Source organism: Halomonas getboli, assembly GCF_023094245.1.
Lineage (GTDB): Bacteria > Pseudomonadota > Gammaproteobacteria > Pseudomonadales > Halomonadaceae > Halomonas > Halomonas getboli.
Window position 1 is genome coordinate 1 of the sequence record NZ_JALMEW010000003.1, and the last position, 223,331, is coordinate 223,331.

General features: G+C 68.9%; 208 protein-coding genes, 4 tRNA genes and 2 rRNA genes. 112 read left to right on the plus strand and 102 right to left on the minus strand.

The features are described 5' to 3' along the window. Together MYL53_RS07450 and rrf are read left to right on the plus strand one after the other, a co-directional pair. Positions 1-90: ribosomal RNA gene (locus MYL53_RS07450) — 23S ribosomal RNA — on the plus strand; the annotation flags it as partial. A gap of 89 nt (positions 91-179) precedes the next feature. Further along, positions 180-294, plus strand: a 5S ribosomal RNA gene (rrf, locus tag MYL53_RS07455). Positions 295-495: 201 nt separating this feature from the next. Here rrf and gloA2 read toward each other — a convergent pair. Both gloA2 and hisC read right to left on the minus strand, forming a co-directional pair. After that, on the minus strand, positions 496-903 hold the full coding sequence (gene gloA2, locus MYL53_RS07460) for an SMU1112c/YaeR family gloxylase I-like metalloprotein (protein WP_247853004.1): 408 nt from the start codon (positions 901-903) through the stop codon (positions 496-498). Between the two features lie 79 nt (positions 904-982). After that, a complete protein-coding gene (hisC, locus tag MYL53_RS07465; RefSeq protein ID WP_247853005.1) occupies positions 983-2,038 on the minus strand; it encodes a histidinol-phosphate transaminase in 1,056 nt (351 codons plus the stop codon). A gap of 198 nt (positions 2,039-2,236) precedes the next feature. Here hisC and MYL53_RS07470 point away from each other — a divergent pair, with 198 nt between their 5' ends. The 4 genes from MYL53_RS07470 (at position 2,237) to mnmH (ending at position 6,418) form a co-directional block, all read left to right on the plus strand. Continuing rightward, entirely contained in the window at positions 2,237-2,686 is a 450-nt protein-coding gene (locus MYL53_RS07470; RefSeq protein WP_247853006.1) for a copper resistance protein NlpE N-terminal domain-containing protein, read from the plus strand. Positions 2,687-2,784: 98 nt separating this feature from the next. Continuing rightward, positions 2,785-4,167 (plus strand): DNA repair protein RadA, encoded by a 1,383-nt coding sequence (gene radA / locus MYL53_RS07475; RefSeq protein ID WP_247853007.1) that lies wholly within the window; start codon positions 2,785-2,787, stop codon positions 4,165-4,167. A gap of 92 nt (positions 4,168-4,259) precedes the next feature. Continuing rightward, complete coding sequence (gene selD, locus MYL53_RS07480) at positions 4,260-5,297, plus strand: selenide, water dikinase SelD (protein WP_247853008.1); 1,038 nt, start codon at positions 4,260-4,262, stop codon at positions 5,295-5,297. Further along, positions 5,294-6,418: a tRNA 2-selenouridine(34) synthase MnmH gene (gene mnmH / locus MYL53_RS07485; RefSeq protein ID WP_247853009.1), complete on the plus strand. Its 1,125-nt coding sequence runs from the start codon at positions 5,294-5,296 to the stop codon at positions 6,416-6,418. The genes selD and mnmH overlap by 4 nt, the downstream gene beginning before the upstream one ends. Before the next feature lie 15 nt (positions 6,419-6,433). Here mnmH and MYL53_RS07490 read toward each other — a convergent pair whose 3' ends face one another. Beyond that, entirely contained in the window at positions 6,434-7,123 is a 690-nt protein-coding gene (locus tag MYL53_RS07490) for a type 1 glutamine amidotransferase (protein ID WP_247853010.1), read from the minus strand. Positions 7,124-7,173: 50 nt separating this feature from the next. On the opposite strand from MYL53_RS07490, the gene MYL53_RS07495 reads away from it, so the two are divergent. Both MYL53_RS07495 and MYL53_RS07500 read left to right on the plus strand, forming a co-directional pair. Further along, complete coding sequence (locus tag MYL53_RS07495) at positions 7,174-7,467, plus strand: MGMT family protein (RefSeq protein WP_247853011.1); 294 nt, start codon at positions 7,174-7,176, stop codon at positions 7,465-7,467. Positions 7,468-7,651: 184 nt separating this feature from the next. Then, on the plus strand, positions 7,652-8,233 hold the full coding sequence (locus tag MYL53_RS07500; RefSeq protein WP_247853012.1) for a YjaG family protein: 582 nt from the start codon (positions 7,652-7,654) through the stop codon (positions 8,231-8,233). A gap of 79 nt (positions 8,234-8,312) precedes the next feature. Here the strand turns inward: MYL53_RS07500 and hisF are convergent, their stop codons facing one another. The 4 genes from hisF to hisB form a co-directional block, all read right to left on the minus strand. Then, a complete protein-coding gene (gene hisF / locus MYL53_RS07505; protein ID WP_247853013.1) occupies positions 8,313-9,086 on the minus strand; it encodes an imidazole glycerol phosphate synthase subunit HisF in 774 nt (257 codons plus the stop codon). A 4-nt stretch (positions 9,087-9,090) separates the two neighbouring features. Beyond that, positions 9,091-9,843, minus strand: a complete 753-nt coding sequence (gene hisA / locus MYL53_RS07510) for a 1-(5-phosphoribosyl)-5-[(5-phosphoribosylamino)methylideneamino]imidazole-4-carboxamide isomerase (RefSeq protein ID WP_247853014.1) — start codon at positions 9,841-9,843, stop codon at positions 9,091-9,093. Between the two features lie 124 nt (positions 9,844-9,967). Beyond that, positions 9,968-10,609 (minus strand): imidazole glycerol phosphate synthase subunit HisH, encoded by a 642-nt coding sequence (hisH, locus tag MYL53_RS07515; RefSeq protein WP_247853015.1) that lies wholly within the window; start codon positions 10,607-10,609, stop codon positions 9,968-9,970. A gap of 28 nt (positions 10,610-10,637) precedes the next feature. After that, entirely contained in the window at positions 10,638-11,231 is a 594-nt protein-coding gene (hisB, locus tag MYL53_RS07520) for an imidazoleglycerol-phosphate dehydratase HisB (RefSeq protein WP_035594728.1), read from the minus strand. A 171-nt stretch (positions 11,232-11,402) separates the two neighbouring features. Here hisB and MYL53_RS07525 point away from each other — a divergent pair, with 171 nt between their 5' ends. The 9 genes from MYL53_RS07525 (at position 11,403) to MYL53_RS07565 (ending at position 18,734) form a co-directional block, all read left to right on the plus strand. Beyond that, the gene (locus tag MYL53_RS07525) at positions 11,403-11,855 is read left to right on the plus strand and encodes an acetyl-CoA sensor PanZ family protein (RefSeq protein WP_247853016.1); all 453 of its coding nucleotides are present in this window, start codon (positions 11,403-11,405) and stop codon (positions 11,853-11,855) included. Next, positions 11,852-14,188, plus strand: a complete 2,337-nt coding sequence (locus MYL53_RS07530) for an AsmA family protein (RefSeq protein ID WP_247853017.1) — start codon at positions 11,852-11,854, stop codon at positions 14,186-14,188. Before MYL53_RS07525 ends, MYL53_RS07530 begins: the two co-directional genes overlap by 4 nt. A gap of 66 nt (positions 14,189-14,254) precedes the next feature. Continuing rightward, entirely contained in the window at positions 14,255-15,370 is a 1,116-nt protein-coding gene (gene mutY, locus MYL53_RS07535) for an A/G-specific adenine glycosylase (protein ID WP_247853018.1), read from the plus strand. A 3-nt stretch (positions 15,371-15,373) separates the two neighbouring features. Continuing rightward, a complete protein-coding gene (locus MYL53_RS07540; RefSeq protein ID WP_247853019.1) occupies positions 15,374-15,646 on the plus strand; it encodes an oxidative damage protection protein in 273 nt (90 codons plus the stop codon). Between the two features lie 93 nt (positions 15,647-15,739). Beyond that, positions 15,740-15,815: transfer RNA gene (locus MYL53_RS07545), tRNA-Phe, on the plus strand. A gap of 3 nt (positions 15,816-15,818) precedes the next feature. Further along, positions 15,819-15,893 (plus strand) — tRNA-Gln (locus MYL53_RS07550). A gap of 95 nt (positions 15,894-15,988) precedes the next feature. Further along, positions 15,989-16,064, plus strand: a tRNA-Thr gene (locus tag MYL53_RS07555). A gap of 481 nt (positions 16,065-16,545) precedes the next feature. Continuing rightward, on the plus strand, positions 16,546-17,268 hold the full coding sequence (locus MYL53_RS07560; RefSeq protein WP_247853020.1) for a DUF2726 domain-containing protein: 723 nt from the start codon (positions 16,546-16,548) through the stop codon (positions 17,266-17,268). A gap of 29 nt (positions 17,269-17,297) precedes the next feature. Next, positions 17,298-18,734, plus strand: coding sequence for a hypothetical protein (locus MYL53_RS07565; protein WP_247853021.1), 1,437 nt, complete (start codon positions 17,298-17,300; stop codon positions 18,732-18,734). A 1,205-nt stretch (positions 18,735-19,939) separates the two neighbouring features. Here MYL53_RS07565 and MYL53_RS07570 read toward each other — a convergent pair. Further along, entirely contained in the window at positions 19,940-20,425 is a 486-nt protein-coding gene (locus MYL53_RS07570; RefSeq protein ID WP_247853022.1) for a hypothetical protein, read from the minus strand. A 273-nt stretch (positions 20,426-20,698) separates the two neighbouring features. Beyond that, complete coding sequence (locus tag MYL53_RS07575) at positions 20,699-22,378, minus strand: sensor domain-containing diguanylate cyclase (protein ID WP_247853023.1); 1,680 nt, start codon at positions 22,376-22,378, stop codon at positions 20,699-20,701. Positions 22,379-23,075: 697 nt separating this feature from the next. Here MYL53_RS07575 and putA point away from each other — a divergent pair. The 3 genes from putA to MYL53_RS07590 all read left to right on the plus strand — a co-directional run bounded on the left by putA (position 23,076) and on the right by MYL53_RS07590 (position 28,753). Next, positions 23,076-26,741, plus strand: a complete 3,666-nt coding sequence (gene putA / locus MYL53_RS07580; RefSeq protein ID WP_247853024.1) for a bifunctional proline dehydrogenase/L-glutamate gamma-semialdehyde dehydrogenase PutA — start codon at positions 23,076-23,078, stop codon at positions 26,739-26,741. Positions 26,742-26,976: 235 nt separating this feature from the next. Continuing rightward, on the plus strand, positions 26,977-27,969 hold the full coding sequence (thpD, locus tag MYL53_RS07585) for an ectoine hydroxylase (RefSeq protein WP_247853025.1): 993 nt from the start codon (positions 26,977-26,979) through the stop codon (positions 27,967-27,969). Between the two features lie 109 nt (positions 27,970-28,078). After that, positions 28,079-28,753 (plus strand): fumarylacetoacetate hydrolase family protein, encoded by a 675-nt coding sequence (locus MYL53_RS07590; RefSeq protein WP_247853026.1) that lies wholly within the window; start codon positions 28,079-28,081, stop codon positions 28,751-28,753. A 100-nt stretch (positions 28,754-28,853) separates the two neighbouring features. Here MYL53_RS07590 and MYL53_RS07595 read toward each other — a convergent pair whose 3' ends face one another. The 4 genes from MYL53_RS07595 to MYL53_RS07610 all read right to left on the minus strand — a co-directional run bounded on the left by MYL53_RS07595 (position 28,854) and on the right by MYL53_RS07610 (position 34,639). Next, positions 28,854-31,196: a glucose/quinate/shikimate family membrane-bound PQQ-dependent dehydrogenase gene (locus MYL53_RS07595; protein ID WP_247853027.1), complete on the minus strand. Its 2,343-nt coding sequence runs from the start codon at positions 31,194-31,196 to the stop codon at positions 28,854-28,856. 170 nt (positions 31,197-31,366) lie between these two features. Then, positions 31,367-33,289 carry a biosynthetic arginine decarboxylase gene (speA, locus tag MYL53_RS07600; RefSeq protein WP_247853028.1) on the minus strand — a complete coding sequence of 641 codons (1,923 nt, stop codon included), beginning with the start codon at positions 33,287-33,289 and terminating at the stop codon, positions 31,367-31,369. Beyond that, entirely contained in the window at positions 33,286-34,245 is a 960-nt protein-coding gene (locus MYL53_RS07605) for a homoserine kinase (protein ID WP_247853029.1), read from the minus strand. Before MYL53_RS07605 ends, speA begins: the two co-directional genes overlap by 4 nt. 100 nt (positions 34,246-34,345) lie before the next feature. Then, the gene (locus tag MYL53_RS07610; protein WP_247853030.1) at positions 34,346-34,639 is read right to left on the minus strand and encodes a DUF2782 domain-containing protein; all 294 of its coding nucleotides are present in this window, start codon (positions 34,637-34,639) and stop codon (positions 34,346-34,348) included. 184 nt (positions 34,640-34,823) lie between these two features. Here MYL53_RS07610 and polA point away from each other — a divergent pair, with 184 nt between their 5' ends. Further along, positions 34,824-37,598 (plus strand): DNA polymerase I, encoded by a 2,775-nt coding sequence (gene polA, locus MYL53_RS07615; RefSeq protein ID WP_247853031.1) that lies wholly within the window; start codon positions 34,824-34,826, stop codon positions 37,596-37,598. 70 nt (positions 37,599-37,668) lie between these two features. Further along, the gene (locus MYL53_RS07620) at positions 37,669-38,181 is read left to right on the plus strand and encodes a hypothetical protein (RefSeq protein ID WP_247853032.1); all 513 of its coding nucleotides are present in this window, start codon (positions 37,669-37,671) and stop codon (positions 38,179-38,181) included. Positions 38,182-38,468: 287 nt separating this feature from the next. Here the strand turns inward: MYL53_RS07620 and MYL53_RS07625 are convergent, their stop codons facing one another. Next, positions 38,469-39,497: a Fe(3+) ABC transporter substrate-binding protein gene (locus MYL53_RS07625; protein ID WP_247853033.1), complete on the minus strand. Its 1,029-nt coding sequence runs from the start codon at positions 39,495-39,497 to the stop codon at positions 38,469-38,471. Between the two features lie 187 nt (positions 39,498-39,684). Here MYL53_RS07625 and MYL53_RS07630 point away from each other — a divergent pair, with 187 nt between their 5' ends. Continuing rightward, positions 39,685-40,812 carry an ABC transporter ATP-binding protein gene (locus MYL53_RS07630; protein WP_247853034.1) on the plus strand — a complete coding sequence of 376 codons (1,128 nt, stop codon included), beginning with the start codon at positions 39,685-39,687 and terminating at the stop codon, positions 40,810-40,812. On the opposite strand, the gene MYL53_RS07635 is transcribed toward MYL53_RS07630, so the two are convergent. The 4 genes from MYL53_RS07635 to dctP (MYL53_RS07650) all read right to left on the minus strand — a co-directional run bounded on the left by MYL53_RS07635 (position 40,762) and on the right by dctP (MYL53_RS07650) (position 45,703). After that, the gene (locus MYL53_RS07635) at positions 40,762-42,399 is read right to left on the minus strand and encodes an ABC transporter permease (protein ID WP_425591743.1); all 1,638 of its coding nucleotides are present in this window, start codon (positions 42,397-42,399) and stop codon (positions 40,762-40,764) included. The genes MYL53_RS07630 and MYL53_RS07635 overlap by 51 nt on opposite strands. Before the next feature lie 266 nt (positions 42,400-42,665). Then, positions 42,666-43,997, minus strand: a complete 1,332-nt coding sequence (locus MYL53_RS07640) for a TRAP transporter large permease (RefSeq protein WP_247853036.1) — start codon at positions 43,995-43,997, stop codon at positions 42,666-42,668. Next, the gene (locus MYL53_RS07645) at positions 43,994-44,512 is read right to left on the minus strand and encodes a TRAP transporter small permease subunit (RefSeq protein ID WP_247853037.1); all 519 of its coding nucleotides are present in this window, start codon (positions 44,510-44,512) and stop codon (positions 43,994-43,996) included. The genes MYL53_RS07640 and MYL53_RS07645 overlap by 4 nt, the downstream gene beginning before the upstream one ends. 84 nt (positions 44,513-44,596) lie before the next feature. After that, positions 44,597-45,703 (minus strand): TRAP transporter substrate-binding protein DctP, encoded by a 1,107-nt coding sequence (dctP, locus tag MYL53_RS07650; RefSeq protein WP_247853038.1) that lies wholly within the window; start codon positions 45,701-45,703, stop codon positions 44,597-44,599. A gap of 344 nt (positions 45,704-46,047) precedes the next feature. Between dctP (MYL53_RS07650) and MYL53_RS07655 the strand changes: the two genes are divergently transcribed. Both MYL53_RS07655 and MYL53_RS07660 read left to right on the plus strand, forming a co-directional pair. Beyond that, positions 46,048-48,243 (plus strand): tRNA(Met) cytidine acetyltransferase TmcA, encoded by a 2,196-nt coding sequence (locus tag MYL53_RS07655; protein ID WP_247853039.1) that lies wholly within the window; start codon positions 46,048-46,050, stop codon positions 48,241-48,243. Positions 48,244-48,275: 32 nt separating this feature from the next. After that, positions 48,276-49,742 carry an aminoacyl-histidine dipeptidase gene (locus tag MYL53_RS07660; protein WP_247853040.1) on the plus strand — a complete coding sequence of 489 codons (1,467 nt, stop codon included), beginning with the start codon at positions 48,276-48,278 and terminating at the stop codon, positions 49,740-49,742. Here the strand turns inward: MYL53_RS07660 and MYL53_RS07665 are convergent. After that, on the minus strand, positions 49,702-50,046 hold the full coding sequence (locus tag MYL53_RS07665) for a hypothetical protein (protein WP_247853041.1): 345 nt from the start codon (positions 50,044-50,046) through the stop codon (positions 49,702-49,704). The two genes, MYL53_RS07660 and MYL53_RS07665, sit on opposite strands and share 41 nt — an antisense overlap. A gap of 104 nt (positions 50,047-50,150) precedes the next feature. Between MYL53_RS07665 and MYL53_RS07670 the strand changes: the two genes are divergently transcribed. Next, positions 50,151-51,572 carry a DNA recombination protein RmuC gene (locus MYL53_RS07670; RefSeq protein WP_247853042.1) on the plus strand — a complete coding sequence of 474 codons (1,422 nt, stop codon included), beginning with the start codon at positions 50,151-50,153 and terminating at the stop codon, positions 51,570-51,572. 70 nt (positions 51,573-51,642) lie between these two features. On the opposite strand, the gene MYL53_RS07675 is transcribed toward MYL53_RS07670, so the two are convergent. Continuing rightward, positions 51,643-52,116 (minus strand): Dps family protein, encoded by a 474-nt coding sequence (locus tag MYL53_RS07675; protein ID WP_247853043.1) that lies wholly within the window; start codon positions 52,114-52,116, stop codon positions 51,643-51,645. A 183-nt stretch (positions 52,117-52,299) separates the two neighbouring features. Between MYL53_RS07675 and MYL53_RS07680 the strand changes: the two genes are divergently transcribed. After that, positions 52,300-52,818, plus strand: a complete 519-nt coding sequence (locus tag MYL53_RS07680; RefSeq protein WP_247853044.1) for a hypothetical protein — start codon at positions 52,300-52,302, stop codon at positions 52,816-52,818. Then, complete coding sequence (locus MYL53_RS07685) at positions 52,815-53,192, plus strand: hypothetical protein (RefSeq protein ID WP_247853045.1); 378 nt, start codon at positions 52,815-52,817, stop codon at positions 53,190-53,192. The genes MYL53_RS07680 and MYL53_RS07685 overlap by 4 nt, the downstream gene beginning before the upstream one ends. Before the next feature lie 10 nt (positions 53,193-53,202). Here the strand turns inward: MYL53_RS07685 and MYL53_RS07690 are convergent, their stop codons facing one another. After that, the gene (locus MYL53_RS07690) at positions 53,203-53,634 is read right to left on the minus strand and encodes an HIT domain-containing protein (protein WP_247853046.1); all 432 of its coding nucleotides are present in this window, start codon (positions 53,632-53,634) and stop codon (positions 53,203-53,205) included. 102 nt (positions 53,635-53,736) lie between these two features. Here MYL53_RS07690 and MYL53_RS07695 point away from each other — a divergent pair, with 102 nt between their 5' ends. Together MYL53_RS07695 and MYL53_RS07700 are read left to right on the plus strand one after the other, a co-directional pair. Next, complete coding sequence (locus MYL53_RS07695; protein WP_247853047.1) at positions 53,737-54,483, plus strand: sulfite exporter TauE/SafE family protein; 747 nt, start codon at positions 53,737-53,739, stop codon at positions 54,481-54,483. An 80-nt stretch (positions 54,484-54,563) separates the two neighbouring features. After that, the gene (locus MYL53_RS07700; protein WP_247853048.1) at positions 54,564-54,695 is read left to right on the plus strand and encodes an entericidin A/B family lipoprotein; all 132 of its coding nucleotides are present in this window, start codon (positions 54,564-54,566) and stop codon (positions 54,693-54,695) included. A gap of 12 nt (positions 54,696-54,707) precedes the next feature. On the opposite strand, the gene MYL53_RS07705 is transcribed toward MYL53_RS07700, so the two are convergent. From MYL53_RS07705 to MYL53_RS07715, 3 genes are all read right to left on the minus strand, one after another. Next, positions 54,708-55,211 (minus strand): acyl-CoA thioesterase, encoded by a 504-nt coding sequence (locus tag MYL53_RS07705; protein WP_247853049.1) that lies wholly within the window; start codon positions 55,209-55,211, stop codon positions 54,708-54,710. A 119-nt stretch (positions 55,212-55,330) separates the two neighbouring features. After that, positions 55,331-56,641 (minus strand): short-chain fatty acid transporter, encoded by a 1,311-nt coding sequence (locus tag MYL53_RS07710; RefSeq protein WP_247853050.1) that lies wholly within the window; start codon positions 56,639-56,641, stop codon positions 55,331-55,333. A 110-nt stretch (positions 56,642-56,751) separates the two neighbouring features. Further along, a complete protein-coding gene (locus MYL53_RS07715; protein WP_247853051.1) occupies positions 56,752-58,092 on the minus strand; it encodes an MATE family efflux transporter in 1,341 nt (446 codons plus the stop codon). Between the two features lie 157 nt (positions 58,093-58,249). Here MYL53_RS07715 and MYL53_RS07720 point away from each other — a divergent pair, with 157 nt between their 5' ends. Beyond that, complete coding sequence (locus tag MYL53_RS07720; RefSeq protein ID WP_247853052.1) at positions 58,250-58,558, plus strand: hypothetical protein; 309 nt, start codon at positions 58,250-58,252, stop codon at positions 58,556-58,558. Between the two features lie 81 nt (positions 58,559-58,639). Here the strand turns inward: MYL53_RS07720 and MYL53_RS07725 are convergent, their stop codons facing one another. Genes MYL53_RS07725 through MYL53_RS07735 form a run of 3 tightly spaced genes read right to left on the minus strand, consistent with a single transcriptional unit; the run spans position 58,640 to position 61,318 of the window. Beyond that, positions 58,640-58,888 carry a YfhL family 4Fe-4S dicluster ferredoxin gene (locus MYL53_RS07725; RefSeq protein WP_016855261.1) on the minus strand — a complete coding sequence of 83 codons (249 nt, stop codon included), beginning with the start codon at positions 58,886-58,888 and terminating at the stop codon, positions 58,640-58,642. Between the two features lie 58 nt (positions 58,889-58,946). Next, positions 58,947-59,426, minus strand: coding sequence for a pantetheine-phosphate adenylyltransferase (coaD, locus tag MYL53_RS07730; protein ID WP_247853053.1), 480 nt, complete (start codon positions 59,424-59,426; stop codon positions 58,947-58,949). Further along, on the minus strand, positions 59,426-61,318 hold the full coding sequence (locus tag MYL53_RS07735) for a beta-ketoacyl synthase (RefSeq protein ID WP_247853530.1): 1,893 nt from the start codon (positions 61,316-61,318) through the stop codon (positions 59,426-59,428). The genes coaD and MYL53_RS07735 overlap by 1 nt, the downstream gene beginning before the upstream one ends. Before the next feature lie 253 nt (positions 61,319-61,571). On the opposite strand from MYL53_RS07735, the gene MYL53_RS07740 reads away from it, so the two are divergent. Beyond that, positions 61,572-62,657 carry a phosphatase PAP2 family protein gene (locus MYL53_RS07740; protein ID WP_247853054.1) on the plus strand — a complete coding sequence of 362 codons (1,086 nt, stop codon included), beginning with the start codon at positions 61,572-61,574 and terminating at the stop codon, positions 62,655-62,657. Positions 62,658-62,696: 39 nt separating this feature from the next. Continuing rightward, positions 62,697-63,386, plus strand: coding sequence for a tRNA (guanine(46)-N(7))-methyltransferase TrmB (gene trmB, locus MYL53_RS07745; RefSeq protein WP_247853055.1), 690 nt, complete (start codon positions 62,697-62,699; stop codon positions 63,384-63,386). A 6-nt stretch (positions 63,387-63,392) separates the two neighbouring features. On the opposite strand, the gene MYL53_RS07750 is transcribed toward trmB, so the two are convergent. Then, entirely contained in the window at positions 63,393-64,286 is an 894-nt protein-coding gene (locus MYL53_RS07750) for a LysR family transcriptional regulator (protein WP_247853056.1), read from the minus strand. 115 nt (positions 64,287-64,401) lie between these two features. On the opposite strand from MYL53_RS07750, the gene MYL53_RS07755 reads away from it, so the two are divergent. From MYL53_RS07755 to glnE, 5 genes are all read left to right on the plus strand, one after another. Beyond that, a complete protein-coding gene (locus MYL53_RS07755) occupies positions 64,402-64,818 on the plus strand; it encodes a PACE efflux transporter (RefSeq protein ID WP_247853057.1) in 417 nt (138 codons plus the stop codon). Continuing rightward, positions 64,815-65,147 carry a DMT family transporter gene (locus MYL53_RS07760; RefSeq protein ID WP_425591745.1) on the plus strand — a complete coding sequence of 111 codons (333 nt, stop codon included), beginning with the start codon at positions 64,815-64,817 and terminating at the stop codon, positions 65,145-65,147. The genes MYL53_RS07755 and MYL53_RS07760 overlap by 4 nt, the downstream gene beginning before the upstream one ends. 322 nt (positions 65,148-65,469) lie before the next feature. After that, positions 65,470-66,912, plus strand: a complete 1,443-nt coding sequence (dacB, locus tag MYL53_RS07765) for a D-alanyl-D-alanine carboxypeptidase/D-alanyl-D-alanine endopeptidase (RefSeq protein ID WP_247853059.1) — start codon at positions 65,470-65,472, stop codon at positions 66,910-66,912. Between the two features lie 82 nt (positions 66,913-66,994). After that, positions 66,995-67,366, plus strand: a complete 372-nt coding sequence (locus MYL53_RS07770) for a diacylglycerol kinase (RefSeq protein ID WP_247853060.1) — start codon at positions 66,995-66,997, stop codon at positions 67,364-67,366. 80 nt (positions 67,367-67,446) lie between these two features. After that, positions 67,447-70,434, plus strand: a complete 2,988-nt coding sequence (gene glnE / locus MYL53_RS07775; protein ID WP_247853061.1) for a bifunctional [glutamate--ammonia ligase]-adenylyl-L-tyrosine phosphorylase/[glutamate--ammonia-ligase] adenylyltransferase — start codon at positions 67,447-67,449, stop codon at positions 70,432-70,434. Positions 70,435-70,437: 3 nt separating this feature from the next. Here the strand turns inward: glnE and MYL53_RS07780 are convergent, their stop codons facing one another. Continuing rightward, entirely contained in the window at positions 70,438-71,112 is a 675-nt protein-coding gene (locus MYL53_RS07780; protein WP_247853062.1) for an HAD family hydrolase, read from the minus strand. A 478-nt stretch (positions 71,113-71,590) separates the two neighbouring features. Here MYL53_RS07780 and MYL53_RS07785 point away from each other — a divergent pair, with 478 nt between their 5' ends. The 6 genes from MYL53_RS07785 (at position 71,591) to MYL53_RS07810 (ending at position 78,025) form a co-directional block, all read left to right on the plus strand. After that, positions 71,591-73,435, plus strand: a complete 1,845-nt coding sequence (locus MYL53_RS07785) for a bifunctional sugar phosphate isomerase/epimerase/4-hydroxyphenylpyruvate dioxygenase family protein (RefSeq protein WP_247853063.1) — start codon at positions 71,591-71,593, stop codon at positions 73,433-73,435. Between the two features lie 53 nt (positions 73,436-73,488). Beyond that, positions 73,489-74,355, plus strand: a complete 867-nt coding sequence (locus tag MYL53_RS07790) for a shikimate dehydrogenase family protein (RefSeq protein ID WP_247853064.1) — start codon at positions 73,489-73,491, stop codon at positions 74,353-74,355. Further along, on the plus strand, positions 74,352-74,792 hold the full coding sequence (gene aroQ / locus MYL53_RS07795; RefSeq protein ID WP_247853065.1) for a type II 3-dehydroquinate dehydratase: 441 nt from the start codon (positions 74,352-74,354) through the stop codon (positions 74,790-74,792). The genes MYL53_RS07790 and aroQ overlap by 4 nt, the downstream gene beginning before the upstream one ends. A gap of 316 nt (positions 74,793-75,108) precedes the next feature. Beyond that, positions 75,109-76,131: a TRAP transporter substrate-binding protein DctP gene (dctP, locus tag MYL53_RS07800; protein WP_247853066.1), complete on the plus strand. Its 1,023-nt coding sequence runs from the start codon at positions 75,109-75,111 to the stop codon at positions 76,129-76,131. A 63-nt stretch (positions 76,132-76,194) separates the two neighbouring features. Further along, the gene (locus tag MYL53_RS07805) at positions 76,195-76,749 is read left to right on the plus strand and encodes a TRAP transporter small permease (protein ID WP_247853067.1); all 555 of its coding nucleotides are present in this window, start codon (positions 76,195-76,197) and stop codon (positions 76,747-76,749) included. A gap of 1 nt (position 76,750) precedes the next feature. Beyond that, positions 76,751-78,025: a TRAP transporter large permease gene (locus MYL53_RS07810; protein WP_247853068.1), complete on the plus strand. Its 1,275-nt coding sequence runs from the start codon at positions 76,751-76,753 to the stop codon at positions 78,023-78,025. A gap of 86 nt (positions 78,026-78,111) precedes the next feature. Here MYL53_RS07810 and MYL53_RS07815 read toward each other — a convergent pair whose 3' ends face one another. The 3 genes from MYL53_RS07815 to MYL53_RS07825 all read right to left on the minus strand — a co-directional run bounded on the left by MYL53_RS07815 (position 78,112) and on the right by MYL53_RS07825 (position 80,710). Continuing rightward, positions 78,112-79,065 carry an AEC family transporter gene (locus MYL53_RS07815; RefSeq protein WP_247853069.1) on the minus strand — a complete coding sequence of 318 codons (954 nt, stop codon included), beginning with the start codon at positions 79,063-79,065 and terminating at the stop codon, positions 78,112-78,114. Between the two features lie 34 nt (positions 79,066-79,099). Continuing rightward, the gene (locus MYL53_RS07820; RefSeq protein WP_247853070.1) at positions 79,100-79,852 is read right to left on the minus strand and encodes an IclR family transcriptional regulator; all 753 of its coding nucleotides are present in this window, start codon (positions 79,850-79,852) and stop codon (positions 79,100-79,102) included. Positions 79,853-79,930: 78 nt separating this feature from the next. Next, positions 79,931-80,710: an IclR family transcriptional regulator domain-containing protein gene (locus MYL53_RS07825; protein ID WP_247853071.1), complete on the minus strand. Its 780-nt coding sequence runs from the start codon at positions 80,708-80,710 to the stop codon at positions 79,931-79,933. Between the two features lie 153 nt (positions 80,711-80,863). Here MYL53_RS07825 and MYL53_RS07830 point away from each other — a divergent pair, with 153 nt between their 5' ends. The 9 genes from MYL53_RS07830 (at position 80,864) to pcaG (ending at position 89,967) form a co-directional block, all read left to right on the plus strand. Then, positions 80,864-82,219: a class-II fumarase/aspartase family protein gene (locus tag MYL53_RS07830; RefSeq protein ID WP_247853072.1), complete on the plus strand. Its 1,356-nt coding sequence runs from the start codon at positions 80,864-80,866 to the stop codon at positions 82,217-82,219. A 230-nt stretch (positions 82,220-82,449) separates the two neighbouring features. After that, entirely contained in the window at positions 82,450-83,268 is an 819-nt protein-coding gene (locus MYL53_RS07835; RefSeq protein ID WP_247853073.1) for a CoA transferase subunit A, read from the plus strand. After that, positions 83,268-84,056, plus strand: coding sequence for a CoA-transferase subunit beta (locus MYL53_RS07840; RefSeq protein ID WP_247853074.1), 789 nt, complete (start codon positions 83,268-83,270; stop codon positions 84,054-84,056). The genes MYL53_RS07835 and MYL53_RS07840 overlap by 1 nt, the downstream gene beginning before the upstream one ends. 16 nt (positions 84,057-84,072) lie before the next feature. Continuing rightward, a complete protein-coding gene (gene pcaF / locus MYL53_RS07845; protein WP_247853075.1) occupies positions 84,073-85,281 on the plus strand; it encodes a 3-oxoadipyl-CoA thiolase in 1,209 nt (402 codons plus the stop codon). A gap of 68 nt (positions 85,282-85,349) precedes the next feature. Continuing rightward, positions 85,350-86,534, plus strand: a complete 1,185-nt coding sequence (locus MYL53_RS07850; RefSeq protein WP_247853076.1) for an alpha/beta fold hydrolase — start codon at positions 85,350-85,352, stop codon at positions 86,532-86,534. Positions 86,535-86,550: 16 nt separating this feature from the next. Further along, positions 86,551-87,480: a pca operon transcription factor PcaQ gene (gene pcaQ, locus MYL53_RS07855; protein ID WP_247853077.1), complete on the plus strand. Its 930-nt coding sequence runs from the start codon at positions 86,551-86,553 to the stop codon at positions 87,478-87,480. A 122-nt stretch (positions 87,481-87,602) separates the two neighbouring features. Next, complete coding sequence (locus MYL53_RS07860) at positions 87,603-88,301, plus strand: ZinT family metal-binding protein (RefSeq protein WP_282103442.1); 699 nt, start codon at positions 87,603-87,605, stop codon at positions 88,299-88,301. Positions 88,302-88,553: 252 nt separating this feature from the next. Beyond that, on the plus strand, positions 88,554-89,294 hold the full coding sequence (gene pcaH / locus MYL53_RS07865) for a protocatechuate 3,4-dioxygenase subunit beta (protein ID WP_247853078.1): 741 nt from the start codon (positions 88,554-88,556) through the stop codon (positions 89,292-89,294). 40 nt (positions 89,295-89,334) lie between these two features. After that, the gene (pcaG, locus tag MYL53_RS07870; RefSeq protein WP_247853079.1) at positions 89,335-89,967 is read left to right on the plus strand and encodes a protocatechuate 3,4-dioxygenase subunit alpha; all 633 of its coding nucleotides are present in this window, start codon (positions 89,335-89,337) and stop codon (positions 89,965-89,967) included. 137 nt (positions 89,968-90,104) lie between these two features. Here pcaG and MYL53_RS07875 read toward each other — a convergent pair whose 3' ends face one another. The 5 genes from MYL53_RS07875 to MYL53_RS07895 all read right to left on the minus strand — a co-directional run bounded on the left by MYL53_RS07875 (position 90,105) and on the right by MYL53_RS07895 (position 95,442). Further along, entirely contained in the window at positions 90,105-91,109 is a 1,005-nt protein-coding gene (locus tag MYL53_RS07875) for a porin (RefSeq protein WP_247853080.1), read from the minus strand. A gap of 161 nt (positions 91,110-91,270) precedes the next feature. Then, positions 91,271-92,179, minus strand: a complete 909-nt coding sequence (locus MYL53_RS07880) for an MBL fold metallo-hydrolase (RefSeq protein ID WP_247853081.1) — start codon at positions 92,177-92,179, stop codon at positions 91,271-91,273. Between the two features lie 159 nt (positions 92,180-92,338). Continuing rightward, positions 92,339-93,352 carry a TRAP transporter substrate-binding protein gene (locus MYL53_RS07885; RefSeq protein WP_247853082.1) on the minus strand — a complete coding sequence of 338 codons (1,014 nt, stop codon included), beginning with the start codon at positions 93,350-93,352 and terminating at the stop codon, positions 92,339-92,341. A 45-nt stretch (positions 93,353-93,397) separates the two neighbouring features. After that, positions 93,398-94,378, minus strand: coding sequence for a PDR/VanB family oxidoreductase (locus tag MYL53_RS07890; protein ID WP_247853083.1), 981 nt, complete (start codon positions 94,376-94,378; stop codon positions 93,398-93,400). Then, entirely contained in the window at positions 94,375-95,442 is a 1,068-nt protein-coding gene (locus MYL53_RS07895) for an aromatic ring-hydroxylating dioxygenase subunit alpha (protein WP_247853084.1), read from the minus strand. Before MYL53_RS07895 ends, MYL53_RS07890 begins: the two co-directional genes overlap by 4 nt. A 143-nt stretch (positions 95,443-95,585) precedes the next feature. On the opposite strand from MYL53_RS07895, the gene MYL53_RS07900 reads away from it, so the two are divergent. The 4 genes from MYL53_RS07900 (at position 95,586) to MYL53_RS07915 (ending at position 99,257) form a co-directional block, all read left to right on the plus strand. After that, positions 95,586-96,266 carry a GntR family transcriptional regulator gene (locus MYL53_RS07900; protein WP_247853085.1) on the plus strand — a complete coding sequence of 227 codons (681 nt, stop codon included), beginning with the start codon at positions 95,586-95,588 and terminating at the stop codon, positions 96,264-96,266. Positions 96,267-96,418: 152 nt separating this feature from the next. Next, positions 96,419-97,444: a TRAP transporter substrate-binding protein gene (locus MYL53_RS07905; protein WP_247853086.1), complete on the plus strand. Its 1,026-nt coding sequence runs from the start codon at positions 96,419-96,421 to the stop codon at positions 97,442-97,444. A 3-nt stretch (positions 97,445-97,447) separates the two neighbouring features. Then, positions 97,448-97,978 (plus strand): TRAP transporter small permease, encoded by a 531-nt coding sequence (locus tag MYL53_RS07910; RefSeq protein ID WP_345740362.1) that lies wholly within the window; start codon positions 97,448-97,450, stop codon positions 97,976-97,978. Beyond that, positions 97,968-99,257 (plus strand): TRAP transporter large permease, encoded by a 1,290-nt coding sequence (locus MYL53_RS07915; RefSeq protein WP_247853087.1) that lies wholly within the window; start codon positions 97,968-97,970, stop codon positions 99,255-99,257. The genes MYL53_RS07910 and MYL53_RS07915 overlap by 11 nt, the downstream gene beginning before the upstream one ends. A gap of 66 nt (positions 99,258-99,323) precedes the next feature. Here MYL53_RS07915 and MYL53_RS07920 read toward each other — a convergent pair whose 3' ends face one another. Next, the gene (locus tag MYL53_RS07920) at positions 99,324-100,241 is read right to left on the minus strand and encodes a helix-turn-helix domain-containing protein (protein ID WP_247853088.1); all 918 of its coding nucleotides are present in this window, start codon (positions 100,239-100,241) and stop codon (positions 99,324-99,326) included. Between the two features lie 151 nt (positions 100,242-100,392). Here MYL53_RS07920 and pobA point away from each other — a divergent pair, with 151 nt between their 5' ends. After that, positions 100,393-101,577, plus strand: coding sequence for a 4-hydroxybenzoate 3-monooxygenase (gene pobA / locus MYL53_RS07925; RefSeq protein ID WP_247853089.1), 1,185 nt, complete (start codon positions 100,393-100,395; stop codon positions 101,575-101,577). 98 nt (positions 101,578-101,675) lie between these two features. Beyond that, positions 101,676-102,461 carry an ion transporter gene (locus MYL53_RS07930; protein WP_247853090.1) on the plus strand — a complete coding sequence of 262 codons (786 nt, stop codon included), beginning with the start codon at positions 101,676-101,678 and terminating at the stop codon, positions 102,459-102,461. On the opposite strand, the gene MYL53_RS07935 is transcribed toward MYL53_RS07930, so the two are convergent. After that, the gene (locus tag MYL53_RS07935) at positions 102,458-102,838 is read right to left on the minus strand and encodes a hypothetical protein (RefSeq protein ID WP_247853091.1); all 381 of its coding nucleotides are present in this window, start codon (positions 102,836-102,838) and stop codon (positions 102,458-102,460) included. The genes MYL53_RS07930 and MYL53_RS07935 overlap by 4 nt on opposite strands. Beyond that, on the minus strand, positions 102,831-103,298 hold the full coding sequence (locus tag MYL53_RS07940) for a hypothetical protein (RefSeq protein ID WP_247853092.1): 468 nt from the start codon (positions 103,296-103,298) through the stop codon (positions 102,831-102,833). Before MYL53_RS07940 ends, MYL53_RS07935 begins: the two co-directional genes overlap by 8 nt. Positions 103,299-103,520: 222 nt before the next feature. Here MYL53_RS07940 and MYL53_RS07945 point away from each other — a divergent pair, with 222 nt between their 5' ends. The 3 genes from MYL53_RS07945 to MYL53_RS07955 are packed head-to-tail and all read left to right on the plus strand — an operon-like array spanning position 103,521 to position 105,885. After that, the gene (locus MYL53_RS07945) at positions 103,521-103,880 is read left to right on the plus strand and encodes a PepSY domain-containing protein (RefSeq protein WP_247853093.1); all 360 of its coding nucleotides are present in this window, start codon (positions 103,521-103,523) and stop codon (positions 103,878-103,880) included. After that, on the plus strand, positions 103,877-104,551 hold the full coding sequence (locus MYL53_RS07950; RefSeq protein ID WP_247853094.1) for a response regulator transcription factor: 675 nt from the start codon (positions 103,877-103,879) through the stop codon (positions 104,549-104,551). The genes MYL53_RS07945 and MYL53_RS07950 overlap by 4 nt, the downstream gene beginning before the upstream one ends. Then, entirely contained in the window at positions 104,548-105,885 is a 1,338-nt protein-coding gene (locus MYL53_RS07955; RefSeq protein WP_247853095.1) for a sensor histidine kinase, read from the plus strand. Before MYL53_RS07950 ends, MYL53_RS07955 begins: the two co-directional genes overlap by 4 nt. Before the next feature lie 45 nt (positions 105,886-105,930). On the opposite strand, the gene MYL53_RS07960 is transcribed toward MYL53_RS07955, so the two are convergent. Continuing rightward, a complete protein-coding gene (locus MYL53_RS07960) occupies positions 105,931-106,932 on the minus strand; it encodes an LLM class flavin-dependent oxidoreductase (RefSeq protein ID WP_247853096.1) in 1,002 nt (333 codons plus the stop codon). A gap of 147 nt (positions 106,933-107,079) precedes the next feature. Between MYL53_RS07960 and MYL53_RS07965 the strand changes: the two genes are divergently transcribed. Further along, positions 107,080-107,262 (plus strand): hypothetical protein, encoded by a 183-nt coding sequence (locus MYL53_RS07965; protein WP_247853097.1) that lies wholly within the window; start codon positions 107,080-107,082, stop codon positions 107,260-107,262. A 107-nt stretch (positions 107,263-107,369) separates the two neighbouring features. On the opposite strand, the gene MYL53_RS07970 is transcribed toward MYL53_RS07965, so the two are convergent. The 4 genes from MYL53_RS07970 to MYL53_RS07985 all read right to left on the minus strand — a co-directional run bounded on the left by MYL53_RS07970 (position 107,370) and on the right by MYL53_RS07985 (position 111,714). Beyond that, positions 107,370-107,603 (minus strand): hypothetical protein, encoded by a 234-nt coding sequence (locus tag MYL53_RS07970; RefSeq protein ID WP_247853098.1) that lies wholly within the window; start codon positions 107,601-107,603, stop codon positions 107,370-107,372. 137 nt (positions 107,604-107,740) lie between these two features. Continuing rightward, entirely contained in the window at positions 107,741-108,856 is a 1,116-nt protein-coding gene (aguA, locus tag MYL53_RS07975; RefSeq protein WP_247853536.1) for an agmatine deiminase, read from the minus strand. Between the two features lie 14 nt (positions 108,857-108,870). Continuing rightward, positions 108,871-110,214: a Na+/H+ antiporter NhaC family protein gene (locus tag MYL53_RS07980; protein ID WP_247853099.1), complete on the minus strand. Its 1,344-nt coding sequence runs from the start codon at positions 110,212-110,214 to the stop codon at positions 108,871-108,873. A gap of 81 nt (positions 110,215-110,295) precedes the next feature. Next, positions 110,296-111,714 carry an aminotransferase gene (locus MYL53_RS07985; protein WP_247853100.1) on the minus strand — a complete coding sequence of 473 codons (1,419 nt, stop codon included), beginning with the start codon at positions 111,712-111,714 and terminating at the stop codon, positions 110,296-110,298. Between the two features lie 139 nt (positions 111,715-111,853). Between MYL53_RS07985 and MYL53_RS07990 the strand changes: the two genes are divergently transcribed. Both MYL53_RS07990 and MYL53_RS07995 read left to right on the plus strand, forming a co-directional pair. Beyond that, positions 111,854-113,092, plus strand: coding sequence for a M20 family metallo-hydrolase (locus MYL53_RS07990; protein WP_247853101.1), 1,239 nt, complete (start codon positions 111,854-111,856; stop codon positions 113,090-113,092). Between the two features lie 15 nt (positions 113,093-113,107). Continuing rightward, positions 113,108-114,628: an aldehyde dehydrogenase gene (locus tag MYL53_RS07995; protein ID WP_247853102.1), complete on the plus strand. Its 1,521-nt coding sequence runs from the start codon at positions 113,108-113,110 to the stop codon at positions 114,626-114,628. Positions 114,629-114,720: 92 nt separating this feature from the next. On the opposite strand, the gene MYL53_RS08000 is transcribed toward MYL53_RS07995, so the two are convergent. Continuing rightward, a complete protein-coding gene (locus MYL53_RS08000; RefSeq protein WP_247853103.1) occupies positions 114,721-115,572 on the minus strand; it encodes a helix-turn-helix transcriptional regulator in 852 nt (283 codons plus the stop codon). Between the two features lie 119 nt (positions 115,573-115,691). On the opposite strand from MYL53_RS08000, the gene MYL53_RS08005 reads away from it, so the two are divergent. From MYL53_RS08005 to MYL53_RS08040, 7 genes are all read left to right on the plus strand, one after another. Beyond that, on the plus strand, positions 115,692-116,765 hold the full coding sequence (locus MYL53_RS08005) for a methyl-accepting chemotaxis protein (protein ID WP_345740363.1): 1,074 nt from the start codon (positions 115,692-115,694) through the stop codon (positions 116,763-116,765). Positions 116,766-116,895: 130 nt separating this feature from the next. Further along, the gene (locus tag MYL53_RS08010) at positions 116,896-117,828 is read left to right on the plus strand and encodes a cobyrinic acid a,c-diamide synthase (RefSeq protein ID WP_247853104.1); all 933 of its coding nucleotides are present in this window, start codon (positions 116,896-116,898) and stop codon (positions 117,826-117,828) included. 79 nt (positions 117,829-117,907) lie between these two features. Then, positions 117,908-119,089 (plus strand): toxic anion resistance protein, encoded by a 1,182-nt coding sequence (locus tag MYL53_RS08015; protein WP_247853105.1) that lies wholly within the window; start codon positions 117,908-117,910, stop codon positions 119,087-119,089. 267 nt (positions 119,090-119,356) lie between these two features. Continuing rightward, a complete protein-coding gene (locus MYL53_RS08020) occupies positions 119,357-120,838 on the plus strand; it encodes a PAS domain S-box protein (RefSeq protein WP_282103443.1) in 1,482 nt (493 codons plus the stop codon). A 101-nt stretch (positions 120,839-120,939) separates the two neighbouring features. Then, positions 120,940-122,247, plus strand: coding sequence for an ATP-grasp domain-containing protein (locus tag MYL53_RS08030; protein ID WP_247853107.1), 1,308 nt, complete (start codon positions 120,940-120,942; stop codon positions 122,245-122,247). A gap of 15 nt (positions 122,248-122,262) precedes the next feature. Continuing rightward, a complete protein-coding gene (locus MYL53_RS08035) occupies positions 122,263-124,293 on the plus strand; it encodes a CocE/NonD family hydrolase (RefSeq protein WP_247853108.1) in 2,031 nt (676 codons plus the stop codon). A 197-nt stretch (positions 124,294-124,490) separates the two neighbouring features. Continuing rightward, positions 124,491-125,864, plus strand: coding sequence for an MFS transporter (locus tag MYL53_RS08040; protein WP_247853109.1), 1,374 nt, complete (start codon positions 124,491-124,493; stop codon positions 125,862-125,864). A 224-nt stretch (positions 125,865-126,088) separates the two neighbouring features. Here MYL53_RS08040 and MYL53_RS08045 read toward each other — a convergent pair whose 3' ends face one another. Further along, positions 126,089-126,718 (minus strand): flavin reductase family protein, encoded by a 630-nt coding sequence (locus tag MYL53_RS08045; RefSeq protein ID WP_247853110.1) that lies wholly within the window; start codon positions 126,716-126,718, stop codon positions 126,089-126,091. A gap of 99 nt (positions 126,719-126,817) precedes the next feature. Here MYL53_RS08045 and MYL53_RS08050 point away from each other — a divergent pair, with 99 nt between their 5' ends. The 7 genes from MYL53_RS08050 to modC all read left to right on the plus strand — a co-directional run bounded on the left by MYL53_RS08050 (position 126,818) and on the right by modC (position 134,793). Beyond that, a complete protein-coding gene (locus tag MYL53_RS08050; RefSeq protein ID WP_247853111.1) occupies positions 126,818-127,345 on the plus strand; it encodes a retropepsin-like aspartic protease family protein in 528 nt (175 codons plus the stop codon). Positions 127,346-127,393: 48 nt separating this feature from the next. Then, on the plus strand, positions 127,394-129,073 hold the full coding sequence (locus MYL53_RS08055) for a VRR-NUC domain-containing protein (protein ID WP_247853537.1): 1,680 nt from the start codon (positions 127,394-127,396) through the stop codon (positions 129,071-129,073). 32 nt (positions 129,074-129,105) lie between these two features. Continuing rightward, the gene (locus MYL53_RS08060; RefSeq protein ID WP_247853113.1) at positions 129,106-131,385 is read left to right on the plus strand and encodes an ATP-dependent DNA helicase; all 2,280 of its coding nucleotides are present in this window, start codon (positions 129,106-129,108) and stop codon (positions 131,383-131,385) included. A 40-nt stretch (positions 131,386-131,425) separates the two neighbouring features. Beyond that, positions 131,426-131,797 carry a winged helix-turn-helix domain-containing protein gene (locus MYL53_RS08065; protein WP_247853115.1) on the plus strand — a complete coding sequence of 124 codons (372 nt, stop codon included), beginning with the start codon at positions 131,426-131,428 and terminating at the stop codon, positions 131,795-131,797. 69 nt (positions 131,798-131,866) lie between these two features. Further along, positions 131,867-132,703 (plus strand): molybdate ABC transporter substrate-binding protein, encoded by an 837-nt coding sequence (gene modA / locus MYL53_RS08070; RefSeq protein ID WP_247853117.1) that lies wholly within the window; start codon positions 131,867-131,869, stop codon positions 132,701-132,703. Positions 132,704-132,706: 3 nt separating this feature from the next. Continuing rightward, positions 132,707-133,402: a molybdate ABC transporter permease subunit gene (modB, locus tag MYL53_RS08075; RefSeq protein ID WP_247853118.1), complete on the plus strand. Its 696-nt coding sequence runs from the start codon at positions 132,707-132,709 to the stop codon at positions 133,400-133,402. Positions 133,403-133,650: 248 nt separating this feature from the next. Next, entirely contained in the window at positions 133,651-134,793 is a 1,143-nt protein-coding gene (modC, locus tag MYL53_RS08080) for a molybdenum ABC transporter ATP-binding protein (RefSeq protein ID WP_247853119.1), read from the plus strand. Here modC and MYL53_RS08085 read toward each other — a convergent pair. The 5 genes from MYL53_RS08085 to MYL53_RS08105 all read right to left on the minus strand — a co-directional run bounded on the left by MYL53_RS08085 (position 134,790) and on the right by MYL53_RS08105 (position 140,685). After that, a complete protein-coding gene (locus tag MYL53_RS08085) occupies positions 134,790-135,983 on the minus strand; it encodes an amino acid deaminase (RefSeq protein ID WP_247853121.1) in 1,194 nt (397 codons plus the stop codon). The two genes, modC and MYL53_RS08085, sit on opposite strands and share 4 nt — an antisense overlap. Further along, entirely contained in the window at positions 135,980-137,821 is a 1,842-nt protein-coding gene (locus MYL53_RS08090; RefSeq protein WP_247853122.1) for a monovalent cation:proton antiporter-2 (CPA2) family protein, read from the minus strand. The genes MYL53_RS08085 and MYL53_RS08090 overlap by 4 nt, the downstream gene beginning before the upstream one ends. Before the next feature lie 98 nt (positions 137,822-137,919). Further along, complete coding sequence (locus MYL53_RS08095; protein WP_247853123.1) at positions 137,920-138,153, minus strand: DUF3565 domain-containing protein; 234 nt, start codon at positions 138,151-138,153, stop codon at positions 137,920-137,922. A gap of 1 nt (position 138,154) precedes the next feature. Further along, positions 138,155-138,559 carry an NUDIX hydrolase gene (locus tag MYL53_RS08100; protein ID WP_247853125.1) on the minus strand — a complete coding sequence of 135 codons (405 nt, stop codon included), beginning with the start codon at positions 138,557-138,559 and terminating at the stop codon, positions 138,155-138,157. A 71-nt stretch (positions 138,560-138,630) separates the two neighbouring features. After that, positions 138,631-140,685: a TonB-dependent receptor family protein gene (locus tag MYL53_RS08105; protein ID WP_247853126.1), complete on the minus strand. Its 2,055-nt coding sequence runs from the start codon at positions 140,683-140,685 to the stop codon at positions 138,631-138,633. A 207-nt stretch (positions 140,686-140,892) separates the two neighbouring features. On the opposite strand from MYL53_RS08105, the gene MYL53_RS08110 reads away from it, so the two are divergent. Continuing rightward, positions 140,893-141,540: a rhomboid family intramembrane serine protease gene (locus MYL53_RS08110; RefSeq protein WP_247853127.1), complete on the plus strand. Its 648-nt coding sequence runs from the start codon at positions 140,893-140,895 to the stop codon at positions 141,538-141,540. Positions 141,541-141,553: 13 nt separating this feature from the next. Here MYL53_RS08110 and gnd read toward each other — a convergent pair whose 3' ends face one another. The 3 genes from gnd to MYL53_RS08125 all read right to left on the minus strand — a co-directional run bounded on the left by gnd (position 141,554) and on the right by MYL53_RS08125 (position 146,968). Continuing rightward, positions 141,554-142,534: a phosphogluconate dehydrogenase (NAD(+)-dependent, decarboxylating) gene (gene gnd / locus MYL53_RS08115; protein WP_247853129.1), complete on the minus strand. Its 981-nt coding sequence runs from the start codon at positions 142,532-142,534 to the stop codon at positions 141,554-141,556. Between the two features lie 143 nt (positions 142,535-142,677). Continuing rightward, positions 142,678-143,925 (minus strand): ribonucleotide-diphosphate reductase subunit beta, encoded by a 1,248-nt coding sequence (locus MYL53_RS08120; RefSeq protein ID WP_247853131.1) that lies wholly within the window; start codon positions 143,923-143,925, stop codon positions 142,678-142,680. Between the two features lie 136 nt (positions 143,926-144,061). Next, positions 144,062-146,968, minus strand: a complete 2,907-nt coding sequence (locus MYL53_RS08125) for a ribonucleoside-diphosphate reductase subunit alpha (protein WP_247853133.1) — start codon at positions 146,966-146,968, stop codon at positions 144,062-144,064. A 351-nt stretch (positions 146,969-147,319) separates the two neighbouring features. On the opposite strand from MYL53_RS08125, the gene MYL53_RS08130 reads away from it, so the two are divergent. Together MYL53_RS08130 and MYL53_RS08135 are read left to right on the plus strand one after the other, a co-directional pair. Further along, a complete protein-coding gene (locus MYL53_RS08130; protein WP_247853134.1) occupies positions 147,320-148,033 on the plus strand; it encodes a winged helix-turn-helix domain-containing protein in 714 nt (237 codons plus the stop codon). After that, positions 148,033-149,670, plus strand: coding sequence for an ATP-binding protein (locus MYL53_RS08135; RefSeq protein WP_247853135.1), 1,638 nt, complete (start codon positions 148,033-148,035; stop codon positions 149,668-149,670). Before MYL53_RS08130 ends, MYL53_RS08135 begins: the two co-directional genes overlap by 1 nt. A 10-nt stretch (positions 149,671-149,680) precedes the next feature. Here the strand turns inward: MYL53_RS08135 and MYL53_RS08140 are convergent, their stop codons facing one another. Continuing rightward, entirely contained in the window at positions 149,681-150,595 is a 915-nt protein-coding gene (locus tag MYL53_RS08140; RefSeq protein WP_247853137.1) for a LysR family transcriptional regulator, read from the minus strand. Between the two features lie 144 nt (positions 150,596-150,739). Here MYL53_RS08140 and MYL53_RS08145 point away from each other — a divergent pair, with 144 nt between their 5' ends. Together MYL53_RS08145 and MYL53_RS08150 are read left to right on the plus strand one after the other, a co-directional pair. Further along, positions 150,740-151,516 carry a COG3650 family protein gene (locus tag MYL53_RS08145; protein ID WP_247853138.1) on the plus strand — a complete coding sequence of 259 codons (777 nt, stop codon included), beginning with the start codon at positions 150,740-150,742 and terminating at the stop codon, positions 151,514-151,516. A gap of 121 nt (positions 151,517-151,637) precedes the next feature. After that, entirely contained in the window at positions 151,638-152,237 is a 600-nt protein-coding gene (locus tag MYL53_RS08150) for an FMN-dependent NADH-azoreductase (protein ID WP_247853139.1), read from the plus strand. Between the two features lie 67 nt (positions 152,238-152,304). Here MYL53_RS08150 and MYL53_RS08155 read toward each other — a convergent pair whose 3' ends face one another. Next, entirely contained in the window at positions 152,305-152,841 is a 537-nt protein-coding gene (locus MYL53_RS08155) for a DNA-3-methyladenine glycosylase I (RefSeq protein WP_247853140.1), read from the minus strand. A 99-nt stretch (positions 152,842-152,940) separates the two neighbouring features. Here MYL53_RS08155 and gloA point away from each other — a divergent pair, with 99 nt between their 5' ends. Further along, positions 152,941-153,381: a lactoylglutathione lyase gene (gene gloA / locus MYL53_RS08160; RefSeq protein WP_247853141.1), complete on the plus strand. Its 441-nt coding sequence runs from the start codon at positions 152,941-152,943 to the stop codon at positions 153,379-153,381. Positions 153,382-153,464: 83 nt separating this feature from the next. On the opposite strand, the gene MYL53_RS08165 is transcribed toward gloA, so the two are convergent. Continuing rightward, positions 153,465-153,869: a DoxX family protein gene (locus MYL53_RS08165; RefSeq protein ID WP_247853143.1), complete on the minus strand. Its 405-nt coding sequence runs from the start codon at positions 153,867-153,869 to the stop codon at positions 153,465-153,467. Positions 153,870-153,986: 117 nt separating this feature from the next. On the opposite strand from MYL53_RS08165, the gene MYL53_RS08170 reads away from it, so the two are divergent. Beyond that, complete coding sequence (locus MYL53_RS08170; RefSeq protein ID WP_247853144.1) at positions 153,987-154,427, plus strand: META domain-containing protein; 441 nt, start codon at positions 153,987-153,989, stop codon at positions 154,425-154,427. Between the two features lie 243 nt (positions 154,428-154,670). Here MYL53_RS08170 and MYL53_RS08175 read toward each other — a convergent pair whose 3' ends face one another. From MYL53_RS08175 to MYL53_RS08195, 5 genes are all read right to left on the minus strand, one after another. Next, positions 154,671-157,508, minus strand: coding sequence for a valine--tRNA ligase (locus tag MYL53_RS08175; RefSeq protein WP_247853145.1), 2,838 nt, complete (start codon positions 157,506-157,508; stop codon positions 154,671-154,673). 284 nt (positions 157,509-157,792) lie between these two features. Beyond that, entirely contained in the window at positions 157,793-158,236 is a 444-nt protein-coding gene (locus MYL53_RS08180; protein ID WP_247853147.1) for a DNA polymerase III subunit chi, read from the minus strand. 9 nt (positions 158,237-158,245) lie between these two features. After that, positions 158,246-158,986 carry an SDR family oxidoreductase gene (locus MYL53_RS08185; RefSeq protein ID WP_247853148.1) on the minus strand — a complete coding sequence of 247 codons (741 nt, stop codon included), beginning with the start codon at positions 158,984-158,986 and terminating at the stop codon, positions 158,246-158,248. 58 nt (positions 158,987-159,044) lie between these two features. Next, positions 159,045-160,145 carry a branched-chain amino acid aminotransferase gene (locus tag MYL53_RS08190; protein WP_247853149.1) on the minus strand — a complete coding sequence of 367 codons (1,101 nt, stop codon included), beginning with the start codon at positions 160,143-160,145 and terminating at the stop codon, positions 159,045-159,047. A 150-nt stretch (positions 160,146-160,295) separates the two neighbouring features. Next, entirely contained in the window at positions 160,296-161,819 is a 1,524-nt protein-coding gene (locus tag MYL53_RS08195; RefSeq protein ID WP_247853151.1) for a leucyl aminopeptidase, read from the minus strand. Positions 161,820-162,003: 184 nt separating this feature from the next. Between MYL53_RS08195 and lptF the strand changes: the two genes are divergently transcribed. From lptF to bfr, 5 genes are all read left to right on the plus strand, one after another. Further along, complete coding sequence (lptF, locus tag MYL53_RS08200) at positions 162,004-163,086, plus strand: LPS export ABC transporter permease LptF (RefSeq protein WP_247853152.1); 1,083 nt, start codon at positions 162,004-162,006, stop codon at positions 163,084-163,086. Then, positions 163,083-164,147, plus strand: a complete 1,065-nt coding sequence (gene lptG / locus MYL53_RS08205; RefSeq protein WP_247853153.1) for an LPS export ABC transporter permease LptG — start codon at positions 163,083-163,085, stop codon at positions 164,145-164,147. Before lptF ends, lptG begins: the two co-directional genes overlap by 4 nt. Positions 164,148-164,164: 17 nt before the next feature. Continuing rightward, the gene (locus MYL53_RS08210; RefSeq protein ID WP_247853154.1) at positions 164,165-164,638 is read left to right on the plus strand and encodes an RDD family protein; all 474 of its coding nucleotides are present in this window, start codon (positions 164,165-164,167) and stop codon (positions 164,636-164,638) included. Positions 164,639-164,739: 101 nt separating this feature from the next. Then, positions 164,740-164,946, plus strand: a complete 207-nt coding sequence (locus MYL53_RS08215) for a (2Fe-2S)-binding protein (protein WP_247853155.1) — start codon at positions 164,740-164,742, stop codon at positions 164,944-164,946. 152 nt (positions 164,947-165,098) lie between these two features. After that, entirely contained in the window at positions 165,099-165,575 is a 477-nt protein-coding gene (gene bfr, locus MYL53_RS08220) for a bacterioferritin (protein WP_247853156.1), read from the plus strand. Between the two features lie 282 nt (positions 165,576-165,857). Here bfr and MYL53_RS08225 read toward each other — a convergent pair whose 3' ends face one another. The 3 genes from MYL53_RS08225 to MYL53_RS08235 are packed head-to-tail and all read right to left on the minus strand — an operon-like array spanning position 165,858 to position 167,688. Then, entirely contained in the window at positions 165,858-166,085 is a 228-nt protein-coding gene (locus MYL53_RS08225) for a DUF1653 domain-containing protein (RefSeq protein ID WP_247853158.1), read from the minus strand. 17 nt (positions 166,086-166,102) lie between these two features. Further along, positions 166,103-166,927 (minus strand): tRNA cyclic N6-threonylcarbamoyladenosine(37) synthase TcdA, encoded by an 825-nt coding sequence (gene tcdA, locus MYL53_RS08230; protein ID WP_247853159.1) that lies wholly within the window; start codon positions 166,925-166,927, stop codon positions 166,103-166,105. Beyond that, a complete protein-coding gene (locus MYL53_RS08235; RefSeq protein WP_247853160.1) occupies positions 166,924-167,688 on the minus strand; it encodes a pseudouridine synthase in 765 nt (254 codons plus the stop codon). The genes tcdA and MYL53_RS08235 overlap by 4 nt, the downstream gene beginning before the upstream one ends. A 131-nt stretch (positions 167,689-167,819) precedes the next feature. On the opposite strand from MYL53_RS08235, the gene MYL53_RS08240 reads away from it, so the two are divergent. Both MYL53_RS08240 and MYL53_RS08245 read left to right on the plus strand, forming a co-directional pair. Then, a complete protein-coding gene (locus MYL53_RS08240; protein WP_247853162.1) occupies positions 167,820-168,542 on the plus strand; it encodes an SIR2 family NAD-dependent protein deacylase in 723 nt (240 codons plus the stop codon). 82 nt (positions 168,543-168,624) lie between these two features. After that, on the plus strand, positions 168,625-169,383 hold the full coding sequence (locus MYL53_RS08245) for a tRNA-uridine aminocarboxypropyltransferase (RefSeq protein ID WP_247853163.1): 759 nt from the start codon (positions 168,625-168,627) through the stop codon (positions 169,381-169,383). 3 nt (positions 169,384-169,386) lie between these two features. Here the strand turns inward: MYL53_RS08245 and MYL53_RS08250 are convergent, their stop codons facing one another. Next, positions 169,387-169,851 carry a MarR family winged helix-turn-helix transcriptional regulator gene (locus MYL53_RS08250; RefSeq protein WP_247853164.1) on the minus strand — a complete coding sequence of 155 codons (465 nt, stop codon included), beginning with the start codon at positions 169,849-169,851 and terminating at the stop codon, positions 169,387-169,389. Positions 169,852-170,051: 200 nt separating this feature from the next. On the opposite strand from MYL53_RS08250, the gene MYL53_RS08255 reads away from it, so the two are divergent. Then, positions 170,052-170,999: a bile acid:sodium symporter family protein gene (locus MYL53_RS08255; RefSeq protein ID WP_247853166.1), complete on the plus strand. Its 948-nt coding sequence runs from the start codon at positions 170,052-170,054 to the stop codon at positions 170,997-170,999. A 79-nt stretch (positions 171,000-171,078) separates the two neighbouring features. Here the strand turns inward: MYL53_RS08255 and MYL53_RS08260 are convergent, their stop codons facing one another. The 8 genes from MYL53_RS08260 to def form a co-directional block, all read right to left on the minus strand. Then, positions 171,079-171,408 carry a c-type cytochrome gene (locus MYL53_RS08260; RefSeq protein WP_247853168.1) on the minus strand — a complete coding sequence of 110 codons (330 nt, stop codon included), beginning with the start codon at positions 171,406-171,408 and terminating at the stop codon, positions 171,079-171,081. Between the two features lie 189 nt (positions 171,409-171,597). After that, positions 171,598-172,836, minus strand: a complete 1,239-nt coding sequence (locus MYL53_RS08265) for a TraB/GumN family protein (protein WP_247853170.1) — start codon at positions 172,834-172,836, stop codon at positions 171,598-171,600. Between the two features lie 172 nt (positions 172,837-173,008). Further along, the gene (locus tag MYL53_RS08270) at positions 173,009-174,487 is read right to left on the minus strand and encodes a TrkH family potassium uptake protein (protein ID WP_247853538.1); all 1,479 of its coding nucleotides are present in this window, start codon (positions 174,485-174,487) and stop codon (positions 173,009-173,011) included. A 106-nt stretch (positions 174,488-174,593) separates the two neighbouring features. Further along, entirely contained in the window at positions 174,594-175,967 is a 1,374-nt protein-coding gene (gene trkA, locus MYL53_RS08275; protein WP_247853172.1) for a Trk system potassium transporter TrkA, read from the minus strand. 107 nt (positions 175,968-176,074) lie between these two features. After that, entirely contained in the window at positions 176,075-176,278 is a 204-nt protein-coding gene (locus tag MYL53_RS08280; RefSeq protein ID WP_247853174.1) for a dodecin, read from the minus strand. A 65-nt stretch (positions 176,279-176,343) separates the two neighbouring features. Then, a complete protein-coding gene (gene rsmB, locus MYL53_RS08285) occupies positions 176,344-177,684 on the minus strand; it encodes a 16S rRNA (cytosine(967)-C(5))-methyltransferase RsmB (protein ID WP_247853176.1) in 1,341 nt (446 codons plus the stop codon). Continuing rightward, positions 177,681-178,673, minus strand: a complete 993-nt coding sequence (fmt, locus tag MYL53_RS08290; RefSeq protein WP_247853177.1) for a methionyl-tRNA formyltransferase — start codon at positions 178,671-178,673, stop codon at positions 177,681-177,683. The genes rsmB and fmt overlap by 4 nt, the downstream gene beginning before the upstream one ends. Positions 178,674-178,790: 117 nt before the next feature. Then, a complete protein-coding gene (def, locus tag MYL53_RS08295) occupies positions 178,791-179,303 on the minus strand; it encodes a peptide deformylase (RefSeq protein ID WP_247853178.1) in 513 nt (170 codons plus the stop codon). A gap of 165 nt (positions 179,304-179,468) precedes the next feature. Here def and MYL53_RS08300 point away from each other — a divergent pair, with 165 nt between their 5' ends. From MYL53_RS08300 to aroE, 5 genes are all read left to right on the plus strand, one after another. Beyond that, a complete protein-coding gene (locus MYL53_RS08300; protein WP_247853179.1) occupies positions 179,469-180,557 on the plus strand; it encodes a LysM peptidoglycan-binding domain-containing protein in 1,089 nt (362 codons plus the stop codon). 9 nt (positions 180,558-180,566) lie between these two features. Then, on the plus strand, positions 180,567-181,679 hold the full coding sequence (gene dprA, locus MYL53_RS08305; RefSeq protein ID WP_247853181.1) for a DNA-processing protein DprA: 1,113 nt from the start codon (positions 180,567-180,569) through the stop codon (positions 181,677-181,679). Positions 181,680-181,716: 37 nt separating this feature from the next. Next, on the plus strand, positions 181,717-182,286 hold the full coding sequence (gene tsaC / locus MYL53_RS08310) for an L-threonylcarbamoyladenylate synthase type 1 TsaC (RefSeq protein ID WP_247853182.1): 570 nt from the start codon (positions 181,717-181,719) through the stop codon (positions 182,284-182,286). A 79-nt stretch (positions 182,287-182,365) separates the two neighbouring features. Beyond that, a complete protein-coding gene (hemF, locus tag MYL53_RS08315; RefSeq protein WP_247853183.1) occupies positions 182,366-183,316 on the plus strand; it encodes an oxygen-dependent coproporphyrinogen oxidase in 951 nt (316 codons plus the stop codon). Continuing rightward, the gene (gene aroE, locus MYL53_RS08320; protein WP_247853184.1) at positions 183,313-184,125 is read left to right on the plus strand and encodes a shikimate dehydrogenase; all 813 of its coding nucleotides are present in this window, start codon (positions 183,313-183,315) and stop codon (positions 184,123-184,125) included. The genes hemF and aroE overlap by 4 nt, the downstream gene beginning before the upstream one ends. 87 nt (positions 184,126-184,212) lie before the next feature. Here the strand turns inward: aroE and MYL53_RS08325 are convergent, their stop codons facing one another. After that, complete coding sequence (locus MYL53_RS08325) at positions 184,213-185,004, minus strand: M48 family metallopeptidase (protein WP_247853185.1); 792 nt, start codon at positions 185,002-185,004, stop codon at positions 184,213-184,215. Between the two features lie 118 nt (positions 185,005-185,122). Between MYL53_RS08325 and MYL53_RS08330 the strand changes: the two genes are divergently transcribed. Continuing rightward, entirely contained in the window at positions 185,123-185,986 is an 864-nt protein-coding gene (locus MYL53_RS08330) for an ATP-binding protein (protein WP_247853187.1), read from the plus strand. Here the strand turns inward: MYL53_RS08330 and MYL53_RS08335 are convergent. The 15 genes from MYL53_RS08335 to trmJ all read right to left on the minus strand — a co-directional run bounded on the left by MYL53_RS08335 (position 185,983) and on the right by trmJ (position 200,132). Further along, positions 185,983-186,606, minus strand: a complete 624-nt coding sequence (locus MYL53_RS08335; RefSeq protein ID WP_247853189.1) for a hypothetical protein — start codon at positions 186,604-186,606, stop codon at positions 185,983-185,985. The genes MYL53_RS08330 and MYL53_RS08335 overlap by 4 nt on opposite strands. Positions 186,607-186,870: 264 nt before the next feature. Beyond that, positions 186,871-188,274 (minus strand): ribosome biogenesis GTPase Der, encoded by a 1,404-nt coding sequence (der, locus tag MYL53_RS08340; protein WP_247853190.1) that lies wholly within the window; start codon positions 188,272-188,274, stop codon positions 186,871-186,873. After that, positions 188,271-189,419, minus strand: a complete 1,149-nt coding sequence (gene bamB, locus MYL53_RS08345) for an outer membrane protein assembly factor BamB (RefSeq protein WP_247853191.1) — start codon at positions 189,417-189,419, stop codon at positions 188,271-188,273. Before bamB ends, der begins: the two co-directional genes overlap by 4 nt. After that, positions 189,416-190,072 (minus strand): YfgM family protein, encoded by a 657-nt coding sequence (locus MYL53_RS08350; RefSeq protein ID WP_247853192.1) that lies wholly within the window; start codon positions 190,070-190,072, stop codon positions 189,416-189,418. Before MYL53_RS08350 ends, bamB begins: the two co-directional genes overlap by 4 nt. 28 nt (positions 190,073-190,100) lie before the next feature. After that, positions 190,101-191,393 carry a histidine--tRNA ligase gene (gene hisS / locus MYL53_RS08355; RefSeq protein WP_247853193.1) on the minus strand — a complete coding sequence of 431 codons (1,293 nt, stop codon included), beginning with the start codon at positions 191,391-191,393 and terminating at the stop codon, positions 190,101-190,103. Positions 191,394-191,416: 23 nt separating this feature from the next. After that, positions 191,417-192,532, minus strand: coding sequence for a flavodoxin-dependent (E)-4-hydroxy-3-methylbut-2-enyl-diphosphate synthase (gene ispG, locus MYL53_RS08360; RefSeq protein WP_247853194.1), 1,116 nt, complete (start codon positions 192,530-192,532; stop codon positions 191,417-191,419). An 8-nt stretch (positions 192,533-192,540) separates the two neighbouring features. Continuing rightward, on the minus strand, positions 192,541-193,551 hold the full coding sequence (locus MYL53_RS08365; protein WP_247853195.1) for a RodZ domain-containing protein: 1,011 nt from the start codon (positions 193,549-193,551) through the stop codon (positions 192,541-192,543). Between the two features lie 28 nt (positions 193,552-193,579). Further along, the gene (pilW, locus tag MYL53_RS08370; RefSeq protein ID WP_247853196.1) at positions 193,580-194,302 is read right to left on the minus strand and encodes a type IV pilus biogenesis/stability protein PilW; all 723 of its coding nucleotides are present in this window, start codon (positions 194,300-194,302) and stop codon (positions 193,580-193,582) included. A gap of 102 nt (positions 194,303-194,404) precedes the next feature. Next, positions 194,405-195,532 (minus strand): dual-specificity RNA methyltransferase RlmN, encoded by a 1,128-nt coding sequence (gene rlmN, locus MYL53_RS08375; protein ID WP_247853197.1) that lies wholly within the window; start codon positions 195,530-195,532, stop codon positions 194,405-194,407. A gap of 124 nt (positions 195,533-195,656) precedes the next feature. After that, positions 195,657-196,082, minus strand: coding sequence for a nucleoside-diphosphate kinase (gene ndk, locus MYL53_RS08380; protein WP_247853198.1), 426 nt, complete (start codon positions 196,080-196,082; stop codon positions 195,657-195,659). Between the two features lie 171 nt (positions 196,083-196,253). Continuing rightward, entirely contained in the window at positions 196,254-196,580 is a 327-nt protein-coding gene (locus MYL53_RS08385; protein ID WP_247853200.1) for a HesB/IscA family protein, read from the minus strand. A 25-nt stretch (positions 196,581-196,605) separates the two neighbouring features. Beyond that, positions 196,606-197,754 (minus strand): IscS subfamily cysteine desulfurase, encoded by a 1,149-nt coding sequence (locus MYL53_RS08390; RefSeq protein ID WP_247853202.1) that lies wholly within the window; start codon positions 197,752-197,754, stop codon positions 196,606-196,608. Between the two features lie 22 nt (positions 197,755-197,776). Next, on the minus strand, positions 197,777-198,247 hold the full coding sequence (locus MYL53_RS08395) for an Rrf2 family transcriptional regulator (RefSeq protein ID WP_247853203.1): 471 nt from the start codon (positions 198,245-198,247) through the stop codon (positions 197,777-197,779). Between the two features lie 107 nt (positions 198,248-198,354). Then, the gene (gene cysE / locus MYL53_RS08400; protein ID WP_247853204.1) at positions 198,355-199,230 is read right to left on the minus strand and encodes a serine O-acetyltransferase; all 876 of its coding nucleotides are present in this window, start codon (positions 199,228-199,230) and stop codon (positions 198,355-198,357) included. A gap of 119 nt (positions 199,231-199,349) precedes the next feature. Then, positions 199,350-200,132: a tRNA (cytosine(32)/uridine(32)-2'-O)-methyltransferase TrmJ gene (gene trmJ / locus MYL53_RS08405; protein ID WP_247853206.1), complete on the minus strand. Its 783-nt coding sequence runs from the start codon at positions 200,130-200,132 to the stop codon at positions 199,350-199,352. Positions 200,133-200,444: 312 nt separating this feature from the next. On the opposite strand from trmJ, the gene MYL53_RS08410 reads away from it, so the two are divergent. Beyond that, positions 200,445-201,239 carry an inositol monophosphatase family protein gene (locus MYL53_RS08410; RefSeq protein WP_247853207.1) on the plus strand — a complete coding sequence of 265 codons (795 nt, stop codon included), beginning with the start codon at positions 200,445-200,447 and terminating at the stop codon, positions 201,237-201,239. Positions 201,240-201,471: 232 nt separating this feature from the next. Further along, complete coding sequence (locus tag MYL53_RS08415; protein WP_247853208.1) at positions 201,472-201,828, plus strand: hypothetical protein; 357 nt, start codon at positions 201,472-201,474, stop codon at positions 201,826-201,828. A 149-nt stretch (positions 201,829-201,977) separates the two neighbouring features. Here MYL53_RS08415 and MYL53_RS08420 read toward each other — a convergent pair whose 3' ends face one another. Beyond that, the gene (locus tag MYL53_RS08420; protein ID WP_247853209.1) at positions 201,978-202,865 is read right to left on the minus strand and encodes a LysR family transcriptional regulator; all 888 of its coding nucleotides are present in this window, start codon (positions 202,863-202,865) and stop codon (positions 201,978-201,980) included. A gap of 119 nt (positions 202,866-202,984) precedes the next feature. Here MYL53_RS08420 and trpB point away from each other — a divergent pair, with 119 nt between their 5' ends. Together trpB and trpA are read left to right on the plus strand one after the other, a co-directional pair. Next, entirely contained in the window at positions 202,985-204,220 is a 1,236-nt protein-coding gene (trpB, locus tag MYL53_RS08425) for a tryptophan synthase subunit beta (RefSeq protein ID WP_247853211.1), read from the plus strand. Positions 204,221-204,231: 11 nt separating this feature from the next. Next, on the plus strand, positions 204,232-205,065 hold the full coding sequence (gene trpA / locus MYL53_RS08430; RefSeq protein ID WP_247853213.1) for a tryptophan synthase subunit alpha: 834 nt from the start codon (positions 204,232-204,234) through the stop codon (positions 205,063-205,065). Positions 205,066-205,150: 85 nt separating this feature from the next. Here trpA and secF read toward each other — a convergent pair whose 3' ends face one another. The 5 genes from secF to queA all read right to left on the minus strand — a co-directional run bounded on the left by secF (position 205,151) and on the right by queA (position 210,715). Continuing rightward, on the minus strand, positions 205,151-206,059 hold the full coding sequence (gene secF, locus MYL53_RS08435; RefSeq protein ID WP_247853214.1) for a protein translocase subunit SecF: 909 nt from the start codon (positions 206,057-206,059) through the stop codon (positions 205,151-205,153). Between the two features lie 12 nt (positions 206,060-206,071). Then, positions 206,072-207,922, minus strand: coding sequence for a protein translocase subunit SecD (gene secD / locus MYL53_RS08440; protein ID WP_247853216.1), 1,851 nt, complete (start codon positions 207,920-207,922; stop codon positions 206,072-206,074). 144 nt (positions 207,923-208,066) lie between these two features. Beyond that, positions 208,067-208,405 (minus strand): preprotein translocase subunit YajC, encoded by a 339-nt coding sequence (gene yajC / locus MYL53_RS08445; RefSeq protein ID WP_247853217.1) that lies wholly within the window; start codon positions 208,403-208,405, stop codon positions 208,067-208,069. 79 nt (positions 208,406-208,484) lie between these two features. Continuing rightward, positions 208,485-209,603, minus strand: a complete 1,119-nt coding sequence (gene tgt / locus MYL53_RS08450) for a tRNA guanosine(34) transglycosylase Tgt (RefSeq protein ID WP_247853539.1) — start codon at positions 209,601-209,603, stop codon at positions 208,485-208,487. 74 nt (positions 209,604-209,677) lie between these two features. After that, the gene (queA, locus tag MYL53_RS08455; protein ID WP_247853218.1) at positions 209,678-210,715 is read right to left on the minus strand and encodes a tRNA preQ1(34) S-adenosylmethionine ribosyltransferase-isomerase QueA; all 1,038 of its coding nucleotides are present in this window, start codon (positions 210,713-210,715) and stop codon (positions 209,678-209,680) included. 141 nt (positions 210,716-210,856) lie between these two features. Here queA and MYL53_RS08460 point away from each other — a divergent pair. Continuing rightward, a tRNA-Leu gene (locus MYL53_RS08460) sits at positions 210,857-210,943 on the plus strand. A 541-nt stretch (positions 210,944-211,484) separates the two neighbouring features. Here the strand turns inward: MYL53_RS08460 and MYL53_RS08465 are convergent. Both MYL53_RS08465 and MYL53_RS08470 read right to left on the minus strand, forming a co-directional pair. Continuing rightward, a complete protein-coding gene (locus MYL53_RS08465; RefSeq protein WP_247853220.1) occupies positions 211,485-212,297 on the minus strand; it encodes a DUF1206 domain-containing protein in 813 nt (270 codons plus the stop codon). A 22-nt stretch (positions 212,298-212,319) separates the two neighbouring features. Next, on the minus strand, positions 212,320-212,934 hold the full coding sequence (locus MYL53_RS08470; RefSeq protein ID WP_247853221.1) for an exopolysaccharide biosynthesis protein: 615 nt from the start codon (positions 212,932-212,934) through the stop codon (positions 212,320-212,322). Positions 212,935-213,157: 223 nt separating this feature from the next. Here MYL53_RS08470 and MYL53_RS08475 point away from each other — a divergent pair, with 223 nt between their 5' ends. Together MYL53_RS08475 and MYL53_RS08480 are read left to right on the plus strand one after the other, a co-directional pair. After that, entirely contained in the window at positions 213,158-213,775 is a 618-nt protein-coding gene (locus MYL53_RS08475; RefSeq protein ID WP_247853223.1) for a LysE family translocator, read from the plus strand. An 80-nt stretch (positions 213,776-213,855) separates the two neighbouring features. Then, entirely contained in the window at positions 213,856-215,058 is a 1,203-nt protein-coding gene (locus MYL53_RS08480; RefSeq protein ID WP_247853225.1) for an EAL domain-containing response regulator, read from the plus strand. Between the two features lie 25 nt (positions 215,059-215,083). Here MYL53_RS08480 and MYL53_RS08485 read toward each other — a convergent pair whose 3' ends face one another. Both MYL53_RS08485 and kynA read right to left on the minus strand, forming a co-directional pair. Further along, positions 215,084-216,736 (minus strand): acyl-CoA dehydrogenase family protein, encoded by a 1,653-nt coding sequence (locus MYL53_RS08485; protein WP_247853226.1) that lies wholly within the window; start codon positions 216,734-216,736, stop codon positions 215,084-215,086. Positions 216,737-216,820: 84 nt separating this feature from the next. Further along, positions 216,821-217,663 carry a tryptophan 2,3-dioxygenase gene (gene kynA, locus MYL53_RS08490; RefSeq protein WP_247853228.1) on the minus strand — a complete coding sequence of 281 codons (843 nt, stop codon included), beginning with the start codon at positions 217,661-217,663 and terminating at the stop codon, positions 216,821-216,823. 139 nt (positions 217,664-217,802) lie between these two features. Here kynA and MYL53_RS08495 point away from each other — a divergent pair, with 139 nt between their 5' ends. The 5 genes from MYL53_RS08495 to MYL53_RS08515 are packed head-to-tail and all read left to right on the plus strand — an operon-like array spanning position 217,803 to position 222,855. Next, on the plus strand, positions 217,803-218,351 hold the full coding sequence (locus MYL53_RS08495) for an NUDIX hydrolase (RefSeq protein ID WP_247853229.1): 549 nt from the start codon (positions 217,803-217,805) through the stop codon (positions 218,349-218,351). Then, a complete protein-coding gene (locus tag MYL53_RS08500) occupies positions 218,348-219,271 on the plus strand; it encodes an AAA family ATPase (protein ID WP_247853230.1) in 924 nt (307 codons plus the stop codon). Before MYL53_RS08495 ends, MYL53_RS08500 begins: the two co-directional genes overlap by 4 nt. Then, a complete protein-coding gene (locus tag MYL53_RS08505) occupies positions 219,268-220,239 on the plus strand; it encodes a DUF58 domain-containing protein (RefSeq protein WP_247853231.1) in 972 nt (323 codons plus the stop codon). The genes MYL53_RS08500 and MYL53_RS08505 overlap by 4 nt, the downstream gene beginning before the upstream one ends. Beyond that, a complete protein-coding gene (locus tag MYL53_RS08510) occupies positions 220,236-222,383 on the plus strand; it encodes a transglutaminase TgpA family protein (RefSeq protein WP_247853233.1) in 2,148 nt (715 codons plus the stop codon). Before MYL53_RS08505 ends, MYL53_RS08510 begins: the two co-directional genes overlap by 4 nt. After that, entirely contained in the window at positions 222,370-222,855 is a 486-nt protein-coding gene (locus MYL53_RS08515; RefSeq protein WP_247853235.1) for a glutathione peroxidase, read from the plus strand. The genes MYL53_RS08510 and MYL53_RS08515 overlap by 14 nt, the downstream gene beginning before the upstream one ends. A gap of 16 nt (positions 222,856-222,871) precedes the next feature. Here the strand turns inward: MYL53_RS08515 and MYL53_RS08520 are convergent, their stop codons facing one another. Then, complete coding sequence (locus tag MYL53_RS08520; protein WP_247853236.1) at positions 222,872-223,264, minus strand: DUF7079 family protein; 393 nt, start codon at positions 223,262-223,264, stop codon at positions 222,872-222,874. Positions 223,265-223,331 lie beyond the last annotated feature (67 nt).

Here is a 223,331-nt window from a genome sequence, read left to right on the forward strand (position 1 = left end):
CCAGCAAGACGAGCTGGTTGATAGGTCGGGTGTGGAAGCGCTGCAAGGCGTTGAGCTAACCGATACTAATGGCCCGTGAGGCTTGACCATATAACACCCAAGTGGTCTGTGGATGACACGGACGACAAGCGGATACGCGAGAGACGATCTCGTCAGCATGATTCGCATTGCCTTTTTCGCCTGACGACCATAGCGTGCGGGAACCACCTGATCCCTTGCCGAACTCAGCAGTGAAACCGCTCAGCGCCGATGGTAGTGTGGGAGTTCCCATGTGAGAGTAGGTCATCGTCAGGCACTTATCCCGGAAAAGCCCCGGCCTCATCAGAGGTCGGGGCTTTTCTCATTGGGGCGAGAAACGCCGGCGACGACCAGGCCTCGCGTGAAGGGATACTGAACCTCGCCCCTCGCCCCTCGCCCCTCGCCCCTCGCCCCTCGCTGAAAAACGCCCCGTCCTCATAAGAGGGCGGGGCGTTTTGCGTTGCTGGAACAGGGCGGTCAGTCGGCGGTTTCGTACAGCTCGATCGGCGTGCCGTCGGGATCGGCCAGAAAGGTGAAGCGGGCACCGGTGTATTCGTCGACGCGGATCGGCTCGGGTGCCGCACCGCGGGCCTCGAGCAGGGCGACGCAGGCGTCGAGATCGGGCGTGGCGAGCGCCAGGTGGCGCAGCCCGCAGGCCTCGGGGTAGCTCGGCCGCGGCGGCGGTGAGGGGAAGGAGAACAGCTCGAGCTGAATGCCGCCCGGCAGGCGCAGGTCGAGCTTGTGGCTGTCCCGCGTCTCGCGATAGGCCTCGTTGAGGATCTCGGCGTCCATCACCTCGAGGTAAAAGCGCCTGGCACGGGGATAGTCGGCGGTGATCAGCGCCACGTGGTGTACGCGGCTCAGGGGCAGTCGTGAGTCGGCCATATGGGCCTCGTATGGGAGTATCGGTCCAGCGGGGGAGGGCGAGGGGCGTCGAGCGACGCCCCTGACGTTCAGTCCCGGATCAGCGGCAGAGGTCTTCCAGTACTTCGACCAAGCTGTCCATCTCGTCTTCGGTGCCGATGGAGATGCGCAGCCAGCCGTTCAGCGCCTCGGTGTTGAAGTGGCGCACCAGCACGCCGCGCTCGCGCAGGCCGACGAACAGCTGGGCGGCATCCTGCTCGGGGTGATGCACCAACAGGAAATTGCTTTGCGACGGCAGCACCTGGAAGCCCAGGCTCTCGAGGCGCGTGCGGGTGCGCTCGCGGGTGGTGATCACCGCCTCGCGGCAGGCCTCGAAGTGCTCGCGGTCTTCCAGCGCGGCGACGCCGATGGCGCTGGCCAGGCTGTCGATCGGGTAGGAGTTGAAGGAGTCCTTGACCCGCTCGAGGCCTTCGATCAGCTCCCGCGAGCCCACCGCATAGCCGAGCCGCAGGCCGGCCAGGCTGCGTGACTTGGAGAAGGTGCCTGTGACCAGCAGGTTGGGGAAGCGCTCGATCAGCGGGATGGCGCTTTCGCCGCCGAAATCCACGTAGGCCTCGTCGACCAGCACCACCGACTCGGTGATGCGCGCGAGCAGTGCGGCGATCGCCTCCCGGCCGTGGCCGTGGCCGGTCGGCGCGTTGGGATTGGCGAAGATGGCCCCCCCGGCATCGGGGGAGAAGGCCTCGAGGTCGACGCGCCAGTCGGCGTCCAGCGGCAGGGTGCGGCGCTCCACGTCGTAGAGCCGGCAGTACACCGGATAGAAGCTGTAGGTGATGGCCGGCATCTCCAGCGGACGGCCGTTGGCGAAGAAGGCCTGGAAGGCCAGGGCCAGCACCTCATCGGAGCCGTTGCCGACGAACACCTGCTCGACCTCGACGCCGAACTCCCGGGCCAGCGCCTCGCGCAGGCCGTGCGACTCGGGATCGGGATAGCGGCGCAAATGGTCGGCTGGAAACTCCCGCAGCACCGCCTCGACGCCCGGCGCCGGCGGATAGGGGTTCTCGTTGGTGTTCAGCTTGATCAGGCGTTCGCGCGGCTGCTCGCCGGGGACGTAGGGCGTCAGCTCGCGGACCTTGGGGCTCCAGAACTTGCTCATCTTCATGTCTCGGATCGTGGGCAATCCGGTCATGGTCGCCCGGGCGCGGCGCCCGCGCAAGCCAGCCCTCCCGCCGGGGTGGCGGGCGGGGAGGGAACCCGATGGCGTTCGGGCTGTCCGCTGTTCTCACGAGAGGTTATGCTGTGAGTCAGGCTGCCGTGTAAGGCGGCGTCATGCCCATTGGTTAGGAGGACGAATATGCAAATCAGGACGTTGCTGGCCGGTTCCGCGATGCTTGCCCTGCTGGCAGGCTGTGCGGGCGGTCCCGGCGGGCAGGGCACCGAGCCCGGAATGGAAGCGACCCAGAGCACCTACCAGGGCACGCTGCCCTGCCGTAACTGCGAAGGGATCGATCTGAACGTGACCATGATGGGCGATGCCCAGAGCCCGGCCGCGGATCGCACCTTCGATCTGCAGGCCTCCTATCGTGGCCACCCGCAGAATCCGCCGGACGAGAACTACGAGGGTAGCTGGCAGCTGCTCGACGGCACCGCGGACAACCCCGATGCCACCGTCTACGAGCTGACGCCCCAGGGCGAGGGTCAGACCTACTACTTCCTGCGCCTCGACCCGCAGACCCTGGAGCTGATCGACCCTCAGCGTCGCCGCTTCCAGAACAACGAGATGCTGCGTCTGAAGCGCCTCTGAGGCGGTCGGTCACGTAGCAGCGAGGGGCGGCCGACGGGTCGCCCCTCGTCGTTGGGTTCTCGGGCTCGCCATTCACCGCAACCGTCGTCGGACCTCCCATGGCCAAAGCGAAAAGCGCCTTCGTCTGCACCGAATGCGGTGCCGAATACAGCAAGTGGCAGGGGCAGTGCACCAGCTGCCGCGAGTGGAACACCCTGAGCGAGATCCGGCTGTCGGCCGCCCGGCCCGGTGCGGGCAGCGGCGGCGGAGGCTCTGCGGCGCGGGGCGGCTATGCCGGGGCGATCTCCCGCGAGGTGATCGATCTTGCCAACGTCGATCTCAGCGAGGTGCCGCGGCTGTCCTCGACCTTCGAGGAGTTCGACCGGGTGCTGGGCGGAGGCCTGGTGCCGGGCTCGGCGGTGCTGCTGGGCGGTCATCCCGGCGCCGGCAAGTCGACCCTGCTGCTGCAGACCGCCTGCAAGCTGGCCCAGCAGCGCAAGGTGCTCTACGTCACCGGCGAGGAATCGCTGTCCCAGGTGGCGATGCGCGCCCATCGCCTGCAGCTTCCCACCCAGGGCCTGCAGATGCTGGCCGAGACCAGCATCGAGACCATCCTCGGCGTGGCCGAGCGCGAACGCCCCGAGATCCTGATCATCGACTCGATCCAGACCACCCACCTCGAGGATATCTCCTCGGCGCCGGGCGGCGTGGCCCAGGTGCGCGAGTCCGCCGCGGCGCTGACGCGCTTCGCCAAGCAGTCCAGCACCGTGCTGCTGCTGGTCGGCCACGTCACCAAGGACGGCACCCTGGCCGGCCCCAAGGTGCTCGAGCACATGATCGACGCCTCGCTGCTGCTCGAGGGCGGGGCCGACTCGCGCTTCCGCACCCTGCGCGGGCAGAAGAATCGCTTCGGTGCGGTCAACGAGCTCGGCGTGTTCGCCATGCTCGAGCACGGCCTCAAGGAGGTGAAGAACCCCAGCGCCATCTTCCTGTCGCGCACCGAGGAGCAGGCGCCGGGCAGCCTGGTGATGGTGGTCTGGGAGGGCACCCGGCCGATCCTGATCGAGGTGCAGGCGCTGCTCGACGACTCGGCGCTCGGCAACCCGCGACGGGTGGCGGTGGGCGTCGATCAGAACCGCCTGTCGATGCTGTTGGCGGTGCTGCATCGCCACGGCGGGCTGTTCACCGGCGATCAGGACGTGTTCCTCAACGTGGTCGGCGGGGTCAAGGTGCTCGAGACCAGCGCCGACCTGGCGGTGCTGCTGGCGGTGGTATCGAGCCTGCAGAGCCGGCCGCTGCCGCGCGAGCTGGTGGTGTTCGGCGAGGTCGGCCTGTCCGGCGAGATCCGCCCGGTGCCGAGCGGCCAGGAGCGCATCGTCGAGGCCGCCAAACACGGCTTCCGGCGCGCCATCGTGCCGCGCGCCAACGCGCCCAAGCATTCGCCCGAGGGCATGGAGGTCGTCGCCGTGGACAAGCTGGCCGATGCGCTGGAGGCGCTGTAGGCGGCGAGTCCGCAAGCGTGAAATCGCCGTCCAGCGACGGAGCGGGGGCGCTGTGTTGTAGAATGCCGGGAAACGACGCCAAGGAGACCGTGATGAGTGCCATCCGTCTGACGCAGTACAGCCACGGCGCCGGCTGTGGCTGCAAGATCGCCCCCGACGTCCTCGACGGGATCCTGGCCAAGGCCGGGCCGGGCGCCAGCCACTCGCGGCTGATCGTCGGCAACCAGGGGCGCGAGGACGCCGCCGTCTACGATCTGGGCGACGGCCGCGGCATGATCGCCACCACCGACTTCTTCATGCCGATCGTCGACGACCCCTTCGACTTCGGCCGCATCGCCGCCACCAACGCCATCAGCGACGTCTACGCCATGGGCGGCACGCCGATCATGGCGCTGGGCATCCTCGGCTGGCCGCTCGACAAGCTCGGCGCCGACATCGCCGGCGACGTGGTCGGCGGCGCCCAGGCGGTGTGCCGCGAGCTGGGCCTGGCGCTGGCCGGCGGCCACTCCATCGATGCCCCGGAGCCGATCTTCGGCCTCTCGGTCAACGGCCTGGTCGACCTCGAGCTCCTCAAGCTCAACAAGGGCGCCCAGGTGGGCGACCTGCTGTACCTCACCAAGCCGCTTGGCGTGGGGCTTTTGACCACCGCCGAGAAGAAGGGCCTGATCCAGCCCGGCCATCAGGGCCTGGCGCGGCGCACCATGCTCGAGACCAACCGCATCGGCGCCGAGCTGGCAAAGATTCCCGGCGTGCATGCCATGACCGACGTCACCGGTTTCGGCCTGGCCGGCCACCTCAGCGAGGTTTGCGAGGCCAGCGGCGTGGCCGCGCGCATCGACTTCCGCCGCCTGCCGCGCCTCGCCGAGGCCGAGTCCTACCGGCGCCAGGGCGCGGTCCCCGGCGGCACCCTGCGCAACCGCGACGCCCTCGGCAAGGCGCTGCCGGCCATGGACGATGCCCACTGGCAGTGGCTGTGCGACCCGCAGACCTCCGGGGGCCTGCTGCTGTCGGTGCACCCGTCCTGGGAGGACGACGTCGAGCGCGTGGGCCGGCAGTACGGCCTCGAGCTCGAGCCGTTCGGCGAGGTGATCGCCGCGCGCGGCGAGGCGCGTCTCGAGGTGAAGGGATGAGTCTTCCGCTGGTCGAGCCGGACCTCGCGCTGCTGCGCGAGAGGCGAACGCTGATCGACGTGCGTGCCCCGGTGGAGTTCGCCCAGGGCGCGCTGCCCGGGGCGATCAATCTGCCGCTGATGGACGACGAGGAGCGCCATCTGGTCGGCATCGCCTACAAGGAGCAGGGCCAGCAGGCCGCCATCGAACTGGGCGAGCGCCTGGTCGGCGGCGGCATCAAGGCCGCCCGGCTCGACGCCTGGCGTCGCGAGCTGGAGGCCCATCCCGATGCGATCATCTACTGCTTCCGCGGTGGGCTGCGCTCCCAGGTCGCCCAGCAGTGGCTGGTCGAGGCCGGCATCACCCGGCCGCGCATCCGCGGCGGCTGGAAGGCCATGCGCCAAGCGCTGTGCGCGCACATCGATGCCGCCGCCGAAAGGCCGATGCTGGTGGTGGGCGGGCTGACCGGCTGCGCCAAGACCTCGCTGATCACCGCCCTGGACCAGGGCCTGGACTTGGAGGGCTGCGCGCGCCACAAGGGCTCGGCCTTCGGCCGCCACCCGCTGCCGGCGCCGTCGCAGATCGACTTCGAACACGCCATGGGGCTGCGGTTGCTGGCGCTGCCGGGGCCGCTGGTGCTGGAAGACGAGTCGCGCCATATCGGTTCGGCCAACGTGCCGCTGACCTTCTGGCGCGGCATGGAGGCCGCCCCGCGGATTCGCGTCGAGATGCCGCTGGACTGGCGCCTGGCGCAGATCCACAAGGACTACATCGACGACCTGTGGGCGGTCTATCGTCAGCAGTTCGGCGACTGGCTGGGCTGGACGCTGATGCGCAAGCAGCTTTCAGGTGCGCTCGGCCGGCTCAAAAAACGCCTCGGCGGCGCCCGGCTGGCGCGACTGCAGCGCTTGCAGGAGCTGGCCTTCCGCGAGCACGAGCGCGGCAATCGTCAGGCCCACGAGGCCTGGCTGGCGCCGCTGCTCACCGAGTACTACGACCCCATGTACCGCTACCAGCTGGAGAAGCACGACGACCAGCGCTTCCTCCACGTGGGCGACTGGGACAGCTGCCTGGCCTTCGCCCGCGACTGGGTCGCCGAGGCCGAGGCCCAGCACCGGCCGAGCGCGACCGTCTCGGCCTGAACACGGGGACGAGCCTCAGCTTGCCGTCGCGTGTTTCGCCCACTGGCTCAGCACCCGGTCGAGCAGCGGCGCCATGCGGTCGAAGCGCCGCGCATCGTCGAGCATCGCCTCGCGGTCCTGGCGGTAGGGGCTGTCGGCGTCGCCCTCGGGGCGCGGCAGGTGGTCGAGCATGGCGGTGACGCTCTCCGCGGTGGCCTCCAGGTGGCAGAGCATTCCGACCACCCGGCCGGCGTCCCAGGCGAAGCCCTGCAGCGGGCTCGCCGGAGTGCCGCCCAGCGGCAGGGCGTCGTCCGGCAGGGCGAAGATCTCGCGGTGCCAGGTGAAGGCCTCGAAGCGTTCCGGCAGGTCGAACGGGCTGGTCGGCGCCAGGGTGACGGGCTGCCAGCCGGTCTCGGCCAGGGTGCCGCGGGACACCGGCGCGCCCAGTGCCTCGGCGATGCGCCGGGCGCCGTGGCCGATGCCGAGCAGCGGCCGCCGGCCGTCGAGCAGGCGCTCGATCAGCTTGCGCTCGCCGCGGGCCCAGTCGGTCTCCGGCTCGCCCTCGGGAGCGTCGAGCACGATCAGCGCCTCGACGTCGCCGGCGCGCGGCGGCAGCTCGCCCTCGTCGAGGTGGAAGACCGTGTGGCTGTGCCCCATGCTGTCGAGCCAGTCGCCGAGACGGGCGGGCCCCAGATGGGGGCTGTGCTGGAGCAGGTGGACGTGCATTCGGGCGACCTCGCCGATATCGGAAAACATGAAGAGGACAGGCAGGTTACATGAACGCGGCCCTCAAGGAACAGATACTCACGGTGATGGCCGAGATCCCCCCGGGGCGGGTCACCACCTACGGGCGCATCGCCGCCATGACCGAGGGCGGCACGCCCCGGCTGGTAGCCCGGGCACTGCGCGAGCTGCCGTCCGGCCACGGCCTGCCGTGGTTCCGGGTGATCACCGCCTCGCGCAAGCTGGCCGACCATCCCGGCGCCGACGAGCAGCGCCGGCGGCTGATCGACGAGGGCGTGGCGTTCGATGTGCGGGGAAAGGTATCGCCGGAGCGCATGTGGCCCTGAGCCTCGATACCACGCCGCTTATTCGGCGACAGGCCCCGAAGTGTCGGACCATCGGGGAGGCGCTGTGAACCCATCCCTGGGCGCTACCGACGCCATCCCTGGCGTAGGACCTCCCCTCTGGCCTGCCTCCGATGCGCCGTCCCATCTATCAATGACTCGAACAACAGGGTCTCAAGGAGCATCCATGAGCGGTTTCTTTCAGCGCCTGCAGCGGCTCGAACCGCGCCGTCAGCAGGCCTTCATGGCGGCGCTGTGCGAGCGACTGCTGCCGAACTACGCCTTCTACGCCGAGGCCACCGGCCACGGCGATCCCAAGGCGCTGCGGGTCGTGCTTGATCTGGTCTGGGAGCGGCTGGCGGTCAAGGACGCGCGCATCGACTTCGATCGCCAGGCCGAGAAGCTGGCCGAGCTGGAGCCGCCGGCCGAGGACGACAGCTTCGGCGCTCGTCGCGCGCTGGAGGCGGTGGTGGCGATCTCGTCGCTGCTCGACACCCTGCGCGGCGACTCGCCGGAGGCGGTGCTGGAGGTGAGTCGCACATCACGTGGGGGCGTCAGGGCCTTTATCGAGCTGACCGAGGGCGAGGAGGACGGCGAACGCCTCGCCGCCATCGTGCGCGAGCATCCGCTGATGGAAGACGAGAACGGCTTCCAGGATGCGGTGCTCGAGGCGGTGGAAGGCGAACTGGGCCGCGACGGCCTCAAGGCGCTGCGCCGGCTGGGCCGCAACGAGGGCGTCAGTAACCTGGGGCTCGGCGGCGAGGAATAGTCGCCCGCGCGCCGGCCACAACGGCGAAGGGCCCGCCAAATGGCGGGCCCTTCGTGTGAGGCGGGCGGTAGGTGAGGCGTTACAGCCTCATTTCTATGCCACGCTCGGCCATGTACCGCTTGGCCTCTGGGATGGTGTACTCGCCGAAGTGGAAGATGCTGGCCGCCAGTACCGCATCGGCGCCGCCATCCTTCACGCCCTCGACCAGGTGGTCGAGGTTGCCCACGCCGCCGGAGGCGATCACCGGCACGCTCACCGCTTCCGAGATGGCGTGGGTCACGCCGATATCGAAGCCAGACTTGGTGCCGTCGCGGTCCATGCTGGTCAGCAGCAGCTCGCCGGCGCCCAGTTCGACCATCTTCTTCGCCCACTCCACGGCATCGAGGCCGGTGGGGCGGCGGCCGCCGTGGGTGAAGATTTCCCAGCGTGGCGCCTCGCCGTCCTCGGAGACCTTCTTGGCGTCGATCGCCACCACGATGCACTGGCTGCCGAAGCGCTCGGCGGCCTCGTGCACGAACTCGGGGTTGTGCACCGCGGCGGTGTTGATCGACACCTTGTCGGCACCGGCGTTGAGCATGGTGCGGATGTCATCGCAGGTGCGGATGCCGCCGCCCACGGTCAGCGGGATGAAGACCTCGCCGGCGATGCGCTCGACCATCTCCACCGTGGTGCCGCGATCCTCGTGACTGGCGGTGATGTCGAGGAAGGTGATCTCGTCGGCGCCCTGCTGGTTGTAGCGCTGGGCGATCTCCACCGGGTCGCCGGCGTCACGGATGCCGATGAAGTTCACGCCCTTGACCACCCGGCCGGCATCGACGTCCAGGCAGGGGATGATGCGCTTGGCGAGTCCCATGGTGTCAGCTCCCGTCACGTTGGCCGGTGAGTTCGTCGCACAGCGCCTGGGCCTCGGCCACGTCCAGGCTGCCTTCGTAGATGGCGCGGCCGGTGATGGCGCCGAGGATGCCCGGCTCGCCGGCCGCGATCAGCGCTCGCAGGTCGTCGAGGTTGGTCACCCCGCCGGAGGCGATCACCGGCAGGCCGCCCTCGCGGGCCAGCTCGGCGGTGGCCTCGACGTTGACGCCGCCCATCATGCCGTCGCGGGCGATGTCGGTGTAGACGATCGAGGACACGCCGTCGTCGGCGAAGCGCTTGGCCAGCTCGGTGGCCTTCAGGGTCGAGACCTCGGCCCAGCCGTCGGTGGCCACGAAGCCGTCGCGGGCGTCGAGGCCGACGATCACGTGGCCGGCGAAGGCCTTGCACATCTCGGTCACGAAGGCCGGTTCCTTGACTGCCTTGGTGCCGATGATGACCTGGGACACGCCGGCCTCGAGGTAGTGCTCGATGGTCTCGGCCGAGCGGATGCCGCCGCCGATCTGGATCGGCAGGTGCGGGTAGGCCCGGGCGATGGCGGTGACCGCCTCGCCGTTGACCGGCTCGCCCTCGAAGGCGCCGTTGAGGTCGACCAGGTGCAGGCGGCGGGCGCCGGCCTCGACCCAGCGTGCGGCCATGGCCACGGGGTCGTCGCCGTAGGTGGTGGCATCGTCCATCCGGCCCTGCTTGAGGCGAACGCACTTGCCGTCCTTGAGATCGATGGCGGGGATTACCAGCATGTCCAGTCCTCTACGGGCACTCAGCGGGCGCCCTTTGATTGTCAGGCGCGGCAGCGGGCGCCCTGTAAATTGTAAGGGGCGCGGCAGCGGGCGCCCTTGAAATTGTCGTAGGCGTGGTCGCCGCTCAGGGCGTCCACTGCACGAAGTTTTCCAACAGCCGCAGACCGGCCCGGGAGCTCTTCTCCGGGTGGAACTGCACGGCGAAGGTGGCATCGCGGCCGGTAGCCACGTGGGCGGTGACGCGGCCGTAGTCGGTGGTGCCGAACACCTGGGCGTCCTCGCCAGCCTCCACGTAGTAGCTGTGCACGAAGTAGAAGTGCTCCTGGTCGTCGATGCCCTTCCACAGCGGGTGGTCGTGGCGCTGGCGCACCAGGTTCCAGCCCATGTGTGGCACCTTCAGGCGATGGTCCATGTCGTCGCGCATGTCGGCGGGGAAGCGCCGCACCTGGCCGTGCATGAAGCCCAGGCAGTCGACGCCGCCGTTCTCCTCGCTGCGCTCGTGGAGCATCTGCTGGCCGACGCAGATGCCGAGCAGCGGCTTGGACTGCTGGGCCAGCAGCTCCTCGACCAGACCGCGCAGCTCGGTGCGCTCGAGTTCGCCCATGCAGTCGCGGATGGCGCCCTGGCCGGGCAGCACCAGGCGCGTGGCGCCCTGGATGCGGCGGGCGTCTCGGGTCACCACCACGTGTTCGTGGGTGACGTGCTCCAGTGCCTTGGCGACGGAATGCAGGTTGCCCATTCCGTAGTCGATGACGGCAATGGTCATGGGACGCTCCTCGTGTCGGTCGGCGGGATCACAGGCTGCCCTTGGTGGACGGCATCTGGCCGGCCATGCGGGGATCCTCGGCGGCCGCCATGCGCAGCGCTCGGCCGAAGGCCTTGAAGATGGTTTCCGCCTGATGGTGGGCATTGAAGCCCTTCAGGTTGTCGATGTGCAGGGTGACCTTGGCGTGGTTCACGAAGCCCTGGAAGAACTCCCAGAACAGCTGGGTATCCAGGCGGCCGATGCTGGCGCGGGTGAACTCGACGTCCATGAACAGGCCCGGGCGGCCGGAGAAGTCTACCACGACCCGCGACAGCGCCTCGTCGAGCGGCACGTAGGCGTGGCCGTAGCGGTAGATGCCGCGCTTGTCGCCGATCGCCTGGTCGAAGGCCTGCCCCAGGGTGATGCCGAGATCCTCGACGGTGTGGTGGTCGTCGATATGCAGGTCGCCCACCGCCTTGATCTCCAGATCGATCATGCCGTGGCGGGCCACCTGGTCGAGCATGTGGTCGAGGAAGGGCACGCCGGTCTCGCAGACCAGCTGGCCCTTGCCGTCGAGGTTCACGGTGACCGTGATCTGAGTTTCCTTGGTGTCGCGGGTGACGGTGGCGATACGCTCGGACATGTCGGGTCTCCAGCGCCGGGGCGCGTGTCGGAATGGGGCCGCCGTCGGGGCGGAAAGACGGGGCGGCCCCGCCGTTGCAAGGCTGCCATTATAGTGAAACGCTACCCCCATTCGCTACAATGCCCCCACCATGCGGCAGGCCTGGCCTGCCTCTTTCAGGGAGATACCTGCATGCCGGTCACGCTACAGCGCGTCGATCAAGCGATCTGGGAAGCGGATGCCCAGGTGCGCAGCGATCTGATCCGCATCTATCAAGATGCCCCCGCCGAGCGCCTGCCGGCCTCGCCCGAGCAGTTCGTCGGCGATCACCTGACCGCCGAGCGCTATTTCTTCTGTGCCCGCTTCAACGACCGCCTGCTGGGGGCGCTGGCCGTGTCGCCGGACGATGAGGCCTGGTGGCTGTCGCATCTATGCGTGCGCCAGACCACCCGCCGCCGCGGCGTCGGCTCGCGGCTGCTGGCCCTCACCGGCGAGGCCGCTCACGTCGCCGGCCGTCGGCTGCGCGTGCTGGCCTCCCAGCTGCCCATGGCCGACCAGGTGCTGCTGACTCGCATGGGCTACCGGCTGACCCAGGCCGGTGACTACTTTGAAATGGATCTCTCGCCCAAAGGAGCCGGGCAATGAAGCGAATCCTGCGTACCCTGCTGGCTGCCGTTGGCGTCCTCGGCCTGGTATTGGTCGGCGCCGTGGTGTTCATCACCACCTTCTTCGACCCCGAGGACCTCAAGCCGCGCCTGATCGACGTCGTGCGCGAGCACAGCGGCCTGGAGCTGGAGCTGGACGGCCCGCTGAGCTGGTCCTTCTATCCGCGCCTCGGCGTCGGCGTGGCCAGCGCCGAGGCGCGCCTGCCCGGCCAGGCCGCCGAGGCCGAGCCCTTCGCCGCCTTCGACCACGCCGAGGTCAGCCTGGCCATGGCACCGCTGCTGCGGGGCGAGATCGCCATCGACGGCCTGACCCTCGACGGCCTCGACCTCAACCTCGAGCGTGACGCCGAGGGACGCGGCAACTGGCAGACCCTGATCGAGCGGCTGCGCAGCCGCAGCGAACAGGCGGAATCGGTGCTGGCTCCGGCCAGTGCCGGGCCCAACCCCGGCGCCAGCGGTCTGGACGTGGCGCTGAACATCGCCAGCGTGCAGCTGCGCAACGGCCACATCGACTACCGCGACCTCCAGGCCGGGCGCGAGCTGATGCTGTCGGGCGTCGACATCACCGGCAGCAACGTCAATCCCGACAAGCCGTTTCCGCTCAGCGCCAGCCTCGACGTCGCCCTGAACGACGCGCTGGGCGCCGAGACGCCGAGGCTGGCCAGCCAGCTGAGCCTCGAGACCCAGGTCAGTCTGGGGCTGGCCGAGGGACGGCACGTGCTCGAGGGGCTGTCGCTGTCGTCCAGTACCCGGCTCGACGGCGAAAAAGAGGCCCAGGAGGCGGAGCTCGACGCCGACCAGCTGGTGCTCGATCTGTCCGCCAACCGGCTGAAGGTGAACGGCGGCCAGCTCGACGTCGGGCTGATGGACTCCCGGCTGGGTGACGAGCGCCTGCCACTGTCGCTGGCCTTTGGCCTCGACGCCGACCTGGCCGACAGCAGTGCGCGGTTCAGCGACCTGGCGCTGACCGGGCCCGACGGCCTCGATCTCGACGGCAGCCTGACGCTCACCGGTCTGGAAGACAGCCCGGCCTACAACGGCCAGCTGCGTCTCGCCGAGCTGTCGCTGCGGCCCTGGCTCGAGCGCTTCGATGTGATGCCGGACATGGCCTCCGACGAGGCCCTGAGCCAGGTGGCGCTGACCAGTCCGATCGAGGGCGACCTGGAGCATGTCACCCTGGACGGCCTGAACCTGAGCCTGGACGGCAGCACCTTCAACGGTCGCCTGGGGGGACGCTTCGACGGCGCCCGCCTGGAGGCCGACCTGCAGGGCGATCGCCTGGTGATGGACGACTACCTGCCGTCGACCGAGCCTTCCGCCGAGACTGCCGGTGGCCCCAGCCTGCCCGGCGTCGGCCGCGCCATCGCCCAGAACGGCCAGGAGCCGCTGCTGCCCGCCGACTGGCTGGCCGCGCTCTCGCTCGACGCCAAGCTGAGCCTCGGCGAGCTGATCCTGATGGGCCAGACCTTCAGCGACGTCAGCCTGACCCTGGTCGGCGACGACGGCCGCCAGCGGCTGGTGAACTTCGAGTCCGGCCTGCATGAGGGGCGGCTGTTGGCCAATGGCGAGCTCGACGCCCGCGAGACGCCGCTGCGCTGGCAGCTGTCGCCGCGGATCGAGAATCTGCGCCTGGGCTCGCTGCTGGCCTCGCTGGGCGAGGAACCCGCACCGATCGAGGGGCGGCTGAACGCCGAGGGCGAGCTGACGACCCGCGGTAACAGCGTGCCCGAGCTCAAGCGGGCCCTGAACGGTCAGCTCGATACCCAGCTGGCCGAGGGCCGCCTGCCCGGCGTCAACGTCTCGCAGCAGCTGTGCACGACCGCCGCGCGCCTGGAAGGCAACAGCACCAGCCGCGAATGGGCGCCCGATACCCGCCTGCAGCGCGCCGAGGCCAGCTTCCGTATCCGCGACGGCGTGGCCGAGAGCGATGACCTCAGTGTCGCCATCCCCGGCGTTGGCCTGGGCGGCAACGGCAGCTTCGACCTGACCAGCGAGCGCTTCGATCTGCGCGCCAATGCCCGCTTCACCGGCGAGGACGTGGACGCCGCCTGCGAGGTCAATCCGCGGCTGGTCGACGTGCCCTTCCCGGTGCGCTGCGAAGGCCAGCTGGGCGGCGACAGCGCCGAGTGGTGCCGCTTCGACCGCGATGCCTTCCGCTCCACCCTGGGCGATCTGCTGCGCGGGGAAGTCTCCCAGCGGGCCAACGACAAGCTGCGCGAGAGCCTCGGCGATGCGGTGAAGAAACTCGACGAACGCATCGATGAGGATTCGCGTGGGGAACTTCGCGACGCCCTCAAGGGTCTCTTCAATTGAGCAAGCAATAGCCAGTCACTGCGCCGACTTACCGTCGGCGCTTTTTTTCGTGCCGAGAAAATATCCATGACGGAGACGTCCCCCGCTATCCTGGCTCCCGACACCTTCCAACAGCGCCTGCTCGAGTGGTTCGATGTGCACGGCCGCCACGACCTGCCCTGGCAGCATGACCGCACGCCGTACCGGGTGTGGGTCTCGGAGATCATGCTGCAGCAGACCCAGGTCGCCACCGTGATTCCCTACTTCGAGCGCTTCATGGAACGCTTCCCCGACGTGCGTTCGCTGGCGGTCGCCGAGCAGGACGAGGTGCTGCACCTATGGACCGGGCTCGGCTACTACGCCCGCGGCCGCAACCTGCACAAGGCCGCCCGGGTAGTGGTCGAAGAACACGGCGGCGACTTCCCCGTGCACAGCCTCGACGCCATGGCCGCGCTACCCGGCATCGGCCGTTCCACCGCCGGGGCGGTGATCGCCCAGAGCACCGGCCAGCGGGCGGTGATCCTCGATGGCAACGTCAAGCGCGTGCTCACGCGGCTTCACGCCGTGGAGGGCTGGCCGGGGCGCCCGGCGGTGGAGCGCGAGCTGTGGGGCCTCGCCGAGCACTACACGCCCGAGCGCCGGGTGGTCGACTTCACCCAGGCGATGATGGACCTCGGCGCCACCCTGTGCCGGCGCGGCCAGCCCGACTGCGAGCGCTGCCCCTTCAATGATGTCTGCGTGGCCCGGGCCCGCGGCGAGCAGAAGCGCTTCCCGGAGTCCAAGCCGAAGAAGGCCATTCCCACCCGCACCACTACCATGCTGCTGCTGCAGGATGAGGCCGGGCGGGTGCTGCTCGAGCAGCGCCCCTCCAGCGGCCTGTGGGGCGGGCTGTGGAGCCTGCCGCAGTTCGACACCTCGCTGGAGTTGCGCGCCTGGCTCGACCACCACGCGCCCGGTGCGAGCCTGGAGGCGCCCTGGGAGGCCTTCACCCACGTGTTCAGCCATTTCCGCCTCGAGATCACTCCGCAGCCGGCGCGGGTGAGTCGCCTCGACGGCGTGGGCGAGACGCGGCGCTGGTTCGATCCCGCCGCGCCGGACAGCATCGGCCTGGCCGCGCCGGTGAAAGGCTTGCTGGACGCGCTGCGCCCCTTCACCCTGAGCGTCCAGGACGCGCCCCATTCTTCCTCATCCCAGGAGCCATGACCGATGAGCCAGACCGTCTTCTGCCGCAAGTACCAGCAACAACTCGAGGCCCTGCCGTTCCCGCCGCTGCCCGGCAAGAAGGGCCAGGAGATCCAGGCCACCGTCTCCAAGCAGGCCTGGGAGGAGTGGCAGGCCCTGCAGACCCGCCTGATCAACGAGAAGCACCTCAACATGCTCGAGCCCTCGGCGCGCGAGTACCTGATGGAGCAGCTGGAGCGCTTCCTCGACAACGAGCAGACCGACCAGGCGGAAGGTTACGTACCGCCCGAAAAGTAGGCGCGACGGGGCCTGCGGTCGTCTTCCAACTTTTTGAATCGAAAAGAGTTGACGACAGCGGGCCATTACGGTTTAATACGCACCGTTGGCGAGGGCCAGATAGCTCAGTCGGTAGAGCAGGGGATTGAAAATCCCCGTGTCGGCGGTTCGATTCCGTCTCTGGCCACCACGTTGGGGTATAGCCAAGCGGTAAGGCACCGGTTTTTGGTATCGGCATGCGCAGGTTCGAATCCTGCTACCCCAGCCACGCCAACATAAGTTTTCGAGAAGCCGTGAACGAAGGTTCACGGTTTTTCTCGCTCAGGAGGGCACGTTCCTCCTGCAGTGGTTGCAAGCGCCGTTGCCGGCATAGCTCAGTTGGTAGAGCAACTGACTTGTAATCAGTAGGTCCCGGGTTCGACTCCTGGTGCCGGCACCATTTGCTATCACTGTGTTAGCGACATTAGAACCGCCCCTCGAAGGCGGTTTTTTTGTGTCCGCACGATACGTCGTGCAACTATCCCCAGTCCCCTCGCCGGCGGCGGGTGTGGATATCCTTTCTCCAGGCAAAAAAACGGCCCGCCAGACGGCGAGCCGGAATCTCGGAATTTCCCAAATCCAGATCCATATCACGTGTCACCTCGTGATAGGACCCATCCTATCCGCGGATTCTTGCAGCCGTGTGACGTCCGGCAGCCTGAGCCGCATCATGGCGCCGAGAAGGCCGTGACGGCGCCTGTGAAGCCGCTGTGGCGGCGCCGATGTGTGCCCGTTCGACCGCGCCACGTTGTCAGAGCATCCGGTGACGGCTAAATTATCTTCAGTCTTGATGCCCGACAAGGCCGATGGGAAGAGTGCCCGCGTCGAGCGTGTCATCACCTGGCTGTGGACAACGACGATAAACCACGGAGGGGCGGGCTATGGAACAGGCCATGCAGGAGCTCACAAACACCGTCGTGACGTTCACCATCTATGGGGTGCTGTTCATGGCAGCCCTCACCATCCTCAAAATCATCTTCTATCGCTCCAGTATCGGAAAGCTATTAGGCTCGGGAAACAAGCGCAAACGCGGTAGAAGGCGCGGCAAAGCCGACCCCAAGGCCATCTCTTCCACCGCACAGTTCGTTTACGCGCAGTACAAGGATCACGAGCGAAAAACGAAGGCTGATGCATGGAAAAGCCCCCAAGAGCCGGCTGCCGACCTTGCAGAAAAGCGAGAGAAAAGCGACCGGAATTATTCAGAAGAGCTGATGGGTCGAGGTGATGCCTATATCGCCCGCACCCACCTGATGACTCCTACCGAACGTGACGTTTTCAAGGTGCTCCAAAAAGCCTATGGTGATAAGTATCACATTTTCTGCCAAGTTCGTGTTGTAGATATCATTCAGCCGAACACATCGAAGTATCACGCAAAAAGCAAAGAGTATATGTCGCTTTTCAGGCAGCTTTCGCAATGGCACTTTGATTATGTTTTATGTAGCAGGGATGATCTCAAGGTCTTTTGTGCCCTAGAGCTTGACGACAAAACACATGAGCGGCCGGAAAGGAGGAAAAGAGATAGGATTATAAATATGGCCTGTGAGGTTTCTGGTCTTAGGTTGGAAAGAATGGTTGTGGATCATAATAAAAAAGCATTGAAGTAAAGTGATTTGCGCATGAGGCTGGAGGTTTGATGAGATTTTCTGAGTATTTCGGACTCTATAGAAGTCAGGCGTATCTGGATTTTGTGGATGTTCCGCTGGATACAGATTTAAGCGTTTTCGTAGAGCCGGTTGCTATTAAGCAGCTGCAGTCGTCTTGGGGGAATGAGCTGGCTTCACTCTTGCAGACCTTTTTTGACAAGGTCCTTTCTTGTATAAGGTCCGGAAATAACGATGAGGCTAGACGGTTGCTGGCCTCTCTGAATGAGAGTAACGAGTTTCATCTTGGGTACTCATCAGGGAAGTCTATGGGGCATGGGTTTGGAGAAGGTTCAGCTGAAAGTGTATGGACTGCTCTGACTCAAAGCAAAGCCTCAGTTACCGGGCTTCTTAGGGATTTAGAAGATACTGCCCTTTTGATTCCTGGTGTTGGATCGGACATGATCTCTGATGCTGTTTGTAATATCTTGAGGGGGGCGTTTATTAAATATACCCAAGATATGTGCAGCTACTATGGAGTGACTTTGACTCCAAATGTGGCATCAGGACCAATATGGAATCCTCAAAAGGGAGGCTGGGAACAAGCCTATGTTGCGCTACCTGTTACTGAATTTGGTAAAGTGATTCTTGTTCCCAAGATTGTAGTTCGTCATCGTCTAGTTTATGACTCTGCGCAATATTACCGGCATTATATATTGCCGCATATGCAAGATGAACACATTAGGATGCGATCACCTCTGGTGGATGTCCTAAAGGATGGCCGCCTGAATGTTACTAAAAAAAAGCTCATGGAGAAGTATGGCAAGGATAAACTTGCCGTTGCACAGCAAACTGTAGCTAGGCCCCACGTGCTAGATGAATATAGGGAGCAAAAAGCTAACTCCCCCTCTAGTCCGCTAAGTCAAGAGCAGCTCGCAGAGGTTGAGGGTAGAGATGTTCCTGACATAAAACCCTTGATTGCCTCCCTTAAATCACTCCCCCCAGGGAATCAGCACGCTCATGAATATGAAGGTTTGATAGAGAAGATATTCACGGCCATATTTTATCCGTCTTTATGTAATCCCCGTAAGCAGCATAAAACACACGGGGGGCGAAAAATTGTTGATATCACATACTCTAATGAAGCGAAAGCTGGATTCTTTTCTTGGCTCTCGAGGCACTACACTTGCCCTATGATTTTTGTGGAGTGTAAGAATTATGGTAAGGAAATAGGAAACCCTGAGATAGATCAGATTTCTGGAAGGTTTTCACCTAGCAGGGGGTGGGTGGGGATTTTAGTCTGTCGGTCTCTCAAAGATAAGAAAAGAATGGTTCAGCGGTGCATTGATACTGTGAATGATCAGAGAGGCTATGTCATCGTTCTAGATGATGGTGATGTGGAAGAGATTGTTGAAGAATATGCTAGCAACGAGGGGAGTCAAGATCATACTGGTCTTCGGAAAAAATGGGAGGAGATCGTGTTTTCATAGTCCCTGGCCTGCATGGGAAAAGACGCCGAGCATAAGTTTTTAACTCTCTGCTTGGCGTTTTTATAGTAAATGGAGTTTTATCTTCTTAGATAGTCTTTTATTATGTCATTGCAAGAGGTCGCTCTGTGAGAAAACCCATCGTTATTCGGGTTTTGCCAAAAAAGCAACTCACAGCTTTTTCCATCTAAATCGGAAATCATTCGCCGAGTATTTGGTTCCCCAAGTATGGCTATAGCCTTGCGCCTCGACATCCCTTCTACAAGATAGCCACCAGCATAAGCCCTAGCCTCAAGGTGGGGTTGAAGCGGGTTAGCAAGCTGCTCCATGATAATGGCTGAGACATCTGGCGGTGGGCGTCTGCCATCACCACCCATTGTCGAGAGATTACCGAGGTCGGGCATCTGGCCAGGTCCTGAAGCTCCTGCCCCTGCACATGGGCGATCCTGGTATCGGATATCGCCTCCAACCTCGCACTTATAGACTTGGGCACTGGCAGAAAAGGGCAGCAGGGCAGCGACGAACAGCAGCAAGGCGGGAGCGATCATCCCTGATCTCCAAGCAGACTCTATAGACCTAAGAAAATCTAGCACAAGCCCCGGAAAGCGGTAGCGCTGGTGTCCACATCGTGTCTACGGTAGGATGTCGCACCCTGCGCGATTGAGCGGAGATGGCGTTCTAACGCATTGATATTGCATGGTGTGAGCCGGAGCGACCGGCATTGATAGAATCTTGTCATCGGTAGGTCCCGGCCCGATTCCTGGTGCCAGTACCATTTAAAGCGCTTTGCAAGCATCTTCTTGCGAGCGACATCCAAACCGCCAGCTGGCGGTTTTTTTGTGCGTGTCCACTTTGTTTCCACCCTCCTTTCTGTCCCATAGCGTCCATTCGTGACGAGGTGAAAAAAGCCCCCCGAGGGAGGCAAAAGTGCCGTCTCAAGCAGGGAAGCGAAAGACGGCTCACGCAATTTATCGCACTCGCGAAAAAAGATGTATCCCAATTGCTTGATTTGGCACAGTTTCAGCTAACTCTTTGCTTCTGTCTCTATAACCGAGGTCCGGCGACTGGATTCATTTTGGCCGCCTCCTCAAGATGGTCGGGTACGACGTGGGCATCGGGCATGGTCATCGAGTGATGACCGAGAATTCGTTGCAGCACCAGGATTTGGCCGTCGTTCTTCACGCCCGATGAAGTAGATCACCCCGGGGTTATCTCCCGGTGACCAGGCCGTTGCAGATGATCGCCCGATAGCGCCGCTTGTCCAGGAACCTCGGGTTTATCCACACCCAGTTGTGGCATTTTTCGCCGTCCGAGTTCACAAAATCGCTGCCGTAGTCTGGCTCGCCAAGCATGGCGTAGACCTGCCCCTTGGTCATGCCGGGAATCAGCTCGCCGCGGGCCTGGGCGCGCACGCGATCGTTGCGCTCCGTCACGCTGGACCGATAGCCCGCAGACGAGGTGGATCGATTTGCCTGGGGCCGAGGCTGCGGCGGGGGTGGCAAGACCCGTCGCAGCGCACGAAGATCCGGCGACTGATAGATCATGGCGTTGCCGCGGGTCATGGGCACCTGAACGCCCGGGCACGCGTCTTCCTGGTACAGCGTGTCGTTGCCGATCTGACACTTATGGATATCGGCGTGGGCAGACAACGGCAGCAGGACGGCGACGAACAGCAGCAAGGTGGGAGCGATCATCCCTGATCTCCATGAGGACTCTCTATTCCTAAGAAAATCTAGCACAAGCCCCGAAGAGCGGTAGGCCATCATCCGCCCGCATTGGCTTGTTTTCTGTAGCCATAAAAAAGCCCGTCGGGGCAGACGGGCAATAAGGGACTTACAGGACAGGGAACTCAGTAAGTGTGATAACTATATCGCCGCGGCCCGGTGCTGCCCATCCAAGCATCTGTATGACCCCGTTAGGCTGGGCCTATCGGCTCGCCGATGCCCGTCTTGATCGGGCCGGCGGCCCTAGAGGCTGCTGACCCGGTCGCGCCCGCTGCGCTTGGCGGTATACAGGGCGGTGTCGGCGCGCTTGAACAGGTTCGAGAAAGACTCGCCCGCGATGTGCTCGCTGACGCCGCCGCTGACGGTGACGGCGAGACGCAGGCCGTCCTCGAGCGTGACGCTGCCGGCGCTCACGTGCTCGCGTACCCGCTCCATGGCCGAGGCCGCTTCCGAGGCGCGCGTGCCGCGCATCACTACCACGAATTCCTCGCCACCGGTGCGCGCCACCATGTCGCCCTCGCGCAGGCATTCGGACACCCGGCCGCTCAGCCACTGGAGCACGGCGTCGCCGGTATCGTGGCCGTGCTGGTCGTTGACCCGCTTGAAGTGATCGATGTCGAGCACGGCCAGTGAGAAGGGCTCGTCGCGGGTGTCGTGGGCATGGATCAGCGCTGCGACTTGCTGGTCCAGGTAGGCGCGATTGGGCAGGCCGGTCAGGTAGTCGCGCAGCGCCTTGTCGGCCATGCGGTCGAGCTCCTGTCGCACCTGCTCGATCTCGGCCTCGTTGGTGATCACGCGCTCCACCGCATCGGCGATCAGCCGCACCAGCTCGATCTCCATCTGGTCGAAGGGTTCCTGGCGCGGCTGGGCGCTGGAGAAGTTGAGCGTGCCCCAGACCTCGCCGTTGAGGCGCAGCGGGGTGCCGATATAGCTCTCCAGGCCGAACGTCTGGTAGCAGGGATGGCCGCTGATGCGCGGATCCTTGCCGGCCTCGGTGGTGTGGAACACGCCTTCGGCGTCCAGCATCAGCCGGCAGTAGGTGTCGCCCAGCGCGAAGGTGTCGTCCGGTGAGAGGTCGGCGACCTCCGAGGTGGCCCACTTGATGATGTACTGCTCGTCGATGATGCGGCTGACCAGGCCGATATCCAGCGACAGGTAGGCGAGCGCATCGCGCAGCAGCTGGTCGATGATCTCGTCGCTGTCGATGTCGGTGCGGTTCACGCCGCTGTGCACGTCGCGCAGCAGCTGGATCATGGCGCGGTATTCGGAGATGTCCTGGATGATGGCATATAAGCCGACCACCTCGCCGTCCAGGAAGTCGGGGGTGTAGTGCACCTTGAAGTAGCAGGTGCGGCCGTCCGCGAGGGTGATCCGGTCCTCGTAGGTGACCTCCTCGCCCGCCAGGGCCCGCTGCAGGCGCGGTTGAACTCGCTCGAAGGAGGCGGGCTCCATCACCGAGGCGACCGGCTGGCCGTACAGCGCCTCACGGTCGATGCCGATGAAGTCCATGTAGGCCTGGTTGTTGAGGCGGAAGCGCAGGTCCTGGTCGACGTAGGCCACCAGGATCGGCAGCTGATCGGCGAGCCGGCCGACGATGCCCTGGTCGACCTTCAGCGCCGCGGTCAGCTTGATCACGAAGCTGCCGTCGGCGAGGCCGTAGTAGCTGCCGGCGCCGTCCTCGAAGCCCCAGGTCTCGCCGGGGCGGATCTCGCTCCGTGCCAGGCTCTCGGCCACGGCGCCGCCGAGCTGGGCGCGGATGTCCCTGAGCTCGCTCAGTGCCATGCCGATCAGCGCCGACGGCTCCCTGCCGACCAGCGTCTGGGTATCGCCCAAGGCGTCAAGGATGCGCTGCTCGCGCGAAATATGCAGATAGGCGGAATGCGAGAGGCTCAGGACCTCTTCCCACCAGGCCGGTTGTGTCACGACACCACATCTCCCTTGTCGGTGCATTCGATCTTCTCTGACCTACTCTGCTCCTGTCGCGCGCTAACGTCTATTGGAGAGCCTTCAACAGCGTCGTGGCCGGTCCATCTCGAGGCCTCGATGCGGCGATATCGCCTGCCGGGAGCCGCAGTGCGCAACCGACGCCAGACGCAAAAAAGCCCGCCCCGGAAGGGGCGGGCCAACCTCGCATCTGGTGTGATGCCTGCTCTGCCTGATCACGAGCATGCCTCGTGAGGCTTCGTATTCTGGCCTCGCCTTCTTGCAGCGAGATGACGATGAGCCATAAAAGAGACCCGCCGGGACTGGGCGGGTCTTGAAAGGCTTACCAAGCGGGGAACTCAAGTAAGCAAGGTAATGATGCCCGTTCGCATTGATTCTCATATCAGGAAGTACGGATGTTTTAGGGCGCTGTTCATCCTCAAGGCGGGGCGGCCACGGTCGAGGGGATCGGGATGTCCGGAGAGCGTGTGCATCGCACCGGTGTGCCTACCGGCCGTCGCTGGCCTGAACGCGCTGCCGCGATCTCGCATCGCGTTGATACACTTGCCGGGAGACATGGGTGTTCGAGCGCAATTCGCGCTCGGGCGCCTACGCTAGATGAGTGACTTTCGACAATGACGACGCCATCCGAGCCGTAACATCGGCGATGCGTGTCGCGTCGCCAGGGAGATCGACCATGAACGAAGCCAACCGTCATCCACACGATACCGTGAGCGAGCCGCGCGCGCGCATACGTGCCCACTACGACGTCGACGAGGCGGAGGTGCTGCGCGGGCTGGTGGAGCGCATCGAGCTCTCGGCGGAGCAGCGCCGCCAGGTGGCCGAGGCCGGGGCCAACTACGTGTCACGGGTGCGCAAGGAGACCTCGCCCAGCATGATGGAGGCGTTCCTGGCCGAATACGGCCTCTCCACCGCCGAGGGCGTCGGCCTGATGTGTCTAGCCGAGGCGCTGCTGCGGGTGCCCGACGCCGAGACCATCGATGACCTCATTCACGACAAGATCGAGCCGTCCGACTGGGGGGCCCACCTGGGCAAGTCGTCCTCGTCGATGGTCAACGCCTCGACCTGGGCGCTGATGCTGACCGGCAACGTGCTGGAAAAGGATCCCAAGGGCCCGGTGCGCGCGCTGCGCGGGCTGGTGCGGCGGATGGGCGAGCCGGTGGTGCGCACGGCGGTGGGCCGGTCGATGAAGATCCTCGGCCGCCAGTTCGTGCTCGGCCAGACCATCGAGGAGGGCATGAAAAACGCCCGCGAACTCGAGAAGCAGGGCTACACCTACTCTTACGACATGCTGGGCGAGGCGGCGCGCACCGACGACGACGCGCTGCGCTATCACGAGGCCTATGCCCAGGCGATCGCCGCCATCGCCAAGCAGGCCAAGGGCGACGTGCGCGGCAGCCCCGGCATCTCGGTGAAGCTTTCGGCGCTGCACCCGCGCTACGAGACCAGCCATCGCGAGACGGTGATGCGCGACCTGGTGCCGCGCGCCCGGGAGCTGGTCCGGCAGGCCGCCAAGGCCAACATCGGCTTCAACATCGACGCCGAGGAGCAGGACCGGCTGGACCTGTCGCTGGACGTCATCGAGGCGCTGCTGGCGGACCCCGAGCTGGCCGGCTGGGACGGCTTCGGCATCGTGGTGCAGGCCTACGGGCGGCGCGCCGCGCCGGTGATCGAGGCGCTCTACGACATGGCCGAGCGCCACGACCGCAAGATCATGGTGCGGCTGGTGAAGGGCGCCTACTGGGACACCGAGATCAAACTGGCCCAGGAGATGGGCGTCGAGACCTTCCCGGTGTTCACCCGCAAGGTCAACACCGACGTCAGCTACATGGCCTGCGCGCGCATGCTGCTCGAGCGGCGCGACCGCATCTATCCGCAGTTCGCCACCCACAACGCCCACACCTGCGCCGCCGTGGTCGCCATGGCCGGCGACGACAAGGACAGCTACGAGTTCCAGCGCCTGCACGGCATGGGTGAGTCGCTGCACCACATCGTCAAGCAGTCGGAGGGCACCCACTGTCGCATCTACGCCCCGGTCGGCGCCCACCGCGACCTGCTGGCCTACCTGGTGCGCCGCCTGCTGGAGAACGGCGCCAACTCCTCCTTCGTCAATCAGGTGGTGGACACCTCTATCCCCGCCAGCGAGGTGGCGAAGGACCCGGTGGCCGGCTTCGAGCGCCTGGGCGATGCCATCGCCAATCCGTCGATCCGTCGGCCCGGCGAGCTGTTCGCCCCCGAGCGCAAGAACTCCCGCGGCTACCGGATCAACGAGCCGGCCTCGATCCTGCCGCTGCTGTCGGCCCGCGAGGCGTTCGCCGACGCCACCTGGACCGCGGCGCCGATGCTGGTCGGCGGCCCCGCGCCCCGGGGCACTGCGCGGGAGGCGCTGTCGCCGGCCGACGGGACGCGAGTGGTCGGCCAGGTGTATGAGGCGACCCCCGAGGAAGTGGCGGCGGCGCTGGACGCCGCCGAAGACGGCTACCGCGAGTGGTCGGCCCGGCCGGTGGCCGAGCGTGCCGCGGTGCTGCGCCGCACCGCCGACCTCTACGAGGAACACATGGCCGAGCTGACGGTGATCGCCACCCGCGAGGCCGGCAAGATGATCCTCGACGGCATCGCCGAGGTGCGCGAAGCGGTGGACTTCCTGCGCTACTACGCCGTCGAGAGCGAGCGGCTGGTGGCCGAGGAGCCGGGCGAGGCGCGTGGCGTCTTCGTCTGCATCAGCCCCTGGAACTTCCCGCTGGCCATCTTCACCGGCCAGATCGCCGCGGCGCTGTCGGCGGGCAACGCGGTGCTCGCCAAGCCCGCCGAGCAGACGCCGCTGATCGCCGCCCGCGCCGTCGAGCTCATGCGAGAGGCCGGGCTGCCGGAAGCGGCGCTGCAGCTGCTGCCCGGCGACGGCCCCACGGTGGGCGGGCCACTGACCAGCGACCCGCGCATCGCCGGGGTCTGCTTCACCGGCTCGACCGAGGTGGCACAGCTCATCCACAAGGCCTTGGCGAAGAACGCCGGCCCGGAGGCGACGCTGATCGCCGAGACCGGCGGGCTCAACGCCATGATCGTCGATTCGAGCGCGCTGACCGAGCAGGCGGTGCGCGATATCCTGATCTCGTCCTTCCAGTCGGCCGGCCAGCGCTGCTCGGCGCTGCGCATGCTGTACGTGCAGGAGGAGGCGCGCGAGCGGCTGCTGACGATGCTCGACGGCGCCATGGATGCCCTGGTGATCGGCGATCCCTGGAATACCGACACCGACGTCTCCCCGGTGATCGACGCCGAGGCCCAGGCCGACATTGCCGGCTATGTGGCGACGCAGGAAAAAGCCGGCAAGGTGCTCAAGACACTGCCCGCCCCCGACGGCGGCACCTTCGTCACCCCGGCGGTGGTCGAGGTCGGCGGCATCGAGGATCTGGAGCGCGAGATCTTCGGCCCGGTGCTGCACGTGGCCACCTTCCAGGCGCGCGACATCGACAAGGTGGTCGATGCGATCAATGCCAAGGGCTACGGGCTGACCTTCGGCCTGCACACCCGCATCGACGACCGCGTGCAGCAGGTCGTCGAGCGGATCCATGTCGGCAACATCTACGTCAACCGCAACCAGATCGGCGCCATCGTCGGCTCGCAGCCCTTCGGCGGCGAGGGGCTGTCGGGCACCGGCCCCAAGGCCGGCGGCCCGCTCTACGTGCCGCGCTTCCGGCGCACCGCCGCCGTCGAGCAGCATGACGCGCCCCGGGGCGAGGCCGTGTCTCTCGACGCGCTCCAGGCGGCGCTCGACGGCCTGGATGCGCGCAACTGGGCGGCGCGACCCGACCGGGTCGAGGTGCTGCGCAAGGCGCTTTCCGGGCGCCGCGGGGTGGTCCGCAAGGCGCTCGCCGAGACCGCGGCTCTGGACATGACCCCGCAGACACTGCCGGGGCCGACGGGGGAGAGCAACCGGCTGGCGCAGTATCCCAAGGGACCGGTGCTGTGCCTGGGGCCGACCCTCGAGATCGCCATCGCCCAGGCGGCGCAGGCGCTGGGCGCGGGCTGTCCGGCGCTGATCGTCGCCCCCGGCGCGGACGGCGAGGTGCGTTCACTGAGCGCGGCCGGGGCGCCGGTCGCCACCCTCGACGGCACCGTGGCCGCCGAGACGCTCACCGCCCTCGACGGCATCGTGGCCGTGGCCGCCGCCGGGGGCGGCGACTGGACCCGGGCGCTGCGCCTCGCGCTCTCCGAGCGCGATGGTCCCATCGTGCCGCTGGAGACCGAGACCATCGCCCCGGCGCGCTACGTGGTGGAGCGCCACCTGTGCATCGACACCACCGCCGCCGGCGGCAACGCCAGCCTGCTGGCGAGCGCCGAATAGGCGATTCGCCCACGTCCCAACGCGATGTTTCACCTATCTGCTGCGAGCCCGGCCCCCGGCCGGGCTCGCGGTCTGTCGGGCATTCGATCGCTGGCGCCCGGGCATCCGGGCCTTGAAAAGTCGTGAAGCATCGCCACATCCCCATCGCGGGCCTCATATGGCCCCGCCGTGCGGCCAATCGCCGTCGGTAGCGAGATCGAATCTGAACCCATTCCGACTGCAAAGGAGGTAGTGGATGTCAGTGCAGACATCGTCCGACCGACCGATGGAACAGACGACCCGGTTCGAGATCGTCGATTCCCCGGATCCCCAGAGCCGAGTGCGCAGCGCGCCGCTGCCCGGCGAGGATCCCTATCCCACCCGCCTTGCCGAGCCTCTCGATCTGCCCTGGCTGAATCGCCAGGAGCCGGTGGTGAAGGGGCGCGACCGGCAGGGTCCGCTGTCCGCGGCGCAGCTCGATGCGTTCGAACGCCAGGGCTTTCTGTTCGAGCCCGACTTCCTCGCGGGCGACGAGCTCGACGAGCTGCGCCGGGAGCTCCAGCGGCTGCTCGACCACGATGCCTACCGCGGGCGCGATTTCAGCATCACCGAGCCCCGAGGCAACGAGATCCGCTCGCTGTTCGCCGTGCACTTCCTGTCGCAGCGCTTCGGCCGCCTGGCCCATGACCCGCGCCTGACCGACCGCGCCCGGCAGATCCTCGGCGGCGAGCCCTACGTGCACCAGTCGCGCATCAACTACAAGCCGGGCTTCGAGGGCCAGGGCTTCAACTGGCACTCCGACTTCGAGACCTGGCACGCCGAGGACGGTATGCCGGCCATGCATGCGGTGAGCGCCTCCATCGTGCTGACCGACAATCACGCCTTCAACGGCCCGCTGATGCTGGTGCCGGGCTCCCACCGGGTGTTCGTTCCCTGCCTCGGCGAGACGCCGGAGGACAATCACAAGCAGTCGCTGAAGACTCAGGAGATCGGCGTGCCGGGCCGCGAGGCGCTACGGCGGCTGATCGACCGCCACGGCATCGAGGCGCCCACCGGCGCGGCCGGCGGGCTGCTGCTGTTCGACTGCAACACCCTGCACGGTTCCAACGCCAACATGTCGCCGGACCCGCGCAGCAACGCCTTCTTCGTCTACAACCGCCGCGACAATCGCTGCGTCGAGCCCTTCGCCGCCGGCAAGCGTCGTCCGCGTTTCCTGGCCCACGACCCCGACGAGGACTGGACGCCCTGACCGTCGCCCGACGAGCCGCGAGCAAGGTCTTGGCCTGACGACGACTGGCTGGCGCGCGTAGACTGAGGGCTTAGCCGTTTCCGTTCCGTCAGCCAGGAGTCGCATCGTCATGCGTTTCGTTCCCCGTTTCACCGATGGTCGGGCCTTCCCGCAGCCGCTGGGCAAGATCGTCTGCGTCGGCCGCAACTATGCCGAGCATGCCCGGGAGCTCGACAACCCGGTGCCCGAGGCGCCGCTGCTGTTCATCAAGCCGGCCTCCAGTGCCGTGAGCCTAGAGGAGACCATCGACGCGCCCTTCGCCCGCGGCGAGGTGCACTTCGAGACCGAGCTGGCGCTGCTGGTGGGGGAGACGCTGAAGGACGCCGACGCCGCCGACGCCGCCGAGGCCGAGCGGGCCATCGTCGGCATCGGTCTCGCGCTGGATCTGACCCTGCGCGACGTGCAGGGCAGGCTGAAGGCGAAGGGGCATCCCTGGGAGGTGGCCAAGGGCTTCGACGGCGCCTGCCCGCTGTCGGCCTTCCTGCCGCTGGGCGCGGTGCCCAACTGGAGCGCCCTGGCCTTCACCCTGGCGGTGGACGGCGAGGAGCGCCAGCACGGCCACGGTGCCGATATGCTGTTCCCCGTGCCGGAACTGGTGGCCGAGATGAGCCGCCACTTCACCTTGGAACCGGGCGACGTGGTGCTGACAGGCACCCCGGCCGGCGTGGGCGAGCTGTCCCGCGGCGCCGAGCTGCGCCTGGCACTGACCGGGGGATTGGAGGTCGTGACGCGGGTCGTCGACTGACGCGCCGCGAATCGGCTCCGATAGACGACAAGGCCCCCGCCGGCGATGCCGGCGGGGGCCTTGTCGTCTGGGAACGCCTCCGGAGAGGCGCCCCTGGCCGTTACTGCTGAGGCAGCTTGTAGGCCATCACGTAGTCACCGATGGTGGTGCCGATGGAACCGTGGCCCCCGGCGACCTGGACGACCATCTGCTCGCCCTGGCTGTTGAGGTAGGTCATCGGCGTGGCCTGACCGCCGGCCGGCAGGCGGGTTTCCCACAGCTGCTCGCCGGTGTGCAGGTCATAGCCGCGCAGGTAGTTGTCCACGCTGGCGGCCAGGAACACCACGCCGCTGTCGGTGATCACCGGGCCGCCGATGCCGGGCACGCCCATCTTGATCTTCAGCGGCAGCGCGGTCATGTCCTCGACGGTGCCGTTCTTGTGCTGCCAGGCGACCTCGCCGGTGCGCAGGTCGGTGCCGGCCACGTAACCCCACGGGGGCTGCTGGCAGGGCACGCCGAACGGCGACAGGAACGGCTTCATGTCGACGGCATAGGGGCCGCCGGCGTTGGCGTTGAGGCCGTGCTCACCCTGGTTGGCGCCGGACATGTCGGCGTTGTCCTTCGGCACCAGGGTGGAGGTGAAGGCCAGATAGAGCGGCATGCCGAACATCACCTGGCGCTTCGGATCCACCGCGATGCTGCCCCAGTTGAAGACACCGAAGTTGCCCGGGAAGACGATGGTGCCCTGCTCGGAGGGCGGCGTGTACTGGCCCTCGTAGCGCAGCGACTTGAACTGGATGCGGCACATCAGCTGGTCGAACGGCGTGGCGCCCCACATGTCCGCTTCGCGCAGGGTCGGCGGACGGAAGGACAGGCTGGACTTCGGCTGCGTCGGAGAGGCGTGGTCGCCCTCGATGGTGCCCTGCGGTGCCGGCTCCTCGGACACTGGGAAGATCGCCTCGCCGGTCTTGCGGTTCAGCACGTAGACGTCGCCCTGCTTGGTGGGAACCACCAGGGCCGGCTGGGTGCCGCTGTCGGTGTCGAGATCGACCAGGCTCGGCTGGGCCGGGGTGTCCATGTCCCACAGATCGTGGTGCACGAACTGGTGGACCCACGCCACCTGGCCGGTCTCGAGGCTCAGCGCCACCACCGAGGTCGCGTACTTCTCCTCGGCTTCGGTGCGGTACATGCCGAGCTGGTCCGGGGTGCGGTTGCCCATCGGCAGGTAGATCAGCCCCAGGTCCTCGTCGGCGCTGGCGATCGACCAGCTGTTCGGAGAGCTGGTGGTGTAGACCTCGTCCGGGCCGATCGGCGCGGTCTCGTCCGGATTGCCGGAATCCCAGTTCCACACCAGTTCACCGGTCTTGGCGTCGTAGGCGCGGATCACACCGGACGGCGAATTGATGGCGTAGTTGTCGTTGACCGAACCGGCCACCACGACCTTGCCATCGGCCACCACGGGCGGCGAGGTGGAGTAGTAGAAGCCGGCCTGCTTGTACGGCATGTTGTGCATCAGGTCCAGCTCGCCGTTGTCGGCGAAGTTGGCGCAGCGAGCGCCGGTGGCCGGATCGACGGCCAGCAGGCGGGCGTCGGAGGTCGGCATGAACAGCTGGGCGTCGCACTGGACGGGCGCCAGGTCCTCGGCCGGGCCGCTGGCGACCTGCACGTCGAGACTGTCGGCGTCGCCGGAGGCCGGCGGTAGATAGGAAACGCCGCGGCAGGTCTGGTGCTGGCGCGAGCTCTCGGCCGGCGGCTTGGCGTCATAGACCCACTGCTGCTCGCCGGTATCGGCGTTCAGCGCGACCAGCCAGTTGTGCGGGGTGCACAGGAACAGCGAGTTGCCCACCTTCAGCGGGGTGACCTCGTAGGTGGTCTCGCCCACATCGTCGGGGCCCTTCACATCGCCGGTCTGGTACTGCCAGGCCAGTTCCAGGTCGCCCACGTTATCGGGGGTGATCTGGTCCAGCGGCGAGAAGCGCTGGCCCATGTTGCTGCGACCGTAGGCGTGCCAGCTCGCGTCCGGGCTATCGCCGAGGTCGGGATTCTCGGTGACCACGTCGCGGTTCAGCTCACCATCGATACGATGCTGGTCCACGGCCATGCTGCCCAGCAGGCCGACGCCGATGACCGCCCATACCGGCAGCAGCACGGCGGTGCCGAGGCGGGAGCCGCCCTTGGCCGGCCACAGCAGCGGGATGGCAAGCAGCAGGAAGATGCCGAGGCGCGGGGCCAGCGGCCACCAGTCATAGCCGGATTCCCACAGCGCCCAGGCGGCGGTCGCCGCCAGGAACAGCGCATACAGCAGCTGGGCCTTGGGGCGGCGAGAGCGCGTCATGACGCCGACGGCGATCAGCACGATGCCGGAGATGGCGTAGTACCAGCTGCCGTCGAGGGTGATCAGCCACAGGCCACCCCCGAGCAGGGCCAGCCCCACCAGCCAGAAAATGAGAGAGAGTATGATCATGAGCCCTTGCTCCTTGCTCCTTGCGATGTGTCAGGGATACATCCATGATAAAACATTAGGATGCAAATAAAAATGGCATCAGCGGACCATTTCCGCGTGCCGGGCACGCAACAACGATCTCACGCCTTCACTATGGTTCAGTGAAGGCGTGACGTCAGGTCGGCGCTGAGTTATTCCAGGTAGGTGTAGCCTTCGAGGCCTTCCGACAGGTCGGCGAGGAAACGCGACTGTTCGTCGCCGTCGAGGCCGCTGGCGGCGAGCTGGTCGGCGAGACGCTGGCGCAGCACCTCGGCGTCGAAGTCCACGTAGCCGAGCACGTCGGCGACCCGGTCGCCGCGGCGGCGATGGTCGAGGCGCCAGGCGCCGTGCTCGTCCAGCGAGGCGTCCACCGAGTCGGTGTCGCCGAACAGATTGTGCAGGTCGCCGAGGATCTCCTGATAGGCGCCGACCAGGAAGAAGCCCAGCAGGCGCTCCTCGTCGTCGTCCCACTCGGGCAGCGGCAGCGTGGCCTCGACGCCCTCGCCGTCCACATAGCCGTCGATGCGGCCGTCGCTGTCGCAGGTGATGTCCTGAATCACCGCGCGCCGCGCGGGCGGGCGGTCCAGGCCGCTCAGCGGCAGCACCGGGAAGATCTGGTCGATCCCCCAGACGTCGGGCACCGACTGGAACAGCGAGAAGTTGACGAACAGCTTGTCGGCCAGCTTCTCGGCGAGCTCGTCGTGGATCTCGCGATGGGCGCGATTGCGCGGATCGAGGCGTTCGCGCAGCCGGGCGCAGGCGGCGCTGTAGACGCCTTCGCCCTCGGCGCGGGCCTCGAGCCCGGCCAGCCCCATCACGAAGCGCTCCTGCAGCTCGCCGATGGCCTGGCCCAGGTCGTGCCAGGCCTCGACCAGCCCGCGCGGGGCCTGGTCGGCCGCCAGGGCGTCGTGGACCCGCCACAGTTCGGCGACCTGGGGGTCGCCCTCGACCCGGGCCGTCGGCGCCCGGGTGTCGGCGCGCTCCTCGCCGATCACGTTGGTGATCAGCACCGCATGGTGTGCGGTCAGGGCGCGGCCCGACTCGCTGATCAGGTGCGGATGAGGCAGCCCCGCCTCCTCGCATACCTGGGCGAAGGCCGCCACCACGTTGCGGGCGTACTCGCGCATGGAGTAGTTGATCGAGCAGAAGCTGCGCGACCGGGTGCCCTCGTAGTCGATGCCGAGCCCGCCGCCCACGTCGACGGTATCCACCGGCGCGCCCAGCGTGATCAGGCTCTGGTAGAAGCGGGCGCACTCGCGCAGGCCGCGCTGGATGTCGCGGATGTTGGCGATCTGCGAGCCCAGGTGGAAGTGCACCAGCTGCAGGCTGCCCAGGGCATCGGCCTCGCGCAGCCGCTCGACCACGGCCTGGATCTGCCCGGCGGTGAGGCCGAACTTGGACTTCTCGCCGCCGGTGTTCTGCCACTTGCCCTTGCCCACCGAGGCCAGCCGGGCGCGCAGGCCGATGCGCGGCCGCACGCCCAGGCGCTCGGCCTCCTCGAGGATCAGCGGCAGCTCCGAGAGCTTCTCCACCACCAGATAGACGCGATGGCCGAGCTTCTCGCCCATCAGTGCCAGGCGGATGTACTCGCGGTCCTTGTAGCCGTTGCAGACGATCAGCGAGGGGCCGTCGCCGGACAGCGCCAGTACCGCCAGCAGCTCCGGCTTGCTGCCGGCCTCCAGGCCGACCCGATCGTGGCCGCGCTCGCGGGTGTTGAGGATCTCCTCGACCACCCGGCGCTGCTGGTTGACCTTGATCGGGTAGACCGCGGTGTAGCCGCCGCCGAACGCCTCCTCTTCCATGGCCCCGTCGAAGGCGGCGCACAGCTGCTCGACGCGGTCGTGGAGGATGTCGGTGAAGCGGACCAGCACCGGCAGCCGCAGGCCGGCCTCGCGCAGCTGCGCGATCAGCGGCGAGAGCGGCAGCGCCGGGCCATCGTCCTCGCTGCCGAGCGGTCTCACCAGGGCCTGGCCGTCGTCGGCCACGTCGAAGTAGCCGCTGCCCCACTGGTCGATGTTCCAGGTGTGCCGGGCGCGCTGGGCGGGCCCGGTCATGCTGCCCATGCTCAGGCTCATCGAGCGGCCTCGGGCAGCGGCAGGGCGCCGTCGGCGATGCGCCGCTTGAGCACGGTGCGGAACACGTCCGGGTCGTGGGGCGTGAGATCGTGGGCGGGCGGGTCGACGTAGACCACCAGCAGCCGCGACAGCCAGTAGCGCAGCGCGGTCATGCGCAGCATCATCGGCCAGGCCTCGCGCTCGCTGTCCTCCAGCGGACGCCGCGCCTGATAGGCGCCGAGCAGCGCCTCATAGCGCGCCGGGTCGAGCCGGCCGTCGGCCTCGGTGGCCCAGTCGTTGATCACGATGGCGAGGTCGAACAGCAGGTCGCCGGTGCAGCCGTTGTAGAAGTCGATCAGCCCGCCCAGCGCGTCGCCGTCGAACAGGGTGTTGTCGCGGAACAGGTCGCCGTGGATCGCGCCCTGAGGCAGCGTCGGCGCGTCGCCGAAGAAGCCCTGGTAGATCTCCACCTCGTCCTTCATCAGCGCCTGATCCTCGGGCGAGAGATAGGCCAGCACCTTGTGATGCATCGGCAGCAGCCAGTGCAGGTCGCGCGGGTTGGGGCGGTGGCCCGGGAAGCGCCGCGAGACCTTGTGCATGCGGCCGAGAGCGTCGCCCAGCGCCCGGCACTGGGCCAGGTTGGGGGCCTCGGGATGCTTGCCGGGCAGGCGCGGGAACAGCAGCGCCGGCTTGCCGGCGAGGCTGTGCAGGGCGATGCCGTCGCGGTCGTGAAGCGGCCCGGGCACGGGCAGACGGTGCTCGTCCAGGTAGTCGAGCAGCTCGACGAAGAACGGCAGCTCCTCGTGCTCGCCCTGCTCGAACAGCGTGAGCACCAGCTCGCGACGGTCGGTGGTGACGAAGAAGGTGCTGTTCTCGGTGCCGGCGGGCACGCCCTTGCAGGCGACCAGCGAACCGGCGTCGAAGCGGCTCAGGAACGTCTCGACCTGGGAGTCGGTCAGCGGTGTGAATACGGCCATGGATGTCTCGCCCGGGTATGCGAAGCCGCCTATTGTAGCGGCTTGGCGGCGTGATGCACGAACCGGATGGCGTCGCCCCCGCGGTCGGCGGGGGCGAGGGTCAGAAACGCTTGAGGACCCACTCGGGCACGGCGATGCGCTGGCCGTTCTGGCGCTCGAAGTCGCCGTCGCCGTCGCGGTCGACCAGGTAGTAGGAGGGCCCGGCGGCGGGCTTGATCTCGATGGCATAGAGCTCACCGTTGACCCGGTACTCGCGGATGGTGCGGTCTTCTTCCTGGCGGATGGTGACGTCCGGCTCGACGTCGGTGCTGGACTGGGCCAGGGCCGGCAGGGCGGCGGTGACGAGGGCCAGGCCGGCCAGCGGCGCAAGCAGGGCGGAGCGCATGAGGTTCATGGTGTTCTCCTGACCATGGGGTTGCCCCCAGTGTATGCCCTTGGCGGTCGACAACGCATGCTTTGCCCGGCAAATCGGCTCGGCAATGCGTATCATGACTGACCAGGATCAGGGGCGGCGCTCGCGATGACCGCCGGCCCCTCGACACGCGATCATCTGCCCAGCCTGCAAGGGATGCCGATTCATGGCCGACACCCCCATCGTCCTCGTCGACGGTTCCTCCTATCTCTACCGCGCCTTTCACGCCCTGCCGCCGCTGACCACCTCGGAGGGGCTGCCCACCGGCGCCGTCAAGGGCGTGCTCAACATGCTCAAGCGGCTGATCAAGGACTACCCCGACAGCCCCATGGCGGTGGTGTTCGATGCCCCGGGCAAGACCTTCCGCGACGAGCTCTACGCCGAGTACAAGGCCCAGCGCCCACCGATGCCGGACGACCTGCGCGCCCAGGTCCAGCCGCTGCACGATTGCGTGCGCGCCCTCGGCCTGCCGCTGCTGTGCATCGAGGGCGTGGAGGCCGACGACGTCATCGGCACTCTGGCGCGCCACGCCACCGAGGCCGGCCGCGACGCGGTGATCTCCACCGGTGACAAGGACATGGCCCAGCTGGTGAATGGCCACATCACCCTGGTCAACACCATGAAGGACGAGACCCTGGACGTGGACGGGGTGAAGGAGAAGTTCGGCCTGCCGCCGGAGCTGATCATCGACTTCCTGGCGCTGATGGGCGACAAGGTCGACAACATTCCCGGCGTGCCGGGCGTCGGCGAAAAGACCGCGCTGGGGCTGCTGCAAGGCATGGAGGGCGGCCTCGAGACCGTCTACGCCGACCTGGAGAAGGTCAAGACGCTGGGCTTCCGCGGCGCCAAGACGCTGCCCAAGAAGCTCGAGGAGCACCGCGACCAGGCCTTCCTGTCCTACGAGCTGGCCACCATCAAGACCGACTGCGAGCTACCGGTGGGCCTCGACGACCTGGACATCGCCCATCCCGACCGCGAGGCGCTGGCCGAGCTGTATCGCCGCCTGGAGTTCAAGGCCTGGCTGTCCGAGCTGCTGGAGGGCAAGGACAAGGGCGTCGATGACGCCGCCTCGGGCGAGGGTGCCGAAGGCGGTGAGAGCGGTGGAGAACGCGATGGCGAGAGCGGCGGCGCCGAGCGCGAGGACGCGGTGATTCTCGAGCAGGCCGATCTCGACGCCTGGCTCGCGCGCCTCAACGACGCCGAGGCCTTCTGCTTCGATCTCGAAACCACCAGCCTCGACTACATGGAGGCCGAGATCGTCGGCGTCGGGCTGTCCCTCGAACCCGGCGAGGCCGCCTACATCCCGCTGGCCCACGACTACCTGGACGCGCCGGCCCAGCTCGACCGCAAGGCCGTGCTCGAGGCGCTGACGCCGCTGTGGGCGGACGCCGGCAAGGCCAAGATCGGCCAGAACCTCAAGTACGACATCTCGGTGCTGGCGCGCCACGGCATCGAGGTGGCCGGCGCTCTCGAGGACACCATGCTCGAGTCCTACGTGCTGGATTCCACCGCCACCCGCCACGACATGGACTCGCTGGCGCTCAAGTACCTGGGCGAGAAGACGGTCAGCTTCGAGGACATCGCCGGCAAGGGCGTCAAGCAGCTGACCTTCAACCAGATCGCCCTGGAGCAGGCCGCGCCCTACGCCTGCGAGGACGTCGACATCACCCTGCGTCTGCACCGCGAGCTGCGCCCGCGGGTCGAGGCCGAGGGGCGCCTGGCCGAAGTGCTCGACAGCCTGGAGCGCCCGCTGATCCGGGTGCTGTCGCGCATGGAGCGCGGCGGCGTGGCGCTGGACGCCGAGCGCCTGCATGCCCAGAGCCAGGAGCTCGGCCAGCGCATCGGCGAGCTCGAGCAGCAGGCCTTCGAGCTGGCCGGGCGCGAGTTCAACCTGGGCTCGCCCAAGCAGCTCGGCCAGATCCTGTTCGAGGAACAGAAGATCCCGGTGATCAAGAAGACGCCCAAGGGCGCGCCGTCCACCGCCGAGGCGGTGCTCGAGGAGCTGGCGCTGGACTACCCGCTGCCCAAGGTGATCATGGAACACCGCGGGCTCTCCAAGCTGCGTTCCACCTACACCGACAAGCTGCCGAAGCTGGTCAACAAGGCCACCGGCCGGCTGCACACCAGCTACCACCAGGCGGTCACCGCCACCGGGCGGCTGTCGTCCTCCGATCCCAACCTGCAGAACATTCCGATCCGCACCGAGCAGGGGCGCAAGATCCGCCAGGCCTTCGTCGCGCGGCCCGGCTATCGCATCGTCGCCGCCGATTACTCGCAGATCGAGCTGCGCATCATGGCGCACCTGTCCGGCGACAAGGGCCTGCTCGAGGCCTTCGCCGCCGACCGCGACATCCACGCCGCCACCGCTTCCGAGGTGTTCGGCGTGGGGCTGGACAAGGTCACCCCGGACCAGCGCCGCAGCGCCAAGGCGATCAACTTCGGGCTGATCTACGGCATGAGCGCCTGGGGGCTGGGCCGCCAGCTGCACATCGAGCAGAAGCAGGCCAAGACCTACATCGACCGCTATTTCGACCGCTATCCCGGCGTGGCTCGCTACATGGAGCGGATTCGCTCGCAGGCGGCGGAGGACGGCTTCGTCGAGACGGTGCTCGGCCGGCGCCTCTACCTGCCGGAGATCCACTCCCAGAACCGCGCCCGGCGTCAGGGCGCCGAGCGCACCGCCATCAACGCGCCCATGCAGGGCACCGCGGCGGACATCATCAAGCGCGCCATGATCGACGTTGACGCCTGGCTGGCCGAGGGCGAGGTCGACGCCATGATGGTCATGCAGGTCCACGACGAACTGGTGTTCGAGGTCGCTGAAGACGCCGTCGAGGCCTTCATTCCCGAGGTCAAGCGGCGCATGCAGGCCGCCGCCGAGCTCGACGTGGCGCTGATCGTCGAGGCCGAGAGCGGCGTTAACTGGGACGAGGCGCACTGACGCATGGTTCATGCCATGCTGTAGGAGTACCGGCGGGCCGCGAGGGCCCGATCGAACAAGGAGGCGATGGATGCGAAGGATCATGACCCCATGGCTGCTGGGCGCGGGCGTGGCCCTGCTGACCGGCTGCGCGAGCCAGGCCACCGAGCAGACGGCGGCGAAGCGCTTCGACTGCGCCGCCCTGGATCGGGCGATCGCGAGCGCGGAGATGGGCTTCGAGGACATCAAGGGGCGCCTGGAGACCACCAATCTGACGCGCACCTGGCAGACCGACACCCAGGCGTTTCATGACGCCTGCGTGATCACCTCGGCCCGCCGACCCGACCACTACCTGTGCTTCGGCCCGCTGGCGACCGACGACCCGCGCGGCGCGCTGGTGGCCGGCGGCGAGGCCCTCGGCCAGTGCCTGGGCGAAGGCTGGCAGTCCGAGCGCACCGGGCCGGACCGGCTCGCGTTCACCCGCCAGGGCCGCGAGCCCGTGGTGGTGCTCGAGAGCTTCCTCAACGACCGCGGACGCCGCATGGGCACCCTGGGCGTGTATCAGAACGCCGCCGACGCCGCGCCCCGGCCGGGCGACGAGTGAGGCAAGCCGGCGCCTGAGCGTGGCCGCCAATGAAAAGGCCCGCGGCAATGCCGCGGGCCTTTTTCGTGATGGCCGATGCTCCGGGCCAGGACGCGCCGGTGGATGGTGTCAATACAGCGATAAATCGCTGTTGCCTGGCTGAGCGAGGCGGTGTCTGAAAAGTCGGCGAGCGAAGGCTAGACAAGGCAAAAATCAGCGAGGATGCGCAGTTTACAAAGGGGTAAATGAGCATTTCGAGCTGATTTTTAACGCCGTATAGCCGAGCGCAGGCACTTTTCAGACATTGACTACCGCCAGCCGACGCGATCGAAGATACGTACCGCCTGCGGGTTGTTCTCGCCCAGCACGCTGACGTTCAGATCGTCGGTCTTGAAGTCGCCCCAGGAGGCCAGCACGTCGTCGATCGGCACGCCGTCGACCACCGGGAACTCGTGGTTGCCGCTGGCGAAGATCGATTGGGCCTCGTCGGAGGCCAGGAACTCCAGGAAGCGCACGGCGTTGTCCGGATGCGGCGCGCCCTTGACCATGCCGGCGCCGCCGATGTTGATGTGGGCGCCGCGACCGCCCTGGTTGGGGAACAGGATCTGCACCTGTTCGGCGGCCTCGCGGGTGGCGTCGTCGTCGGACTTGAGCATGCGCACGTAGTAGTAGTGGTTGGCCACCGCCACGTCGCACTCGCCGCTGGCCACGCCGAGGATCTGGTCGATATCGCCTCCCTCGGGGTCGCGGGCCATGTTGTCGACCACGCCCTGGGCCCACTGCTCGGCGCCTTCCTCGCCGTGGTGGGCGATCATCGAGGCCAGCAGCGACTGGTTGTAGATATTGTTGGAGGAACGGATGCAGATCTCGCCCTTGAAGCGCGGATCGGCCAGGTCCTCGTAGGTCTTCAGCTCGTCGGCGCCGACCTTCTCCGGGTTGTAGAAGATGGCGCGCACGCGCTGGCTGAAGCCGAACCACTTGCCCTCGGGGTGGTGCATGTTGGCGGGCAGGCGCTCGTCGAGCAGCTCGGAGTCGACGCTGGCGAAGATGTCCTCCTGCTCGGCGCGCCACAGGCGGCCGGCGTCCACGGTCATCATCACGTCGGCGGGGCTGGCCTGCCCCTCGCGCTCGATGCGCTGGATCAGCTGGTCGGAGCCGCCCTCGAGGACGTTGACCTCGATGCCGGTCTCTTCGGTGAAGGCGTCGTAGAGCGCCTGGTCGGAGTCGTAATGACGGGCCGAATAGATGTTCACCTCGTCGGCGGCGGCCTGAGTGGCGAAGGCCGCGCCGGCCAGCAGGGTGGCGAGGGGAAGGGCGAGTCGACTGTGCTGGGGCATCGTGGACCTCGTGGAAGCGGAAGCCGGCGAAGACTTCGAATGATAATAGGTTGTATTAGGCTTGCCATTGAAGCGCCTGCCCGGCATGGCGTCAACCGGCATCGCGGCCCCGCCAAATGACGACGAAAAGACGAAGGTTTCGCGTTACCATGGAGTTTCCTGTCATGCCAGCTGCCGATTCTCGCCTATGACCAGCCACGCTCAGCTATCCCCCGCCGCCGACGCCGTGCCGGAGCAGGCCCCGGTGCTCGCCATGCACAACATTCGCCACGCCTACGGACACCACCTGGCGGTGGAAGACGTCGGCCTGGAGGTTCGTCCCGGCGAGGTGGTCTGCCTGCTCGGCCCCTCGGGCTGCGGCAAGACCACCCTGCTGCGCATCGTCGCCGGGCTCGAGGTGCTCCAGCAGGGGCGGGTGGAGCTGGATGGCCGCTCGGTCGGTGGCCCCGGCGGCGCTCACGTGCCGCCCGAGAAGCGCAACGTCGGCCTGGCCTTCCAGGATTCGGCGCTGTTTCCGCATCTCTCGGTGCTGCAGAACGTCGGCTTCGGCCTCGAGTCGCTGCCGGCCAAGGAGCGCCGCCAGCGCGCCCTGGAGCTGCTCGACCAGCTGGGCATGGGGCGCTTCGCCGAGAGCTATCCGCACATGCTGTCCGGCGGCCAGCAGCAGCGCGTGGCCCTGGCCCGGGCGCTGGCGCCGGCGCCGCGACTGATGCTGCTCGACGAGCCGTTCTCGAGCCTGGACGCCCGTCTGCGCGACCGCATCCGCGACGACACCCTGCACGTGCTCAAGCGGGTCGGCGCCGGCGCCTTGCTGGTGACCCACGACCCGGAGGAGGCGATGTTCATGGCCGATCGCATCGCGCTGATGCGCGACGGCCACATCGTGCAGATGGGCACGCCCCGGGAGCTCTACTGCGCGCCGGTGGATCCGTTCGTGGTGACCTTCTTCGGCGAGGTCAACGAGCTCGAGGGCACGGTGCGTGACGGTCGCGTCGACACCCCGGTAGGCGAGGTGATGGCCCATGGCCTGGAGGAGGGCGCCCGGGCGCGGGTGATGATCCGACCCGAGGCGCTGCGCGTGGTGGCCCTGGAAGAGCCGCCGGCGGACCACCACAGCCACGTGATCATGGCCAAGCTGCTGGGCCGCACCAGCCTGTTGCACATCTGCGCCCACGGCGGCGGCAGCGAGTCGCATCTGCACGCCCGGGTCCCCGGGGTGTTCCTGCCCGAGGAGGGCCAGCCGGTCACGATCCGGCTGGATCCGTCACAGGTGTTCGTCTTTCCGGCCGCTGACCCCGCCGCTGCCGGGGCGTGAGCCGCGCATCGCCAGGCTGAGCAGGATCACCGGAATGATGCCCACCGCGACGATGGTCAGCGAGGCGGTGGAGGCCTCGGCCAGGCGCTCGTCGGCGGCCAGGTTGTGGGCCCGCACCGCCAGCGTGTCGAAGTCGAAGGGGCGCAGGATGATGGTCGCCGGCAGCTCCTTCATCACGTCGACGAACACCAGGATGCCGGCGGCCAGCAGGCTGCCGCGCATGATCGGCGTGTGCACCTTGCGCAGGGTGCCGCCGGCGGTCTGGCCCAGGGTGCGGGCGGCCGCGTCCATGCTCGGCGTGACCTTGCCGAGACTCGCCTCCAGGGCGTTGAACGACACCGCCAGGAAGCGCACCACGTAGGCGTAGATCAGGATGAAGGCCGAGCCGCTGAAGATCAGCCCGGCCATCACGCCGTAGTGGGCCTTGAGGAAGCCGTTGAGGGTGTCGTCCAGCCAGGCGAAGGGAATCAGGATGCCCACCGCCACCACCGAACCGGGCACCGCATAGCCCATCGCCGCGACGCGCGTGGCGGTTCGCGTCACCGGGCCCGGGTTGAGCCGGGCGCCATAGCTCAGCACCAGCGCCAGCCCCACCGCGACCAGTGCCGCCACCGTCGCCAGCAGCAGGCTGTTGCCGGCGAACTCCAGGAACTGGGCGCCGAACAGCGAATCCCCGCCCTTGAACGACAGATAGCCCAGCAGGCCGCTGGGAATCAGGAAGCCCACCAGCACCGGCAGCAGGCAGGCCAGGGTCGCGGCGGCAGCGCGCAGGCCGCTCAAGCGGAACTCCGGCAGCTGCTGATAGCGCCCGGTGGTGTGGAAGTAGCGACGCTTGCCCCTTGACCAGCGCTCGAGCAGCACGAACACGATCACGAAGGCCAGCAGGCAGGCCGCCAGCTGGGCGGCGGCGACCTGTTCGCCCATGCCGAACCAGGTGCGATAGATGCCGGTGGTGAAGGTATCGACGCCAAAGTACTGTACCGCGCCGAACTCGTTGAGGGTCTCCATCAGCGCCAGCGACACGCCGCCGACGATGGCCGGGCGTGCCAGCGGGATGGCGATGCTGGTGAACAGCCGCCAGGGGCCGCGGCCCAGGGTGCGGCCGACGTCGAGCACGCACACCGACTGCTCCAGAAAGCTGGCCCGGGCCAGCATATAGACGTAGGGGTAGAGCACCAGGGTGATCAGGGTCGCGGCGCCGCCCAGCGAGCGGATGTCGGGAAACCAGTAGTCGCCGCGCTCCCAGCCGAAGGCCTCGCGTAGCGCGCTCTGCAGCGGTCCGGCGTACTGCAGGAAGTCGGTGTAGGCGTAGGCGATCACGTAGGTCGGCACCGCCAGCGGCAGCAGCAGCGCCCACTCGAACAGCCGTCGCCCGGGGAAGCGGCACATCACCACCAGCCAGGCGGTGCCGGTGCCGATCGCGAAGGTGCCGAGCCCCACCGTAACGACGAGAAACAGCGTGTTGGCCAGATAGCCGCCCAGCACGGTGCTGGCCAGGTGCTGCCAGACGCCGCCGGCGGGCATCACGATATGCGCCAGCACCGTGAGCACCGGCAGGGCCACGATGGCGGCGATGAGCAGCGTCACGACGCTCCATGCATCGAGGCGAAGCCAAGACCTTGGAGCGGACGAGGCGGGTCGATGGCTGAGGTGGCTGGACAACGCGGGGTCTCCTTCCGGTGGCCGTCAGCGGCCAGATGCGAGTGGCTGGCGGGTGAAAGATAGTATCAGCTGACAGCCGGTTCGGCATGCCCGCGACGCCCCGAAGGGGCGGTCGTCGCGGGAAAAGGAAAGGAGGAAGGAGAAGGGGAGCGGAGTGCCGGGCGCGGAGCCCGGCAGGCGCGTCTTTCGGCTTACTGGTAGCCCAGCAGCATCGAGGGCAGCCCGGTCACCAGGCTCGGGAACATCGCCATCAGCAGGCAGGCCAGCAGGATCAGGGCGCAGAACGGGATCACCGCCTTGTAGAGATCCAGGGTCTCGATCTCCGGCGGCGCCACGCCCTTGAGGTAGAACAGCGCATAGCCGAACGGCGGGGTCAGGAAGGACGTCTGCAACACCACCGCCACCATCACCACGAACCACAGCATGTCGACGCCCATGGCATCGATGATCGGCAGCATGATCGGGAAGCTCAGCAGCACGATGCCGGTCCAGTCGAGGAACATGCCCAGCACGAACACCAGCAGGAACATCAGGATCAGGGCGCCGGCGGTGCCGCCGGGCATGGCCAGTACCAGGCCGCTGATCACGTCCATGCCGCCGCCGATCGAGAACACCCCGGTGAAGGCGGTGGCGCCGACCAGCACGAACATCACCATGGTGGTGGTCTTGCTGGCCTCGATGAAGGTGCGATAGCAGGTCGAGAGCTTGCGGTCGCCGAAGATCAGGAACAGCACGAAGGCCAGCGTCACGCCGATCGCCGAGGCCTCGGTGGCGGTGGCGATGCCGGTGAACAGCGCGCCCAGCACGCCGAGGATCAGGCTCATCGGCGGCAACACGTACTTGGCCAGCCGCTTGACCAGATCGCCGGTGGAGAGATCGGCGAGCTCCTCGGCGGCCACCGGCGGGCCGTAGCTGGGCTTGATCCAGCAGATCACCAGCACGTAGCCGGCGTAGAGCACGCCCAGCAGCAGGCCCGGCACCAGAGCGCCGGCGAACAGCGCGCCCACCGACACCGGCGAGTAGCTGGCCATCAGGATCAGCATGATGCTCGGTGGAATCAGGATGCCCAGGCAGCCGCTGGCCATGATCACCCCGGCCGACAGCCCCTTGTGATAGCCGTACTTGAGCATCGGCACCAGGGCGATCAGCCCCATCACCGCGATCGAGGCGCCGACGATGCCGGTGGTGGCGGCCAGCAGCACCGAGACGATGACCACGGTCAGCGCCAGGCCGCCGCGCACCCGCCCGAGCAGCAGACGCATGCTCTCGAACATCCGCTCGGTGACGCCGGAGTCGTTGAGGAATCGCGCCATGAGGATGAACAGCGGGATGGCCACCAGCACGTAGTTGTCCATGGCCCGGCCGTAAATGTTGTTGATGATGATGCCGAGCACCTGGGGGCCAGGGCCGAACCAGGCGCCGAGCACCGCGGTACCGCCCAGCACGAAGGCCAGCGGATGGCCCATGAATAGCCCCACCAGCAGGCCGCCGAACATGAACAGGGTGAGCATTTCCGGGCTCATGAGGCGTCCTCCGATGACGACGGGCCGGCGGCGAGCTCGCTGAAGGCGCGGATCACGATGGCGATGGCCTGCAGCAGCACCAGCACGCCGGCGATGACCAGCACCGCCTTCACCGGATAGACCGGGATCGAGACGATGCCGTAGGTGGATTCGCCGCGACTCCAGGAGCGCTCGAAGAAGCTCCAGCTATAGGTGATGAACATCAGGATGAAGGGGGTGAAGAACAGCAGATAGCCGAGCAGCTCGATCAGCGCCCGGCCGCGCCGCGACAGCAGCCGCTTGAGCACATCCACCTCGACGTGGGCGTGATGCTTGAGGCCGTAGGCCGTCATCAGCATGAAGTGGCTGCCGAACAGCATGGTGGTGACATCGAAGGCCCAGTCGCTGGGCCGGCCGAAGAAGAAGCGCATGGCGATGTCGTAGACCACCACGACGGTGATGATCGCGATCAGCGGCGCGATCAGACGACCGAAGCCCTCGTTGAGGGCATCGATGGCCTTGGCGATGGCGTGCATCCAGAGAGCCTCCTCGGATAACGGACAAAGCCGGCGGCCTCAGATGCGCCGCCGGCCGGTAAGGGAGTTCGGGCCGTGAACCGTTTACGGGTTCATGCAGGCCTCGATCTCCTCGAGGGAGGGCAGATTGTCGGTGACCCGGCTCATGTTGAAGGGCACCGAGACGTCACGCCACTGGGCGTAGTCCTGCAGATAGCTGATCATCGAGTGATAGATCTTGGCGTGCATCGGGTCCTCGCAGGCGCCCTGCACGATCACCTCGTTGGTGATGTCCTGGATCTTGGCCAGGTCTTCCTCGGACAGCTGGTTGATGGTGGTGCCATCCTCGAGGAACTTGGCGGTGCCCTCGGTGGACTGCTTCTCGGACCAGGCCAGCGACCAGGCCATGGTGGCCTCGGCGGCGGTCTTCAGGGTCTGTTGGGTCTCCTCCGAGAGCGCGTCCCAGGCGTCCTTGTTGATCATCACGCCGAACACGCTGGCCGACTGGTGCCAGCCCGGGGTCAGCCAGTAGTCGGCGACCTCGGAGAAGCCGGCCTTGTAGTCCACGCCCGGGGTCGAGAACTCGGCACCGTCGACCACGCCGCGCTCGATGGCCTGGTAGATCTCGCCGCCGGCCAGGGTGACCTGGGAGCCGCCGAGCTCTTCCAGCACGCGCCCCTGGTCGCGGCCGGAGAGGCGCAGGCGCTTGCCTTCCAGGTCGGCGAGGCTCTCGATCGGCGTGCCGCCGCGGAAGCCGGACTCGTTGTTGGTGATGCCGTAGGGCAGATAGACCATGTTGTACTGGCCGTAGACCTCCTGATAGAGATCGAAGCCGCCCCACTGGTTGATCCAGTTCAGGTAGTCCACGCCGTTGAACAGGCTGGTGGTGGTGGCCAGCGGCGAGAACGCCGGGCTGCGGCCGGCCCAGTAGCCCGGCCAGTCGCCGGCGGCCTGGATGCTGCCGGTCTCGGTGGCGTCGAACACCTCGGTGCCGGGCATCAGGGTGCCGCCGGCGTAGAATTCGATCTTCAGCTCGTCGCCGGCCAGCTGATTGACCAGCTCGGCCCAGTGGCGGTCGATCTGGATCAGGTCGAGGTTGTCCGGCCAGGTGGTGGTCATGGTCCAGGATTCCTGGGCCTGGGCGGCGGTGGTCATGCCGGCCAGGGCGATGCCGGCAGCCAGGCCGGTCAGGGCAAAACGCGTCGGCTTCATGGCGATTCTCTCCCGAGGGTTGTTCTGATTGTGGGGATGTTGCAGTGCGATAAAGGCGCGGTCGTCCCGCACCGGCGCCCGCGCCGGCGAGACGACTCTGAAAACAAGCTAGCATGGGCCGCTGGGGCAGGGAGAAGGCCTCCGAACGTCGTAGTGCCGGTCGCGAGAGTCGGCCTCGCCGACATTCCTGTAGAGAAAAACCCTTGAATTTCAGTTGTATAAAACAAGAGTATGACCGGCATGCTGCATTGCCGAAGGACGGGTGGGCGTTGAAAGGGCGTCACCCGCTTAGACCAAAGTTCAGCGATGTAAACCATTAGACGATTTTTGAAGAGAGAGCGCCGATGGAAGCTTCCGTGCCCGCCGAGCTGCTGGCCTGCCAGGAGCGTCTGACCGAACGCCGCTGGCGGGGCCTGGTATGGCTGACCGGCGACATCGAGAGCGTCCGCGAACGCGGACTGGCACTCTGGCACGCCCTGGACGTGACGGCGCCGCTGTGGGTCGGCCCCGAGCCGCCCGAAGGCATCGCTGCCGAGACCTGGCTGCCCGCCGCCAAGGCGCGTACCCGGCTCGGCGGCGAGCACGACCTGATCGTCTTCGACGCGCTGTCGCCCGGCGCCGGCTTCGACCCCGACGCCTTCGGCGCGCTCTCCGGCACCCTGCGCGCCGGCGGGCTACTGGTGCTGCTGACGCCCGCCGACTGGGGCGTGCGCCCCGACGCCGACTACGCCCGGCTCGCCGCCCACCCGCATGCGGCCGAGGCGCTCTCGGCGCACTATCTGGCGCGGCAGGCCCGCCTGCTGGAGGCGTCGCCGCGGACGATCCGCTGGCCCGCCGAGGGCGCGCCGACGCTGCCCGACTGGCCCGAGGCCGCGGCGCCGGCCCCGATACCCGACGATGGCGACTGCCTGACCGCCGATCAGGCCGAGGCGGTGTCGCGGCTGGTCAAGCTGCGCCGGCGCCGGCCGCTGGTGCTCACCGCCGACCGCGGCCGCGGCAAGACCGCCGCCCTCGGCATCGCCTGTGCCCGGCTGCTGGCGAAGGCACAGCAAGACGGCGGCGCGTTGGAGATCCTCGTCACCGCGCCGCGCCCCGCGGCGGTGGCGGGGCTGTTCGAGCGGCTCGCCGCGCTGCGTCCCGAGGGCCGGCGCCAGGGGCATCGCTTCGCGGATGCCGGCGGGCGCGTCGTGTTTCTGGCGCCGGACGAACTCAGCGCCCGGGTCGAGCGCGGGGAAGCCGGCGGCGCCGGCACCTGGCTGCTGGTCGACGAGGCCGCGGCGATTCCCGCCGGGCTGCTCGGCCAGTGGTTGGAAGCCTTCCCGCGCATCGCCTTCGCCACCACCGTGCACGGCTACGAGGGCGCCGGGCGCGGCTTCGCGCTGCGCTTCCGTGCGCGGCTGGAGCGCCTGACGCCGGAGTGGCGCGAGTTCCACTTGTCCGCGCCGATCCGCTGGGCCGAGGACGACCCGCTGGAGGCGCTGACCTCAAGGCTGCTGATGCTCGACGCCGAGCCGGTCGCGCCCCATGACGCCGCCTCGGCGACGTCGGTCGACTGGCGGGTCGAGTCGTTGGATGCGCTGGCCCGTGACGAGCCGCGCCTGCGGGCGCTGTTCGGCCTGCTGGTGCAGGCCCACTACCGCACCACGCCGAGCGATCTGCGTCATCTGCTGGACGGCCCCGACACACGGCTCGCCACCCTGGGCGATGCCGCCGGTCCCGCGGCCGTAGCGGTGATGGCCGACGAGGGCGGCTTCGGTGCTGACTTGGCCGAGCGGGTGGCGCGAGGCGAGCGCCGGCCCCGCGGTCACCTGATGGCCCAGTCGCTGGCCGCCCACGCCGGCTCGCGGGAGGCGCTGACCGGCCGCCTGCGCCGGGTGCTGCGCATCGCCGTGCATCCCGCCGCGCGTCGCCGCGGGCTGGGGCGCGAACTGCTGGCGCGGGAGCGCGAGGCGGCCCGCGAGGCCGGTATCGAATTGCTGGGGGCGAGCTTCGGCGCCGAGCCGGGCCTGCTGGCCTTCTGGCGCGCCCAGGGCTTTCGCACGGTGCGCCTCGGCCTGACCCGGGAGGCGGCCACCGGCGAGCACGCGGTGATGGTGGTGGCGCCGGCGGGCGAGGGCGGCGAGGCACTGGCCGAACGGCTGGCGGGCCGCTTCCAGGCGCTGCTGCCGTCGCTGCTGGCCTTCGAGCTCAAGGCGCTCGATCCCGCGGTGGCGCTGGCGCTGCTGGCCGAGGGCGAACCCCGGCCGCTCGACGCCGCCGCGTGCCGCGACCTGGAGGACGTGGCCCACGGCCATCGCGAGCCGGCGCTGGCGCGGCCCGCGCTGCAGGCGCTGATCGTTCGGGCTGCTCGGCAGGAGGGCGGCGAGACGGACGCTGATCTGGCGGCGCTGGCCGCCTGGGCCTTCCAGGGCCGCGACACGGCCTGGCTGGCCGCGCGGCTGGGACTCTCCGGTGGCCGGGAAGTGGACGCCTGGCGCCGCGACAAGGTGGCGCGCCTGCTGGCCGGGCCGGCGCTTTCCTCGGGCCCGGGCGAGGGGTAGAGTGCCCGGGTCATCCGCGATACAGAAGCATCATGAACGCACATCTCGAGCAGCTTTCGCCGTCGCCCCTGTGGCGCCACTTCCGCACCCTGTGCAACACGCCGCGCCCCTCCGGGCACGAGGCCGCCCTGGTGGCCCTCCTCGAGGCCTGGGCCGACGAGCGCGGCCTGGCTCACGACCGCGACGCCTACGGCAACCTGCGGCTGCGCAAGCCGGCCAGCCCCGGCCATGAAGGCGCGCCGGGCATCGTGCTGCAGGGCCATCTGGACATGGTGGCCCAGGCCAATGCCGAGCATCCCCACGACTTCACCCGCGACCCGCTCGACACCTACGTCGAGGATGGCTGGCTGCACGCCCGCCACACCACCTTGGGTGCCGACAACGGCCTCGGCGTGGCGGCGGCGCTGGCGGTGCTCGAGGACGAGACCCTGACTCACGGCCCGCTGGAGGCGCTGTTCACCCTCGAGGAAGAATCCTCCATGGGCGGGGCGCTGAACCTGGCCGAGGGCTGGCTGGAGGGCCGGCTGCTGCTCAATCTGGACTCCGAGGATCGCGGCCAGGTCTACATCGGCTGCGCCGGCGGGGCCGATGTGGTGGTCGACGCCCAGCTGCCGACCTCGTCGCTGCGCGACGAGGAAGTCGCGCTGCGGCTCTCGCTCACCGGCCTGCGCGGCGGCCACTCCGGCATCGACATCGACAAGGGCCGCGGCAACGCCAATCGCCTGCTGGTGCGGGTGCTGCGCGACCTCGAGTCGCTCGATGCGCGGCTGGTCGACTATCGCGGCGGCACCCTGCGCAACGCCCTGCCGCGGGAGGCCTTCGCCACCCTGGCGCTGCCGGCCGACGCCGTCGAGGCCGCCCGCGAGCGGCTGCCGGGCCTGGAGGCCACGCTGCGCGACGAGCTGGCTGGCGCCGACGACGGCCTGGCGCTGGCGATCGAGCGTGTGCCGGCCCCCGAGGGCGAGGCGCTCAGCCGCGATGCCAGCCGGCTGCTGGTGGCCGCGCTTCACGCCGCGCCCTGCGGCGTCGAGCGCATGAGCGTGGCCGTGCCCGGGGTGGTCGAGACCTCCAACAATCTGGGCGTGGTGTCGCTGGAGGCGGGGCGCTTCCATCTCTGCGCCCTGGTGCGCTCGCTGCGCGACAGCGCGGTCGAGGACCTGGCCGATCGCTTCCGCGCGCTGTTCGACCTGATCGGCGCCCGCACCCGGGTCGAGAACGCCTATCCGGGCTGGACGCCGGACCCCGAGAGTCCGCTGCTGGCCCGCTTCCGCGCGCTGCACGCCGCACGGCTGGGCGTCGATCCCGAGGTCAAGGTGATCCATGCCGGCCTCGAGTGCGGCATCCTGGGTGCCAAGTATCCGGACATGTCGATGATTTCCTTCGGCCCGCTGATTCGCGGCGCCCACTCGCCGGACGAGCGGGTCGAGCTGGCCTCGGTGGAGGAGTTCTGGGGGCTGCTCAAGTCCCTGATCGAGGATCTGGCGGCGGAGACCGCCTGAGAGGCGAACGGGGTCGGCGTCGATGGTGCTCCAGCTCGATCCGCGGCTCGACAATGATCAGCGGCGCGTCGTCGCGCCGTTCGGGTTCGGCGTCCCGGGAATGGGAGCGATAGGAACGGGTGCGATAGCGCCCCGGTGCCTCCCGATCGTCCGGGCCGTTGCCGTAGTGTACCGGGCCGTGCTGATGCGCGTCGCCGGTGCCGTAGATCACGGGCCCGTGGCGGATGTCGTCCGCCATGGCTGGCGTCGGCAGTGTGAACGGCAGCAGGAGCGAGACGAGCAGGGCGGTCGTCGAGCGGCGCATCGAGAGGCTCCTCGGCGGGCGAGCGATGTTCCCAGTATAGTGACGGCGATATCGCCGCGCGGGAGCGTGCGGCGTTTGCGACGGGCGTGATCAGGGAGGGCAGCATGCTCGATGAGATGGCGGGAACCGGCGGTGGCGTGATGATCGCCCTCGGCGCGCTGGCGCTGCTGGCGGTGGGCTGGGGGCTGGCCCAGCGGCGCCGGCTGGCCGAAACGCGCCGCGAGCGGGATGAGTCGTACCGCGAGCTGTCCGAGACGCGCGACGAACTGGCCGAGCGCCGGGATACCGCCGCGCGGCTGGAGCAGGAGCTGACCCAGAGCGACGCCCAGCTCGATGGCTGCCGCGAGCGTCTCGAAAGCCTCGAGGCGGCGCTCGCCGAGGCCCGCGACCGGCTGGGCGAACAGCGCGAGCGCTCGGCCCGGCTGGAGGCGGAGCGCGAGCAGACGGCGCTGCGCCATCGCGAGCAGCTGGCGCTGCTGGAGGAGGCCCGGGAGCGGCTCAAGGACGAGTTCCACCAGCTCGCCGGCCGGGTCTTCGAGGAGCGCCAGCAGGCCTACAGCGCCCAGAGCCGCGAAAGCCTGGAGGCCTTGCTTCAGCCGTTCCGCGAGCAGGTCGAGCAGTTCCGCCAGCGGGTGGAGACGCTGCACGGCCAGGAGCAGCGCGAGCGCGGCTCGCTCAAGGCCCAGCTCGATCAGCTGGCCGGGCTCAACGCCCGGCTCGGCGACGAGGCGGCCACCCTCGCCCGGGCGCTCAAGGGCGATCAGAAGGCCCAGGGCAACTGGGGCGAGCTGATCCTCGAGACGGTGCTGGAGCGCAGCGGCCTGCGCCGCGACGTCGAATACCGCCGCGAGGTGTCGATCGACGGCGAGGCCGGCCGGCAGCGCCCCGATGCCGTGATCTACCTGCCCGAGTCGCGCCACCTGATCGTCGATGCCAAGGTCTCGCTGGTGGCCTGGAACCGGGTGGTCAACGCCGAGGACGAGGCCGAGCGCGAGGCGGCCATGGGCGATCATCTGCGCTCGCTGCGCGCCCACGTGCGTGGGCTCGCAGTCAAGGACTATCCCGCCTTGCCGGGCCTGCACTCGCCGGACTTCGTGTTCCTGTTCGTGGCGGTGGAGCCGGCCTTCGCGGCGGCCTTCGAGCGCGACCCGACGCTGTTCCAGGAGGCCTTCGACCGTCAGGTGGTGATGGTCACGCCGACCACGCTGCTGGCCAGCCTGCGCACCGTGGCCGGGCTGTGGAGCCTGGAGCGCCAGAACGAGAACGCGCGGCTGATCGGCGAACGCGCCGAGCGGCTGCTGACCAAGTTCTCCGGGCTGGTGGAGAGTCTGCAGGAGGTGGGGCGCCACCTGGAGCGCGCCGGCGACAGCCATCGTCGCGCGGTCAACCGGCTCTCCGAGGGGCAGGGCAGCCTGGTGGCCCAGGCCCGCGAGCTGGAGCGGCTGGGCGTGCGCATGAAGAAGCCGCTGCCCGACGAGCTGGTGCGCGCCGCCGAGGGCGAGGCGTCGGGCGACGAGCCTTCCTGATCATTTCCTGACCAACGAAAGACGCCGCCCCATGGGGCGGCGTCTTCTTGTGAGGAGGCTCTAGGCGTGCTCAAGCGAGGTAGGCGTTGAGCATCCAGACGGTCTTTTCCTGCTCGCGGATGTAGTCGCCGACCTGGGCGGCGGTGCCCTCGTCGTCGGCGTCGGAGGCCAGGGACAGGATCTCGCGCTGCAGCTCGAGCATCTGCTGGTAGCCCTGAAGCACGCCGCGTACGCAGGACTGGCCGTCGTGCACGTCCTTGTCTTCCTCGATGCTGGCGATCTTGAAGTAGTCGCTGTAGGCGTGCACCGGGGTGTGGCCCAGGGTCAGGATGCGCTCGGCGACCTCGTCGACCTTGGTCAGCAGATCGGTGTAGAGCTCCTCGAACTTCTCGTGCAGCTGGAAGAACTGCTGACCCTTCACGTTCCAGTGATAGCCGCGCACGTTCATGTAGAAGATCTGGTAGTTGGCCAGCAGGACGTTGAGCCGCTCGGCGAGCTGGCTGGCGCTGCCTTCATGCAGACCGATGCTGTTGGTGTCGCTCATGTAGATGCCTCCTTGATCTCTTTACTGCCGGTGTATGCCAGCAGTGTACGTGAGCAGAGCATGGGGGATAAGCTAATTTACTGCATCGCCATCATAGCCCTGTTCCATGACATCGTGGCGTCGTCGGCGGCTTTCAAGGGGGAGGCGCTGCTAGACTCCAGGCAGGTCGAGGAGAATTCGCTCATGTGGCGTCCACTGGGAATCATCCTGTTCGCGGGGCTGGCCGGCTGTCAGGCGCTGCCGTCGCAGCTGCCGGTGGCCGAGCCGCCGCCCGCCGAGGCGTGCCACTGGCCGCGCGGCGACGACGTGCCGCCGATCACCCTGGCCGGTGCGGTGGCGGCGATGGAGGACGACGACTTTCTGATCCGCCACACCGAGACGACGCTGGGGCTGGTCAGCGCCGAGCGCTCCCGGCGCACCTTCTACCACGGTGCCCCCGAGCCTGACATCTTCCTGCTGGGGGCCTCGGGCGGCCACGGCGTGCTGTTCGGCGGCGGCGTGGGCTTCGGCCTGCGCGACGACGAGGCCACCGAGATCGAGCGGGTCTCGGTGGTGGTCGGCGAGCAGACGGTGCGGGTGACCCGGGACCTTCGCCTGTTCGACTGGCGGGGCGAGCAGCGCCGGTCGCGTACCGCCAGCGACGATACCTTCTGCCGCGAGCTGCACGAGGCGATGCGCCGTCACTCGGGGGAAACCTCATGAGACGTCCGGGCGTGATACGGAATGCGCTGCTGGCGCTGTGGCTGGGGGCGGGCCTGGGAGGGTGCGCGACGACGCCGTCGCCGGCCTTACCGGCTACCCGCACGGTCTCGGTGGCGCCGGCCACGGTGCTGGAGGCGTCGCTGTCGATGCTGATGGAGCGCGGGTACGTGATTCTCCACGCCGACGCCGAGCTGGGGCGCCTGGAGGCGGTGATCGCCCGCTGGCCCGGCTATCGCCTGCGGCTGGAGATCGAGACGAACGGCGGCGGTGAAGACAGCCGGCTGGCGATGACCGCCTGGCGCGGCGGCCAGCCGCTGCCGCCTTCACTGGTCGAGCCGCTGCTGACGGAGCTGAACGCTCGTCTGGCTCGCTAGGCGTGTGGCCTTACGAGCCGCGCAGTTCGTCGATGCCATCGACGATCGCCAGCAGGCGGTCACGCATCGCCGCCAGGCCGTCGAGATCGTAGGGTTCGGCCTGGCCCTGCCCCCATACCGGTCCCGGCCAGGCGTCGTCGCCCTCGCGGCGCAGCACCACGTGCAGGTGCAGCTGCGGCACCAGGTTGCCGAGGGTGGCGATGTTGAGCTTGTCGCCGCCGAGAGTCTCCTTGAGGGCGCGACCGAGCAGGCTGGCCTCGCGCCACAGCTGCTGCTGATCGTTCTCGCTCAGGTCGAACACCTCGACCGCGCCGGGATGGCGCGGAATCAGCACCAGCCAGGGGTAGCGGGTGTCGTCCATCAGCCGCAGCTGGCACAGCGGCAGCTCGGTGACCGGGTGGGTGTCCTCGATCAGGCGGGGATCCAGCGTGACGTCCGTCATGGGGGCTCCTGGTGGCATCCTGGGGGCGTGAAGGCGCTATGATGGCACAGCGCGGCGCCCGGCGATGCCCCGGGCGCGTCACCGACCGGAAAGGATGCCATCATGACGCCATTCGAGCTCCTGGCCCTGTTCGCCATCGGCGGGCTGGCCGGCTTCATCAACGTGCTGTCGGCGGGGGGCTCGATGCTGACCCTGCCGCTGTTGATCTTCCTGGGGCTGCCGCCCCAGGCCGCCAACGGCACCAACCGGGTGTCGGTCGCCCTGCAGAGCGTGTCGGCGGTGGCCAACTTCTTCCGCGCCGGCGCCCATCACCTGGGCCTGAGCCTGCGCCTGGCGGTGCCGGCGATGCTCGGCGCGCTGCTCGGGGCGCGGCTGGCGCTGGACGTGAGCGATGCCCTGTTCGAGACCGTGCTGGTGGTGGTGATGGCGCTGTCGGCGCTGCTGATGCTGCTGCCGCAGCCGACGCTCGAGACCCGGCCGCTGACGCCGGAGCGGCTGACGCCGGCGGTCTATCTGGCGATGTTCGCCATCGGCCTCTACGGCGGCTTCATCCAGGTCGGGGTGGGCATCCTGTTCATCGTGGTGCTCTACCGCCTGCTGAAGATCGACCTGGCCCAGGTCAACGTCTTCAAGGTGCTGATCGTGCTGGTCTACACCCTGCCGGCGCTGGCCATGTTCGTCTATGACGGCCAGGTGCGCTGGGGCTACGGCCTGGCGCTGGCCGCCGGCAGCATGACCGGCGCCTGGCTGGCGGTGAAGGTCAACATGAGCCCCCGCGGGGCGCTATGGGTGAAGTGGCTGACCGTGGCGGTGATCGTGGCGATCATGCTGCGGCTGCTGTTGACCTGACGGGGGCTGGCTCAACGCACGGGGTTTGCTAGATTGAATCGGCACAGGCTGTTCCGATGACTTACCCCAAAGGAGCTAACATGAAACGGACCCTTCTGCTGACGATCGCCGCCCTCTTCACCCTGTCCCTGCTCGCCGGCTGCAACACCGTGCGCGGCGTGGGTCAGGATATCGAGGAGGGCGGCGAGGCCATCCAGCAGTCCTCGTCGTAAGACGCCAGGACCTCAGCCGGCGCCGTGCTCGACCTGGGCACGGCGCTCCTCTTCCTCGGCCTGCTTGCGCCGCTGCTTGCGCATCTCGGCCTTCTCGAAGCGCAGTCTCTGGGTATCGGTCTCGAGGGCCAGCGCCGGCACTCGGGCCGGCTTGCCGTGCTCGTCTACCGCCACCATGGTCAGGTAGCAGCTGTTGGTGTGGCGGATCAGCTTGTTCTGGATGTCCTCGGCGACCACCTTGATGCCGATCTCCATGGAGGAGCGCCCCACGTGATTGACGCTGGCCAGGAAGGTCACCAGTTCGCCGACGTGGATCGGCTGCTTGAACAGCACCTGGTCCACCGACAGGGTCACCACGTAGTGGCCGGAGAAGCGGCTGGCACAGGCGTAGGCCACCTCGTCGAGCTTCTTGAGGATGGCGCCGCCGTGCACCTTGCCGCTGAAGTTGGCCATGTCGGGGGTCATCAGCACGGTCATGGTCAGCTCGTGCTGGCCGGAAAGGGCGTGTTCGTCCATCGAGAGGGGATCCTTGGGGCTATTGTCCCCACAGCATAACGCCTTGCCCCCGCCATGGGGACAAGGCGTCGATGGTGATATGGGGCGACCGGTCCCCGGCGCCCTTCTTCCTGCCAGGTCTAGAGGAATGTCAGTCCGAGGGCGATGATAATGCCGGTCAGCAGCAGCTGGACCAGGCAGAAGCCCATGATGTCCTTGGCCTTGAGGCCGGCGATGCCGAGCACCGGCAGGGCCCAGAACGGCTGCAGCAGGTTGGTCCAGGCGTCGCCCCAGGCCACGGCCATGGCGACCCGCGGCACGTCGACGCCCAGCGCCTCGGCGGCCGGCAGCATCACCGGCGCCTGCACGGCCCACTGGCCGCCGCCGGAGGGCACGAAGATGTTGACGATGCCGGCGCTGATGAAGGTCCAGAACGGCAATGTGGTCTCGGTGGCCAGCGAGACCAGCGCCTGGGACAGCGTCTCGGCCAGCCCCGACTGCACCATGATCGCCATGATGCCGGCGTAGAAGGGGAACTGGATGACGATGCCGGCGCCGCCCTTGATCGCCTCCTGCAGGCTCTCGAGCAGGCTGCGCGGAGTGCGGTGCAGCACGATGGCCAGGAACAGGAACAGGAAGTTGACCACGTTGAGGTTGAGCCCGCCGCCCTGCAGCACGAAGTGATCGACCAGGAACAGCAGCCCGGGGATACCGACCAGCCACGCCAGAGTCATGCTGTTCTCGAGGCGTTCCGCCGGGCGGGTGATGCGCACGCGCTGCTCGTCGTCGTCCTCGAGCAGGCTCGGATCGATGAACACGCTGTCCTTCTCGTCGGGCAGCATCAGGCGGTTGAACAGCGGCACGGCGATGAATAGCGCCAGCACGATCGCCAGGTTGAACAGCGAGAAGATGGTCTCGGAGGTGCCGATCACGCCGATCTGCTCGACGGCGAAGTGGCCCTCGGTGGCGATGGTCAGCGGCACCGAGCCGGCCAGGCCGCCGTGCCAGACGATGAAGCCCGAGTAGGCGCTGGCCACCAGCAGCCGGTAGTCGACGCGGATCTGCTTGGCGAGCTCCTTGGCGAACAGCGCCCCGACCACCAGGCCGAAGCCCCAGTTGATCCAGCTGGCCGCCAGCGATACCAGGGTGACCAGCACGATGGCCGCGCCGGCGTTGTTGGCCAGGCCGGCCAGGCGCCGCAGCAGCCGCTTCACGGGCGGTGAACTGGCCAGCATGAAGCCGGTGACCAGCACCAGCAGCATCTGCATGGAGAAGGTCAGCAGGTTCCAGAAGCCGTCGCCCCAGAAGCGCAGCACCGCCAGCGGCGTCTGGCGCTCCACGGCGATGGCCGCTGCCGCGGCGATCACGGTCAGCAGCAGCACGAAGATGTAGGGATCGGGCAGATAGCGCTCGACCAGCTTCACGGCCGGGCGCGAGATTACCTTCAGCATGATGACGTTACCTTTTCGCAGGTGAAAAGCCGCGGTGGCGGCGGTGAGGGCAAGCCTCGGGTCAATTGACGCCAACGTAAAGGTGAAATATAGCCAAAATCGACGAATGTCTAAGTTTTGGCGCCCGACCAGCGCGTGCGGCGGTAATGAGTGTAATAGGCGATCAAAACCCCCGAGCGCACCGCGGTGAACAGGGTGAAGGCCAGCCACAGGCCGTGGTTGCCGAGGCTGCGACTCAGCCACCAGGCGGGCAGATAGACCGCCAGGGCGATGAAGATGCTGTTGCGCATCTCGCGGGTGGCGGTGGTGCCAATGAAGACCCCGTCCAGCAGGTAGCTCCACACCGCGATCAGCGGCATGGCGACCATCCATGGCAGGTAGTCGCCGGCGGTATCGCGCACCTCCGGCAGGCCGGTGAGCAGGGCGATCAGCCAGGGCCCGCCGATGGCGAAGGCCAGCGCGGCCAGCCCGGCGGTGATCAGCGAGAAGCGTGCCGCGGCGCGCACCGAGTCGCCGAACTCGTCCCAGCGGGAACGGCCCACCGCGCGGCCGGTCAGCGCCTCGGCGGCGTGGGCGAAGCCATCCAGGCCGTAGGAGGTCAGCATGATGAACTGCAGCAGCACGGCGTTGGCTGCCAGCACGGTGTCGCCCTGGGCGGCGCCGCGGGAGGTGAAGAAGGCCATCGCGAACAGCAGCCCCAGGGTGCGCACGAACAGCTGGGCGTTGACCCGGAACAGCTCGCCGTAGGCCGAGAGTCGCAGCAGCCGCGCGCGGCGGAAGCGCCCGCCGAGGCCGTCGAGCTGGCGCCATATCCGCCACAGGCCGAAGGCCAGCGCCGAGTAGTCGGCGATCACCGTGGCCCAGGCCACGCCGTCGCTGGTCATGCCCAGGCCGACCACGAACACCAGATCCAGGGCGATGTTGACGCCATTGGTCAGCACTAGCAGCGCCAGAGTCACCCGCGAGTTCTGCTGGCCCAGGAACCAGCCGAGGATGGCGTAGTTGGCCAGCACCGCCGGCGCCGAGAGCAGCCTGATGCCGGCGTATTCCGCGGCAAGCCGGGTGGCCTCGGGGCTGCCGTCGAGGAGCCTGAGGCCGAGCGCGATCAGCGGATCGCCGGCCAGGATCAGCATGCCGCCGATCAGTACCGCCAGCAGCAGCGACTGGCCGAGCAGGGTCTTCACCGACTCATCGTCCTCGCGGCCCGCCGCCTGAGACGTCAGCCCGGTGGTGCCCATGCGCAGGAAGCCGAAGCCCCAGTAGAGGAAGCCGAACAGGGTGGCACCGAGCGTCACCGCGGCCAGGTAGCGGGAATCCGGCAGATGGCCGACCACGGCGGTATCGACCAGGCCGAGCAGCGGCACCGTGATGTTGGAGAGGATGATCGGCCAGGCCAGGGCCCAGATGCGTTGGGGGGCTCGGGCGGACGAGGCGGGGGCAGTCGCGGTCACGATGGCTCCGGTCGGTGGCTGAGGCGAGGATCATGGCGGCTGGTCTCGAGCGCTGCAAGCGGCTCGGCATCGCCAGGCCGACTACGCTGGAAGGATGGCGCGCAGGAAAGCCGCCGAAGGCGGACGCGTCGAACCGACACGACAGGAGGGGTGAAAGATGAGGCGACTGAGCGGATGGGGCCTGGGGCTGGCGTTGGGGCTGCTGGTCAGCGCGCCGCCGGCGCTGGCCGTGGAGGACGAGGCGCGCCCCAGCGGCGGCGCCATGGTGGTGGATGCGGTGTTCGCTCGCCCGCTGCTGGCCGTGGCCACGGTGGGGGGCGCGGCGGTATTCCTGGTCTCGCTGCCGTTCAGCGCCCTGGGCGGCAACGTGGACGAGGCCGCGGAAACGCTGATCAAGACGCCGGCCGAGGCGACCTTCCGGCGCTGCCTGGGCTGCGAGGTCAGTCGTCGCGGCGACGAACGCTAGCGCTCTGCCTGATACCTGGCACAAGACACGACGCCCCGCGCTGTGCGGGGCGTCGTCGCGGCGCCTGTGGTGACGGGAGGGTCAGGCGGCGGTGATGCGCTCGTACTTCGCCATCAGCTGGTCCTGGCTCTCCTTGCGCTCGGGGTCGAGCGGGATGCAGTCCACCGGGCAGACCTGCTGGCACTGGGGTTCGTCGTAGTGGCCGACGCACTCGGTGCACAGACCGGGGTCGATGACATAGATCTCTTCCCCCGGCGAGATGGCGCCGTTGGGGCATTCGGGTTCGCAGACGTCGCAGTTGATGCACTCGTCGGTGATCATCAGGGCCATGGGTTACCTCACGGGAGTCGTGGCCGGCGGGCTCGGGCGTCATGCCCGAGCTCCATGGTCAGGTATTGTAATGGCGCTTCAGCGCTTCGGCGACCTCGGGATGCACGTGCTTCGAGACGTCGCCGCCGAGCCGGGCGATCTCGCGCACCAGGGTCGAGGAGATGTAGGAGTTCTCCACCTCCGGGGTCAGGAACACCGTCTCGAGCTCGGGCATCTGGGCGCGGTTCATGTTGGCCAGCTGCAGCTCGTACTCGAAGTCCGAGACCGCGCGGAGCCCGCGCAGCAGCACGCGGGCCTGCTGCTGCTTCATGAACTCGGTCATCAGCCCCGAGAAGCCCGTCACCTCGACGTTGTCGAGCCCCTCCACCACCCGGCGCGCCAGGGCGGTTCGGGTGTCGAGATCCAGCGTCGGCCCCTTGCCGGGGCTGGTGGCGATGGCCACCACCACCTTGTCGAACAGCCGCGAGGCGCGCTCGATCAGGTCGAAGTGGCCGTTGGTGATGGGGTCGAAGGTGCCGGGATAGACGGCGACGTTCATCACGCTTCTCCGTCGTCCAGGTGTCCGAAGGGGTTGTCCACGGCCAGCGAGACCGGCTTGGCATAGCCGGGAATGCGGATGCTGTCCGCGCCGACCTCGAGTTCGGGGCCTTCCAGCACGCCTTCGCCGAAGCGGTAGCGCGGCTGGAAGCGGCCGTGGTCGGCCTCGCGATGATAGGCGGCGGCGGCCTGGCGGGTGGCCTCGCGGCGGCTGCGCCAGTCGTTCATCGCCTGCTCGCCGTGGCGGGCGCTCATCAGCCGCTCGGTGACGGCCGGTGAGAGCACCACGCCGGTGGCGTTGTTGCCGCCGAAGCCCTTGGCGTTGATGAAGCTGGCGTCGGCCGCGAAGCGCAGCGGCTCGCGGAACAGCCGCAGGCGCGCATCGTGCAGGTCGTCGGGCCGGGTGGCATCCAGGGTCGGGATGCCCGGCAGCAGGCCGTGGGCGAAGCTGCCCAGGGCGCTGGTCAGCTGGTCGCCGGCGGCGCTGCCCTGGGAGTGGCCGACGTAGGCCTTGACCGCCACCACCGGCCAGTCCTCGATGCCGTGGGCCTGGGCGACCATGTCGAAGACGTGGGACTCGGTCTCGCGGTTCTTCGGTGTGCTGGTGCCGTGGGCGTGCAGGAAGGTGCGCTCGCGCAGGGCGGTCTCGCCGAGCAGGTCACGGACCAGCGAGGCGGCCTTGCCGAGGGTGATGTAGTTGCCGATGCCGGGGGCCGAGATCGAGCGCTTCCAGCCATCGGCGTTGACGAACACGTCCGGCACGCTGCCGAGCACCTCGGCGCCGACTTCCAGCGCCAGGGCGTCGTCCATCAGCATCACGAACTGACTCGATTCGCCCATGGTGAAGCCGCAGTTGCGGGCGAACGGGCGGCAGGCGCGCTGGTAGTCCAGATCGGTGAGCAGCTCCAGGGCGTCCAGCGCCTTGAGGCTCTCGTCGTCGGCCAGGGCGCCCATGGTGCGGAAGCCCTCGATGATCTCGGGGGTGATCGGCGCATCGGCAGTGCCGACCATCACCACCCGGCGGCGGCCGGCGCGGATGTCGTCGACGCCCAGGCGCAGGTTGTAGAGGAAGCTGGCGCAGGCGCCGAGCGCCGCGCCGGTGCTGCCCACGCTGCCGAGCACATAGGCGTTGAGGAAGTCGGCCGGCATCTGACCGTAGCCTAGCGGCATCTGCTTGGAGGTGGCGCGCTTGCCGGTGGCGAAGCTCTTGAGCAGCCCGCCCCAGCCGTCGTCGTCGAGCTGGCCGATGGAGTTGCCGGCATAGACGGCGACCTGGTCGGGGTCGAGCCGATCGTGCAGGGCTTCCCAGGCCAGGCCGCTGTCACCCAGGCAGTCGCTGGCGGCGAAGATCGCCATCGACAGGCCGCGCGGGTGGTGCACGCTGCGGTAGAGCTGGCTGGGCTCGAAGCCGGTGGGCAGCTGGCCGGCGGCACGCACCTGGGCCGGGCGGGTCTCGGGGAACATGACGTCCATCTCGCCGGCCGGCACCGTCACTTCCAGATTCTTGCGGTCGAGCTCGCGCACCTGCCAGGTGGGCGGCAGGCTGTCGGGCAGCTGGCGGCGGCGCACGCGGAAGATCATCGGCGCCTCGAGGTCGAGGCTGGCGCGACGATTGGCGGGCAGGCCTTCGGCGTTGAAGCGTGGGTCTTCGTTGCGACGGATCAGGGTATGGTCGAGCACGAGCTGGCGGGTCTGCTCGACGATGGCCGCGGCGTCGAGGGGGTTGCCATCGGCGTCGTGCCAGGCGTCATCCGCCTGGGCGCTGGCCAGGCGCATCATGGCCGCCAGGCCGAGCAGGGTCTGGGCTTGGACGTCGTCGGGCAAGGCGTCGAGCACGGTGCGGCGAAACGCCTGATGCCCCGAGGCTCGGCCGGCGGGGTTCACGCCGCCCATGCCCACGATCACCGGTAAATGTGACAAGCCGGGTTCCTCGTAGTGCGGTTGATATATGGGCTGCTATTGTCCTTTTGGCCAAGGATCATAGCACCCGGCCCGGTGCGCCGTCATGCGAGGCATGGAAGGGTTTCCCACGCCTTGCACGATTCGGCGGCGATCGGTCGCGCCGGGGCGCTGGCGCGGGATGAATCAAGACGATCGGCCCGTCATCGGGAGCGGAGGTTCGGGCGTGGGTTGTCGGGAGGAACGGATGCTGCAGCTGGGATGGCGGTCGGGACTGGCCGGGGTGCGCGAGGACGCTCCCGTTCATGTGACGGCGATGGCCTATATCGGGGTGGCCTGGACGGCCGCCGCGCTGATCGGCCGGGGAGACGATTTTTCCTTCCTGATCTATCCCGAGACGCTGTTGCGGCTACTAGTCTTCTTCGGGCTGCTGACCGGGATCGGCTATCTCGTTCACCTGTGCGTGTGGGTGCGGCCGGCGTTTCCGCTGCGACACCTGTTGCGTCAGGTCCGAGGAGCGCTGGGGGTGGCGGGGCTCTGCCTGGCCGTGCGCTCGGTGGCGCTGCTGCTGATCCTGTCGCTGACGTTCTCGGCCATGTCGTCGTTCAAGACGTTGATTCCGGTGATCCATCCGTATCACCTGGATCACGTCCTCATGGTCCTCGACCGCTCCCTGCACCTCGGGCAGGCGCCCTGGCGATGGCTGCAGCCGCTGGTGGGCCATCCCCGGACCACCTTCGCGCTCAACATCGTCTACAACCTATGGTTTCTGGTCATGTTCGGCCTGCTGTTCTGGGTCGTCTTCCGGGAAACCGGTCGCCGGAGACAGCATTTTCTGGTGGCCTTCCTGCTCTGCTGGGCCATCAACGGCTCTCTGCTGGCGGCGTGGCTCTCCTCGGCCGGGCCTGCCTACTGGGCGCATGTGCTGCCGGCTATGGAAGATCCCTATGCACCGCTGATGGCCTACCTGGAACGCGTCGATGCGCAGCATACCCTCTGGGCGTTATCGACCCAGGCGAAGCTCTGGGAGGACTATGCGCGCCAGGGGCTCGACGTGGGCTCCGGCATCTCGGCGATGCCCAGCATGCATGTCTCCGTGGCCTGGCTGATGCTGCTGTATGCCTGGCGAAGCGGCTGGTGGCTGCGTGTGCCCGTCCTGCTCTTCGTCGGCTGCATAGGGATCGGCTCGGTGCATCTGGCCTGGCACTATGCCGTCGACGGCTATCTTTCGATCGTCACCACCAGCCTGATCTGGTGGGCGGTCGGACACTGGTCGACGCGGCGAGAGTGCCGGCGCCAATCGGCGTGCGTACGCGTTGCCGATGTCGGCTGATAGAATGCGCGCCTTCCCATTCCCCGACCGATCACCGCCATGTCCGAGCGTTCTCGCATCATCACCTCCAACCAGCCCGGCCCCCATCACGATCTGGCGCGCCGGGTCGAGCGGGCCCTGACCCATCCGCTGCGCAAGCCGCTGGCCGACCATACCCGCGAGGCCTTCGCCGCGGCCGAGGCGTGGCGGGCGGCACGGGGCGAGGCGCCGCTGATCCTCGATGCCGGCTGCGGCGTGGGGCTGTCGACGCGGCGGCTGGCCGAGGCCCACCCCGACTGCGTGGTGATCGGCGTCGATCGCAGCGCCGACCGGCTGTCCCGCGAGCACGGCGCGCCGCCCGACAATGCCCTGCTGGTACGCGCCGACCTGGTGGACTTCTGGCGGCTGGCGCTGGCGGCCGGCTGGCGCCCGGTGCGCCACTACCTGCTGTATCCCAACCCCTATCCCAAGTCGACGCACCTCAAGATGCGCTGGCAGGGGCATCCGGTGTTTCCCGCCATCCTGGCGCTGGGCGGGCGGCTGGAGCTGCGCTCCAACTGGCGGCTCTACGTCGAGGAGTTCGCGCTGGCGATCGAACAGGCGACCGGCGTCGCCTCGCCGGTGGAGGCGCACGACCCTGAGGGCGATTTCCTCACTCACTTCGAGCGCAAGTATCACCTGAGCGGCCAGCCGCTGTGGAAACTGGTGGCCGAGCTGCCGCACCGCCCGGGGCTGATGCCGGTCGAGTGAGCCGGCTCAGCGGCGGCGTCGGTCGCGGAACCGCTCGCCCAGCGTCTGCCGCAGCCAGCGGGCGATCGGCCCCTGGGCGGCGTCGCGGCGTGAGACCGTCTCCACCTCGATGATCGGCAGGGGGCCCAGCGCCGTGTCCGGCACCGCGACCAGGTCGTCGCGGAACGGCGGGTACTGGGCGATGTGCTCGGGCACCAGCGCCCAGCCGAGCCCGCGGGTGACCAGCTCGGCCATCGAATAGAAGCTGTTCAGGCGCCAGAACTGGGCGCTGAGCGGCGTGTCGCCGTCGCCTTCCGAGCGCGAGGCGATCAGCAGCTGGCGATGGCCGGCCAGGTCGCCGTGGGTGGGCGCGCCCTGGCCGGCCAGGGGGTGATCGCGGCCGACCACCAGCGACTGGCGCAGGTGGGCGATCGGCATGCCCTCGAGCAGCGGACCGCGGCCCAGCCGGCCGAGCAGGATGCCGAGATCGGCGGTGCGATCCTCGACCCAGCCGGCGATATCGCCCTGGGCACCGTAGAGCAGGGTCAGCTGCAGGGCGGGGTAGTGGTGGGCCAGGGCCTCGAGAGTCTCGTCTACCGGTGGCATCTCGACCAGCGCCTCGTCGATGGCCAGCACCAGCCGGGCCTCCTCGCCCTGGGCAATGGCCCGGGCACGGGAATCCAGCCGCTGGCACTGGCGCAGCACCGCCCGGGCCTCGTGGAGCAGCGCCTCGCCGGCCTCGGTCAGGCGCGGCAGGCGGCCGTCGCGGTCGAACAGGGTGCAGGCCAGGTCGGCCTCCAGGTGGGCGATGGCGGTGCTCACTGCCGACTGGGCGCGGCCCAGGTGGCGGGCCGCGGCGGAGAAGGAGCCGCGCTCGGCGCAGGCGACGAGCACCTCCAGCTGGTCGAGGGTCCAGCGCATGGGTGACCTATCGATTTTTCAGATGGAATCCAACTCGTATCCATCGCCATGATGGCGAGAATGGGCGCCCAGGTCGAGGCCAGTTGGCCTCGTGATGACATCTCGGGAGGTGACGATGCGCTCCTGGACCGAACGACTGACCCATACCGTGCTGTTCGAGGCCGGCGGCCTGGTGATGGTGACGCCGCTGGCCAGCTGGCTGACCGGCCATGGCATGGCCGAGATCGGCGCGCTGGCCGTGGGTCTGGCCAGCGTCGCCATGCTCTGGAACCTGGTCTGGAATCGCCTGTTCGATGCGCTGGTGCCGACGCGTCGCCGCAGCCTCGGTCAGCGCTTCGCCCAGGCCTGCGGCTTCGAGCTCGGCCTGCTGGTAATGACCCTGCCGGCGGTGGCCTGGTGGCTGGACATCGGCCTGCTCGAGGCCTTGTGGCTCGATGCCGGCTTCATGCTGTTCTTCCTGGCCTATGCCATGGTCTTCAATACGCTGTTCGATATCGTGATGCGCCGTCGGCTGGCGCGAGGAGATGCCTGATGGCCTATCTGTACCTGGCGCTGGCGATCGTCGCCGAAGTGGTGGCGACCAGTTCGCTGAAGGCGTCCCAGGAGTTCACCCGGCTGTGGCCGAGCGTGGTGGTGGTGGTGGGCTACGTGCTGGCCTTCTATCTGCTGACCCTGGCGCTTCGCACCCTGCCGGTGGGCATCGCCTACGCCTTCTGGGCCGGACTCGGCATCGTGCTGGTGACCCTGATCGGCATCCTGGTCTATGGCGAGCGCCTGGATGCGCCGGCGGCGCTGGGCCTTGCCATGATCATCGGCGGGGTGGTGGTCATCCAGGCCTTCTCCCGGGTCTCTGCCCACTGAGGTGCATAAGTATTGATACCGTCGACAGGTCTATGAGGGGCGCTATGAACCCATCCCTGGGCGCTTCTTTGGCCCTACGGCGCTCCCGCATCCTGCTCCGCTTGCAGGTCCGGTGCTGGCCATCCTTGGCCAGCCCGTTCGGCGGAATCCGCCTCACCCATGGCCAAAAACCCCCTCTTCGACCTGTCCCCGGTATTCCTCTTGGTTTCCGAATCCTCTTCTTTCCGATCAGTGTCAGTCGGTCGAATCGCGCCCGGGGCACGGGTAGACTGCGGCTCTGCCGCGCTTTCTCCTGTGCCCTTCGACCTCACGGATGACGCCCATGCTGTCTCGCTGCTTCTCGCTCTGCCTGCTGTTGCTGCTGCCCCTGACCGCCCTGGGGCAGGGGTTCTCCCACCTCTCGGAACTGGCCGATGACGGCTTCCGTATCGGCGCCGAGGCGCGCCTGCTGGGCAACGGCGAGCCTGGCGAGACCCTGGGCAGCCTGTCGCCGCAGCGCCAGCTGGCGCCGGCCTCGGTGTCCAAGGTCTACATGGCGGCGGCGGCGCTCGAGCGCTTCGGCCCCCAGCATCGCTTCACCACGCGGCTGCTCGGCAGCGCCGAGCCCGATGCCGAGGGCGTGCTGCACGGCGACCTGATTCTCGATGGCGGCGGCGACCCGGCGCTGACCACCGAGGACCTGTGGCGGCTGGTCCAGCGCCTGCATCAGGCCGGGGTGCGCCGGGTCACCGGGCGGCTGGTGGTCAGCCAGTGGCGCTTCGGTCCGGTGGCCTGCCTGACCGTCGACCGCTGCGAGGGCCAGCGTCGGGTCGACAACGCCTATAGCGCGCTGCTCTCCTCGGCGGCGGTCAACTACGGCAACTGGTGCGTGACTGTGGCCCCGGCGCGTACCGCCGGCGCGCCGGCCCGGGTCACGCCCTGCGACGGCCGGGCCGACCTGGTGCGCATCGACAACCGCATCGAGACCCGGCCGCCCAACAGCGGCACCCAGCTGTCGGCGGAGCGGATCACCGACGGCGACGGCGACGTGATGCGGGTGTCTGGCCAGATCTCCACCAACGCCCATCCGCGCGAGCTCTACCGCACCAGCTCCGACCCCGCCGAGCAGGCGGCGCGCACGCTGATGGCGATGCTCGAGCAGGGCGACATCGCGGTGGCCGGCGGGCACGTCACCACCACCCTGGAGCCGCCGGCCGGGGCCGTGCGCCTGGCCGCGGTGGATGGCAAGCCGCTGCAGGAACTGCTGCTGCGCACCCTCAACTACTCCAACAACTTCATGGCCGACACCCTGACGCTGGACCTGGCCACGACGCCGCGACCGTCGCTGAGCCAGGGCGGCGATGCCATCGAGGCCTTTGCCGGCGGCCTGCCGGGCCACGGCCCGCTGCGCCTGGACAGCGGTAGCGGCCTGACGCCGGAAAACCGCACCAGCGCCGCCGGGGTGAACGTGCTGCTCGAACACATGTTCCGCCAGCCCTCGCTGTTCCCGACCTTCGTCGCCGCGCTGCAGTCGCCGAGCAATGGTGTGATGCGCTTCATCCGCCGCGGCCCGGCGACCTTCCAGGACCATGTCATGCTCAAGACCGGCACCCTCTATCAGCCGGTGTCGGTGCGCGCCGCGGCCGGCTACTTCCGCACTCGCAGCGGGCGCTGGGGCGTGTTCAGCGTGCTGGTCAACGGCACCGGCTCGACGCCCTACCTGAGCTGGTCGCAGGTGCTGGAGCGGCTGTCGGTGGACCTCACGGCGATGATCGAGGCGAACTGAGTCGCGCCGTCGACGTAATAATTACCTAATCCGGCTCTGCTACCCTCGGCGTTCTCACGCCGAACGCTGATGGATGCTATCGATGAAACCCGGACACACCGGCTGGCGCCACCTGGTGCACTCCACCCGCTACTCCCTCAAGGGCCTCGGGGCGGCCTACCGCCACGAGGCCGCCTTTCGTCAGGAGCTCGGCCTGTGCCTGGTGATGACGCCGCTGGCCGTATGGCTGGGCCGCGAGCCGGTGGAGTGGATCCTGCTGATCGGCAGCTGCCTGCTGGTGCTGATCGTCGAGCTGCTCAACAGCGCCATCGAGAACGTGGTCGACCGCATCGGTCCGGAGCGCCACAAGCTCTCCGGCCGCGCCAAGGACATCGGCTCGGCGGCAGTGATGATGGCGCTGCTGACCGCCGGCCTGACCTGGGGGCTGATCGCCTGGGACCGCTTTCTGGGCTGAGCGGGACGAACGCCGTCTAGTGCCGTCCGGCCGGGCTTGGGTATGCTGAAGGGCATCGATCAACCGGATGCGAGACGCCCATGGCCCTGCCCGACGACTTCCTGCCGCTGGATGCCATTCCCGAACCGCTGGCGGCGCCGCTGCGACACGCCCGCGAGCGCCTGGCCACGGCCCTCGAGCAGGCCGACAATCTGGCCGAGATGCAGAAGCGCGAAGGTCCCGGCGAGAGCTGGTTGGCGCTGGCCCCGCACCGCCGCGAGCAGCTGGCGCGGGTGCTGGCGGTGTCGGAGTTCGTCGCCGAGACGCTGATCCGCCATCCCGACTGGCTGCCCCAGCTCGACGCTCTGGGCGAGCTGGACGCCGCCCCGGACGCTGACACCCTGAGCGAGACGCTCGCCGAGCGCCTCGAGGCCGCCGAGGACGAGGCGGCCATGCACGCCGCGGTGCGCCGCTTCCGCCAGGTGCGCATGCTGGGCATCGTGTGGCGCGACCTGACCCGCCCGCCGGGCATCGACATGTGGGCCACCGCCGGCGCCGTCACCCGGCTCGCCGAGACCTGCCTGGAGCAGGCGCTGGCCTGGCTCGAGCGCCACGTCGAGGCGCGCTGGGGCCGTCCCGGGCCGCGCGCCGACGGCAGCGAGCAGCGCCTGGTGGTGCTCGGCATGGGCAAGCTCGGCGCCGGCGAGCTCAATCTCTCCTCCGACATCGACCTGATCTTCGCCTTTCCCGAGAAGGGCGAGACGGTGGGCGGGCGCAAGACGCTCGAGCATCAGGAGTACTTCACCAAGATCGGCCAGAAGCTGATCGGCGCGCTGGACGCGGTGACCGCCGACGGCTTCGCCTTCCGCGTCGACATGCGCCTGCGCCCGCTGGGGGACGGTGGCCCGCTGGTCGGCAACTTCGCCTCGCTGGCCAGCTACTACCAGGACCAGGGCCGCGAGTGGGAGCGCTATGCCATGCTCAAGGCGCGCCCGGTGGCCGGCGACCTGGAGGCCGGCACCGAGCTGCTGGCGAGCATCCGGCCCTTCGTCTATCGCCGCTACCTGGACTTCGGCGCCATCGAATCGCTGCGCGAGCTCAAGGCGATGATCAACCGCGAGGTGCGCCGCCGCGGCATGCAGGACAACATCAAGCTCGGCCCCGGCGGCATCCGCGAGGTGGAGTTCGTGGTCCAGGCTTTCCAGCTGATCCGCGGCGGTCGCGACACCGAGCTGCAGGTCACCTCGCTGAAGACCGCCCTGGAGCGCCTGCCGGAGCTGGGCCTGCTGCCCAGTGAAGTGGTCGACGAGCTGATGCCCGATTACGTCTTCCTGCGCGACCTCGAGCACGCCATCCAGGCGCTGGAGGATCGCCAGACCCAGACCCTGCCGGCCGAGGAGCTGGCCCGCGAGCGGGTCGCCCTGGCGCTGGACATGGAGGACTGGCCGGCGCTGATGGCGCGGCTCGACGAGGTGCGCGAGCGCGTCCGTCGCCACTTCGACGCGGTGATCGCCGACCCCGAAGAGGCCGACGGCGATGCGTCCGCCGCGGGCGGTGGCGGCATCGAGCTGGAGGAGTGGCGGGCGCTGTGGCGCGACGAGCCCGACGAGGAGGAGGCGCTGGCGCGGCTCGAGGAAGCGGGCTTCACCGACCCGACCGCCGCTTACCGGCGCCTGCGCACGCTGCGCGACTCGCGTCAGGTGCAGGCCATGCAGCGCATCGGCTACGAGCGCCTGGAGGCGCTGATGCCGCTGCTGCTCGACGCCGCCGCGGCCAGCGAGGCGCCGGACGTGGCCCTGGAGCGGGTGCTGCCGCTGGTCGAGGCGGTGCTGCGGCGCACCGCCTACCTGGCGCTGCTGCGCGAGAATCCCGAGGCGCTGGAGCACCTGATGCACCTGTGCAGCGCCAGCCCCTGGATCGCCGAGCAGCTGGCCCGCCACCCGATCCTGCTCGACGAGCTGCTGACCCCGGACACCCTCTACACGCCGGCCGACAAGGCGAGGCTGGCCGACGAGCTGCGCCAGGCCCTGGGGCGAATTCCCGAGGGCGACGAGGAGGCCGAGCTCGAGGCGCTGCGCGTGTTCAAGCACGCCCAGGTGCTGCACGTGGCGGCCTCCGACATCGCCGGCACCCGCCACCTGATGAAGGTCAGCGACTATCTCACCTACATCGCCGAGGTGATCCTCGAGACGGTGTTGGCCATGGCCTGGAAGCACCTGACCCGCAAGCACGGCTTCCCGCTGCGCCGCGACGGCGAGCGCTGCGGCCAGGCGCCGGAATTCCTGATCATCGGCTACGGCAAGCTCGGCGGCATCGAGCTCGGCTACGGCTCCGACCTGGACCTGGTGTTCCTTCACGACGGCGCCACCCGCGGCAGCACCGACGGCGATCGGCCGATCGACAACGCGGTGTTCTTCACCCGCCTCGGCCAGCGCATCATCCACCTGCTCACCGCGGTGACCCCGGCCGGCAGCCTCTACGAGGTCGACATGCGCCTGCGGCCCTCGGGCAACGCCGGACTGCTGGTGTCGAGCCTCGACGCCTTCGCCGACTATCAGCGCCGCGAGGCCTGGACCTGGGAGCACCAGGCGCTGGTGCGGGCCCGGGTGGTGGCCGGCCACGATACCCTGGCCGAGGGCTTCGACGCCGTGCGCGGCGAGATCCTCGGCCGCGAGCGCGACGTCGAGGCGCTGCGCGAGGAGGTGGTGGCGATGCGTCACAAGATGCGCAAGCACCTGGCGAGCCAGGCCGAGGGCGACGACTTCGACCTCAAGCAGGATCCGGGCGGCATGGTCGACATCGAGTTCCTGTGCCAGTTCGCGGTGCTGGCGATGTCTCACGACAGCCCGGCGCTGCTGCAGTGGAGCGACAACATGCGCATCCTCGAGACCCTGGAGAGTAGCGGCCGGCTGCCCGCCGAGGACGGTGAGCGCCTGCGCGAGGCCTACCTGGCCTGCCGCACCGCGGCCCATCGCGCGGCCCTGACCGGCGATCCGGCCCGCGGCGACAACGCCGACTTCGCCACGCATCGCCAGGCCGTCATCGCGGTCTGGCAGCGGCTGCTCGAGCCGGCGTCAGGAGACGCCTGAGGTCTACGTCTGGCGATACCAGCTCGCGAGCGCGGCCTCCAGGCCGCGCAGGTCGAGGGTGGTGACCACGTCCGTGGGGAAGGGGGAGGCCGCCGGATCGGCGGTGACACCGACGAAGCCCGTGGCATTGGAGCGGGCGGCGCGATAGTCGTTGTAGGAGTCGCCCACCATGACCGTGCTTGGTGCCCGGAGGCCGTGCCGATTCAGCAGCTGGCCGAGCCCCGTCACCTTGTCCGGCGGCGAGCCGATCACCTCGTCGAAATGGCCGGCCAGGTCGCGCCGGGCGACGATCTCGCGCAGCTCGTGCTCGGGTGTGGCGGACAGCAGATAGATCGGCAGGCGACCGCGATGGCTTTCGAGGAATGCCAGGGCGCCGGGAATGGCGGGAGCGGCGAGAATGCGCTGCTCCACGCCCGCCTTGAAGCGTCGGCACAGCGCCTCGATGGACGCCTCGTCGGCCGGGCGGCCGAGGATCTGCGCTTCGATGTGGCGGAACTTGACCTCCCGGGGCTGGCCGCCGCGTCGGCCCAGATAGGCGCGGACGGCGCGGCGCAGGGGCTCGGGCTGGTCGTCGTAGAGGGCGGCGAAGGCCTCGCGCTTGAGGCTCGCCGAGTCGAGGATCACGCCGTCGAAGTCGAAGACCAGCACGCTGTCCGGATCGCAGAAGAAATCGCTCACGTTGGGCTCCGCTGCACGCGCACCACCGGGCCGCGTTTCCGTGGGGACGGGGCGCGTTTCAGGAATATCGGGAAGCCGTGGCTCGGGTGTGTCGCCGCCCCGTGCCGCGCCCGCCAGCCTGGGGCATCAGGATACTGGGTTCGTTTGTCGAACTAAAGTGCTTTATACGAACAAGCTGGAATCGGTTTCCAGTACTGTCAATCTGCTGCAAGGTCATCTAAGACCAAGGTTGCGGTCAACTATCGTGTAACGAGAAAAGCGCCTGAAACGCTGTCATGGCGGGCCACAAGGGAGTGTCGGCCGTGATTCGGACAATTGGCTGCCGGCAAAAGCGGCTTGCCTTGACACCCGGGATGTCGTGCATAATGCGAACTTTGCGACGCTATGCGAACATTTGTCAGGGCGTCTCTCGCCGCGTCGACGCGACCCCGCCGGGGATGTGGCGAGGATCTCTCGATCCGATTGTCAGGAGGTTCAGATGCGTGCCATCGCCACCGTGTGCCTGAGTGGAGATCTGCGGACCAAGCTGGAAGCCATCGCGCGCGCCGGCTTCGGCGGCGTGGAGATCTTCGAGAACGATCTGCTGTCCTTCGACGGCTCCCCCGAGGAGGTGCGCGAGCTCTGCGATTCGCTGGGGCTGTCCATCGTCGCCTTCCAGCCGTTCCGCGACTTCGAGGGCATGCCCGAGCCCCAGCGTAGCCGCAATCTGCAGCGTGCCGAGCGCAAGTTCGATCTCATGGAGCAGCTTGGCACCGATTTCCTGCTGGTGTGCAGCAACGTCTCGCCCCAGTCCGACGGTGATCTCGACCGGGTAGCCGCCGACCTGCGCGAGCTCGCCGAGCGAGCCGGACAGCGCTGCATCCGCATCGGCTTCGAGGCGCTCGCCTGGGGCCGCCATATCTCCGACTACCGGGACGCATGGGAAGTGGTGCGGCGCGCCGATCACCCCTATCTCGGCGTGGTGCTCGACAGCTTTCACATTCTCTCCCGCGGCCATGACCTCTCCACCATCGGCAAGATTCCCCGCGACAAGATCTTCTTCGTCCAGGTGGCCGATGCGCCGCTGCTCGACATGGACGTGCTGCAGTGGAGCCGCCATTTTCGCTGTTTCCCCGGCCAGGGGCGCCTGCCGCTCGAGGCCTTCATGCGCGAGCTGGCCCGCTCGGGCTACGACGGTCCGCTGTCGCTGGAGATCTTCAGCGATGCCTTCCGCGCCGCGCCTACCGAGATCACCGCCCTGGACGGCCTGCGCTCGCTGATCTGGCTCGAGAACCTGGTCGAGGATGGCCCCTGGGCGGGGCGGATTCCGCCGGCCCCGCACTACCGCGGCATCCATTTCATCGAGTTCACCCTCGACGAGGAGAGCGCCGCGCCGCTGGGCGAATTCATCGGCGCGCTCGGCTTCCGCCACGTGGGGCGCCACCGCTCGAAGAACGTCGAGCTGTGGAAGCAGGGCGAAGTGCATCTGGTGCTCAACTTCGAGACCGACAGCTTCGCCCATACCTTCCGCCTGCTGCATGGCACCTCGGTGTGCGCCGTGGGCTTCCGCGTGGATGACGTGGAGCAGGCGCTGGACCGGGCCCGCGCCTTCAAGGCGCCGCGCTTCCGCGGCCAGGTCGGCGAGGGCGAGATGGAGATTCCGGCCCTGCGCGGCATCGAGGGCAGCCTGGTCTACCTGGTTGACGACCAGGCGGCCGGCGACCTGCAGTGGCGCACCGACTTCGAGCTGTTCGATCAGGAGAGCCGCGACGAGGCGGGGCTGGTGCGAGTCGATCACCTCTCCTATGTGCTGCCGGCCACCCAGCTGCTGGGCTGGCAGCTGTTCCATCGCACCGTGTTCGGCTTCGCCGCCGAGGCCGAGAACGAGATCGTCGATCCGCGCGGGATGATGGTCAGCCAGGCGGTGGTGAGCCCGGATCGCAGCATTCGCCTGCCGCTCACCGTGTCCCAGGTGCAGGAGACCCAGCCCGGGCGCTTCCTCAGCGAGTTCCGCGGCGGCGTGCAGCAGATCGCCTTCGAGAGTCGCGACATCTTCGCCACCGTCGACGAGATCCAGGCCCGTGGCCTGCCGCTGCTGAAGATTCCGGGCAACTACTACGACGACCTCGAGGCGCGCTATGACCTCGACGAGTCGCTGCTGGAGGCCATGCGGGCCCGCAATATCCTCTTCGACCGCAATGGGGACGGCGACTTCTTCCATGCCTACACCGAAACCTTCTCGGGGCGCTTCTTCTTCGAGATCGTCGAACGGCGAGGCGGCTACCAGCAGTTCGGCGAGGCCAATGCCGGCATTCGCCTGGCGGCCCAGTCGAAGAGCGGATGACGTTTCATGGTCGGAGTTTTGATATCCACAGGAGCTTTCCAGGAGATAACGCCATGAAACTGGGGCTGATCGGCAAGGCCATCATGAACTCCAGCTCGCCGGACCTGCATGTACGGCTGGGCGAGCTGACCGGCATTCCCGCCACCTATGATCTGTTCGATGCCAACGAGCTACCTATCGACTCCCTGGACAGCCAGGTGCGTCGGGTGATAACCGAGGGCTATCGCGGCGTCAACGTCACCTTTCCCTGGAAGGAGGCGGCGGTGCAGCTGGCCGACGAGGCCACCGAGGGCGCGCGCATGGTCGGGGCCGCCAACACTCTGGTGTTCGAGGACGGACGCATTCTCGCCGAGAACACCGACTTCACCGGCTTCGTCAGCGGCTTTCGCGCCACCCTCGGCGAGCGCGCCCCGGGGCGGGTGCTGCTGATCGGCACCGGCGGCGTGGGCAAGGCGGTGGCCTTCGGGCTCGGCAAGCTCGGCGCCGAGGAGGTGATCCTGCTCGACCTCGACGAGGCCAAGGCCCGGGGGCTCTGTGAGGAGCTCGGGGCCGAGGGCTTCCCGGCCTCGTGGATTCGCCCCGAGCAGCTGGCCGAGACGGTGGCGCGCTGCGACGGTCTGGTCAACTGCACGCCCATCGGTCACGAGAAGAGTCCCGGCTGTCCGCTGCCCGGGGAACTGATCGAGGCCCGTCACTGGATCTTCGATGCGGTCTACGTGCCGGCGGTCACCGAGTTCATTGCCGCCGCCCGGGCGGCCGGGGCCAGCGTGATGAGCGGCGTCAGCCTGTTCGTCTTCCAGGGCGTGGACGCCTTCAAGCGCTTTTGCGAGGATGCCGACAGGCGTGCTGCGGCCGACGAACAGGCCGCCGCACTGTTCGCCCACTACAAGCGGGAACTGCTGAAGGAGAATGACGGATGAGCGTGGGCAAGGTTCTGGTGCTGCACGGCCCCAACCTCAATCTGCTGGGCACTCGCCAGCCGGAGATCTATGGCCACGAGACCCTGGCGGACATCGACGACGCCCTGCGTGCCCAGGCCGCCGATCACGGCTGGGCGATCGACTGCCGCCAGAGCAATCACGAGGGCGAGCTGATCGATGCCATCCACGCCGCTCGCCTGGACGGCACCGCGGCGATCATCATCAATCCGGCGGCCTACACGCACACCTCGGTGGCGATTCTCGATGCCTTGAATGCCTTCGACGGCCGGGTGATCGAGGTACACCTGTCCAATGTGCACAAGCGCGAGAGCTTCCGTCACCACTCCTACGTATCGCTGCGCGCCGACGGCGTGATAGCCGGTCTCGGCAGTCGAGGCTACCGTGCCGCCCTGGAAGCATTGATCGCGGCCGGCTAAGCGCCACTCTCTGTCCTGGGGCCCGCCATGATGCGGGCCTTTTTTTGGAATGTCGTTGCATTTTTCGTCGTTCATGGCCGGTGTCGTCGATCCGGCGCTTGTGACGAACAAGCGCCAGAATACTGCCACGTAGCGGCTTCTAGGCGGATGGAGGAAGAGAGGCTTCAACCTTGGTCGTAATCCGCTGGCACCTCGTTGACACCCCGGCGGGGGGATTCTAGTGTTCGTCTCGTGCACTTAAGTTCGTTAGGCGAACTGAAAGCCTCCGGTCGGTGTTGGAACCAGAGACACAAACCATAATTAAGGGAGATCTCCCATGAACGTCAGAGCCGCCAAGTTAGCCTTTGTCGGTACCGCCCTCGCCGTCGGCGTGGCCTCGGTCGCCGAGGCGCAGCCGCAGACGATTCGTTTCGGCCACGTGGATCCGGATAACTGGCAGAATTCCAAGAAGGGAGCCGCCGCCCGGATCTTCAAGAACATCGTCGAGTCCGAGACCGACCTGTCGGTGGAGCTGTTCCCGGCCGGATCGCTGGGGGACGAGGACGAGATGATCCAGCAGGCCATCGACGGCATGACGCCGGTGGTGATGGTGTCCGGCGCCATGTCCAAGGTCTGCCCGGCCGCCGGCGTGCTGGACATCCCCTACATGTTCGAGTCCCCGGTGGTCGCCTGGGACGTGCTCGACGGTGAATTCGGCGACGCCCTGGCCCAGCACTGCCTGGAGCAGACCGGCCTGCGTACCCTGGGCTACGGTGAAACCGGGTTCCGTCACTTTACCAACAGCGACCACGAGATCCGTACGCCAGCGGACATGGAAGGCCTCAAGTTCCGCGTTCAGGATATTCCGCTTTACGTGGAGATGGTCGAAGGCCTGGGCGCCGAGCCCACGCCGATCGCCTGGTCCGAGCTTCCCACGGCGCTCTCCACCGGGGTAGTCGATGGCCAGGAGAACCCGGTGGGTACCATCTACAACAACAATCTGCATGAACTGCAGGACTACATGACCCTGGACGGCCACGTATACGGGACCGACTTCCTGCTGATCAACGAGCAGTTCTTCAGCATGCTGTCCGAGCAGGATCAGCACGTGCTCGAACGTGCCGGTGAAATCGCCGGCAACATGGGGCGGTCCATCCAGCAGTTCACCACGGCCGAAGGTCTGAAGGCCGTCAAGGAGGCGGGCATGCAGGTCTATCGCCCGACGCCCGAGGAGCTGGCACAGTTCCGCGAGCAGGCACAGCCGCCGGTCATCAAATGGCTGCGTGAGGACCTGGGTGACGACGCCGAGTGGATCGATCGCCTCCAGCAGGCTGTGGCCGACGCTACCGCCGACGAATAAGCCTCACCGCCGTGCCGGGTAACCGGCACGGCGACCCTCCGCTTCGCATGGGACGAAACGCTCATGGTTACCCTCTTTCGCCTGACACGACGCATTGCCGCGGGAGTCTTCGCCTTCGGCGCCGGCCTGTCGATGGCGCTGATCTTTCTGATCGTGTTCGGCAACGCCTTCACGCGCTACGTGTTCGGCAGTTCCCTGGCCTGGGGCGATCAGGTGCCGGTCTTCCTCGGCATCTACGGCGTGATGTTCGGTCTGGCGCTGGCCTACTTGCAGGATCGCCACGTGCGCTTCGGCCTGGTCGTGGACTTCCTTCCCCCGCGGCCGCGCGAGGCGCTGTTCGTGGTCGTCGACCTCGCGGTCGTTGCGATCGGAGCCCTGCTGGCCTGGTCGGGCTACCTGTTCATGGCCAGCCGCGGTGGCATGCGTATCTCAGGGCTCAGCGGCACGGTGCGCAGCCTCAGGGAGGCCACCGGCATGGAGTGGGTCGCCTCGCTCGGCACCCTGGCGCCTTACCAGTTTGCGCTGTGCCTGGGGGGCGTGCTGCTTGCCGTCGCTGCGCTGATCAAGCTCGTCGAGCGCCTGTCGGCGCTGTGCTCCCCGTCATCCGAGGTGTCCTGACATGGTCTACGTCATCCTGCTGGTCGGCCTCGCCATCGGCGTGCCGGTCGCCTTTGCCATCGTGGCCGCGCTGCTGTATTTCATGGCCAACGCCGGCTTCCCTTACCAGATATCCACCGTGGCCACCGAGATGTTCTCGGGCCTGAACTCTTTCGCCCTGCTGGCGATACCGCTGTTCGTGCTGGCCGGCGAGCTGATGAACGAGAGCGGCATCACGGTGCGTATCATCGCCTTCTCCAAGGTGCTGATCGGACGCGTCAGGGGCGGTCTGGCTCATGTCAACATCTGGGCCTCGGTGATCTTCGCCGGACTGTCCGGCTCCGCGGTGGCCGATACCTCGGCGCTGGGCAGAGTGTTCATCCCCGAGATGGAGAAGGAAGGCTATCCGCGCGACTTTGCCGCGGCGCTGACCGCCGCCTCTTCGGTGATCGGGCCAATCATTCCGCCGAGCATTCCGGTGATCATCTACGCGCTGATCGTCTCCGGAGTCTCGGTACCGTCGTTGTTCCTGGCGGGGATCGTGCCCGGGGTGCTGCTGGCGGTCTTCCTGTCCGGCTACGTGATGCTGTTCGCCGGCAAGTACGAGAAGCGCCGCGACGTCGATATGCCCAAGGAAGAGAAGCGTTCCATCCTGATCGACGGCATCATCCCGCTGCTGATGCCGGTGTTCGTGGTCGGCGCGATCCTGCTGGGCATCGTCACGCCCACCGAGGCTGCGGCCTTCGCCGTCGCCTATGCGCTGTTCGTCGGCACGGTGCTGTTCCGCAAGCTGAGCTGGCGCGATCTGCCGGGAATCTTCTCGCGTACCATGGTCGACAGCGCGGTGATCATGATCATCATCGCCGCCGTCGGAGCGGCCAACTGGCTGCTGACCTACAATCGCGTGCCGAATCTGCTCACTGAGTTCACGCTGTCCTACATCTCGACGCAGTGGACCTTCCTGCTGGCGGTGATCGTGCTGTTTCTGCTGGTGGGACTGTTCCTCGAAGGCATCGCCGCCATGCTGGTGCTTGTGCCGATCCTGCATCCCATCGCAGTGAGCCTGGGGGTGGATCCGGTCCACTTTGGCATCATCGTGATCTTCAACCTGATGATCGGCCTGATCACGCCGCCCATGGGGCTGTGCCTGTTCGTTGCCGATTCGGTGGCCGAAGTGGGGCTGGGGCGGCTGTCGAGGCGGATTCTGCCGCTATTCCTGGTAGAGCTGCTGGTGCTCTTCATCATTACTTTCGTGCCGGTCACCGTCACAGGGCTTCCGGCCCTGTTAGGTTACTGACCCGGTCGACGAGCCGGTCTCCCCGCGGCGGGCGCTCGAGAGGGCGCCCGCCGCTTTTGTTGTCACCGGTGGCGCGAATGCTGGGGTCAGGACACGGCGAAGAGATCGATATGCTGGATCAGCCACAGCACCAGACTGATGGTCACAAAGGAGGCCAGGGTACTGACCATCAGGGTCGCGGCGGCGATGTCGTCCAGCCCGAAGCGCTGGCCGAGCAGCGGGTAGACGCTGACCATCGGCGCGCTGGCGAACAGCAGCGCGCCGGCGATCCTCAAGGGATCGATGCCGGGCAGCAGCAGAAAGGCGCCGAGCACCAGCAGCGGATGCAGCACCAGCTTGCCGATGGCGATCTGGCTCATGTCCAGCGCCATGCCGTGGGGCCGTAGGCCATACAGCGAGCCGCCGATCACGAACAGGGCGGCGGGCCCCGAGGCTCCGGCCAGCATGTCGATGACCTTGGCCAGTGGCGTGGGCAGGGGCTGGCCGCTGGCCGACAGCAACACGCCGATCGCGAGCCCGATGAGGATCGGATTGCGCACCAGGCGCATGACGGTCTGACGCAGGGTGTCACGCAGGCCGTTGCCGGCCTGACGGCCCAGCTCGGCGAGTATCAGCGCCAGGGGAATGATCAGCAGGTTCTCGATCATCATGTTCAGGGCTAGCAGCACCGCCGCCGGCGGCCCCAGCGCCATGGCGACCACCGGATAGCCGATGAAGCCGCTGTTGGAGACCGACATGCCGAGTGCCTGGATGGCCCCTTCGGACAGCGGCTTGCGCTCGATCCTCAGGGTCAGCCCCAGCCCAAGGGCGAATGCTGCCAGTGAGCCCGCACCGTAGGCCAGCAGATAGTCGGGATCGAAGACCTCGCCAAGCGGGTTCTCGGTCAGGGCGCGGATCACCAGCGCCGGCAGCGCGAAGTACAGGACGAAGGTGCCGATCCCCTGCAGCGCCTGCTGATCCAGCAGCCGCCCGGCTCGGGCCAGGTAGCCGAGGCCGATGATCAGGAAGATCGGCGTCGTGATGGCGAGAATGTCGAGCACGGAAGCCTCCTTGCTGTCGTGCCGGGTGACGGGATCAGGTGAAGAGTCGCGAGGACAGCCAGGCCTGGGCCAGCTCTTCGGCGGCCTGGCGCAGGCTGGGCGCCAGGCGATGCATGCGTGGCTCGTCGAGGCGCACGCTGGGCCCGGCGACGCTGAGGGTGCCGAGCACCTGCCCGTTCAGCGGGTGGAGTACTGCCACCGCGAGTGCCGCTGTGCCGACGCCCGCATGCTCCACCTGCCAGCTGTAGCCATGGGTACGGGTCCGGTTCAGGTAGTCGAGAATCTCGTCATCGGAGCGGGGCGCCTGGGGGCCGTAGTCGTCCGCCGGGCCGGTGTCCTGTGCCTCGACCAGGGCGAGCGCCTCCTGGTTGCTGAGCCGCGCCAGCCAGGCGTGGCCAGAGGCGGTGCAGAACAGCGGCGCCTCGCGCCCCATGTCGGGATCGTAGCGCAGTCCGGAGCGGGCCCCCTGGGCCTTGGCGATCCAGATCTGGCGCTGGTTCTCGATGATCCCCAGGCGCACCAGCTCACCCGATTCCTCGGCCAGCCGGTCGAGGATCGGCTGGACGATGTCGGGCGCACCGCTGCTGGCCAGGAAGCGGCTGCCCAGGGCCACCAGGCGGGTGGTCAGCTGGTAGTGGGCGCTGAGTGGCTCCTGGCGCACGTAGCCCAGGCGAATCAATTCCTGGCAGATGCGATGAGCGGCGCTCTTGGGAATCTCCAGCCGTTGGGCGAGCGTCTGCAGGGGAAGGCCGCGGGCATCGGCAGAGAGGGCGTCCAGTATGCCCATTGTGCGCTCGATCAAGCTTGAAGCCATGAGGTTCCTCTGGATGGGGACGCCGTGGGTCGTCCCGATCTGGTGTGACGGTCAGCTTACGTGGGTCCGGATCAGCGCCACCTTGTCCTGCAGCAGCGGCAGGAAACGGTGGGTCAAGGTCTCGAAGTCGATGCGCGCAGCATTGGTGCTGACGTTGATGGCGCCGAGCAGATGGCCGTTGGCGTCGAAGGCCGGCACCGCCAGCGAGCGCAGCGCCGGGTCCAGTTCCTGATCGACGATGCTGTAGCCCTGCTGACGAACCTGCTCGATGCAGTTGCGCAGCTGGGCCTTGTCGATGATCGAACGCTCGGTGTGGGCCTCGAGCGTGACTCGCTCGAGGTAGGCGTCGAGCTCGTCGTCGGGCAGCTGGGCCAGCAGCACCCGCCCCATGGAGGTGTAGGCGGCCGGCAGCCGGGTGCCGACCGACAGGGTGATCGCCATCAGGCGGTGCTTGGCCGACGAGCGGCACACGTAGGTCACGTTATCGCCGTCGAGCACGCCCAGCGACGAGGATTCGCCGATCTCCTCGGTGATGTCCTCCAGGTATTGTTGGATCACCGAGCGATAATTGTTGGCCGACAGATACGAATAGCCGAGCTGCAGCACCTTGGGCGTCAGCTCGAAGTGGCGCTGCTGCTTGCGCACGTAGCCCAGGGCGTGGAGCGTGAGCAGGAAGCGGCGGGCCCGGGCGCGGTTCATGCCGGTCTTGGTCGCGACCTCGCTCAGCGTCATGCGCGGCGTGTCGTCGTCGAAGGCCTGGATCACCTCAAGGCCGCTGGCCAGGGCGGTGACGAAGTCGCGATCGTCCGGGGTCAGGGTGTCGTCTTGCATGGGCGCATCATCGCAGGTTGTCCGTATCGAGTTGATGGGGCATCCGCCAACAATCTAGCATAATGTTCGAAATGCGAACACTTGTGCGACTTTAGTCAGGGTCGCCATGGCCGCTCTAGATTGCCACTTCCTGCCCACCGCGGAGATTCTGCCATGCCCGTCGATATGCTCCAGTCCCCCTTCATGAGCCAGGAGGCCCAGGCGGCCAGCCGCGACGAGGACTTCGTCGGCGCGATGCTGGCCTTCGAGCTGGCCCTGGCCGAGACCCAGGAGGCCGAGGGCGTCATCCCCACCGGCACCGCCGAGCGCATGCGGGCCCATCTGGAAGGGCATGCCTTCGACGTGCCCGCCATCACCGCGGGCATCGCCAGCGGCGGCAACGCCGCCATTCCCTTCGTCAAGGCCGGCCGCGCCGCGCTGCCCGACGATCTCAAGCGCTACTGGCACCTCGGCGCCACCAGCCAGGACGTGGTCGACAGCGCCCTGATGCTGCTGCTCGCGCCGCGCCTGGCGCGGCTCGATGCGCTGCTCGTGCGCTGCCGAGCCGCCGGCATCGCGCTGATGGCGCGCCACGACGAGACCGTGATGGTGGGGCGCACGCTGATGCAGCAGGCGCTGCCGATCACCTTCGGCGTCAAGGTGGCCCACTGGGCGCTGGGCCTCGAGGAGGGGCGCCGGCGGCTGGTCGGGCTGACGCTGCCGGTGCAGTTCGGCGGCGCGGTGGGCGTGCACTCCGGTTTAGACGGGCCGGGCCGGGAGGGCCTCGGCCTCAGCGTCATGGACGGCCTCGCCGCGCGGCTCGGCCTGGCGGCGCCGGTGCTGCCCTGGCACACCGATCGCCAGCCGATCCATGCCCTGGCCAGCGGTGTCGATGCGCTGGCCGGCGCCGCCGAGAAACTGGCGCTGGATGTCTCGCTGCTGACCCAGACCGAGCTCGGCGAGGTGGCCGAACCCGCCGGCGAGGGCATGGGCGAATCGTCGTCGATGCCCCACAAGCGCAATCCGGTGCGCTGCGCGATGATCCGCGGGGCCTGCCGCCGGGTCCATGGCCACACCTCGGTGATCCTCAACGCCACGGCGCAGCCGCTGGAGCGCGGGCTCGGCGAGTGGCACGCCGAGTGGACGCCGCTGGTCGACGGCGTGCTGCTGCTGGAAGGCGCGCTGGAGCAGTCCGCCGTGCTGCTCGAGGGGCTGGAGGTCAACGCCGAGGCCATGCGCCGCAATCTCGCGGTGACCGGCGGCGCGATCATGGCCGAGCCGGTGGCGCGGCGGCTGACGCCGCAGCTGGGCCCCGATGCCGCCAAGGCGCTGGCGGCGGATGCGTCCGAGCGCGCCCGGCAGGCGGCGTGCCCCTATGCGCAGGCCCTGGAGGCGCTGCTGGGGGAGCGGCACGCCGAGCTGGCGGGCGAGATCACCCGCGATGAGCTCGAGGCCGCCACGGATCCAGCCTTATACCTTGGTAGCAGCAAGGCCCAGGTCGCGCGCGCGGTCCGCTGGCTGGAAGGCTGAGTAACTCGCTGAAAAAAATGGGAATTCGAGCAATGACAGGAGCCGGCCGTGCCGGCTCCTGGCGTTTCCGGCGTTTGACGCCGCCGGGCGTGCGGATTAATTTGTTCGTACTGCAAATCTATGTGCGTATAGCGAACTCTTCGGCGCGCATGGAGATCGAACAGCAACCGTGAACGCCGGCGATCCCTGCACACTCCTCGATCCGGGCGTTCCCACCAGAGGCGACTATCATGGCCGAGATCCTCAGCCTGCATGACGCGGTGGCGCGCTACGTCGAAGACGGCGCCACCGTGGCCATGGAGGGCTTCACCCACCTGATTCCCTTCGCCGCCGGGCACGAAGTCATCCGCCAGGGCAAGCGCGACCTGACCCTGATCCGCATGACGCCGGACCTGGTCTACGACCAGCTGATCGGCGCCGGCTGCGCGAGGAAGGTGATCTTCTCCTGGGGCGGCAATCCCGGCGTGGGCTCGCTGCACCGCCTGCGCGACGCGGTGGAGAAGGGCTGGCCGCACAAGGTCGAGATCCTCGAGCACAGCCACGCCGCCATGGCCTGCGCCTTCGAGGCCGGCGCCGCCGGGCTGCCGCTGGCCGTGCTGCGCGGCTACGTCGGCAGCGAGCTGCCCAACGTCAACGACCAGATCAGGTTCATCGAGTGCCCCTTCACCGGCGAGCGCCTGGCCGCGGTGCCGTCCGTGCGCCCCGATGTCTCCATCGTTCACGCCCAGAAGGCCGACCGTGCCGGCAACGTGCTGGTCGAGGGCATCGTCGGCGTGCAGAAGGAGGCGATTCTGGCCGCCACGCACAGCATCGTCACCGTCGAGGAAGTCGTCGACGATCTCGATACGCATCCCAATGCCTGCGTGATCCCGGGCTGGGCCATCGACGCCATCGCCGTGGCCGAGCAGGGCTCGCTGCCGTCCTACGCGCACGGTTACTACCCGCGCAACAACCGCTTCTACAAGGAGTGGGACGCCATCGCCCGCGACCGCGATGCCTTCACCCAGTGGATCGAAGAGAACGTCATGAACGCCGGGGAGACTGCCTGATGAGCCACGTCGAGAAGAGCCTGGACTACACCGCCGGCGAGATGATGACGGTGACCGCCGCGCGGGCGCTGGAGAACGGCACCACCTGCTTCGTCGGCATCGGTCTGCCCAGCGAGGCCGCCAACCTGGCGCGCCTGACCCACGCCCCGGACGTGGTGCTGATCTACGAATCCGGCACCCTGCAGACCAAGCCCGAGGTGCTGCCGCTGTCGATCGGCGACGGCGAGCTGTGCGAGACCGCGCTGACCACCGTCTCGGTGCCGGAAATGTTCCGCTACTGGCTGCAGGGCGGCAAGATCAACGTCGGCTTCCTCGGCACCGCCCAGATCGACCGCTACTGCAACCTCAACACCACCCTGATCGGCGACTACACCGCGCCCAAGGTGCGCCTGCCGGGTGGCGGTGGGGCGCCGGAGATCGCCACCAACGCGGGCGAGGTGTTCATCACCCTCAAGCACTCCAAGCGCGCCTTCGTCGACCAGGTCGATTTCATCACCACCCTGGGCTTCGGCCGCGACGGCAGGGGCCGCGACGGCGTGCCCAACATCGGCAAGGGCCCGACCCGGGTGATCACCGACCTGTGCGTGATGAAGCCGGATCCGGAGACCAGGGAGCTGGTGGTGGTGTCGCTGCACCCGGGCGTGACCGCCGAGCAGGTCCAGGAGGCCACCGGCTGGGAGATCCGCTTCGCCGAGACCCTGGAGAGCACCCCGGAGCCCAGCGCCCGCGAGCTCGAGGTGCTGCGCGCGCTCAAGGATCGCACCGCTCAAGCCCACGCGGGCCAGTAAACCAGGAGATCACCGCATGACCGACGTCTATCTCTGTCATCCCCGTCGCAGCGCCATCGGCCGCTTCGGCGGCACCCTGGCCAGCGTGCGCCCGGACGACCTGGCCGCCGACATCTTCAAGGCGGTGCTGGCCGAGGCGCCCCGGCTGGAGGCCGCGGCGATCGAGGAAGTCTTCATGGGCTGCGCCAACCAGGCCGGCGAGGACAACCGCAACGTGGCGCGCATGTCGTCGCTGCTGGCGGGCCTTCCGCCCTCGGTGCCCGGCACCACCATGAACCGCCTGTGCGGCTCGGGCATGGACGCCGTGGGCACCGCCTTCCGCGCCATCAAGGCCGGCGAGATGGACCTGGCCCTGGCCGGCGGCGTGGAATCCATGTCCCGCGCGCCCTACGTGATGGGCAAGGCCGAGAGCGCCTATGCCCGCGGCCAGCAGATCGAGGACACCACCATCGGCTGGCGCTTCGTCAATCCGCTGATGAAGAAGGTCTACGAGACCCACTCGATGCCCGAGACCGCGGAAAACGTCGCCGAGCAGTTCGGCATCTCCCGTGAGGATCAGGACGCCTTCGCCGCGCGCTCCCAGGCCAAGGTCGCCGCGGCCCAGCAGGCCGGGCGCTTCGCCGAGGAGATCGTCGCCATCGAGATCCCGCGTCGCAAGCAGGAGCCGCTGATCTTCGAGTCCGACGAGCACCCGCGAGCCGGCACCACCGTCGAGAAGCTCGCCAGGCTGCCGACGCCGTTCAAGGCTGAGGGCGGCAGCGTCACCGCGGGCAATGCCTCCGGGGTCAACGACGGCGCCGCGGCCATGCTGGTCGCCAGCCAGGCGGCGGTGGAGCGGCACGGCCTGACGCCGATGGCGAGGATCGTCGGCATGGCGACCGCCGGCGTCGAGCCGCGCATCATGGGCTACGGCCCGGTGCCGGCCGTGCGTCGCCTGCTCGAGCGCAACGGCGTGTCGCTGGACGAGATCGACGTCATCGAGCTCAACGAGGCCTTCGCCGCCCAGGCGCTGGCCTGCCTGCGCGACCTGGGCCTGGCTGACGATGATCCGCGGGTGAACCCCAACGGCGGCGCCATCGCCCTGGGCCATCCGCTGGGCATGTCCGGCGCGCGTCTGCTGCAGACCGCCGCCGTGGAACTCCAGAAGACCGGCAAGCGCTACGCGCTGTGCACCATGTGCGTCGGCGTGGGGCAGGGCATCGCCACGCTGATCGAGAGAGTGTAAAAGAGGCGCTAGATCGCCTCCGGGGCCGGCGTCGCCGGCCCTTCCCGTTTCCTGTACGGAGAGAACGCATGGCATTTCTGAACATCGACGGACGCAGCGTGGCCTATCGCCTGCTCGGCGCCGAGGCCAATCCGCTGGTGATCCTGGCCCATCCGCTGGGCATGACCCAGGCGGTGTGGGACGACGTGCTGGCGGCGCTGCTGCCGCGCTACCGGGTGCTGACCTGGGACCTGCCCGGCCACGGCGCCAGCGAGGCCTGGCCGGCCGACGGCGGCGAGATCACCCCGGAGGCACTGGCCGCCGAAGCGCTGACCCTGGCCGAGCAGGCCGGCGCGGCGCACTTCCACTTCGTCGGCACCTCCATCGGCGGCGTGATCGGCCAGCAGCTGCTCAAGGCGCACGCCGATCGCCTGCTGTCGGCGACGCTGACCAATACCGGTGCGGTGATCGGCAACGCCGAGCTGTGGAGCACCCGGGCCGGGCGCGTGCGCGAGGAAGGCCTGGCGGCGATGGCCGGCGAGATCGTGCCGCGCTGGTTCGCGCCCGACCTGGTGGCGCGCGTGCCGGCGCTGGACCAGGGCTGGTGCGTGCAGATGGGCCGCACCGACGACGAGAGCTACGCGCGGCTGTGCGAGATGCTTGGTCGCACCGACTTCCGCGGCCAATTGAAGGGCCACGGAGTCGACGTGCACCTGCTGGGCGGCAGTGAGGACATGGCGACGCCGCCGGAGACGCTGCAGACCCTGGCCGCCGAGTGCGACGGTGCGCCGCTCGAGGTCATCGAGCGCATCGCCCACGTGCCCTCGGTGGAAGCCCCGGAGATGGTCGCCAAGCGGCTGCTCAAGTGGATGGCCGCGGATCGCGCGCGGGTCGGCGAGCAGGGCGTGGCCTACGCCGAGGGCCTCGAGACCCGCAAGCAGGTGCTGGGCGAGACCCACGTGGCGCGCTCCACCGAGAACGCCAACAGCCTCGACGCGCCCTTCCAGCAGATGATCACCCGCCTGGCCTGGGGCGAGCTGTGGGGCAACGAGGACCTCTCCCGTGCCGAGCGCAGCATGATCACCACCGGCATCCTGGCCGCCTTGGGGCGCGAGGAGCTGGAGCTGCATCTCAAGACCGCCAGGCGCATCGGCCTCAGCGAGGCGCAGCTGCGCCAGGTGCTCATGCACGTGGCCGTCTACGGCGGCGTGCCGGCGGCCAATCATGCCTTCGCCCTGGCCAAGCAGCTGGGCTGGGGAGAGGCGCAGGACTGACGCCGGAGGAGTCCCGATGCTGAGCTCACGCATCAAGCTGCGCCATCTGCAGGCCTTTCTCGAGGTGGCGCGGCAGCGCAGCTTCGCCCGCGCCGCCGAGCGCCTGGCGATCAGCCAGCCGGGGGTGTCCAAGACCATCCGCGAGCTCGAGGAGATCCTCGGCGCCGAGCTGTTCGAGCGCGGGGCCCAGGGCGTGGCGCTGACCCAGTCCGGCCTGACCTTCCTGCGCCACGCCGGGCCGGCGATCCGGGCGCTGGAGGAGGGCATCGGCGCTGTCGGCGATGCCCATCAGGGCGCGCGCTGGCTGCGCGTGGGGGCGCTGTCCACGGTGGAGAGCCGCCTGCTGCCCCGGGCCATTCGGCGCTGGCAGGCCGCCCAGTCCTCGGAGTCGGTCGGCGTCGACGTGGTGACGGGACGCAGCGCCTTCCTGCTCTCGCAGCTGCGCCTCGGCGAGCTCGATCTGGTGGTGGGGCGCATGACCGAGGCGCGCGAGATTCGCGATCTGACCTTCGAGCATCTCTACTACGAGCCGCTGGTACTGGTGGTGCGCGCCGGCCATCCCCTGGCCGGCGTCGCTTCCCTGGCGCCCGGTCGGCTGGTCGAGTTCCCCTGGGTGCTGCCGCCGCCGCAGACCACGCTGCGCCAGCGGGTCGACAGCTTCTTCGTGCGCCATGGGCTGGAGCGCCCCGGCCGGCTGCTGGAGACCCTGTCGCTGCCGGTCAGCGCGGGCTACACGCGCGACAGCGAGGCGATCTGGGTGGCGCCCCGGGAGGCGGTGGTCGAGGAGCTCGAGGCCGGCCGGCTGGTCGAGCTGTCGTTGCCGCTGGAGGGGCAGGGCGGCTCGGTGGGGCTGTGCATCAACGCCAGCATGCAGCCTTCGCTGGCGCTGGAGGCCTTCTGCGAGGCCTTGAGGGAGGTGGCGGCCGAGCGCCGGTCGGGCGAATAGACGCTCCGGGCCCGACGCTCTCGATGGTGGGGATCGCGCACGCAATAATGGTTATGTTATAACGTTGTGTTATTGCGCCGAGCCCGGCGCGATCGAGAGACGACGATCCCGGAGGAAAGACCTTGAGCACGCGATATTCCCGGAAGCTGAGCGTGGTGGCGATGAGCATGCTGTCGGTGACCGCCAGCCAGTGGGCCCTGGCGCATTCGTCCGATGGCGAGCACGACCATGACCACGCGCATGGCCATCACGAGCACGAACATGCCCATGATCACCACCACGACGAGGACATCTACGCCGGCCACTTCGACGACGAGCAGGTCGAGGATCGTGCGCTCGACGACTGGCAGGGAGACTGGCAGTCGGTATATCCCTACCTGCAGGATGGCACGCTCGATCGGGTGATGGCCGCCAAGGCGGCGGACAGCGCCGACAGGACCGCCGCCGACTATCGGGCGTATTACCAGCGGGGCTACCGGACCGATGTCGCGCGGATCGAGATCGACGGCCAAGCGGTCACCTTCCAGGACCCGCAAGGGGCACGTACCGGCGAGTATGTCTATGACGGCTACGAGATCCTGACCTACGCGGCCGGCAATCGCGGCGTGCGCTATGTCTTCAAGCGGCAGGACGGGGGTGAGGCCCTCCCCGCGTTCATCCAGTTCAGCGATCACGCCATCGCCCCGAACGACGCCGCGCATTTTCACCTGTACTGGGGCGACGACCGCCGGGCGCTGCTGGAAGAGGTCGAGCATTGGCCGACCTACTATCCCGCCGACCTGGATGGCCAGGCAATCGCCGAGGAAATGCTGGCGCACTAGCCGGAATCCTGCAGGACTGGTGGCCCGACCGGCGCCGTCCACCTGCCCCCTTCAGGCCCCTCGCACGAGGGGCCTTTTGGTGTCTTTCGTCGGGTAAGAGGCCGCGTCGAACCGTATTGCTCATAACCCTGGGGTTATGAGGCCTCGGCGAGACGTCAATTGGCAGCCCTGCGACAGGGCGCCACACTGCCGACATCGGTTCGGCGCGCCCGAGGTGCGTCGTCTTCCTTCACGCCAGCAAGAGACCCCGAGATGCAAAACGACAACAAGCGCTTCGTGGAGCGCGACCGGGACTGGCATCCCCCGGCCTATGCCCCCGGCTACAAGACCAGCGTCGCCCGCTCGCCGAGCCAGTCCCTGGTCAGCCTGCAGACGCCCAGCGCCTCCGAGTTGACCGGTCCTGACTTCCGCCGGCTGCGCATGGGTCGCTACGACAACGACCTGCTGATGAACTTCCGCGAGGATCCCGCCCTGGCGGGCAGCGCCGGCCTGCCGGCGGGCGAGCGGATCATGATGTTCGGCCGCGTGGTCGACCAGTTCGGCAAGCCGGTACCGCATACCCTGGTGGAAATGTGGCAGGCCAACGCCGGCGGCCGCTATCGCCACAAGAAGGACGGCTACCTGGCGCCGCTCGACCCCAACTTCGGCGGGGTGGGGCGCTGCCTCACCGACGAGCAGGGCTGGTATCGCTTCCGCACCGTCAAGCCCGGCCCCTATCCCTGGCCCAACGACGTCAACAGCTGGCGCCCGGCGCATATCCACGTCTCGGTGATGGGGCCGGCGATCTCCACCCGCCTGATCACCCAGATGTACTTCGAGGGCGATCCGCTGATCCCGCTGTGTCCGATCGTGCAGACCCTGCGCGACCCCGAAGCCGTCGAGACCATGACCGGCCGTCTCGACATGGCGCGCAGCCGCCCCATGGACTGCCTGGCCTACCGCTTCGACCTGGTGGTACGCGGCGAGCTGCAGACCTACTTCGAAAACCAATGAGCGGGTTCGAGGCTCAGTGAAACAGGATCAGGGGACTCTCATGAAACAGCCCAATTCCCAGCCCACCGCCGCGCTGTTGCTGCGCGAGACCGCGTCCCAGACCGCCGGCCCGTACGTGCATATCGGCCTGGCCCTGGACGTGGCCGGCCTGCCGGAGCGCGACGAGGAAATCTGGAACCGCATGGCCCGGCCCGAGGCCGAGGGCGAGCACATCGAGGTGGTCGGCACCGTCATCGACGGCAACGGCGACCTGGTGCGCGACGCCCTGCTCGAGGCCTGGCAGGCCGACGCCCGGGGCGAGTATCGGCCCGAGTTCGACCTCGAGCAGCCGTTCAACGGCTTCGGCCGCACCGCCACCACCGCCGAGGGCGCCAGCGAGTGGCGCCTCGAGACCGTCAAGCCGGGTGCCGTCACCCGCGGCGACGGGCGAGTGATGGCGCCGCACATCAACCTGGCGATCTTCGCCCGTGGCGTGAACATCCAGCTGCAGACGCGTCTCTACTTCGAGGACGAGGCCGAGGCCAACGCCGCCTGCCCGGTGCTCAACGCCGTCGAGTCGCCGGCCCGCCGCCAGACGCTGATCGCCCGGCGCGAGGAAGTCGACGGTAGAGTGCGATACCGCTTCGACATTCGCCTGCAGGGCGAGGGCGAGACGGTGTTCTTCGATTTCTGAGCGCCTGGTCTCACGATTCAGGCCCCGCTCTCCTGCTGGAGAGTGGGGCCTTTTGCGTTGCGGAGAAAGAACCGCTGATGGAATGGTCGACAACCTCTTCCGGCTTCGCCAGTAGAGGTTGTACAGAAGAGTGAATATTAGAGTTTTACACTGATGCCGCCGGCAATATTATCTCGAGCCTTGTCGTACTGGCCGGTCTCAAGGAAGAGAGTGGCGTGATCACTGAGGTGGTACTTGATATCCGTGACGATGACCTGTTCGTCTAGTGCCTCATTATCCTTGTGGCGCTTTTCAGCGTATCCCAGGCTTGCCGTCCAGCGATCGGTCAGATCATAGGCGGCGTTTGTCCCATAGGAGTCGAAATCGCCAGAGGGATGGTCGCGATTGATTTCATAGACGCCCGCCAGATCCAGTCGTCCGAAATCATAGCTCAGCGATGCTGCCGAGCGGTGATAGTCATCGTCATTAGGAAGCATTTCTGCCTCGACGATTACGTGACCGATACCTGCCTTCAATCCTGCCTGATTGTCATAGACCAGTCGAGAGGAATAAACATCCTCGGAGTTATCATTGAGATCATCTATGGTCAAGGTCGCGCCGATAAAGCGAAAGCCGCCTCCGAACTTCGGCGACGCATAGGCGATGACATCACGCCCCTGCTCCGCCTGGCCGAAGATCGCAATGTCGCCGGTCTGGGCATGGAAGCGGTTGTAGTGGTAGTTGTCGATTTCTGAGTACAGATCCCTCCACTGTCCGGAAGGGGCGCGGGGGGCGAACAGCAGGGCACCGTAGTCGCTGATCAGCAGCAAGCGCGCCGTGCGAATATAGATGTCATCGTCAATACCGCCGTCAGGATTGCCGGGGGTCCATGTTAGGTCATCGTTGTCATTGGCTGCGTTGGCGAAGTCGGCGATGAATTCGTAGCTGAGCTTGAATGGGGCATCGAAGGTATAAAGACCGTCAAAGCCGGCCTCAAGCTCGAAGGCCCAGGCATCGATATCTCTATCTTCGACGTTGAGAAGGCCGGCTGCCAGTTCGCCCTTGAAGTTGGGGCCGCTATGGGACTCCTCTGCCTGTGCGGGACCGGCGAGAAGGATGGCAAGTGAGAGGGAAGCGATCCGTAGTGGGTGAGATGATTGCATTGTTATCTCTCTAGCGTTTTTATTGTGGACAGGGGAGGGGCATGCCTGCCCGCCTGGGTAAAACAGGTAGGCGGTCAGGAATTGAGATGCGGCATCACGCCCTGGGTAGGGATGAGAGGCGGGGCTCACATAATGCATCGAGCCCCGCTTGGATGAGTCTCCTAGTCAAAGATGTCCAGATCTTCGGCCAATACCACCTCGCCGTTATAGTCACGCTGGACCTCCTCAAGGGCCGACTCGATGGGCGCCCCGTAGTGCAGTACGTGATAGAGCACCAGAAGATCGGGTTGTGCAGTATTGGCGAGGCCAGCCAGCTCATCGGTCAGGGTGTGGGCGTACTGATGATAGGCTTGCCATTGTTCCGGCAACTCCTTCCAGCCGGAGCGGCTAATGACCTCATGGATCAGGATGTCGGCCCCTTCAGCTTGCCTTTCGACTTCCTTGTTGAGCGAGGTGTCGCCGGAAATGACGATGGTCTTGTCGGGAGTGGTCACCTTGTAGCCATAGGCTCTGTCCCAGTCACCATGGGAGACACCAAAGGCCTCGATCCTGAGCTCACCCTCCTCGAACACCGTGCCGGTGTCAGTAATTTCGGTGACAGCGGCGCGTGCCGCATCGGGGTTGGTGATCGGGCTCTTGTCCTTCAGTCGAGTCTCGGTGTCAGCGGCCAGCATGGTATAGACACCTTCGCTCATGGCCTGCGTGCCCTCCGGACCGAAGACCTTGAGTTGGTCCTGGCGGCGCCACCAGTAGGTCCCCAGTAGTTCCGGGTAGTCCAGCACATGGTCGCTATGCAGGTGGGTCAGGAAGAGATGGTCGATATTGGTGGGGCTGAGTGCTTCGATGCCGAGCCGCTCTGAGGCCTGAGTGGCGCGTTCCACAACGCCAGCCCCGACGTCGAAGATATAGGCTTCATCGTTGTAGACGACGGCGACGCCAGCGCCCGCACGCTCCCCATGGGGAACGGGAGTGCCGGTTCCCAACATGACTACCTGCGTATCCGCGATGGCTGCGCTGGTAGAAGCTGCTGATAGTCCAAGAAGGATCAGAGGGGTAATGATCTTTTTCATTGTTAGTTAACCTGGAAATTAAATTGTATTTAAGATGGTTGAGGAGGCTTCGATAGTTTCAGAAGGGCCCCAAGAGGCCAGTCGTCGATGATTAGAGGTTGGCCAGCCTCGGTTACATCAAAGATCTGTTTTTTGATGTGTTAATGCCTGATTATTTTTTTATGATGCCGGGCACTTTTCTTTAAGCTGCATTGCCTCGTCGTAGATGCCGCGTGCATTACCGCCAACTTCCTCCAGATAGCGGTCGATGGACTCCTGCAGCACCGGCCCCCACTCGGGGTCGTCGAGGGCATTGTCGATGACCAGGATCTCGTCGCCGGCCGCCTCGGCTTCCTGGCGCCCTTGGCGGATCAGTTCGTCGTAGACGGCGGCGGCGCGCTGTGCCCATTCGGCGCCGCTGTGATCATCGATGATGCGTTGCAGATCCGGGGAGAGTGCCTCATAGCTGCGCTGGCTCATGGTGGCGAACAGCGACAGGTCGTAGAGCGGGATTTCGGTGTGATGATCGGCCAGCTCATTGAGTCGGAAGGTCTTCATGGCCTCCCAGTTGAAGCTCAGCCCGTCGACCACGCCGCGCTGCATGGCGGTGAACACGTCCGGCGCCGGCATGCCCACCGCCTGGGCGTCGAGGCGCTCGAACATGTCGCCGACCAGCGGTGTGGGACGGCGGAGGCGCAGGCCGGCCAGGTCGTCGGGCGTTCTGATCGTCCGCTCCTGGGTATGCAGATAGCCTGGTCCGGTGGTGAACAGGAACAGTGGATGGGTATCGGCGTATTCGTCGTCCAGCTGGCCTTGGTCATAGAGCGACTGCAGGATGCAGGCGCCCTGAGCGGCGCTGGACGACACGCCGGGCAGCTCGACCACCTGCGTCAGCGGAAAACGTCCGGCGGTATAGCCCTGTGCCGAGGCACCGATATCGGCGATGCCGCTGGCGGTGCTCTCGTAGGTCTTGTCGGACTTGGTCAGGGTCTGACCGGGATAGACTTCCACCTCCAGGCGACCGTCGGAGGCCTCCTCGACGCTGGAGGCCCAGGCCTGGAAGAGTTCCTTGTCGATCAGCGAGCCGCCGGGCCAGACGTGGGCGATACGCAGGGTGGTGGTGTCGGCGAAAGAGGCCTGGCTGGCCAGGGCGGTGGCCAGGGCGAGGCCGGCTACGATCGGAGTGGGTCGCATGGCATCCTCATTGTGTCGTTGTGGTTATCGGGGAGGGAGAGTGGCTCAGAGGTCCAGTACCAGAACCTTGCTCTTGGCGCGCGAGCAGCAGGGGGTGAACTGATCGTTGGCGGCGTGTTCATGGTCTTCGAGGTAGAGGTCGCGATGGTCTGGTTCGCCTTCCAGCACGCCTGTCAGGCAGGTGCCGCATACGCCCTGTTCGCAGGAGACCATGATCTCGACGCCGTTCTCGGCCAGCACCTGATGTACGGTCTTGTCGGCCGGGACGGTGTAGCTGGCGCCGCTGCTGGCGAGCCTGACCTCGAAGCTGTCGTCGTCATCGGTGGCGGTCACGGCGCCGGCGAAGTACTCGCTGTGCAGCCGGTCGGTTGGCCAGCCATGGGTCTTGGCGGTGGACATCACGGCCTCGATGAAGCCGGACGGGCCGCAGACATAGACCCTGGCGTCGGGATCGGGGGTCCCGAGCAGCGCCTCCAGGTCGAGTTTCTGTGACGCTTCGCCGTCATCGAAGTGGAAGCGCACCCGGTCGGCGAAGCCGGAGGTCGCGATGCGCCCGCGGAAGGCGGTGCGCTCCGGCGATCGGGTGCAGTAGTGCAATTCGAAGTGGGTATCGGTATGTGCCAAGCGTTCGGCCATGCACAGCAGCGGCGTGATGCCGATGCCGCCTGCCAGCAGCAGAATGCGCTGTGCCGGCTCGAGCGGGAAATGGTTCTTGGGCGCGCTGATCTGGATCAGATCGCCTTCCTGAAGCTTGTCGTGCATGGCCTCGGAGCCGCCGCGCGAGTCCGGATCGCGCAGTACGCCGATCTGGTAGCGGTCGCGCTCCTCGGGGTGATTGCACAGCGAGTACTGGCGTATCGGGCCGTCTTGATCTTGTGAAGGGACGCGGACGTCGATATGGGCGCCGGCGCCGAAGGCCGGCAGGGGCCGGCCGTGGGGGTCGGCCAGCTCGAAGGTGACGATGTCCTGGGCCTCTTCGTGGCGGGCCTTGACCTCGACGATCAGCGACAGGGGAACCGGGCTCATGAGTCGGCCTCCTCGGTGGATGCGGCGTTTTCCTCTCGGATGATCCGGTCGATGATGCGTCGCGCCTGGACGCCGCCGCCGTCGATGTTGAGCTTGAGCAGCTGGCGATCGGGGTAGCGCAGCAGGTTACGCTGCTGGGACTCCAGCATTTCCAGGTCCTCGGAGAAGATTTGCCCCTGGCCTTCGCGGATGCGGTCGGTGAGCGCCTTGTCGTGTGGATTGAAGTTGCGCGCCATGCCCCAGAAGTACCAGATCGAGGTATCGGTCTCGGGGGTGATGAAGTCGACCACGATGCTGGATGCCTTGACCTCCGCCGGTGCCTCGTATCCTCCGTGTCCGGCATGAGCCACGCCTACCTCGATCAATACATGGCTCGGCGGCGTGAAGCGGCAGATCTGCCAGCGATCCACCGGCACGTCGTCGGCCAGGCCGTTGCCGCGCAGCGCGGCCTGCCAGAAGGGCGGGGCGGGGATGCGCTCCATGTGACGCTCGGTGATTGCCTCATCGTCCTCGGTGCGGTTGACGGGAGCGGACTCCTCGATCTCCGGCTGCCCGATGCTGGAGGCGTGCACGTAGGTCTCGTGGGTCAGGTCCATGAGATTGTCGATCATCAGCCGATAGTCGCACTGGATGTGGTAGAGCCCGCCGCCGTAGGCCCAGTCCGGGTCCTCGGCCCAGTGCAGCTCGGGAATCATCGCCGTATCCGCCTTTTCCGGGTCGCCCGGCCAGATCCACACGAAGCCGTGGCGTTCCTCGACCGGATACGCGCGAATGCTCGGGAAGCCTCTGACTCGCTGACCCGGCATGCTCGAGCATTTGCCGTCACAGCCCATCTCCAGGCCGTGATAGCCGCAAACCAGCTGGCCGTCGCGCACGAAGCCCAGCGACAGCGGCGCGCCACGGTGGGGGCAGAAGTCCTCGACGGCTGCGACCTTGCCTTCTTCTCCACGGAAGAAGACGATCGGCTCGTTGCAGATGGTGCGGCCCAGGGGCTTGTCTTCCAGTTCGTCCGGAGTGCAGGCGACGTACCAGGTATTCTTGGGATAGGGCGCTTGATGGGGCATGGGATTTCCTCGATGTCTCGGTCAAGGTCGTTGTGTTTTGGATCCAAAGTTAAGATTTTTTATCCTGGGGAGGTCAACTTATCCTTTAGTTGGATCCATTTTCGCTGAGGAGGCCGACCCGATAATGAAGGTAGGGAAATCAAGTGAGTAACAGTGGCAAGAGCGTGGTGGGTCAGCTGCGTCGATTGATCAGCGAAGGAGAGCTTCTCCCCGGGCAAAGGCTCGGTGAGGTGGCGATCGCCGAGCAGCTGGGCGTCTCGAGGACGCCGGTACGCCTGGCCTTCCGCACCCTGGAGCAGGAGGGGTTGCTGCAGCGAGCCGGCAAGCGCGGCTTTCAGGTGCGCGAGTTCTCCGATGCCGACGTGCACTGTGCCGTGGAGGTGCGTGGCGTCCTGGAGGGGCTGGCGGCGCGACGCCTGGCCGAGCAGGGGCTGTCGCCCGAGCTGCATGCTCGGCTGGCGCATTGGATCCAAAAAGGGCGTGAGCTGCTCGCCAAGGGATTTCTCGTGGAGGACGATGTCGCCGATTGGGGCGAACTGAATCTTGGCTTCCACGGGACGATCGTCGACTCGGCGGGGAGCGATGTCGTGGGAGATGCGATCGCTCGCAACAATCACCTGCCGTTCGCGGCGGCGGATTCGATCATCCTCGATAAGGCATGCCTGGACAGGGAATATCGCAAGCTGCAGCTGGCGCAGATGCAGCACGAGCTGATTTTGCAGGCGTTGCGCGACGGTGAGGGAGCACGAGCCGAGATGCTGATGCGTGAGCATGCCTTGATCGGCCTGCGATACGCCGAGGTGCTGGAGGGAGGGGGGCGCTGATAGTCATGGATCAATGGATCCTGACTACGACCAAAGTCGATTTTCTTCCTGGCATCGGGTGGTTTACCTTCGGGCTTAAATAACGAACACATGTTCACCATGCGAACTCGGCGTGGCGAAGCACAACGATACAAGACGTTCGGAGAAGCCCCATGAAGACCAAGTTCACCGCTTGCCTGCTGGCCGCCACCATCGCTGGCCTGGCCACCGCTTCCGCCCAGGCCGCCACTACCCTGCGCATGGCCCACTTCTGGCCCGGTGCTTCCGGCATCAATCAGGACCTGTTCGAGGCCTGGGCCAAGGCCGTCGAGGAGGACTCCGACGGTGAACTGCGCGTCGAGATGTACCCCTCCGGTACCCTGGCCAAGCCTGACGCCATCTACGAGGCGGCGGCCAATGGCATCGCCGATATCGGCGCTACGGCGCAGGGCTACACCGCAGGGCGCTTCCCGCTGTCGCAGGTCGTCGAGCTGCCCGGGATCGCCGACAACGCTACCCAGGGCGCCTGCGTGCTGCAGACCCTCTACGACGAGGGCCATCTGGATTCGGAGTATGAGGACACGCGTCCGCTGTTCATGTTCACCACCGGGCCGGGCGGCATTCACACCGTCGACACCGATGTTCAGGTGCCGTCGGATCTGGATGGCCTGCGTATCCGCCGGCCCACCGCGGTGGCCGGCGAGATGCTCGAGAACATGGGCGCCACGCCGGTCGGCATGCCGGCGCCGGACATCTACACCGCCATGCAGCGCGGTGTGATCGACGGCCTGAGCTTCCCCTGGGAAGGGCTCAAGGGCTTTCGCATCAACGAGCTGGTGAACTACCACACCGAGGTGCCCTTCTACACCCTGATCTTCGTCGCCACCATGAACCAGCGCACCTATGATCGCCTGAGCCCTGAGCAGCAGGCGGTGATCGACGAGAACTCGGGCATGCAGTGGGCCGAGAACGCCGGCGCGGTATTCGATCGCCTCGATCGCGAGGGCAAGCAGGAGGCCATCGAGGCCGGCCATACCCTCCGCGAGATCGACGATCCGCTGCATGATCCGGACTGGCAGCAGCCGCTTCAGGACGGCATTGACGGCTACCTCGCCGAGCTCGAGGAGCGCGGCTTGCCGGGGCGTGAGGTCTACGAGGCCGCGCTGGCTGCCCGTGACGCCTGCGCCTCACAGGAATAAGCCATGATGACGACCTATCTGGAACGGGCCAGCCACGCGCTGGCCCTCGTCTGTCGGGTGGTGGCCGGCGTCGCCCTGGTCGCCCTGCTGGCGGTGACCATCGCCGACGTCAGCACCCGCTATCTGTATCGGCTCACCGAGGGCGCCATCGCGCTGCGGGTGACCGGCAGCGTCGAGCTGGTCAGCTACCTGATGCTGTGCTCGCTGCTGGCCGCCATGGCGGCCAACGTCGAGAAGAGCCAGGTGGTGGTCGAGGCCTTCTCCCACGGCCTCGCCCCGGCGATCAAGAACCGCCTGCACGGCGTCTACCTGCTGGGCTTCGCGGCACTGGGCCTGGTGCTCTTCCTCGGCCTGGTCGACTCGGCGCAGAGCGCCGCGGGCCACGGCGAGGTGACCCAGGACCTGCGCCTGCCGATGAGCCCCATCTACTACGCGGCCGCGGTCCTGAGCCTGCTGCTCGGGGTGCGCAGCCTGATCGAGGCGCTGCTCGGCGCGCTGTTCGGTCGCGAGGCGGAGGTGTCCCATGGCGAGTGAAATGATCGGCGCGCTGGGGCTCGGCGCGCTGCTGATCCTGATGATCCTGCGGGTGCCGGTGGCGCTGACCATGCTGATCGTCGGCGTGGTGGGCTTCGCCCAGGTGATCAGCTGGGACGCCGCCATCGCCCAGCTCAAGACGGTGCCGGTGGAGGTGCTGTCCAACTACAGCTTCAGCGCGGTGCCGATGTTCATCCTGATGGGCGTGCTGGCGGCGCATTCCGGCATGGCCGGCAAGCTGTTCCAGGCCACCCGGGTGATCTGCGGCGGATGGAAGGGCGGGCTCGCCATCGCCGCGGTGGGCTCGTGCGGGGTGTTCTCGGCGATCTCCGGCTCGTCGCTGGCCACCGCCAGCACCATGACCCGAGTGGCGCTGCCGGAGATGGAGCGCTACGGCTACCATCGCGGCCTGGCCACCGGCGCGCTGGCCGCCGGCGGCACCCTGGGGATCATGATACCGCCGTCCATCGCGCTGCTGATCTACGCCATCCTCACCGAGCAGTCGGTGGGCGACATGTTCATGGCCGGCCTGGTGCCGGGGCTGATGGGGCTGGTGATGTATGCCCTGACCGTGACCGTGGTGATGCGCCTGAAGCCGTCGCTGGCGGTGGCCGGCGAGTCGACCCCGTGGCGCGAGAAGCTGGCCTCGCTGGGCGGACTGGTGCCGTTCTTCGCGGTGTTCCTGATCATGATCCTGGGCATCTACTTCGGTATCTTCACGCCCACCGAGGGGGCCAGCGTGGGCGCCTTCGCCACCCTGCTCTACGCCCTGGCCAAGGGCCTGCGTGGGCGCGAGCTGTGGCGCGCGGTGCAGGAGACCCTGGCGCTGTCGACGGTGGTGTTCTTCATGCTGGTGGGCGCCGACACCCTGGGCTACTTCATCTCGGTGTCGCGGATCTCGTTCTCGATCAGCGACTTCCTCTACGGCATGGAGCTGGCGCCGATCGTGGTCGTGCTGTGCATCCTGCTGATGTACTTCGTGCTGGGCATGTTCATGGATTCCATCGCCATGCTGGTGATCACGGTGCCGGTGGTGTTCCCCATCATCCAGTCGCTGGGCATCGACCCGGTGTGGTTCGGCATCGTCACGGTGCTGACCGTGGAGCTGGGGCTGATCACCCCGCCGGTGGGCATGAACGTGTTCGTGATCAAGGCCATGGCGCCGCACGTGGGGCTGGGTGAGATCTTCCGCGGCGTGTCGCCGTTCATCGCCTCGGACTTCGTGCGCCTGGCGCTGCTGATCCTGTTCCCGACGCTGACGGGGCTGTTCCTGCTCTAGGCCCGTTCGGACGAGCCCTATCGCCCGCTGCCCGATTCGTCGGGCAGCGGGCGTTGTCGTTTCGCCCTAGCTCTGCTGCCCTGGGGCCTCGACGTGCCCTTCGCCCTGACGCTGGCGGAAGTCGCGCGGCGGCGTGCCGGCGAGGCGCTTGAAGAAGCGCGTGAAGTAGGCAGGCTCGGAGAAGCCCAGCCCGTCGGCCACCTCGCCCACCGTCATGTTGGTGTAGATGAGCTGGCGCTTGGCCTCCAGCAGCAGGCGTTCGTGGAGCAGCTGCAGCGCGCTGCGGCCCGCCAGGCGCCGGCACAGCAGGTTGAGGTGGGCGCTGGTGATCCCCAGGCGTTCGGCGAACCACTCGATGCCGGGCTGTTCGGCGTAGTGCGCCTCGATCAGCGTCTGGTACGCCTGCAGGTGCGTCCTGGCCTCGTCGCGCTGCCGGGGAGCGGGGGCCTGGGCACTCGTGGCCGGGGCGGCCAGCCTGGCCGTTTCCACGATCAGTGCCTCCATCAGGGCCTCCAGCAGGCGACGGCGGCCCGGGGCCGGGTGGCGATACTCGTCGTCGATCTGCGCGATCAGCGTCGCGATGCGCTCGCGCTGCCGCGGCGCGGTCAGGGGATGGGCCTCTGGGTGGGCCAGCACGCCTGCCTGGTCGCCCAGGCGCTGCTGCAGTCCTTCGACCAGCGGGCGCGACAGGGTGACGATATGGCCCTCGGTGTCCGGCGAGAAGCGGAAGCCGTGGATGCTCATGGCCGGTACCACGATCAGCAGCGGGGCGTCGAAGGCCCGGCTGCCGCCCTCCAGTTCCAGCCGCACGCCGCCCGCCGAGAGATGCAGCAGGTGGTGGAGGTCGGCGTGGCGGTGGGCGCGGATATGCCAGTCATGGCGCTGGCTGCGCTCGGGAATCGACTCGCAGTGCAGCAGGTCCGGCGTCGGCCACTGGCGGGTCTCGCCGTAGAGCTTGAACACGGGCACGAGGGAGTCGGGCATGGCGGCGCATCCTGAATGGGGGCTACGACCAATGTCGGTCATGAATGCTGGGAATGTCCAATTTATGGCGGGGAAATTGCCTTATAAAGCCGGGTGTATAAGGGAAAAATGCAACTCTACAACGATAAACCCCTACACGGTGGAGTTCGCCATGAAGACACAGGTCGCCATCATCGGAGCCGGCCCCTCGGGGCTGCTGCTGGGCCAGCTGCTGAGCCGGCAGGGCATCGACAACGTCATCCTCGAGCGCAAGAGCGGCGAATACGTGCTGAGCCGCATCCGCGCCGGCGTGCTGGAGCAGGGCATGGTCGACCTGCTGCGCGAGGCCGGCGTGGACGAGCGCATGGACGCCGAGGGCCTGCCCCACGAGGGCGTCGAGCTGGCTTTCGACAACCGCCGGGTGCGCATCGACCTGGCCGCGCTGACCGGCGGCAAGCGGGTGATGGTCTACGGCCAGACCGAGGTGACCCGCGACCTGATGGCGGCCCGCGAGGCCAGCGGCGGCACCACGATCTACGAGGCCGGCGACGTCCAGCCCCGCGACCTCGAGAGCGACCGCCCCTATGTCACCTTCGAGAAGGACGGCGAGACGGTGCGCCTGGACTGCGACTACGTGGCGGGCTGCGACGGCTACCACGGCGTGTCGCGGCGCTCGATCCCCGAGGGCCGCATCAAGGCGTTCGAGCGGGTCTATCCGTTCGGCTGGCTGGGCCTGCTGTCCGATACGCCGCCGGTGGCCGATGAGCTGATCTACGCCCGCCACGAGCGCGGCTTCGCGCTGTGCAGCATGCGCTCCGAGACCCGCAGCCGCTATTACCTGCAGGTGCCGCTGGACGAGAAGGTGGAGGACTGGTCGGACGAGCGCTTCTGGGAGGAGCTCAAGCGCCGCGTGCCCGACGAGGTCGCCGAGGCGCTGGTCACCGGCCCGTCGCTGGAGAAGAGCATCGCCCCGCTGCGCAGCTTCGTGGTCGAGCCGATGCAGCACGGTCGGCTGTTCCTGGTCGGCGATGCCGCCCATATCGTGCCGCCCACCGGGGCCAAGGGCCTCAACCTGGCGGCCAGCGACGTGAACACCCTCTACCGGCTGCTGGTCAAGGTCTACCAGGAGGGTCGGACCGACTTGATTCCGCGCTATTCCGAGACCTGCCTCAAGCGGATCTGGAAGGCCGAGCGCTTTTCCTGGTGGATGACCTCGATGCTGCACAAGTTCTCCGAGGAGGAGGACTTCGGCACTCGCATGCAGCAGGCCGAGCTCGACTATGTCACCGGCTCCGAGGCGGGGCTCACCACCATCGCCGAGAACTACGTCGGGCTGCCCTACGAGTCGCTGGAATAAGGCGGCCGTCGCCCCGGCGGCCGAGCGGCGGGGGCGACAAGGCCACGGCGGGCGGTTAAGGTCGAAGGCCTCGTGCCCCCGAATGCGACCGAGATGCCATGAACGATCGCCTGACCCCCTTCCAGCTGATGATCCTGGTGCTGTCCTTCTACGTGCTCGGCGCCCTGGCCGTGAACGTGCTGTTCGATCTGCCACCGGAGATCTCGCGCCTGCTGCACTATCTCGATCTGGTGGTCTGCCTGTTCTTCTTCGCCGACTTCTGCGTGCGCTTCCGGGCCGCCCCGGACAAGTGGCGCTTCATGCGCTGGGGCTGGATCGATCTGGTGGCGAGCATCCCGGCCGGGCTGCTGTTCGCCGGCCGCCTGGTGCGGGTGGTGCAGGTGATCCGCCTGCTGCGAGCGATCAAGTCGCTGCACATGATCTGGCGGCTGCTGTTCCGCAATCGCGCCGAGGGTATCTTCGCCTCCGCCGCCACCGCGACCCTGCTGCTGGTGGCCTTCGGCTCGGTGACCATCCTTCTGGTCGAGGGGCCCAATCCCGACAGCTCGATCAATACCGCCGAAGAGGCGCTGTGGTGGGCCTTCGTGACCGTGACCACGGTGGGCTATGGAGACTTCTTTCCGGTCACCACCCTGGGGCGGATGATGGCGGTGGCGCTGATGATCGCCGGGGTGGGGCTGTTCGGCAGCTTCGCCGCCTACGTCGGCTCGCTGTTCGTCGACGACCAGGAAAACGAGCAGTCGCGCCTGCACCGGGCCAATCGCGAGCTGATCCGCGATCTGCACGGCGAGGTGCGCGCCCTGCGCGAGGAGGTGGGCGCGCTGCGCGGTGAGCTGGCTCGCCGGGACGGAGACGTGATCGGCGACGAGCGCCGCCGGGATTAGCGCTCGTCGTTCTTGACCTCGTAGTCGCCCTCGAGCACCTGATGCTCGGCACCTCTGCCCTGACGCGCCTCGCGCTCCCGTGACGGGGCCTCGCGCCGGGCCCCGCCGCCCACGTCCTGGGCCTGCTCGGCGCGCATCTGCTCCATGCGCTTCTTCATGCGGTGGCGCAGGAAGGGCAGCATCAGCCAGCCGGCCAGCAGGAACACCAGGCCGAGCAGGGTGCCGACGATCATCATGGCGCCGAACAGCAGCCAGGTGAGCACCAGCCGGGGGCCGCTCATGCCCTGGGTGGGGCGCGCCTGGCGCGCTCGCTCCCGCCATTGCTGGGCCGCCTGCCAGGCGGCGTTGTGGTCTTGCCCTTGGCGTCGATCAGTCATGTTCCTCTCCCGTGACCTTCAGATCATGATCGAGCCGCAGCTCGATCTCGCGGCCGTCGCTATCGAGGCCTTCGATCTCGATGTCGTCGAACCCGTCGACATCGAGGGTGGAGAATCGTTCGAGGCCGGATCGCTGGGCGTTGGCCAACGCCTGGCGGAGCTGGGCGCCGGTGAGGCTCCAGTCGGGGATCTGGCTCTTGTGCTGGGCCTCGTGCAGCAGCGTACCATCCTCGACCCGCATGTCGACGTCGAGCGCCCAGCCGTCATCCCGCCAGCCCTCCATCTCCAGGCGATGGCCGTCGTCGAGCTCGAACTCGGCGTAGTGGCTGAAGCCGTAGGCGTCGGCGCCGTCGAGCAGGCGCAGCAGGTCGTCCTGGCTCAGCCCGCCGCCGTCGGCCATGGCGGTGCCGGTCATGCCGGCGAGGGTCAGCGGGGCGATCCATTGGGTGAGCATCTTCATCGTGGTTCTCCTTGTGAACATGATGCGGCAGGGGGAAGCGTCGTGGCCTCGGCGACCGTTATCGCATTGCCTGGCTTGCCGCGGGCTGACGCCGGCATTCATGTTCGATTCATGTGGCGATGCGTCGCGGCCGCCGTGTCACCAGCCTGCCCCGGGCCGGCTGTCTCGTCGCTGACGGCGGCGTTAATGGTGCATTCATGCGCCTTCTGGCACCCTGCGGACATGAAGACGCGATTCATACGCCGGCGCCGCCTCGACGCGCTCGCCGCCCTGCTGCTGGTCGTTGCCCTGGTCGGCCCGACGATCGATGCCCAGGCCGATGATGAAGAGGAGTGGCAGGCGCTGCATGAGGCGGTGCGGGCCGGCCGCATCGTGCCCCTGCCCGAGGTGCTCGACTGGCTCGAGGCGCATTACCTCGGCCAGGTGCTGGAGGTCGAGCTGGACAACGACGACGGCGCGCGCCACTACGAGATCGAGATGCTGGGTCCCCAGGGTCAGCTGGTGGAATTCGAGTTCGACGCCGCGAGCGGGGAGCTGGTGGGTATCGAGGGAGTGAACATCGAGGGCATGCGACGCCGATGAAAGTACTGCTGATCGAGGACGACCGCGCCCTGGCCGAGGCGCTGACCGAGGCACTGGGCGATGCCGGCCTGCTGGTGGAAAGCGCCGGCACGGGCGGTGAGGGAGACTACCTGCTGCGCACCGAGCGCTACGACGCCGTGGTGCTCGACCTGGGCCTGCCCGATGGCGATGGCACCCGCTGGCTGGCGCAGTGGCGCGACGACGGCATCGACCTGCCGGTGCTGGTGCTGACCGCCCGCGAGCGCTGGTCCGACAAGGCCGCCGGCTTCTCCGCCGGAGCCGACGACTACGTCACCAAGCCGTTCGAGACCGCCGAGGTGCTGTTTCGCCTGCATGCGCTGGTGCGGCGCAGCCACGGCCACGCCCACCCGGTGCTCTCCGCCGGGGCCCTGTCCTACGACACCCATACCGGCAGCGTGACCCTGGCCGGGCGGCCGGTCTCGCTGACCGCCCAGGAGTCGCGGCTGCTGGCCTACCTGCTGCACGCCATGCCGCGGGTGGTCAGCCGCAGCGAGCTGGCCGAGCACGTCTACGACCGCGACCACGAGCCCGATTCCAACGTCATCGACGTGCAGATCAGCCGGCTGCGGCGCAAGCTCGGCGGCGAGCGGATCGAGACCCGCCGCGGCCAGGGCTATCGCTTGGTGGCGCCGGGGGACGAACCGACGTGATCCCGTCGCGCTGGAGCCTGGCGCGCCGGCTGCTGCTGGCCGCCGGGGTGCTGGTGCTGGTGGTGCTGCCGCTGGCCGGCGGCGGGCTCGCCTACACCTTCCGTCAGACCGTGACCGCCTCCTTCGATGAGCGCCTGGACTCGATGCTGCGCGTGCTGCTGGCCTCGGTGGAGCGCGATCCGCTGAGCGGCCGCCTGGCCGTCGCGCCCTCGCTGGGCGACGCGCGCTTCGAGCGGGTGTTCTCCGGCTGGTACTGGCAGGTCGGCGATGGTCAGGGCACGACCCGCGTCTCGCGCTCGCTGTGGGACCAGCGGCTGCCGCTCGGCGGGGCGAGCGCCGGGGTGACGCGTCACGACATCACCGGGCCGCGCGGCGAACCGCTGCGGCTGATCGAGCGGCGCGTCCGGCTGGCCGGCTATCCCCGGCCGCTGAACGTCGGGCTGGCGGTGTCGCGCCAGCCGCTCGACGACGAGGTGGCGCGCTTCGAATGGCTGCTGTGGCTGTCGCTGCTGTCGCTCGGTGTGCTGCTGCTGGGCGGGCTGGCGGCGCAGATCCGCTGGGGGCTGGCGCCGCTGCGGCGCCTGCATGCCGACCTGGGCGAGGTCGAGGCCGGCCGCGAGCAGCGCCTCGGCACCCGCCTGCCCGCGGAGCTGGCCGAGCTGGCCGGCGCCATGAACGAGGTGCTGGCCCGCGATCGCCGGCTGATCGAGCGCGGCCGCGCCGCCGCCGGCAACCTGGCCCACGCGCTGAAGACGCCGATCAGCGTGCTGGGCACCCTGGCCGGCCGTCACCCCGAGCCCGAGCGCCTGCGCGTCGAGCTGACCCGCCTCGACGAGGCGGTGCGCCACCATCTGGCTCGCGCCTCGGCGGCCGGCGGCGCCTCCCTGGCCGGCCGCGTGCGGGTCGAGGAGGCGCTGGCGCCGGTGATCGACGGCCTGGGGCGGCTCGCCGAGCGGCGCGGCATCGCCCTGGACGCCGAGCTCGACGACGTGCTGGCGCTGCACGTGGATGCCCAGGACCTGCAGGAAATGGTCGGCAACCTGCTCGAGAATGCCCTGCACTGGGCGCAGGGCCGGGTGACGCTGCGGGTGTCCACCGAGGGCGGCGAGGCCTGCCTCGACGTCGAGGACGACGGCCCGGGCATGACCCCCGAGCAGCGCGAGGCGGCCCTGGCCCGGGGCGCACGGCTGGACGAGCGGCGTTCGGGTAGCGGCCTGGGGCTGGCCATCGTCGAGGACCTGATGGACCTCTACGGCGGCCGGCTGACCCTCGAGACGGCCGCGCTGGGCGGGCTGGCCGCGCGCATCCGGCTGCCGCTCGGCGGGCCGGCCTGAGCCGCTTGCCGTCCCGTTTTCCTGACCGCGGCTGCTCCGCGTCTCTCAGTCGCCGGCCTGCCACAGGTCGGCGACGATCTCGTAGCTCCTGAGCCGGTCCTCGAGGCTGTAGACGTCGGTGTGCAGCATCAGCTCGTCGGCGCCGGTGGCCTCGAGGAAGGCCTCCAGCCCCTCGCGCACGGTCTGCGGGCCGCCGACGATGGCCGCGCCCAGGAACTGCGCGACCTGGGACTGCTCCAGCGGCGACCAGTCCATGTGCTCCGTCGGCGGCTGGGCCAGGATGCGCTGGCCGCGTACCAGACCGAGAAACTTCTGGCGCGCGGTGCTGGCCAGGTACTCGGCCTGCAGGTCGCTGTCGGCGGCGATCACCGGCAGGCCGACCATGGCGTAGGGCTTGTCGAGCAGCGCCGAGGGCTGGAAGTTGTCGCGATAGACCCTGAGCGCCTCGTGCAGCCGCGCCGGGGCGAACTGGGCGGCGAAGGCGAAGGGCAGGCCCTCGCGGCCGGCCAGCCGCGCGCTGTAGTCGCTGGAGCCCAGCAGCCACAGCGGCACCCGGGTGCCCTGGCCGGGCACCGCGCGCACCCGCTGGCCGGGGCGCTCGTCATCGAGATAGCCCTTGAGCTCGTCCAGGCGCTGAGGGAAGTCGTCGACGCCGGCGAAGGCGTCGCGTCGCAGCGCCGCCATGGTCGCGGCGTCGGCGCCCGGGGCGCGGCCCAGGCCCAGGTCGATGCGCCCCGGATACAGCGTCTCCAGGGTGCCGAACTGCTCGGCGATCACCAGCGGCGGATGGTTGGGCAGCATGATGCCGCCGCTGCCGACGCGGATGCGCGAGGTCTGGCCGGCGACGTGGCCGATCAGCACCGAGGTGGCGGCGCTGGCGATGCCGTCGATGCTGTGGTGCTCGGCCAGCCAGAAGCGTTCGAAGCCGCGGCGCTCGGCCAGCCGGGCCAGGGCCACGCTGTCGTCGAAGGTCTCGGCGGCGCTGCCGCCCTGACGGATCGGGGCGAGGTCGAGCACCGAGAGCGGAATCTCGTTGAGGCGGGGCATAGGGGCTCCAGTCGTTAGCTTGCTCAATGTTACATGGGGGGCGATCGCGGCGCGACACAATGGTCGGGGTCGAATGGCCGCCGTCGCTGGCTTCGCTCGTGGGCTCCCCTTAAGCTCAGGGAACAGGATGCACAAGGAAGCTCGCTCATGTCGCCCAGGTCCCCGGGCGCCCCGTCACGACGACGCGGCGCCACGCCGCGCCGCCGCCCCTCTGGCGTCGACTGGCGCCGATTCGATCGCTGGCTGGACCGTCTGGTCACGGTGGCGGTGATCACCGCCCTGCTGGTGGGAGGTGCGGCGCTGATCGTCAGCCTGGTGCTGCGCGCCTGAGGGCCCGGCGGGCAACGCTCGGAACGACGGAAAGGATGAGACAGGAGCGGGGAGGAGAGGGTACCGCCCATGCCGATGGCCGGCATGGGCGGCGGACGCGCCTGGTATCAGCGGTCGAGGTCGATGTCCTCTTCGTCGGTGGCCGCGCCGGCGGCCGCGCCCACACCGCCGCCGATCACTGCGCCTTCGCTCACGTCACCGCCGGTGACGGCCGCCGCGCCGGCGCCCACCGCGGCCCCCACGCCCGCGCCGCTGGCGGCGCGTTCGCTGGTGGTGGTGCCGCAGCCGGCGAGTGCCAGGGTCAGGAGGGCGCCGAGGCCAAGCATCAGGGTCCGTTTCATGGTGTTCTCCTTCCGATGGTGAAATCCCCCCGTTGGAGGGGGATTGCTGGGGATTCGGCAGGTCTCGGCCCGCCGCGTCCTCCACAGGGTAGATGCCAGGACGGGGGCTTGTCTGCCCGCGCGCGAAGCGCGCGGGCTCAGGGATGAGGCTGCTGCTGGGTGATGCAGTGGATGTTGCCGCCGCCGAGCAGGATCTCCCGGGCTGGCACGCCGACCACCCGCCGGGTCGGGAACAGGTCCTGGAGAATCGCTCGGGCCTCGTCGTCGCGCTCGGGGTCGAGCAGCGGCATCACCACCACCGAGTTGCCGATGTAGAAGTTGACGTAGGAGCCGGCCATGCGGTCGCCGGGGCGCCGCGGATGCGAATGGCTCAGGCGGTCGATGCCGCTGGCCTCGTCCTCGCCGATATGCAGCGGGCCGGGCTGCGGCAGCCGGTGCACGGTCAGCGTGCGGCCGCGGGCGTCGGTGGCGCTCTCCAGCACGGCCAGCGCCTCCCGCGAGATGGCGTGCTGGGGATCGGCCTCGTCGTCGGGCCAGGTCAGGGCGACCTCGCCGGGCGCCACGAAGCAGGCCAGGTTGTCGACGTGGCCGTCGGTCTCGTCGAGATGGCAGCCGCGGGGCAGCCAGATCACCTTCTCGACGCCCAGGGTGTCGCACAGCACCCGCTCCATCTCGGCCCTGGAGAGGTCCGGGTTGCGGTTGGCGTTGAGCAGGCACTCCTCGGTGGTCAGCAGGGTGCCCTCGCCGTCCACGTGGATGGCGCCGCCTTCCAGCACCACTGGCGCCACGAAGCGCTCGATGCCGAGCATCTCGGCGATCTTGGTGCGGATGCGGCGGTCCTTGTCCCATGGGAAATAGAGCCCTCCCTGCAGCCCGCCCCAGGCGTTGAACTCCCAGTCGACCATGGCCAGGCGGCCGTCCGGATGGGTGAGGAAGGTCGGGCCCACGTCGCGCATCCAGGCGTCGTTGCTGGACAGCTCGACCACTCGCACGTGGTCGGGCAGCTGGACGCGGGCGTTCTCGTACTGCTCGTCGTTGACGCCGACGAACACCGTCTCGCTCTCGGCGATGGCCGTGGCGACCTCGACGAAGGCCTGCTGGGCCGGCTTGGCGCCGTAGCGCCAGGTGTCGGGGCGCTGCGGCCACAGCATCCAGCAGGCGTCATGGGGAGCGAATTCGGCGGGCATGGCGAAGCCCTGGGCCGCCGGGGTCTCGGGGGTGGCGCCCGTCGGGGCGCCCTGGGCAGAAGTCATGGTCATCGCGGGTCTCACAGGTAACCGACCACCAGGAATATACCGGTGGCGAGGGCGGCGGCAATCAGTACATAGGGCAGCTGGGTCAGGGCGTGGGCCATGGGCGTGCAGCCGCTGCCCTGGGCCGAGAGCACGGTGGAGTCGCCGTAGAAGCAGGCGTGGCTGCCGAAGGCGCTGGCCGAGATCAGCGCGCCGACCACCAGCGGCATGTTGGCGTTCATGCTCTCGGCCAGCGGCAGCACGATGGGCATGGCCACCGCGAACAGCCCCCAGAAGGAGCCGGTGGCGAAGGCCAGGAAGGCCATGGTGACGAACACCACCGCCGGCAGCAGGCCGGAGGTCATCAGCGGCTCCACGGCCGCGATCACGAAATCGGTCAGTCCCAGAACGTCGTTGACCTCCTTGAGGGTGAAGCCGGCGACCAGGGTACCGAGCGGCATCAGCATCGCCTTGAAACCGTCCAGGGCGGTGTCGAAGGTCTCGTGGAAGCTCAGCAGCCGCTGGGCGCCGATCAGCACCAGGGTCACGACCAGCGCCACGATGACGCCGCGCAGGATATCGATGTCGAAGTACCAGGTGAAGAAGATCAGCGTGGCGATGGGCAGCAGGAAGTTCAGCAGGTGCGGGCGCGGCTTGTCCTCGTCCACCTCCAGGGTGCTGTCGTCGACGCCGGAGGGCAACGGCTGGCCGCCGGCGGCGCGAGCCTCGGCGGTCTTCATTGGCCCGATGTCGGGCATCCAGCCGAGCGCCACCAGCGGCACGATGGCGGCCGCGACCCAGGCATAGAACATGTAGGGGATGGCCTCGATGTACAGGCCCATGCCGTTGCCGGTGACGTTGTTCTCCTCCAGCAGGCCGGCGAAGAACACCGCCCAGGTGGAGAAGGGCACCAGGATGCACACCGGCGCCGCCGTGGAGTCGACGATGTAGGCCAGCTTCTCGCGGGAGATGCCGAAGCGGTCGGTGATCTTCTTCATCGAGGCGCTGATGGTCAGGGCGTTGAGATAGTCGTCGACGAAGATCACCAGGCCCAGCACCCAGGTGGTCAGCAGGCTGTGATGCTTGCGATGGATGCGGCGGGTCATCACGTCGCCGAAGCTGAGCACGCCGCCGGTCTTCACCAGCAGGGCGATCAGGCTGCCGAACAGGCCGCAGACCAGGATGATCCAGGTCACGGTGTCGTTGCCCAGCACGCCGAGCAGGATGTCGGAGCCCTGGGTGATGACGGTGGTCGGGTCGACCATCAGCAGGCCGACCACGGTGCCGGCCAGCAGCGATTCGATGGTGCGTCGGGTCAGCAGGGCCATGCCCAGCACCACCAAGGTGGGGATCAGGCTCCAGGCGCCATAGGTTTCCATGGGGACGTCTCTATTGTCGTTGTCGGTTTTGAGGCGGGAATCTAGCCCGCGCGGCGCCCGTTCGGGCGCCGCGCGGGGCGATTACAGATAGCCGTCGGCCTTCAAGGACTCGGTGGCTGCGGTGAGCGCCTCGTCGAGAATCGCCACCGCGGTGTCGACGGTCTCGCGGCTCCAGATCAGGGTCGGCGAGATCACGTTCAGATGGCCCACCGGGCGGATGATCAGTCCGCGCTGCTGGGCCTCGAAGGCGATGCGGTCGCCGACTCGGGCCTCCACCGGCAGCAGTGCCTTGGTGTCCTTGTCGGCCACGTTCTCCAGGCACATCATGAAGTGGCTGCCCCGCACGTCGCCGACCGTTTCATGGTGCGACAGCGTCTTGAGCTGCTGCTCGAGGTAGGGGCCGACCTCGCGGACGTTCTCGCGGATCGCCTCACGCTCGATGATCTCGATGCTCTTGAGCGCCGCCGCGCAGCTCACCGGGTGGCCGGAGTAGGTGAAGCCGGTGCTCAGCACGCCGCCCTTGCCCTGCGGGGTGCCCAGCACCTCGTAGAGCTCGTCGGAGATCAGGGTGGCGCCCAGCGGGGCGTAGCCGGAGGACAGGCCCTTGGCGCAGTTGATGATGTCCGGCTGGGTCTCGAACACCGCCTCGGAGGCGAAGAAGTGTCCCAGGCGGCCGAAGCCGGTCACCACCTCGTCGGCGATGTAGAGGATCTCGTGGGCGCGGCATACCGCCTGCATGCGCTTGTGATAGCCCTTCGGAGCCACCAGCACGCCGCCGGCGCCCATGATCGGCTCGGCGATGAAGGCGGCGATGTTGTCGGCGCCGATGCGCTCGATCGTCTCCTCGAACTCCTGCACCAGGTGATCGCAGTACTCGGCCTCGCTCATGCCTTCGGGCCGGCGATAGCAGTTGGCCTCGCTGAGATGGGTCACCAGGTGATCGAGGGTGTCGAAGTCCCAGTTGTTGCTCTCGATGCCGGTCAGGGTGGCGGCGAGATAGGTGGTGCCGTGATAGGCATTGTTGCGCGAGATGATGCGCTTCTTGTTCGGCTTGCCCAGGCGGTTGAAGTAGTAGTGCACCAGGCGGATGGTGGCGTCGTTGGCGGTCGAGCCGCCGCAGCTGTAGAAGACGTGGTTGAGGTGCGACGGTGCCAGCTCGGCCAGCTTGGCGGAGAGCTCGGCGGCCGGGGCGTTGGACAGGTTGTTGAAGGTCGAGAAGTAGGCCATGCGGGTGGCCTGGTCGGCCATGGCCTGGCCGATCTCGGCGCGGCCGTGGCCGACGTTGACGCACCACAGCCCGGCGATGCCGTCGATGAAGCGGTTGCCCTTGGCATCCTGGACGTAGATGCCGTCACTGTCGGTGATCAGGTCGCAGCCTTCCTCGTGGAAGACGCTGAAGTCGGTGAAGGGGTGGATGAAGTGATCCTTGTCCTTCTGCCACAGGGCCTCGGCATCGAGGGCGGGAGTGTCGGACGTCGGGCGAGCGGTTGTTGTGGTCATGGCAATACCTCCTGTCGAGTGGAGGCCAGACTAGCCATCCCCGGCCAGGGGGGAACATATCCTGATTGGGGTATATCGGGGACTCGCGCCGTCCTCGTAAGGTCGCTGCCATGACGAACAACGACCAAAGAGGCGCACCATGACGATTTCCATCGACGGCCAGCGGCTGTGGGACACGCTGATGGCCATGGCCGAGATCGGCCCCACCGCCAACGGCGGCAGCTGCCGCCTGGCGCTGACCCCCGAGGACGCCGCCGGACGGCGCCTGCTGCTCGACTGGTGCGAGGCGATCGGCTGCACCTGGCGGGTCGACCGGGTCGGCAACCTGTTCATCCGCCGCGCCGGCAGGCGCGACGACCTCGAGCCGGTAGCCACCGGCAGCCACCTGGACACCCAGCCCAAGGGCGGCCGCTTCGACGGCATCCTCGGCGTGCTGGCCGGGCTCGAGGTGTTCCGCAGCCTGCACGATCAGGGCATCGTCACCGAGCGCCCCCTCGAGCTGGTGGTGTGGACCAACGAGGAGGGCAGCCGCTTCGCCCCGGCGATGGTCGCCTCCGGCACCTATGCCGGCGAGTTCCCCGTCGAGGACACCCTGGCCCGCCGCGACGCCGACGGCGTGACCCTCGGCGAGGCCCTGGAGGCCTGCGGCTTCGCCGGCGACCTGCCGGTGGGCGAGCCGCGGCTGGACGGCTTCTTCGAGCTGCACATCGAGCAGGGGCCGGTGCTCGAGGACGCCGGGGAATCCGTCGGCGTGGTCACCGGCGTGCAGGGCATGCGCTGGTTCGACGTCACCTTCACCGGCCAGTCGGCCCATGCCGGCCCCACTCCGATGCGGCTGCGCCACGACGCCCTGGCGGCGGCGGCGCGCCTGATCGACCGCCTGCAGGCCCACGCCCTGGCCGACGCCAGCGGCGACACCAAGGTCACCTGCGGTTGCCTGGACATCGAGGCGGCCTCGCGCAACGTCATCCCCGGCGAGGTGCGCCTCACCGTCGACCTGCGCCACGTGGTGGAAACCGAGCTGGACGCCCTCCAGGCGCTGTTCGAGCGCGAGCTGGCCGCCGCCGGCGAGACCTTCGGCGTGGCCGTCTCCCAGCGGCGGATCTGGGCCTCGCCGGTGGTGGAGTTCGCCCCCGAGTGCATCGCCGCGGTGGAAGCCGCGACCCGGGCCCAGGCGGTGCCCTGGCGGCGCATGATGAGTGGCGCCGGGCATGACGCGGTCTACGTGTCCCGCGTCGCCCCCACGTCGATGATCTTCATCCCCTGCCGCGACGGCATCAGCCACAACGAGGCCGAATACGCCACCCCGGAGCACTGCAGCCTGGGGGCCCAGGTGCTGTGCGACGCCATGGTCGCCCGCGCCGACCGTCCGGCCTGATCACGGGAGCTTCCTATGACCGAACATCGCCGAATTCCCCAGACCCGCGCCGACTGGCAGGCGCTGGCCGCCTCGCTGGTCGAGCAAGGCCTCGAGAGCCGCGCCTATATTGACGACGCCTTCGTCGACGCCGCCGATGGCGCGACCCTGACCACGATCAATCCGGCCACCGGCGAGACGCTTGCCGAGGTGGCGAGCTGCGACGCCGCCGACGCCGAGGCCGCGGTGGCGGCCGCCCGCCGCGCCTTCGACGCCGGCGAGTGGTCGCGCCTGGCCCCGGCCGGCCGCAAGGCCGTGCTGCTGCGCCTGGCCGAGCTGATGGAGGCCCACCGGCACGAGCTGGCGCTGCTCGACACCCTGGACATGGGCAAGCCCGTTTCCAGCTCGCTGGGCGACATGGCCGGTGCCATCGGCTGCCTGCGCCACCACGCCGAGTCGATCGACAAGCTCTACGGCGAGGTCGCGCCCACCGGCAACGATGCCCTGGGCCTGGTGCTGCGCGAGCCGCTGGGGGTGGTGGCCTCCATCGTGCCGTGGAACTTCCCGCTGATGATGACCGCCTGGAAGATCGCCCCGGCGCTGGCCGCCGGCAACAGCGTCATCTTGAAGCCCTCGGAGAAGTCGCCGCTGTCGGCGCTGCGCCTGGCCGGCCTGGCCCGCGAGGCCGGCCTGCCGCGCGGCGTGTTCCAGGTGCTGCCGGGCTTCGGCCACACCGTGGGCAAGGCGCTGGCGCTGTCGATGGACGTCGACTGCCTGGCCTTCACCGGCTCCACCGGGGTCGGCAAGCAGCTGATGCAGTACGCCGGCCAGTCGAACCTCAAGAAGGTGTTCCTGGAGTGCGGCGGCAAGAGCCCGAACCTGGTGTTCGCCGACTGCAAGGATCTCGATAAGGTGGCCGAGCACGCCGCCGGGGCGATCTTCCACAACCAGGGCGAGGTGTGCATCGCCGGCTCGCGCCTGCTGGTCGAGAATTCGATCCGCGAGGCCTTCGTCGACAAGGTGCTGGCCGCCGCCGAGCGCATGCAGCCCGGCGACCCGCTGGACCCGGACAGTTTCATGGGCGCGATGGTCGATCAGGCCCAGTACGAGCGGGTGCTCGACTATATCCGCCGCGGCGTGGAGGAGGGCGCCACCCTGCGTGCCGGCGGCGAGGCCACCGCGATCGAGGGCAAGGGGCTGTTTATTCCGCCGACGGTGTTCGACGGCGTCACCGAGGCCATGGCGATCGGCCGCGAGGAGATCTTCGGCCCGGTGCTGGCGGTGTTCGGCTTCGACAGCGAGGACGAGGCGGTGCGGCTGGCCAACGACAGCGACTACGGCCTGGCGGCCGGGCTGTGGAGCCAGGACATCGATCGCATCATGCGCGTCACGCGCCGGCTGCGCTCGGGGCAGGTGTTCGTCAACAACTGGGCGGACATGGACCAGACGGTGCCCTTCGGCGGGGTCAAGCAGTCAGGCAACGGGCGCGACAAGTCCCACCACTCGCTGGAGGAGTATTCCGATCTCAAGAGCGTGTGGATGACGCTCGCGATGTGAGGAGCGAGGAGAAAGGCGCGAGACGTGAACCGAGCCGCTCTCGCGCGAGACGAAAAGGCCGGCCGCGGCGAGCCGCGGCCGGCCTTTTGGCATCAGCCGCCCTGCTGGCGCGAGACCAGCGCCACGTGGTCGAGGAACAGTCGGAATAGCTGGGACTGGCTTGAGACGTCCAGGCGCTGGTAGATGTGCTTGCGGTGGACCTTGACGGTGCCGTCGCTGATGTCGAGCTCGCGGGCCGCCGACTTGGTGGAATGGCCCGCCAGCAGCAGCCGGACGATCTCGCGCTCGCGCTGGGTCAGGGCCTCCTGGCCGAAGCTGTCGAAGGCCGCCTCCACCGGCTCGCGCTCCTCGAGCCGGGCCTGGAAACCGTGCCCCTGCCACTTCCAGTACTCCCCCAGCAGGGCGTCCACCACCGGGGCGATGTGGCGCAGCGCCAGCATGGCGCGGCGCGTGACCCGAGGGCCGTCGCCGCGAAAGCCCAGCGATACCACCATCACCACGTCGGCATCGACCCGGGCGAACAGGCCGATCTCGTCGGAGAGCCCTAGGGCGCGGTAGTAGTGATGGTAATAGTCGCTGCTCTCGAAGCGGTCCGGCGCCAGCTCGCGCAGCCGGCAGGCGCCGTGGTCGAGCCCGTCATGGACGGCCTTGAAGAAGGGGTCGAGCAGGTAGGCCTGGCTCAGATAGCGTTCGATACCCTGCTCGCGACGCCCCGGGGGATAGTTGTCGTGAATCAGCAGTGGCCGATGACGCCCCTTGTAGGTGTTGATCAGGATGGTGTCGAAGTCGAGCAGCTCGTGCAGGGTCTGCTCGAGCAGCGTCGGCAGGCCGGTGCTGCCGGCACTGCGGATCAGCTGGGCCAGGCGCTGGTGCCAGGCCTGGCTGGCGGCGGTGGCGAGGGAGTCGGCGGAGATCACGTGGGGCGGGTCCTGACGGCAGATCATGTTCCTCGGCGCAGCGAGCATATCACGGGGCGGGCCCGCTTTTTGCATCGATACATTCTGCATTAGCAAACAATAAACCCCGACGTGGGCCCTGGCCCACCGGAACAAGGAGCCTGCTCGTGCAAGAGAATCGCATCCTCGACCTGGCCTACGGCATGTCCGACGTGACCCGCGAGAAGATCGGGCGGATCGAGAGCATCACCCGCCAGACCGAGATCCTGGCCCTCAACGCCCGCATCGAGGCGGCCCGCGCAGGGTCGGCGGGCGCCGCCTTTGGCGTGGTCGCCGAACAGATGGGCGAGGTGTCCAGCGACATCCAGCGCATCGCCCGCAGCTTCCGCGACGAGGTGACCCGCCAGACCGCCGAGCTGGAGGAGGCGGGCACGTCCATGGTCGACGACTTCCGCGGCCAGCGCCTCACCGACCTGGCCCTGAACGCGGTGGAGATCATCGACCGCAACCTCTTCGAACGCTCCTGCGACGTGCGCTGGTGGGCCACCGACAGCGCCGTGGTGGAGGCGGCCTCGGCGCCGGATGACGCGGCCCGCCAGGCCCATGCCAGCGACCGGCTGGCCACCATCCTGCGCTCCTACACCGTCTATCTGGACCTGTGGATCGCCGATCGCGACGGTCGGGTGATCGCCACCGGTCGGCCCGATCGCTATCCCGGGGCGATCGGCGCCGACGTCGCCGGCGACGACTGGTTCCGCCGCGCGCTGCGCACCCGCTCGGGTGACGACTTCATCGTCGCCGATATCGAGCGCAACCGGTCCCTGGAGGACGCGGCGGTGGCCACCTACGCCACCGCGATTCGCGAGGGCGGCCGCGAGGACGGCGCGGTGATCGGCGTGCTGGGCATCTTCTTCGACTGGGCGCCCCAGGCCCGCGACGTGGTGCAGGGCGTGGGGCTGTCCGAGGAGGAGCGCGAGCGCTGCCGGGTGATGCTGGTCGACGCCCGCCACGGCATCATCGCCGACTCCCTCGACGAGGCGGCCCTGGGCGAGACCTTCCCGCTGTCGCCCGAAGGTCGCGAGCGCGGCTTCGACCGCGACGAGCGGCGGCTGGTCGCCTTCGCCGAGACGCCGGGCTACGAGACCTACGAGGGTCTGGGCTGGTACGGCGTGATCGAGTATCGCCGCGATGCGTCCCCGCAGGCCAAGCCGACGCGCGAGCCGGTCGTCGCCGCACCTTGAGAGTGACTCCGGCGTCAGAGGTTGCACCCTGTTGGTGCATGTCGTCGGTCGGGGTGGCGGGATGGCCGTGCTGGCCTCATCATGAGACCGTCACCATAGAGACCGGCCGACGGGAGGCCACGACGACGCGATGCTGGGATTCCTTCAGGGAGCCGCCTACGGCCTGTTCCTGACCTGCCTGCCCTGGTGCCTGGCGGGGCTGGCCAGCCCGCGGCTGGCGCTGGCCGTCGAGCATCCCACCCGCTGGCAGGTGGTGGTGCGCTATGCCTTCCTGGTGCCCTTTCTCAGCCTGATGATGTGGCTGACCTCGCTATGGGGCGGCTTCGACCCCAGCCTCGGCGGCTGGCTAGCGGGGCTCGTCGGCATCGCCGTGGAGCTGCCGCTGGAGCGGCGCTGGCGGCGCTTCCGGGCCCGGCGCCACAAGCGCCGGCTCGAGGAAATGCTGCGCGCCGAGGCCACGCGCCGCCGCCACGAGGCGGCCCGGGAGGCGGGCGTCAGCGAGCTCGACCCCTACCATCCGCCGGCCGACGCCGACGAGGTGGTGCAGGCGCTGTGCCGCGCCAAGCGGACGCTGCTGGAGGTCGACCGTGCCGATCACGCCGCCCAGGTCGATCGCCTCTACAGCCGCTACGGGAACGTGCTGGAGGTCATGGCCTCGCGCTTCACCGCCGGCGAGCTGGCCCACGAGCGGGCCCGCTCGCTGGTGGTCGAGGTGTGCATGGGCGCGGTGGACAACTTCACCGCCATGGCCTCCCAGGCCCGCGGCGTGGCCGGTCTCGACATCGACTTCATCCGCCGCCGCCTCGGCCAGGAGGCCGACCGGCTGTCGGCCAACGAGACCGACGCGCTGCGCCGCCGGCTGGCGCTGATCGAGGACACCGAGAAATCGCTGCGCCGGCTGGCCGCGCGCAACGAGGCGGCGCTGACCGCGCTGGACGACACCAGCGTGGCGCTGTCGCGCATCGTCACCGGCCGTCCGCGCGCCAGGGTCGGCGCCGACCAGGCCTGCGAGGAGCTGCGCCGCTTCATCGACGGCGCCGGGCGCTACGGCCGCGAGACCTGACCGGCCTCGCCGCATAGATTGCCCAGGCCCCGGCCGTCATCGCCCCGGGGCGTCAGGAAGAGAAGAGGAGAGCCTGCCAATGACCGACGCGTCTCAGCCCAAGGGCAGCCCGCTGTCGCTGCCGCCCGTGGAACGCATCGCCGAGGAGCTGGAACGGCCGGCGGCGGACGAGGCCGGGCGCGCCGCGGCGGACCCGCAGCTCGCCGCCATGGCCGAGGCCTTCGTGATCGAGACCCTGGGCGACGAGGCCGAGGGCGCCGCCGCCCGCCAGCGTCGGGCGGTGGACGAGATGGGCCTCGAGCTCCAGCAGCAGGCCGCGCGCCAGAGCGAGATGCTCAAGACGCCGTTGCGCCAGCTGGCCCGCCACGGCGAGGAAGGCGGGCCGGTGGCCAAGGCGCTGGTGGCGCTGCGCGGCCGCATGGACGACCTGGACCCGCGCCATCATCGCCTGGAGCCCGGCCGCTTCGACCGGGTGCGGCGACTGCTGCCGGGCGCCAGCAGCCGGCTGCAGCGCTACTTCCACCGCTTCGAGACCGCCCAGCAGGCGCTGGAGGCGATCATCGCCGATCTCCAGGGCGGCCGCGACATGCTGGAGCGGGACAACCTGACGCTGTCCGACGACCAGGAGGCCATGCGCGCCACCCTCGACCAGCTCGAGCGCCAGGTGTCGCTGGGCCGGCTGATCGACGAGCGCCTGGTGGCGGCTCGCGACGGGATCGCCGATGACGACCGCCGCGCCTTCGTCGAGGAGGAGCTGCTGTTCCCGCTGCGCCAGCGCATCCTCGACCTCCAGCAGCAGCAGGCGGTGTGCCAGCAGGGCGTGCTGGCGCTGGAGGTGATCATCCGCAACAACCGCGAGCTGATGCGCGGCGTCGACCGGGCGGTCAACGTCACCGTGTCGGCGCTGAGCGTGGCGGCCACCGTGGCCCTGGCACTGGCCAACCAGCGGCTGGTGCTCGACCGCGTCGAGTCGCTCAACGCCACCACCAGCGAGACCATCGCTGGCACCGCCCGGGCGCTGCGCCAGCAGGGCGTGGACATCCAGACCCGCGCCGCCTCCGCCAACCTCGACATGAAGGCCCTGGAGGGCGCCTTCGCCGACGTCATGGCGGCGGTCGACGACCTGGCGAGCTATCGCCGCGAGGCGCTGCCGCGGCTGGGCGAGCAGATAGAGCGGCTGGAGGGCCTGACCCGCGAGGGCGGCGGCGCCGTGGAGCGCCTGGCCCGCGACTCCGGCCAGCAGGATGATGTCCGGCGCTGAGGAACGAGTGCTGACCCGATCCGATGCCTGAGCCCCGGTTGCCGGGGCTCGTCTCGTTCTGCCCCGCCTTTTTCTTCTGATGCACCCTTCCTCCACCCGTTTTCCCTGCGAGCCCGGTCGTCGTTCGACGGCCGGACATGCGCTGCCCTTCATTCAACGTCATGGCGGCCGAAGTAAGACTAGAGTGGCAAAAGTGTCATGCGAGTGGCTGAGAGTGAGCTCAGTCGATCGTGATAAAAAAACACAAGCAAAACGCAGGGGGAACTCATGCCGTTGAACTACCGCAAGTGGTGGCAGCGTGGGGAGCCGGAGGCGCCGGAGGGCGCGCCGGTGATCGAGCGCGAGACCGCGGATGGCGTGGCCAAGGCGATGATGGCGTCCGCCGTGGATGGCATGGTGGTGATCGACGCCGCCGACCGGGTGATTCGCTTCAACGCCGCGGCGGAGCGGCTGTGGGGGCTGTCCCGGGAGGCGGTGATCGGCCAGACGGTGGACCGGCTGGTGCCGGAGCTGCTGCGCGACGAGCATCGCGACCATCTGCACGTCAGCCGCGCCAGCGGCCAGGACGTCCAGGTGGGGCGGCATCGCGAGGTGATGCTGGAGCGCCCCGACGGCGGCCGGCGCCGGGTCAGCATCGCGCTGTCCCGCATCGCCCTGGACGACGGCGAGGGCTATGCCGCCGTGGTGCGTGATCTCGGCGAGAGCCAGCAGGCGGAGCAGGGCGCCCATCAGGCGCTGGAGCAGTGCCTGGACGCGGTAGTCAGCATCGACGAGCGCAATCGGGTGACCTTCTTCAACGCCGCCGCCGAGCGGCTGTGGGGCTGCCGCCGCGAGCAGGTGCTGGGCGAGAACGTCAACCGCCTGGTGCCCGGGGCGATCCGCGACCGGCACGACGGCTTCGTCGACCGCCATCGCCGCCACGGCGACGACCGCATCGTCGGCACCAGCCGCGACGTTCAGCTGGAACGCTTCGACGGCGAGACGCGCTGGGTCAACCTGGCGCTGTCGCGCTTCGTGGTTGACGGCCGCCAGTGCTACACCGCCTTCGTGCGCGATATCACCGAGGAGCGCGAGTTCCGTACCCTGATGGAAAGCACCCTGGAACAGGCCGTCAATGCCGTGGTGACCATCGACGAGCAGAACCGGGTGACCTTCTTCAACGCCGCCGCCGAGCGGCTGTGGGGCTATGAGCGTCAGGAGGTGCTGGGCGAGAACGTCAAGATGCTGGTGCCCCACGCCATCCAGGCGAATCATGACGCCTACGTGCAGCGCAATCGCGACACCGGCGAGGACCGCATCGTCGGCAGGACCCGCGAGGTCGAGGTGGTGCGCAAGGACGGCGACTCGACCTGGGCCAGCCTGTCGCTGGCGCGCATCCGCATCGACGAGCGCCTGGTCTACACCGCCTTCCTGCGCGACGTGTCCGAGGACGTCACCCATCGCGCCAACATGGTCGAGCGCACCGAGGAGTTCGCCAAGGCCAACCAGCGGGTCACCCAGTTCGCCGAGGACATCGAGGCGATCGCCATGCGCACGCACCTGCTGTCGCTCAACGCCTCCATCGAGGCGGCCCGGGCCGGCGATGCGGGGCGCGGCTTCTCGGTGGTGGCCGAGGAGGTGCGCGCCCTGGCCGAGCAGGCCACGGGCTCGGCCAAGGACATCGGCGAGGTGGTCGGCCACACCCAGGCGCTGTTCCAGGAGCTGCAGGACGCCCTCAAGGCCATCGAGGCGAGCGCGCGCGGGGGCTGAAGCGTCTCCGGCTGGACTATGCTGCAGGAGTAATGTTCGCGTCGCCGTGACGGCGCCCGGGATTGGCCCGTGGCGCCGCCGACGGGCGGCAGGGAGCGATCATGAACTCTGCAGTGCGCAATGTCTTCGTGGTGGGGCTCAACGACTTCAATCGGGAGCGGCTCGAACACCTGAGGGGAGCGGGCGACTGCCGCTTCCACGGGATCATCGAGCCCGAGGCGGTCTACGATACCGAGGTCTTCGATATCGCCGCCATGCTCGAGGAGGCCACCGCGCAGCTGGAGGCCTTCGATGGCAGCGTGGACGCCATCGTCGGCTACATGGATTTCCCCGTCTCGACCATGCTGCCGATCCTCTGTGAGCGTTTCGGCACTCGCTCGACGACGCTTTCGAGCCTGCTCAAGTGCGAGCACAAGTACTGGAGCCGCCTGGTCCAGCGGGAGGTCATGCCCGAGCACATTCCCGCCTTCACGGCCTTCGATCCCTTCGACGACGACGCCCTGACCCGCGTCGGCGAGGCCGGGCTCTACTTCCCGTTCTTCGTCAAGCCGATCAAGTCCTCCGGCTCGCGGCTGGGCTTTCGCATCGACACCCCGGAAGACTTCTATCACGCCATCGAGCGACTCAGGGAGGACATCGGCCTGATCGCCGACCCCTTCAACACCGTGCTCGAACATGCCCGGCTGCCCGACGAGATCGCCGCCGTGGAGGGGCACTTCTGCATGGCCGAGGAGATCATCGGGGGCTGGCAGTGCACCGTGGAGGGCTACGTCTTCGAGGGCGAGGTGGTCAGCTACGGGATCGTCGACTCGCTGCGCTATCCTCAGGTGCTGAGCTTCTTCCACTACCGCTACCCGTCAGGGCTGCCCGATCCCGTCCAGGACAAGATGCGCGAGCTCACCGACCGGGTGATGCGCCACATCGGCTTCGACAACTCGGCCTTCAACATCGAGTACTTCTGGGACGAGGTGCAGGACCGCATCTGGCTGCTCGAGATCAATACCCGCATCTCCCAGTCCCACTGCGACCTCTTCGAGAAGGTCGACGGGGTCAGCAACCAGCAGGTCACCATCGACCTGGGGCTGGGCCGCCGGCCCGACATGCCCCATCGCCAGGGCGACTTCGCGGTGGGGGCCAAGTTCTTCTATCGGGTGTTCTTCGTCGATGCCGTGGCCACCCGGGTGCCGAGCGACGAGGAGATTGCCGAGCTTGAGGCGGATTTCCCGGGCACCGTGATCGCCCTGCAGGTGGAGGCCGGGCAGCGGCTGTCGACCCTGACCGAGCAGGACAGCTACAGCTATGCACTGGCCTACATCTGGATGGGGGCCGAGAGCGCGGAGCGCCTGCTCGAGGACTACGACCGCCTCGCGGCGCGGCTGACGTTCGAGTTCGATGAGGTCGTGGGCTGAGAAAGGAGGACAGGGATGCGCATCGTCGAGGACTTTCCCCGCAGGGTTCAGGAGGAGGAAACCTGGATTTCAATGGCCGACGGCACGCGCCTGGCGGCCCGCATCTGGCGGCCGGTGGACGCCGAGGACCACCCGGTGCCGGCGATACTCGAGTATCTGCCCTATCGCAAGCGCGATCTCACCGCCGCCCGCGACGTCCAGAGCCATCCCTACTGGGCCGGCCACGGCTACGCCGGGGTGCGGGTCGACATCCGCGGCACCGGCGAGTCCGACGGCGTGCTCACCGACGAGTACCTGCCCGAGGAGCTGGCCGACGGCGTGGCGATCATCGAGTGGCTGGTCGCCCAGCCCTGGTGCAGCGGCGAGGTGGGCATGGTGGGCATCTCCTGGGGCGGCTTCAATGGCCTGCAGATCGCCGCCCTGCAGCCGCCGGCGCTCAAGGCGGTGATCACGCTGTGCTCCACCGACGACCGTTACGCCGACGACATCCACCACATGGGCGGATGCCTGCTGGGCGACAACCTGTCCTGGGCCTCGACCATGTTCGACGGCAACGCCTGCCCGCCGGATCCGGCGTTGGTCGGCGACCGCTGGCGCGACATGTGGCTCGAGCGTCTCGACGGCAGCGGCCTGTGGCTGGCCCAGTGGCTCGAGCACCAGCGCCGCGACGACTACTGGAAACACGGCTCGGTGTGCGAGGACTTCGCCGCCATCCGCTGCCCGGTCTACGCCATCAGCGGCTGGGCCGACGGCTACTGCAACGCTGTCTTTCGCCTGCTGGCGGGGCTCGAGGTGCCGCGCAAGGGGCTGGTGGGCCCCTGGTCGCACAAGTATCCGCACCTGGGCGTGCCGGGGCCGGCCATCGGCTTCCTGCAGGAATCGCTGCGCTGGTGGGACCGGTGGCTCAAGGGCCGCGACACCGGAATCATGGATGAGCCCATGCTGCGGGTGTGGATGCAGGAGTCGGTGCCGCCCTCGGCGCGCTACGCCGAGCGACCGGGGCGCTGGGTGGCCGAGCCGAGCTGGCCGTCGCCGCGCATCCTGCCGGCCTCGTTCCGCCTGACCGCGGGGCACGACCTGCTGCCCGAGGCGCCGGACACGCCGGACGACGACGAGGTGATGACGCTGCGCTCGTCGCTGTCGGTGGGGCTCTATGCCGGCAAGTGGTGCTCCTACAACGCGCCGCCGGACCTGCCCCACGACCAGCGCGACGAGGACGGCGGCTGCCTGGTGTTCCAGACGCCGCGGCTGGAGGAGGCGGTCGAGATCTGCGGCCAGCCCAGCGTCGAGCTGGAGCTCGAGGCCGACCGGCCGGTGGCCATGGTGGCGCTGCGGCTGATCGACGTCGCCGAGGACGACAAGGCCACCCGGGTGTCCTACGGCCTCTTGAACCTGACCCATCGCGACAGCGACGAACACCCCGAGCCGCTGACGCCCGGCCGGCGCTATCGGGTGACGGTGGCGCTCAAGCACATCGCCCAGCAGTTCCCGGCCGGGCATGCGATCCGGCTGTCGCTGTCCACCAGCTACTGGCCGCTGGCCTGGCCGGCGCCGCGGCCGGTCACCCTGACGCTGTGCCCCGGACGCAGCCGGCTGGTGCTGCCGGTGCGCGCGCCGCAGCCCGAGGAGGAGGCGGCGCTGCCGGCCTTCCTCGAGCCGGAGGGCGCGCCGGCGATTGCCAAGACCCTGATCCAGCCCACCCAGGAGAGCTGGCGGGTGATCCGCGACCTGGCCAACGACCAGACCACCCTCGAGGTGATCAACGACGAGGGCCGCTATCGGCTCGACGCCATCGATCTGGAGATCGCCGGCCGGGTCACCGAGCGCTACCGTTACTCCTACGGCAGCTACGACAGCGTCAGCGGCTGGACCGAATGGGAACGCACCTTCCAGCGCGGCGACTGGGAGGTGCGCACCCTGACCCGCACGCTGATGACCAGCGACCCGGACAATTTCCGCCTGCGCGCCACCCTGGACGCCTGGGAGGGCGAGACGCGCATCTTCGCCCGCACCTGGGACGAGACGATTCCGCGGGATCTGGTGTAGCGGGGGAGGAGTGAGAGGAGTGAGAAGCAAGGAGTGAGGAGCAAACGCAGGAAAGCTCACCCACCTCAGGCCGGCAGCGCCTCGCCTTGCGGCCGGGACGTTCCCCCGGTCGGATAGCCGCCCCTCGCCCCTCGCCCCTCGCCCCTCGCCCCTCGCCCTTGCTATCTTGGCCTCTTTCTCGACAGGGATGCCCCGCCATGAGCGTGACCACCGCCGACGCGCCCGCGACGCCTTGGGCCTCGCGCAAGGAGATCCTGGGCTGGGCGATGTTCGACTTCGCCAACCAGGCCTACACGCTGCTGATCATCACCGTGGTGTTCGGCGAGCTGTTCACCACGGTGATCGTCGGCGACCGCGGCGACGGCTACCGGCTTGCCAACTTCCTGTGGAGCCTGGCGCTGGCGGTCAGCTACCTGCTGGTGGTGGTGACCGGCCCGCTGTGCGGGGCGGTGATGGACTACCGGGCGGAGAAGAAGCGTTTCCTGTTCGCCAGCTACGTGGTCACCATCGTCGCCACGGCGCTGCTCTATTTCGTTGCCCCGGGCTACGTGTGGCTGGGGCTGATCCTGATCGTGGTCTCGAACTACGCCTACTCCATGGGCGAGTCCTTCATCGCCGCCTTCCTGCCGGGCCTCGGGCCGCCGGAGTCGCTGGGCCGCATCTCGGGCTTCGGCTGGGCGCTGGGCTACGTCGGCGGGCTGTTCGCCGCCGGCTTCACCCTGGTGGTGCTGGGCGAGGCCAGCGCCGAGAACTTCGAGCGCATCCGCTGGGTCGGGCCCTTCGCCGCCGGCTTCTTCCTGGTCACCGCCATCCCCACCTTCCTGTGGGTGAAGGAGCGAGGCACGCCGCAGAACAGCGGGCTGTCCTATCGCGCGATCGCCTGGCGGCGGGTCTCGACCACCCTCCACGAGCTGCGCCGCTTCCGCGACCTGGCGATCTTCCTGGTGTCGCTGCTGTTCTCCATGGCCGGGGTCTACATCATCATCGCCTTCGCCTTCATCTATGGCGCCCAGGTGATCGGCTGGGACGAGTCCGTGCGCAACCTGATGTTCATCATCGTGCAGGTCACCGCCGCCGCCGGGGCGATCGGCTTTGGCGCCATCCAGGACCGCATCGGCACCCGGGTGACCTACCTGATCACCCTGGTGCTGTGGGTGGCGGCGATCCTGGCGATCTGGGCCACGCCCGCGCTCACCGACTGGCTCAACGCCGCGCTGGGCCTCGACTGGCAGGCCCAGCACCTGTTCCTGCTGGTCGGCTGTCTGGCGGGGCTCAGCCTGGGGTCGAGCCAGTCCGCCAGCCGCGCGCTGGTGGGGCTGTTCTCGCCCAGCCGCAAGGCCGCCGAGTTCTTCGGCTTCTGGGGCCTGGCCAACAAGCTCGCCGGGGTGGTGGGCATCGTCGCCCTGGGACTTCTGCAGTCGGTGGTCGGGCTGCAAGCCTCGATCCTGCTGTGTGCGGGACTGTTCATCGTCGCCATCCTGATCTGCCTGTTTGTCGATCAGGCGCGGGGAATGCGGGCGGCAAGAGAGTGGGAGAGGATAAATGGTTCAACTGTGTCTTCAGGGGGCTAAATGAGGCCGGAGACAAGCTCGCGCGAGGGCGCTATGAACCCATCCCTGGGCGCTACTTTGGCCCTGTAGCACTCTCGCGTCCTGCTCCGCTTGCAGGACCGGTGCTGGCCATCCATGGCCAGCCCGTTCGGCGAGGGTCGCCTCACCCATGGCCAAAAAACCCTCGCTTAAGCTTGTCCCCGACATGGCTCACTGGGGCCATCTAGCGGGTATAAAACGCTATTTCAGGCGGGGCGTTCGAGGGCAAACAGGTCGGTGGTGCGGCTATAGTCCGAGCCGGCCATGCGGCCGATCGGGCGCAGCGTCTCGATATCCACGTGGCGGCCGTCCCAGACCTCGGGCGCGGCGTGCACCGCGACCACCTCGGCGAGCACCAGGTTGCCGGCCAGCGGGCTGTCGCCGAAGCGGATCACCTCGCGCAGCCGGCAGCCGAAGGCGATCGGCGACTCGGCGATGCGCGGCACCCTGAGCTCGCCCATCGGCGCCTTGGTCAGGCCGGCGTGGTCGAACTCGTCCGCGCCGCGGGGCAGGCTGGCGCTGGTGGCGTTGAGCGCCTCGGCCAGCGCCTCGCTGCCGACGTGGATCACGCATTCGCCGACCTCGTCGAGGTTGTGAAGGGTGTCCTTGGCCTGGCCCTCGCCGTTGAGCAGTGGCGAGAAGGCCAGCACCGGCGGAGTGACGCTCGCCACATTGAAGAACGAGAAGGGCGCCAGGTTGGCGCGCCCCTCGGCGTCGACGGTGGCGACCCAGGCGATGGGGCGCGGGGCGATGGCGCCGGAGAACAGCCGGTAGATCGTGCCGGCCTCGAGGGCCTCGGCGGAGAAAGTGTCGGAGGAAGGGGAGGCGTCGCTCATGATCGCTCCTTGAGGGTGAACGAAAGGCCTCATCCCAGCATGGGCGCCGGCGGGCGTCCAGTGTCATGATGGGCGCGCCGGACGAGGGGAGGGCGGTGAATGAGCGAACGGGGCGGTGGCGTGAAGCGTGCGGGGCTGGGCATGATGCTGGCCTTCTGGGCGCTGCTGATCGGGCTCGGCACCTGGTGGTTCCAGGGCTGGTTCGACGAGCGAGAGAACCCCAACGCCAATCTCGTCGAGTCGCTGGACGGCGGCCCGCTGACGCTCGCGCGCAACGCCAATGGCCATTTCGTGGCTACCGGGCGCCTCAACGGCGAGCCGGTGACCATGCTGCTCGACACCGGCGCCACCCAGGTGGCCGTGCCCGCCGACCTGGCCGAGCGCCTCGACCTGCCGCTGCGCGGCGCGGCCAGCTTCTCCACCGCCAACGGCCGGGTGCGCGGCCATCTGACGATCCTCGACGAGGTGCGTCTCGGCGGGCTGGTCGCGCGTGACGTCCGCGGCTCCGTCGTGCCGGGCCTCGAGGGCGACACGGTGCTGCTGGGCATGAGCTTCCTCGGTCGCTTCGAGCTGCAGATGCGTGGTGACACCCTGACCCTGCGGCTGCCCGAAAAGGACAAGGGCTGAGTGCCGACGGGGCTCACCGGCCGGCGCGAGGCTGATACCATGGCGTCCATGAACAGCATCACGTCCGCCGCCGCGTTCACGGCCTCTCTGGACGATCCCTTCTACTATCTGGCGAACTTCCAGTGCGTGCTGGACTGGGTGGCCGCGCGCCACGCGGACCTGCTCTCCGAGCCCGAGCGTGCCTTTCTCGCCGAGTTCCCGCGCCTGCCCCGAGCCTCTCGGGCGCTGCTGGTGCGGATGGTGATGCGCAAGGGCGAACACTTCCGCGTCTCGCGCCTGGCCTACGACGAGATTGGCGAGGCCGAGGCCGCGCTCGGCCCGCTGATCGAGGCCGGCTGGGTCGAGGCGGCCCCGCCGCTCACCCTCGACGAGCTGTTCCGCCAGCTGCGCCTGGCCGAACTCAAGCAAGCCTTTGCCGACGAGATCGCCGCGGCCGGCCTGCCGAAAAGCGTGGCCAAGGGCGTGCTGCACGCCGCCCTGGCCGAGCGCGGGCTCGAGTCTCGCAGTCTGGGCGACTGGTGGCCGGGGGCGCCGGATCGGGTGGTGCGCCTCACCCTGATGGACCTCTGCGACCGGCTCAGGCTGATGTTCTTCGGCAACCTGCGCCAGGACTGGGCGGAGTTCGTGCTCGCCGAGCTCGGCCTGCAGCGTTTCGAGAGCGTGCCCTTCGGCCCGGAGTCCCGCGCCTTCCGGCGCCGCGACGAGGTCGACGCCTACCTGGCCCTGCACCGGCTGCGCGAGCGCCTCGACGACGGCGAATGCCCGCTGGCGCTGGCCGCCGAGGTACCGGGCGCGCCGGACAACGCCTGGCTGGCCGCCCGTCGCGCGCGGCTGCTGCTCAAGCTGGGCCGCGAGGCCGAGCGGCGGGGCGAGGCCGAATCGGCCCTCGAGGCTTACGCCGCCGCCGGCCTCGGTGAGGCTCGGGTGCGTCGGCTGCGGCTGCTCGAGCGGCGCGGCGAGTTCGCGCTGGCCCATCGGCTGATCGACGCCGCCGACCCGGTGGACGAGGCCGAACGCCAGGCGCTGGCCCGGCTGCGCCCGCGGCTGTGCCGCAAGCTGGGCCTGCCGGCGCCGGCGCGTGAGATCGAGCCCGCGCCCGAGCGGCTCGACCTGGTGCTGGCCCCGTCTCCCGGCGGCGTGGAGCGGGCGGTGGCCGAGCACCTGGGCACGCTCGAGGCGCCGGTCTGCTTTGTGGAGAACACGCTGATCACCGGGCTGTTCGGCCTGCTGTGCTGGGAGGCGATCTTCGCGCCGCTGCCCGGCGCCTTCTTCCACCCCTTCCATTCGGGACCGGCCGATCTCAATCGCGAGGACTTCGTGGCCCGGCGCCGCGACCTGTTCGACGACTGCCTGGCCGAGCTCGATGACGGCCGCTACCGTGACACCGTCCGCGAGCGCTTCCGCGTCAAGTGGGGCCTGGCCTCGCCCTTCGTGCACTGGGGGGCGCTCGACGAGGCGCTGCTGGAGCGCGCTCTGGCCGCCATCCCGCCCGCGCACCTGCGCGCCCTGTTCGCGCGGCTGCTGGATGACCCGCGGGCCAATCGCGCCGGGCTGCCCGATCTGATCCAGTTCTTCCCCGACGCTCCCCCTGACGTGCCCGGCTATCGGCTGATCGAGGTGAAGGGCCCCGGCGACCGCCTGCAGGACAACCAGCGCCGCTGGCTGGCCTTCTTCCACGCCCATGACATCCCGGTGGCGGTCTGCCGCGTGCGCTGGGAGGCGTCTTGAGCGGAGCGGAGAGCGAGCCCGTGAGCGGGACCATGAATGAGGCAGTGAGCGAGCCTGGCCGCCGCGTCGCCGTGCGGGCGCTGTGCGAATTCACCGCCCGCGAGGGCGATCTGGACCACCGCTTCACCCCGGCGCCCAGCGCCCGGGAGGGCATCGAGGGCCATGCCCGGGTGCGTGAGCGGCGCGGCGAGGGCTACGAGGCCGAGGTGGCACTGTCCGCCGAGGTCGCCGGCCTGACCGTGAGCGGCCGTGCCGACGGCGTCGATCCCGCGGCCAATCGCCTGGAAGAGATCAAGACCCATCGCGGCAGCCTCGAGCGCATGGCCGCCAACCAGCGCGCCCTGCACTGGGCTCAGGCCGAGGCCTACGGGGCACTGCTGTGCGCCGAGCGTGGTCTCGCGTCGATCACCGTGGCGCTGGTCTACCTGGACATCGCCACCGGCCGCGAGACCGTGATGACCCGGGAGGCGAGCGCCTGCGAGCTGTGGACGCGCCTCGAGGCCCACGCCCGGGCCTATGCGGCCTGGGCCAATCAGGAGGCCGAGCACCGCGCGGCGCGGGACGCGGCCCTCGCCGCGCTGGCCTTTCCCCACGACGACTTCCGCCCCGGCCAGCGGACTCTGGCCGAGGACGCCTACCGCGCCGCCGCCACCGGCCGCTGCCTGCTGGCCGAGGCGCCCACCGGCATCGGCAAGACGCTCGGCACCCTCTATCCGCTGCTCGCCGCCATGCCGCGCCAGGGCCTCGACCGGCTGGCGTTTCTGACCATGAAGACCCCGGGGCGGCGGCTGGCGCTGGATGCCCTGACGGACCTGGGTGCCGACCGCGAGACCGAGCGGCTGCCGCTGCGGGTGCTCGAGCTGGTGGCACGGGACAAGGCCTGCGAGCATCCCGACCGCGCCTGCCACGGCGACTCCTGCCCGCTCGCCCAGGGCTTCTACGACCGGCTGCCGGCGGCGCGCCGCGACGCCGTGGCCCGGGGTTTCTGGGATCGCGCGTCGCTGCGCGAGCTGGCCCTCGAGCACGGCGTCTGCCCCTACTACCTGGGCCAGGAGCTGGCCCGCTGGGCCGACGTGCTGGTCGGCGACGTCAATCACTACTTCGACGACGGCGCGCTGATCCACGGCCTGGCCCAAACCGATGGCTCGCGGCTCGGCGTGCTGGTGGACGAGGCTCATAACCTGGTCGACCGGGCCCGCGGCATGTACAGCGCGGCGCTCGACCAGCGCCGGCTCAATCGGCTGCGCAAGGGTGCGCCGCCGGCGCTGTCGAGGCCGCTGTCGCGGCTCGCGCGGCGCTGGCAGGCCCTGCTGCGCGAGGTCGAGGAGCGCGAGTGGCAGGCGCTGGACGCGGTGCCGGGCGGGATGCTCGGCGCCCTGCAGCAGGCGGTGGCGGCGATCACCGACTACCTGGGCGAGCATCCCGCCGGCGGTGATCCCGCGCTGCAGGAGTTCCTGTTCGAGGCGCTGGCCTTCGCCCGCCGCGCCGAGACCTTCGGCGAGCATTCGCTGTGCGAGCTGGAGCGCCACGGCCGCGGCCGGGCCAGGATGGCGATCCGCAACCTGGTGCCGGCGGACTTCCTGGCGCCGCGCTTCCGCGTCGCCCGCTGCGCGGTGCTGTTCTCGGCGACGCTCAGCCCGCCGGGCTATCATCGCGACCTGCTGGGCCTGCCCGACGATACCGTGACTCGCCGCGTGCCCGCGCCCTTCGTCGCCGAGCAGCTCGAGGTGCGGCTGCGCCGCGACGTCTCGACCCGGCTGCGCGACCGCGAGGCGTCGCTTTCGCCCATCGTCGCCGAGCTGGCCGGCCAGTACCGGCGCCGTCCCGGCCACTACCTGGCCTTCTTCAGCAGCTTCGCCTACCTGGAGGCGGCGCTGGCACGCTTCCGCGAGGCCTGCCCGGAGATTCCGGTGCGCGCCCAGCGGCGCGGCATGACCGAAGAGGAGCGCGAGGCCTTCCTGGCCGGCTTCGTGCCCGGCGAGACCGGCATTGCCTTCGCGGTGCTCGGCGGCGCCTTCGCCGAGGGCATCGACCTGCCCGGCGAGCGGCTGGTGGGCGCCGTCGTGGCGAGCCTCGGCCTGCCGCCCTTCGACGCCTATCACGCGGCGCTGGAGGCGCGGCTCGAGGCGCGCTTCGGCCGCGGCTTCGACTACGCCTACCGGGTGCCCGGGATGATCAAGGTGGTGCAGGCCGCCGGGCGGGTGATCCGCGGTCCCGAGGATCGCGGCGTGGTGGTGCTGATGGACGACCGCTTCGCCCGCGCCGAGAATCGGGCCCTTCTTCCCGACTGGTGGCGCCCTGAGCCTCGCTAATGCTTTCTCCCTTCCGATCCTTGCCGACGAGGACACGCCGATGACCCGAACCCGCCATGAACGCCCCACCTTCCAGCTCAGGCTGGTCGCCGACCGCGACGTGGTGCTGGGGCCCGGCAAGGTCGATCTGCTGGCGGCGATCGCCCGGGAGGGCTCGATCACCGCGGCCAGCCGCGCGCTGAACATGAGCTACAAGAAGGCCTGGCAGCTGATCGAGACCATGAACCGCCACTTCCCGAACGAAGTGATCGCCACCAGCACCGGCGGCAGCACTCGCGGCGGGGCCGAGCTCACGCCGCTGGGCGAGGCGCTGCTGGCGCGCTACCGGGCGCTCGAGCGCCGCCTCGACCCCGAGGCCTGCGACGACGCCCGGGCGCTGCTCGCGCTGCTGGCGGGGGAGGCGCCGGTCTGATCGCGCTTGCCCGGGCGTTCATCGAACGCTAATGTTCCGTTGTTTCCAAAAAGACATAACGGGGGCTTCATGTCGCTGTTCATTGCTCGCCACCGCCACTCGCTGCGCGCCCTCGGCGCCGGCCTCGCCCTGGCGCTGGGCGTCGCCTTGCCGGCCCAGGCCGAGCCTGGCTCTCAACCCAAGGTGCGGATCTTCGCCGCCGCCTCGCTCACCGATGCCCTGAACAGCGCCATCGCGCGCTACGAGGAAGATCACGACGTCGACGTGGTGCCGGTCTATGCCTCCTCCTCCACGGCGGCGCGTCAGGTCGCCCGGGGGGCACCGGCCGACCTCTATTTCTCGGCCAACGAGCAGTGGATGGACTGGCTGGGCGAGCAGGGCATCACCCTGGGGAAGCGGGCCGATCTGCTGAACAATCGCCTGGCACTGATCGCCGCCGACGACGAGCCCGAGACCTTCACGCCCGGCGACGGCACGCCGCTGAGCACGCTGCTGGGTGACGGCGAGCGCCTGGCGGTGGGCGATCCCGCTCATGTGCCGGCCGGCATCTATGCCAGGCAGGCGCTCGAGTCCCTCGGCGAGTGGGGCGCGCTGGCCCCGCGCCTGGCCCGGGCCGACAACGTGCGCGCCGCCCTGGCGCTGGTCGAGCGTGGCGAAACGCCGCTCGGCATCGTCTATCGCACCGATGCGCTGGCCAGTGATCGGGTGCACGAGCTGGGCCTGTTCCCGGCCGACAGCCACCCGGCGATCCGCTACCCGGTGGCGCTGATCGATCCGCCGGCCGATGACGCCGCCGAGGCCTTCCGCGCCTGGCTGGGCGGCGACGAGGCCCGGGCCATCTTCACCCGCTTCGGTTTCGAAGCCGCCGGCGCCGAGCCGGCCGCCGAAGACGGCGCCGAGGGCTAGTCGATGCTGTCGCCGTTGGAGGTCGAGGCCATCCTGATCAGCCTGCGCGTGGCGGGCATCGCGGTGGCCTGGATCCTGGTGCCGGGCATCGCCCTGGCGTGGCTGATGGCGCGCCACGAGTTCCGCGGCAAGGCGCTGCTCGACGGCGTGCTGCACCTGCCGCTGGTGCTGCCGCCGGTGGTGGTCGGCTACCTGCTGCTGCTGTCGCTGGGCCGTCAGGGCTGGCTGGGCCAGTGGCTGAACGAGTGGTTCGCCGTGAGCCTGCCCTTCACCTGGCAGGGCGCGGCGGTGGCCGGCGGGGTGATGGCCTTCCCGCTGCTGGTGCGCGCCGTGCGCCTGTCGCTGGAGGCGGTGGACGTCGACCTGGAAGCCGCGGCCAGCACCCTGGGCGCCGGCCGCCTGCGGGTGCTGTTCACCATCACCCTGCCGCTGGCGCTGCCGGGGCTTCTGACCGGCACCGTGCTGGCCTTCGCCCGGGCGCTGTCGGAGTTCGGCGCCACCATCACCTTCGCCGCCAACATTCCCGGTGAGACCCGCACCCTGCCGCTGGCGCTCTATACGCTGATCCAGACCCCCGGCCAGGAGGGCGCGGCGGCGCGGCTGTGCGCGCTGTCGGTGGTCATCGCCATGGTCTCGCTAATGGCTTCGGAGTGGCTGGCCCGCCGGGCCCGTCGTCGGCTTCGCCAGCGGGATGGATGAAGGACAGCCTGCGCAGCGATGAGCCATTCCGGCGCCGAGTCGAGCGAGGGCGCTATGAACCCTTCCATGGGCGCTACTTTGGCCCTGCGGCGCTCTCGCGTCCGGCTTCGCTTGCAGGACCGGTGCTGGCCATCCATGGCCAGCCCGTTCGGCGAGGGTCGCCTCACCCATGGCCAAAAACCCCTCGCTCTGACTCGTCCCGGGCGCTCATCAAGGCCCGAATGGGTAAGGAGTCTTGAGAGGATGCCATGTCATATGTGACCGCCGCCCATGACGGCGCCGCCGACGCGCGCTCGGCCCTGACCCTGGACGTCGAGCAGCGCCTCGGCGAGTTCTCGCTGTCGGCGTCGCTGGCGCTGCCCGCCAGCGGCGTCACCGCGCTGTTCGGCCCCTCGGGCAGCGGCAAGACCAGCCTGCTCAGGATGATCGCCGGGCTCGATGCGCCGCACCGCGGGGCGATCCGCCTTGGCGACGAGACGCTGGTGGATACCGCGCGTGGCGTTCGGCTGCCGCCGCATCGGCGCCGCCTGGGCGTGGTATTTCAGGAGCCGCGGCTGTTTCCCCACTACCGGGTGCGCGGCAATCTTACCTACGGCATGCGTGACGCCGGGCACGAGCGCTTCGATGCCGTGGTCGAGCTGCTCGGCATCGGCGCGCTGCTGGAGCGTTTCCCGGCCACGCTGTCCGGCGGCGAGGCGCGCCGGGTGGCGATCGGCCGGGCGCTGCTCAGCGAGCCGCGGCTGTTGCTGATGGACGAGCCGCTGACCGGGCTCGACGGTGCCCGCAAGCAGGAGCTCTTGGACTACATCGCGCGGCTGGCCGGCGACATCGACATTCCCATCGTCTACGTCAGCCACGATCCCGACGAGCTGACCGCCATCGCCGACCATCTGGTGCTGCTCGAGCAGGGGCGGGTGGTCGCCGATGGCCCGCTGGAGGCGCTGCTGCAGCGTTTCGAGCTCACCGAGCGGCTGGGCGGCTTCGATGCCGCGACCCTGGTCACGGCGACGGTGGAGGAACACGACCCGCACTATGCGCTCAGCCGGCTGCGCCTGGCCGACGGTCAGTGGCTGACGCTGCCCGCGGTGGACGCCGCGCCCGGCACGCGGCTGCGGCTGCGCATCCCGGTGCGCGAGGTGGCGCTGGCCTTGGACGAACCCGGCGCCATCAGCTATCGCAATCGTCTTCGTGCGACGGTCGAGGAGATCGGCCCGTCACGACCGGGGCAGACTGCCGTGGAGCTGCGCCTGCGGCTCGGTGAGAAGGGGATCGACGAGCAGAGGCTGCGCGCGCGGCTGACCCGCAAGTCCCTCGACGAGATGGGGCTGAAGCCAGGCATGTCGGTTGTCGCCCTGGTGCGCAGCGTGGCCTTCGATACCCGACACTCCTAGAAACACGTCTCCCAGGTGTCGACGACGTTCAGGCCGTCGTCGACGAGGTGGATCAGTCGCCACTTGTCGAAGGTCAGGCAGGGGTGAGAGGCGCCGAAGGCGACCACGTCGCCTACGCGCACGTCGCCGGCATCTTCGGGCAGGGCGACGAAGGTGTGCTGATCCATCTGCCTGGTGACTTCCCAGCCCTCCACCGACAGCGGCGCCTCGACGCGGCCGTCTTCTCGATATCGCGCGAGCGGCTCGGGGAGGCGGTCGCCGCCGATGTCGCGCTTGCCCAGCGCCACGATGGCGAGCCCCGGCTCCGGAAGCGACTGCACCTGGGCATAGACCGCGAGCGCCGGGCGCAGGCCTTCGTGCAGGTCCGGACGGCGCGCCAGCACGCCGCGCTGGGCCTCGCGGTAGAGGCCATGGTCGTGCACCACGTAGCAGCCCGGGCGCAGCACCGGGGTGAAGCGGCCCTCGAGGCCGCCGTCGCGGAAGGCCCCGGCGATCAGGTCGTACCAGGCCGAGCCCGAGGCGGTGACGATCGGCGATGCGACGCCGAACAGCCCCTCGTCCGCCAGCCGGTGCAGGTTCTTCACCAGCCGCTCGCCGTAGGCACGCACGGCCGCGGCCGGATCGTCGCCGTGGACCACGCCTTCGTAGCCCTCCAGGCCGGCCAGCGTCAGCCCCGGCCGGGCGGCGATGTCGCGGGCCAGCTCGACGCCTTGCTTGTCGTCTCGGCAGCCGCATCGTCCGCCGACCACGCCCACCTCGATCAGCACCGGCAGCGTCAGGCCGGCCGCCTCGAAGAACTCGCCCAGCTCGGCCACGTTGTCGTGGCCGTCCACGGTCACGTAGAGCTCGGCGCCGGCGCGCATCAGCGCGACGGCGATCGCCATGTTGGCGCGGCCGACCAGCTGGTTGGCCAGCAGCAGCCGCGTGGCGCCCTCGGCGAAGGCGGCGCGGCACTGGGGCAGGGTGGCCAGCGTGATGCCCCAGGCGCCGGCCTCGAGCTGGCGGCGAAACAGCGCCGGGGTCATGGTGGTCTTGCCGTGGGGCGCCAGCCGCGCGCCGTGGCGCTCGGCGAAGGCCTGCATCCAGGCCAGGTTGTGGGCCAGCGGTGCCTCGTGGATGACGGCGGCGGGCAGGCTGACGTCGGCCAGCAGGTCGCGGCCGGTCTCCAGGGTGCCCTTGTGATGGGTCATGGGGTCTCCTGTCGCGTGTTGCCGCGCCGCTCCGGTGGACGCTCGGGCGCGGTGGTGGCGATGTCCTCGTCGGCCTCGAACAGCTCCTCGAGCTCTCGGGCGGCCTGCTGGATGGTCTGGATCTGCTCGCGCTTGTTGCCGAATACCTCCAGCTGGCGCTCCAGGGCGCGCTCGTCGTGGGGGCGGAAGGTCTCCACGGTGTGACTGGCCTGGTCGCGGGAGATGCCGACGCCGACCAGCACCTCGCGGGTTAGCTCCAGGCTCGCCGGCAGCAGCTCGCGGATGATGTAGGTGACCTCGGCGCGCATCAGCAGCTGGGCGTGGTAGCGATCCCGGGCCCTGGCGTAGACGCGCAGGTGCGGGAAGCGCCGCTTGACCCGCTGGACGATGCGCATCGAGGTCTCGATGTCGCCGATCGCCACCACCATCACCCGGGCCTTGTCGGCGCCGGCGGCCTCCAGCAGGTCGATGCGCGAGGCGTCGCCGAAGTAGATGTCGTTGCCGTAGCGGCGCACCACGTCGACGTGCTCGGCGTTGCTGTCGAGCACCGTGTAGGGAATCTTCAGCCCCTGCAGGATGCGGCCCATGATCTGCCCGAAGCGCCCGAAGCCGGCGATGATGATCTGCGGCCCGATGGGCGGCGGGCGGTCGTAGTCGCGGCGCGGCCTGTCGGCCTTGAGCAGCGGCCGGATCAGCCGCGCGTGGAGCAGGAACAGCACCGGCGTGGCGGCCATGGACAGCGACACCACCAGCACCAGCAGGCCGACCAGCGAGGCGTCGAGCAGGCCGGCGGCGCCCGCCGCGGTGAGCAGCACGAAGCCGAACTCGCCGCCCTGTGAGAGCAGCGCGCCGAGGTTCAGCGCGGTCTTCCAGTCGCGGCGGTAGAGCCGCGCGGCGAGGGTCATGGCGAGCCACTTGGCGGCCAGCAGGCCGGCGGCGAGGCCCAGCGCCAGGCCGGGCTTCTCCGCCAGCAGGCCGATCTGGGCGGTCATGCCCACCGCCATGAAGAACAGCCCCAGCAGCAGGCCGCGGAACGGCTCGATGTCGGCCTCGATGCTGTGGCGGTATTCGGAGTCGGCCAGCAGCACCCCGGCGATGAAGGCGCCGAGGGCCATCGACAGCCCGGCCAGTTCCATCAGCAGGGCGGCGCCGAACACCACCAGCAGCGCCGTGCCGGCGAACACCTCGCGGCTGCGGGTGCCGGCGGCGAAGCGGAACAGCGGGCGCAGCAGATAGCGGCCGCCGACGATCAGCCCGGCGAAGGCGCCCGCGGCGATCAGAACCTGGCTTGCCAGGTGCCACCAGTCACCGCCCAGCGAGGCGCCGCCGGCCAGCAGCGGAATGGCCGCCAGCACCGGAATGGCGGCGATGTCCTGGAACAGCAGCAGGGCGAAGGCGTAGCGGCCGTGGCGGCTGGAAAGCTCGCCGCGTTCGCCCAGCAGCTGCAGCACCAGCGGCGTGGAGCACAGCCCCAGGCTGAAGCCGACCACCAGCGCCGCGGCGGGCGGAAGGCCCGCCAGCAGCGCCAGGCCGGTGAGCAGCGCCGTGGTGACGGCCACCTGCAGGCTGCCGAAGTGGAACACCGCCTTGCGCATCAGCCGGAGGCGGGCCGGCTTGAGTTCCAGCCCGATCACGAACAGCAGGAACACGATGCCGACCTGGGAGAACTGCAGCACGGCGTCGGCGTCCGGCACCAGGCCCAGCGCCGAAGGGCCGATCACCACGCCGGCGACCAGATAGCCGAGCACCTCGCCGAGCCCCAGTCGCTTGACCAGCGGCACGATCAGCACCGCTGCAACGAGGAAGATCAGGACGTTGTAGAGCAGGGCGATGGCCACGTCGGGCTCCTTCGATGGCGGTTTGGTGGGGGCGGTTTCCTTTCTATCCTAACGCAGGCGCCCCGTTGGCAGGTCCGGCCACCGGCGTGTCGGGCGGCTCAGCGGCGGGATTCGGGCGGAGTATCGACCGGGGCATCGGACGGCTCGCCGCGGTCGCACTTCACGCAGGGCAGCGCCAGGCCCAGCCGCGAGCGGCGCCCGGCCTCGGTGGTTACCCAGGGGCGCTCGACCCAGGGCGGCTGGTGGCGCACGTGCTGATAGTGACCGCAGGCCAGCTCGGCGACCCAGTGGCCCTCGTCGTCGCGGTGATAGCCGACGATCGGCTGTTCCATCTCAGGCCTCGGTCAGGCCGGCGCGGGGCAGCACCTCGTCGCGGGTCAGCGGCGCCAGCGGCAGTGCCAGGGCCTCGACCGGCGTCACCCAGCGCAGCTCGGCGATCTCGGCGGCGGCCTTCAGCGGACCCGCGATCTCGGCGCGGAACAGGTGGGCGCGCAGCCCGTGGCCGGGCTCGTTGGCGGCGGGGGCGCTGAACTCGCCCAGCGGCTCGAGGCGCGTCGGCGGCTGGCCGAGCTCCTCCTCGAGCTCCCGGGCCAGGGCCTCGGCGGGCGACTCGTCGGGCTCGATCTTGCCACCGGCCTGCATGAAGGCCTCGGTGCCGCGCTTGCGCACCAGCAGCAGGCGGCCCTCGGCGTCCTCGATCAGGGCGGCGGCGATATGCAGGACGGGCGTGTCATTCATCGGGGCAGGCTCCTGGAAACGACGCGGGGCCGCCCCTTTAGGCGGCCCCGAGAGAGGCGGGAAGACGCGGCCTAGAACGCCAGCTCCACGCCGGCATAGACGCTGCGGTCCGGCGCTGTGGAGAAGTAGCGTCCGCGCTGATCGTTGATGACGATGTTGTCGAAATGCTCGCGATCGAACAGGTTCTGCACGCCCACGTAGGCCTTGAGCAGGGTGTCGCCGCCGAGCCGCCAGCCGTCGCCGGCGCGCAGGTTGGCCAACCAGACGTCGTCGACCTTCACGCTGTTGGCGTCGTCGGTGAACATCGAGCCCACGTAGCGGGTCTCCAGGGTGGCGAAGCGCTCCCCGAGGCCCTGCCAGGTCAGCTGGTTGATCCAGGTGCGCTCGGGCAGGCCCGGGATGCGGTTGTTGGCGAAGTCATTACCGTCGCCGTCCTCGTAGTCCTGGAACTCGTAGCGTGCCATTGTCAGGGCACTGTCGAGGCGCCAGTCCTCGGCGAACTGCCAGCCCAGGGCCACTTCCAGGCCGTCCTGGCGGCTGCGTCCGGCGTTGCGATAGAAGTCGCGTCCGGCGTCATCACGATAGGCGATCAGCGAGTCGCGCACGCGGGTCGAGAACAGCGCCACGTCGTAGTCGAGCCCGGCGTCGACGAAGGTGCCGCGCAGGCCGATCTCGCGGTTCCAGGCCTTCTGCGGCTCGATGTCCGGATTGAAGCCGCCGACACGGGCCGGGTTGGCGAACTCGGTGAAGGTCGGCGTCTCGTAGGCGGTGCCGGTCGAGAGGTAGGCCTGGTGGTTGGGCAGATAGCGATAGCTCAGCCCGGCGCTGCCGCTCCACTGGTCGAAATCGCGATCGCCGCCGTTGTCGCCGTCGCTGAGGTAGTGGTCGTCGATCTCGAACTTGGTGTGGTCGAAGCGGGTGCCGAGCGACAGCGTCCACCGGTCGGTCAGGTCCAGGTCGCCCTGGGCGAAGACGCCGACCGAACTGGCGGTCTGGGTCTCGTCGGCGACGCGGCCCTGGTGGTCGCCGTCGATGGTGACGTCGTCGCGGTAGCGCTCGTCTTCCTGGCGTGCCAGGTCGACGCCGGTCACGTAGCTCAGCGGCAGGCCGCCGACGGTCAGCGACTGGCGGTACTCGGCGCTGCCGCCGTAGTAGTCACGATCGTAGGCGACGAAGCTGTCGCCGGCATAGGCCAGCTGCTGCTCGAAGTCGCGCTGCAGGTAGAAGCCGCGCAGGGTCAGTTCGCCGGGACCGGCGGCCCGGTCCTGGTACTCCAGGCCGAGCAGCTGCTGGTCGACCGACTGTCCTGCATCGATGCGAGTCGGTGAATAGAAGTTGCTGTCGATCGTGCCTTCGCGGTCCTCGCCGACGGCCTCGGCGGTCAGGCCGCCCGGGTCCTCGGAGCGCGGATTGTCGAGCAGGTTGACGATAGCGGTGATCGAGCGGTCGGCGTCCAGCTCGCGCTTGAGCTTGGCGTTGAGCTGGTACTTCTCGACCTCGCTGTGATCGCGATAGCCGTCCATGCCCAGCGCCGAGACGCTGATATGGTGCGACCAGGGGCCCTCGACGCCACCGTCGCTGAGGGCCAGCTTGCGGTAGCCGTCGCTGCCGCCCTCGACGCGGAGCCTGGTGCCCGGATCGCTCTCGCCGTCGGCGGTGGTGACGTCGATCACGCCGCCGGCGGCGTTGCCGTACTGCACCGCCGCCGGGCCGCGGATGACCTCGATGCGCCGGGCGCTGTCCAGATCGATGGCATCGAGCTGGGCCTGGCCGTCGGGCAGGGTGTAGGGAATGCCGTCGACGCGCACCGTGATGCCGCGCACGCCCCAGGGCGTGCGGGCGCCGAAGCCGCGGATCGACACCCGCTCGCCCTGGACGAAGTTGGCGCGGTTCTGGAAGTAGACGCCGGGCACGGTGGCCAGCGCGTCGGCGAGGCGCGTGCGCTGCTGTCCCTGGGCGATCTGCTCGTCTTCCACCACGGACACGGCGGCGGGCGTGGCGTAGAGCTCACGCTCGAGCCGCGGGGCGCTGACCGTCAGCGGCTCGAGCGTGAGCTCGTCGGCCTGAGCGGCGGCGGGCAGCAGCAGCAGAGGCGTCATCAGGGGGGCGAGTGACCGTCGGGGCATGGGGCGTCGAATCTCCGAAGCGAAAAAACAGAATGTAATATTAACATTCTAATAGATTGCGAAGGAACAGTATGGCCGGGCGAACCTTGATGGTCAGCGTCGCCCAGGCTGGAGCATGGCGCAAACGGGCGGCCATCGTGGCGTTCGGCTTGCGCCCCGGCTCCCTGGCCGTCCACCTTGTAAAGACGACGCAGGGGAGGGCACCGGGTGCGACGCACGCTGGAGCAAGGCCAGAGACGCGGCGAGAGACGCGGCGGGAGCTCGGTGATCGCCCTGCTGCTGGCGGCCAACGGCCTGACCTTCCTGGTGCAGCAGCTGCTGCCGGGGCCGATGCTGCGCTACTTCGCGCTGTGGCCGCTGGGCGCGACACCGGAAACGCTGCCCTCGGGGTTGCCGGCGGGCGAGTTCCACCTCTGGCAGCTCTTGAGCTACGCCTTCCTGCACGGCAGCCTCTTCCACCTGGCCATCAACATGTTCGTGCTGTGGATGTTCGGCAGTCCGCTGGAGCGCGACTGGGGCAGCCAGCGCTTCGCGCGCTACTACGTCCTGTGCGTGCTGGGCGCGGCCGCGGCGCAGCTGCTGGTGGTCTCGACGGGCGCCTACGCTCCCACGGTGGGCGCGTCGGGCGGCGTCTATGCGCTGCTGCTGGCCTTCGGCCTGCGTTATCCGAACCAGTACATCCTGCTGCTGATTCCGCCGATTCCGATGAAGGCCAAGTACTTCGTGGTCTTCATCGGCCTGGTGGAGCTGTGGTCGGGGATCGCCGGAACCCGCCAGGGCGTGGCGCATTTCGCGCACCTGGCGGGCATGCTGGTGGGGCTGGTGCTGATATGGACCCAGCCGCGGCGCCGTTAGGCGCTGCCCCCGGTTACTTCTTGGGCGGTTCGACGTGGCCGCCGAAGCCGAAGCGCATCGCCGAGAGCAGGCGGTTGGCATAGGTGCTTTCCTTGCGCGAGGCGAAGCGCGAGAACAGCGCGTTGGCCAGCACCGGGGTCGAGACACCCTGCTCGACGGCGGCGTCGACGGTCCAGCGGCCTTCGCCGCTGTCGGACACGGCGCCCGAGTAGTGGTCGAGACGCGGGTCGCCGGCCAGGGCCTGGGCGGTGAGATCGAGCAGCCACGAGGAGACCACGCTGCCGCGGCGCCAGACCTCGGCCACGTCGGCCAGGTTGAGATCGAAGCGCTCGTCTTCCGGCAGATCCGCGGAGCCCTTGCTCTGCATCAGCTCGAAGCCCTCGGCGTAGGCCTGCATCAGGCCGTACTCGATGCCGTTGTGGACCATCTTGACGTAGTGGCCGGCGCCGACCGGGCCGGCGTGGATATAGCCGCGCTCGGCGCGCTCGTCCGGGGCGTTGCGGCCGCGGGTGCGCTCCAGGTCGCCGTAGCCGGGGGCCAGGGTGTCGAACAGCGGCTCCAGGCGGTCGAAGGTCGCGTCCTCGGCGCCGACCATCATGCAGTAGCCGCGCTCCAGGCCCCAGACACCGCCGGAGGTGCCGACGTCGACGTAGTGCAGGCCCTTGGGCGCGAGCGCCCTGGCGCGGCGGATGTCGTCCTTGTAGAAGGTGTTGCCGCCGTCGATGATGGTGTCGCCCGGCGACAACAGCTCGGCCAGGAGGTCGATGGTGGCCTCGGTCGGCTCGCCGGCCGGCAGCATCACCCAGACGGCGCGCGGCGCCTCGAGGCTCGCGACCAGCGCGGCGAGGCTCTCGGCGTGGCCGATGCCGTCGTCGCCGAGGGCCTGAGCGGTGGCGGCGTCCTGGTCGTAGGCGACGACCTCGTGGCCGCCGCGGACCAGGCGGCGTGCGATGTTGCCGCCCATTCGGCCGAGTCCGATGATACCGAGTTGCATGTTGCTTCCTTTGACGTGATACGGGATGGGGTGCGGGACGGCGGCAAAGCCTACCCATTGCGGCGTCGCGACGCAAAGCGGGCCATGTCGCCTGACATGGCCCGCCGAGCGTGACGCTCGCATCTATATGGGGGAGAGGGAGATCAGTCCCAGCTCAGGGCGCCGCCGACCTGGTACTCGGTGACGCGGGTCTCGAAGAAGTTCTTCTCCTTGCGCAGGTCGATGATCTCGCTCATCCACGGGAAGGGGTTCTCGGCGCCCGGGAACTGCTCCTTGAGGCCGATCTGCGCCAGGCGACGATTGCAGATGAAGTGCAGGTACTCCTCCATGATCGCCGCGTTCATGCCCAGTACGCCGCGGGGCATGGTATCGCGGGCGTAGGCGATCTCGAGCTCGGTGCCTTCGAGGATCATCTGGGTGACCTCGTCCTGGAACTCGGGCGTCCACAGGTGCGGGTTCTCGATCTTGATCTGGTTGATCATGTCGACGCCGAAGTTCAGGTGCATCGACTCGTCGCGCAGGATGTACTGGAACTGCTCGGCGACGCCGGTCATCTTGTTGCGCCGACCCATGGACAGGATCTGGCTGAAGCCGCAGTAGAAGAAGATGCCTTCGGTGACGCAGTAGAAGGCGATCAGGTTGCGCAGCAGCTCCTGGTCGGTCTCCGGGGTGCCGGTGTGGAAGTCCGGGCGGGCCAGGGACTGGGTGTGCTTGAGGCTCCAGGCGGACTTGGCCGAGACGGAGGGCACCTCGCGGTACATGTTGAAGACCTCGCCCTCGTCCATGCCCAGCGATTCCACGCAGTACTGATAGGCGTGGGTGTGGATCGCCTCCTCGAAGGCCTGGCGCAGCAGGTACTGGCGGCACTCGGGGTTGGTGATCAGGCGATAGACGGCCAGCACCAGGTTGTTGGCGACCAGCGAGTCGGCGGTGGAGAAGTAGCCCAGGCTGCGCTCGACGATGCGGCGCTCGTCCTCGGTGAGGCCGTCCGCGCTCTTCCACAGCGCGATGTCGGCGTTCATGTTCACTTCCTGGGGCATCCAGTGGTTGGCGCTGCCGTCCAGGTACTTCTGCCATGCCCACTCGTACTTGAAGGGCACCAGCTGGTTGAGGTCGGCGCGGGCGTTGATCATCCGCTTCTGCTCGACGTCGATGCGCTTGGCGCCCATCTCGAGTTCCTCGAGGCCGGCGGCCACGTCCAGCTCCTCGAGGGACTGCTGGGCGCGGGCCAGGCGGTCCTGCTCGGCGACCTGGTAGCTGCCGGCGCTGTCGCGCACTTCCTCGGCGGGTGCCTCGGCCTTGGGCTCGGGCTGCGGCGCCGGTGCCGGCTGGGGCGCCTCGGCGGTGGCAGTGGCGGTGTCGTCTTCGTGGAACTCGTTCCAATCGATCATCTGTGTCTCTCCCGGTGGTTTCCCGGATGGTCCGCAGGCGTTCGCATCGGAGTGAGCGGCTGCGGCAAGGGTAGAAGGGGCGGAGCCGGAGGGCGGTGCCCCTCCGGCTCGTGCGCTGGCGCTGGGCGCCGTCGGCTTACTGGCAGGCCTCGCAGCCGAGCTCGTCGATCTCGCCGGCCGAGGGCGCGCGGGAACCGCCGCCGTTCTTGCCCTGCAGGAAGTCGTCGATGCCCTTGGGCTCCTTGGCTTCCGGGGCGGCGGACGGTGTCGGAGCCGGTGCCGCACCGGGCGAGGCGTTGCTCACCGCGTTCAGGTTGCCGCGGTCCACGGTGGATTTCTCCACCGAGGTGGCGCCCAGAGCGCGCAGGTAGTAGGTGGTCTTGAGGCCGCGGAACCACGCCATGCGGTAGGTCACGTCCAGCTTCTTGCCGGAGACACCCTTGATGTAGAGGTTCAGCGACTGGGCCTGGTCGATCCACTTCTGGCGACGGGAGGCGGCCTCGACCAGCCACTTGGGCTCGACCTCGAAGGCGCTGGCGTACTTGGCCTTGAGATCGTCCGGCACGCGGTCGATGGGCTGCACGGAGCCGTCGTAGTACTTGAGGTCGTTGATCATGACCTCATCCCACAGGCCGCGCTCCTTGAGGTCGTTGACCATGTAGGAGTTGACCACGGTGAACTCGCCGGACAGGTTCGATTTCACGAACAGGTTCTGGTAAGTCGGCTCGATCGACTGCGAGACGCCGCAGATGTTCGAGATGGTCGCGGTCGGGGCGATGGCCATGACGTTGGAGTTGCGCATGCCCTGGGCGGCGACCTTGTCGCGGATGCGATCCCAGTCCTGGGTCGCGGAGGTGTCGACCTCGATGTACTTCGCGCCGCGCTCTTCCTTCAGCTTCTCGATGGAATCGATCGGCAGCACGCCCTGGCTCCACAGCGAGCCCTCGTAGCTCTGGTAGTGCCCGCGCTCGGCGGCCAGATCGCTGGAGGCTTCGATGGCGTGATAGCTGACCAGCTCCATGGAACGGTCGGCGAAGGTCACGGCGTCCTCGGAGGCGTAGGCGATGTCCTGGGCGTAGAGGGCGTCCTGGAAGCCCATGATGCCGAGGCCCACCGGGCGGTGCTTGAAGTTCGAGTTCTTCGCCTGCGGCACCGCGTAGTAGTTGATGTCGATGACGTTATCGAGCATCCGCACCGCGGTCTTGACGGTCTTCTTCAGCTTGTCGCCGTCGAACTCGCCGTTCACCACGTGCTGGGCCAGGTTGATCGAGCCCAGGTTGCACACCGCGATTTCCTCCGGAGAGGTGTTCAGGGTGATCTCGGTGCACAGGTTGGAGCTGTGGACCACGCCGGCGTGCTGCTGCGGGCTGCGCAGGTTGCACGGATCCTTGAAGGTGATCCACGGGTGGCCGGTCTCGAACAGCATCGACAGCATCTTGCGCCACAGGTCCTTGGCCTTGACGCGCTTGAACAGCTTGAGCTGGCCGTTGCGGGTCATCTCCTCGTATTCCTGGTAGCGCTTCTCGAAGGCGGCGCCGTACAGGTCGTGGAGGTCCGGGCAGGTGGCCGGCGAGAACAGGGTCCAGTCCTGGTCGTCGAAGACGCGCTTCATGAACAGGTCCGGCACCCAGTTGGCGGTGTTCATGTCGTGGGTACGACGACGGTCGTCACCGGTGTTCTTGCGCAGCTCGAGGAACTCCTCGATGTCGAGGTGCCAGCTCTCGAGGTAGGCGCAGACGGCGCCCTTGCGCTTGCCGCCCTGGTTCACGGCCACCGCGGTGTCGTTGACCACCTTGAGGAACGGCACCACGCCCTGGGACTTGCCGTTGGTGCCCTTGATGTAGGAGCCCAGCGCGCGCACCGGCGTCCAGTCGTTGCCCAGGCCGCCGGCCCACTTGGAGAGCAGGGCGTTGTCGCGGATGGCGCTGTAGATGCTGTCCAGGTCGTCCGGCACGGTGGTCAGGTAGCAGCTGGAGAGCTGGCTGCGCACGGTGCCGGCGTTGAACAGGGTCGGCGTGGAGGCCATGTAGTCGAAGCTGGAGAGCAGCTCGTAGAACTCGATGGCCCGCGCCTCGCGGTCGTCCTCGTTGAGCGCCAGGCCCATGGCGACGCGCATGAACATCACCTGGGGCAGCTCGTAGCGCACCTCGTCGCGGTGGATGAAGTAGCGGTCGTAGAGGGTCTGCAGGCCCAGGTAGGTGAACTGGGCGTCGCGGGTGTGGTCCAGGGCATCGCCCAGACGCTCGAGGTCGAACTCGGCGAGCTGCGGGTCGAGCTGCTCGAACTCGATGCCCTTGGCGATGTAGGCCTGGAAGGCCGGCTTGTAGAAGTCGGCCATCTCCTGGTAGGTCGCCTCGTCGGCGATGCCCAGGAACGACAGCGCCTCGCGGCGCAGGTTGTCCTGCAGCAGGCGGGCGGTGACGTAGGTGTAGTTGGGATCCTTCTCGACCAGGGTGCGCGCGGTCATCATCAGCGCCTGGGAGACGCCGTCGGCGCTCACGCCGTCGTAGAGGTTCTTCAGCGAGTCCTCGACGATCTTCTGCGGATCGACGTTGGTGAGGTTCTCGCAGGCGTCGGAGACCAGGGTCTCGACCCGGCCCAGGTCCAGCGGGCGGGTGCTGCCGTCCGGCGCGGTGACGTTGAGCGTCGGGTGCGGCTTCTCGATGTCGGCGCTGGCCTCGGCGCGGGCGCGGGCATGCTCCTCGCGGTACAGCACGTAGGCGCGGGCGACCTTCTGCTCGCCGGCGCGCATCAGGGCCAGCTCGACCTGGTCCTGGATGTCCTCGATGTGCACGGTGCCGCCGTCGGGCATGCGGCGCTGGAAGGCCTGGGCGATGCCCTCGGAGGCCTGCTGCACGAAGTCGCGCACCCGCGAGGAGGTGGCGGCGTTGTCGCCCTCGACGGCGATGAAGGCCTTGCTCAGGGCCACGGCGATCTTGCCGGCATCGAAGGGCGCGACATCGCCGGTGCGCTTGATGACACGCAGGGTCTGCGGTGCGGTAACGGAGACGGACGAATGGTCCGGGGCAGCGGTGGTATCCATGGCGCCGGGGGTCCCTACCTTGTCGGTTGAAGAAGGCCGCCGAGGGGCGACGGTTGACAGAATCTGGAGTGGTTGCTATGGCACATGATGTGGTGTGCCAGCAGGAAGTGGGCACAAGATAGTGTGCTTTTTGCCGCTCATCAAGTGGATAACTTGTGGATGAGCTGTGGCCTTTCAGGGGGAGTTCTGGGCATGTCTCGCCAGCCCGCACGGTTGGGCCATCGGCGGGGTTTTGCGCCATCGAGCGACGAGCGAAGGCCGGCGTTGTCGGGTATTCTTTAGCCATCGGTGGTCGGTCGAGTGCCGAGCGCCCTCTTAACTTGCACGCCCATTGAGGAAGTTGACGCGCAAATGGACGATAGCCTGGACCCTTCAGAGCAGGATCACGTGCTGATCATCGAGGATGATGAGCGCCTGGCCGAGCTGACTCGCGACTATCTCGAGGCCAACGGCTTTCGCGTGACCCTCGAGCCGGATGGCGCCCGGGGCGTCGAACGCATCCTCGATCTGCAGCCCGACCTGGTGATTCTCGACCTGATGCTGCCCGGCGAGGACGGCCTGTCGATCTGTCGCCGGGTACGCTCGGACTATCCCGGACCGATCCTGATGCTGACCGCTCGCACCGACGACATGGATCAGGTGCTCGGGCTGGAGATGGGCGCCGACGACTACGTGGCCAAGCCGGTGCAGCCGCGCGTGCTGCTGGCGCGCATGCGTGCGCTGCTGCGCCGCCGCGAGAGCGGGGCGGCCGGCGAGGAGCCTCGGCTGGCTTTCGGCCCGCTAGAGATCGACAACTCGACCCGCGAGGCCTTTCTCGCCGGCGAGCGCGTCGATCTGACCAGCGCCGAGTTCGACCTTCTGTGGCTGCTGGCCAGCAACGCCGGCCGGGTGCTGACCCGGGAAGAGATCTTCTCCCAGCTGCGCGGCATCAAGTACGACGGCCAGGATCGCTCCATCGACGTGCGCGTGTCGCGCATCCGGCCCAAGATCGGTGACGATCCCAACCAGCCGCAGCGGATCAAGACCGTGCGCAGCAAGGGCTACCTGTTCGTCAAGGACGGCTGATGGCCTCTTTTCGCCTGCTGCCCCGCGCGCTCTCCGACAGCACCTTCCTGCGCGTCTACGTGCTGCTGGCGCTGGCCCTGGTGATGGTGTTCGCCCTGGCGCTGCTGGCGATCACCATGGTCGACAAGGTGCGGCGTCAGCACTACCAGGAGCAGCTCGCCGAGGCGCCGATGACGCTGTTCAGCGCCCAGCTCGAGGCGTTGCCCGCCGTTCGGCGCGACGCCTGGCTGCGCGAGCAGAGTGCGCGGCTCGGCTTCCGCCTTTCCCTGCATGAACTGTCGGATGCCTCGCTCGGCTATTTCGATCGGGCGCGGCTAGAGGCCGGCCAGACGCTGGTGCGCCAGACCGAGGCCATGGGCTGGCAGCTGCGCCGGCGACTGCCGGGGGAGCCACGGTTGCTGCGGGTGGAGCTGGACTCGCTGGGCGAGCAGCAGCTGATGGGACTGGCCCGTCAGCTGGGGCAGTGGCTGCTGGCGGTGCCGCCCGAGCGCCGTGCGGCGCGGCTCGAACGGCTGCGCAGCCCGGTGATACAGCTGAGCCTGACCGATACGCCGCCGGAGGGCCTCGAGCCGGCGCGGCTGGCCACGCTGAGCGATACCGAGGTGGTGGTGCGGCTGTTGCCCCAGCGCTGGGCGATGTCGCTCTACCTGCGGCTGCCGGGGCGCGATGGTGCCAACCAATGGGTCGAGGTCGGTCCGCTCAACGCCTTCGAGCCGCTGCCGGCCTCGCTGCTGCTGTTGCTGCTGTTGCTGCTGCTGGGCATGTTGGCGGTGATCATCTATCTGATCGTGCGCGGCGTGGAGGCGCGCATGGCGCGCCTGGAGCTGGCCGCCACGCGCATCGCCGCGGGCCGCCTGGACACGCGGGTGAAGGTCGAGGGCAACGACTTCCTCAGCCGCCTGGGCATGGCGCTGAACGGCATGGCGGCCCAGGTGCAGTCGCTGCTGCGCGGCCAGCAGGACATGATCCGGGCGGTGTCCCACGAGCTGCGTACGCCGGTGGCGCGCATCCGCTTCGCCGTGCAGATGGTCGAGGACATGACCGACGAGCCCAGCGTGCGGCGCCACCTGCAGGGCATCGATGCCGACATCACCGAGCTCGATGACCTGGTCGACGAGATTCTCACCTACGCGCGCCTGGGCAGCGAGACGGCCAACGGCGTGCCGCTGGAGACCTCGCTGGTGGAATGCCGGGCGATGGCCGAGCGCGTGATCGAGGCGCTGCATCCCCTGCACGGCCAGCTGAGCCTCAGCCTGCTGCCGGGCGACGAGGTGGAGGCCGCGGCGGAGTCGCGCTATCTGCAGCGGGCGCTGCAGAACCTGGTGGCCAACGCTTGCCGCCACGCCCGTACCCGGGTGGTGATCCGCATCCACGGCGAGCCGCGGCTGGTGCGCATCGACGTCGAGGATGACGGCCCCGGGGTGCCGGTGGCCAAGCGCAGCGAGATCTTCAAGCCCTTCGCCAGGCTCGACGACAGCCGCGCCCGCAACTCGGGTGGCTACGGCCTGGGGCTGTCGATCGTGCAGAAGGTCATGGCCTGGCACGGCGGCAGCGTGATGGTGGACGCCAGCCCCACGCTCGGCGGGGCGCGTTTCACGCTGCTGCTGCCCCAGCGCGCCGCCGCCCGCGACGCCTGAGGCACACCGCTCAGGCCGGCTTGATGCCCGCCAGCACCGAGAACGAGGTCTCGCGGGCGGTGCGCAGGAAGTCTTCCATCCAGGGCGCGTCGCGCGTCTCCTCGCGGATCGCCGCGAACAGCGTGCTCCATACCCCGCGCTCGCCCAGCGGTACCGCCTTCACGTAATCCCGTTCCAGGTATTCGGTCAGCGCCCAGTTGGGCAGCGCACAGACGCCGCGCCCGCTGGCCACCAGCTGCATCATCATGATCGTCAGCTCGGCGGTGCGCACCTCGCGCGGCCGGCAGCCGGCCGGGTCGAGGAACTGGGTGAAGACATCCAGCATGGCGTGCTCCACCGGATAGGTGATCAGCGTCTCGTCGACCAGGTCCTCCGGCACCACGAACGGCCTGCCGGCCAGGCGGTGCTGGCGGGCCACGGCCAGCAGCCCCTCGTAGCGGAACAGCGGCTCGTAGTGAACGCCGGGCAGCGGTTGGGGATCGGCGGTGATCACCAGGTCGAGCTGCTCGCGGGCCAGGGCCGGCAGGGGATCGAAGTGGTGGCCGCCGGGAATGTCGATCTCCACCTCGGGCCAGTGGTCGCGGAAGTGGTCGACGGTGGGCATCAGCCACTGGAAGCAGCTGTGGCACTCGATGGCCATGTGAAGCCGGCCCTGTTCGTTGCCGGCCAGTCGCGCCAGGTCGCGCTCCGCCATGCGTACCTGGGGCAGCACCTGTTCGGCCAGCGCCAGCAGGCGCATCCCGGCGCGGGTGAACTCCACCGGCCGTGTCTTGCGCAGGAACAGCGGGTTGTCCAGCCGCTCCTCCAGGTCCTTGATCTGGTGGGAGAGGGCGGACTGGGTCAGGTGCACCCGCTCGGCGGCTTCGACCAGGGAGCCGGCGTCGCGCAGGGCGATGAGCGTGCGGAGGTGGCGGAGTTCGAGCATGATTCTGAGCTAACTTCATGATGATGAAGAGCAAGTTTAGTTTGATTCAGCTACGGGGGCCAGTCGGCCCGCTGCCGCGGCCAATCCCACCGACGGCTGGTATGCTGGCGGCGATGGAGTCTCGCCGCACAAGGAGTCATTGCCATGCCCCGTCTCTCGTCCTGCCGGATCGTCCTGCCGCTGCTGATGTCGCTGGGCCTGTCCGGCTGCATCACCTACGTGAACTCGCCGGCACCGGATGCCGGCGCCTCGTCGCCGGCGGTAGCCGACGCCGCGGTCGACGGTGCCGATGAAGCCGGCGACGAGGCGTCGCCCAAGGCGCCGCTGCTGCCGTCCACGCTGTTTCCCGGCGAGGCCAGCCAGCTGGTCGGCTGGCGCTGCACGCCGGCCCAGGATCTGATCACCGCCGAAGGCGAGGACGAGCTGCGGCTGTGGTCGGCCGCCGGCGCCAATCGCCTCGCGCCGGCGGTCGTCGCCAGCGGCAGCCGCTATCAGAACGGCGGGCTGAGCGTGTGGCTGAAGGGCGAGGAGGCGCTGGTCGAGAGCCAGCGGGGTCGGCTGGACTGCCGGCGCGACGTCACGCTCGATGCCCTGACCCGCGAGGGCCACCCGGGGGTGATGTTCCACGGTCGCGGCAACGAGCCGGGCTGGAACGTCGAGCTGGCCAACGACGCGCCGCGGCTCGACCTGACCCTGGACTACGGAGAGCGCGAGCTGACGTTGCCCTACCGGGTCACCACCCTCGACAACGAGGCCGGGCGGGTGATCCTGGCCAGCGGCCAGGCGGCGCGGCCCTTCACGCTGCGCATCGAGGCCAAGGCCTGCTTCGACGACATGAGCGGCCAGCCGTGGCCGGCCCGGGTGACGCTGGGTATCAACGGCGAGGTCTATAGAGGCTGCGGCCAGGGCATCGCGCCCTGAGTCGAGCGGGCTTTATTCGATATAGTCGAACGACAGCTGCGGTTTTTCCCGCTTATCGTGGCCAAAAACGAATATATAATGGCGATCATTCCTCAGCTAACGATGCTTCAAGGAGATCGCCATGACCCGCGTCCTCGTTCTGACCTCTTCCATTCTCGGCGGCAACTCCCAGGCGCTGGCCGATCACTTCAGCGCCCTGGCCGGCGAGCGAGACGGCGTGGAGATCACCCGCCGCGACCTGGTGGCCGACGAGCTGCCGCACCTGGGCCTGGCCGAGCTGGGCAGCTGGCAGGTAGCCCCGGAAGAGCGCGACGCCGAGCAGCGTGAGCTTGCGGCCCGTTCCGACGCCCTGATCGAGGAGCTGCTGGCGCACGACGTGCTGGTGCTCGGCGTGCCGCTCTACAATCTCGGCCTGCCGACCCAGATGAAGGCCTGGTTCGACCGCGTGCTGCGCGCCGGCGTGACCTTCCGCTATACCGAGAATGGCCCGCAAGGCCTGGTCGAGGGCAAGCGCGCCATCCTGCTGGCCGCCCGCGGCGGTCAGTACGCCGGCACCGCGCTCGACAGCCAGACGCCGCACATTACCCACATGCTGGGCCTGATGGGCATCGGCGAGGTGAATACCGTGTTCGCCGAGGGCCTCAACATGGGCGAGGCGCAGAAGGACGGCGCCATGAGCGAGGCTCGCCAGGCCATTGCCGGCCTGGTGGAGCGCCTCTAAGCCGGCGCCGACAGGGCATCAGGACAGACGCAGGGCGACCCCAGGGTCGCCCTGCTCGCGTTGCGGGCTAGCCACGTTGCCAGGCCGGGCCGGCGGCGAGGATGCGTGCCTGCACCGGGCAGTCGTCGCGGTGGGCACCGGGCAGGAAGCCGCTGCTCATCAGGAACTCGCCGACGATCTCGGGGCCGGTGAAGCGGAAGGTGCGCTTGAACAGCTTGACCCAGTCGGCGTGGGAGCGCGGATGATGCGCCTCCAGCCAGGTCCGGAAGCTGCCGTGCTCGGCACGCAGCGCCTGGATCACGCCGGCGTTGTGGATCACGGCATCGACCTTGAGACGGTTGCGGATGATGCCGGCGTCGGCCAGCAGCCGGGCGCGCTCGGCCTCGCCGTAGGCGGCCACGCGGTCGACGGCGAAGCCCTCGAAGGCCGCCTGGAAGGCGTCACGCTTCTTGAGTACCGTCAGCCAGGACAGGCCCGCCTGGTTGATCTCCAGGGCCAGGCGCTCGAACAGCGTGTCGTCGTCGGCGACGGGAAAGCCGTACTCGTGGTCGTGGTAGGGACCGTGAAACGGATGGCCGGGGGCCAGGTCACAGTAGTGGCTCATGGAACCTGCTCGTCGCGGAAGGAATCGGGGTGAGGCGTCAGGATGCCCCCATTGCCCAGACTTGTGAAACCCGAACGAATCGTGAATAGGGAGAGAGACATGCAATATCTGCACACCATGGTCCGCGTCAGCGACCTGGATGCCTCGCTGCACTTCTACTGCGACCTGCTGGGGCTCCAGGAAGTGCGCCGCAAGGAAAGCGAGAAGGGGCGCTTCACCCTGGCGTTTCTCGCCGCCCCGGCGGACGAATCGCGCTCCACCGAGCTGCAGGCGCCTGAGCTCGAGCTGACGTACAACTGGGACCCGGAGACCTACACCGGCGGCCGCAACTTCGGCCACCTGGCCTATCGCGTGGACGATATCTACGCGCTGTGCGAGCACCTCCAGGCTAACGGCGTGACCATCAATCGTCCGCCCCGCGACGGCCACATGGCCTTCGTGAAGAGCCCCGACGGCATCTCCGTGGAGCTGCTGCAGGCCGGCGAGCCGCAGGCGCCGAGGGAGCCTTGGGCATCCATGGAGAACACCGGCAGCTGGTAACGGGTTGCCGGACGCTGCTCCATGAACAACGCCGCCGACGGGAAGCCGTCGGCGGCGTTGTCGTTCGAGATGCCCGGGCGCGCTCAGTCGGGCTTGATCGCCATGCGGCCGCTGCCGAGGAAGACCAGGGCCAGGGCGCCGACGAAGAACATGCCCTGGAGCTCGAGCTGCCAGCCGCCGTTGTCGTTGAGCATGAACAGCTGACCGGTGTGGGCCAGCAGCACGGCGACCAGCATGTTGCCGACCATCAGCAGGCCGGCGACCCGGGTCTGCCAGCCGAGGATGGCCATCACCGGCGCGACGATCTCGCCGATCAGCACGCCGTAGGCCAGCACGGCGGGCAGGCCATGGCCCTCCAGCATGCCGCCGATCCACTCGATCGAGCCGGGGTTGAGCAGCTTGGAGACGCCGTGGAGCAGGATCAGGCCGCCCACCGCGAGTCGTAGCAGCAGCTTGCCGAGGGCGTCGTTGTGAAGAGCGTTGAGCATGGGACTTCTCCGTGTCGATGGGATGAGGCAAGCATTGTCCGAACGTCCGGCCTGGGGCAAGCTTGGGTGCGTTTCCACCTCCGCTTTCCACACCTGTCACGATCAAGGATGAGCCACATGATCGCCACGTTACGCCTTGCCCTGCCGCTGCTTCTTGTCGCCCTGATGACCGGCTGTGCCGCCGGCCCCGCGCCGGTCAGCCAGCCCGGCGATACCGTGTCCGGCCCGGTGGTCGGCCCGCGCTGGAACCTGCTGCTGGTGGGCACCAGCGACCGCCTCGAGATGCCGGCCACGCCCTGGTTCCAGGTCGCGGCGGACGGCAGCGTCACCGGCAGCGACGGCTGCAACCGCCTCACCGGCAGTGTCGCCCTGGATGCGCAGAACCGCATCGAGTTCTCCCGACTGGCCTCGACCCGCCGGGCCTGCCCGAACATGGCCGGCGCCCGCCAGGTCACCGAGATGCTGGACCAGGCCTATCGTTACCTGATCGATCACGACCGGCTGGTGTTCTTCGGCCCCGACCAGCACGTGCTGGGTGGCTTCCGCCGCGCCAACTGAGAAAACCAGGGTTCGCTACTGCGCTCGAGATCCTGGCCGCCGGCGGTGCCGAAGCGTCGGACCGTCGCCATCCTCATGTAGCAGGCTACACTCCGGTGGCTGCGCGCCGGCGGCGGCCAGGCTAGGCGCCCCCACCTCTCTTCGCTCGTGACGCGAAACCAGGCTTTCTTATTATCGATAAACGAGTCCATACGCGAACGGCCCGCCGGATAGGCGGGCCGTTCGCGTTACACAGGGTGTTTCCTAGAGCGCGGCGATCTTGTCGCGCTGTTCGACCAGCACCTTGCGGGCGGCCTCGAAGTCCGCCAGCTTGGCACGCTCCTTCTGCACCACCGCCTCGGGGGCCTTGGCGACGAAGCTGTCGTTGCCGAGCTTCTTCTCGATGCCGCCGATCAGCTTGTCCTGCTTCTCGATCTCCTTGGCCAGACGCGCCAGCTCGGCGTCCTTGTCGATCAGCCCGGCCATGGGCACCAGCACTTCCATCTCGCCGACCAGCTGGGTGGCCGACAGCGGCGCCTGTTCGGGATCGTCGAGCCAGGTGACGCTCTCGAGCTTGGCCAGCTTGGAGAGGAACAGCCGGTTGGCCTCCAGGCGCTCGCTGTCGCCGGCGGTGCCCTTGGTCAGCAGCGCCTCCAGCGGCTTGCCCGGGGCGATGTTCATCTCGGCGCGGATGTTGCGGATGGCCACGATCACGCCCTTGAGCCACTCGATATCGCGGGTGGCGGCCTCGTCGATCAGCGCCTTGTCGGCCTGCGGCCAGGGCTGGGTCATCACGGACTCGCCGTCGACGCCGGCCAGCGGCGCCACGCGCTGCCAGATCTCCTCGCTGATGTAGGGCATCATCGGGTGGGCCAGGCGCAGCACGGCCTCGAGCACGCGCACCAGGGTGCGGCGGGTGCCGCGCTTGGCGGCATCAGAGGCGCCGTCGTCCCACAGCACCGGCTTGGAGAGCTCCAGGTACCAGTCGCAGTATTCGTTCCACACGAAGTCGTAGAGCGCCTGAGAGGCGTGGTCGAAGCGGAACTCCTCCATCGCCTTGGTCACCTGGGCCTCGGTCTTCTGCAGCCGGGAGATGATCCAGCGGTCGGCCAGCGACAGCTCGACGTCGCCGCCGGCCGCGCCGCAGTCCTGGCCCTCGGCGTTCATCAGCACGTAGCGCGAGGCGTTCCACAGCTTGTTGCAGAAGTTGCGGTAGCCGTCGAGGCGGCCCATGTCGAACTTGATGTCGCGGCCGGTGGTGGCCTGGGACAGGAAGGTGTAGCGCAGCGCGTCGGTGCCGTGGGGCTCGATGCCCTCCGGGAACTCCTTGCGCGTGGCCTTGGCGATGGCCTTGGCCTTCTGCGGCTGCATCATGTTGCCGGTGCGCTTCTCGACCAGGGTCTCCAGCTCGATGCCGTCGATCAGGTCGATGGGGTCGAGCACGTTGCCCTTGGACTTGGACATCTTCTGGCCCTGGGCGTCGCGCACCAGGCCGTGGACGTAGACCTGCTTGAAGGGCACCTCGCCGGTGAACTTCAGGGTCATCATGATCATCCGGGCGACCCAGAAGAAGATGATGTCGAAGCCGGTGACCAGCACGCTGGACGGGTGGAAGGTCGCCAGTTCCGGCGTCTGCTCGGGCCATCCGAGGGTGCCGAAGGTCCACAGCCCGGAGCTGAACCAGGTGTCGAGCACGTCCTCGTCCTGGGTCAGGGCGACGTCGTCGGTCAGGCCGTGCTTGGCGCGGGCCTCCTCGGCGCTGCGCGCCACGTAGACGTTGCCGCTCTCGTCGTACCAGGCCGGGATGCGGTGGCCCCACCACAGCTGGCGCGAGATGCACCAGTCCTGGATGTCGCGCATCCAGGCGAAGTACATGTTCTCGTAGTTCTTCGGCACGAACTCGATGTCGCCGTTCTCGACCGCGGCGATGGCCGGCTTGGCCAGCTCCTCGACGGCGACGAACCACTGGTCGGTGAGCAGCGGCTCGATGACGTCGCCGGAGCGGTCCCCAAAGGGCAGGGTGTTGCTGACCGTCTCGACCTGCTCAAGCAGGCCGGCGGCGTCCATGTCGGCGACCAGGCGCTCGCGGGCCTCGAAGCGGCCGAGGCCGGCGTAGGCGGCGGGCAGCGAGGTGTCGATGTCGGCCAGCGGGCGGCCCTGGAGGTCGAACGCCTCGGCGGCCTCGAGCACGGCGGCGTCCTTGGAGAAGACGTTGATCAGCGGCAGGTTCTGGCGCTTGCCGACCTCGTAGTCGTTGAAGTCGTGGGCCGGGGTGATCTTCACGCAGCCGGAGCCCTTCTCCATGTCGGCGTGCTCGTCGGCCACGACCGGGATGCGGCGGCCGACCAGCGGCAGCTCGACGAACTTGCCGACCAGCGAGGCGTAGCGCGGGTCTTCCGGGTTGACCGCCACGGCGCTGTCGCCGAGCAGGGTCTCGGGACGGGTGGTGGCGACGACCAGGTAGTCCTTGCCGTCGTCGGTGGTCACGCCGTCGGCCAGCGGGTAGCGGAAGTGCCAGAACTGGCCCTGCTGGTCCTTGTTCTCGACCTCGAGGTCGGAGATCGCGGTGTGCAGGGTCGGGTCCCAGTTGACCAGCCGCTTGCCGCGGTAGATCAGGTCCTCTTCATAGAGGCGCACGAAGACTTCCTGCACGGCCTGGTAGAAGCCGTCGTCCATGGTGAAGCGCTCGCGGGACCAGTCGACGCTGGCGCCCATGCGGCGCAGCTGGCGGGTGATGTGGCCGCCGGACTCGTGCTTCCACTCCCAGATCTTGTCGGTGAAGGCCTCGCGCCCGAGGTCGTGGCGGCTCTTGCCTTCCTCGGCCGCGACCTTGCGTTCCACCAGCATCTGGGTGGCGATGCCGGCGTGGTCGGTGCCCACCTGCCACAGGGTGTTGCGACCCTGCATGCGCCGCCAGCGCGTCAGGGTGTCCATGATGGTGTCCTGGAAGGCATGGCCCATGTGCAGGCTGCCGGTGACGTTGGGCGGCGGGATCATGATGGAGAACGGCTCGCCCTCGCCGGAGGGGGCGAAGCGGTTGTCGGCTTCCCAGCGCTCGTACCAGCGGGTTTCGATCTGCTCGGGTTGGTAGGTCTTGTCCATGGAGTCTTCCGGGTCGAAGGAGGTGGCGACGACGCGGCACGGCGGGCCTGTCAGGCCGGCCGTGCGGGACGCGAAAAATGGGGTCGATTATAGCCCGAGGGGCCGGGCGGCGTCATGGGCGGTCGACGGGCTTCTCGATGCAGTGAGGGGCGCCGGGGACAGGTCGAAGAGGGGGTTTTTGGCCATGGATGGCCAAAGAAGCGCCCAGGGATGGGTTCATAGCGCCCCTCTGAGACCTGTCGCCGGGCTAGCCCCGAACAGTACGGCTCAGGAACAGGCGGAAATCAGGCCCCGGCGCGCAGATGGTGCGGCGTGACCGGGTAGCCGCGCTTCTTGTAGGTCTGCCAGCAGCGCCGCTTGGCGGTCAGCACCGCCTGATGCTGGTTGATGATCTCGGCGACCCGCTCGAAGCGCGAGAACCACTCGGGAATCTCCGGGTGCAGGTTGAGCATCGCCTGCACGCCGGCGTCGCCGGGCGGCGGTTCCTGCCAGCCGATGGTCACCGGCACGCTGTCGGCCTGCTCGCTGCCGAGCAGCGCGTGGGGCAGGTAGGCGTCGGGCCGGAAGGTCCAGAGGACGTCGTCCAGCTCCCGGGCCATGGCCTCGTCCTCGGCGTGCAGGTGCAGCCGATAGCCCTTGCGGGCGATGGTCTCGGCCAGCCGGCAGGCGAACGCCAGCCGCGCTTCCAGGGTGGTCTCGGGGAGGATATAGAAATCGATGCGGGTCATGGTCCCTCGTTACACGCCGCCATCGACGTCGATGAGCGAGCCGGTGGAGAACTCGCTGCCGACCAGCCACATGATGGCCGAGGCGATCTCTTCGGGCTCGCCGATGCGACCCAGCGGGATGCGCTGGCCGGCGGTGTCGACCTTGCCCGCATTGTCGGCGCTGGCGTGGATCGTGGTGCGAATCACGCCGGGGCGAACGGCGTTGACGCGAATGCCTTCGCCGGCGACCTCTCGCGCCAGCCCTCGCGTCAGGCTGTCGATGGCGCCCTTGGACGCGGCGTAATCGACATACTCATCGGGCCCGCCCAGGCGAGCGGCCACCGACGACACGTTGACGATGGCGCCGCCGTTGCCGCCGCGGCGAGTCGACATGCGTTTCACCGCCTCCCGGGCACAGATCATCGGCCCCGCGACGTTGATGCGCATCATGCGCTCGACGCGGGCGAAGTCCATGTCCTCGACGCGACAGTTGGCGTCCACCACGCCGGCATTGTTGACCAGCACGTCCAGACGCCCCAGCTCGGCGTCGACGGTGGCGAACAGCCCTCGGATACCGTCCTCGCTGGCGACATCGGCCTGGGCGGCGATGGCCTGGCCGCCCGCCTCGCGGATGGCGCTGATCACTTCCTCGGCAGCCCGATGGTCGCGGAGATAGTTGACCACCACCGTATAACCCTGGCGAGCCGCCAGTCGCGCGGTGGCCGCGCCGATGCCGCGGCCGGCACCGGTGATCAGCATCACGGGATTCATGCGATCTCTCCTGCAGGAAGGGGCGGGTTCCCCGGGCGCCGGCCCGGGGGGGGGAGGCTTACACCAGGCGGGTCAGCCAGCCGTACTTGTCCTCGCTGCGGCCGTACTGCAGATCGAGCAGACGGGTGCGCAGGCGCTTGGCGATCTCGTTGTCGCCCTCGGCGGAGAGGCGGATGGTGTCGTCCTCGGTCACCAGTTCGCCCACCGGGGTGATCACCGCGGCGGTGCCGCAGGCGAAGACCTCGACGATCTCGCCGCTGGCCGCGCCCTCGCGCCACTCGTCGATGCTGATCGGGCGCTCTTCCGGGGTCAGGCCCTCGTCGCGCGCCAGGGTCAGCACCGAGTCGCGGGTCACGCCCTCGAGGATGGTGTCGGTCAGGCGCGGGGTGACGATACGGCCGTCGCGGTAGACGAAGAACAGGTTCATGCCGCCCAGTTCCTCGATCCACTTGTTCTCGGCGGCGTCGAGGAAGGCGACCTGGCTGCAGTCGTGATCGGCGGCTTCCTTCTGGGCGGCCAGGGAGGCGGCGTAGTTGCCGCCGCACTTGGCGAAGCCGGTGCCGCCGGGCGCGGCGCGCTTGTAGTGCGAGGACAGCCAGATCGAGACCGGCTTGATGCCGCCCTTGAAGTAGGCCGCGGCCGGCGAGGCGATGACGTAGTAGTCGACCTCGTGGGACGGGCGCACGCCGAGGAAGGTCTCGCTGGCGATCATGAACGGGCGCAGGTAGAGGCTCGATTCGTCGGCCTCGCTGGCCGGCGTCGGCACCCAGTCGTGGTCCTGGGCCAGCAGCGCCTTGAGCGAGTCGATGAAGTCCTCGTCGGACAGCTCCGGCAGCGCCAGGCGGCGGGCGCTGCGGCGGAAGCGCTCGGCGTTCTTCTCGGGGCGGAAGGTCCACACCGAGCCGTCGGCGTGGCGATAGGCCTTCACGCCCTCGAAGATTTCCTGGCCGTAGTGCAGCACCGCGGCGGCCGGGTCCAGGGTCAGCGGGCCGTAGGGACGTACCTCATGGCCGTGCCAGCCGGCGTCGACGGTCCAGCGGACGTGGGCCATGTGATCGGTGAAGTAGCGCCCGAAGCCGGGATTGCTCAGGATCTCTTCACGGATCGGGGTCGCCGTGGCGTCGGCGGTGGGCAGCACGGAAAAACGTTCGGTGGACACGGCTTGGTCTCCGCTTCTCTCGGGGCGCGGCCGGCGCCCCGGCAGGCTAAACAGGGTGGCCGGGCGAGAGGCCGCCCGGTCAACGAATGTCGACATTCACATGAAAAAGTCGCCACGCCCAAAAGGCAAGCCCGGGCGTGGCGGCGGCGTTCAGGCCTCGCCGTCGGATTCGACCTTGCCCTCGGCCTCGCGGTCCAGCAGGTACTGGGTCAGCAGGCTGACCGGGCGGCCGGTGGCGCCTTTCTGCGCGCCGGAGTTCCAGGCGGTGCCGGCGATGTCCAGGTGCGCCCAGGGGAACTTGTCGGCGAAGCGCGAGAGGAAGCAGCCGGCGGTGATGGTGCCCGCCGGGCGGCCGCCGATGTTGGCCAGGTCGGCGAAGTTGGAATCCAGCTGCTCCTGGTACTCGTCCCACAGCGGCAGGTGCCAGGCGCGATCCCAGGCGGTCTCGCCGGCGTCCAGCAGGTCCAGCGCCAGGTCGTCGTCGTTGGCCATCAGCCCGGTGGCGTGGTGGCCCAGGGCGATGATGGCGGCGCCGGTGAGGGTGGCGATGTCGACCACGCTGGCAGGCTCGAAGCGCTCGGCGTAGGTCAGAGCGTCGCACAGCACCAAGCGGCCCTCGGCGTCGGTGTTGAGCACCTCCACCGACAGGCCCTTGAGGGTCTTGATGATATCGCCGGGCTTGGTGGCGCGGCCGCTTGGCATGTTCTCGGCGCTGGCGACGATGGCCACCAGGTTGATCTTCGGGCGCACGGCGAGCACCGAGGTGACGGCGCCGAACACGCTGGCGGCGCCGCACATGTCGAACTTCATCTCGTCCATGCCCGCGCCGGGCTTCAGTGAGATGCCGCCGGAATCGAAGGTGATGCCCTTGCCGATCAGCACGTGGGGCGCCTCGTCGGGATCCTCGGCACCCTGGTACTTCATCACGATCAGCCGCGAGGGCTCGTCGCTGCCGTGGCCCACGGACAGCAGCGAGTGGGCGCCCAGCGCCTCCAGGGCTTCCTCGTCGAGGATCTCGGCGCTCAGCGCGCCGTTGGAGTCGGCGGCCAGCTGCTCGGCGCGTTCGGCCAGGTAGCGCGGCGTGCAGACGTTGCCGGGCAGGTTGCCCAGGGTGCGGGCGGCGTTGATGCCCTGGCCGATGCCGTTGCCGACCCGGGCGCCCTCGCGGGCCGCCTCGGCGTCGTCGCCTTCGCTGACCAGCAGGGTCACGCGATCGAGCTTCGGCGCCGGGCCGGGCTCGGACTTGAATTCGGTGAAGCGGTAGACCGCGCGATGGGCGGCCTCGGCGACCATGCGCGCCTTCCAGTCGCTGTCGCGATCAAGCACCGGCACGTCGGTGAAGGCCACCGCGGCGTCGTCGGCGGGCAGCGCCGCCAGGGCAGTGAAGGCCGCGTCCACGGCCTTGCGGAAGGCGCCTTCCTGGCACTTGTCCCGGGTTCCCAGTCCGACCAGCAGCAGGCGATCGGCGCTCAGGCCGGGCGCGAACGGAATCATCTGCACGTTGCCAAGCTTGGCGTCGAAGTCTTCGCGCTCGATCAGCTGGCCGATCAGCCGCTCACTGGCGTCGTCGAGCTTGGCGGCGGCGGGCAGCAGATCGCCATCCTTGAACACCGGTACCACGAGGCAGGCCGTCTCGACCTTGGCGGGATTGGCCGTCTGAACTGGGAATTCCATGGTGTCTCCACAAGACAAGCGGTGGGGGATTCTGGATAATGCCGGCATATTGCCGAGTCGTCCCAGTGTACCCCAGGAGCCTGCCGGACTTCACACCGAACTGTGGCGTTCGACACTCCCCCGGGCCTGCGTCTCATTGCATGGAAGAGGGCCGGGCCGGACGGACCCGGATCGGGAGACCACGTTGATCATATTCCGCTATCTGACCCGCGAGATCCTGCAGACCATGGCCGCGGTGGCCGGGGTGCTGCTGCTGGTGATCATGGGCAGCCGCTTCATTCGCTACTTCGCCAACGCGGCGGACGGCGAGATCCCCCTGGATATTCTCGGCACCCTGATGCTGTTTCACCTGCCGGGGTTTCTGCAGCTGATCCTGCCGCTGGCGTTCTTCCTCGGCATCCTGCTGGCCTACGGCCAGCTCTACCTGAACAGCGAGATCACCGTGCTGGTGGCCTGCGGCACCAGCCCCAACCGGCTGCTGCAGGTCAGCCTGGTGCCGGCCACCCTGGTGGCGGTGATGGTGGGGCTGTGCAGCCTATGGCTGAGCCCTGCCGGCGCACTGCATAACGAGGTGATGCTCGAGAAGCAGCGCAGCCAGCTCGACTTCTCGGTGCTCAATCCGGGGCGTTTCCAGGACTTCGGCAGCGGGCGTACGGCCTATACCGAGGCCTTGAGCGACGACCAGCAGGAGATGCACGGGGTGTTCATCAGCGAGCGTCAGCGCCGCTCCGACGGCACGCCGGCCACGTTGGTGACCCGCGCCACCGGCGGCTATCAGACCGTCGACGAGGACACCGGCAGCCGCTTCCTGGTGCTGACCGACGGTGAGCGCTACAGCGTCGCCCCCGGCCGCGCCGAGGCCGAGCGGCTCGAGTTCGGCACCTATGCGGTGCGGCTGTCGCGCGACGAGAAGAGCCTCGACCTCGACGACCCCGAGTTCGCCACCACCGCGGCGCTGTTCGACGACGATTCGACGCCCGCCGCGGCCCAGCTGCAGTGGCGCCTCAGCCTGCCGCTGATGGTGTTTGTCCTGACCCTGATGGCGATGCCGCTGTCGCGGGTCAATCCGCGCCAGGGGCGCTTCGCCAAGCTGCTGCCGGCGATCTTTCTCTACGTGGCCTATCTCAGCCTGCTGCTGGCGGCCCAGGATGCCATCTCCCGCGGCAGCTGGCCGGCCGGCGTCGGCATGTGGCCGATTCACGCGGCCTTCCTGGCCATCGGCCTGGGCATGACGCTGCAGGCACAACGCAAGGGGATGAGCGGATGATCGCCGACCGTCTCGATCGCTACATCGCCCGCCAGGTACTCGGGGCGATCCTGGTGGTGCAGGTGATCCTGCTGGGGCTCGACCTGGTGATCACCTACATCAACGACCTGGGCGACGTGGAGGGCGACTACGGTGCCCTGCAGGTGCTCTTCTATCTGGTGTTCCGGCTGCCCTGGCGCTTCTATCAATATGCCCCGGTGGGGGTGCTGATCGGCGCGCTGATCGGGCTCGGCAGCATGGCTTCGAGCAACGAGCTCACCGTGATGCGCGCCGCGGGCCGCTCGCTGGTGCGCATCCTCTGGGGGGTGATGAAGCCGATCATCCTGGTGATCGTGGTAGTGCTGTTCGTGGCCGAGTTCGTCAGTCCCAAGACCGAGCAGTTCGCCAGCGCCTGGCGGCTCGAGAAGCGCCAGGGCGAGGGCTCGGTGCTGACCGAGAGCGGCGGCTGGCAGCGCGAGGGCAACGACTTCTACCGCTTCGGGGCGATCCGCGCCGACCAGGTGGTGCTGGACCTGACCCGCTACCGCTTCGAGGGCCAGCAGCTGCGCGAGGCGCTCAGCGCCCGCCGCGCGGTGTGGCAGGACGGCGGCTGGGTGCTGCATGACGTCGACGAGACCCGCTTCGTCGACGATCACACCGAGACCCGGCACTGGCAGACGCACGCCTGGCAGACCGATCTGACGCCCGACGTGCTCGACCGCCTGCTGCGCGACGTGGAGACCCAGGCGCCCAGCGAGCTGTGGGCCTATGCCCGCCACCTGCAGGCCCAGGGCCAGGACGCCACCCAGCCGCTGATCTACTTCTGGCAGAAGATGCTGATGCCGCTGACCATGGCCTCGCTGGTGCTGGTGGCGGCGTCCTTCGTGTTCGGCCCGCTGCGCACCGTGGCCGCTGGCACCCGGGTGTTCTACGGCGTGGTCACCGGGCTGGTGTTCAAGTACCTGCAGGACCTGCTGGGGCCGGCCTCCACGCTGTTCGGCTTCTCGCCGGCCTGGGCCGTGCTGGTGCCGACGCTGCTGTGCGCCGGCCTGGGCCTCTACCTGCTGCGCCGTACCGGCTGACCCGCCTGGTTCCTGCCATGTCGCGCCGCTTCGATTGCCTCGACGACGTCTGGCCCGCCGGCCTCGGCCGGCGGCTCGGCGCCATGCTCTACGACGGCCTGCTGCTGCTGGCGCTGTGGATCGTCATCGGTGCCGCCCACGTGGCGGTGACGCGCCTGCTGCTGGGGCTGCCCGCCGAGCGGGTCGGCCTCGGCGCCGCCCAGGTATGGTCGCTGCGCGCCCTGCTGGCGCTCTCCGCGCTGGCCTTCTTCACCTATTTCTGGACCCGCGGCGGCATGACGCTGGGCATGCAGGCCTGGCGGTTGCGGGTGCAGACCCTCGACGGCCACGCCATCGGCCGGCGCCAGGCCCTGATGCGTTGCCTGGTCGGCGCGCTCGCCTTCCTGCCGCTGGGGCTCGGCCACCTCTGGGTGCTGTTCGATACCGAGCGTCGCAGCTGGTCGGACCTGGCCTCCGGCACCCGCGTGGTGGTACTGCCCCGGCGGCGTTGAGTCCTTTGGTAACGTTGCGGACACACAATAGTCCTGCGTCATGCTTGCGATAGTCCATGCGAATCATTTACATTCGACTCGTGACCGATGCGAGGTGATGTATGTACGTGTGTCTGTGCAAGGGTGTGAGTGACAAGGCGATCCGCCGCAGCGTGGAAGAGGGCGCGCGCAGCTGGCGCGAGGTCCAGCGCGAGACGGGATGCGGCACCCAGTGCGGCAAGTGCGCCTGCATGGGCAAGGCCATCACCCGCGAGACGATCCAGGAAGAGATGAGTCTGGCCAGCGAGGGGCTCGCCTACGCCGTTTGATGGCAATCGCTATCGTTTCTTTTGGCGTTTTCAACGTTCTGATTTATTTGAGTTTTTCCTGATATCACCTAGACTGTCCGGCACATATGGCGGTGCGATGGTACGCATGCCAAGCTGAAGGACGACCCCGACGACAGCAATGAGGTGGTGTCATGAAAGGCGACAAGAAGGTCATCGAGTACCTCAATACCGCGCTCGGCAATGAGCTGGTCGCGATCAACCAGTACTACCTGCACGCCAAGATGTTCCAGGACTGGGGTCTGGCCGCGCTCGGCAAGCTCGAGTACGAAGAGTCCATCGACGAGATGAAGCACGCCGACAAGCTGATCGAGCGGATCCTGTTCCTCGAGGGCGTGCCCAACCTGCAGGACTACGGCAAGCTGCTGATCGGCGAGGACACCAGGGAGATGCTCGAGTGCGACCTCAAGCTCGAGCTCCAGGGCCGTGACGACTACATCGAGGCGATCGCCTACTGCGAGTCTGTGCAGGACTACGTCACCCGCGACCTGTTCCGCGACATCCTTGCCGACGAGGAAGAGCACATCGACAAGCTCGAGACCGAGCTCTCGCTGATCGACAAGGTCGGCATCCAGAACTACCTGCAGAAGCAGATGCACGAAGCGGAATAAGGCATTGTCGAATGGACTCGTTCGGTGACAAGCCCCGAAGTGTCAGACCATCGCGAGGCGCTATGAACCCATCCATGGGCGCTTCATCCGCCCTGCGGCGCTTTCGCTTCCTGCTGCGCTTGCAGGACCGGTGCCGTCCGTCCCTGAACAGCCCGTTCGGCGGAATCCGTCTCACCCCTGGCGGATAACCCTCGCTTCGTCTTGCCCCCGAACATCGGTCATCGATATCAAGAAGGCGCCCCGAGGGGCGCCTTCTTGCGTTCGGCGTGAGCCTGCCCGGGCTCAGGAAAAGGCCTTTTCCAGCGCGAAGCGGGGCGTCACTTCCCCGTCCACCTCGACCGTTTCCATGAACATGCCCAGCGGACGCACCCACAGGCCGTACTCGCCGTAGAGCGCGCGGTAGGTCACCAGTGCCTCCTCGGTCTCGCTGTGATGGGCCACGCCGATCACCTCGTAGAGCGGGCCCTTGTAGTGGCGGTAGATGCCGGGCACGGGATGCGAAACGTCCATGAGTCTCTCCAGGGAATTCAGCGGGATGAGGCGGCGTCTCGGGCCAGCCGCGCCAGGGTGCGTGAGGCCGCCGTGAAGCCGAAGCTGCCGGTGACGAAGGTCGCCGCGCCGAAGCCCGAGGCACAGTCGAGGCGGGTGGCCTCGCCGGCACCGGGCTTGGTGTGGCAGACCTCGCCGTCGGCGCCGGGGTAGACGAGCTGTTCGTTGGAGTAGACGCACTCCACCGAGAAGCGCCGCTTGGGATTGCGCGAGAAGCCGTGGTCGCGACGCAGCCGCGAGCGCACCTTGGCCAGCAGCGGGTCGTGCTCGGTGCGGGTCAGGTCGGCCACGCGGATGCGCGTCGGGTCGGTCTGGCCGCCCGCCGCGCCGGTCACGGTGATCGGCAGCTTGCGGCGCTTGCACCAGGCGATCAGCGCCGCCTTGGCCACCACGCTGTCGATGGCGTCGATCACGTGGTCCAGGTCCTCGGGCAGCCGCTCGGCGAGGTTGGTCGGGGTCACGAAGGCGGTGTCCGCCACCACCTCGATGCCGGGCTGGATGGCCCGGCAGCGCTCGGCCAGCACCTCGACCTTGGGCCGGCCGACGGTGCCGTCCAGGGCGTGCAGCTGGCGGTTGACGTTGGACACGCAGACGTCGTCGAGGTCGATCAGCGTCAGCTTGCCGATGCCGGAGCGGGCCAGGGCCTCCACGGCCCAGCTGCCGACGCCGCCGACGCCGATCACCGCCACGTGGGCGTTCCGGAAGCGCTCCAGGGCGCGGGCGCCGTAGAGGCGGCGGATGCCGCCGAAGCGCAGCTCGTGGTCGTCGGTCTCGAGGGAGGCGGGGCTCGGAAAATCGTTCATGGCAGTTCACATGGCTCGGCGGAGGGCGCACGGCGGTTGGTGGGCAGGTGGCCCGCCCAGCCGAAGCGCTGGAACAGCGCGGTCATGGGGGCGTCCAGGGCGCAGCCCAGGTCCAGGCGCCGGCCGTCCACCGGGTGGTCGAAGCTCAGGCCCACGGCGGCCAGCAGCAGCCGCGGGCAGTCGAGTCGGTCGGCGAAGAAGCGGTTGTGCACGCCCTTGCCGTGCTTGGCGTCGCCGATGATCGGGTAGCCGCGCTGGGACAGGTGGCGGCGGATCTGGTGGCGTCGCCCGGTCAGCGGTCGCGCCTCCATCAGCGAGTAGCGGCTGCTGGGGTAGCGGTCGACCCGCACCGGCAGCTCGACGCTGTCCAGCCGCCGCACCTCGGTGACGGCCTCCATGGCCGGCATCTCGGCCTTGGGACGGCGGCCGTCCTCCTCGCGCAGGGCGTACTCGAGGCGCTCGGCGTCCGGCCCGGTGCCGCGCACCACGGCCAGGTAGCGCTTGGCCACGCGGTGCTGCTCGAAGGCCTCGCCCAGGCGGCGGGCGACCTCGGACGAAAGCGCGAATACCATCAGCCCCGAGGTGGGGCGGTCCAGGCGGTGCACCGGATAGACCCGCTGGCCCAGCTGGTCGCGCAGGGTCTGCAGCAGGAAGTGGCGCTCGCCCCGGGCCAGGGCGCTGCGATGCACCAGCAGCCCGGCGGGCTTGTGCACCGCGACCAGGTGTTCGTCGTGATGGAGAATCGGCAGCGGTTCGGTCATCGGGCGGCTCGGGGGAGGCGGCGAGGGTGCCCATTGTCGCCGCGAGGCGAGCGGATGTCATCCGCCGCTCGCTGCTTTGCCGGGGCGGAATATGGCAAGCTGGGGCGAGCTCCCCGATACGCGAGACGACCATGAGCGACGACTCCCGCCCCCATCTGGTGGTGCTGACCGGCGCCGGCATCAGCGCCGAGAGCGGCATCCAGACCTTCCGCGCCGCCGACGGCCTGTGGGCCGACGAACCCGTCGAGGCGGTCGCCACGCCTGAGGGCTGGGCCCGTGATCCCGAACGGGTGCTGCGCTTCTACGACGCGCGACGAGACCAGGTGCGCGGGGCCGCGCCCAACGCCGCCCACCGGGCCCTGGCCGAGCTCGAGGCGGACGGCTTCCGGGTCAGCGTCATTACCCAGAACATCGACGACCTGCACGAGCGGGCCGGCTCGCGCAGCGTGCTGCACCTTCACGGCGAGATCCTGATGGCGCGCTCCAGCGTCGACCCGGCGCTGCGCTACCCGCTGCCCCGGGGTGGCATCCGCTTGGGCGACCTGTGCGACAAGGGCGGCCAGCTGCGCCCCGACGTGGTGTGGTTCGGCGAGGCCGTGCCGGCCTATCCGGTGGCCTGCGACATCGTCGCCGAGGCCGATCTGCTGCTGGTGGTGGGCACCTCGCTGGCGGTGATGCCGGCCGCGATGCTGCTCGACGAGGCGCCGTTCGGCGTATCCTGTGCGCTGGTCGACCCCGAGGCGGAGACTCTGGCGCCGCGCGGGGTGGCGAAGATCGCCCGGCCCGCCGGCGAGGGCGTGCCGGCGCTGGTGCGCCACTGGCGCGAGACGGGGCGGCTTGCGATGCCGGAATAATGAGGTGGGGCGAGGAGTGAGGGGCCAGTCGGCGTGCTAGAATGGCCCCCTTTCCGATCTTCCCTCCGGCGCGACGACGACCATGCAGGACGATACCCCCAGCCCCGACCACGCCGACGTGGATCCCGCCACCGGACATCCACGGCCGCCGCGGCGCGAGTTCAAGGCCCGCGGCAGCTTCGTGCGCCGCTGCGAGTCCTGCAACCTGCCGGCGCTGAACTGCCTGTGCCCCTACAAGGTGACGGCGGAGAGCCGCACCCGGGTGTGGCTGATCACTCATCCGCTGGAGCACTACAAGCCCACCAACACCGGGCGGCTGATTCGCGACGTCCTGCCCACCACCGAGGTCTTCACCTGGTATCGCACCGAACCGGACGCACGGCTGCTGGCGATGCTCGAGGACGCGCGCTACGCGCCCTTCGTGATCTTTCCCGACGATCAGGAAGACTACGCTCACCGGGTGGTCGGCATGGAGCGCGTGGCGGCGCGCCAGGCGGAAGGGCGGATTCCGGTGTTCGTGATCCTCGACGGCACCTGGCGCCAGGCGCGGCGCATCTTCCGCAAGAGTCCCTACCTGGCCGAGCTGCCGGTGCTGCCGCTGACCACCGAGCGGCTGACCCGCTACCGGCTGCGCAAGCCGGCCTCCGAGGCGCACCTGTGCACCGCCGAGGTGGCGGTGGAGCTGCTGCGTCAGGCCGGCGATGGAGAGGCCGCCGAGCGGCTCGACGACTACTTCGACGTCTTCAACGACAGCTACGCCGCCAGCCGGCGCCACGGCAAGATCGAGGCGCCGACGCCGGCCATGCGGCGGCTGCTGAAAGCGAACCAGGCCGGAGAGTAGGGATCAGGCGGGGGGCTCTTCCTGCGCGCCGGGTTCCTGCTGCAGGCGTCGGTCAATCAGATCCAGGGCGTCCAGAAGGGCCTCGATCTGGTTATCGCTCAGGTCGCTGAGCAGCGCCCGCTCGGCCTCGTGCAGGTCGCCCTTGAGGACGGCCACGGCGTCGCGCCCGGCCGGGGTCAGGAAGACCCGTTTGGTGCGGCGGTCGCGCTCGTCGCTGACGCGTTCGACCTGGCCCTTGGCCTCGAGGCGATCCAGGTGGCGCACCAGGCTGGAGCCCTCCATGCCGACGCGTTTGGCCAGCGCCTTCTGGCTGAGGCCGTCGCCGCCGGCTTCGAGATGGATGAGTGGGGCCCAGCTGGTGTCGGCATGGCCGGCCAGGGTCATGTGATGGTCGAGGGCGCGCCGCCAGCGGCGAGAAACGGTGGAGAGCCGGATGCCGAAGCGCTCCCGGGCGTTGGATGAGGTCATGGCGTCACTGTTTTGTTGCTAATTATTGAGCTTGAACCTATCACGCCCGCGTCCGCCTGTCAGCCGACATTCGTCGACCATCGAGCGCTGACCATTGCCCGTGCCGGCCGGGTCGACGACCATAGGCAGCCGAGCGGCCGTCAGTACCGCGTCGGCCAAGCATCATCAACACCAAAAAAACGATATCGCAAGGACACGTCATGCACCTCTTCGAGCGCTTCAATCGTCTCTTTCCCGTCTGGGCGGTGCTGCTGGCCGTGGTCGCCGCCTGGCAGCCGCAGCTCTTCACCGGCTTGGCCGGCAGCATCAAGACGCTGCTGGTGGTCATCATGTTCGCCATGGGCCTGACCCTGTCCAAGGCCGACTTCGCGCGGGTGGTGAAGTCGCCGGCGCCGATCGCCGTGGGCGTGGCGCTGCAGTTCCTGATCATGCCGGTGGCGGCGCTGGCGATCTCGCGGCTGCTGGGGCTCTCCGACGCCCTGACCATTGGCATGGTGCTGGTCGGTGCCACCGCCGGCGGCACGTCCTCCAACGTCATGACCTGGCTGGCCGGCGGCCGGGTGGCGCTCTCGGTGTCGATGACCATGGTCTCGACGCTGCTGTCGGTGGTGGCCACGCCGCTGCTGACCCTGCTGCTGGTCGGCAAGAGCGTCGACGTGCCGGTGGCGGGCATGCTGACCAGCATCGCCCAGCTGGTGGTGGTGCCGATCCTGGTCGGGGTGATCGTCAATCACTGGCTGGGCGATCGCATCGCGCGGATCGAGCCGGCGCTGGCGAGCCTGGCGATGCTGGCCATCGTGGTCATCATCGCCATCGTGGTGGCGCTCAACGCCGGCCGGCTGGCGACCCTGGGGCCGATCGTGGCGCTGGCGGTGATCGCCCACAATGCCGTCGGCCTGGCCGGTGGCTATGGCCTGGCTCGGGCGCTGCGCTTCGACGAGCGCACCGCGCGCACCATCGCCTTCGAGGTCGGGCTGCAGAACTCCGGGCTTGCGGTGGCCCTGGCCAACCAGTTCTTCACCGCCACCTCGGCGCTGCCGGGGGCGCTGTTCTCGGTGTGGCACAACGTCTCCGGCTCGCTGCTGGCAGGCGCCTGGAAGCGCCGCCCGGCAGAAGACGAGCCTTCGCCGGCGCTTCAGTCACGCTGAAGCGGCACGTGCCCCACGCGCCAGCAAGGCAGTAAAGGGGCCCGGGCAGCCATGCCCGGGCCCCTTTCCGTGGTATCGCCTATTCCTCGCGCATGCCGAAGATCCAATCCACCAGCCGCTCGGCGTCTTCCTGGCTCACCTCGGGGCGCTCGCCGGCGTCCGGCATGGTGGCCGAGCCCCAGTGATCCTCGCCGCCGGTCATCACCACGTCGACCAGGTAGCCGCGCATCTCGCTGCCCTCGTACTTCGCCGCGATGCTGGCGAAGCCCGGCGCCCGTGGCGTGTCGTCGGCACGGCCGTGGCAGCCCAGGCAGCCCTTCTCCTCCGCCAGCTGCGCCGTGTCGCCATGCATGTCCGCCGAGACCGGCGCGATGCCCAGGATCATGACGCTCGATACCAGGGCCAACATAAGCGTTCTCATCGTTTCCCCCTTGCGGTGATAGCCGCCGTCACGTGATGCGTCGCGTCGCCGTTAGGGCGACGCGGGCTTTAAACGTAGGCCGGCGTCCGGCGAGAAACCTTGCGCTGTGTCATGGCCAGGGAAGGGCGTGGTGGGCGCCGGTCGGGCGCCCGGTAGCGTTCAGTGGTGGCCGGGCCGTCAGTTGCCGAACAGGGCGCCGGCGATGCGGAAGCCGGCGATCCAGGTGCCGGCGGCGGAGCCCAGGGTCGCGGTGAGGAACACCAGCAGGGTGCGTGAGACCCGGTTGCGCCACCAGCCCTTCACCTGAGTGACGTCGTGGCGCAGGGTGGCGAAGTCGCGCACCTTGGGCTTGCGCATGGCGAGCTCGACCCCGGCGGCCACGAAGCCGGCGCCGATGGTGGGATTGAGCGAGGTCAGCGGGGCCGCGATCACGGTGGCGATCACCGTCAGCGGATGGGCCAGCGCCACCAGCGTGGCGGCGCCCGAGAGCACGCCGTTGATCACGAACCATTCGGCCACCAGCTGCCAGCCGAGCCCGGTGTTGCGCGAGAAGCCGACGGCGAAGCCGGTCAGCACCAGCAGCGTGATCAGCCACGGCAGCGTCTTCCACACCTTCGAAGGTGGCGGCGTGGCCTCCAGCGCCTCGCGCTCCGGCGTCGGCGCTTCGGGCAGCGGCCGTTCCAGGTGCTCTGCCATGCCCTTGAGGTGGCCGGCGCCGATCACCACCAGCACGTGGCGATAGCGCCCCGGCGGGCACTGCTCGGCCAGGCGCAGCGTCATGTAGCGGTCGCGCTCGCTGATCAGCGGCGTGTAGAGGCTCTCGGACTCACTGGCGAATTCGCTGAAGGTGGACTCCAGCACGTCGCCCTCCTTGAGCCGCTCGATGTCCTCCGCGGAGACGTCCTGACGCGACAGCACCCCGCCAAGCAGCCCCGAGAACAGCGAGAAGCGCTGCCACCAGGGCACGTTGTGATAGATGCGCTTGAGGGTCACGCCGACGTCGCGGTCGACCAGCAGCAGCGGCAGCTGGCGGGCGCGGCTGGCCTCCAGGGCGGCGCGCATCTCGGCCCCGGGCTCGATGCCGGACTGCTCGGCGACGCGCTGCTGAAAGGCGCCCAGCGCCAGGCTGGCGGCGACCATGCCGGCCTTGCCCTGGCGGAAGATCTGGAACAGGTCCTGCTCGCCCAGTGCATCGGGATTGGCCAGGTTCTGATGACGCGAGTCGCACAGTTCGATGGCCACGGCGTCGAACTCGCCGGAGTCGATCAGCTCGCGCACCTCGGCGGCGCTCTCGGCGGAGACGTGGGCGGTGCCCAGCAGGGTATAGCGGGTCTCGCCCACCTGGAGGGTGCGGCGCGGGCCGCCGCCGGCGACCTGCTCGCGCTCGACGGTCGCGGTGTCCTGGGAGTCGGTCATGGACGCTCGGGTCTGAAGGATGAAGACCCGATTATCCACGAAGCCCGCCGGCGGGCCAAACCCGCCGCGGGCGCTTGCACCGGCCTTGCGACTTGTCGCTATACCGCGTCGGATGAAATGTCGGGGGGAAGCGCTGATTTATGTCGAGCGCAGCAATCAATCCGCGTTTTCCCTATTTGCGCCAGAACATCGGGGTAAACAGCACCAGCACGGTGAGGATCTCCAGGCGGCCCATCAGCATGCCGATGCACAAGAGCCACTTGGCGGCGTCGGGCAGGGGGCCGAAGTTGCCCGCCGGGCCGATGATGTCGCCGAGGCCGGGGCCGACGTTGGCCACCGCCGTGGCCGCCCCCGACAGCGCGGTGACCAGGTCCAGGCCCAGCAGCGACAGGCCCAGGGCCAGCCCGGCGATGGTCAGGAAGAAGAAGAACGAGAAGGCGATGACACCGCGGGTCACGTCGTCGGTCAGCGGATGGCCGTTGTAGCGGGCCGAGAACACGCCGTTGGCGTGCACCAGGAAGCGCAGCTGGTTGCGCAGCAGGATGGTCGCGACCTGGAAGCGGAACACTTTCATGCCGCCGCTGGTGGAGCCGCTGCAGCCGCCGATGAAGGTCAGGTAGAAGAAGGCCACCGCGGCCAGGCTGCCCCAGGCCGTGTAGTCGTCGCCGGCGAAGCCGGTGGTGGTGACCACCGAGACCACGTTGAAGGTCACCTGGGTGAGCGAGTCGAAGGCGTCGTTACCCTGCCAGATGCGCCAGGCGGTGAGCAGCACGATGACGATCGCCAGCATGCCCAGCAGGCCACGCACCTGCTGGTCGTGCCACAGGGCGAGCCGCGCGCCGCGCAGCACCCGGATGTAGATCACGAAGGGCAGGGCACCGCCGAGCATGAACAGGCTGCCCAGCCACAGCAGATGCGGCTGGTCGGCGTAGGCGCCGAAGGAGGCGTCGGAGTTGGCGAAGCCGCCGGTGGCCACCGAGGTCATGGCGTGGACGATGGCATCGATCGGCGCCATGCCGCCGAGCCAGTAGCTGGCCACCGCGGCCAGGGTCATGCCGCAGTAGATGATCAGCGTGGCCTTGGCGATCCCGCCGGTGCGGGGCATGACCTTGTCCGACCAGTCCGAGGATTCGGTGTGGAACAGTCGCATGCCGCCGACCTTGAGGAACGGCAGGATGGCGATGCCCATCACGATGATGCCGACCCCGCCCAGCCACTGCATCAGGCCGCGCCACAGCTTGAGGCCGTCGGACAGCCCCTCGATGTTGGTCAGCACCGTGGAGCCGGTGGTGGTGATGGCCGAGACCGATTCGAACACCGCGTTGGTAAACGACAGCTGGGTGGCCCCCAGCACCAGCGGCAGGCTGGCGAAGCCGCTGATCGAGACCCAGCTCAGCGAGGTGACCACGAACATCTGCCAGGGCTTGAAGCTGATCTCCACCCGCAGCGTCGACAGCAGGATCGCGGCCACCGAGCCCAGCACGATCAGAATCGACAGGCCGAACGCCGTGGCGTCGACGTCGCCCTCCAGCATCAGCACCAGCCAGGGCACCATCATGAAGGCCGCCAGCACCAGCCAAAGCAGCGCCAGCACCTTGAGTACCGGCGCCCAGTGGCGCGTACGCTGCAGGGTCGCCCCGCTAGCCAGCAGGCTCACGAGCGCGCCTCCGAGGCGCGGGCGAGCGGGCGGCGAACGGCGTCATCGAACGATGGCTGGTGGATCATGCGGATTCCCTCGCGTGCAGGCTGGCGGCGGCTCAGAAGAAGGTCAGGCCGACCTGGAAGAGCCGCTCCACGTCGCGGATGCGGCGCTTGTCGATGACGAACAGGATCAGGTGGTCGCCGGACTGGATGACCACGTCGTCGTGGGCGATCAGTACGTCCTTGCCGCGCACCACGGCGCCGATGGTGGTGCCCCGCGGCAGGTCGATCTCGCCGATGGCGCGGCCGACCACCTTGGACGACTGCTGGTCGCCGTGGGCGATGGCCTCGATGGCCTCGGCGGCGCCGCGGCGCAGCGAGTGCACGTTGACGATGTCGCCGCGGCGCACGTGGGTCAGCAGGCTGCCGATGGTGGCCTGCTGCGGGGAGATGGCGATGTCGATCTCGCCGCCCTGGACCAGGTCCACGTAGGCGGCGTTGTTGATCAGGGTAAGGACCTTCTTGGCACCCATGCGCTTGGCCAGCATCGACGACATGATGTTGACCTCGTCGTCGTTGGTCAGCGCGCAGAAGATGTCGCACTCCTCGATGTTCTCCTCCTCCAGCAGGCGCTTGCTGGTGGCGCTGCCGTGAAGCACCACGGTGCGGTCGAGGCGCTCGGAGAGCTGGGTGCAGCGCTCCAGGCTGTGCTCGACGATCTTCACCTGATGGCTGTGCTCGAGGTGCTCGGCGAGGCGCTCGCCGATGTTGCCGCCGCCGGCGATGATCACCCGGCGGAAGTCGCGCTCGAGGCGACGCAGTTCGCTCATCACCGCGCGGATGTCGCGGCGGTCGGCGATGAAGAACACCTCGTCGTCGGCCTCGATGACGGTGTCGCCGCGGGGGATGATCGGCCGGTTGCGGCGATAGATGGCCGCCACCCGGGTGTCCACGCTGGGCATGTGGCGGCGCAGGAAGCCGAGCTCCTGGCCGACCAGCGGGCCGCCGTAGAAGGCCTTCACCGCCACCAGCTGGACCTGGCCGCCGGCGAACTCCAGCACCTGCAGGGCGCCGGGATGCTCGATCAGCCGGCGGATGTGGTCGGTGACCACCTGTTCGGGGCTGATCAGCACGTCGATGGGCACCGCCTCGTGGGCGAACAGGCCCTTGCGGGTCAGGTAGGCGGTGGCGCGGACGCGGGCGATCTTGGTCGGCGTGCGGAACAGCGTGTAGGCGACCTGACAGGCAATCATGTTCACCTCGTCGGAGTTGGTCACCGCGATCAGCATGTCGGCGTCTTCGCAGCCGGCCTGGCGGAGCACCATCGGGTAGGAGCCGGCGCCGGTCACGGTGCGGATGTCGAGCCGGGTATGCAGCTCGCGCAGCTTCTTGGCGTCGGTGTCCACCACCGTGATTTCGTTTTCTTCGTGCGCCAGGTGCTCGGCCAGGGTCCCGCCGACCTGGCCGGCGCCGAGGATGATGATCTTCATCGCGTGTCACAGTCCGGAGCTAGACGGACGGCGCCTCGCAGGCGCCGTCTCGGGAGTGGCGGCAAGCCTAAACCAGCCTTGGATGGATGAACAGGGTCGAAGGGACTTCAGTCCAGGGTGAAGCCGACCTTGATCGTGACCTGCCAGTGAGCCACCCGGCCGTGCTCGATATGGCCGCGGGTGTCGATGACCTCGAACCAGCGCATGCCATGCAGGCTCTCCGAGGCCTTGGTCAGTGCGCTCTGGACGGCGTCCTCGATGCTCGTCTCGGAGCTGCCGGTCAGCTCGATGTGCTTGTAGGTGTGGCTCATGGTGTCGTCCTCTGGCAGCGGGGAAAGGGCGAGGAGGCCGACAGGCGGAGGCCCCCTCCGGCCGCTCAGGCGGCCCGCTTCCTCAGTCTGGCATAGAAGAAGCCGTCATGGCTGTCGGCGCTCGGCAGCAGCTGGCGGCCGGCGCCGGCGGGGCGGCCCCAGGCCACGCCGTCGGGCGTGGTCACCTCGGCGTCCGGGGTGCGGGCGAGGAAGGCGGCGACCTGGTCGGCGTTCTCCTCGGGCAGCACCGAGCAGGTGGCATAGAGCAGCGTGCCGCCCGGCGCCAGCAGCGGCCACAGGTTGTCGAGCAGCCGGGCCTGGAGCTCGGCCAGCTTGGCGATGTCCGAGTGGCGGCGCAGGCGCTTGATGTCCGGATGGCGGCGGATCACGCCGCTGCCCGAGCAGGGCGCGTCGAGCAGGATGGCGTCGAACGGCGTGCCGTCCCACCAGTCGCGCCGGGTGGCGTCGCCGTGGGCCAGGTCGGCCTCCAGGCCGAGCCGCGACAGGGTGTCCTCGACCCGCGCCAGGCGGGTGTCGTCGCTGTCGATGGCCTGCAGGTCGACGTCGAACAGCTCGAGCAGGTGGGCGGTCTTGCCGCCCGGGGCGCAGCAGGCGTCCAGCACCCGGGCGCCGGGGCGCGGGGCGAGGGTCGGGCCGAGCAGCTCGGCGGCGAGCTGGGCCGCTTCGTCCTGCACGCTGACCAGCCCCTCCTGGAAGCCGGGCAGCCGGCCGACGTCGCACGGCTCGTCGAGGGTCAGGCCCTCGGGCGAGTGCAGGCACAGGCGGGCGCCGATGTCCGGTGCGTCGAGGCGCTCGAGGTAGCTCTCGCGGTCGCCGTGGCGGCGATTGACGCGCAGCGTCATCGGCCCGGGCTGGTTGTTGGCCTCGCAGATCGCGCGCCAGTCGTCCGGCCAGGCCTGACGGAAGGCCTTTAGCCACCACTTGGGATGCAGCAACGCCACCGCCGGGTCGCGATCGACCTCGGCCTGGAGGGTGCTGGCCTCGCGCTGCAGGCGGCGCAGGCAGCCATTGAGCACCCGGGTGGCCCAGGGCTTGTTGATCAGCCGCGCGGCGCCGGCGGTCTCACCCACCGCGGCGTGGGGCGGAATACGCGTGTAGAGCAGCTGGTAGATGCCCACCAGCAGCAGCGCCTGGACGTCGGCGTCGCGGGTCTTGAAGGGCTTGTCCAGCAGCTTGCCGGCGAGCGCCTCGAGGCGGCACAGGGCGCGGCAGCTGCCGAAGCACAGCTCCTTGAACAGGCCGCGATCCCGGGACACCACCTGATGGTCGTCGAGGTTGCTGAGCGAGCCGCGGCCGGTGATCACCGGCACCAGGGCGCGGGCGGCCGCGGCGCGCACCGCCTGGCCGCTGTCGGGCGAGCGGGAGGAATGGCGCGGCTGGTTCATGCGGGAGTCTCCTGGTTCGGCCGGCCCAGGCGGCTGCCGGGCGCGAAGCGATCCGCGCGAGCCTTGAGCAGCTCGCGCACGTCGAGGGGCTTGCCGCCGGGCAGCTGGGCCCGGGTGACGCGCAGCACCTGGGCGCCGTGCTCGCCGCAGGCGATGCGCAGGGCGTCATCGTCATGGGGCAGCAGGGTGCCGGGGGCGGCGCGCTCGTCGCTGGGTGTGGCTTGAGCGTCGGCCTCGGCCATCAGCAGCCGCAGGCGATCGTCGCCCAGCGCGCACCAGGCCACCGGCCAGGGATTGAAGGCGCGGATGCGCGCGGCCAGGGCCTCGGCGTCCTCGCGGAAGTCGAGTTCGGCCTCGGCCTTGGACAGCTTGGCGGCGTAGGTGACGCCGTCCTCGGGCTGTGGCGTGGCGGCGAGGCCGTCGCCGGCCAGGGCGTCCAGCGTCTCGACCATGGCCCGGCCGCCCAGGGCGGCCAGGGCGTCATGCAGGGCGCCGCCGGTGGTGGTGGCGGTGATCGGCGTTCGGGCGATGCGCAGCATGGCGCCGGTATCGAGCCCCTCGTCCATCTGCATGATGGTCACGCCGCTCTCGGCGTCGCCGGCCTCGATGCCGCGCTGGATCGGCGCGGCGCCGCGCCAGCGCGGCAGCAGCGAGGCGTGGACGTTGATGCAGCCGAGGCGCGGGGTGTCGAGCACCGCCTTGGGCAGGATCAGGCCGTAGGCCACCACCACCATGATGTCCGCCTCCAGGGCGGCCAGTTCGGCCAGGGCCTCGGGCGTCTTCAGCGATGCCGGCTGATGGACCGGCAGGTCGTGCTCGAGGGCCAGTGCCTTGACCGGGCTGGGGGTGAGCTTGCGGCCGCGGCCGGCGGGGCGGTCGGGCTGGGTGTAGACGGCGACGACGCGATGGGAGCTCGCCAGCAGCGCCGACAGGCTCTCGGCGGCGAAGTCGGGCGTGCCGGCGAAGATGACGCGCAGGGGTCGGGACATGGGTTCGGAGGCCTTGCCGGAATGAATGCCTCCCATGATAACGGAGCCGGGCCCAAACGACGAAGGCCGGCGCCCATCGGGCACCGGCCTTCATCTCGGTAAGGGCGTCGAGGCGACTCAGGCCGGCTGGTTCAGCCGGTGGCGCTTCTGCATCTTCTTCATCACCCGGTCGCGCTTGAGCGGCGAGAGGTAGTCGACAAACAGTACGCCCTCGAGGTGGTCGTGCTCGTGCTGGATGCAGTGGGCCAGCAGGCCGTCGGCCTCGAGTTCGTAGGGCTGGCCGTTGCGGTCCAGGGCCTTGAGCTGGACCTTCAGCGCCCGCGGCACCTCGGCGTAGTACTCGGGCACCGACAGGCAGCCTTCCTGCATCGGCTCGCGCTCCTCGCCGATCGGCACGTACTCGGGGTTGATCAGCACGAGCGGGGCGCTCTGGTCCTCGCTGACGTCGATCACGATGACCCGGCGGTGCACGTCCACCTGGGTGGCCGCCAGGCCGATGCCGGGCGCGGCATACATCGTCTCGAGCATGTCGTCGACCAGCCGGCGCACCTCGTCGTCGACCGTCTCGACGGGGGCGGCCTTGGTACGGAGCCGCTCGTCGGGGAATTCGAGAATGGGGAGTCTGGCCATGGCGTTGGTATCACCGTTGTGCTGTCATTCGGGAAATACGGCTATTCTAGAAGCCTGCGGCATGCCGGGAAACCGCGGCACAACGCATCGTATCGATAGCATCAGACTATACCACGGCGGCGAGGTTCCTGGCGCCGCCGAGCTCATCAGGCAGGGAGCGAGGCAATGAAGCAGATCGGACGCAGCAGGCTCGTGTGGCGCTGGCTGGGGGGGCTGGCGCTGGGAATGCTCGCCACCGGCGCCGCCCAGGCCCAGGGCCTGAGCTGGGACGATGGTCTGAGGGGCGACGCTCCCGATCGCTACACCGTGGTGCGAGGCGACACCCTGTGGGACATCTCCGGACGTTTCCTGCAGCACCCCTGGCAGTGGCCCGAGGTGTGGCAGGTCAATCCGCAGATCGAGAACCCGCACCTGATCTACCCCGGCGATATCGTCTACCTCTACGACTGCGGCGGCCGCCCGTGTCTGGGGCTGGAGCGCGGCCAGGGCGTGGTGCACCTGTCGCCGGAGGTGCGCACCGTGCCGCGGCGCGAGGCGATCGAGCCGATCCCGCTGGAATCGGTGCGCCTGTTCATGCGCGATCATCGAGTCATCACCGATCCCGAGGCCCTCGACGAGCTGGCCTATGTGGTGGGCGGCAACGACGGCCGGCTGATCAGCGGCGCCGGCGACCGCTTCTACGCCCGCGGCGAGGTGCCGGCCGGCGCCCGCGTCGGCATCTATCGCCCCGGCGAACGCTATCTCGACCAGGCCACCGGCGAGGTGCTGGGCCTCGAGCTCGAGAGCGTGGGCGAGGCCCGGCAGATGCGCCAGGAGGACGATGTCGCGGTACTGGAGGCCACCAAGGCGACCCAGGAGATTCGCAACGGTGACATCGTGCTGCCGCTGGAGGATCGCGCCCTGGTCACCGAGTTCCTGCCGCGGGCCCCGGATCGGGCCGTCGAGGGGCATATCCTGTCGGTGCCCGGCGGCGTGCGTTTCATCGGCCGGCTGCAGATGGTCGCCCTGGACCGCGGCACCCGCGACGGCCTGGCGCCGGGCCATGTGCTGGCGGTGGAGCAGCGCGGCGAGCTGGTCGACGATCCCCGCACCGGCGAGATGCTGCGCCTGCCCGGCGAGGATGCCGGGCTGGTGATGGTGGTGCGGCCCTACGAGAAGATGAGCTATGGCCTGGTGATGCAGGCCTCGCGCACCCTGGCGGTGGGCGACCGCCTGCACACTCCGGGCGCCGGCCTGGACACGGCGCAGCGCTAGGCCGCTACCATGCCGACGGCCAGGGAGTGGCGGCTGCTGTCGCGCCTGCCCGGCCTCGGGGCCGGCGGGCTGGCCGAGCTCGCCGCCCGTGCCCCGGACTGGCCCCAGGGCTGGCTGGCGGCGATGCCACGCGAGGCCGCGACCGCCCTGCGGCTGTGGCTCGACCATCCCGCGCGCAGTCCGCTCACCGCTGACCTCGACGCCGACGAGGCCTGGCTCGCCGAGGCGCCCGGCCGTGAGCTGTTGCATCCCGATCATCCCGCCTGGCCGGCGCCGCTGGCCCAGATAGCCGATCCGCCGCCGGTGCTGTGGGCCTGGGGCGATCTCGACGCGCTGGCGCCGCCGCGGCTGGCCATGGTGGGCACCCGCAAGCCGACCCGCGAGGGGCTCGCCAACGCCGCTGGCTTTGCCCGGGCGCTGACCGAGCGCGGCTGGAGCGTGGTCAGCGGCATGGCGCTGGGCATCGACGCCGCCGCCCAGCAGGCGGCGCTGGAAGCGGGCGGCCGCAGCGTGGCGGTGCTCGGCGGCGGGGTGGACGTGATCTATCCGGCTCGCCATCGCGCCCTGCACGAGCGGCTGCGTGAGCCGGGCGGCCTGCTGCTGTCCGAACATCCGCCCGGTACCAGGCCCCACCCCGCCTTCTTCCCGCGCCGCAATCGCATCGTCACCGGGCTTTGCCGCGGCGTGCTGGTGGTGGAGGCCGCCGAGCGCAGCGGATCGCTGGTCAGCGCCCGGCTGGCCGGCGAGCAGAGCCGCGAGGTGTTCGCCGTGCCGGGCTCGATCCACAATCCCCAGGCCCGGGGCTGCCTGGGACTGCTGCGCGACGGCGCGGTGCTGGTGCGCGACGTCGACGACATCCTCGCCGAGCTGCCCGCCTGGAGCGCCGCGCCGGAGGCGCCGCGCGCGCGGTCATCAGAGCAAACGCCCGCCGTCACCGACGCCGACGATCCGCTGCTGGCCTGGCTCAGCGATACCCCGACCCCGGTCGACTCCCTGGTGAACCTCACCGGGCTGTCGGTGGCCGAGTGCCAGCGCCGGCTGCTGGCCCTCGAGCTGGAGGGTCGCGCCGGCCCCGCCGCCGGCGGCTGGGTGCGCCTGCCGGGCTCCGGGGGAGCGTGGTAGAATCCCGGCCCATGTCGGACACCGCCGGAACTCCACCATGACTCAGGATCCTTCCCTCGACGCCGCCGTGGCCGCCCTGCGTGCCGGCGGCGTGATTGCCTATCCCACCGAGGCCGTCTGGGGCCTCGGCTGCGACCCCGACGATGCCACGGCCCTCACTCGGCTGCTCGAACTCAAGCGCCGCGATCCGGCTAAGGGCGTGATCCTGGTGGCCGCCGATAGTGCTCAGCTCGAGCCCTGGCTGGAGGGTCTCGATGACGCCCGCCGTGCGACGTTGGCCGAGCCTCGCGACACGCCGACCACCTGGCTGGTGCCGGACAACGGCCGGGCACATCCTCTGGTGCGCGGCGAGCACGATCGGGTGGCGCTCAGGATCAGCGACCATCCGCTGGTCGCTGCGCTGTGCCGCGCCTTCGGCGGCCCCATCGTCTCGACCTCGGCCAACCGCGCCGGCGAGCCCTCGGCGATGAGCGCCGACGAGATCCATATCGTCTTTGGTGAAGGGCCCGACGGCGAGCTCGACGCCGTGCTCGACGGCCCGCTGGGCGGCCACGATCGCCCCAGCACCATCCGCGACCTGGTCACCGGCCGCGTGCTGCGCGACTGAGAGACCGTTGGAGATATCCGGTGAATGAGCGCCGGGAAGGCGCCAGTTCCGTTTTCGCCGCTCAATACAAGGAGGCCCCGTGGCCTACGCCCATCTCGACCCCGTGAAGACCTATCTGCTCGACCTTCAGGACCGGCTGTGCGAGGCGCTGGCCGCCGAGGATGGCCGGGCGAGCTTCCGCGAGGACGCCTGGGAGCGCGCCGAGGGTGGCGGCGGCCGCTCGCGGGTGATCGAAGACGGCGCCGTGTTCGAGAAGGGCGGCGTCAACTTTTCCCACGTGCATGGCGCGACCCTGCCGCCCTCGGCCACCGCCGCCCGGCCCGAGCTCGCCGGCCGCGGCTTCCACGCGGTGGGCGTGTCCTGGGTGCTGCATCCGACCAATCCGCATGTGCCCACCAGCCACGGCAACGTGCGCTTCCTGATCGCCGAGAAGGAGGGCGAGGACCCGGTATGGTGGTTCGGTGGCGGCTACGACCTGACGCCCTTCTACCCGGTGCTCGAGGACGTGCGCCACTGGCATCGAGTGGCCCGGGACGCCTGCGCCCCCTTCGGCGACGACGTCTACCCGCGCTTCAAGGCCTGGTGCGACGACTACTTCTACCTGAAGCATCGCGACGAGACCCGCGGCGTCGGCGGGCTGTTCTTCGACGACCTCAACGAGGGCGGCTTCGACGACTGCTTCGCCTTCCAGCGCGCGGTCGGCGACAGCTTCCTCGACGCCTACCTGCCGATCGTGCGGCGCCGCCGCGAGACCGCCTATGGCGAGCGCGAGCGCGACTTCCAGCTCTATCGCCGCGGCCGCTACGTGGAGTTCAACCTGGTCTGGGACCGCGGCACCCTGTTCGGCCTGCAGAGCGGCGGGCGCACCGAATCGATCCTGATGTCTATGCCGCCGCTGGCGCGCTGGGAATATGATTGGACGCCGGAAGCCGGCAGCCCCGAGGCGGACCTCTACGAGCACTACCTGGCACCCCGGGACTGGCTGGGCGAGCAGGCCAAGGAAAACCCGGCCAAGGAGAATCAGCAATGACGGACCGCTACTGCGTCTTCGGCCACCCGATCGGCCACTCGAAGTCACCGGCCATCCACGCCGCCTTCGCCGAGCAGACCGGCGAGGCGCTCGAATACACCGCCATCGAGGCGCCGCTGGACGACTTCGCCGGCGCCTGGAGGCGTTTCGTCGAGGCGGGCGGTCGCGGTGCCAACGTCACCGTGCCGTTCAAGGAAACGGCCTACCGGCTGTGCGACGCGCTCACCCCGCGGGCCGAGCGCGCCGGGGCGGTGAACACCCTGATCCTCGAGGCCGACGGCCGCACCCGGGGTGACACCACCGACGGCGCCGGCCTGGTCGGCGACCTCGAGCGCCGCGGCGTGACGCTGGGCGGGGCGCGCATCCTGGTACTCGGCGCCGGTGGCGCGGTGCGCGGCGTGCTGGAGCCGCTGCTTGCCGAGGCCCCGGCGAGCCTGCACATCGCCAATCGCACCGCGGCCAAGGCCGATGCCCTGGCCGCGGACTTCGCCGACCTGGGCCGGGTGAGCGGCGGCGGCTTCGAGGCGGTGGCAGGCCCCTTCGACGTGGTGATCAACGGCACCAGCGCCAGCCTCGGCGGCGAGCTGCCGCCATTGCCGGATGACCTGCTCGCCCCCGGGGCCACTGCCTACGACATGATGTATGGCGTCGAGCCCACTGTCTTTCTGCGCTGGGCCGCCGAGCGCGGTGCCGAGACCATCGACGGCCTGGGCATGCTGGTGGGCCAGGCGGCCGAATCTTTCTTCCTGTGGCGTGGCGTACGCCCGGACGTGGAGCCGGTGCTGGAGAGGCTGCGCCGCGCGCTGTAACGCCACCAGGCCGCGAACAAGAACGCCCCGAGCCGTCGTCCGGCTCGGGGCGTTTTTCCTGCGGCCCGCTCGGGGCTGTCTATCGGCTCAGGGCTGTCCGCAGTTCGGCGCGCGCCCGGCCTGTTGATAGAGCCGCAGCGCCTCGGGCATGCCCTGCTCGAGGCCGGCGATGCGGTTGCCGTGGCTGGGGTGGGTGGACATCCACTCGGGCGGCTGGCCGCCGCCGGCCTGCTCCATGTTCTGCCACAGCGCGACGCTGGCGCGCGGGTCGAAGCCGGCCTTGGCCATCAGCCGCAGGCCGATGGTGTCGGCCTCGCTCTCGTGGCTGCGCGAGAACGGCAGCAGGATGCCGTACTGGGCGCCCATGCCCAGTGCCGCCATCACCTGCTGGCCGCCGGCGCCCTCCAGGCCGGCGGCCGAGGACAGCACCGAGAGGCCAAGGTTGGTGGCGCTCTGGGTCGAGGCGCGTTCGTTGGCGTGATGGGCCAGCACGTGGCCGATCTCGTGGCCGATGACCGCCGCCAGCTGGTCCTGATTGTCGGTGATCTCGAGCAGGCCGGTGTTCACCCCCACATAGCCGCCGGGCAGCGCGAAGGCGTTGGCCGAGTCGTCCTCGAACACTCGCACCTGCCAGTTGTCCTGCTGCAGCTCGGCCGGCAGGGTGGCGACGATCTCCCGGGTCACGCACTGGGCCAGCCGCAGCGGCGCGCCGTCCACGGTGGTGCGTTGCTGCTGATACTGGGAGAAGGCCTGGGCGCCCATCTGGTCGAGCTGGTCGTCGGACATCAGGGTCAGCTGCGAGCGTCCGGTGGGCGAGGTGGTGCAGGCGGCCAGGGCGACGCTCAGCGCGCCCACGGCGAGACAGTGATTCCAGCGCATCGAAGTTCTCCTGAGGCCGGCCGTGGCAGCGCCACTGGACGGCGAATAAGGGTTCGCCACAAGATACCCCTCACGCCTGCAAGATCAACCGCGAAACCTGCAATCACGGAGGAAGTGCATGGACGATGAATTGTCGCAGCGCCTGCTGTCACTGCTGGCCCGGGTCGAGCCCTGGCTGCCGCCGGCCGCCGAGGCGGTCGACTGGACGCGCGACGTGGCCGCGCTGTGGGAGCGTCACGCCCTGGGCGGGCGGCTGGTGCCGGTGCCGCCGCGCGACGCCCTGGCCCTCGACGACCTGCTCGGCATCGAGCGCCAGAAGCGCCAGCTGGTCGATAACACCCGCGCCTTCCTGCGCGGTCATCCCGCCAACCACGCGCTGCTGTGGGGCGCCCGGGGCAGCGGCAAGTCGTCGCTGGTGCGGGCGCTGCTCAACGGGCTGGGAGGCGAAGGGCTGCGCCTGGTCCAGGTCGACCGCCACGACCTGGGTGCGCTGCCGTCGCTGGTGGCCCAGCTGCGTCACCTGCCGCACCGCTTCGTGGTCTACTGCGACGATCTCTCCTTCGAGCAGAACGACGATGCCTACAAGGCACTGAAGAGCGTGCTCGACGGCACCCTCACCGGCCCGCCCGAGAATGTGCTGCTCTACGCCACCTCCAACCGCCGCCATCTGTTGCCGGAGTCGATGGCCGACAACGACGCCACTCGCTTGGTCGGCGAGGAGCTCCATCACGGCGACGCCGTCGAGGAGAAGATCTCGCTGTCCGACCGCTTCGGGCTGTGGCTGGCCTTCCACCCGTTCTCCCAGAACGCCTACCTCGAGGCCTGCGAGCACTGGACGCGGCGCCTCGGCGAGGCGGACGACTGGGGCGACGAGGCGCGGGCCGAGGCGGTGCGCTATGCCACCCTGCGCGGCGGACGCAGCGGCCGGGTGGCCTGGCAGTTCGCCTGCCAGTGGATCGGCGGCCGGCGCCTCCACGGCTAGTCGCCGAGCGGGCGCAGCGCGCCGTTCTCGCCCACGGCCAGGCGGATGGTCGGCGTAAAGAGCCCCGACGGCAGGGTCATGCCCAGGCCGCTGAGGTCGCCCGGGGTGATCGAGAGCTCGCTGCCCTCCGGCAGGTCGCCGGTGCGGGCCATCTGGCGGGTCACCTCGACCAGCGGCGAGAGCCGGCTGCGGTCGACCTTCAACAGGTCGAAGGCCAGCGGCAGGCGCAGGTCGGCGTCGTCGCCCGGGCTCAGCGCCACGTCCTGCTCGTAGCGGCCGTCGATCGCCTCGAGCCCCGGCACGTCGAGGTTCCAGTCGAAGCCGCTCATCCGCACCGCCGGCAGCCCGGCGGGCAGGCCGAGGCCCAGCGCCATGGTGGCCTGCACCGGCAGGCTGCCGGCGCCGAGGCCGGAGGCGATCAGCGAGGTGAGGTCGGAGGTGTCGAGGCCGGCATCGATGGCATAGGGCCCGATGCGGATGTTCTCGACGCCCAGCGTGGTGACGGCCAGGCGGAAGGCGAACAGGCCGGTCTGGGGCAGTGCCAGGCAGCCGCCGATCAGCAGGACCAGGCAGCCGGGAATCAGCAGGCGCGCGCGGCGGCGCAGGGAACGAAGGAACATGGCGATTCTCATTGACGTGAGGGAGGGCGTCTCCGGGCGTTCGCCGGAAGTCGTCGACGGGGCGTCGAGGCGTCGCGCGGTGCCCGTCCTGGGTGGCGACTCTTGCCCCTCCTGGTCAAAAGTTCCTCGCCGTCCCCGCTGGCGGCGACCGCCTCGGGGTGACAGACGCAAACCGCCGGCCCCAGGGCCGGCGGTTTGCGCTATCGGCGCGAGTACTATCGGCGAGATTCGCCCGCGCGTCGAGAGTCGACGGATGGCGACACGTCAGCGACGACCGCGGCGCGATTCCTTGGTGCGATCGAGCTCCCGCTTCTTGGCCTTCTCGCGGTCGCTGGCCCCGGCCATGTGGTCGTAGGGATTCTTGCCCGAACGGAACTCGAAGCGCATCGGCGTGCCGCGCACCTTGAGCACCTTGCGGAAAGTGTTGGTCAGGTAGCGCTTGTAGGCTTCCGGCAGCGACTCGGTCTGGTTGCCATGGACGACGATGATCGGCGGGTTGCTGCCGCCCTGGTGGGCCATGCGCAGCTTGATGCGGCGGCCGTGAATCATCGGCGCCGGATGCTGCTCCACGGCGTCACGCAGGATGTTGGTCAGGCGGTTGGTCGACCAGTGGCTGTTGGCCGACTGGAAGGCGCGCTCGATGGACGGGTAGAGGTCGCCCACCGCGGTGCCGTGCAGCGCCGAGATGAAGTGCAGGTCGGCGTAGTCGGCGAAGCCCAGGCGGCGCTTGATCTGGGCGCGCATCTTGTCCTTGGCCTCGCTCTCCAGGCCGTCCCACTTGTTGACCGCCAGCACCAGGGCGCGGCCGCTGGTCAGCACATAGTCGAGCAGGTGCAGGTCCTGCTCCACCAGGCCCGAGCGGGCGTCGAGCACCATGATCGCGACATGACACTCCTTGATCGCCTCGAGGGTCTTGATGATCGAGAACTTCTCGGCGGTCTCGCTGACGTTCTTGCGCCGTCGCACGCCGGCGGTGTCGACCAGCACGTAGGGCTCGCCGCGCCGCTCGAAGGGGATCTCGATGGCGTCGCGGGTGGTGCCGGCCTCGTCGTAGACCACCACCCGATCCTCGCCGAGCAGGCGGTTGACCAGCGTCGACTTGCCCACGTTGGGGCGGCCGATCACGCCGATGCGGATGCCCTTGGTGCCGGTGTCGTGCGGGATGTCGGCGTCGCGCTCGGGGAAGGGGGCGAGCACCTCGTCGATCAGCGCGGTGACGTTGCGGCCGTGGGCGGCGGCGATCGGATGCGGATCGCCGAGGCCGAGCTGCCAGAAATCGGCCATGGCCGAGTGCTCTTCCAGGCCGTCGGTCTTGTTGACCACCAGCCAGGTCTTCTTCTGGTTGATGCGCAGGTGGTTGGCGATGGCCTCGTCGGCCACGTTCAACCCGCTGCGGCCGTCGACCAGGAACAGCACGATGTCGGCTTCGTCGATGGCCTGCAGCGACTGCTCGGCCATGGCCGCGTCGATGCCTTCCTCGTCGCCGCTGATGCCGCCGGTGTCGATCACCGTGTAGGTCTTGCCGCCGAGCGCGCCGTTGCCGTACTTGCGGTCCCGGGTCAGGCCGGGGAAGTCGGCCACCAGGGCGTCGCGGGTGCGCGTCAGGCGGTTGAACAGGGTCGACTTGCCCACATTGGGGCGGCCGACCAGTGCGATCACGGGATTCATGGTTGCAGTTCCAGGGCCTCGAGGCTGCCGTCGTCGGCCAGGGTGTAGACGCGCTTGCCGTCGGTGAGCGGGGCCACGCTGATGGCGTCGTCGGCCTCGGTGCGGCCGACCAGGGTGCCCTCGCGGGCGTCGATCAGGTGCAGGTAGCCCTCGAAGTCGCCCACCGCCAGGCGACCGTCGGCAAAGGTCGGCGCAGTGAGCTCGCGGCCCTCGAGATCGTCGAGCTGCCACAGGGTCTCGCCGTTGCCGGCGTTGAGGGCGATCACGTGGCTGGCCTCGTCGACCACGAACAGGTAGTCGCCGACCAGCATCGGGCTGCGATAGCTGGAGATGTCGCGCGACCACAGGATCTCGCCGCTGGTGGCCTGCAGCGCCGCCAGGCGGCCGTTGTAGCTGGTCACGAACAGGCGGCCGTCCTGGGTCAGCAGCGGCTGGCCGGCCAGGTCGACCAGGCGCTCGATCTCGCTGCGGCCCTGAGGCACGGCGATGCGGCGCTCCCACAGGGCCTGGCCGCTGCGGTTGTCGATCGTCACCAGGCGGCCGTTGGCCAGGCCGGCGAAGGTGACCTGGTCGATCACCCGCGGGGTGCCGGTGCTGCGCAGGGTCAGGGTGGGGCGATTGCCGCTGTAGACCCAGCGCTCGGCGCCGGTGTCGCGGTCCAGGGCGGTCACGCTGCCATCGATGGCCTGCACCACCAGCAGTGAGCTGTTGGGCTGGGGCGCGGCCAGCACCTCGCTGCTGACGCGGGTGTGCCACAGTACCTCGCCGTTCGACTGGTCGAGGGCCACGACCTCGCCGTTGCGGGTGCCGAGATAGACCCGGCCGGCCACGGCGGTCAGGGCGCTGGAGGCGGCGGCATCGAGCTCGATCTGCCAGCGCGGCTCGCCGCTGTCGGCGTCGATGGCCTCGACCAGGCCTTCATGGTCGGCGGCGAACAGGGTGTCGCTGTCCTGGGCCGGGGCCAGCGGATAGCCGCCCTGGCCCAGGCCGTCGCCGACCTGCTCTTCCCACAGCACCTTGGCGGTGGTGGTGTCGGCGGTGTCCTGCAGCGCCTTCGGCGCGTATTCGGGCTCCACCTGGGCGGCGCAGCCGGTCAGCAGGCCGAGCGCGGCGGTGGCGGCGATGGCGAGTGTGGTCTTGCTCATGAGGTCTCCTCGACGCCCAGATCATCCAGTTTGAGTTGCACGCCGTAGAGCGACTGGTCGCGTTCCGCGGAGAGGCTGAGGGCCTGCTGCCAGGCGTCGCGGGCGGCGTCGCGGTCGCCGAGCGCCAGGTGGGCGTCGCCGCGGATATCGGCCCGCTGGGCGGCCAGCGGCGCGGGGATGTCGCCGTCGAGCGTGGCCAGCGCCGCCTCGGCGTCGTCGCCGGCCAGCTGCAGGCGCGCCAGGCGCAGCCGCGCCACGCCCTGCAGATAGGGGCGGTCGCCGTTGGCGATCAGCGTCTCCAGGCGGGACGCGGCGGCATCGATGTCGCCGGCGCCCACGGCCACGCGGGCGTCCAGCAGGCGCGCCAGGTCGGTGTAGAGGCTGTCGCCGTGGTCGTCGATCAGGCTCTGGGTCAGGTGGTCGGCCTGCTGGCGCGCGTTGTCGTCCAGGCTGTCCTGGCTGCTCAGGGTCAGCAGCTGCTGATAGGTGGCCGAGGCCGCCTCGGCCTGCCCGGCCTGATAGTCCTGCCAGGCGTTCCAGCCGAACACGCCGGCGGCGGCGATCACCACGCCGGCGATCAGCGAGGTGCCGTTTTCCTTCCACCAGCGCTTGATCGCTTCGAGCTGCTCTTCTTCCGTTCTCATCTCCGCCACGGGCGGTCTCCTTGTCTGTCCTTGGGCGTCAGGCGGGGGCTTCCGCCAGCAGGGAGGCGAGGGTGTCGGCGAGCGCGTCCTGGTCGAGACGCTGCTGTTCGCGCTCCTCGCGCAGGAACTTCAGCGTCACGGCGTTCTCGGCCAGCTCGTCCTCACCCAGCAGCAGGGCCAGGCGGGCGCCGCTCTTGTCGGCCTTCTTGATGCGGCTCTTGAAGCTGCCGCCGCCGCAGTGCAGCTGCAGGCCGAGCTCGGGCAGCGCCTCGCGCAGGCGTTCGCCCAGCAGCAGCGCGGCCGGCTCGGTGGCCTCGCTCATCGGCAGCAGGTAGACGTCGAGCTCGCCGCGGGCCTCGTCGGGCACCAGGTCGAGGGTGTCGAGCAGCAGGATCAGCCGCTCGATGCCCATGGCGAAGCCGACCGCCGGCACGGCCTTGCCGCCGAGCTGCTCGACCAGGCCGTCGTAGCGGCCGCCGGCGCACACCGTGCCCTGGCTGCCGAGCGCGGTGGTGGTCCACTCGAAGACGGTGCGCGAGTAGTAGTCCAGGCCGCGCACCAGCCGCGGGTTGACCACGTAGGCGATGCCGGCGGCGTCGAGCATGGCGGTCAGGCGCTCGAAGTGGTCCTTCGATTCCGCGTCGAGGTGGTCCATCAGCCGCGGGGCGTCGGCCAGCATCGGCGCCATGTCCGGATTCTTGGAGTCGAGGATGCGCAGCGGGTTGGTGTTCAGCCGGCGCCGGGAATCCTCGTCGAGCACGTCCAGGTGCTGCTCGAAGTAGGCCACCAGGGTGTCGCGGTAGGTGGCGCGCGCCTCCGGCGAGCCCAGGGAGTTGAGCTCCAGGGTGACGTGCTCGAACAGGCCGAGCTGCTTCCACAGCCGGGCCGAGAGCAGGATCAGCTCGGCGTCGATGTCCGGGCCCTCGAGGCCGAAGGTCTCCACGCCGACCTGGTGGAACTGCCGATAGCGGCCCTTCTGCGGGCGCTCGTGGCGGAACATCGGGCCCTGGTACCACAGCCGCTGGGTCTGGTTGTGCAGCAGGCCGTGTTCCATGGCGGCGCGCACGCAGCTGGCGGTGCCCTCGGGGCGCAGCGTCAGGCTGTCGCCGTTGCGGTCGTCGAAGGTGTACATCTCCTTCTCGACGATGTCGGTGACCTCGCCGATGGAGCGCTTGAACAGCGCGGTCTGCTCGACGATGGGGGTGCGGATCTCGTCATAGCCGTAGCGGCCCATGAGGGTGCGCACCTGGCCCTCGAAGTACTGCCACAGCGGGGACTGCTCCGGCAGCAGGTCGTTCATGCCACGAATGGCCTGGATCTTTTTGCTCAATGCTGGCTCCTTGTCGGCACGCCTCAGGCGTCCCGGGCGATGACATCCTGCTCGGCTTGTTCTTTCTCGCGCACCTTGTCGCGGATCATCCGCTCGAGGTCGTCGACCAGGTGGTCGTTGCGCAGCTTGCTGGCCGGCTTGCCGTCGATGTAGACGAGGTTGGCGGGGCTGCCGCCGGTCAGGCCGATGTCGCTTTCCTTGGCCTCGCCCGGGCCGTTGACGACGCAGCCGATGACCGAGACGTCGAGCGGCGTCATCACGTCGTCGAGGCGTTCCTCGAGTTCGTTCATGGTGCCGATGACGTCGAAGTTCTGGCGTGAGCAGCTCGGGCAGGCGACGAAGTTGATGCCCTTGGCCCGCAGGCGCAGGCTCTTGAGCATGTCGAAGCCGACCTTGATCTCCTCGACCGGATCGGCCGCCAGCGACACGCGGATGGTGTCGCCGATGCCGTCCATCAGCAGCATGCCGAGCCCGATGGACGACTTGACGGTGCCCGAACGCAGCCCACCGGCCTCGGTGATGCCGAGGTGCAGCGGCTGCTCGATGCGGGTGGCGAGATCGCGGTAGGCGGCCACGGCCATGAACACGTCGGAGGCCTTGACGCTGACCTTGAAATCGGGGAAGTCGAGGCGCTCGAGGTGGTCGATGTGGCGCATCGCCGATTCGACCAGCGCGGCCGGGGTCGGCTCGCCGTACTTCTTCTGCAGGTCCTTTTCCAGCGAGCCGGCGTTGACGCCGATGCGGATCGGGATGCCGTTGTCGCGGGCCGCGCTGACCACGGCCTGGACGCGGTCCTCGCGGCCGATGTTGCCGGGGTTGATGCGCAGGCAGTCGACGCCAAGCTCGGCGACGCGCAGGGCGATGCGATAGTCGAAGTGGATGTCCGCCACCAGCGGCACCTCGACCTCGCGCTTGATGCGGCCGAAGGCCTCGGCGGCGTCCATGGTCGGCACCGAGACGCGCACGATGTCGGCGCCCGCCGCTTCCAGCTGGCGGATCTGCGCCACGGTGGCCGCCACGTCGAGCGTGTCGGTGTTGGTCATGCTCTGGACGGAGATCGGGGCGCCGCCGCCGACCGGCACCTTGCCGACATGGATGCGGCGTGACTGGCGACGGGTGATGGGCGATGTAGCGTGCATGATCGGACTCATTCTCCCAGAGTGAAGCGGGCGACGTTGTTGGCGCCGGTGTGCGACGCCAGGTCTACGGCTTCGCCTTTCCAGTTCAGCTCGACGCCGGTGGCGTTGCCCACGGTCAGGCGGAACGGCGGCTCGCCTTCGACGGTGGCCGTGGTGCCGGCGTTCTGCAGACCGACGAAGACGCGCTGGTCGGTGGCGTCGAAGATCTCGGTCCAGGACTGCTCGTTGAAGGTCAGTTCCAGCACGCCCGGATCGGCGGCCGGCTCGGCGGCAGCGTCATCGGCGCTCTCGGTATCGGTCGCGGCGACGCTGTCGCCGTCGGTGGCATCGGTGGCATCGGTGGCAGCATTCGGCTCACTGCTGTCGCCCGCGGCGGCGGCCGTCGCATCGCCCGTATCGCCCGAGTCGGCGGCGCTCTCGGCGGTGCCCGTGGCTTCGTCGGTGTCGTCGGCGCTGGTGGTGGCGACTGCGCTGCTCCAGTCGCCGGCGTCGCCGTCGAGCTCGTCGGCCGCCGCGTCGCCGCCCTCGGTGACGGTGGTGCCGTCGAGGCTGTCCACCGCCACCGGGGCGCTGTCGCCCGGCGTGGGCGGCTCACTGCCGCCGCGGCTCTGCCACCACATCAGGGTCAGGCCGACCAGGCCGGCGATTACCAGCACGGTGGCCAGGCGGAACAGCCAGGCGCCGAGCTTCGAGGGCGGCTTGTTGACCACGTGGACCGGAGTGACGCGGGTCTCGAGCTCCTCGCTGCCGACGCGGGCCTGGTAGGCGGCCAGCACCGGGGCGGGATCGAGGCCCAGCAGGTTGGCGTAGCTGCGCAGGTAGCCGCGACGATAGGTGGCGATCGGCACCTCGTCGTAGTCGTCCCGCTCCAGGCCGTCGATCACGGCCGGACGCAGGTTCAGGGCCTCGGCGACTTCGTCGCGTGACAGCGCCTGGGCCTCGCGCTGGCGGCGCAGCAGCTCGCCGGGGGAGGCCTGGTTGACGGCTACGTCGGGCTCCGAATAGGGGGTGTCGCTCATGCGTGGCATCCTTCAAGAAAAAACGGGGTCAGGGCGCGTCAGTGGATGCCGCCGACCGTCCGCCACGAGCATTGGCCAGATCCGCCGACAGCTGCCGCGCCGCCGGCGTGGGACCGGCCAGGCGCACGTAGTCCTGGAGCTGCTGTTCGGCGCGCGCCAGCCGGCCCTGCTCGAATTCGAGCTGGGCCAGGCGCAGATAGCTCTCGGCCCGGCGCGGGTCGATGTCCTGGGCGCGCAGCAGGCTCTGGCGGGCGGCCTCGATGTCGCCGATGCGGCGCTGGCAGCGTCCCAGATTGGTGAACAGCTGGGCACGGTTGGCGTACTGGGTGTCGGCGGTGGCCTGCTCGAGCTGGTGGCAGGCCTCGCGGAGGCGTCCCTGATCATACAGGAAGGCGGCATAGTTGTTGCGCGCCCGGGTCAGATCGGGATCGGCGTCGAGCGCGCGACGAAAGGTCCGGTCGGCGAGCGTCGCCTCGCCCTGGCGCTGGTAGACAATGGCCATGGCCTGAAGTGCCTCGGGATCGTCGTCGTCGATCTCCAGGGCGCGGTCCAGGGCCGACAGCGCGCGGGGCAGGTTGTTGCGCTCCAGGTAGGCGGTGCCGAGCCGGGTATAGGCGGCCACGGGGTCGCCGGTGTCCGCCTCGGGCGCTGTCGCACCTGGCTGGGTGGTGGCACAGCCGGTCAGCCATAGAGCGCTCGCCAGGACGACGGTGACGGATAACTGTCGGAAACCGGGCGGGCGGCGTGTCATGGCATCCTCGCTGGGCGGCGGCGCGGGGCCGCTCGACCGTTGGTGAAAAAGGCCCGACCATCAAAGCGTCGTGCCTGGTTGAAGTCAAGGCGCCCCCGGGGCTCAGTCGGCGTCGATCTGGATCGACTGGATGTAGCGGGCGTGGCGCTTGGTGCGGTCCTTGACCCGGCCCACCAGCTGGCCGCAGGCGGCGTCGATGTCATCGCCGCGGGTGGAGCGCACCGGGGCGGTATAGCCCAGATCGGCCAGCCACTGCTGGAAGCGCATGGTCTGGTTGCGCGACGGCTTCTCGTAGCCCGAGTGCGGGAAGGGGTTGAACGGGATCAGGTTGATCTTGCACGGCAGTTCCTCGAGCAGCTCGGCGAGCTCTCGGGCGTGCTGCTGCTGATCGTTGACGTCCTTGATCAGGGTGTACTCGATGGTCACCACGCGGGTGTCGTCGCACTTGCCGAGATAGCGCTGGCAGGCGTCGAGCAGGGTGCGGATGTTGTACTTGCGGTTGAGCGGCACCAGCTCGTTGCGCAGCTCGTCGTTGGCGGCGTGCAGCGAGATGGCCAGGCTCACGTCTAGCTCGTCGCCGAGGCGATCGAGCATCGGCACCACGCCCGAGGTGGAGAGCGTGACGCGGCGCTTGGAGAGGCTATAGCCGTTGTCGTCGAGCATCAGCTTCATGGCCGGCACGACGTTATCGTAATTCAGTAGCGGTTCGCCCATGCCCATCATCACCACGTTGGTGACCGGGCGATTGGCGGTGTCCTTGCGCGGGCCGAAGCTGTTGCTGGCGACCCACACCTGGCCGATGATCTCGGCGGCGGTGAGGTTGCGCTGGAAGCCCTGCTTGCCGGTGGAGCAGAAGCTGCAGTCCAGCGAGCAGCCGACCTGGGACGAGACGCAGAGGGTGCGGCGCTTGCCGTTCTCGGCGGGAATCAGCACCGTTTCCACGTAGCTGCCGTCCTCCACTTCCAGCACCCACTTGCGGGTGCCGTCGCTGGAGGTGCCCTCGTAGACCACGCTGGGGCCGCGGATCTCGGCGACTTCCTCGAGACGGGTGCGCAGCGCCTTGGACAGGTTGGTCATGGACGCGAAGTCGTCGCAGCCCTCGTGGTGAATCCACTTCATCACCTGGGTGGCGCGGAACTTCTTCTCGCCGATGGACAGGAAGAAGGCTTCCATCTCCTCGCGCGTCATGCCGAGCAGATTGGAGCGTTGGGGGGCGGTGGTGTCGGTCATGGGCGGTCAGCGGCGTCGGTGGGGCTGGGTGCGGGGACGGATGGCCCCCGCGCGGCAGTGAGGCTGCCGGTCCGAGAGGAAACAGCGGACTCGGGGCGCGGGCGCGCCCCGAGTCGGCGTTTCCTTAGCGGGCGCAGATCTCGCTGTCTTCGAAGAAGTAGGCGATTTCGCGGGCCGCGGATTCCGGCGAGTCGGAACCGTGGACGGCGTTGGCGTCGATGGACTCGGCGAAGTCGGCGCGGATGGTGCCGGCTTCGGCTTCCTTCGGGTTGGTGGCACCCATCAGGTCGCGGTTGGCGGCGATGGCGTTGTCGCCTTCCAGCACCTGCACGACGACCGGGCCGGAGGTCATGAAGCCGACCAGGGCGCCGAAGAACGGACGCTCGCTGTGCTCGGCGTAGAAGCCTTCGGCCTGCTCCTGGGACAGCTGCAGCATCTTGGCGGCCACGATCTTCAGGCCGGCCTTCTCGAAGCGGCTCTCGATCTCGCCGATGGCGTTCTTGGCGACGGCGTCGGGCTTGATGATGGACAGGGTGCGTTCGTTAGCCATGGGTGTGTTCTCCAATCTGGGAAGTCACGAGCGTTGACGGCCTCGCGCCACCCCGGGAGGGCCGGGGCGGCGCGAGGCCGGAGTAATAAAGAGTGCGGCTCGGCGTCGGGCGCCGAATTGGGCGCAGAGTATACCGTCCCCGAGCGGCGATGAACAATCGGCGCGGCGGGCTCAGACGCTGAAGCTTTCGCCGCAGCCGCACTCGTCCTTGACGTTGGGATTGTTGAAGCGGAAGTAGCGGTTGAGCCCCTCCGAGACGTAATCCACTTCGCTGCCGTCGAGCACTTCCAGCGCGTCCGGGGCCACGTAGACTTTGACGCCGTGATCCTCGACCACGATGTCGTCGTTGGCGGCCTCGTCGGCGAAGTCGAGCACGTAGCTGTAGCCGGAACAGCCGCTGGGCTTGACCGAGACCCGCAGGCCCAGGCCGTGGCCGCGCTCGTCGAGCACCCGGCGGATCTGGTCGGCGGCGGCGTTGGTGATCGAAAGTGTCGCCATGGTGATTCTCCTGCGGCGTTGGAGGCTAGCGGCGCAGCCCGACGAGGGCGTGGCGCAGGGCCTCCAGGGTGCGGTCGATGTCGGCTTCGGTGGTGAAACGGCCGAAGCTGAAGCGTAGCGAGGCGAGCGCCAGGCGGCGCGGCACGCCGATGCCTTTCAATACGTAGGAGGGCTCGACGCTGGCGGAGTTGCAGGCCGACCCGGTGGACAGCGCGATATCGCGCAGCGCCATCAGCAGCGATTCGCCGTCGACGCCCTCGAAGGCCAGGTTGAGGATGTTGGGCACCGAGTGCGCGATCGCGGTGTTGCGGTGCACGCCCTCGAGGCCCTCGAGTCCGGTCAGGAAACGGTCGCGCAGGCCGGCGATGCGGGCCTGGTCGTCCTCGCGCTCGCGGCCGGCGATGGCGAAGGCCTCGCCCATGCCGGCGATCTGATGAGTCGGCAGGGTGCCCGAGCGCATGCCGCGCTCGTGGCCGCCGCCGTGGATCAGCGCCTCGAGGCGCAGGTCCGGGTCGCGTTTCACGTACAGCGCGCCGACGCCCTTGGGGCCGTAGACCTTGTGGCCGGACAGCGACATCAGGTCGATGCCCTGGGCCGCCACGTCGAGCGGGATGCGCCCGGCGGCCTGGGCGGCATCGGTGTGGAACACGGCGCCGCCGGCGCGGGCGACCTCGGCCAGCGCGGCGATGTCGTTAACGGTGCCGAGCTCGTTGTTCACCGCCATCAGCGACACCAGCACGGTGTCCTTGCGCATGGCATTGCGCAGCGCCTCGGGGGTGATGCGGCCGTCGGACTCCGGCGCGAGCCAGGTCACCTCGAAGCCTTCGCGCTCGAGCGCATGGGCGGTGTCGACCACGGCCTTGTGCTCGATGGTCGAGGTCACCAGATGGCGGCCACGCTCGCGGTTGGCGCGCAGGTAGCCGCTCAGCGCCAGGTTGTCGGCCTCGGTGGCGCCGCTGGTCCAGACGATCTCGCGCGGGTCGGCGCCGATCAGGTCGGCGACCTGGCGCCGCGCGCTCTCCACCGCCTGCTCGGCCTGCCAGCCGGGCATGTGGCTGCGCGAGGCCGGGTTGGCGAAGGTGCCTTCCAGGGTCAGGTAGCGGCTCATGACCTCGGCGACCCGCGGGTCGACGGGAGTGGTGGCGGCGTAATCGAGGTAGACGGATGCGCTCATGGGCTGGGGCCGGTAATGGGGTTCAGGGCGAGACGGTGGGGATCTGGTCGTCGTCGAGGCGGCGCCGCTGGCGTTCTGCGATGCGCTGGAATTCGTCGCGGCCGGCCAGCTGGCCCAGCGTCACGCCTTCAAGATAGCCGTGAATCTGGTCGGACAGCTCGTTCCATAGATGGTGGGTCAGGCAGGTGTCACCCTGCTGACAGTCCGACAGGCCGCCGCAGCGGGTGGCGTCTACCGATTCGTTGACCGCGTCGATCACTCGGGCCACCGAGATGGCGTCCGGCGCCAGCGCCAGCAGGTAGCCGCCGCCCGGGCCGCGCACGCTGTCGACCAGGCCGCCGCGCCGCAGGCGGGCGAACAGCTGCTCGAGGTAGGACAGCGAGATTTCCTGGCGACGCGAGATGTCGGCGAGGCTGGTGGGGCCCTCGTCGGCGTGCATGGCCAGGTCGAGCATGGCGGTGACGGCGTAGCGTCCCTTGGTGGTCAGGCGCATGGAGAGTTCACCTCGGTGCCCGCGCGGGCGTCGGCCAGCGACGAAGCGGGCCGACGTCCGACGGCGTCGGATCGGGCAGGTATTATGAGGAAACCCGAGCGTGGCGGTCAACCATTCTGGCGGTGGCGCGCGGGGCGCTCCCGAGGCTCGTCGTCCGGGGCGTCCGCGGCCTCGTCATCGTGCTGCGGGCCGCAGCAGCTGTCGACGTCGGCGAGGATGTTGGCGAAGTCCTCGTCGCGCAGCTCGGGCAGCTGGCTGTCGCGGAAGCCGGCGTCGATGTGGCGCAGGGTGGTGCACATGCGCTCGAGGCGCTCGTCGACCGCGTGCATGTGGTCGAGCATGGCCTGCATCGAACGGGCCACCGGGTCGGGCATGTCCTGGCTGACGCCGTAGGCGTCGAAGCCGAACTTGCGGCGCATGGCCTCGCGGCGCTCCGGGTCGACCTCGAGCGGGGTGACGGTGTCGGGCTCGTCGCGCTTGACCACCTTGCCGGGAATGCCGACCACGGTGGCCCCCGCCGGCACCTCCTTGGTGATCACGGCGTTGGAGCCGACCTTGGCGCCGGCGCCCACGGTGAACGGGCCGAGGATCTTGGCCCCGGCGCCGACGATCACGCCGTCCTCCAGGGTCGGGTGCCGCTTGCCCTTGTTCCAGCTGGTGCCGCCCAGGGTCACGCCCTGATAGAGGGTGACGTCGTCGCCGACCTCGGCGGTCTCGCCGATCACCACGCCCATGCCGTGGTCGATGAAGAAGCGCCGGCCGATGGTCGCCCCCGGGTGGATCTCGATGCCGGTGAACCAGCGCGCCAGGCTCGACAGGGTGCGTGCCAGCCACTTGAAGTTCTTCTGCCACAGCCGGTGGCTGAGCCGATGGACGAGCAGGGCGTGCAGTCCGGGATAGTTGGTGAGCACTTCCAGGAAGTTGCGCGCCGCCGGATCACGGTCGAATACGCTGTTGATGTCTTCGCGCAGACGTTGAAACATGCGGCGGTCCTTAAGCTGGCGGCGAGGAACGGTGACGGCAAGCGTCAGAGCAATTGCCTTAATAGTGGGGGCGCGGCGGGCCGGCTTCAAGCCGTGACCCGTCGCGCCCCGATGGCGGTTCAGTCGCCGTCGCGCTTGCCGGAGGCGCGCTCGCCGGTGGCCGGCTGTTCCGGCCGGGCCAGCTTCTCGGTGTTCGAGAGGATGCCGCGCAGGATGTTGAGCTCCATGCGCTCCGGGCGGGCGCGCAGCGTGAATCGGCGCAGTCGTGCCATCAGCTGGCGCGGTTGGGCCGGGTCGTGGAAGCCGATCGCGATCAGGGTGCGCTCGAGGTGCGTGAAGTAGTGCTCCAGTTCCTCGTGGCTGGCCAGCGGCTGGGCATCGTCCTTCTCCCCCTGCGCCTCGCCGTGCTCCATCCACGCCAGCCGGCATTCGTAGGCCAGCACCTGCACCGCGGCGGCCAGGTTCAGTGAGCTGAAGTCGGGGTTGGTGGGGATGTGCACGTGGGCGTGGCAGCGCTGCAGCTCGGCGTTGGAGAGCCCGCTGTCCTCGCGGCCGAAGACCAGCGCCACGCGGGCGTCCGGCGCGGCCAGCTCCTCGGGCAGGCGCTCGCCCAGCGCGCGCGGCGTGATCATCGGCCAGGGCAGGGTGCGCGAGCGGGCGCTGGCACCCACCACCAGGGTGCAGTCGGCGACCGCTTCCTCCAGCGTCTCCACGGTGCGCGCGGCGTGGACCAGCGCGTCGGCGCCGGAGGCGCGGGAGACGGTGTCGGCGGTGAGCGGTTCGCAGCGCGGCGCCACCAGGGCCAGGTCCGCCAGGCCCATGTTGTGCATGGCGCGGGCGGTGCCGCCGATGTTGCCGGGATGGCTGGTGCCGATCAGGACGATGCGGATGCGCTCGAGCATGGGGAGGGCCTGCCTGGTGTTGCGTCGGGGGAAAGGGGCGAAAGTCTAGCATGCTGGCGGCGAGGTGCGAGGTGCGAGGTGCGAGGTGCGAGGTGCGAGGTGCGAGGTGCGAGGTGCGAGGTGCGAGGTGCGAGGGGCGAGGGGCGAGGGGCGAGGGGCGAGGGGCGAGGGGCGAGGGGCCATGGGCGAGGGGCGAGGGGCGAGGGGCGAGGGGCGAGGGGCGAGGAGGATGGCGTGGCGCGGTTTCCGAGCTTCTGCTAGGATGCGCGCCGATCTCCGTTCTTTAACACCACCGACTCCCAAGGCCCGATCATGCATCCGATGGTCCAGTACGCCCTGCGTGCCGCACGCAGCGCCGGCGAACAGTTTCTGCGTATCCGTGAACGTATCGAGAACGCCCACGAGGAACACAACCTCGACAAGCTGCTCGAGGACACCGCCCGCAACGCCGAGGCGCTGATCACCCGCCAGCTGTCCCGTGGCTACCCCCAGCACGGCGTCGTCGGCCGCTACACGCCGCACCGCGCCGGCGAAGGCGAGGGCGCCGACGTGCTGTGGCGCATCGAACCCTTCCATGGTTATTCCAACCTGGCCGTCGCCGCGCCGAGCTTCGCGCTGTCGCTGGTGTGTCTGGTCAAGGGCCGCCCGGAGCATGCGGTGGTGATCTGCCCCTTCAGCGATGACGAGTACCTGGCCAGCCGCGGCCGCGGTGCCCAGCTCAACGGCAAGCGCCTGCGGGTCTCCAAGGCCACCGCGATCCCGGGTTCCCGCATCGCCATGAGCCTGCCGGAGAGCTGGGTGCGCGAGCGCCAGCTGCCGTCCTACCTCACCGTCACCCAGCAGCTGGCCCCCCAGATCGACCTGATGCGCGCCTCCGGCTGCGGCCTGCTGGACCTCGCCGAGCTGGCCGCCGGCCGCGTCGACGCCGCCTTCGTGATGGGCATAGACGAGCAGGACCTGCTGGTCGGCTCGCTGCTGCTCAAGGAAACCGGCGCCCTGCAGGGTACGCCGGACGGCCAGCCCTCGGTGACCGCCGATGGCCAGCTGATGGCCGCCGGGCCGCGGATGTTCAAGGCCCTGTTGAAGCAGCTCAAGCCGCATTTCTGAGCCTTGGCGCCTGACGACGTCGGCGGATGACGAGACGCCCCCGCGGCCTGGCCGCGGGGGCGTCTTGCGTTTCAGGGCAACAGCGACAGAAGTATGACGTTCTCGAGACTGTTCTGGGCGCGTTACTGGGTGTAGCTTGGGGAGGTCGGCGGCATTTTTTCGCCCCGGCTCCATGCACCCCGGCCACCCTCTCAACACGGCCGGGCCATGCCCCTCATTCGCGAGAGGAGTGATGATGGAACCGCTCAGCTATTACTACTACAACGTGCTGGAAAGCCTGGAGAAGCCGTGCGACGTGCCGGCCCTGCACCTCCAGGAAGGCTACGACCTGCTGTACCGCTACGGCGGCCGGGTCGAGATGGACCTGATCCGCCGTGCCGAGGCGGCCAGCGCGAATGGCGAGCCCTACCACTGGCACGAGTCGCTGGACGACGAGCAGCGCGACAAGCTGCGCCGCGCCCTCGACGACGAGAACCCGGCCAAGATCCTCAAGGTGATGCAGCGCAACGGCTACGCCGGCGTGCTCTATCACCATGCCCGCGAAGTCTTCGCTCCCGACGCGGACGACGAGGCGCAGGGCGTCGCCTAGGCACCATCCTCAGGCGAGCCCGCCGTCGACGCGGCGGCACGCGGAACGAGAAGCCCCCGGCGACCCCGGGGCTTTTTGCTGGCTGTGGGGAGGGTGAGGAGCAGGACGTGACGAGTGAGGGGCTGGGGTGAGGGGCAGGGAGCGAGGCGTCAGCCGGCGGAGCGTGAAAGCTCCTGCGTCAGCCACTCGACCAGCCGTTCGGTATCTTGCCGCGGCGCGCCCGCCGGCAGCCACAGCCCGAGCCGGGCCGGCGTCTCGATGAAGCCCCAGGGCGCGACCAGCCGGCCGGTGCGCAGGTCCTCCTCCACCAGGTAGGACGGCGCGATGGCCACGCCCAGCCCCACCAGCGCGGCTTCGAGCATGTAGTGAAGGTGCTCGAAGGACTGATCGTGGCGCATGGTCGCGGGGTCCAGCCCCCGGGCGGCGAACCACTGCGACCAGGCCTGGGGGCGCGACTGGGTATGCAGCATCGGCAGCCGCGCCAGGGCGTCGACATCGGGGTCGGGGGTGTCGAGCAGCGCCGGCGCCAGCACCGGCCCCATGCGCTCCGGCGCCAGCTCGACCACCCGGACGTCGGCGGGCCAGGGCGGCTCGGCGAAGCGCAGCACGGCGTCGACGTCGGTGCCGAGCCGGCCGGCCACTTCCTCGTCGGCGGTCAGGTGCAGGTTCAGCTCCGGACACTGGGCCTTCAGCCGATCCAGCCGCGGAATGAACCAGCGGGCCAGGAAGCTGCCGGGGCAGCCGAGCACCAGCGGCGCCTCCGAGGCGCGACGGCGCAGCTGGGTGCAGGCCTGGCCGAGGCGCTCGAAAGCCTGTGAGGTCGAGGCACGCAACAGCTCGCCTTCCTGGGTCAGCGCCAGGCCGCGCCCCTGGCGCCGGAACAGCGTCACACCGAGCTGCTCCTCGAGCTGCTTGAGCTGGCGGCTGACCGCACCATGAGTGACGTGAAGCGCCTCGGCGGCGCGCGTCACGCTCAGCGTGCGGGCCGTCTCGTCGAAGGCGCGCAGGGCATTCAGCGAGGGCAGTCGATCACTCACGGCGGGCTCCTGACGTGTCAGCTTTTCTCACATGCTAGCGAGCAATGATCGCTTATCACAGGGGCGCCGCGCGATTTATGTTAGTGGCCATTCCCCACTGACCGTCAGGAGTCGTCACCATGGGTCTGCCGCACCCCACCGCCGAACTCGCCCCCGATGCCGATGGCTTCTTCGGCCGCTTCGGTGGCCGCTTCGTCGCCGAAACCCTGATGCCGCTGATTCTCGAGCTGCAGGAGGCCTATGAGTCGGCCAAGCAGGATCCCGACTTCCACGCCGAGCTGGACGCGCTGCGTCGCGACTACATCGGCCGCGAGAGCCCGCTGTACCTCGCCGAGCGGCTGACCGAGGCACTGGGCGGCGCGCGGATCTACCTCAAGCGCGAAGACCTGATGCATACCGGCGCGCACAAGATCAACAACTGCATCGGCCAGGTGCTGCTGGCCCGGCGCATGGGCAAGAAGCGCATCATCGCCGAGACCGGCGCCGGCATGCACGGCGTGGCCACCGCCACCGTGGCGGCCCGCTTCGGCATGGAATGCATCATCTACATGGGCAGCACCGACATCGATCGCCAGCAGCCCAACGTGCAGCGCATGAAGCTGTTGGGCGCCAAGGTGATCCCGGTGACCAGCGGCACCGGCACCCTGAAGGACGCGATGAACGACGCCCTGCGTGACTGGGTGACCAACGTCGCGGACACCTTCTACATCATCGGCACCGTGGCCGGCCCGCACCCGTATCCGGCCATGGTGCGCGACTTCCAGTCCGTGATCGGCCAGGAGGTGCGCGAGCAGCTGGCCGAGAAGGAAGGCCGGCTGCCCGACTCGCTGGTGGCCTGCATCGGCGGCGGCTCCAACGCCATGGGCCTGTTCCACCCCTTCCTCGAGGACGAGGGCGTGCGCCTGATCGGCGTGGAAGCGGCCGGCGAAGGCCTGGACACCGGCAAGCACGCCGCGAGCCTGCAGGGCGGAAGCCCCGGCGTGCTGCACGGTAACCGGACCTTCCTGCTGCAGTCAGCAGAGGGCCAGATCACCGACGCGCACTCGATCTCGGCGGGGCTCGACTATCCGGGCATCGGCCCCGAGCACGCCTGGCTGCACGAGATCGGCCGCGCCGAGTACGTCGCCGTGACCGACGATGAGGCGCTCGATGCCTTCAAGACCCTGTGCCGCCTGGAAGGCATCATTCCGGCCCTGGAGTCCTCCCACGCCATCGCCCACGCGATCAAGCTGGCGCCGACGCTGCCCGAGGATCACGTCATGGTGCTGAACCTGAGCGGACGCGGCGACAAGGACATGACCACCGTCACCGAACGCCTGGCCGACGAGCTGGCGGCCGACGCACCGGCAGAATGAGGAGAGAGACGATGACCCAACGCCACGACCGCATCGCGCGCCGCTTTGACGAGCTCAAGGCCGCCAACCGCGCCGGCCTCGTCACCTTCATCAGCGCCGGCGACCCCGACTACGAGGCCAGCCTCGAGACCCTGCTGGCGCTGCCCGAGGCGGGCGCCGACGTGATCGAGCTGGGCATGCCGTTCACCGACCCGATGGCGGACGGCCCGTCCATCCAGGCCTCCACGCTGCGCGCCCTGAAGGGCGGACAGACCATGGCCAGGACCCTGGACATGGTGCGCGCCCTGCGCGAGCGCGACGACACCACTCCGGTGGTGCTGATGGGCTATTACAACCCCATCTACTGCATGGGCGTCGAGGCCTTCCTCGCCGAGGCCGCCGAGGCCGGCGTGGACGGGCTGATCGTGGTCGACCTGCCGCCGGAGCACGACGCCGAGCTGTGCCTGCCGGCCCAGGCCCACGGCCTCGACTTCATCCGCCTGGCGACGCCGACCACCGATGCCAAGCGTCTGCCGCTGGTGCTCGAGAACACCTCGGGCTTCCTCTACTACGTCTCCAGTACCGGCGTGACCGGCGCCGCCGCGCCGTCCGCCGAGCGCGTGGCGCAGGAAGTCGAGGCCATCCGCGCCCACTCCGAGCTGCCGATCGGCGTCGGCTTCGGCATCCGCACCCCCGAGCAGGCCGAGCGCATCGCCCGCTTCGCCGATGCGGTGGTGGTCGGCTCCGCCTTCACCGACGCCGTCGGCGAGGCCGAGCGCCCCGAGGACGGCGTGCGCCGGGTCGTCGAGCTGACCCGCTCGCTGTCCGAGGCGGTGCACCGCGCCCGTGAGACGGCCCCGGCCTGACGCCCGCGCCGGCCGTCCTCCAGGTATGAAAAAAGCCACCCCGCGGGGTGGCTTTTTCGTGGGAACGAAGGAACTGACACTGGCCTCAGGGCAGCTCTTCGGTCTCCGCGTTTTCCTTCTTGGCCGGGATCAGGTCGTGGCGCTCGAGCTTGAACACCAGCAGCAGCGCCGCGGCGACGTAGATCGACGAGAAGGTACCGGCCACGACGCCGAGGATCAGCGAGATCGAGAAGTTGTGGATCATGTCGCCGCCAAGGAAGAACAGCGCGAACAGCACCAGCAGCGTCGTGCCTGACGTGGCCAGGGTGCGCGACAGGGTCTGGTTGATCCCTTCGTTGAAGATCGTCGGCATGTCGTCGATGCGCGATTTGCGGATGTTCTCGCGAATGCGGTCGTAGACGATGATGGTGTCGTTCAACGAATAGCCGATCACCGCCATGATGCCGGCGAGCACGGTGAGGTCGAACTCCCACTGGAACAGCGCGAACAGGCCCAGCACGATCACCACGTCGTGGGCGAGCGAGATCAGCGCGCACAGGGCGAACTTGTACTGGAAGCGGAAGGCCACGTAGAGCGCCACGCCGGCCATGGCCACCAGCATGCCCATGCCGCTCTGGTCGCGCAGCTGGTCGCCGACCTGGGCGCCGACGTATTCGGCGCGTATCAGGTCGACCTGGGGGCCGTTGCCGCTCAGCGCCGAGACGACCTGAGCGCCGACGTCGTTGCTGAAGGTCTGCTGCAGGCGTACCAGGATCTCGTCGGCGGCGCCGAAGGTCTGCACCTGGAAGTTCTCGAAGCCGCTGTTGGCGAGCAGCGTGCGGATGTCGTCCAGCGACGGCGTGGTCGCGTAGTGGAGCTCGACCACCGTGCCGCCGGTGAAGTCGAGGCCGAGATTGAGGTGAAGGAGGGCGAGGGCCGCCACCGAGACGATCGTCAGCACGATCGAGGCGATGAAGGCGATGCGACGCTTGCCCATGAAATCGAATTGGCGCATTGCTCGCGTCTCCTAGATCCAGAGTTTCTTCACCGGCTTGCCGCCGATGGAGAGATTGACGAGGGCGCGCGACACCATGATGCCGGTGAACATCGAGGTCAGGATGCCCAGCGACAGCGTCACGGCGAAGCCCTTGACCGGGCCGGTGCCGATCGAGAACAGGATCAGCGCCACCAGCAGGGTGGTGATGTTGGCGTCGACGATCGAGGTGACGGCGCGCTCGTAGCCGGCGTGGATGGCCTGCTGGGCCGAGAGCCCGGTGCGCAGCTCCTCGCGTATGCGCTCGAAAATCAGCACGTTGGCGTCCACTGCCATGCCCAGCGTCAGCACGATGCCGGCGATGCCGGGCAGCGTGAGCGTGGCGCCGAGCAGCGACATGGCCGCGACCAGCAGTACTAGGTTGACCGCCAGGGCGAGGTTGGCGATCACGCCGAACGCCTTGTAGCGGATCAGCATGAAGGCCACCACCAGCAGGCCGCCGACGATCACCGAGAAGATGCCGCGCTCGATGTTCTTGGCGCCGAGGCTCGGCCCGATGGTGCGTTCCTGGGCGAAGTAGATCGGCGCGGCCAGCGAGCCTGAACGCAGCAGCAGCGCCAGGTCGGCCGCCTCGGTGGGCGAGTCGAGTCCGGTGATGCGGAAGCTGTTGCCCAGTGCGCTCTGGATGGTGGCCAGGCTGATGATGCTGCGTTCGGTGTAGGGCGTGCGGACGACGGTTTCCTTGCCGTCCTCGAGCACCGTGCGCTCGCGGGTCTTGTGCTCGATGAACAGCACCGCCATGTTGCGGCCGATGTTGGTGCGGGTGGCGCGGTTCATCAGGGTGCCGCCGGTGCCGTCCAGGTTGATGTTGACCTGGGGACGACCGTTCTGGTCGAAGCTGCGGTTGGCGTTGGAGACGCTGTCGCCGGTGATGATGACGTCGCGCATCAGGTTGGCGGTGCGGCCTTCCTGGTTGCGGAAGGCGTAGCTCTCGGTCTCGGACTCCGGGGTGTCCGGGCGTGCCTCGAGGCGGAACTCCAGGTTGGCGGTGGCGCCGACGATGCGCTTGGCGGCGGCGGTGTCCTGCACGCCGGGCAGCTCGACGACGATGCGCGCCGGGCCCTGACGCTGGACCAGCGGCTCGGCCACGCCCAGCTCGTTGACGCGGTTGCGCAGCGTGGTCAGGTTCTGGTTGATCGCGTAGTCCTGGATCTCCTTCACGGCCGCGTCGGTCAGCGTCATGGACAGGCCGGCGCCACGGTCGCGCTCGAGGTTGGCGTACTCGAGGTTGGGGAAGTCTCGGCTGATCAGCTGGCGGGCCTGATCGCGATCCTCGGCGTTCATGAAATCCATGTGGATCGAGCGATCCACGACTTCGGTGTTGCGGTAGCGAATCCGCTCGTCGCGCAGGGTCTCGCGCATGGCGCTGGCGTTGACCTCGAGGCGCTGCTTCACGGCGGCCTCCATGTCGACCTCGAGCAGGAAGTGCACGCCGCCGCGCAGGTCCAGGCCGAGGGTCATGGGAGAGGCGGCCAGCGATTCCAGCCAGGCCGGGGTGGACTGGGCCAGGTTCAGCGCCACGACATAGCCGTCGCCCAGGGACTCGCTGATCATGTCGCGGGCCTGGATCTGGTCGTCGGGGTTGTTGAGGCGGATAAGGACGCTGTTGGCGTCGCGCTCGACGGACTGGATGTCGATGTCGGCGTCGGCCAGGGAGCTCTCGAGGCGGTCGAGGCGGCGCTCGTCGAGGCTGAAGTCGCCCCCGTCACTGCTGATCTGTACCGCCGGGTCCTCGGGGAAGAGGTTGGGGAGAGAGTAGATCAGGCCGACGAGGACCACGAGGAGTATCAGCAGATACTTCCACAGGGGGTAACGGTTGAGCATGGGGCCCTGCCCTCAGGTTGCTGATGATGGGTCGGACGCTGCGCCATCACGAGCACCGGGCGGAGCCGGTCGGCCGGGCCCCGCCTCGGTGGTCGCAGGGCAGCCCGCACGGCCGGGAGGCGGTGCGGGCGCGAGGGCATCCGGTCAGATGGACTTGAGCGTGCCCTTGGGAAGAACGGAGGCCACGGCGGTCTTCTGGACGCTGACCTCGGTGCCTTCGGCGATTTCCATGGTCAGGAACTCGCTGTCTTCGCTGACCTTGGTGATGCGGCCGATCATGCCGCCGCCGATGACGATCTCGTCACCCTTGGACAGGCCGGCGATCAGCTGCTTGTGCTGCTTGGCCCGCTTGGCCTGGGGGCGCCACAGCAGGAAGTAGAAGATCAGCACGAAGCCGACCAGCATCACGATCTGGGCGATGCCACCGCCCGGAGCGGCGCCAGCGTCCTGGGCCATGGCCGGGGAAATGAGGAAGTCCAGCATGTACGACGATCTCCTGAGTCGCGGGGAAACGAGACGCCTGGCAAGGGCGCTCGACGGCCGGCGCTAGGCCGGCCGTCGATCAATTGGGAGCGGGGGGAACCGGCAGACCGCGCTGCGCATAGAACCCTTCCACGAAGTTGGCCAATGTACCCGCTTCGATAGCACCGCGCAAACCAGCCATCAGGCGCTGGTAATGGCGCAGATTGTGGATGGTATTGAGCATCGAACCGAGCATCTCGCCGCAGCGGTCGAGATGATGCAGATAGGCGCGGGAGAAGTTCCGGCAGGTATAGCAGTCGCAGCCTTCCTCCAGCGGACGGGTATCGTGGCGATGCTTGGCGTTGCGGATCTTGACCGTGCCCTCGGCGGTGAACAGGTGGCCGTTGCGGGCGTTGCGGGTCGGCATCACGCAGTCGAACATGTCGACGCCGCGGCGCACGCCCTCTACCAGGTCCTCCGGCTTGCCCACGCCCATCAGGTAGCGCGGCTTGTCGGCCGGCATCCACTTAGGCAGGTAGTCGAGCACCTTGATCATCTCGTCCTTGGGCTCGCCCACCGAGAGGCCGCCGATGGCGTAGCCGTCGAAGCCGATCTTCTCGAGGCCCTCGAGCGACTTCTCGCGCAGCTCGGGATACATGCCGCCCTGAATGATGCCGAACAGCGCCGAGGGCGAGTCGCCGTGGGCGTCTCGGGAACGCTGGGCCCAGCGCAGCGACATCTCCATCGACTTGCGGGCTTCGTCCTCGGTGGCCGGGTAGGGCGTGCACTCGTCGAAGATCATCACGATGTCCGAGCCCAGCGAGCGCTGCACGGCCATCGATTCCTCGGGGCCCATGAACACCTTGGAACCGTCCACCGGCGAGCGGAAGTGCACGCCCTGTTCGGTGATCTTGCGCATCTCGCCGAGCGAGAATACCTGGAAGCCGCCGGAGTCGGTGAGGATCGGCTTGTCCCACTGGGCGAAGTCGTGCAGGTCGCCGTGCTCCTCGATCACCTCGGTGCCCGGGCGCAGCCACAGGTGGAAGGTGTTGCCGAGGATGATCTCGGCGCCGATCTCCTCGACCGACTCGGGCGTCATGCCTTTCACGGTGCCGTAGGTGCCGACCGGCATGAAGGCGGGCGTCTCGACCGTTCCCCGGGGGAAGGTCAGGCGGCCGCGGCGCGCCCGGCCATCACTGGCCAGGTGCTCGAAGTTCATGAAGCATTCGTCTCGCATGGGGTCTCTCGAAATTCGTCGAAGCGGGCGGCCATCGAGTGGCCGATCGGCTCGGATCAGCGGGCGCGCGTCAGCAGCATCGCGTCGCCGTAGCTGAAGAAGGCGTACTCCTCGCGCACCGCCTCGCGGTAGGCGTTCATCACGGTGTCGTAGCCGGCGAAGGAGGACACCAGCATCAGCAGGGTCGACTCCGGCAGGTGGAAGTTGGTGATCAGGGCGTCGACCACCCGCCAGTCATAGCCGGGATAGATGAAGATGTCGGTCTCGCCGCTGTAGGGCGCGATCTCGCCGTCGTCGCTCTTCAGGCAGGCCGACTCCAGGCAGCGCACGCTGGTGGTGCCCACCGCGATCACGCGCTTGCCTCGGGCGCGGGCGGCGCGCACCTGCTCGCAGACCGCCTCCGTGACCTCGATCCATTCGCTGTGCATCTCGTGGTCGCGGATGTCGTCGGCGCGCACCGGCTGGAAGGTGCCGGCGCCCACGTGCAGGGTGACGAAGGCGCTCTCCACGCCCTTCGCGGCCAGGGCCTCGAGCAGCGGCTCGTCGAAGTGCAGGCCCGCGGTGGGCGCGGCCACCGCGCCCTCGCGGCGGGCGTAGACGGTCTGGTAGCGCTCGCGGTCGGAGAGCTCGTCCTCGCGGGTGATGTAGGGCGGCAGCGGCATGTGGCCGTGCTGCTCCAGCAGCTCCACCAGCGGTGTCTCGCCGAGGAAGCGGAGCTCGAACAGCGCCTCGCGGCGGCCCTCGACCACGGCGCGGATACCGCCCTCGAATTCGAGCTCGGTGCCGGGCTTGGGCGACTTGCTCGAGCGCAGGTGGGCCAGGCCGCGGTGGGCGTCCAGCGGGCGCTCCAGCAGCATCTCGACGCGGCCGCCGCTGGCCTTGTGGCCGTGCAGGCGAGCCGGGATCACCCGGGTGTCGTTGAACACCAGCAGGTCGCCCGGCTCGAGGGTCTCGAGCAGGTCGGGGAAGCGGCGGTGCGCGAGCGCGCCGCTCTCGCCGTCGACGCACAGCAGCCGGCAGTCGCTGCGTTGCTCGGAGGGATAGCGGGCGATCAGCGCCTCGGGAAGCTCATAGTGGAAATCGGCGCGCTGCATGGGGTGAAACGTCCGGATGGTGGGAGGAAGAAGGGCGGCTCGGCCGAGCCTTGGCAAGCCGCCTAGGATACCCTGTCGCCGACGCGAAGTCAGGGGGCGCGATTGACCTCCCGCCCGGCCCACGTATAATGCTGCGCCGTTGCCGGTGTGGCGGAATTGGTAGACGCAGCGGATTCAAAATCCGCCGGGTGCAAGCCCTTGTCGGTTCGAGTCCGACCACCGGTACCATTATATCAAGCACTTACCTCCCTCCTTGTGCTTGTTCTGAATTAGCTTTATTTCAAGTGTTAACGGAATGACGACGCAGATTCGGCCCGTCGTGTCCTGCCGTGCCCGATTCCCAAGTCCTCCCAGGCTCATGCGCAATGCCATGATCAGGCTTGCTTTTTAAGCGTTATCTCATTCTTGAAATATGAGTTAATAGTGAATAATTCTCATGTGCCGATGACAGCGTTGGCACATCCCCGTACTTGCGCCCTTCCCTGAGGGCGCTTTTTTTATGCCCGCTCAAGATTGAGAAGGCCTCCTGGGATGCCTTTCGAGATCTAATAAAAACTATTCGCATTTGTATTGACGGGCACGCAGAGAGCGATTAGCTTGAGAGCGTGGCGTTGATGAACCGCCACGGCTGACAGCCGCCAGGGTCAGTGGCTGTCAGATTTTCCTCATTGCTAGTCACGGTCTCTCGCCGCCTCCTCAGGGCGGCTTTTTTATGCCGGCATACCCGACCGCAGGGGAACAGGCCTGTGTTGTGACCGCGCCGGATGTCTCAGTCGAGGCTGGTGTCGCGGATGACGGCGTTGATCAGGCAATAGAGGCCGTAGCTTGCCAGGCCGAGGGCGACCACGCCGAGCAGCCCGGGGCCGAAGGGCTGGGCGGCCAGCACGTTGAGCGCGCCGCCCAGGCCCTGGGCCTCGTCGGGATCGGTGCGCCAGGCCGCCAGGCACAGGAACAGGCCGATCATCTGGAACACCAGGCCGCGGGCGGAGAGGCCCCAGCGGGTGACGATATTAGCCAGCCGTCGCTGTAGCGGTCCCAGGTCCTGGCGATACCAGTTCTTGAGGTAGGTCTGGCGGATGGCGCGCCACAGCTGGCGCAGGCCGATGGCGATGAATATCAGGCCGACGGCGAAGATCACGTAGAGCCCGCCCTGGTGGCTCATTACCTGGGCGGTGCGGTCGCTGGCCGCGTCGTTGCCCGAGGTCTCGGCGACATCGCGCAGCAGGTCGAGGCAATAGGCGCTGAGGCTGGCATGGATGAGGCCGCTGACCAGGAAGCCGAGCCGCGTGACCAGCCCCTTGGGGCCGTGCCCGGCGTCCTCGGTGTCCAGCAGCGCCTGCAGGAAGCGCCAGGCGGCGTAGGCGGCGAGTCCCACGCCCAGAGCGATGATCATCGGGTCGCCGAAGGGCTGAGCGGCCAGGCCGAACAACGCTTCCTTGGTGCCCACGTTGTCGCCGCCCAGGCCGATCGCCGCCAGGAAGGCCAGGCCGCCCACCAGCAGGTAGACGATGCCCTTGGCGGCATAGCCGATGGCGGCTGCGAGGGCCACGCCCCGCGTCAGTCGGGAATCGGATCTTGGCATCGCAGGCTCCGGCGTCGACGTGTCAGGCAAGGCCCATGACCACCAGGGTCAGGGTGGTGCCGGTCAGCAGATAGGCTGCCAACGCCATCAGGCCGTCCTCGGCAAGCAGCGCCAGGCCGAAGAGCGTCAGCGCCAGGCCGCCCCCGTTGGCGGAGAAGGGCACCAGCTCCATCGGCGGCATGGCCAGTCCGATCAGCAGACAGGTCAGCGCCACCGGCAGGTGAGCCGGGGCGCGGGTGAGCCAAACCAGCCGCGCGCGCAGATAGCGATCGACCCATTGGGCGGGTCGCATCATCGCGCCGGTCACCCGCACGAACCGCGACCGTGACACCCGCCGCTCGAGCAAAACGCGCGGCAGCCAGAAGTGCTCGCGGCCGAGCAGCAGCTGGGCGGCCACCAGCACCACCAGCGCCGCCATCAGGGTGGGCACGCCGGGAATGTCGCCGATCAGCGGCGCCAGGGTGACGAGCCCGGCGATCAGCAGGAAGGGCGCGAAGCTGCGCCGGCCCACCGTGTCGAGGATCGCCCCCAGGCTCACATCGTCGCGCTGCTCCCCGGCCTGCTGCACCTGGCTGATCAGCGTCGTCAGGCTGCTGGGGCATGCCTGGGGTGGGGCTGGCTGGGCGTCGTCGGTCATGCGGCTCCTGCCGTGCGAGTGAAGGATGGCACTGCCGGTACCAGGGTCACCCGGCCGGGCCATGACCGTCCAGTCTCGTCGGCACACGCGCAGGCTAGCGGCTCGGTCGAGCAGCCGGCATTGCAATATCGTATGCTGGGCGATCAGTTTCCCTTCGGCGCCGGCGTCCGCTGGCATCGCCGGCCAACACTCGATAACAAGCATCGATAACAAGGAGACCGTCATGCCGTTTTCGCTCTGGATGTCACTGGCCGCCATCTGTGCCATGGGGGCGATGTCGCCCGGGCCGAGCCTGGCGATGGTGCTGCGCCATACCCTGGGCGGCGGGCGCGTGCCGGGCATCGCGGCGGCGGTCGCGCACGCGCTGGGCGTGGGGCTCTATGCGCTGCTGACCGTGTGGGGGCTGGGGGCGCTGATCGTACGCTTTCCGACGCTGTTCCAGGCCATCACCTGGGGCGGGGCGGCCTATCTGGCCTGGCTCGGCCTCAAGGCGCTACGCGCCGGCCGCGGCGGGGCGCTGGACGCTCGGGCGATGGCCACCACGCGGGGCCAGGCGGTCCGCGACGGCATGCTGGTGGCGCTCGGCAATCCCAAGCTGATCCTGTTCTTCGTGGCCCTGCTCAGTCAGTTCGTGACGCCGGACATGAGCCTGGCCGCCCGAGCGATCATCGTGCTCACGGCGGTGGTCATCGACGGCGGCTGGTACGTGCTGGTGGCGGTCGGTCTCTCTCATTCGCGGGTGCTGCCCTGGCTGCAGGCGCGGGCGCATTGGATCAACCGCATCACCGGCGTGCTGCTGCTGGGGCTGGCGCTGCGCGTGGTGGCGGGGCCGATCGTCTGAGCCCAGCGTTGACCGCTTCGGCGAGCAGGCTGTTGCAGCTTTGTTACGCTGTGTAAGTCGCTTCCACCGGAATTCCGTCAATGAATGTGCCTTCTTCCCCGGCACCGGCACTGGTGCTCGAGGACGATGCCGACGCGGCCGCCGCCCTGGCGGTCCAGCTTCGGACACTGGGCATGGATACCCACTACTGTCGCCACGCCGGCCAGCTGATCGATGAGGTCGTGGCCCGACGCCCGCCGCTGGTCGTCATCGGCCTGGCCTTCGGCGGCGAGGAAGACATCGCCGTGCTGCGTCGGCTGGCCGAGTGCGGCCACGCCGGCCGGGTGCTGCTGCTCAGCGGCGTCGAGCGCAAGGTGGCTCGCCTCGTCGAACGTCTGGGCGAGGAGCTCGGCCTCGCCATGCTGGGATGGCTGGACAAGCCCGTGCGGCTGGCCGAGCTGCGCCAGCGCCTGGTCGGCCTGGCCTCATTCTGCCCCGCCGCGCCGGCCCCCGCGCCGTTGGTCGATGCCCGGGCGCTGGAACTTGCCTTCGCCCGTCAGGAGCTGATCCTCCACTACCAGCCCCAGTTCGATCTGGCCTCGGGGCGCCTGTCCGGCGTGGAGGCGCTGGTGCGCTGGCAGCACCCCGAGGCCGGGCTGCTGACCCCGGGGGGCTTCCTGCCGCTGCTGAGCCGGGAGCAGAGCCGCCTGCTGACGCGGCGGGTGCTGCGCCTGGCCATGCTGGATGCGGCGCGCTGGCGTCGCGACGGGGTGGCGATCTCGCTATCGATGAACGTGACGCCCGATGACCTGCTGTGTCCGGAGCTGGTGAACCTGGTGCGCACGGGGTGGCACGAGGCGGGGGGCATGCCGCTGGTGCTGGAGGTCACCGAGGCCTCGGCCATGCGGGATGAGCTGCTTGGCAGCGAGGCAGCCGCCCGGCTGCATCTGTCGGGGCTCGAGGTGTCGGTGGACGACTTCGGCGTCGGCTTCTCGTCGCTGTCGCGGCTGCAGCGTCTGCCGGTCAGCGAGCTCAAGATCGACCGCAGCTTCGTCAGTCGCCTCCACGAGGATGCGCAGGATGCCGCCATCGTCGAGGCCGTGGCGCTGCTCGGCCGACGCCTGGGCATCCGAGTGGTGGCGGAGGGCGTCGAAGACCTGGCCTGCCTAGCGCCGCTGGCGCGTTTCGGCTGCACCCACGTGCAGGGCTTCGGGCTGGCGCGGCCGATGCCGGCCGACGAGATTCCGGCGCTGGCCGGCGGACTGTCGCCGTTGAACGTGACCGCCAGGCTCGGCCAGGCCTAGGCCCGTCGATGGATGCCGGGCCCCGTCAGCTCGGCAGGCGGGCGAGGATCTCGTCCAGCGGCGCATCGACGGGCATGACCCCGTAAGCGCCGCCGACGTGATCGCCCAGCCGGCTGCGGCAGAAGCTGTGGCCCACCGCCGGCGGGGCGTGGCGCAGCAGCAGCGCGGCCTGAAGGCACTGGGCGAGGCGCTGGGTCAGCCAGCGGGCGCGGGGCTCGAGCGTCTCGGGTGGCTCGCCGATCAGGCCCTCCAGTTCGGCCACGGCGCGGTCGAGCTCGGTGGACTCGCCCTGCACCGCATCGAGCTCCTCGCGCAGCGCGGCCAGCGCCTCGGGATGGCGGCCGAGCACGCGCAGCACGTCCAGGCAGATCACGTTGCCGGAGCCCTCCCAGATCGAGTTGACCGGCGCCTCGCGGTAGAGCCGCGCCAGCGGCGTTTCCTCCACGTAGCCGATGCCGCCCAGGCACTCCATGGCCTCGGCCAGAAAGCCCGGCGCGCGCTTGTTGTGCCAGTACTTGGCCAGTGCCGGCAGCAGCCGGGCCAGGGCGCGCTCGCGGTCGTCGCCCCGCGCGGCGCCGTCGAAGGCCCGGGCGGTGCGCAGGGCGAGCGCCACGCCGGCCTCCACCTCCAGCGCCATGTCGGCGATCAGCGTGCACATCAGCGGCTGCTCGGCCAGCCGCCGGCCGAAGGCGTGGCGATGCTGGACGAAGCGCCAGGCCTCGACGAGCCCCTGGCGCATCATCGCCACCGGGGCGGTGGCGGCGTCCAGCCGGGTCTGCTGCACCATCGCCAGGATGGTCACCACGCCGCGGCCGGGCTCGCCCAGCGGCCGGGCCCAGGCGTCGCGGTACTCGATTTCCGCCGAGGCGTTGGCGCGGTTACCGCACTTGTCCTTGAGGCGCTGCAGCTCGATCGGATTGCGCGTGCCGTCCGGGGCGAAGCGCGGTACCAGGAAGCAGCCGAGACCCTCGTTGGTCTGCGCCAGGGTCAGGAAGGCGTCGGACATGGGCGCGCTGCAGAACCACTTGTGGCCGGTCAGCCGCCAGCCGTCGCCGGTGGCTTCGGCTCGGGTGGTGTTGGCGCGCACGTCGCTGCCGCCCTGCTTCTCGGTCATCGCCATGCCGAAGGTCAGGGCGTTCTTCTGCTCCGCGGGCAGCGCCCGAGGATCGTAGTCCCAGGCCAGCAGCTTTGGCGCCCACTCGGTCATGGCCTCGGGCGAGGCACGCAGCGCCGGCAGGGCGGCGTGGGTCATGGTCACCGGGCAGCAGAAGCCCGGCTCGGCCTGGGTCAGCAGGTAGAGGGCGGCGACGTGGGCCTGATGGCCGCCGCGGCCTTCCTCCTGCCAGGCCACGGCGTGCCAGCCGTGATCCAGCGCCAGGTGCATCAGCTCGTGATAGGCGGGGTGATAGGCGACCTCGTCGAGGCGTCGGCCGTGGCGGTCGAACAGCCTGAGCTCGGGCGGGTGGTGATTCACCGCTTCGCCCAGCGCCTGCACCCGCCGGCTGCCTACCTCGCGGCCCAGCGAGGCCAGGCGGCGGGCGACCCAGTCCGGAGCCTCCCGCGCGAGCGCCTCCTGAAGCGGGGTGTCGTCGGCGAGGGCGTCGCGGTCCTCGGGCGGGGGCGGCTGGTTGGTCACCGTATGGGTGGCCAGCCGGTCGCGGGGCGCGTGGTCGTGCATGGCGGACCTCCGGCAGGCGGACTCCCCTGAGCATGGTGGCTGCCGGCGGGGCGGTCAAAGCCCGGGATACCTGGTGCCCGGAGCCTAGAGCGAGGTACGCACCGACCACAGCTCGGGAAAGAACTGCAGATCCAGCGCCTTGACCAGATAGTTCACCCCCGCGGTGCCGCCGGTGCCGCGACGATAGCCGATGATGCGTTCTACCGTCTTCATGTGGCTGAAGCGCCACTTCTGGAAGTTGTACTCCAGGTCGACCAGCTTCTCGGCCAGCTCGTAGAGGTCCCAGTGGGTGGCGGTGTCGCGGTAGACCGCCGCCCAGGCGGCCTCGACCTCGGGCGAGGCGACGTAGGGTTCGGCCCAGTCGCGTGCCAGGTGGCCGTCGGGAATGGCGAAGCCGCGCGCGGCGAGGCGCTGCAGCACGATGTCGTACAGGCTCGGCGCCTGCAGCACCGCGGTCAGGTGGGCGTAGTGGCCGGGATGGGCGCGGTGGGCCTCGACCATCCTGGCGTTCTTGTTGCCGAGCAGGAACTCGAGCTCGCGGTACTGAAAGGACTGGAAGCCCGAGCTCTGGCCCAGCTCGTCGCGAAAGCTCGAGTAGTCCGCCGGCGTCATGGTCACCAGCACCTCCCAGGCCTTGATCAGCTGCTCCTGGATGCGGGCGACCCGGGTCAGCATCTTGAACGCCGGGCGCAGCTCGTCGCGGCGGATGCAGTCGGCGGCGCCGTGGGCCTCGTGCAGGCACAGCTTCATCCACAGCTCCGAGGCCTGATGGATGACGATGAACAGCATCTCGTCGTGCTGACGGGAGCGCGGATGCTGGCAGTCCAGCAGGGTCTCCAGGCCCAGGTACTGGCCATAGCTCATGTCCTGGTCCCAGTGGATGGCTTCGTTGTCGAGGTCGACGCGGTGCTGGCGCGAGTCGGTCATGGGGGCTCCTGGAAAACAGCGGGCATGACGTCGACTCTACGCCGTGCCAGCGTGGATGAGGATGGCGCGCCATGGACGCTGGCGCGTGACGCTCCGCGCCGGACTGAGTAGGCTGAAGACATTTCCCCGGAGAGCCACGATGACCGACGACGCCCTGGCGCCCGCGCCGCTGCCCGCCCCCCGCATCGCCGACGAGAGCATCCAGCTGGTGGACGCCCGCAACCGGCCCTGCGGCAGCGCGTCCCGGGCCACCATGCGCCGCTATCGCTACTGGCATCGCGCCACCTACATCGTGGTGCGCAACGCCGCCGGCGAGCTGTGCGTGCAGCGCCGGACCCTGACCAAGGAGGTGTTCCCCGGCGGGCTGGACCTGGCCGCCGGCGGCGTGGTCGGCGCCGGCGAGCCGGTGCATCGGGCCGCCCGCCGCGAGCTGGCCGAGGAGCTGGGCATCGTCGGCCAGCCGTTGCGCCACGTGCTGGAGTTCGTCTACGACGCCGATGGCCATCACATCTTCGGCAGCGCTTACCTGGTCGACTACGACGGCCCGCTCACGCTGCAGGCCGAGGAGGTCGCCGACGCCTTCTGGTGCCCGCCCGAGGAGGCGCTGGCGCTGGACGGCGTGACCCCGGACACCCGCCAGGCGGTGGAGGTCCTGTGGCAGCGCGGGTGGCTGGGGGCGGGCGCGTGAACCGCCCCGTCGACGGCGAACGGCTGGCGGCGGTGCTGGCCGCGCTGGAGGGCGTGGTGCTGGGCAAGCCGCGCGAGGTGCGCCTGGCGCTGTGCGCCCTGCTGGCCCGCGGGCACCTGCTGATCGAGGACCTGCCCGGGCTCGGCAAGACCACCCTGGCCCAGGCGCTGGCGCGGGTCACCGGGCTCGACATGCAGCGCCTGCAGTTCACCAGCGACCTGCTGCCCGCCGACGTGCTCGGCGTCTCGGTGTTCGATCCCCGCGAGGCCAGCTTCCGCTTCCATCCCGGGCCGGTGTTCCACGGCCTGGTGCTGGCCGACGAGATCAACCGCGCCACGCCCAAGACCCAGAGCGCGCTGCTCGAGGCCATGGAGGAGGGGTGCGTCACCGTGGAGGGCGAGACCCGCGCGCTGCCCGATCCCTTCTTCGTCATCGCTACCCAGAATCCCCAGGAGCAGGCCGGCACCTTCCCGCTGCCCGAGTCCCAGCTCGATCGCTTCCTGATGCGGCTGTCGCTGGGCTATCCCGACGCCCGCGCCGAGCGCGAGATCCTGCGCGGCCAGGCCGGGCGCTCGACCCTGGGCGAGCTGCCGGCGCTGCTCGACGCCGAGACCCTGCGCCACTGGCAGGCACGCTGCGAGCGGCTGCATGTGGCCGAGCCGCTGCTCGACTACGTGCAGACGCTGACCGCCGCCAGCCGCGAGCATCCCGAGGCCGGCTGGGGGCTGTCGCCGCGCGGTGCCCTGGCGCTGCTGCGGGCCGCCCGGGCCTGGGCGATGCTCGCCGGGCGCGACCACGTGCTGCCCGAAGACGTCCAGGCGGTGTGGGCGCCGGTGGTGGCCCACCGCCTCGGCGGCCGGCGCGACCAGGGCGAGGCGCTGGCCCATCGGCTGCTGGGCCAGGTGCCGGTCCTGGGATGAGCGCCGGTGCCGGGATGAGCCGGCGGCGGCCCGGTGCGGCGCGTCGGTTCCGCGCCTGGCAGCGGAACTGGTGGCATCGCCTGGCCGCCCCGCTCGGCGCGCCGCTGCCCCAGCGGCGGCTGTTCCTGCTGCCGACCCGCTTCGGGCTGGGCTGGGCGGCGCTCGTCGTGCTGCTGATGCTGCTCGGCATCAACTACCAGAACAGTCTCATTCATGCGCTGGCCTTCTGGCTGTTCGCCCTGGGCGTGGCGGTGCTGCTGCGCGCCTGGCGCAACCTGCTCGGCGTTCGCCTGAGCCTGCGCCTGCCCGCCGAGGCCTTCGCCGGCGGCGAGGCGCGGCTCGGCGTGATTGCCCAGTCCCGCCGGCCGCGCACCGCGCTGCAGGTGCGCTGCGACGACGAGCGAGTCCGGATCGATGTGGAGAAAGGCCGCGGCGAGGGCGAGCTGCGCGTGCCGACCCCGTCGCGCGGGGTGTGGCGCGTGCCGACGCTGTGCCTCGAGAGCCGCTGGCCGCTGGGGCTGGTGCGCGCCCTGGCCTGGCAGGCCCATGAGCACGAGCTGGTGATCTGGCCGCAGCCGCTGGGCGAGGCCGAGACGCGCCGCGCCGACGGCGGCCCCGGCCGCGAGGAAGAGGACTTCGCCGGGCTGCGGCGGGCGGAGCCCGGCGACGGGCCGGCGCGGCTGGCCTGGAAGCAGTGGAGCCGCACCGGAACGCTGGCTGCCAAGGCCTTCGAGGCGCCGCCCCATGATGATGTCTGGCTCGACTACGCCGACGGCAGCGGCGACCCGGAACGCCGGCTTTCCTGGCTGTGCGCCCGGGTGCTGATCCATCATCGCGAAGGCGAGCGCTTCGGCCTGCGCCTGCCCGACCGGGTCCTGGCGCCGGGGCAGGGCGCGGCCCATCGCCGCGCGGCGCTCGACGCCCTGGCCCGCTGCCGGCCTGCGGCGGACGGGGAGGGCGCGCCATGAGCGGGGCGTCTTCCGCTGCCGCCGACGCCCCGGCGGTATTGGCCGACGGGCGCGGGCTGAGCGGTGCCATGCTGTGGCGGCTGTTCGTCGGCCAGTGCCTGGTGCTGGCGCTGCATCTGGCCTGGATGCCGGCCTGGTTCGCCGGCGTGGCGGTGGTGGTGGCCGCCTACCGCTATCGCCAGCTGCGCCGCGACGCCCCGCGGGCCGGGCTGCTGCTGCGCCTGGCCGCGGTGGGCGCACTGGTGGCGGCGCTCACGAGCGAGTACGGCAGCCTCGGCGAGATGCGCGCGCTGATCGGCCTGCTGCTGGGCGTCTATCTGCTCAAGCTGCTGGAGACCCACGACCGGCGCGACGCTCGGGTGGTGGTGGCGATCGGCCTGGTGGCCACCGGCGTGGCCTTCCTGCACGGGCAGGGGCTGCCGCTGGCGCTGGCGGCGGTGATCGCCCTGGCCTGGCAGCTGCAGTTGCTGGCGTGGCTGTCCGGCGCGCGCAGCCGGCGCCAGGCCTGGGCCGAGGCCGGCTGGCTGCTGGGCCTCTCGGCGCCGCTGATGGTGGCACTGTTTCTGGTCGTGCCGCGGCTGCCGCCGCTGTGGCACATGCCCGAGACCTCGCGGGCCGCCACCGGGCTCACCGATCGCGTCTCGCCCGGCGACATCGCCGAGCTGTCACGCAGCGACGCCCGGGCCTTCCGAGCCGAATTCCGCGGCGAGGCGCCGCCGCCCGGCGAGCGCTACTGGCGGGTCTACACGCTGTCGCACTTCGACGGCGTCGGCTGGAGCCGGGTCTCGCCGTCGCAGCTGGCCGCGACCCTGGAGCAACCGCTGTCGCGCTTCGTGCGCGAGGGCCGCGCCAGCGCCTGGGCAGCGCAGGGCGAGGCGCGCTACGACTACGAGCTGCTGCTGGAGCCGGACAGCCGCCCCTGGCGGCCGAGCCTGGGCACGCCGCTGCGCGCCGGCGAGCCCCAGCGCTTCCTGGCCGACGGCACCCTGGCCGGGCGCGAGGCCCTCTCGAGCCGCGCGCTGCTGGACCTCGAGAGTAGCGGCGCGGCGCCGGCCTTCGCCGATCCCGCCGGCACGCGCTGGTTCCGGCTGCTGCCGGCCGACACCAACCCGCGCACCCGCGAACTGGCGCGGCGGCTGTGGCGCCACAGCGACGGTGACCCGCGGCGCTATCTGCGGGCCGTGCTGGCGCGCTTCGGCGAGGCGCCGTATCGCTATACGCTGTCGCCGCCGCGGCTCACCGGCCAGCACCGGGTCGACGACTTCCTGTTCGACAGCCGGGCCGGCTACTGCTCGCACTATGCCTCGGCCACCGCGGTGATGGCGCGCATGGCCGGCATCCCGGCGCGGCTGGTAGCGGGCTTCCTGGGCGGCGAGCGTCATCCCGACGGCCACTTCACGGTGCGCGACTACGACGCCCACGCCTGGGTGGAGGTGTGGCTGGACGGCGCCTGGCAGCGCCTCGACCCCACCGCCGCCATCGCCCCGGAGCGCATCGAGCGGGGTGCCTCGGCGGTGACGGAGGGGCGCGAGGCCTTCCTGGCCGATGCGCCGTTCTCGCCGCTGAACTATCGCGGTATCGGCTGGCTCAACGAGATGCGCCTCGAGTGGGAGCGGCTGGAATATCGCTGGCAGCGCGGGGTGGTCGACTATCGGGGCGCGGCCCGGGAGCGGCTGATGGCGCGGCTGACCGAGACGCTGGCGCAGATGGCCGCGGCCCTGGTCGCGCTCGGCCCCTGGCGGCTGCTGGGCCTCGCCGCGCTGGCGCTGACGGCTCTGGCGGGCGCCGCGCTGGGGTGGCGCGTCGGGCGGCAGTGGCGGCTTGGGCGACACGATGAGTTACGCCGCCTCGCGGCCTTTCAGGCCTGGCTCCGGCGGCGCGGCTATCCGCTGCGCCCGGGCGAATCGCCGGCGGCCCATCTGCGGCGCGTGGCACAGGACATGGACACCGCCGCCCCGGCGCTGGAGGCGGCCGCCGAGGCCCTGGAGCGGTGGCTCTATGCGCTGCTCGACGCGCCCGAACGACGCGAGGCCTCTCGCCGCCTTCACGCCGCGCTCAGGCGGGCGCGCCGGGACTGGCGTCGGGCCAAACGGCGTGTCATCGTGAAAGGACAGACTGCGAGCACGCGCCATGAGCATCCATGATCACGACTGCCACACCTCCCGTGGCGAGCCCTTCAACCTTCGCGCCCTGCGAGGCCAGGTGCTGCTGATCGTCAACGTGGCGAGCCAGTGCGGCTTCACGTCTCAGCTGCGCGACCTCGAGCGGCTCTATCGCCGCTACCGCGATCGCGGCTTCACCGTGCTGGCCTTCCCCTGCAACCAGTTCGCCCGCCAGTCGCCGGAGTCGGCCCAGGCCTTCTGCGCCTTCGGCGAACGCGAATACGGCGTGACCTTCCCGCTGATGGAAAAGGTCAAGGTCAACGGCGGCGACGCCCATCCGCTGTTCGTCGAGCTCAAGCGCGAGGCGCCGGGCGTGCTGGGCACGGGGATGATCAAGTGGAATTTCACCAAGTTCCTGGTCGGCCGCGACGGCCGGGTGATCCGCCGCTTCTCGCCGCGGGACGGCGAGGCGGCGTTGGTGACGGTGCTGGAACGGGCCCTCGACGAGTCCTGAGCCCCCCGTCACGTGCTCAGGAAGGCACGTCCTGGCCGCGGGCGATCATCAGCCGCTCCGTCAGCTCGTTGAAGCGGTGGCGGGCCATCAGCGTGGTCAGCCCCGAGAACAGCGCCCAGGCCTTGCGGCGCCAGCCGCTCAGGCGCAGGTTGTGGGCCACCAGGCGCTTCATCAGCTGATAGTCGTCGAAGTGGCGCCACTCGCCGGCCACCGACATCTGCTGGCGGGCCAGCACCGGTGCCAGCTCCAGGCGGAATACCCATTCCAGCTCGCGCTGGCTCAGCGCGTGGCGCTCGATCTCCTCGATCATGCGCGCATAGTCGCGCTCCCGCGGTTCCCGATCCAGCCACAGCGGCGCCAGCGCCAGCCAGAGGTCGCCGCGCGTGTCGACGAGGGTCTGTGCGTCCATGGGATCTCCTGCAGGATGGGGGATGGCGAGCATCCTGCCCCAGCCGGCGGCCGCGCTCAAGGGCGGA

Bases quoted from the DNA above. Each gene is read 5' to 3' on its own strand.
- MYL53_RS07645 (WP_247853037.1), bottom strand. From the start codon at position 44,512: ATGCACGCCATCGCCAAGGCCATCGATGCCCTCAACGAGGGCTTCGGT.
- MYL53_RS07470 (WP_247853006.1), top strand. From the start codon at position 2,237: ATGCAAATCAGGACGTTGCTGGCCGGTTCCGCGATGCTTGCCCTGCTG.
- MYL53_RS07770 (WP_247853060.1), top strand. From the start codon at position 66,995: ATGAAACCCGGACACACCGGCTGGCGCCACCTGGTGCACTCCACCCGC.
- MYL53_RS08085 (WP_247853121.1), bottom strand. From the start codon at position 135,983: ATGACCCATCACAAGGGCACCCTGGAGACCGGCCGCGACCTGCTGGCC.
- MYL53_RS07705 (WP_247853049.1), bottom strand. From the start codon at position 55,211: ATGGACGAACACGCCCTTTCCGGCCAGCACGAGCTGACCATGACCGTG.
- MYL53_RS07665 (WP_247853041.1), bottom strand. From the start codon at position 50,046: ATGCGCCGCTCGACGACCGCCCTGCTCGTCTCGCTCCTGCTGCCGTTC.
- MYL53_RS08020 (WP_282103443.1), top strand. From the start codon at position 119,357: ATGCCGTTGAACTACCGCAAGTGGTGGCAGCGTGGGGAGCCGGAGGCG.
- MYL53_RS07905 (WP_247853086.1), top strand. From the start codon at position 96,419: ATGAAGACCAAGTTCACCGCTTGCCTGCTGGCCGCCACCATCGCTGGC.
- MYL53_RS08330 (WP_247853187.1), top strand. From the start codon at position 185,123: ATGGACGATGAATTGTCGCAGCGCCTGCTGTCACTGCTGGCCCGGGTC.
- MYL53_RS07965 (WP_247853097.1), top strand. From the start codon at position 107,080: ATGTCGCCCAGGTCCCCGGGCGCCCCGTCACGACGACGCGGCGCCACG.
- MYL53_RS07695 (WP_247853047.1), top strand. From the start codon at position 53,737: ATGACGCCATTCGAGCTCCTGGCCCTGTTCGCCATCGGCGGGCTGGCC.
- MYL53_RS08505 (WP_247853231.1), top strand. From the start codon at position 219,268: ATGAGCGCCGGTGCCGGGATGAGCCGGCGGCGGCCCGGTGCGGCGCGT.
- mnmH (WP_247853009.1), top strand. From the start codon at position 5,294: ATGAGTCTTCCGCTGGTCGAGCCGGACCTCGCGCTGCTGCGCGAGAGG.
- MYL53_RS07810 (WP_247853068.1), top strand. From the start codon at position 76,751: ATGGTCTACGTCATCCTGCTGGTCGGCCTCGCCATCGGCGTGCCGGTC.
- MYL53_RS07710 (WP_247853050.1), bottom strand. From the start codon at position 56,641: ATGCTGAAGGTAATCTCGCGCCCGGCCGTGAAGCTGGTCGAGCGCTAT.
- MYL53_RS08010 (WP_247853104.1), top strand. From the start codon at position 116,896: ATGCTGGGATTCCTTCAGGGAGCCGCCTACGGCCTGTTCCTGACCTGC.
- MYL53_RS08175 (WP_247853145.1), bottom strand. From the start codon at position 157,508: ATGGACAAGACCTACCAACCCGAGCAGATCGAAACCCGCTGGTACGAG.
- MYL53_RS07610 (WP_247853030.1), bottom strand. From the start codon at position 34,639: ATGAACCTCATGCGCTCCGCCCTGCTTGCGCCGCTGGCCGGCCTGGCC.
- MYL53_RS08415 (WP_247853208.1), top strand. From the start codon at position 201,472: ATGATGGAACCGCTCAGCTATTACTACTACAACGTGCTGGAAAGCCTG.
- MYL53_RS08250 (WP_247853164.1), bottom strand. From the start codon at position 169,851: ATGACCTCATCCAACGCCCGGGAGCGCTTCGGCATCCGGCTCTCCACC.
- der (WP_247853190.1), bottom strand. From the start codon at position 188,274: ATGAATCCCGTGATCGCACTGGTCGGCCGCCCCAATGTGGGCAAGTCG.
- dctP (WP_247853038.1), bottom strand. From the start codon at position 45,703: ATGAAGCCGACGCGTTTTGCCCTGACCGGCCTGGCTGCCGGCATCGCC.
- hisA (WP_247853014.1), bottom strand. From the start codon at position 9,843: ATGCTGGTAATCCCCGCCATCGATCTCAAGGACGGCAAGTGCGTTCGC.
- MYL53_RS08065 (WP_247853115.1), top strand. From the start codon at position 131,426: ATGACCCGAACCCGCCATGAACGCCCCACCTTCCAGCTCAGGCTGGTC.
- gloA2 (WP_247853004.1), bottom strand. From the start codon at position 903: ATGGCCGACTCACGACTGCCCCTGAGCCGCGTACACCACGTGGCGCTG.
- dacB (WP_247853059.1), top strand. From the start codon at position 65,470: ATGCTGTCTCGCTGCTTCTCGCTCTGCCTGCTGTTGCTGCTGCCCCTG.
- MYL53_RS07990 (WP_247853101.1), top strand. From the start codon at position 111,854: ATGACGATTTCCATCGACGGCCAGCGGCTGTGGGACACGCTGATGGCC.
- dprA (WP_247853181.1), top strand. From the start codon at position 180,567: ATGCCGACGGCCAGGGAGTGGCGGCTGCTGTCGCGCCTGCCCGGCCTC.
- MYL53_RS08495 (WP_247853229.1), top strand. From the start codon at position 217,803: ATGACCGACGACGCCCTGGCGCCCGCGCCGCTGCCCGCCCCCCGCATC.
- rsmB (WP_247853176.1), bottom strand. From the start codon at position 177,684: ATGAACCAGCCGCGCCATTCCTCCCGCTCGCCCGACAGCGGCCAGGCG.
- MYL53_RS08060 (WP_247853113.1), top strand. From the start codon at position 129,106: ATGAATGAGGCAGTGAGCGAGCCTGGCCGCCGCGTCGCCGTGCGGGCG.
- MYL53_RS07490 (WP_247853010.1), bottom strand. From the start codon at position 7,123: ATGCACGTCCACCTGCTCCAGCACAGCCCCCATCTGGGGCCCGCCCGT.
- MYL53_RS08515 (WP_247853235.1), top strand. From the start codon at position 222,370: ATGAGCATCCATGATCACGACTGCCACACCTCCCGTGGCGAGCCCTTC.
- lptG (WP_247853153.1), top strand. From the start codon at position 163,083: ATGATCGCCGACCGTCTCGATCGCTACATCGCCCGCCAGGTACTCGGG.
- pcaF (WP_247853075.1), top strand. From the start codon at position 84,073: ATGACCGACGTCTATCTCTGTCATCCCCGTCGCAGCGCCATCGGCCGC.
- trmJ (WP_247853206.1), bottom strand. From the start codon at position 200,132: ATGCTCGAGCGCATCCGCATCGTCCTGATCGGCACCAGCCATCCCGGC.
- MYL53_RS07885 (WP_247853082.1), bottom strand. From the start codon at position 93,352: ATGCGACCCACTCCGATCGTAGCCGGCCTCGCCCTGGCCACCGCCCTG.
- MYL53_RS08145 (WP_247853138.1), top strand. From the start codon at position 150,740: ATGCCCCGTCTCTCGTCCTGCCGGATCGTCCTGCCGCTGCTGATGTCG.
- tsaC (WP_247853182.1), top strand. From the start codon at position 181,717: ATGACTCAGGATCCTTCCCTCGACGCCGCCGTGGCCGCCCTGCGTGCC.
- MYL53_RS07915 (WP_247853087.1), top strand. From the start codon at position 97,968: ATGGCGAGTGAAATGATCGGCGCGCTGGGGCTCGGCGCGCTGCTGATC.
- MYL53_RS07840 (WP_247853074.1), top strand. From the start codon at position 83,268: ATGAGCCACGTCGAGAAGAGCCTGGACTACACCGCCGGCGAGATGATG.
- MYL53_RS08170 (WP_247853144.1), top strand. From the start codon at position 153,987: ATGATCGCCACGTTACGCCTTGCCCTGCCGCTGCTTCTTGTCGCCCTG.
- aroE (WP_247853184.1), top strand. From the start codon at position 183,313: ATGACGGACCGCTACTGCGTCTTCGGCCACCCGATCGGCCACTCGAAG.
- def (WP_247853178.1), bottom strand. From the start codon at position 179,303: ATGGCCAGACTCCCCATTCTCGAATTCCCCGACGAGCGGCTCCGTACC.
- MYL53_RS07805 (WP_247853067.1), top strand. From the start codon at position 76,195: ATGGTTACCCTCTTTCGCCTGACACGACGCATTGCCGCGGGAGTCTTC.
- secF (WP_247853214.1), bottom strand. From the start codon at position 206,059: ATGCGCCAATTCGATTTCATGGGCAAGCGTCGCATCGCCTTCATCGCC.
- MYL53_RS07670 (WP_247853042.1), top strand. From the start codon at position 50,151: ATGCTCGATGAGATGGCGGGAACCGGCGGTGGCGTGATGATCGCCCTC.
- MYL53_RS08105 (WP_247853126.1), bottom strand. From the start codon at position 140,685: ATGCCCCGACGGTCACTCGCCCCCCTGATGACGCCTCTGCTGCTGCTG.
- MYL53_RS07540 (WP_247853019.1), top strand. From the start codon at position 15,374: ATGAGCCAGACCGTCTTCTGCCGCAAGTACCAGCAACAACTCGAGGCC.
- aroQ (WP_247853065.1), top strand. From the start codon at position 74,352: ATGAGCGTGGGCAAGGTTCTGGTGCTGCACGGCCCCAACCTCAATCTG.
- MYL53_RS08520 (WP_247853236.1), bottom strand. From the start codon at position 223,264: ATGGACGCACAGACCCTCGTCGACACGCGCGGCGACCTCTGGCTGGCG.
- MYL53_RS07525 (WP_247853016.1), top strand. From the start codon at position 11,403: ATGCCGGTCACGCTACAGCGCGTCGATCAAGCGATCTGGGAAGCGGAT.
- MYL53_RS08385 (WP_247853200.1), bottom strand. From the start codon at position 196,580: ATGGCGACACTTTCGATCACCAACGCCGCCGCCGACCAGATCCGCCGG.
- MYL53_RS08390 (WP_247853202.1), bottom strand. From the start codon at position 197,754: ATGAGCGCATCCGTCTACCTCGATTACGCCGCCACCACTCCCGTCGAC.
- gloA (WP_247853141.1), top strand. From the start codon at position 152,941: ATGCAATATCTGCACACCATGGTCCGCGTCAGCGACCTGGATGCCTCG.
- MYL53_RS08095 (WP_247853123.1), bottom strand. From the start codon at position 138,153: ATGGAACAGCCGATCGTCGGCTATCACCGCGACGACGAGGGCCACTGG.
- MYL53_RS07820 (WP_247853070.1), bottom strand. From the start codon at position 79,852: ATGGGCATACTGGACGCCCTCTCTGCCGATGCCCGCGGCCTTCCCCTG.
- MYL53_RS08235 (WP_247853160.1), bottom strand. From the start codon at position 167,688: ATGACCGAACCGCTGCCGATTCTCCATCACGACGAACACCTGGTCGCG.
- MYL53_RS08335 (WP_247853189.1), bottom strand. From the start codon at position 186,606: ATGTTCCTTCGTTCCCTGCGCCGCCGCGCGCGCCTGCTGATTCCCGGC.
- MYL53_RS07530 (WP_247853017.1), top strand. From the start codon at position 11,852: ATGAAGCGAATCCTGCGTACCCTGCTGGCTGCCGTTGGCGTCCTCGGC.
- MYL53_RS07700 (WP_247853048.1), top strand. From the start codon at position 54,564: ATGAAACGGACCCTTCTGCTGACGATCGCCGCCCTCTTCACCCTGTCC.
- MYL53_RS07655 (WP_247853039.1), top strand. From the start codon at position 46,048: ATGGAAGCTTCCGTGCCCGCCGAGCTGCTGGCCTGCCAGGAGCGTCTG.
- MYL53_RS07995 (WP_247853102.1), top strand. From the start codon at position 113,108: ATGACCGAACATCGCCGAATTCCCCAGACCCGCGCCGACTGGCAGGCG.
- MYL53_RS07605 (WP_247853029.1), bottom strand. From the start codon at position 34,245: ATGGCCGTATTCACACCGCTGACCGACTCCCAGGTCGAGACGTTCCTG.
- MYL53_RS07850 (WP_247853076.1), top strand. From the start codon at position 85,350: ATGGCATTTCTGAACATCGACGGACGCAGCGTGGCCTATCGCCTGCTC.
- MYL53_RS08510 (WP_247853233.1), top strand. From the start codon at position 220,236: ATGAGCGGGGCGTCTTCCGCTGCCGCCGACGCCCCGGCGGTATTGGCC.
- ndk (WP_247853198.1), bottom strand. From the start codon at position 196,082: ATGGCTAACGAACGCACCCTGTCCATCATCAAGCCCGACGCCGTCGCC.
- MYL53_RS08140 (WP_247853137.1), bottom strand. From the start codon at position 150,595: ATGCTCGAACTCCGCCACCTCCGCACGCTCATCGCCCTGCGCGACGCC.
- MYL53_RS07945 (WP_247853093.1), top strand. From the start codon at position 103,521: ATGAAGACGCGATTCATACGCCGGCGCCGCCTCGACGCGCTCGCCGCC.
- MYL53_RS08195 (WP_247853151.1), bottom strand. From the start codon at position 161,819: ATGGAATTCCCAGTTCAGACGGCCAATCCCGCCAAGGTCGAGACGGCC.
- trpA (WP_247853213.1), top strand. From the start codon at position 204,232: ATGACCCAACGCCACGACCGCATCGCGCGCCGCTTTGACGAGCTCAAG.
- MYL53_RS08000 (WP_247853103.1), bottom strand. From the start codon at position 115,572: ATGATCTGCCGTCAGGACCCGCCCCACGTGATCTCCGCCGACTCCCTC.
- trpB (WP_247853211.1), top strand. From the start codon at position 202,985: ATGGGTCTGCCGCACCCCACCGCCGAACTCGCCCCCGATGCCGATGGC.
- secD (WP_247853216.1), bottom strand. From the start codon at position 207,922: ATGCTCAACCGTTACCCCCTGTGGAAGTATCTGCTGATACTCCTCGTG.
- pilW (WP_247853196.1), bottom strand. From the start codon at position 194,302: ATGACACGCCGCCCGCCCGGTTTCCGACAGTTATCCGTCACCGTCGTC.
- mutY (WP_247853018.1), top strand. From the start codon at position 14,255: ATGACGGAGACGTCCCCCGCTATCCTGGCTCCCGACACCTTCCAACAG.
- MYL53_RS07640 (WP_247853036.1), bottom strand. From the start codon at position 43,997: ATGAGCCCGGAAATGCTCACCCTGTTCATGTTCGGCGGCCTGCTGGTG.
- gnd (WP_247853129.1), bottom strand. From the start codon at position 142,534: ATGCAACTCGGTATCATCGGACTCGGCCGAATGGGCGGCAACATCGCA.
- MYL53_RS08395 (WP_247853203.1), bottom strand. From the start codon at position 198,247: ATGCGCCTGACCACCAAGGGACGCTACGCCGTCACCGCCATGCTCGAC.
- trmB (WP_247853055.1), top strand. From the start codon at position 62,697: ATGTCCGAGCGTTCTCGCATCATCACCTCCAACCAGCCCGGCCCCCAT.
- radA (WP_247853007.1), top strand. From the start codon at position 2,785: ATGGCCAAAGCGAAAAGCGCCTTCGTCTGCACCGAATGCGGTGCCGAA.
- MYL53_RS07825 (WP_247853071.1), bottom strand. From the start codon at position 80,710: ATGCAAGACGACACCCTGACCCCGGACGATCGCGACTTCGTCACCGCC.
- MYL53_RS08035 (WP_247853108.1), top strand. From the start codon at position 122,263: ATGCGCATCGTCGAGGACTTTCCCCGCAGGGTTCAGGAGGAGGAAACC.
- MYL53_RS07560 (WP_247853020.1), top strand. From the start codon at position 16,546: ATGGAACAGGCCATGCAGGAGCTCACAAACACCGTCGTGACGTTCACC.
- fmt (WP_247853177.1), bottom strand. From the start codon at position 178,673: ATGTCCCGACCCCTGCGCGTCATCTTCGCCGGCACGCCCGACTTCGCC.
- ispG (WP_247853194.1), bottom strand. From the start codon at position 192,532: ATGCACGCTACATCGCCCATCACCCGTCGCCAGTCACGCCGCATCCAT.
- rlmN (WP_247853197.1), bottom strand. From the start codon at position 195,532: ATGACCGACACCACCGCCCCCCAACGCTCCAATCTGCTCGGCATGACG.
- MYL53_RS08470 (WP_247853221.1), bottom strand. From the start codon at position 212,934: ATGACCGACGACGCCCAGCCAGCCCCACCCCAGGCATGCCCCAGCAGC.
- MYL53_RS08245 (WP_247853163.1), top strand. From the start codon at position 168,625: ATGCAGGACGATACCCCCAGCCCCGACCACGCCGACGTGGATCCCGCC.
- MYL53_RS07625 (WP_247853033.1), bottom strand. From the start codon at position 39,497: ATGCCCCAGCACAGTCGACTCGCCCTTCCCCTCGCCACCCTGCTGGCC.
- MYL53_RS08055 (WP_247853537.1), top strand. From the start codon at position 127,394: ATGAACAGCATCACGTCCGCCGCCGCGTTCACGGCCTCTCTGGACGAT.
- trkA (WP_247853172.1), bottom strand. From the start codon at position 175,967: ATGAAGATCATCATCCTCGGCGCCGGCCAGGTCGGCGGGACCCTGGCC.
- MYL53_RS08135 (WP_247853135.1), top strand. From the start codon at position 148,033: ATGGCCTCTTTTCGCCTGCTGCCCCGCGCGCTCTCCGACAGCACCTTC.
- pobA (WP_247853089.1), top strand. From the start codon at position 100,393: ATGAAGACACAGGTCGCCATCATCGGAGCCGGCCCCTCGGGGCTGCTG.
- modA (WP_247853117.1), top strand. From the start codon at position 131,867: ATGTCGCTGTTCATTGCTCGCCACCGCCACTCGCTGCGCGCCCTCGGC.
- hisC (WP_247853005.1), bottom strand. From the start codon at position 2,038: ATGAGCAAGTTCTGGAGCCCCAAGGTCCGCGAGCTGACGCCCTACGTC.
- MYL53_RS08155 (WP_247853140.1), bottom strand. From the start codon at position 152,841: ATGAGCCACTACTGTGACCTGGCCCCCGGCCATCCGTTTCACGGTCCC.
- MYL53_RS08365 (WP_247853195.1), bottom strand. From the start codon at position 193,551: ATGAGCGACACCCCCTATTCGGAGCCCGACGTAGCCGTCAACCAGGCC.
- MYL53_RS07620 (WP_247853032.1), top strand. From the start codon at position 37,669: ATGCGAAGGATCATGACCCCATGGCTGCTGGGCGCGGGCGTGGCCCTG.
- dctP (WP_247853066.1), top strand. From the start codon at position 75,109: ATGAACGTCAGAGCCGCCAAGTTAGCCTTTGTCGGTACCGCCCTCGCC.
- MYL53_RS07660 (WP_247853040.1), top strand. From the start codon at position 48,276: ATGAACGCACATCTCGAGCAGCTTTCGCCGTCGCCCCTGTGGCGCCAC.
- MYL53_RS08240 (WP_247853162.1), top strand. From the start codon at position 167,820: ATGAGCGACGACTCCCGCCCCCATCTGGTGGTGCTGACCGGCGCCGGC.
- MYL53_RS07940 (WP_247853092.1), bottom strand. From the start codon at position 103,298: ATGAAGATGCTCACCCAATGGATCGCCCCGCTGACCCTCGCCGGCATG.
- MYL53_RS07590 (WP_247853026.1), top strand. From the start codon at position 28,079: ATGCGTTTCGTTCCCCGTTTCACCGATGGTCGGGCCTTCCCGCAGCCG.
- MYL53_RS07725 (WP_016855261.1), bottom strand. From the start codon at position 58,888: ATGGCCCTGATGATCACCGACGAGTGCATCAACTGCGACGTCTGCGAA.
- MYL53_RS08475 (WP_247853223.1), top strand. From the start codon at position 213,158: ATGCCGTTTTCGCTCTGGATGTCACTGGCCGCCATCTGTGCCATGGGG.
- MYL53_RS07930 (WP_247853090.1), top strand. From the start codon at position 101,676: ATGAACGATCGCCTGACCCCCTTCCAGCTGATGATCCTGGTGCTGTCC.
- MYL53_RS08040 (WP_247853109.1), top strand. From the start codon at position 124,491: ATGAGCGTGACCACCGCCGACGCGCCCGCGACGCCTTGGGCCTCGCGC.
- MYL53_RS08225 (WP_247853158.1), bottom strand. From the start codon at position 166,085: ATGGACGTTTCGCATCCCGTGCCCGGCATCTACCGCCACTACAAGGGC.
- MYL53_RS08325 (WP_247853185.1), bottom strand. From the start codon at position 185,004: ATGCGCTGGAATCACTGTCTCGCCGTGGGCGCGCTGAGCGTCGCCCTG.
- putA (WP_247853024.1), top strand. From the start codon at position 23,076: ATGAACGAAGCCAACCGTCATCCACACGATACCGTGAGCGAGCCGCGC.
- MYL53_RS07920 (WP_247853088.1), bottom strand. From the start codon at position 100,241: ATGCCCGACTCCCTCGTGCCCGTGTTCAAGCTCTACGGCGAGACCCGC.
- MYL53_RS07970 (WP_247853098.1), bottom strand. From the start codon at position 107,603: ATGAAACGGACCCTGATGCTTGGCCTCGGCGCCCTCCTGACCCTGGCA.
- polA (WP_247853031.1), top strand. From the start codon at position 34,824: ATGGCCGACACCCCCATCGTCCTCGTCGACGGTTCCTCCTATCTCTAC.
- MYL53_RS08150 (WP_247853139.1), top strand. From the start codon at position 151,638: ATGACCCGCGTCCTCGTTCTGACCTCTTCCATTCTCGGCGGCAACTCC.
- MYL53_RS07790 (WP_247853064.1), top strand. From the start codon at position 73,489: ATGAAACTGGGGCTGATCGGCAAGGCCATCATGAACTCCAGCTCGCCG.
- MYL53_RS07880 (WP_247853081.1), bottom strand. From the start codon at position 92,179: ATGAAAAAGATCATTACCCCTCTGATCCTTCTTGGACTATCAGCAGCT.
- glnE (WP_247853061.1), top strand. From the start codon at position 67,447: ATGGCCCTGCCCGACGACTTCCTGCCGCTGGATGCCATTCCCGAACCG.
- hisB (WP_035594728.1), bottom strand. From the start codon at position 11,231: ATGTCCGAGCGTATCGCCACCGTCACCCGCGACACCAAGGAAACTCAG.
- MYL53_RS08185 (WP_247853148.1), bottom strand. From the start codon at position 158,986: ATGAATCCCGTGATGCTGATCACCGGTGCCGGCCGCGGCATCGGCGCG.
- bfr (WP_247853156.1), top strand. From the start codon at position 165,099: ATGAAAGGCGACAAGAAGGTCATCGAGTACCTCAATACCGCGCTCGGC.
- MYL53_RS07565 (WP_247853021.1), top strand. From the start codon at position 17,298: ATGAGATTTTCTGAGTATTTCGGACTCTATAGAAGTCAGGCGTATCTG.
- MYL53_RS08215 (WP_247853155.1), top strand. From the start codon at position 164,740: ATGTACGTGTGTCTGTGCAAGGGTGTGAGTGACAAGGCGATCCGCCGC.
- MYL53_RS07755 (WP_247853057.1), top strand. From the start codon at position 64,402: ATGCGCTCCTGGACCGAACGACTGACCCATACCGTGCTGTTCGAGGCC.
- selD (WP_247853008.1), top strand. From the start codon at position 4,260: ATGAGTGCCATCCGTCTGACGCAGTACAGCCACGGCGCCGGCTGTGGC.
- kynA (WP_247853228.1), bottom strand. From the start codon at position 217,663: ATGACCGACTCGCGCCAGCACCGCGTCGACCTCGACAACGAAGCCATC.
- MYL53_RS08120 (WP_247853131.1), bottom strand. From the start codon at position 143,925: ATGATCGATTGGAACGAGTTCCACGAAGACGACACCGCCACTGCCACC.
- pcaQ (WP_247853077.1), top strand. From the start codon at position 86,551: ATGCTGAGCTCACGCATCAAGCTGCGCCATCTGCAGGCCTTTCTCGAG.
- pcaH (WP_247853078.1), top strand. From the start codon at position 88,554: ATGCAAAACGACAACAAGCGCTTCGTGGAGCGCGACCGGGACTGGCAT.
- MYL53_RS07960 (WP_247853096.1), bottom strand. From the start codon at position 106,932: ATGCCCCGCCTCAACGAGATTCCGCTCTCGGTGCTCGACCTCGCCCCG.
- MYL53_RS08100 (WP_247853125.1), bottom strand. From the start codon at position 138,559: ATGAATGACACGCCCGTCCTGCATATCGCCGCCGCCCTGATCGAGGAC.
- MYL53_RS08300 (WP_247853179.1), top strand. From the start codon at position 179,469: ATGAAGCAGATCGGACGCAGCAGGCTCGTGTGGCGCTGGCTGGGGGGG.
- queA (WP_247853218.1), bottom strand. From the start codon at position 210,715: ATGCAGCGCGCCGATTTCCACTATGAGCTTCCCGAGGCGCTGATCGCC.
- MYL53_RS07875 (WP_247853080.1), bottom strand. From the start codon at position 91,109: ATGCAATCATCTCACCCACTACGGATCGCTTCCCTCTCACTTGCCATC.
- MYL53_RS08130 (WP_247853134.1), top strand. From the start codon at position 147,320: ATGGACGATAGCCTGGACCCTTCAGAGCAGGATCACGTGCTGATCATC.
- MYL53_RS07835 (WP_247853073.1), top strand. From the start codon at position 82,450: ATGGCCGAGATCCTCAGCCTGCATGACGCGGTGGCGCGCTACGTCGAA.
- MYL53_RS07680 (WP_247853044.1), top strand. From the start codon at position 52,300: ATGTGGCGTCCACTGGGAATCATCCTGTTCGCGGGGCTGGCCGGCTGT.
- MYL53_RS07750 (WP_247853056.1), bottom strand. From the start codon at position 64,286: ATGCGCTGGACCCTCGACCAGCTGGAGGTGCTCGTCGCCTGCGCCGAG.
- yajC (WP_247853217.1), bottom strand. From the start codon at position 208,405: ATGCTGGACTTCCTCATTTCCCCGGCCATGGCCCAGGACGCTGGCGCC.
- MYL53_RS08465 (WP_247853220.1), bottom strand. From the start codon at position 212,297: ATGCCAAGATCCGATTCCCGACTGACGCGGGGCGTGGCCCTCGCAGCC.
- MYL53_RS08480 (WP_247853225.1), top strand. From the start codon at position 213,856: ATGAATGTGCCTTCTTCCCCGGCACCGGCACTGGTGCTCGAGGACGAT.
- MYL53_RS08180 (WP_247853147.1), bottom strand. From the start codon at position 158,236: ATGACCCGCATCGATTTCTATATCCTCCCCGAGACCACCCTGGAAGCG.
- MYL53_RS07895 (WP_247853084.1), bottom strand. From the start codon at position 95,442: ATGCCCCATCAAGCGCCCTATCCCAAGAATACCTGGTACGTCGCCTGC.
- modB (WP_247853118.1), top strand. From the start codon at position 132,707: ATGCTGTCGCCGTTGGAGGTCGAGGCCATCCTGATCAGCCTGCGCGTG.
- pcaG (WP_247853079.1), top strand. From the start codon at position 89,335: ATGAAACAGCCCAATTCCCAGCCCACCGCCGCGCTGTTGCTGCGCGAG.
- MYL53_RS07495 (WP_247853011.1), top strand. From the start codon at position 7,174: ATGAACGCGGCCCTCAAGGAACAGATACTCACGGTGATGGCCGAGATC.
- MYL53_RS07950 (WP_247853094.1), top strand. From the start codon at position 103,877: ATGAAAGTACTGCTGATCGAGGACGACCGCGCCCTGGCCGAGGCGCTG.
- modC (WP_247853119.1), top strand. From the start codon at position 133,651: ATGTCATATGTGACCGCCGCCCATGACGGCGCCGCCGACGCGCGCTCG.
- MYL53_RS08050 (WP_247853111.1), top strand. From the start codon at position 126,818: ATGAGCGAACGGGGCGGTGGCGTGAAGCGTGCGGGGCTGGGCATGATG.
- MYL53_RS07630 (WP_247853034.1), top strand. From the start codon at position 39,685: ATGACCAGCCACGCTCAGCTATCCCCCGCCGCCGACGCCGTGCCGGAG.
- MYL53_RS07500 (WP_247853012.1), top strand. From the start codon at position 7,652: ATGAGCGGTTTCTTTCAGCGCCTGCAGCGGCTCGAACCGCGCCGTCAG.
- speA (WP_247853028.1), bottom strand. From the start codon at position 33,289: ATGAGCCTGAGCATGGGCAGCATGACCGGGCCCGCCCAGCGCGCCCGG.
- MYL53_RS07785 (WP_247853063.1), top strand. From the start codon at position 71,591: ATGCGTGCCATCGCCACCGTGTGCCTGAGTGGAGATCTGCGGACCAAG.
- tgt (WP_247853539.1), bottom strand. From the start codon at position 209,603: ATGAACTTCGAGCACCTGGCCAGTGATGGCCGGGCGCGCCGCGGCCGC.
- MYL53_RS08015 (WP_247853105.1), top strand. From the start codon at position 117,908: ATGACCGACGCGTCTCAGCCCAAGGGCAGCCCGCTGTCGCTGCCGCCC.
- MYL53_RS07685 (WP_247853045.1), top strand. From the start codon at position 52,815: ATGAGACGTCCGGGCGTGATACGGAATGCGCTGCTGGCGCTGTGGCTG.
- MYL53_RS07690 (WP_247853046.1), bottom strand. From the start codon at position 53,634: ATGACGGACGTCACGCTGGATCCCCGCCTGATCGAGGACACCCACCCG.
- thpD (WP_247853025.1), top strand. From the start codon at position 26,977: ATGTCAGTGCAGACATCGTCCGACCGACCGATGGAACAGACGACCCGG.
- aguA (WP_247853536.1), bottom strand. From the start codon at position 108,856: ATGACTTCTGCCCAGGGCGCCCCGACGGGCGCCACCCCCGAGACCCCG.
- MYL53_RS07570 (WP_247853022.1), bottom strand. From the start codon at position 20,425: ATGATCGCTCCCACCTTGCTGCTGTTCGTCGCCGTCCTGCTGCCGTTG.
- tcdA (WP_247853159.1), bottom strand. From the start codon at position 166,927: ATGAACGATTTTCCGAGCCCCGCCTCCCTCGAGACCGACGACCACGAG.
- hisF (WP_247853013.1), bottom strand. From the start codon at position 9,086: ATGGGACTCGCCAAGCGCATCATCCCCTGCCTGGACGTCGATGCCGGC.
- MYL53_RS08410 (WP_247853207.1), top strand. From the start codon at position 200,445: ATGCATCCGATGGTCCAGTACGCCCTGCGTGCCGCACGCAGCGCCGGC.
- bamB (WP_247853191.1), bottom strand. From the start codon at position 189,419: ATGAGCAAGACCACACTCGCCATCGCCGCCACCGCCGCGCTCGGCCTG.
- MYL53_RS07890 (WP_247853083.1), bottom strand. From the start codon at position 94,378: ATGAGCCCGGTTCCCCTGTCGCTGATCGTCGAGGTCAAGGCCCGCCAC.
- MYL53_RS07910 (WP_345740362.1), top strand. From the start codon at position 97,448: ATGATGACGACCTATCTGGAACGGGCCAGCCACGCGCTGGCCCTCGTC.
- MYL53_RS07935 (WP_247853091.1), bottom strand. From the start codon at position 102,838: ATGACTGATCGACGCCAAGGGCAAGACCACAACGCCGCCTGGCAGGCG.
- MYL53_RS08045 (WP_247853110.1), bottom strand. From the start codon at position 126,718: ATGAGCGACGCCTCCCCTTCCTCCGACACTTTCTCCGCCGAGGCCCTC.
- MYL53_RS08280 (WP_247853174.1), bottom strand. From the start codon at position 176,278: ATGAGCCACACCTACAAGCACATCGAGCTGACCGGCAGCTCCGAGACG.
- MYL53_RS08260 (WP_247853168.1), bottom strand. From the start codon at position 171,408: ATGTTGGCCCTGGTATCGAGCGTCATGATCCTGGGCATCGCGCCGGTC.
- MYL53_RS08255 (WP_247853166.1), top strand. From the start codon at position 170,052: ATGCACCTCTTCGAGCGCTTCAATCGTCTCTTTCCCGTCTGGGCGGTG.
- MYL53_RS08165 (WP_247853143.1), bottom strand. From the start codon at position 153,869: ATGCTCAACGCTCTTCACAACGACGCCCTCGGCAAGCTGCTGCTACGA.
- MYL53_RS07735 (WP_247853530.1), bottom strand. From the start codon at position 61,318: ATGGGCGGCGTGAACCCCGCCGGCCGAGCCTCGGGGCATCAGGCGTTT.
- MYL53_RS08210 (WP_247853154.1), top strand. From the start codon at position 164,165: ATGTCGCGCCGCTTCGATTGCCTCGACGACGTCTGGCCCGCCGGCCTC.
- MYL53_RS07740 (WP_247853054.1), top strand. From the start codon at position 61,572: ATGCTGCAGCTGGGATGGCGGTCGGGACTGGCCGGGGTGCGCGAGGAC.
- hisH (WP_247853015.1), bottom strand. From the start codon at position 10,609: ATGACCATTGCCGTCATCGACTACGGAATGGGCAACCTGCATTCCGTC.
- MYL53_RS07720 (WP_247853052.1), top strand. From the start codon at position 58,250: ATGAGGCGACTGAGCGGATGGGGCCTGGGGCTGGCGTTGGGGCTGCTG.
- MYL53_RS07830 (WP_247853072.1), top strand. From the start codon at position 80,864: ATGCCCGTCGATATGCTCCAGTCCCCCTTCATGAGCCAGGAGGCCCAG.
- MYL53_RS07675 (WP_247853043.1), bottom strand. From the start codon at position 52,116: ATGAGCGACACCAACAGCATCGGTCTGCATGAAGGCAGCGCCAGCCAG.
- MYL53_RS08485 (WP_247853226.1), bottom strand. From the start codon at position 216,736: ATGCACGACCACGCGCCCCGCGACCGGCTGGCCACCCATACGGTGACC.
- cysE (WP_247853204.1), bottom strand. From the start codon at position 199,230: ATGTTTCAACGTCTGCGCGAAGACATCAACAGCGTATTCGACCGTGAT.
- MYL53_RS08125 (WP_247853133.1), bottom strand. From the start codon at position 146,968: ATGGATACCACCGCTGCCCCGGACCATTCGTCCGTCTCCGTTACCGCA.
- MYL53_RS08030 (WP_247853107.1), top strand. From the start codon at position 120,940: ATGAACTCTGCAGTGCGCAATGTCTTCGTGGTGGGGCTCAACGACTTC.
- MYL53_RS08265 (WP_247853170.1), bottom strand. From the start codon at position 172,836: ATGACCGACTCCCAGGACACCGCGACCGTCGAGCGCGAGCAGGTCGCC.
- MYL53_RS07985 (WP_247853100.1), bottom strand. From the start codon at position 111,714: ATGACCACAACAACCGCTCGCCCGACGTCCGACACTCCCGCCCTCGAT.
- coaD (WP_247853053.1), bottom strand. From the start codon at position 59,426: ATGAACGTCGCCGTCTATCCCGGCACCTTCGACCCCATCACCAACGGC.
- MYL53_RS07980 (WP_247853099.1), bottom strand. From the start codon at position 110,214: ATGGAAACCTATGGCGCCTGGAGCCTGATCCCCACCTTGGTGGTGCTG.
- MYL53_RS07595 (WP_247853027.1), bottom strand. From the start codon at position 31,196: ATGATCATACTCTCTCTCATTTTCTGGCTGGTGGGGCTGGCCCTGCTC.